Below are 226399 nucleotides of genomic sequence, written 5' to 3' on the forward strand. Positions count from 1 at the left end.
GAGCCATCGACGGCACCATCCAGGTGGCGATGACATACAGCAGCGCCCCCATGAGGCTCCAGGTAATCGATGGAAGCGCTACGACGGAGACAACCAGGCGAGAAATGCGTTGGCGGGCCTCGATGAGCCGAACGCAGTCCCGGAAAGCCTCCACAAGGTTGCCGGTTTTCTCCCCGGTATCGACCAGGGAAGCCTCGTCATATGGCAAATGGCTCCTGCAGGCGTCGGCGAGAGATTTTCCTCCTCGCACTAGCATCGCCACCTGGCCACAAATGACTGACACGGGATGCATCGTTTTACCGTCATTGCTGAACGCCTTGGCAACGGTCTCCAGTGCTTCTTCGATCGGGATACCGTCCTCCAGGACGCCCATCAGGCTCTCGTAGAACTGGATTCGCTCGTTCTTCCCAAACTGCTTTGCATAGAAGGTGACCGCCCAGCCTTGGGCGGCCTCCCGTACACCTGTCCAGAAGTCCTGAAGCAATTCAAACATCGGATTGCTCCATCAGCTGCCTGTCGAAGTCGAGCGGTCCAGCGAAGAGCTCGGCATCGCGTGGGTCTACTTCCCCGCTCGTGACTTTCATGATCCCGTGGGCGATCTTGGTGATGCCACCCATCTCGTTGACCCAGTACCTGCGCGCAGCGCTTGCGCTGCGCTTGGTAAACGTATCCATGAGCTTGACGTTGGTCAGCAAGGTTTCGGCGATGACGGTGCGATCGACGACCCCAAGGTTCCTGCACTTGCTGCAACCCTCACCGACCAGATTGACTTGGTCGACGATCTGCAGTTGCTTCAGCCGGGCGAAGAGATCCTTGCTGATGCCGTGGGTATGGTCACGCAGCGGGATCCGGCAAGCAGGGCAGAGCACCGGCACTAATGACTGGTTAGCGATCCCAGTGGTAAGCAGTGGATCGGTGACCAGGTAATCAGCCACGCCCATGTCAATCAGGCGCTGGATGGTGGCGATCACGTTGTTCGTGTGCAGGGTCGACCAGCTCTGGTGACCAGTCATGGCGCCGGTGTACGCCGCCTGGGCTGACGCCAGGTCGCGCAACTCACCGTACATGAGGACATCTGGGTCAAGCCGTACGGCATTGGTAATACCGTCACCCCAAGTCTCGCCAGCGTAGATCGGTGACTGGTTAGCCTTGAGCGGATACTCAGGGGGATGCTCGAGCGTGAGGATGTGCCTGGAGCCACCAGTCTCGTCATACAGCGCGTTGAGGTTGACCTGCAGGGTCTTGGATTTTCCGGATCCTGTTGGGCCAGTAATCAGGTTAAGTCCGTAAGGCAGGCTACGCAGTCTTCTGAAGTGCTCGATCTGCTGAGGCAGGAAGCCGAGCTCTTCGAAGCTCTGCTTGGAGGTATCGTCATACAGCAGACGCATCACCATCAGCGGGCCATCCACCAGCGGCCGAGTTGCAACCCGAGCGCCGTACAAGCCCAGTTGGTCGACGAACTTACGGCTGACGCGGGCATCCTGAGCGATGTGGGGCTGGTAGTAATCGCCAGAAACATCGCACATGCTGTTGTACAGAGCAGCGCAGAATTCACGCCCTACGTCGCTCTTTTCCTGGCGTACCTCCTGAAGGACCCCATACAGCCGATACTTGATCCGGGTGACATCGTGCGAAACGACGATGTGAACATCACTGGCGCCGCGCCGGTGGGCGTCCCCCATGAACTCCACCACCTGGGCTTGGCGCTGGGTTTCGACAAGTGCCTTCATGCCCCTCGACGCCGAGGCTTGATACAGCGTCTTAATCTCAGTCATCGAGGCTGAGACCACTTCGTAGTCAATGCCTTTGTGCTCAAGCTGGTCCATGAATGCCATCACGTAGGGGTCACTGACGTGTTGGGGAGAGATGTACAGCTTCCCATCGGCGGTCATGGCCAGGACCTGGCGCAAGTCTTCCTTAATCGCATGAGGGCCGCCTGGGGCGGTCAGCACCGCCACTGGCAACGGCGCCAAAGTCAGTTCGGCAGGCTCAAGATCGACGGGCTCTGCGGATATCTCGGTCATGGTCAATACTCCTCAGGGTTGGCCGGGCAGGAGGCCGGGGAGGCTCTGTTGTGGCTGAGATACCACCCGGTTACCGAATCCAAGTGGGTATCGCTTTCCCTCTTTGGTCAGCACGACCCCATCGAGCGTGATCTGTTGGACCCAGAAACCGTTCGGCAGCTCGCTGCCAGGCTTGGCGTCAAGCTCGCTGCCGTCGCTGTAGATCAGGCTTGCCCGTAATTTCTGTCCGGAGCCGCTGATTTCTTTCACCACCGGCAATGCCGATTGGCGCGGCCCTGGGGATGTAGCCGTCATGGCGGGAGTGAGCCCGACAGTAGGAAACTGCGTCACTGGCTGGGGGGGGCTAGGTAGTGTGCCGTTTGCCTCGAGTTCTGCCTTCGCGCGTTCGGCTTTTGCCTTGAGCAAGATGGTTTCGCTCTGCACCTTGCCGAGCTCACCGACGCTGATGGCTGAGAGATCTGTCGCTGTCTGTGCTCCGGCAATTGGCATCCAGAGCGTGAGCAGGATCAGGCTGAAGTTATTTCGCATACAGGACTCCTGTGACTGACCAGATCAGGTGGTCGGCCTTGTATTCGGTCTTGATCTCCTGCAGGCGCAGCCCTTGGGTTGGAGCGCCATTGAAGGAGTCGTAGGGCAGCACGCCAGAGGTGTACGACAGCTGGTACTGCTGCCACTGGGGAGGCGGCGGCGGAGGTGGCGTGGGTTGACCTGGCAGAGCAGGTTCCTGAGGCGTAACAACGGGGATCGGTTGCAACTGTGGTTCCTGAGAGAAACCGTGGAACCAACTGGTCAAATTCTCCAGCGCATCTCTGGCCTCGATGAGGGCGTCGTCACCGGCAGCATCAAGGGAAATGTCGAACTTCAGCAGCCCGGTATTCCCCTGATTGATGAACTCCGGGCGGATAGAGAAGAGTTCTGCGACAGCCATTGTGAACTCGTGAGCGGTGCTGTTACCTGAGCGTTCGTAGGTCGCAATAACCTGTGAACTGTTGCACTTTGCCTCCATGATGGGCCAGCCGCGGATGCTCAGCGGCAACCGGTTCATGAACCTGCTGCAGGCCTCAACGAAATCGGTGACAGAGGGCTGTTTCGCCCAGGGGTGCTCCAGCGCCTGGATGGGTTGTTCCGTGCCTGTTTGCCTCTGCAGCTCGGCCAGCTCTTCGAGGCGTTTCTTCTCCGCCTCGATGGCAGCTTGACGCGCGATCTCTGCCTGATGGGATTTCCATTGTGACCAGGCCAGTAGCCCTCCACCGATCAAGAGGGCCACCAGGAGCAACTGAGCCAGCTCAGGCTTGGACATACCGAACACCAGTGGACGCAGCCGGTATTCACGCTTGAGCCGGGACGGCTGGAGCAGCTCATCGATGTCGATGAGGTCGCCGCCCATGCCAAACTCGGTTGGTAAGAACTCTCGCTCAAACTGGATGCCGCGACTGCGTTGCTGCAACACCCGTTTACGGACTTCCGATGCCGTGGCAATCAGGTCGCAACCCGGGATGATCCTGCCCTCATGGACAGCGACGATGGCATAGCGATCTTGATCGGCGTCGACGGCCCAGGCAGCAATCCATGAATCACCGAGCTGGCCAGCCAAGGTCGCAGCCAGCGAGTACATGCCTTTGTGAACGTCAGCGGAGCGGGAAACAAAGCCCGCCTGGATCATGAGCGACGTTCTTCGGATAGCCACGATGTCCAGGCCGTGCTCATGGCCGTACTGACGGGCTTCCTTCATGTAGCTGGTCATGTTGCCCAGAGGTGTCCAGAGCATGCCAGTGACGAAGACACGCCCCCGGTGCTGGATGGTCTGCACCCGGCTCGAAGGTTTGTGTGTATCGGTGTTCATGAGCGCCGCCACTTACAGGTTGTCCGGGAGGACGATTGGTGTCACCAGTACCACCAGGGCGCTGTGGGACGTGGATCGGGTTCGCCCACCGCCCAAGCCAAAGAAGCTAGGACTGCCAACGCCGGATTTACGGGCGTCATCCCCGTTCTCGTCGAACCCAGTCAGAATCAGTGTCTCGCCGCTGCGCAGACGGACCTTTGGCGCGACGTTCTTGGTGTCGTAGTCCGTGGTCTGGACCTTGGAATCGTTGCTCTCGAAATCCTTGAAAATCGGCTTGCTGCTGATGCTGAGGGTGATCATCAGCAGCATGTTTTCTTTGTCCAGGAGCTTGGGCAGCAGCATCATGTTGAAGCCACTGGTGATCGTCGCCGGTGTCAGTGCGGTGCTGGAACCGACGGAAGCGGTGGTGGTGGTCGAGCTGGAGGCGACATAGCTTTGGACGTTGCCGATCTGGATCGGTGCCGGCTGCAGGTTCAGCGTGGTCACCGATGGCGACCGCACTTCGGAGACGCGCCCCTGTTCTGACAGGGCTTGCGCGACGGCCTTGGAGCCTGCCCACGGTGAGCTGGACGTATCGAGAATGCTGCCGCTGGCAGAGATCGCCTCGGAACTGATGCCGGCGACGGTGTTGCTCAGGCCGAAACCCCATTTCCCAGAGATGGACTTGTAGACAGCGCTCCAGTTGACCGCCGTCTGGTCGCTGTCGCTGAAGTTAACCTCGTAGACCTTGACGTTGAATAGCACCTGTCGAGTGATGCTGCGGTTGGTATCTTTCAGGTAGGACGAGATTCGATTCAGCACCTCCGGCCGGTCGCTGACGGTGAGCGTGCCGGTAGAGCGAGAGAGATACAGCCGCCCTGGAGGCTGCATGCTGAGCATGGCCTTGACGTTGCTCTCGATGTCGCTCATCAGAGAGGTTTTGTACGTCGACTTGGTGCTCTGGTTGCTGCCGGATTCACCCGTGGCTCCCCCCGAAGAAGTCGAAGAGCCCGAGTCGCCGTTGCCGGTGGAGGTCAGCAGGCCCGACTTGACGGTACTCTCGATCTCCAACTCGTCACCGAATGTCCACACGTCGAAGGTGCGGGTGTCGAAGTAGGTAATGCGCACGCCCTGCAGCTCAGGGTCGAAGTGCCACGACAGCCCCAGGCGTGAGGTGGCCTGGTTAAGCAGCCCGGAGGTTTTGCCGTTGTAGTTCAGCCCGGAAATCAGTCCTCCGCTGCTGAGGCCAAAGTCGAATGAGCTTGCGCTGCCAGGCATTGCCCCCGCCATACCATTTGGCAGAAGACCCGCTAGGCTGTCTGGATCAGGTACAGCCTGAGCGGCGCCGCGAGCGGTACTGCCGGCAGACTTCGCGGAGAGGATGCCGGGGTTCAATGCGTCAGGCGCTACAATGACCTGCAGCCCGGTTTCCTTGGTGATCAGCTGAGCCACGTCGGTGATCGACACTGGGCCTGCAGGCCGATAAGCAATGTCACGGTCCAGGCTGAACGGGAGCCCGCGCCTGGTCACCAGCGGCTCAGTGGAAACCCAGGGCTTGTTGCTGAAAACGACCGTGTCGCGGTTTTGTTGTGGCTGCTGGTTCTGCAGGAACTTGGTGTACTGGCCAGCCGTGCGGCCCTGGAACTCTGCTCGGTCGAACGACTCATTAACCCGTTGCACAGCACAGCTGCTCAGCAGGGCCAAGGCGATCGGGGTCAATGCCCAGCGAACCCAAGGAAACTTGTTCATTTCCTCTTCCTCTCAGCGACGTACAAAACGCTCTGGGAGCCTTCGCTACCGTCGACGACGAAGGATCGCGGGGCATTGTCGTAGAGCGGGAACAGCTGCTTGATGGCTTCCTGGAACGGGCCTTCGAAGTGCAGCGGTGCCTCGATCGGATAATTGAGGTCTTCCTGGGCCCAGATCACGCGCCACCGGGCTTTTTTGGCCCATTCCTCAACGGTATCGCGCAGGGTTGATCCAACTTCGGCCGTCCATACTTGGGGCAGCGGCCGGGATGGTGTGGCGGGCTTGACCTCGATAGCCGGGGCAACCACTGCTGTAGTGGTCACGGCAGCCGCTGGCTTGGATGCTGCAAGTTGGTTGGGCGCATTCGGTGCTGGGGACGCAGGTGTCGAAGGTTTAGCCGCGGTGGTTACCATCGCAGCCGAGATAGAGCCATCCTTGGCGGGTGCCGCTGGGGGGAGCGCGAGAGCCACTGGCGCTGGGGCTGCGACAGCGGGTGTAGTCGTGGAGATGGGGGCGGGAGTAGGCACTGCGGCGACGACTACGCCTGGCGTCGAGGCTGGTGTGGCGGGGCTGGCTCCAGGAGCCCGCGCTTTGTCGGCGTAGAGCTGGCCTGCCGGCGTCGACGGGGTTGGTAATTGATAGCCTGGGCGCAGCACGAAGCACACCTGACGGTTCACCTCATCGACTTTCACCTGCCAGGCCGGGCCCGCGAGGACCTGCAGGGTATTTCGCAGAGTCATTGGGCCGAGCTTGTACTGGGCTGCTGGCAGAGGTCGGGTGTACAGGATGTTGACGTGCTGCGAGCTGGGCGGGCAGAGGGCATAACCTGACCGGTCGACCACGTAGAGCATGGCGTCCCGAACGCTGGGGTTCATGCTCGATGGGATGGTCACGTCGATGATCTGTGCCATCAGGTCGCGCTGGCTCGCGTCGGGTTGGGTGCTCACCAAGGTGTAGCGCCCATACCGAACGACCGGTTCCTTCTCCGGACTTGCTCCGTTCGGGTAGATGTCCGGAGACAGCCATTCGGGATTGCGGCTGCTATCGAACGCCGGCTTCGGCGGCTGCTCAGCCTTCTGAATCGCGCAACCCGCAACGAGTGTGGCGAGCGAGAGAGTGGTCAACTGCCTAATCATGAGGCCCCCTGTAGTCATTGAGGGCACGGTGACAGCCAGCAGATTCTCATGCAGCAGGAAATCAATATCACACAGAGTTAGAATTTCCGGCGCGCTTGATGAAACGCAAGTGAGTTGCCGCTTGGGGCGCCGAGGTTGGCCTGACCTCGAATTGGAAAAGATCTACGGAGGTGATAATGCGCGACAGTCGAATTGCCGCTTTCGAACACCTGATGGACTGGGCGAACAGTCTCAGCGCTGAACACAATCGGCGCGGCCTGGAAGACCTCATAAAAATTGTGCTCAGGCCCGTTCAGGCCATCCACTTACGGGACGCATTGCTTCGACCTCGGCATGCGGGCCCTCAGTCGCTGCACTGGATGAGCTCACTTGGTGGGCTGTGGGATGGTTACGCCGATAACGGCACTTGGGCTGCATTTCTGCTGAAGAATTGCCGTCGGCCAGTGGATCAGAGCTCAAGCATCCGGTTGGCCAGTGACATGGTAATCCCGACTCTGTGGTCGGAAAGCAGCATACTCAAAAGCCTCGGCATGATCGGGGAGGGGCGTCAGCTCGGTGCGTTCGTGCAGGATCCAAACCATAGCGTGACCCTGATGCAGCCGTTGAACATAGCTTGGGTCAACGGCGGCAACCACTCGATCGCCCAAGGCATTCTGGGCGGGGAAGGGGTGCTCGTACCTGATGATGTTTATGATGTTACCGAGATCATCAGGGGAGTGCGTTTTGATGGCGAATGCTGGGTCTGTCGGCGAACTGGCGAGAAGCTTGGCTCACCGACCTACGCGGAGTTCGGGTGGGCATGGGAGATCGCACGGTTCCTGATCAACCGCCCAAAGTGATGTGAAGAATAGACGATGGCTAAGTTTCACGAAGCTACTCGATTTAGGCCGCTTTCTGGCGCTTTAATGCAAGGGCCGTAGATCATAACTTCGGATCCCTTTCTCTTGTCTTGCGCTGTATAGCTCAGAAAGTATTCATCTTGACGATACTTGGAATATATTGATTTGATTTCTTCGACATTGTCGTAAGAGACAATCCAAGGTCTGGCTGTATTTCCAAGTGCGTTTGCAATCTGGACGTGGTCGTCGTGAATGTAAAAATTTCGATAAAGTCCCGACCCTTTTATGTAGTATGGTGGATCGAGGTAGGTGAGGGATTTTTGCGGTAGACTTGGTATTACGTTGTGGATGAATCCTAGCGCGTCTTCATTATAGATCTTAATGCGGTTTTTGTATTTGCCGATTAGTTCAATGCGCTTAATTAGATCTGGTTTGTTGAAGCGAACATCTAGTTTCCATTTTCCGGATTGCTCTTTTCCGCCTATTACACCAGCCTTCAGGATTCCTGATCGATTAGTCCGGTTGAGGAAGAATGTAGCCATTGCGAGGTCGACAATAGAGCAGTCTTGGGGGTTGGCTAAAATCGCTTTGAATTTGTGCCAGTTTTCCATGGTAACAGGAGTGTCATGGATAACTTTGCTGATCTCATCAGTGTGGTGGACTGCTGACTGCCAGAATGCATAAATGGCAGGGTCAAGGTCGTTTATGTGGATGACTGATGCATATTCATGGAACATGAGTTCCAAAGCGACTCCCGCGCCACCAGCATAAGGTTCGGCATAATGACCGTCGAGTAGATTGTTCACTTCAAACATACGTTTAATGAAGTGAGCAAATTTTCCTTTACCACCAGGGTAGCGTAGCGGAGTAGAAAATACCTTAGAAGCGCCCATGAATCTGGTTCCAGTCTATCAAGCTGTACATGAAAGCACACACCAAGGCATTTTCCAATGGTTCAGGACCAGATCGCTTCGAACAATGGGCGATATTCCTCCGCGACGTCCTTCAGCTCTGATGGCACAGGCGCACCATGGGCGCTATGTACGAACAGGTTGAAGTGATCAATCGACCCGGGTTGGTCAAATGAGCCGGCCCGCTTGAAGATAGCTTTCGCCGGCCCAGTGGCAACCAATTTTTCTGTTTGAAGATACTTGATTACGGCTTGCACCTTTATGGCAAGTTTATCTCCCTCTGCGCCGCCTCGAACTTCTTTTTGTGTATCCCAGCGTATAATTGGAGTGCCTTCGTCTTTCTTTTGCTTGATGTACTCGTCGCAGGTGATCTCTAAGAATACCCGGAAAGTAACAGCTGTGGCGTTTGGGCAGTCATCAACTTTGAGAACAGAGCGGAGCTCTCGATAGATAGCATTGATTCGAGAGTTTGGAATGCTGAATGACCAAGGCAGCAGATATTTGCGGGCACGCTGCTGAGGTTTAGCTCGAATGCCTGGCTCTTTTTCAACCCCTGGGTTGCCTTGGTCGTTCTTGTTTTCCCCTTCCGGGTCTTCTGTTGCGCCTGGCTTACTAGCGTGTCCCTCATTGTTTTCGCTACTACCACCTTTACCCTCCTGGCTATTGGCGCCGCTACCGTTAGTAGCGCCAGGAGAATGGGACGGTTTGGCTTTGCCTTTAGCCGCCTCGGCCAGCTTGTCTGGGAGAATTTCGGGAGGAATATGTCCGAAGGTTTTTATACGGTCAGAGTCAGCTCTGACATCGTTTACGTTGTACCCGTGGGCCGCAAACATGTCCAATATGAACTCAACGGACGGTGCAATGTGCTCCAGCGGGAGCTGTGGGGTGAGTGTTTTGTTCTCGACTTTAAGTCGAAAGAGGTTTTGGCCAGTAGTCGACTGGAAGATACGAGTCAACGTAGTGACGTCAACTTCGAGGCAGTCTAGGGCGGCTTTTTGACTGAATATATGTTGATTGTCATTAACCAAATTTCTAAGTTGGCGGCCGATGGAGTCGACCCCTGTCTGGCGCGCCCGGCGTTCGTCTCGAATATCACTATCCCAGTTAACTCTCCCGACCCCTCGGTTTTCGCCCGTATGCTTAAGCTCAATCCAAATATCGCCATCTGCTCGGGTGGGTACAACACTGCATTGCAGGTCATCCGGCACACCGTCCGCGAGGTTATTGTGAGCTTTTAGGAAGCCCTTGTAGCCACGCTCAGTCGGGCACAGGTCCGGTCGCTGCAACAGTTTTAGGGCCGTAAGGCGACGGTTTCCCTCAAGAACGATGAAGTTGCCTTCCTCGTCAGGGGTGACCAGCTGCAGCTCCGTTGGATCAAGCCCGTGCTCAACAATGTGCTCAGCGAGACGAAGGATTTTCTTTGCGTCGTCAGGGTCCGCCAGCATGAGCTTGATCGCTTCACGCTGGTTCTGGGCTACGTCGTTACCGAAACGTACGTTCTCCTGGTCGAGCTTGACTTTATCTAAAGAGATTATGCGGATATCCCGCTTCATTGCGTGTTTTTTCATGTCCGTACCGTTAAACCATCCAATGCTGGCACGATGATAATACAAAACGGATGCTATAGATGGGTTCGGCTTTCCATGGCCGAGGCAGGTATTGAGGTCTAACACCCTGAAGCTACTGGTTGATGGTCGCGGCGAGAATGGCCTTGGCCAGGGCGTCCTGCTGCTCTTCTGGCTCAATGAGCTCCAAGCTGACTTGGCGCTTCGCTAAGAGCATCTGCCAGAGCTGCTGATCGATGCTGTTCTCCACGAGGGGGATCTTCACGATCACCGTCCTGAGCTGACCATTCCGGTACGCCCGGTCCTCGGCCTGATCCTGTTGTCCGGGTGTCCAGGGCAGGCCCAGGAAGAAGACGTAGTTGGCGGCCGTGAGGTTGTTGCCGGTACCGGCGGCTTGGGTGGTGCAGATGAAAGCCCTGCAGTCGGGGTCGCCCTGGAACTTGTCGATCGCCTTCTGGCGTTTGGTGAGTGTGTCACTGCCGACCAGGGTGACGTTCCCGATACCGGCTACATCGCACAGCTCCTTGAGGCGCGCGACGGTGGGTTTGAACTCGCAGAACAGGATGACCTTGTCTTCGGGGTCCAGCTCGCCCAGCAGGTCCATAGCGACTCTGACCTTCACCTGTTCCAGGTAATGGCGAAGCGCGCCGAGCCTGGCAAAGATGGGCCTGTCCTCGAGGCGAATGCTGTCGTACTTCTTCCGCTCCTCCACCCCCATCGCCACGGGCAGCAACTGCCGGTGCTTACCCTTGAGCCCGGGCAGAACGTCTTTGCGCCGGCGAAGCATCCAGTCGCCCAGTTCTGCCCGGAGGTTTTGCCGGAACTCTGGGCTGCCGGCGAAGCGTTCGCAGAAATCGCTGAGGGGCAACTGGCCGACCGGGTGCCCCGATAGACGTAGCAGGGTGTGCAGCTCTGTCTCGCGATTGAGGACAGGCGTGCCTGTCAGCAGATAGCGATTCGGCACCTTGGCTGCGATATCGAAGCCATGGCGTGTACGCTCGGCAGTCGGCTCCTTCAACTGGTGCGCCTCGTCGACCACTAGAACGTGGTAATGCTCAGCCAGCAGCACGTAGTCGCCGAGACGCTCGTAGTTGATCAGCATCCATTGGACCAGCGGGTCGTGCTTCTGCACAGCGACTGTCGCGTCGGGGTAGACCGCCAGGATTTCGCGCTGCCAGTTGATCAGCAACGAGGAAAGGGTCACCACCAGGATCGGGCGACCGGCTGCACTGATATGCGCCGCGATGATGGCCTGGCGCGTCTTGCCGAGGCCCATATCATCAGCCAGCAGTGCGCTGGTGCGCTGGAGCAGGTGAGCGATGCCAGCAGGCTGGTGATCGAGCAGGGAATAGCCGACCAGGGCCTGGGCGATCGTGGCATCTGAGAACTCGGTGCGTTCGATCGGCGAGACGGCAGCGAGGTAGATGTCGTTGGAGCTCTCCTCACCGCTGGCGGCTGTCGAGGGTTCCTGAGGAGCACCGCCCAGGCTGATGCGCGGGATGTCTGCTGCTGGAGTCACAGAGCCATCGCCCAGGAGCTCCTGTACAACGTCCAGGATCTCGAACTGATCCTCTACAAGACCGAGCTCCAGGACCAGGTTGCTGCGCAGGATCTCGGCGGTGGCGTTGACTCGCCACGAGCTGGATTTGCCCAGGAACACTCCCCGCATCCGGCGGGCCACTGCAACGACTCCAGGATGATAATCTCCGGACAGCAGCACACCGCCGTCGGCTAGCGGAGCAATTCGCAGCAGCATTCCGGAGATGAAAGCGTCTCGGCGTGGGTTGGCCAGTGCGCTCTCGATCTTCTGTCGGAATGCCTGCCATGATTCAGTGACCTTGCCACCGGCCAGCTCGATCAGCTGGTGGTACACCAGGTCCAGCTCGTCGATGAACTTGGCCTTGGGCACGCGCCAATAACGGCAGAGCGGGTGATCGCCGCGGCGAATGAAGAACCCGCTACGGGCGAACATGACCTTGTTTGCGCCCTCAATGTAGGGCATGAGGATGCCCATGTCGTAGCCGTCGAACACGGCGGCTTCGAGCAACACTGGCTGGCTGTTGAGGAGGCGTGGTCGTTTCAATTGGCGTCCGCGCTCTTGGGCTTCATCGGCACCGTTTGGTCGTGGTGGTAGGCCGCGACCCAACGGGTTAAGAGCACTGAGCCGTGGAGTGATCCTCCCTGGCCACTGATTACATACGCAGCTGGTTCTGCGCCCTTCGGCACACGTCTGCGTTCCTGCTTCCAGTACCCGGCGGTCTTGATGTCTTCAGGTTGTAGCGGCCAGCATGACTCACCTGGCCGGGACTCATAATGGGGGATCTTCGGATTGTTCGCCTGCTCGGCCTTCAGCCGATCAATGACTTTCTTGGAACGAGCCACAAGCACCTCCGGGAGGATGAGTAGTCAACACGTCATCATTCAAGGTGCGCCTGCCCGCACCCGTAAGAGTGAGCAGATTGGCAGCTGAGGGAGAGCGGCTACAGGAGAAATGGATTACCGCCCCCGAAGCATTTTGGCTACAAGCCCCTGGGCTTGGACATATCCGGCTTGCCGCTCACCGAGGGGTAGCTCACACGGCAGTTGTTCACCTTGTACCCGGTGCATCCCCAGAAGTCGTAACCCCCATCACCGCGCTTCTGGCGGCGCGCCAGTGGCATCCCGCACTTGCCGCAGGAATGGCCGCCCTGGTTGCCTGATGAAGCTTCAGGCGAACGCGCCTTCATCGCCACTGTGGGCGCCTGGCGGAGGGCTGCGAGCTCCGTCTGGAGATGCTGAAAGAACTTGGCGACCACCGAGCCGTACTGCTCCTCTCCGCGTGCGATTCGGTCCAGGTCCTTCTCCAGCGTGCTGGTGAACGCCAGTTCGACGAAGCTGAAGCGGCCCTCCAACTGCTCGATGGTGCTCACCCCCAACGGGCCTGGGACCAATTTGCGCTTCTCCTCAACGACCAGGCCTTTGCCGGTGATGTTCTTGATGATCGATGCAAACGTGCTGGGGCGTCCGATCCCCAGTCGCTCCAGCTCCTTGATCAGGCTTGCCTTGGTGAAGCGTGCCGGCGCCTTCGTCTTCTGGTTGAGCACCTCACCCTGAAGCACGCTGAGGATCTGTTTGGGTTCGAGCACCGGCACCGGATTCTTGGGGATGTCGGTCGACTCTTCATCCGTCTCGTCCTTCTGCAAAAGCTTCATCCATCCGAGATAGGCGACAGTGCTGCCAGTCGCGGCGAAGCGCAGAGGCCTCTGATCCGGCCCCCTGGCCAGCAGTTTGGCCATGCGCACGTCGTAGATGGCGTCTGCGAGCTGGCTGGCCAGCGCCCTGATCCGGATGAGCTTGTACAGCGCTTGCTCTTCAGCAGACTCGCCTGCGACTTCATCCTCCCACGCGGTTGGCGCAATTGCGGGGTGACCTTCCTGGGCGCTATCCGCAGCCTTGAACGTCCGGCGCTCGTCAACAACGTCGAGGCCTTGCCTGCGAGCCACTGCCTGGATATCTGGCATGGCTTCATCGGCCAAGTTGGGGTTATCCGTCCGGTGATAGGTGATCACGCCCTGCTCGTACAGGCGCTGCGCGAACTGCATGGTTTTGTCCGGGTCCCATTTCAGCGCTACGCTGGCCGCCTGCTGCAGGGTGGATGAAATGAACGGTGGGGGGGGCGGGCGCCGCTTCTTGCCGTCTTCACATGACTCGACAATAACCGCGCGCGTTGCGGCAACCCTTGCCGCGAGTGTGCCGTCCTGAATGTAGGGGTTTTCTTTGCTCGCGAAGTCGGGGATCGGTTGCCATACGGCAGTCCAGTCCATACCGGTGGTTTCGTCCTTGAAGGTCAGCTCTACCCCGAAGTGGTGGACCACCTTGAAGTTCCTGATTTCTCGCTCGCGCAACACCACCAGGTAGAGGGCAGGTGACTGAACTCGACCAGCGGAGGTAGGTTGGCCCAGGACTCTGCGAAGCTCCTGCGTGACCAGGTAGCCCACCAGGCGGTCCAGCACTCGCCGGCACTCTTGTGAGGCAACGAGTTGCCCATCGATTCTCCGTGCATTGGCCAGGCCCTCTCGTACTCTGGCTTGGGTGATCTCATTGAACGTGACTCGCTTGTACTCGCGGATCCCCAGCGCCTGCTGTATGTGCCAGGCGATACTTTCCCCCTCCCGGTCCGGGTCGGTGGCGATATACACCTCCGTGGCGTCCTTGAGCGCTTTGCGAATGGAGCTGACGTTGCGGGCACTTTTGGGCAGGATCTCGTAGACCGGACGAAGGGTCTTTAAGACGCCGGTTGTGATCATCGTGTCGTCCTGACCCGACTGGGGGAGATCACGGATGTGGCCACCAGATGCCACCACCACCCAGTGCTCGCCAGGGCGGATCTTCTTCATCATGGGCCCAAGCTTCTTCAGCTTGCCCGGTGCCTCGATGATCATGAGTTTCATAGGGTGCCCCTGCACAGATAAATCAGGGAGCACTCTTGCCGCCGACCGGGGACGGCACAACGCGAAATGGTCAACTGGAAGGGAGGGAATTCGGTAGGGCTCAGGCCCACGGAGGAAGGGTCAAAAATTGAGGGTGAGCTGCTGGGCGCGCTTGTACCCTTTCAGCCAGGAGGCAAGCATGGCAGGGTGCTTGTAGGGGCAGGCATATATGGGCAGCCCTTTCTCGGCGGCTTCAACCCCAGCAGCCTCCACCGCAGGATGGGGGTTATTGAACTGGCGCCTGTCCGCTTTTCGCTCCTGGGCATCTTCGTTCTGCATCGATTGTTCCTCATGAGCGCCACTGTCCACGCCAGGCGAGTCACGCCTCAAACGACCTGGCCACCAGCAACTCCCCGACAAGGGCGTTTTTTACGACCCTGTGGCTCACTTCGATACAAGTTAGCAGCCGTAGGGCGGAGATGCCTTCAGGAAATGGTAATTTGCCAACGCTGGCATTTCAAATGTGCCCCTGACCTGGGCAAGCGCTGCTTGCAGCGCCCCTTGGGCTACGAGTTCGCGTCCTCGTCGTAGGAGCTTCACGAGCTGCGGCCGCAACAGAAGGTCCTTGTCGCGGTAATGTGAGGCATCAGACGCCAGGTTCTGAGGAAGGGAGAGCGACGACCCGTCCTTGTCTCCGGAAACTTCACGAGTGGCGCGCCTGAAAATAGCCCCCACGCCAATGCCCGTGTGCCACAGCTAGTGGGGAATCATGCTTGAGCGGTAGAGTGCCGACCATGCCAGCAGCGTCGCGCTGGGGTCCTCCAGTGCGGCACGAACCATCACCTCAGCGTGTTGACCTGAGATGTCGCAAACTGCCTGCCCAAGTCGAAGGAGCTCAGCTTGCACTCCTGCATCCCGGGCCTTGGTCGCAAACTCATACTCCTCGGCCTGCCCATACTCAAAGGTGGCATTGAACCGGAGGCGAAGCATTTCGATGGCCTCCACTTCGGCCTCCGGCAGCATGATGGATTCGCCGTCGCAAAAGACCTGGCGGACGCCATTGAGAGCTCGAACGGCATCCATGTAGCGCGAGGGGTCTACAGTCGCTTTGACCGATGGATATTCCGGGTAGTCGTGGTGCATGGGGCGATACCTCGAAGCGGAATGAGGTGGCGACGATCCGTCCTTGCCCCCCCAGTGACTTCACGAGAGGCGCCTGAAAAATCGCCTGCCAGGCTGTGGCTAGAATGCCGTGGAGATGCCCCATCGAAGGTAGGGGAAACTCGAAGTGACGTCCTTGTCACCAGGAGCTTCGCGATGTGGCGCGCCAAATTAAGAGGGGGCTACAGAGGGATGTCGTCGTCAAAGCCTTCGCTGTAGTGGCGCATGTCGTCGAGGCTCGGCTGAGGAACGTTTTGAGCGTGGCCGCCGCTGGTCTGACTGCGCCCCTGACCTTGCTGGTGATTGGCCGGACGCTGACCATTGCCGTTCGATGCCAGGGTGACCTGTTCGATACGATGCGGGAGGATCGCGATGCGGCTTGCCTCGACCTTCAGCGCCGAAACGTCTTCACCCGTTTGCTTGTCTTTCCAGGTGTCCATGATCGCCCGGCCAATGACCAGGACCCGCATACCTTTCTGGAACAGTTCAGCAAAGCGCTCGGCATCCTGATGCCACCACTCAACGTTGCACCAGAAACCCCCACGATCCTTGTAGCCACCCTGGCCATCAGGGATCGAGTTGTCGAACATCACATTGAGTCGCAGCATGTGCCGCGGATCTTTGTTTCCGTTGGCGAACGAACGGTGCTCAGCTGCGTTACCGACGTTGCCTTCCCAAACTACTGGTGTACCCATGGTCTATCTCCGTTCAGTGTTGAGGTGGGTTCATGATCTGCTGCAGTCGAGCCTGATATTCGGCCTCGGCCAGCCCCATCTTTTCTGCGCACTCGGCGGCCTGTTTGCCGATGGAGTGGATGAGGCTGATCTGCATGTTCAGGGTGATTCGGTGTTGCTCCAGGGCAAACAGGTCCTGCAGCAAGTGGATTGGTGTTTTGGGGGCGTGGACCATCTGAGCCCATACGCCGACACCCATGCGCCGCTCTTGCACGCTTTGCCAGCGAAGAAAGGTTGTGCCAGCTGCTGTGTTTTGCTCGATGAGCCTGACGGGCAGCAGAGCAAATGGATGTTGGCGAACCTGGGCCAGCACTTCCTGGGTAAGGGTGCGCAGCCCCGCCTCCAGCGATGCGCACTGCTCCGCCAACTGGACCAGCTCCCCCTTACCTTTAAAGGGCTTTAAAAGGCCTTTTAGTGAGGCACTCTGTTGCAGCCCCTGATAGGCACCCTGTTGCAGCGGTTTGAAGGCACCCTGTTGCAGTGCCTCCGTTGGTCGGGTGTCCGATCGCATGAGCGTCATGCCTCGCCTTCGAATTCGTCATCCACATCCTCGACCGGGCCTACGGAGCCACGGCGGATGGGCGGGGCAAAGTTCGAGCGGCGGGTGCCTTCCAGGATGTCCTGGGGGATATCGCCGTGGCGCTTGTACATTTCGCGCGCATTTTCAGCCCGGGCATTGTTGGCGGCGAAGTCGTCACGCGATGCGCCGGAGAAGCGATGGAGCTGGGCCAGCCCAAAAAGACTGCGCAGCAGGTGAGCACCTTCATCGATCCAGAACTCGCCATCGCGGCGACCGATCATGGCGACGTGCTGAGCCAGCAGGATGCGACGGACGACTTCGTCGTACTGAGTCAGTAGATGGACGCCCTTGAAGCCCAGCGGGTTGGAGATGAAGAGCGGCAGCTTCAGCGGCTGGATGGAGAGGTTCTCGCCAATTTCGAGTGCTTTGGGGAGTTGGGCCATCACTCCATCCAGGCGGCTGTCGATGGCCTTGAGGGCATCATCTACCTCCTGGATTTTCTCCTCGATCCTGATCATCCACCAGTCGGAGTACGGGTCGTCTTGTGCGGCGGCGCGATCGATCTGGTTGATCTTGAGACAGAAGCCCGCCAGCCCGAGGATGCTGTGTTTGTCATCGGTCTTCTGGCGGCCCAGCCAGATTCGGGCAGCATGGTGGGTGTGGAGAGTCAGCTGGACCTGGCTCCTGAGGGAGCCGATGTTGAGCTGATAGTTGTCAGCCATGGACATGGTTTCCTTATATAAGGTGGGTGAACGATGTCCATGCTGCTTTTAGGCTGTTGGGGGCGCAGTAATAAATGAAGAACCCGGGGTGCTGGATTTGTACTAGTCGGTGCACACGATCCTGGTGTTGCGGGCCGCATCACTGTCAGGTGGTTCCAGTGGAACCACTCGGTTGGCCGTCGGCGCCGGTGGCCAGGTCGGTGGGTGTTGCGGGCCGCAACACTGGCAGGTGGTTCCAGTGGAACCACTCGACCTGGCGTCGGGGCCGGTGTCGATACCGGTGAGTGATGCGTGCCGCAACACTGCCAGGTGATTCCAGTGGAATCACTCAGTTGGCCGCCGGTGCCGGTGGCCAGATCGGTGGGGTGATGCGGGCCGCATCACTGCCAGATGATTCCAGTGGAATCACTCAGTTGGCCGTCGGAGCCGGTGGTCAGGTCGGTGGGTGTTGCGGGCCGCAACACTGCCAGGTGATTCCAGTGGAATCACTCAGTTGGCCGCCGGTGCCGGTGGCCAGGTCGGTAGGGTGTTGCGGGCCGCAACACTGCCAGGTGATTCCAGTGGAATCACTCAGTTGGCTGCCGCTGCCGGTGGCCAGGTCGGTAGGGTGTTGCGGGCCGCAACACTGCCAGGTGATTCCAGTGGAATCACTCAGTTGGCTGCCGCTGCCGGTGGCCAGGTCGGTAGGGTGATGCGGGCCGCATCACTGCCAGGTGATTCCAGTGGAATCACTCAGTTGGCCGCCGGTGCCGGTGGTCAGGTCGGTGAGTGATGCGGGCCGCATCACTGTCAGGTGATTCCAGTGGAATCACTCGACTTGGCCTCGGCGCCGATGGTCAGGTCGGTGAGTGATGCGGGCCGCATCACTGTCAGGTGATTCCAGTGGAATCACTCGACTTGGCCTCGGCGCCGATGATCCTGCCGCTGAGTGTTGCGGCCCGCAACACTCACCACCGTGAAGTGTTGCCAGTGGCAACAGTGGGCAAGCCGTCGGTCCCGGCGGCCAGGCTGGTGGCTGTTGTGGACCGCAGTGCTGCAGGGTTAATCCAGTGGAATCACTCGACTCGTGCTGAGTTCGAATCCTCGAACGATGAGTGATGGTTTTTTAATCAATGAATGATAATGAGAAATGCGCTCCAGCCTGCGGCGGAGATGAACGGGCCAAATGGAATTCTTGTGACGGTACATAGTTTTCCTAGGAGCATGAGACACAAAGCAGCTAGAGCTGCACCCAGCAGGGAGAAAACTAGTGTCCACCCAAGAACCTTTAGGCCGCCCCACGCGCCCATCAATGCCAACAGCTTGAGGTCGCCCCTGCCAATGCTCTCTCCTCCAGTTATTAGTTCGGTTAGTTGACTCACAGCCCAGAGGCTCCCAAAGCCAATGACACATCCCCAAAGTGCGTCCTGCAGTGCGGTGAACAATCCGAAGGAGTTGAGAACTAAGCCGGCCCAGAGGCCTGGAATTACCAGGGCATCCGGCAGGAGGTGGTGCTGTCTGTCGATCAAACTTAGCGTCAGTAAGCACCAGGTGAACGGCAGGGCAAACAGCGCCTGACGTGTTGGACCAAAGTGCAACGTCATCATGAGCGACAACCCAGCGCAGCCGATCTGTACGATCCAGATTTATGCTCGGGACGCTCTGGGCAGTTGGGGGGAGGAATGTTTATGGAGGTCCAGTCCAAGCATTTCACGGGCATCACGCTGCCATTGGTGCTCGAGGAGGGTCGGCAACCAGCAGGCGACCCAGGCACACAGGCGGCCAACCAGCATGCCCAACGCGATGGAGCCAAGTCCCAGGGTGATCTCAGAACTCGTCCAATCACTCATGGGGGGGCTCCGCGCGGCGTCGTGGGTCAAGCAGGGCTTGGAGCGAAGTCAGCGCGGAGTTCGCGGTCTGCATCGCGGTCGCTGTCGGTGCCGGCTTCTGGGCGGGCGGCTGGTCAGGGCGTGCAACCGTCCGTGCCGCTGGAGGCGTTGGCGTTGGCGTCGGAGTCGCAGCGGGCCCTGCAGGGGTCCACTCAGCATTGAAGTCGCCTCGGATGGCCTTGCCCGCCAGGGACGTCAGGTATGCAAGCGGCTTGGCCACGCTCCCAGTTGAGCATCGATGTTTCCACTGGTTGATCACCGCCTCTCGGACATGCTCCGGTACTGGCCCCATGATCTCTCGTGCCTTCACTCGGTCCTCTGGCTTGAGAAGATCCAGGGCAAGCAACCAATTCACACCTGCACTCTCGCGCAGTTGTACAGAGCTTTTAGATACAGACTTGTCTGTATTTGTATACGTACTATCAGAGTTCGGATTCCGAACTGAGGGTGTACTCAGCGGTTTTAGGCAGAGTTCGGATTCCGAACTGAGGGGCAGGTCCCCCTGTTTCGCTGAGTTCGCACTGAGTTCGGAATCCGAACTCAGTGCTTCCGGGGCTAAATCTTGCTGAGTTCGGATTCCGAACTCAGGGGCGGGCAGCGCATTTTGCTTGGTCTCTACAGCCCAGGTCTGGGCATTCAGCCGATCGCTAATCGTGTCAATGCGCGATGGAAGTCTTCGGCCCACGTCGGGATCGCTGGTGAATTCGCGCCAGGTGATGGCCGCGATGTCCTTGATCGCTTTGTTCTGATGCTCCATGGATTGCATCAGCAAGGTCATGTAGTCCTTGTCGAACTCCAAGGCTTCTGCCGGTGTTACAGGCTCGTCGTGGAGCAGATAGACATTCCCCTGAACCTGTCCGTTGATCTCATTGCGGACGGTCCTACCCAAGCTCAACCAACGGGTTAGACGGAGCACGGTCAAAGCCTTTGCCACGGTTTCTCTGGAGGCATGTTTCCCTGGGTTCATGCCCAGGTATGGCCGTAGCTGGTCATAGGTGGGGAAGGCAGTGATTCCATCTTCGTTGACCAGCAGTCGAAAGACTTGCCAGCAATTGCGTTCCAAGGGGGTCAACCGATTGTCGAGCAGGAGTTTACGCGGGACCGTTTCATGCGGATTTCCGCTGAAAATTATCCCGGAGTAGGGTGTAGCAGGCGCTGCAGTAGGGGCGGTGTCCTCAGCTCTCTTTTTCTGTACATGGGCCTCGAGTTGCCCCGAGGCCGAATCTAGGAGCGTGGAAATCGGGAACCGTGTGAGCTTCATCTTCTCTGATCGCCTTCTCCAGGATGGATAGAGGCGGTGCCGCTTTCATCGACATGACGTAGGCCGCCCTCATCCAAAAGGGTGAGCTGTCGTCGCTCAGTGACTCGGGAGCGTTCACTGCTGCCTGGATACAAGCCTTGTTCGACCCACTGAGTGATCCGTGACCAGATCTGCGCAAGCGTGAGACCGTCCGTGCTCAGCTCCTCGGCAACCAGCATGGCCACGTCGAGCATGGCCAAGCTGTCCTCGAGCTCGACGCGGTGCTCATCCATCAACTTGGTCCAGCGGTGCCAAATATGGTGATCCTGATCTTCAGAGAGCTCTGGCCATCGACCGCGTGGGGCACGCACCCCAATGACGGTACGCTGCAATGCGATCTCTTGAGGTGTGAGCCCGAAGAACTTGCCCAGCAAGCTGGTCGTGGCCCCCAGCCGGATCGCGCGCTCGATAAGCCGAGTTTCCTCTTCTGTACGCGCGGCACCGGTCAGCAGCTTGAGGATCATTGAGCTGTTGATTGACACGTTGACCCATGAAACAGGGGTATTGCGGAGCAAACTGAGGACTGTTGGGTGCTGGATCTGGCCCAGCACCTCTGGTTCAACTCCCATCTCTACACAGCGCTGAAGTTGACCGTTACGCATGAGGTCAAGCAGCTGTGAAAGAACCGCTTCGTTAAGTGTTGACTTGGACATTGAGACTCCCTCCCATTCATCTCATCGAGTGTTCAGTTGTCCTGGACTGGCGAGGACCGTTTGAACTCTTCGATTTCCAAGTCGATCAGCCGTCGAGCCAGTCGAATGATGCGGAATAACTTGACCAGTGCACCGTCACTTAAACGGCCTTCCTCACCCGGTGCCTGCTCAGCACCCAGAGGTTGGCCCAGCAGCAGTTGGCCCAGGCCGGCTGCAAATTCAAATTCGCCCAATGCGCTGGCAGGATCTGGTTGTTCGCTCAGCATCTTCAAAGCGATGGCCATGGCACCGCTTAGTGACTGAAGCAGGATCAGCGTATGTTGAGCTGTTGCAGTGACTTCAACTTCGGTTTCCGGCTGTTTGTACTTGAACCCGATCCCTCCATCGATTACCTGGATATCGCCAGGGCCGTTGACGGATTCGAGGATCTCCACGGCCAGTTGGGCTACCTGGTTGCGCAACTCGCCAGGTTGGTCAATCTGACGCTCGATGTACCAGAGGTCGGTGATGGGGTGCAGTCCGCCGGCTTGTACGGGGATGGCGACCAGGCAGTCCGAGTTGAAATCGGGCAGCGTTTCCCCGCTGAGGGCGGCAACCTTCGCTTTGGTCTCGATCACCCGCTGGCTGAGGTTCGTTGGGGACGCGATATGCCCTGCAATCCGTTCCTGCTCTTGCTCTGGTGTGAGCGAAGCTCCCGGCGCTGGAGCTGCTGGCTGTGGTGGTGTCTGCGGAGGCCGCTGCGAGCGACCAGTACCTTCAGATGGTTGTTGCGATGGCGGAAGAGTAGAGCCTGCCCCAGTACCTGGCGCAGGCGCGGGTGGAGTAGACGTCGAACTGGTGATCGGCAATTCAACCACCGGCGTCGAGCGACGTAGCTTGTCCTGCTGTTGAGTGATTTCCAGCAGAATGTCCTCATAGCCCAACAGCAGCGATTTTTTCATCGTGCCGATGAGCTCGTCCTGGAAACGCTGGAACAGGAACTCTTCCGCCTCGCCTTCGAACTGGGCAAGGACATCCTGGAACAACATTTCGAAATCGACGCCCTCGCTGTTGTAATGCTTATCCCAGCAGGCCAGCGCAGATTTCCTCAGTGACAGTATTTTCTCGATCTGTGGTTTGCCGAGGCCGTTATAAAGTAGTGCCGGCACAGCAGGCAGCAAATGCTGAACAGTATCCAGCATTTTGCTGATATGCGATTGAGAGATCGGGTACCCGTCTTTGGAAAGGCGTCGAGCGAGCTCGCGCTGAGAAATGGCCTCACCGGTTTCGTTTTCATAGAGCTCCTTCGCGCGCCCCACCGCGACAGCGCGCTCGATGAATTTGAGCTCACCCTTCAGATCTTCGGCCAAATGGCCGGTTAGCATCACGATCTCGCCCCGGATCTGATCCCATGGGCGGAACAGAACATTAATCCTCTGAAACCTTTCGTCGCCAGTTTCCTGGAACAGCTCCTTCAGAATTGTGATTCGCGTGTTCCCACCGTTGCGGATCCGGTATTTTTCCTCACCCGGTCTGCGTGTTACAGGCGGAGGGGTGTCGAGGCCACGGTGGCGGATCGACTCCTTGAGTTCATCGTATCGTGGGTTGCGAGTGGTACGAGGGTTATCCTCCCAAGGGAGAACCTGCTCGACAGTCAGCACCAATGGGGTGTCCGCGATAGGGTCACTCATGGCCGCGGTGGTGCCTGTAGGGGTGAAGCCTGGAGCGAGGAGCTTGGCTTTGAGGTCTGTAGCGGCCATCTCAAGCTCCTACCGCAGCAACGTGCGGGTGAGCCAGAGGAGAGTGGCGAACCAGGTGCAGCACTTCCTGAATGTCGTCTTGAGTGGGAACAGCATTTTGCAACAGGCGATCGATGATCCGGTATGCGCGGGTCAGCTCGGATCTCAACTCCTCTGCGTTGGCGCCGTCGCCCTGGGCTTTCTGCGCCGGTTCAAATTGACCGTTGAGTAGCGATTGCTCGAGGCGATCGATGATTTCGCTGTTCATGGAACGATGGTTCTTGCGGGCGACTTCTGCCACTTGTTCACGCATGCCATTCGGCAGGCGAACCACGAACTTGTCAGCGGTACGGGAATTGGTTGCGTTCATGGTGGTTCTCCTTACTGGCGGCGTTTGAGTTGGTCGGTGAGCTGAGTGGGCAGGTTCTTGATCGTCAGCGAGCCGGTGTCGGCGTCGTAGGTGACGTTGGAACCGAGCAGGTGCGCCTCAAAGCTGATCGACAGACCTTCGGCGCGGCCGGTGAAACGGCGGAATTGGTTGAGTGTGCGCTTATCGGCCGGGATCTCAGGGGATAGGCCGTAGTCGCTATTGCGGATGTGGTCGTAAAACGCCTGAGGGCGGTCTTCATCGAGAGTCTGGGACAGCTCTTTAAGAGAGAGGGGCTGCCCCAGCTTCGTTTGGGTGGTGGCATAGTCGAGCAGCGCGTGGGTTTTCTCCCGGGCGCTTTCTTCTGGGAGATCCTCTTTCTCGACGTAGTCGGTGAATGCTTTGAGAAGCGTGCGGGTTTCACCTGGCCCGTCGACGCCTTCTTGGCACCCGATGAAGTCGCGGAAGTAGTCCGAACTCTTCCTGCCGTTTTTGCCTTTAACGAAGGAAATGTACTGCTTCGAGTTTGGGTTGTTGCGCCACTCGCTCAGGTTGATCCGGGCCGCGCAGGAGAAGTTGCTGGTGTCCAGGTAGCGAGAGGCTACAACATTAAGATCACCGTCCAGGCCGACGGTTTCGACCTGCTGGAGGACAGCGATCATCAAGTACTCAGTCAAGCCTTGTTGGTAATGGCTGAAGAGCACGTGGCCCCCGGTGGACAGGTTGACCTCTTCAAGCAGTTTCTGCAGGTGTTCGACAGACACACGGCTGAAGCTGGTGAAGTCTTGCTGCTCCTCCAAGTACTGTTTCAGCCAACCGCTGAATGGGTACGCACCCGACTCCCCATGGAAGAAGCCCCACGCTTTGCCTTGCTTGGCGTTGTAGCTGTCGTTCAGGTCGCCCTGGAGACTCTCGATAGCATCGGACGGAGGGAGCTCAGTGTCACGGGCATGAAGGACGGCGGGGCTGCCGTCGGGCTGCTTGTCGAGCTGGTGAACAATTACGTGTCGGATCGGCATTATTGAATCCCCCGCGAGGAGCTGTTTTGGACTTCCGCACGGCGAAGCAACGCCAGGGTGTTGCGCTCGGAACGGTGGTCGCTAGGTGTGCAGGAAGTGAAAATCGGTGCGAAGCCGGACTTGCTGAACTTCAGGTGGCCGCTATTGGACCTGGAGAGAGTCCAGCCCTCGGAGAGGGCAAACTCAGCAAGCCGGCGGACACTGTCGTGGGCGCCGCGAAGAAGGTTACGCATTGGATCCGGCCTCCTTCGGGCAAAGTGCATCACCTGCTTGGATGGCCACGATTTCCGGGGTGCAGCCCGGATATTGGGTGGCCAGGTCGGTGAGGAACTCACGTGCAGTCTCGCGCGACCCAGGAATCCGGAAGACCACGGTGCAGTGATGAGCCTCGTCCACGGAGCTGGTCAGATGGGGGGTTACTGCAACCTTCAGACCGCAGCTCAGCAGGTGCCTTGGTACCCATACGGACCAGAAGTAATTGGTCAGCAGGGCTGGTTGGCCAAGGAGGGTCGCTGCCAGCGTTCCAGCATCATGGCTTTCCAGCTCGACGTACTGCAGCTGTGCAAGCTCTTGCAGAGCCTCATTCAGCTCAACAGGCACCGTGGTTTCACCGAACTGGGTGAGCCGTGAGACAACCTGGCTGAGAGCATCCAGCCAAACCGCGTTTACGCCAGATTGGTGCGCGAATGCCAAGGCCGATTGGTCGGTGTTTGCGATTGCAGGGATCGAAGGGTAGATCTGCTCAGCCTGCATTGGGCACCTCCGAGAGAGGAACGGGGTCATAGCTGCCGCAGACCGGGCATACCAGAACCTCTGCCTCACCTTCAGGGGTATGCTCAGCAGGATGCACCTGCCGTACCTGATGAAGCGCGAAGTGCCGGCCACAGTTAAGGCAGCCATGCGTAATCAGATGGGATTCTGTGAGCGTCATGCAGCAGCTCCTTGCCAATGGTCAGCAGTGAGGTTTGCGAAGCGAGTTTGGTTGGCGATAAAGGCTGCGCGTACATAGCCCGTAGGCCCTTGGCGTTGTTTGCCGATAATCAGCTCGGCAATCCCCTTGAACTCGGTGTTTTCGTTGTACACCTCGTCTCGGTACACGAAGAGGATGATGTCGGCGTCTTGCTCGATCGCTCCGCTGTCGCGCAGATCGGCGTTGACTGGTCGTTTGTTCTGACGTTGCTCCAGAGCCCGGTTGAGCTGAGAAAGAGCTACGAAGGGGCAGTTGAATTCCTTCGCGATCCCCTTGAGGGAACGAGATATCTCGCTGATCTCATTGGCCCGGTTCTCTTGCCCAGGGCAGCGCATGAGTTGCAGGTAATCCGCCATGATCAAGCAGGGCTTCCCAAAGCGCCGGCTAGCCCGTCGAACCTTGGCGCGCATCGCAGCAGGAGTGAGGTTTGCACTGTCATCGATGACCAGACGGTTGCCGTATGCGTTCATGCGACGCACGGCGGCGGAGAGTTTGGGCCAGTCCTCGTCCTGCAACTGACCGGACAGGAGCCTGCTCAGGTCGATGTGGCCCAAAATTGCCAGCATTCGATAGATGAGGGCCTCGGTAGGCATCTCCATGCTGAATACCAGCACGATCTCGTCAGGCTTACTGGTCAGCGCGGCATCTACGATGCTCAAGCAGAACGAGGTCTTGCCCATGGATGGGCGCGCGCCGACGATGATCAGGTCTGCTGGCTGCAGGCCGCGCGTCATTTCATCGAGATCGGTGATGCCTGTTGGCACCCCCGTTACGGTCACATGACCGTTGAAATTCGCGTCGATCTTGTCGACGACAGAGAGCAGTGCCTCGTTCATGTTGGCGAATTCACGTACAACGCGACCTTCGCCCAGCGCGAACAGCTTCTGCTCGAGCGTGTCCTGAACCTCCGCCGCGTCAGCAGCGAGTTCAGCTGCATCCCGTGTCCCCTGGAAACACAGGGACATGATGCGACGAAGGTGTGCGCGATTACGCACGATCTCCGCATACGATTGGATATTCGCTACAGACGGGGTGTTCTTGGCCAGCTCTGCTAGGTAGGAAAGTCCTCCAACCTCCTCGGGGACGGCCATCTGCTCGAAAATCGTCACTACGTCGAAAGGGCTGTTTTTCTCTGACAGTTCCTGGATAGCGGTGAAGATCAGCCTGTGTTCGCCCCGAAAGAAGTCATCTGCCTGCAGTAGGTCACCGACGAGATCCCAGGCTTCGTTGTCCAGCATCAGCCCGCCCAGGACGCCCTGTTCGGCCTCCATGGAGTGAGGAGGTGAATAGCTCAGGTCGGTCATCTGGCACCCCCGTGGGAAATGCCAGGCTGTTCGGTGCGGCCAACTCCGTGGTGGAGCTGAGCATGCCGGCCTTGCCGAATACCTGCGTACAGCGAGCTACGATCGTGGCCTTTGGCTTCGCTTGGCGTGATGTCGCTTTGCTTCAAGTCAGGGTGATGCACGGTCAAGTAGGCCGTGATCTCAGCCTTGATCTCCGGAGCCAGGTCACCCGCGAACTCTCGAACTTTGTAGGCCACTGCTCCAATCCAACCCTCCGCGAAGAGTTGGCCGCGGCGTCGTTTGGTCTTCAGCTGGCACCGTTTCTGCTGCGAGACATGCTCGCGACGTGCTTTCTGTAACTGCATGACGAGGCTGCTGTAGGCATAGGCAGCCAGATCCGGACCGATACCTTTGCCCAGGAACTTGAAGCAGTAACCCTTCAAAGGGTGGTAGTAGGAGAGGTGGCTGCAGTCAAATGCGGCTGCACACGTTCCGGCGAGGGCATGCAACCAATCCGCTGGGGATCGACGTGTGCCCGTGGGGATGCTTGCTTCAAGGACTTGGCTGGCCCGTAGTTCGTCTGCGTCGATGTTGTACTGGGCCATGAGCGAGCGGGCCTGGCGCAATGCGATTGCTGCCTCGTTCGTGTTTGCCCCTGGGCTGTTGGCCAAGGCCATCAGCTTGGTGACTTTGTCGAGGATCTTCTGCTTGTCCATCAGGAGTCCTCCCCAAGTCGGCGAGGTTGTCCACGCATAGCTGATGCGATCAGCACCAGGAGATTCAGCGTCCCGACCGTGCCGAGCGCATAGGCCGAATAGACCGAACCCTGCAGAGCGATTTCGGCAAGCGGGGCTTTGAAGATTGAACCCAAGCCGTAGGCGGTCGCCAATGCTACGGAGCAGTTCATGAGGTACAGGCACAGTGAGCCCGCGAACTGGGAAATGGGGCCAGAAGTCATCGAGCACCTCCAGACTGCTGGTGGAGGGGATCGGCGCCGATGAATACCTCGGCGGGCACCTCCGCCCATTCCGTACGGAGTGCCTCAAAATTGCCCTCGTTCCAGCAGCGCAGGAACTCCATGGGAGACTCACATGGATGTTCTAGGGCATACGCGATCGCGGCCACAGCGGCATCGGGAAGGCTCAGCTCAAGCGCCAAACTCCCATCGTCGGTCACTGCGAAATTGCCAGTGTTGAGCTGGAATGACATTCCATTCAGCTCCACTTTTACAGGTGCCCAGGTGGGGACTTGGTGCTCCTGACGGATCGTAGTCAAACGATCTTGAAGCATGCCCAACGTGAGTGTTTTGGGGAGTTGTCCCTTCATGAGGCATCCCCTTGTCCAGCACTTGGGAGCAGGGCCTCTTGCCACAGGCGCAGGGTCTCGCGTTCGTCTGCCGTCAAGGCAGCCAGGCCTACAGCTTCGGCCACTTTCTCCTGCATGAGCCGCAGACGTTCCTCAACCGACGAACCATCGTCATAAGCAAGGTGGCTGGTCAGATCGCTGATCATGAAGTAGCGGAGTGATCTGACATTCCCGGCTCGGTGTTGCTCCACTGAATGCCCATAGAGCCGAGCAGGTGTCTTCAGCTCGTTTCTGATGTAAACGTTGAATTCAGAAGGGTTGTAGGAGGTGTTGAACTGCCGTGCACGATTCAGGATGAGTGCGGCTTTGATCGTCTCCAGCAGTTCTTCGTGAGTCTCGGTAGGCAAGGGGAACGTACGGGCTACCAGCTGTTTCGACTGAGCATCACGCGCATCTTGCCGGCGTTTCGTTTCTTTCTCGGAACGAACGCGCTTTTCCTTCGCATGGGTCACGTTGTGACCGATCGAATCAACGAGTTGTGCGGCACTACGCAGTAGCTCGCGTTGTTTAATGCTCAGAAGGTCACCGAGCGAACCGAGGAAGCCGGCACCCATCTTCCAACCGTTGGCTAGCTTGTGCAGGTCTCCAGACGCGGATGTCAGCTTTTTCTGGATGCCGCGTAACTCATTTGAGCTGTAGAGTTTCCCAATCCTGAGGACCTCATCGGCCGTGATCCCGGCAGCCTCGGTAATCGCGTGCTTACTCATCGCGGCGGGCCTTCTTGGCGATCTGGGCAACACGCTCTTCGGTCATTGCCTCGAAGCGGTCTTTCCATTCTGGGAACGCCTCGATAGCCAGGCTGCGGATGACGTTCAGCGCCGACGGCGACTTACGGTTCGACGGTTGACGATATTCAAGCCGATGCGCCGGCACGCCTTGGCTCGCGGCTTTCTTGAAGATGACGGCATCTGGAATGATCGATTGCAGGACGGTGTAGTCAGGGTTCCCGTCGAAAATTTCACGGACGGTGCGGTGGATCTCGCGCGCGTCAGCAGTTTCATCCAGGCCGTTGATGATGATGTTGATGTGGGGAATGGTGAGGCCGAGGCGTGCGTAACTGCGCAGCCCATCCATCATATGGATGGTCCCACGGCTGAATTCGCGCGCGGCCAACATGTTTGGGGGGAGGGGGGAGAGGATGATGTCGGATGCAAGAACGACCATCTCCAGCATCGCAGAGCGGGCGCCCTGGGTGTCAAAGAGGATGAGGTCGTAATCGGCATCGAAAGCCGACATCAGGTTGGCTAGTCGCAGTCTGCCATCAGGCGCCTGCAGTATGAGGTTGTTGAGCTGGTTGTTGGCGTCGTTCGAGATGATGACGTCGAGATTCTTGATCGACGTGTGGGAGATGATCTTGGCCGGGTCGGTTTCGTTGTACGACAGCAGTTCGAAAATGCCGCCCGGGGCGGTGTACTCCAGGGGGAAATAGGAGGATGCGGAAGGCTGGACGGGGTCCAGATCGATGAGGAGGGTGCGCAGCCCAGCGTCTGCAGTGAATGCCCCCAGATTGGTGGACCCGGTGGATTTACCGGTGCCGCCTTTGGTGGAAACCTTACCTGCTCGTCTTGCTTTCTTCGGATGTGTCATTGCCATGCCTCTAATGTGGATTTCATTAGAGGCTGCGTGCCTAGGCGCTGGAATGGTGCTTAAAACCCCTCCCTAGATGGAAATTTCGGCCTAGACCCCAATTGTCTTTTAACCAATTGGTCGTAGGTTCGAATCCTACACGACCCACCATTTCGAAAAACCCGCTTTCCATGAGAAAGCGGGTTTTTTTTTCGTCTGTTGAATTTCCCTCCCTGTTCAGCAATTGAACCGTGACCTGCGGGTTGACCTGGAGATTGCGTTCGCGCCAGCTCGGCTGGGTGCGAGCTGGCGCGGGAGGGGAGCACCGGTCTACGGGTTGCCTGCCGAGAGTGTCTGCAGGCCCTGGCTTCGGGCCTGCTCGAGCAGTTCTTCGGTGTCTGCCCCGCCGGGCAGCGCGAGCACGATGTCCGGTCGGCTATCGGTCAGCATGAAGCGGTTGCGCAGGCGTTCGGCCTGTTTGCCGTGGTGCTGCCAGTTGGGTGGGTAGCGCACGATGTGGGCTGCGTTTTCCCGGGCCCAGTCCTCGATATGTGCACCGAGGAACTGACTACCACCGTGGATGACCACCTGCACCGGGTGCAGGCGCTGGAAAGCTTCCAGAACCTGCCGGCACACCCGGCTGTCGGCGTAATGGCGGCCGGCGCAAATCAGTACGCGCATAGGCGTTCTCCCTGAGCCACGTTCTTCAGAACCACTGCTTGAAGCGGCGGATGTACAAGGTCTTCATGGTCTGGGCGACCACGCAGTAGCTGAGCAGTGTGCCCACCAGCCAAGGGAAGTATTCCCACGGCAGCGGAACCAGGCCGACCATGCTGCCCAGCGGCGAGAAGGGCACGTAGATTCCCAGCGCCATCACCAGCCCCGTCGCCAGCATTACCGGCAAGGCTGCAGTGCTCTGGATGAACGGGATCTTGCGGGTGCGCAGCATGTGCACCACCAGGGTCTGGGACAGCAGCCCTTCGATGAACCAGCCCGACTGGAACAGGCTGGCCATTTCCACGCTGTTGGCGGCGAACACGTACCACATCATCGCGAAGGTGGTGATGTCGAAAATGGATGAGGTTGGCCCTATCCACAGCATGAACCGCCCGATGTTCCGGGCATCCCATTTGCGTGGCTTGGCCAGGTACTCCTTGTCCATCTTGTCCCATGGCAGCGCCAGCTGGGAGAAGTCGTACATCAGGTTCTGCAGCAACAGGTGAATCGCCAGCATCGGCAGGAAGGGGATGAAGGCACTGGCGACCAGCACCGAGAACACGTTGCCGAAGTTGGAGCTGGCGGTCATGTTCAGGTACTTCATGATGTTGCCGAAGGTCTCGCGACCCTTGATGACCCCTTCCTCCAGTACCATCAGGCTCTTTTCCAGCAGGATGATGTCTGCCGACACCTTGGCAATGTCGGTGCCGCTGTCCACCGAGATGCCGACGTCGGCGTCGCGCAGGGCAGGAGCGTCGTTGATCCCGTCACCCAGAAAACCGACGGTGTGGCCGTTGGCTTGAAGGGCCTTGAGTACGCGGGACTTCTGCAGTGGCGTGAGCTTGGCGAACACCGTGCGCTCTTCCACCCGGCGCGCGAGCACCTCATCGTCCATGTGCTCGATGTCGCGGCCCAGTAGCGGCTCGCCTGCCTCCAGGCCCACTTCCCGGCAGATCTTGGCGGTAACGGTGGGGTTGTCGCCGGTGAGTACCTTGACCGTCACGCCGTTGTCGCGCAGTGCGGCGATGGCCGGGCCGGCGCTTTCCTTGGGCGGGTCGAGGAAGGTCAGCAAGCCTTCGATGATCAGCTCGCGCTCATCGCTGGCGCTGTACTGGGTCTGCGTCTCGCCTGCGGCTATTTGGCGGGTACCCACCAGTAGCACGCGAAAGCCGTCGCGGTTATAGGCCTCGGCGAGTTTGAGCAGGGCCGAACGGCGCTCGGCATCCAGGCTTACGGCAGTGCCCTGCTGGCGGACCCGGCTGGCGGTCTCCAGCATCTCTTCCACGGCGCCCTTGCACACCAGCAGGTGACCACCACTGGCATCGGCCAGGATCACCGACAGACGCCGACGTACGAAGTCGAAGGGCAGTTCGTCGACCTTGCGCCAGGCTGCCGGAGGGGTGAACTGCGGATTGTCCTCGGCGAAACTGACCACGGCGCGGTCCATGAGGTTTTTCATGCCGCTCTGGTGGTGGCTGTTGAGCCAGGCCAGTTGCAGCACCTCGTCGCAGCGGTTGCCGCCGACATCGACATGGTGTTCGAGGATGATGCGGTCCTGGGTCAGGGTGCCGGTCTTGTCGGTGCACAGTACGTCCATGGCGCCGAAGTTCTGGATCGCGTTCAGGCGCTTGACCACTACCTTGCGCCTGGCCATGGCGGCCGCGCCCTTGGCCAGGTTGGCGCTGACGATCATCGGCAGCATTTCCGGGGTCAGGCCAACCGCTACCGCCAGGGCGAACATGAAGGCTTCGGCCCAGTCCCCCTTGGTGAAGCCGTTGATCAGCAGCACGATGGGCACCATCACCAGCATGAAGCGGATCAGCAGCCAGCTCACGCTGTTGACCCCGCGGTCGAAGGCGGTCTGCGCGCGGGAGCCGACGATGGAGCGGGCCAGTGAGCCGAAATAGGTACGAGCCCCGGTGGCGACCACCACGGCCGTGGCGGTCCCGCTGACCACGTTGGTGCCCATGAAGCAGATGTTGGGAAGGTCCAGCAGGTCCTGTTGGTCGGCGGCCTGGGCCTTGGCGGATTTTTCCTGCACCGCACCCAGGGTGTCGTACTTTTCCACTGGCAAGGCTTCGCCGGTCAGTACCGCCTGGCTGATGAACAGGTCGCGGGACTCGATCAGGCGAATGTCTGCGGGGATCATGTCGCCGGCAGACAGCTGGATGATGTCGCCCACCACCAGTTCGCGCATGGGTAGTTCTCGAACCCGCGCCTGGGCCCCTAGCTGCTCGCGCCGCAGCACGGCTGCGGTGGTGCGCACCATCGCCTTCAGGGCTTCGGCGGCCTTGGCCGATCGGTGTTCCTGCCAGAAACGCATCACGCCGCTCGCCAACACCATCACCAGCACGATGATCACGCCGGTCAGGTCGGTTTCTTCGCCGGCCTGCAGCGGCAGCCAGAAGTCGGTGAAGAAACTGATACCCGTCAAGGTCATCAGCACATAGATGAAGGGGTTGTTGAAAGCGTGCAGCAACTGCACCAGTGCATGGGGCGGACGGTCATGGGCGACTTCGTTGTGGCCGTCCCGTTGCAGGCGGCCCTGGGCTTCTTCTTCGGTGAGCCCGGCGGGGCTGGAGTTGACGTTGGCCAGGGTAACGGCCAGGCCGTTCTGGGCCTCGCGCGCGGCGCGCATCGACAGCTTGTTGCTGTCACGGGTGGGGTGGGTGTGGCGGGGTGTTGGGTTTTTTACAGTCATGGTCTGTGCTCCTGCCGCCTGCTCGCGGCACGACACACCGACAACTCAACTAATCATAGGCGAGTGAAAGTATGTCGAGTCGCGGGCAGGCGATCGATTCGAAGAGTGGGATCTTTAGCGGTGACGTTCGCTGCCTGTTGAATGAACGTGCACAGGCAGCGAACCGACTACTGGCCTCTTCCATAATGTGCTCCACAGATTTTTATTAATGCGAAGGCAATAAAGTGCCGGCGAATTTTCCAACTAGGAAATTCGTTTTTTAATAAGCGCAAAGTTGCCGTTTATTCAAGGGGAAGTACGCACCCCGAATGCATGCAAACCTGGATCAGGCGTGCTGCAGAAACAGGGCGGCGCCCCGACTCGGTGGGTCCTGACTGTCGTCCAGGCTCCAGCGCTGCTGGCGTTGGCCGCTTGTGGAGCAGATGCGCCAACGGGCCCGCAAGGCGCTGCTGGCAGGGGAGTCGCAGGGGAGGCTTGACGCACGCACGGGCAGCCTGGGCGCGCGCAGAAGCCTGGCCCGCAGGGCTGAAGTGAAGGCGCGTACGCCCGGTATTGCAGAAGAAGTGAAATACATAACGTGTGCCTCGCGACCGGACGAACCGGGGAGGCAAGCCACGTTGGAGCATCAAGCCCTAGCGCAGCTTACCCGACCGCGGAGTCGAGTCCCGTCATTTTCAGGGTTAAGTGCCTGGCGTTGCGCAGCGGCAATGACCAGACAGCGTCTAGATACTATGTCCATTGGCTTCTTTGGTGAGTTGAAAAAAGGCCGGATTTCCGGCCCGCGCAATTTACTCAGGAGGGGGAGCGAAGTCAACAGCAATCAGGCGTGAAAATTGAAACGTTAATAAAATTTCACACAAAGCAGTCAGCGGCAGAGGAGAGTCTGCCTGTGCCAAGGAATAATGCGAAGTGGGCAGAGTTTCACCGGTGGAAGAGTACTGTTTTTTGAAACAGCAATTAATGTCTGTTTTGCTATAGCGATTCTGTATATGGCATTTTTTTATAATTGCTATGGTACTTGGCATGGATTCAAAACCAGCCAGGGAGTGGGGCTATGTCTAAAACTATTGTCGTCGTGGGGGGAGGTGTAGGCGGCACGATGCTCGCCAATCAATTGGTCAGACAACTATACCCGGAAATACTCAAGCATCAGGTCACGGTCAAACTGCTGTCGAATTCGCCGGATCATTATTACAAACCTGCCTTCATGTACGTTGCCTTCAACAGCTATTTCCAGGAAGACCTGAAACGGCCCGAGCGTTCGCTGTTGCGACCTGAAATCGACTTCCAGGTGGAGGAGGTCACCCGCTTCGACTTCCCCGGACAAACCCTGCACACCCGCTCTGGAAGGCGCGTGGGCTATGACTTTCTGGTGATCGCGACGGGCTGCGTACCCGCTCCCGAGCGCATCGAGGGGCTGCAGGAGGCGGGGGATCATTTCTATCAATACAAGGCGGCGCGACAATTGGCGCAACGTCTGATGACGATTGAAAAAGGGCGCATCTTCATATCCGTTTCTTTCCCACAGACGCCCAATGTTCCGCACCAGTGCGGTATTGCGCCGGTGGAAACTACCTTGATGCTGGATGACTTGCTGCGCCGTCGCGGTGTTCGCAATAACGTTGAAATTGTTTATACCTATCCGACCACTGCGCAATTGCTCAGAAACTGTCTGTTCATGCAGCGGCCAACCGGAGAACTATTGCCCACCCTTTTTGAACAGAAGAACATCAGGTTTCAGCGTGGCTTCACCCTGGACCGCGTGGACCCGGATCAACGTATTGCCTATTCGGCCGAAGGCCAGGCGCAGCCGTTCGACATCCTGATGGCGACCCCACCCATTCGTGCAGTGGACGCGGTGATACAGAGCGGTGCGTCCCAGGCCCCCAACAACGAGGGCTGGCTGCCGACCAACCACGAGACCCTGCAGGTCTACGGCCTGGAGAACGTCTACGTGATCGGCGACACCAGGACCTACCCATCAGCAAGGCGGGCGGTGCCTGCCATAACCAGGCACCGGTGGTGGCCAACAACATCGCCGGCGAGATCCGCCTGGGCACCCCCTGCGCCGTCTACGACGGGAAGGTCCAGGCCGTTGCGCAGATGGGCCTCAACGCCGGCATGCCACTGACCTACAACTACCAGCAGGATGTGGTGCCCACCCCACCGACCAAGCTGGGCGGCCTGTTGCGCAATGGATTCAACCGGGGCCTCTACTGGGCGGTTGCCCGTGGAATGATCTGAGTCGAGCGGTGCAGGAGTACGTCGATATGGAAACCTTCGAACCTACCGTGGAACACCTTGCTCACCCGGGCGTTGACGCCCTGATGAAAAAACTCGAACCGCTGCTGGTCAGTGGTCGCATGGACAACATCATCGACTTGCTGTCGCTGGGGTCCGACCTGGTCGACCTGCTCGACACCGCGATGGTGGACAAGCTGGCCCATGGGTTCGAGGACGTGACAGCCCTGACCTGGACCGTGGGCAACGCGCTGCGCATGGCGCAGGCGCAGAGCAGCGATACCCAGCCACCAAGCCTGCTGGGCCTGGTGCAACTGCTGCGCGAGCCGCAAACGCGACGTGGTATCGCGCTGATGTTGAGGGTGTTGAACAATCTTGGACGGCAATATTGATCGCATGGAGCGAGAGGAACGTGGCAATGCTTGTAAAACAGCAACAGGGTCTGCGCGGGAGTACGACCTGGGACCCGCAAGGCTATCAACAGTTTTCGCGTTTGAGGGAGCGTCCGGTGATCGAGTTGCTCGATCACCTGCCCTTGCAGGCACCAGCGTCCATCTATGATCTGGGCTGTGGTACCGGAATCGCCACCCGGCTGCTGGCCGAACGCTGGCCAGAGGCACAGTTGTTCGGCGTAGACAGCTCGGCAGAAATGCTCGCCGAGGCCCGAGCCCTGCCGGTCAATGCCCAATGGCTGAACAGCGACATAGGTCAGTGGGAGCCCAAGCAGCCGGCAAGCCTGCTGTTCGCCGCTGCCGTGCTCCATTTCATGGAGGACCACGAAAACCTGCTGCCGCGGCTGCTCGGCAATCTGCACGCTGGCGGCTACCTGGCGCTGCACATGCCCAACTGGCGGGATGCACCCTGGTACCACCTGATGCTCAGGGCCCTGAGCGAATGCGGGCCTGCGGGCCGGGTGATCGGTACGCTGGAGCTGCGCAAGTTCATGTCGGCGCGCAATGTCCTGTCCCTGGACTGCTACTACCGGTTGCTGGCGCCGCTTACCAGCAAGCTGGATATCTGGGAAACCGAGCATCTGCAGGTGGTCGAAGGCCAGTCGCCGGTGTTCGACTGGGTCAAGGTTTCGGCACTGCGCCCGGTGCTCAGCTCCCTGGATGACGAGGACCGCGATGCGTTTCTGCGCAAGTACCTCAGGCTTCTGGAAGCGCACTACCCGCGTGAGGACGACGGGCGCACGCTGTTCCCGTTCAAGCGCACCTTCATCGTGGCCTCGGTCTGAGATTGCCCTTGGGCGGTCACTCTCGACAGCCCTGCAAGCCGCGACTGGTCTCTCCCTCAGAATGAGGGGGGGCAGCGCGTGCAGGGCTTCTGGAGGGGGGGCGTTTTCGTTTTCTGTTCGCTTATTTTTGTTTGGGTTCGGGTCTGGCGACTGTCGGAGTGTCGGGCAGGAATGGTATGTTCTCCTCCAGAATGAAGATGAAGAAACTGGAATGATCATGCCTAGAGCCTCCCACCAAGATTTGCGCCGTGCCTTTCGTAAACTCCTGGCCTCCCCGGTCTGCTATCACACGGCTTCCGTGTTCGACCCGATGTCTGCGCGAATCGCCGCCGACCTCGGCTTCGAAGTCGGCATCCTGGGCGGCTCGGTGGCTTCGTTACAGGTGCTGGCGGCTCCGGACTTTGCCCTGATCACCTTGAGTGAATTTGCCGAGCAGGCCACGCGCATCGGGCGTGTCGCACAGCTGCCGGTGATCGCCGACGCCGACCACGGCTACGGCAACGCGCTGAACGTGATGCGCACCGTCACCGAGCTCGAGCGCGCCGGCGTGGCTGCGCTGACCATCGAAGACACCCTGCTGCCTGCCCAGTTCGGGCGCAAGTCCACCGACCTGATCAGCATCGATGAAGGCGTGGGCAAGATCCGCGCTGCCCTGGAGGCTCGCGTCGACCAGGAGCTGTCGATCATCGCGCGCACCAATGCCGCGCTGATCCCGGTCGAAGAAGTCATTGCCCGCGTGGTCGCGTACCAGAATGCTGGCGCCGACGGCGTGTGCATGGTCGGCATCCGCGATTTCGATCATCTCGAAGAGATTGCCCGCCACGTCAGCGTGCCGCTGATGCTGGTGACCTACGGCAACCCGCAGCTGCACGACGACACGCGTCTGGCCGAGCTGGGCGTGCGTATCGCCGTGGATGGCCATGGCGCCTACTTCGCCGCGATCAAGGCCACCTACGACTGCCTGCGCGAGCAGCGCCGCATCACCAGCAGCGCCTCGGACCTCAGTGCCACCGAACTCACCCATACCTACACCGTACCCGGCGACTACATCGTCTGGGCGCGGGAGTTCATGGACGTCAACGAGTAACATCGCTTCACCTAAATATGGATAGCAAACGGATCAATTCATGAAGAAAACACTGGGAGTGGTGTGCGGGCTTGCCGTCGCCGTAGCGGCCGTATGCACGGCCGGGGCGTGGTATACGGGCAAGCAGTTGCCTGGCGTGCTGGAGCACGCTACCGCACAGTCCAATCTGCAGATGCAAAAGTCGTTCAAGGGCCTGGGTGCCACGGCGCGGCTTGAGCTGGTATCGCTGGAGCAACACCTGTTCAGCAGTGTCGCGCGTTACAGGTTCACCGTGCAGAACCTGGAGCTGGGCGATGAGCCGAGCAACCTGGAACTGACCCTGGTCGATCGCATCGAGCACGGGCCGTTTCCCTGGCAGCGGGTCAAGGCATTCAAGCTGATGCCGGTGATGGCGGCATCCAGCACCTCGATCGAGAAGGATGCCACCACAGCCGAGTGGTATGCGGCCAGCGGTGATGTCTCGCCGGTGCAGGGCGAGTTCAGCCTGGGCTATGACCAGTCGTATGACGGCACGTTGAGGCTGATGCCGCTGGACATCGCCAAGGACGGTTCGTCGGTGAAGTTCTCCGGCTTCGACCTGGGCATGAGCGGCGACTTCGAAGGCAAGCGCCTCAAGCTCGACGGCAGCATGGGCACCTTGCAGGTGTCGATGGTCGATAGCGAGACGCCGCCGCTCAAGTTCGACCTCAAGGGCCTGAAACTGGTTGCAGACCTCACCCTGACGCCCTACGACTTCTATGAAGGCCAGGCCGACGTGACCCTGGACGACAGCGCCTTCACCTTTGGCGATCGCCAGGTACCGCTGACTGTCAAGGGTGTGGAGCAACGCAACACCTACAAGGTCAACGGCGACAAGGTCGATGCCAGGGCCGCCTACAAGGTCGACGCCATCACCTATGACGGCAAGGCCGTGGGCGGTGGGCAACTGGTGGTGGCGGTCAACCGCTTCGATATCCCTGCGCTGCAGGCGATCATGGCGATCTATGAAAAGCACATGCCCCAGTTGCAGGAGACGGCCGCTGCCGGCCAACCGCCCGAGCTGGAGCTGAATGCCGAAGAGCAGGCGCTGATGCAGGTGCAGATGATGCAGTTGCTGGCGGGCAAGCCTCAGGTGGCCGTGGAGGACCTTTCCTTCAAGACCGCCAACGGTGAAAGTCGCTTCAACCTCACCCTGGACCTGGCCAAGCCGACGTCGGCCGACCTGCCTTCCGATCAGCTGGTGCGCCAGATGATCGAGAAACTGCAGAGCAGCTTGTCGCTGTCCAAGCCGATGATCGGTGACCTGGCAGCCTTGCAGGCCAGCCTGGAAGGGCAGGACGAGGCGCAGGTCAAGCAGGCCGCAATGGCCGGCGAGATGGTCGGGCAGATGGCCTTGTATTCCAAGCTGGCCACGCTCAAGGGCAATGACATCATTGCCAACCTGCACTATGCCGATGGCCAGGTGGCCTTCAACGGGCAGAAGATGACCGTTGAAGAGTTCGCCGCGCTGGTGATGTCCAGCCTCGGCGGCCTGCAACCGGCAGGCAACTGACCGCTGGGCTGGCGGGCTTGCCCCGCCAGCCTGGTTTGGCAAAAAACCCTTTAGAATTCATTCGATTATCTGTAGCCTTCGGCAACCCATAAAACCCGAGGCCGCAGAGGGTCTTTGGTTCTGTCGTACAGGCTGAACCGTTATCCGATTTGCCAGGGCTCGGTGATACACTCGACTTACGCGCACTAGCGCCTGCAGGTCTTGCGAACATGACCCAGATTTCCGAACGCCTTCTGGTCCAGGCCCACCTCGACGCCAAGCAGCCCAAGCCGCTGACGCCCGAGCAAGAGGCTGACTACCGTGCCGCCATCGCCGCCGAGCTCAAGGCTCAGGACGCCGTGCTGGTGGCCCACTTCTACTGTGATCCGGTGATCCAGGCCCTGGCCGAGGAGACCGGCGGTTGCGTGTCCGACTCGCTGGAGATGGCCCGTTTCGGCAACCAGCATCCGGCCAAGACCGTGGTGGTGGCCGGTGTACGCTTCATGGGTGAGACGGCGAAGATCCTCAACCCCGAAAAGCGCGTGCTGATGCCGACCCTGGAGGCCACCTGCTCGCTCGACCTGGGTTGCCCGGTGGAGGACTTTTCGGCGTTCTGCGACAAGCACCCCGAGCGCACCGTGGTGGTGTATGCCAACACGTCGGCGGCGGTCAAGGCGCGGGCCGACTGGGTGGTGACCTCCAGCTGTGCGCTGGAGATCGTCGAAAGCCTGATGGACAACGGCGAGACCATCATCTGGGGGCCTGACCAGCACCTGGGCCGTTACATCCAGAAGAACACCGGCGCCGACATGCTGCTGTGGGACGGTGCCTGCATCGTTCACGAGGAGTTCAAGTCGCGTCAGTTGCTGGACATGAAGGCGCTGTACCCGGACGCGGCGATCCTGGTGCACCCCGAGTCGCCAGAGGCGGTGATCGACCTGGCCGATGCGGTGGGTTCCACCAGCCAGCTGATTGCGGCTGCGCAGCGCATGCCGAACAAGACCTTCATCGTGGCCACCGACCGCGGCATTTTCTACAAGATGCAGCAGCTGTGCCCGGACAAGATCTTCGTCGAGGCGCCCACTGCCGGCAACGGCGCGGCGTGCCGCAGTTGCGCGCACTGCCCGTGGATGGCGATGAACACGCTTGAGCGCACCTTGCAGTGCCTGCGCGAGGGCAGCAACGAGATCTTCGTCGAGCCGGCGCTTATCCCGCAGGCACTCAAGCCACTCAAGCGCATGCTGGACTTCACCCAGGCGGCGCGGCTCAAGCTCTCCGGCAACGCCTGAAAGCAGCATCGCGGGTCGAGCCCGCTCCCACAAGGGGGCGGGGCTGACCCGCGATATGGTGTGCGCGCTACCTTGATGCGTGTCAGCGCATCATGTCCTTGACCATCCGCTGCTGTTCCATCAGCTCGCGCTGACGGGCATCGATCTTCGACGACAGCACAAAGTTGTTGCCCGCCCGCTGCTTGGCGTAGTCGAGCTGCTGCAAGGCCTGGTCGAAGTCGCCCACCAGGGCAAAGTACTCGGCGCGAGCCTGGTGCAGGCCGATTGTGTTGCCCGACAGGCCGCGAACCTCCGCCACCTCATACCAGACATCCGGGTCTTGCGGCCGATTCTTGAGCAGCGCATCCAGCGCCTTCTCTGCCTCGGCCGGGCGGTTCTGCTTGAGCAGCAGGTCGATGCGTGACTGCTGCAGCGGGTAGTTGCCCGGGTACAGGGCTCGCATCTTCTCCACCCGTTGCTGGGCATCGGCCAGGCGGTTGTTGGTGACGTCCAGGTCGATCTGCGCAAGGTTGTAGGTGATGTCGTTGGGTGCCTTGGCGAGCAAGGGCTTGAGGCTCTCGCGGGCCTCGTTGAGCTGGCCGCCCTTGATCTGCGCCAGTGCCAGGCCGTAACGCGCCGCATCCAGGTTGGGGTTCTCGTCCAGCAGGGCGCGGAAGCGCTTGGCACCCAGGCCCGGCGTGCCTTCGTAGGTCAGTTGCAGGCGTGCACGAATCAACTGGTAGCGCAGGCTGTCGTCCACACCGCCCTTGGGGGCCTGTTCGGCACGGTTGCGGGTGTCGGCGACCCGCGACTCGGTAACCGGGTGAGTCAGCAGAAATTCCGGTGGCTTGGCGCTGTACTGGTACTGGCGCATCAGCCGTTCGAACATGGTCGGCATGTTGCGCGGATCGTAGCCGGCCTTTTCCAGGTTGAGAATGCCGATGCGGTCGGCCTCCTGTTCGTTCTGGCGCGAGAAGCGCCGTTGTTCCTGGATGGCGGCGGCCTGGGTGCCGGCAATCGCGGCGATGCCGGCATCGCCAGCCCCGGCAGCGGCGGCAATGATGCCCACCAGCAGGGCGCCCATCATCGGCAGTTGCATGCGTTGCTGGGCTTCCACGCCGCGGGCGAAGTGGCGTTGCGACAAGTGCGCCAGTTCGTGGGCCAGCACCGAGGCGTACTCGCCCTCGGTCTGGGCGTTCAGGAACAGGCCGCCGTTGACCCCCACGATCCCGCCGGGGGCGGCGAAGGCGTTGAGTTCCTTGCTGTCGATCAGGATGAACTCCAGGCGCCGGTCCTGCAGCTGGCTGGTTTCGGCAAGGCGGTAGACGCTGGTTTCGACGTAGTCCTTGAGCTGGGGGTCCGACAACTGGCGCACGTTGCCGCGCAGCAGGCTCAACCAGGCGCGGCCCAGTTGGTGTTCCTGTTGCGGGGAAACGATGGCCGAGCTGGCGTCGCCGAGTGACGGCAGGTCGTCGGCATGGCTCGGTAGAGCCAGCAGGCAAGCCAGCGTCAGCAGGGTAGGGCGCAGAAAATTCATGCACGAAGCTCGGGTCGACAAAGAACCTTACTGTAGCCGGCTCACACGTTGACGACCAGTGGCGGTATCCTACGAGGTCTGTGCATGCCGCTACCTGCCGTGGGCATGCACCTGCCTGGAGAAGCCCGATGACCGATGCCGTACCCTGCGACGCCGAACTGGATGCCAGCGGCCTGAATTGCCCCTTGCCGTTGCTCAAGGCCAAGATGGAGCTCAACCGCCTGGGCAGTGGTGCAGTACTCAAGGTGGTGGCCACCGATGCCGGCTCGCAGCGCGACTTCCGCACTTTTGCCCGCCTGGCCGGTCATACGCTGCTGCATGAGCAGGCCGACGCCGGGGTCTACACCTACTGGCTCAAGAAAGCCTGAACCCTTCTTTTTAAGGATCACCGATGTTCAAAGTGCTTCGTGGCTGGCTGCACCGCTATTTCTCGGATGAAGAAGCGGTGGTGCTGGCGGTCCTGCTGTTTCTGGGGTTCACCGCGATACTGACCCTGGGCGGCATGCTGGCGCCGGTGCTGGCGGGCATGGTGCTGGCGTTCCTGATGCAGGGCCTGGTCAATGCGCTGGAGCGCCTGCGGGTGCCCAGCAAGGTGGCGGTGGGGCTGGTGTTCCTGCTGTTCCTGAGCGCGCTGGCGGTGTTCCTGCTGGTGCTGGTGCCGTTGCTCTGGCACCAGTTGATCACCCTGTTCAACGAACTGCCGGGCATGCTTGGCAAGTGGCAGTCGCTGCTGTTGCTGCTGCCGGAGCGCTACCCGCATCTGGTCTCGGATGAGCAGGTGCTGCAGGCCATCGAGGCGATGCGCGGCGAGATCGGCAAGTTCGGTCAATGGGCGCTGACCTTCTCGCTGTCGAGCCTGCCGTTGCTGGTCAACATCATGATCTACCTGGTGCTGGTGCCGATCCTGGTGTTCTTCTTTCTCAAGGACCGCGAGCAGATCGCGCGCTGGGTCAGCGGCTACCTGCCGCGCGAGCGGGCCCTGATGACCCGCGTGGCAGAGGAGATGAACCGCCAGATCGCCAACTACATTCGCGGCAAGGGCATCGAGATCCTGATCTGCGGCGTGGCCACCTACATCGCGTTCATCGCACTGGGCCTGAACTATGCGGCGCTGCTTGCGCTGCTGGTGGGGTTGTCGGTGGTGGTGCCGTATGTGGGGGCGGTGGTGGTAACCGTACCGGTGACCCTGATTGCCCTGTTCCAGTGGGGCTGGGGCGACCAGTTCATCTACCTGATGGCGGTGTACGCGATCATCCAGGCGCTGGACGGCAACGTGCTGGTGCCGCTGCTGTTCTCCGAAGCGGTCAGCCTGCACCCGGTGGCGATCATCTGCGCAGTACTGCTGTTTGGCGGATTGTGGGGCTTCTGGGGGATCTTCTTCGCGATCCCGCTGGCTACGCTGTTCAAGGCGGTGCTCGACGCCTGGCCGCGGCGTGAGCCGGTGGTGGCGCCGCTGCTTTAGCCGCGGCGCACGCTTCGCCGGCGAAGCGCTTCAGCCGTTGTTCAATGCTTGCGCCTGCGCCAGCACCGCTTCCACATGCCCGGGCACCTTCACGCCGCGCCATTCCTTGCGCAGCACACCCTCGCTGTCGATCAGGAAGGTGCTGCGGTCCACCCCCATGTATTCCTTGCCGTACAGCTTCTTGAGCTTGATCACGTCGAACAGCTGGCACAGGGCTTCGTCTTTGTCGCTGATCAGCTCGAACGGGAAGCCCTGCTTGGCCTTGAAGTTCTCGTGGGACTTGAGCCCGTCACGCGATACGCCGAACACCTCGGTGTTGGCCGCCTGGAACGCCGCGTACTGGTCGCGAAAGCCCTGGCCTTCGGTGGTGCAGCCCGGGGTGCTGTCCTTGGGGTAGAAGTAGATCACCACTTGGCGACCCTTCAGGCCGCTCAGGCTGACGGTCTTGGCGCCGGTGGCTTGCGCCTCGAAATCGGCGACGGGTTGGTCGAGTGCTACGGCCATTGCGGGTTTCCTTACATGGGGTTCTGTGGGCGCCACGGTTCGATCAGCGCATCCAGGTTCAGGGCGTCGGAGAAGTCCAGGAACTGGTCACGCAGCCAGCTGATCTGGGTGCCGGCCGGCAGGGTCACGGTGAACGTGGCGTTGAGCATGGTGCCGCCGGTCTGTGGTGCCTGATAGGTGTCGCAGGTCAGGTTCTCCAGCTCGACGTTGTGGTCGATGAAGAACTGGCACAGCTCGTTGATGATATCGGGGCGGTACGCGGCACTGACATAGGCGACGTAGGGCAGCGACAGCGGGCGCACTTCGAGTTCGGCGCTACGCACCACATTCACGGTGAAAGTGTGCTTCTTGGCCAGGGTCGGCAGCGCCGCTTCGAAACGCGCCAGGGCGTCCCAGCTACCGGTGACCTGCAGCACCAGTGCGCTGCACTCGCCGTGGCGGGTCAGGCGCGAGGTGACGACCGAGCAGCGATTGTCGTTGCTGGCCCGGCACAGAATGTTGGTCAGTTCCATGGGGTTTGCGCCCAGGGCACTGATGACAAGGAATTGTTCGCGAACGGTGGGGGTGGACATGCAGCATTCCTAAAGCGATGAGCGGTCGGTACGTGACGGGGCAAATAGGCTTGTCGGCGTGGTTCCGTGGCTCAGGATCGAGGGCTCGGGCACTGTCGGGGCGCGTTGTCGGCAGCCCGGCGGGCCGCTGTGTACCGATCAAAGAGAGAAGGGTAGCGAAAATGGTCGCCGAGGGGAATGCTCCTGCCGCCTGCTTCGCTTGTGCAAGCCCTGTGGCGCCAGTACCATTACCGCTCTCTTTTTCCGGCAGGAGCAGCTTCATGATTGCGGGCAGTATGGTGGCATTGGTCACACCCATGGATGCACAAGGGCGTCTTGACTGGGACAGCCTCAGCAAACTCGTGGACTTCCACCTGGAAAACGGCACCCACGCCATCGTTGCGGTCGGTACCACCGGCGAATCGGCGACCCTGGATGTCAATGAGCACATCGAAGTCATCAAGGCCGTGGTCAAGCAGGTCAACGGTCGTATTCCGGTGATTGCCGGTACGGGTGCCAACTCCACCAGCGAAGCGGTCCACCTGACCCGCAATGCCAAGGACGCCGGTGCCGACGCCTGCCTGCTGGTGGTGCCTTACTACAACAAGCCGACCCAGGAAGGCCTGTACCAGCACTTCAAGCACATTGCCGAAGCCGTCGACATCCCGCAGATCCTCTACAACGTGCCCGGCCGTACCGCCTGTGACATGCAGGCCGAGACCGTGATCCGTCTCTCGAGCGTGCCCAACATCATCGGCATCAAGGAAGCCACCGGCGACCTCAAGCGTGCCAAGGCGATCCTGGATGGCGTGAGCAAGGATTTCATCGTGCTGTCCGGCGATGATCCGACCGCCGTCGAACTGATCCTGCTGGGCGGTAAAGGCAACATCTCGGTGACCGCCAACGTCGCCCCGCGCGAAATGGCCGACCTGTGCAACGCCGCACTCGAAGGCAAGGCCGACGAGGCCCGCGCCATCAACGAAAAACTGATGCCCCTGCACAAGGACCTGTTCGTCGAAGCCAACCCGATTCCGGTGAAGTGGGCTTTGGTCGAAATGGGCCTGATGCACAAGGGCATCCGCCTGCCGCTGACCTGGCTGAGCGAATCCTGTCACGATACGGTACGCCAGGCCATGCGCCAGTGCGGCCTGAAGTTTTAATTGAGGACGTACACCGCATGAAGCGATTGGCTGGTCTTTCCGCCCTTGCCTTGATCATCTCCAGCACCAGTGGTTGTGGCTGGCTCTGGGGCGAAGAGGGTTACTTCCGTGACCGGGGCAGCGATTATCTGGAGGCCACTCAAAAGCCGCCGATGCAGCTGCCGCCGGATGTCAGCAACGTCAAGCGTCTTGACCCGCTGCTGCCGATTCCGCGCAACGTCGCCGACGACAACGTCAAGGGCGAGTTCGAAGTGCCGCGTCCACAGCCGTTGGCGGCAGGTGCCGACATCAGCGATTTCAGCCTGCAGAAGAGCGGCGCTTCGCGTTGGGTCCTGGCCCAGCGCGCCCCGGCCGAGGTGTGGCCGGTGGCCCACCAGTTCTTCGAGGACAACGGCTTCCGCATCGCCGAAGAGCGCCCGCAGACCGGCGAGTTCAGCACCACCTGGCAGCGTTTCGACGAGTTGTCGGCGTCCATGGCCCAGCGCCTGGGCGGTGTTGCAGGCAGCAGCAACAATGAAATCCGTGCCCGGGTTCGCATCGAGCCGGGCGTACAGCGCAATACCAGTGAAGTCTATGTGGTGACCGTCGAGCGTGCTGCCGGCAGCGCCACCGAACAGGACTTCCCGGCACGTGCCGAGAACACCGGTGTGGACGCTGCACTGGTCGACGAAATGCTTGCCAGCATGACCCGCAGCGCCGAGAAGGGCGGTTCGGTATCGCTGCTGGCGGCCCGTGACTTCGATACCCCGAGCCGTGTCAGCCTGAGCGAAGACGGTAGCGGCAACCCGGTACTGAACCTGGGCGCCGACCTCGATCGCGCGTGGTCCAGCGTCGGCCGTGCCCTGGAACAGGGCGAATGGCGGGTTGAGGACATCAACCGCAGCCTGGGCCTGTACTACATCAACCTTGCCGAAAAAGCCGAGGCCAAGGACCAGGAGCCTGGTTTCTTCAGCCGCCTGTTCGGCAGCGCGCCGAGCAAGGAAGAGCGTGAAGCCCGCGCCGAGCGCTATCAGGTACGCCTGAGCAAGGTGGGTGACAGCGTGCAGGTGACGGTCGAGAAGAACATCAACACCGTGGCCCCGGCCGATGTGGCCCGTCGCGTGCTGAGCGTCATCCAGGACAACCTGGGTTAAGTGCGCTTCGCCGTACTCGGAAGTGGCAGCCAGGGAAATGGCACGCTGATTGTCAGTGGCAGTACCTGCGTACTGGTCGATTGCGGGTTCTCCCTGCGCGAAACCGAGCGGCGTCTGGCGCTGCTCGGCGTGTCGGCGGCGCAGTTGAGCGCGGTGCTGGTGACCCACGAGCATGCCGACCACGTGCATGGGGTGGGTTTGCTGGCGCGGCGCTACAATGTGCCGGTGTACCTCAGTCGTGGCACCTTGCGCGGGATGCGCAAGCCCGTGGAGCCCAGCGGCTTCCTGGCAGCTGGCGATACCCTGCAGCTGGGTGCATTGAGCATTGCCGCCGTTGGCGTCAGCCACGATGCGCTGGAGCCCTTGCAGTATGTGTTCAGCGATGGCCGCCGCCGGTTTGGCGTGCTGACCGACCTGGGCTCGTACGACGCGGCCCTGCTCGACAGCTATCAGGGCCTGGACGCCTTGCTGATCGAAGCCAACCATTGTCGCGACATGCTGGGCCGCGGGCATTACCCGATGTTCCTCAAGCAGCGCGTGGGTGGCGACTACGGACATTTGAACAACCACCAGGCCGCGCGCCTGGTGTCGGAGTTGGGCTGGCAGAACCTGCAGCACCTGGTGCTGGCCCACCTCAGCAGCAAGAACAACCTGCCACAGCTGGCCCGGCAATGTTTCGTCGACGCCCTCGGGTGTGACCCGGACTGGCTGCAAGTGGCGAATCAGGATTACGGGCTCGACTGGCGCGAAATCGCCTAGCCCATTTCAATTTAGCAAGCGGAGCCCATCATGGAAAAACGTGAAGAACTCTACCGCGGCAAAGCCAAGTCGGTGTACAAGACCGACGACGCCGACCGCTTGATCCTGCTGTTTCGCAACGACACCTCGGCGTTCGACGGCAAGCGTATCGAACAGCTCGACCGCAAGGGCATGGTGAACAACAAGTTCAACGCCTTCATCATGCAGAAGCTTGAAGAAGCCGGCATTCCAACCCAGTTCGACAAGCTGCTGGGCGACAACGAATGCCTGGTCAAGAAGCTCGACATGATTCCGGTCGAGTGCGTGGTGCGCAACTACGCAGCCGGCAGCCTGGTCAAGCGCCTGGGCGTGGAGGAGGGCATCAAGCTGGAGCCGTCGACGTTCGAGCTGTTCCTCAAGAACGACGAGAAGGGCGACCCGTTCATCAACGAATCCCACGTGGTTGCGTTCGGCTGGGGCACCGCCGAGCAGCTGGTGAAAATGAAGGCGCTGTCGTTGAAGGTCAACGAAGTGCTGAGCAAGCTGTTCGACGACGCTGGTCTGCTGCTGGTGGACTTCAAGCTCGAGTTCGGCGTGTTCCATGGCGAGATCGTGCTGGGTGACGAGTTCAGCCCGGATGGTTGCCGCCTGTGGGACAAGGAAACCCGCAAGAAGATGGACAAGGACCGCTTCCGTCAGGGGCTGGGCGACGTGATCGAAGCCTACGAAGAAGTTGCCAAGCGTCTGGGCGTGCCGCTGTAAGCGCGTGACTGACGCAAGCGCCTGATACCACGCGAATTTTTTTCACAAGAAGCTTTGCGTTTGGGAAAACTGCTGGTATCATGCGCGCCACTGGAGAGATGCCGGAGTGGCCGAACGGGACGGATTCGAAATCCGTTGTACTGGCAACAGTACCTAGGGTTCAAATCCCTATCTCTCCGCCATACATGCAAGAGCCCCTGAAACCTACGGTTTCAGGGGCTTTTTGCTTTTCGCGTGCGCACAGCAATTGTGCGTAGGAAACACTGTTCCCTGTTTCGGCGCATTCTGGCACTCAAGTAACACCCCATAAACCACGTATTCACGCCTGGAGTCAGGACTTTTCCTATGGGCAGTGAAAGTGGCCGGTATTACTCTCGACCTGCACCTGAAAACAAGTGCGCACATGAATCCATCATGAAAAGGATATTTCCATGGGTAAGTACTGCTGCATGTATATCAACGAGTTCAAGGTCGACCAACCTGCTGAAGACGAAGTGGATAGCGTCAAGCTGGAAGAAGAGTTCACGCCAGAAGAAGCTGCTGTACTGGCTGAGTGATGAAAATGAATGAGGCGCTTGCTGCGCCTCATTTTTCTTTCAGCGTATATGGAAATTCCAGCCGATGAACATGATTGCTCCCGAACGAACGTTGTCATTGCAAGATGCAGAAAGTGTGATAGATCAGCACTTTATCAACGAAGGAATACAGGTAACCCTGAACCGTTACGGTAGCCCGCTGTCCAGCACTGTGGCCACGCTTGAATTCCCCTTTGACAGCCGTGACATGGAGTCTGTCGGCTGCGGAAAAGGGTATGAAGCAGAGGCGCGCATCGGCGCCAAGTATGAAGCGTATGAACATAGCATGGGGCCACTTCAACTACGCTCCCATAGCGCCTTGCAGTGTTTTGATTCGGTTGTTTCCCAACCGGCCCTGCAGGACGTACTGCCGGTGCAGATGCTTCGTCATTCGAAGACTGCACAGATGGCTGTCATCCACTTTGCGGCGCATGAAGCATCAGGCGGCGCTGATCTGCACTACCCGTCATTCCTGATCAATCATCAGTATGCCAATGAAGCCATCGCTGGCGATGATACCGACTATGGCGCTGCGCGCCGATATTCCTGTGGTACGGGTGTGGCAGCAGGCTACGGGTTCGCCGAGGCGGCGATACATGCCGCGAGCGAAGTCATAGAGCGCCACGGTATCGGCCGCTTTATTGCACAGCACTTCTTTTACGAGTGCAAAACACCCATAAGAAAGATCGCTCACGCCTCGATGCCGCAAGCATTGCTGCAAACCTTGCGCGATGCGCAAGGTGCCATCGGGGCCTCGATCGAAGTGTTCGACGCCACCAGCCAGATACCCTATCCCGTTTTCATTGCCTATTGCCCAGACAAGACAATCGCCGATGTGCATGTGGTTGGCGGTGGCTGTTCGCTGTACCCGAGCCACGCCGCAGCACGCGCCATCAAGGAGCTGGTGCAGCAATACAAAGTCGCCGAAGGCCTGGAAGAGGTCACCCGGGAATGGACAGGTTCAAGGAACAACCTGGCACGGCACCCACGGCTGCTGCGGTGCCTGCGCCTGGCGTTTGATTCGACGCAGCGCGCCAGGATGACATCTGCCCCCATGCCACGCGACCCGGACAGAATGCCACTGGATCAACATTTGCTACACCTGAAGCACGAGTGCTTCAAGGCGGATCATCCCATCTGGGTAAAGGAGCTGCATTGCAGCGCGGCCCAAGTGAGCCTGGCCTGTGCCGTCATGCCGAAAATGGAAAGGTTCTCCATCGTCTCGCTGGGTGGAAAAGTGGTGCCTTGCTACAAGTACGAGTAAACGGCACCACCCTCAGGTCGCCAGGGGCAGGTCATCATCAACGGGCTGGATCAGCCCTCTCTTTCGGAATCAGGCCATTCATGAGCCCAACCAAAAACGTGAGCCCGCGTGAACGGCAGCGCCGTGATTATCTGCTGTCTTCGCCACTCGGCGCTGCTACCCGCGCGATCCACCTGGGGCAACATGAGGCGGGCCTGGATCAGTTTCCAGTGCCCGCACTGATCTGCAATTCCGCGGCACTGTTGGACTCCGTTGAAGCGGGGAGGGACATGCTCGGCAATGCAGAGGGGGAAAACTTTGCCTACCAGCGCTACGCCAACCCCACCGTTTCCGTCCTGGAGGCGAAGTTTCGTGCCATCGAACACTGCGCCTACAGTCTGGCAGTCAACAGCGGAATGACCGCCTGCCTGCTGGTCTTTCGTGCGCTGCTGGGCGCAGGTGACCACGTCATCGTGCCCCGCGGCCTGTTCTATGAAGTGATCGAACAGCTTGAGCATGAAACACGTCAGCGTGGCATGACGCTGTCGGTCATTGAAGCGTACGAAACGGCGGCGTTTCAGGCGGCCCTGCGGCCCGACACCAGAATGATCTTTATCGAGGCACCCACCAACCCGGCTTTTCTGGACATCAATATTGCGGAACTGGCGAAACTTTGCATGAAGAACGCCGTTCTTCTGGTTGTCGACAATACCTTTCTAACGCCACTTTGCCAGAAGCCGTTGTCGCTGGGGGCGGCAGTGACCTTGTATTCCACCACCAAGCATATCAATGGACACGGTGATGTAATGGGCGGGATGGTAAGTACCAATGACCCGGATCTGTTCAAGGCATTGAAGTCTTACAGGGAAAGTGCCGGGCTGATCCTCGACCCGTTTTCGGCCTGGCTTACGGTGCGTGGTTTGAGAACACTTGCGCTCAGATTGAAAAAGCATGCCGACAATGCACTTGCTGTCATTGCCATGTTGAATCAGGAGTTTCCCACGTTGCAATGGCGTGCCGTATGGTCGACCAGGAGCGCACAGGCCAACGGCATTGACCCGTCATTGCATACAGGTCTTATTGCCATTGTGTTGCCTTCGCAGGAAGCGGGCACAATCTTTGTTAGTCAACTGCAATTGATACGAACAGGTACCACCTTCGGGAACATTGAATCCCTGTGTTATCACTACGGTAGTTTTGCCCGAGCAGGCGGCACCGACCTGGAGCGAATGGGCGTACCTCGCGGGTTGGTCCGGATCTCTGTGGGGCTGGAAGACACCGACGATATCAATGCAGACATCAGGCGCGCACTGCGCCTTGCCATGCTCACCCAAGCCTCGGCAGCAGGCGAAGTGTCGCCGGTGTGAAGCTCGAGAATCTGAGCCGAAAATCAGAATGACCGTCGAAGTCGATTCGCAGGCCCTGCCCGGGCAACTAGCACGAACGTTCCATAAGACTTTGAAAGGTGTAACAAATCTTTTGATTTATTGTGCTGACCTCCCTACAATCGCCGCGCCATCAGTAAGACGGCGAATCGTAATTTAAGGGATTTAGAATGAAAAAGTTTATCAAGGCATCGGTCGCAATCGCTGTTGTTTCGGGTGTTGCCCTGCTGTCCGGTTGCACTGGCCAAGTGTACAACCAGCCAAAGAACTGCTCGTACGATTACCTGTTCCACCCTTCGGTTTCCATCTCCAAGGTTATTGGTGGCTGCGGTCCAATCGACAAACTGCCGCAGCAGCAGTAAGTTTGGCGTGATCAGGCCATTGCGGCCTGATCAAGAAACCCCGACACGCCAAGTGTCGGGGTTTTTTTTGGCTTGCCAATTATCTGGCAAAAAATTTGATATCAAAATGATATTAACTGTTGTGGTCAACCAAGATTTATCCAGCACGGCCAGCGGTACAACGCCTAGGCCTTGAGATGGTCGACGATCTCATCCTTGGTCAGCAGCCGTTTCTTGCGCAGTTCCGTCACCTGATCGTCCGTGGCGCTGCCGCTTTCTGCCTCGACCACTTGGGCGTCGATCGCGTTGTACTTCTCGTGCAACGTACTGAGCCGCGGATCGGTTTTCTTTTTTTCGTCGAAGGCTTCCCTGGTCAGATTCAGGTCTGCAAGCAAATCGTGTTTGACCGGCATCTCTTCACCTCTGCTGATAGGTTGGTGGGCATGAACCTTCAGGATAGACGCGTTTGCCGCCCCCCGCAGATGGGGTAGTCTGTCGAATCATTTCCCCCGACGGACGCCCGAGTCATGCCCCATCTGCACCTGGAATACAGCGCCAACCTGCGCGAGCTTGAAGTCGACAAGGTTCTGCTGCGCCTGAATCACGCGCTGGTCGGCAGTGGTCAGTTCGCCCAGGAACTGGATATCAAGAGTCGCGCGCGCGCCTTCGAACATTTTCGTGTGGGCGTGGCCCCGGTCGAGCGGGCATTTGTCTGTGTGCGGCTGTCACTGCTCAGCGGCCGCTCCCCGGAGGTCAAGAAGCAGCTCTCGGGCAGCCTGCTCGAGGTGCTCAAGGATGCGGTGGTCGAGGTGAGCGGTCGCGAGCTTCAGTTGAGCGTCGAGCTGGTCGACATGGACCGTGACAGCTACGCCAAGGTGCTGTTGCCCGCCTGACCGCTGTTCGGGAGCAGGGCGACAAGGCCCTGTTCCTGAATAAAGGCTGAACAAGAAGTGTTCTGCCCTTCGCTCAATAAAGTGCAATTATTTGTTGGCGTCTTTTTCACGAAAAATTGATGGCACCGTGCCTACAGTCCGCCTTGTTTTTAATTGATGTTGCAATGACATCGTCCCGGACTTTCAAGAAGCGAAGCGCCATGTTCAAGTTAAAGCCCCTGCGTGCCGAATGGGTAACGTTGATTGCCAGCCTGTACCTGTTGATCGGTTTCAACGCGGTGCTGTGGCAGCATGTTTTCAGTATCGTGCCGGGGGATGCCCCGGGCCTGGTTCTGCGCCTGGCGTTTGCCGTGCTGGTGTTCTGCGCGTTCAACCTGGTGCTGACCCTGGTGGCCTTCCGGCCCGTGTTCAAGCCGGTGCTGGCGGGGTTGTTCCTTGTCAGCGCGGGGGTGGCCTACTTCATGAATCGCTACGGCGTGCTGATCGATGTGGGCATGTTGCGCAATACCATGGAAACCAATGCCACCGAAGTGCGTGATCTGCTCTCGTTCACGTTGGCCGGCTATATCCTGTTACTGGGCGTAGTGCCGAGTATTCTTTTATATAAAACCCCGATTCTTTATCGCACCTTCCCACGCGAGTTGTTGAGCAAGTTGGTGGTCGGTACGGCCAGCGCAACAGTACTGGGCGCGGTGGCATTGCTCAATTACCAGGGGCTTTCCTCGTTGTTTCGCAATCACCATGAACTGCACCTGATGGTCGTGCCCAGCAACTATGTCGGCGCCGCAGTAGCCTATGTCAGCGAGCAGCTAGGCAGCGCGCATGTACCGTTGCGCCGCATTGGCGAAGATGCTGTGCGCCCGCTGGCGGTAACGCCCCAGGCCCGCAAGTCGTTGACCGTGCTGGTGGTGGGCGAGAGCGCCCGCGCACAGAACTTCGGCCTGCTCGGTTACGACCGCGATACCACGCCTCAGCTGAGCAAGGAGGCGGGGCTGGTGGCCTTCAGCGACGTGCATTCGTGCGGTACCGAAACGGCGGTGTCGGTACCCTGTATGTTCTCCACCTTCACCCGCAAGCAGTATGACGCCAGCAAGGCCAGGAACCAGGAGGGCCTGCTCGACGTGCTGCAGCGTGCCGGCATCGCGGTGCACTGGCGCGACAACCAGTCCGGCTGCAAGGGCACCTGCGATCGCGTGGCGTTCGAGGATGTCAGCAACCTCAAGGACCCGGCCCTGTGCGCCGACAGCGAATGCCACGACGAAATCCTGTTGAAGGGGCTGGAGGCGATGCTCGACAACCTGCAGCAGGACACCGTGCTGGTACTGCACCAGATGGGCAGCCACGGGCCGGAGTACTTCAAGCGCTACCCCAAGGCCTACGAGCGTTTCACCCCGGTGTGCCGCAGCAATGCCCTGGACAAGTGCGACCGCCAGAGCATCATCAATGGCTACGACAACACCCTGGTGTACACCGACCACGTGCTGGCCACGCTGATCGACGTCCTGCGCAGCCGCCAGGACAAGGTCGACACCGCCATGCTGTACCTGTCCGACCATGGCGAGTCGCTGGGTGAGTACAACCTGTTCCTGCACGGCACGCCCTACATGCTCGCTCCCGAGCAGCAGAAGCACATACCGATGCTGGCGTGGTTTTCCGATGGCTATCGCAAGGACTATGCCGTCGATACCGACTGTCTGCAGCGCTCGCGCAACCAGCCGCTGAGCCAGGACAACCTGTTCCATTCGATGCTCGGCCTGCTGCGGGTGCACACCTCGGTGTACGACCCGCAACTGGACATGTTCGCCAGTTGCCGTCCGGTGGTCGCTACACACTGACCGCGTGCGCAGGCTGGCGAGGGAGCGGCGGTCGAGCGGTTTCCCGGCGGTGGCCTGCGCCGTATATACTGCGCGCCATTGTTCGTGGGAGAGCCTTGTGGCCATCGATATTCACTGGATTTGCGACGACCGCAGCCTGGCCGAGCACTGCCGACAGTGGCGGCAGTTGCCTTATGTAGCGCTTGATACCGAATTCATGCGGGTTGACACGTTTTACCCCATCGCCGGTTTGATCCAGGTCGGCGACGGGCAGCGTGCCTTTCTGATCGATCCGTTGCTGATCGGCGACTGGCAGCCGCTGGCCGAGCTGCTCGAAGACAGCGCCGTGACCAAGGTGCTGCATGCCTGCAGCGAAGATCTCGAAGTGCTGATGCGCCTGACCGGCAGCCTGCCGGCGCCGCTGTTCGACACCCAACTGGCCGCCGGCTACCTGAATCTCGGGTTCTCCATGGGCTACTCGCGACTGGTGCAGGAAGTACTCGGCATCGAGCTGCCCAAGGGCGAGACCCGTTCGGACTGGCTGCAGCGCCCGCTGTCGGAAACCCAGGTCAGCTACGCCGCCGAAGATGCCGTGCACCTGGCCGAAGTCTACGAGCGCCTGCGCCCGCAGCTGTCCGAAGACAAGAATGCCTGGGTGCTGGAAGACGGCGCCGAGCTGGTGGCCCAACTGCGCCGCGAAACCGACCCCTACGAGCTGTACCGTGATGCCAAGCTGGCCTGGAAGCTGTCGCGTGCGCAACTGGCGGTGCTGCGCGAGCTGTGCGCCTGGCGCGAACGCGAGGCGCGTGCGCGCAACCTGCCGCGCAACCGGGTGCTGCGCGAGCAATCGCTGTGGCCTCTGGCCCGTACCCAGCCCGACAATCTGTCGGCCCTGGCCAAGATCGAAGACATGCACCCGCGCACCATTCGCCAGGATGGCGAGTTCCTGCTCGAGCTGATCAAGAAGGCCGCCAGCGTGCCGCCCAGCGAGTGGCCGCCGGCCCTGCCCGAGCCCTTGCCGATCGAGGCTTCGGCGCTGCTCAAGCAGCTGCGTGCCATCGGCCAGGCCGAAGGCGAGCGCTTGGGCATCGCGCCCGAACTGATGCTGCGAAAGAAAACCCTCGAGGCGCTGCTCAAGAGCGGCTACCCCAACGGGCCCTATCAACTGCCTGATTCGTTGCGCGGCTGGCGCCGCGAGCGGATGGGCCAGGCGCTGCTCGATTGCCTGGCCGGCACCGGAGACCAGCCATGAAACGTATCTGCTCGATCTACAAGAGCCCGCGCAAGAATGAAATGTACCTCTACGTGCTCAAGGCCGATGGCCTGGAGCGCGTGCCCGAGGGGCTGCTGCCGGCCTTTGGCAAGCCGGTGCATGCCTTCGACCTGGTGTTGACCCCCGAACGCCAACTGGCCCGCGAAGACATCACCCAGGTGCTGGCCAATCTGGAGAAGCAGGGCTACCACCTGCAGATGCCGCCACTTGAAGACGAGTACATCGAGCATCTTCCCGAAGAGCTGTTGCGGCGCAACGATCCGGTCTGAGCTTTTTTCTGTCTTGCATGGCGCGGCCCGCGCAGTGAGCGGGCCAGCGCCGTGGTTTATGCCAAGGTTATCCAAAACATGCGCGTTCTGATCGTTGAACAGGATCATGCCCTTTACGCTCGCCTGCTGCGCGAGATGGCACCGGACCTCGAGGTAGTGACCAGCGGCGACTCTGCCGAACTGTCGAAGCTGGCAGCAGAGTGCCCGGTGTGGCTCGGCCAGCCCGATCTGCTGGCCACCCTGCTGCGTCAGGGCCACGGCCCTGCCTGGGTGCAGTCGACCTGGGCCGGCATTACCCCGCTGTTGGTCGACGGCTTGCCGCGTGGCTATCGCCTGACGCGGGCGGTGGGCATCTTTGGCCAGGTGATGGCCGAGTACGTGCTCACCTACATGCTCGGCCATGAGCGCGAGGTGCTCGCGCGCGTGCTCAGCCAGGTGGAACGCAAGTGGGACGGGCGCCTGGGGCGCAGCCTGGAAGGGCGGCGCGTGCTGATCGTGGGCACCGGTGACATCGGCCAGCAGGTTGCCGAGTTCCTGCTGCCCTTCGGTGTCACCTTGTATGGCGTGGCCAGCCAGGCCCGCGTACAGGCGCCGTTTGTCGAGGTGGCCGGCCTGGATGAGCTGGGGCGGTTGGTGGGCGAGGTGGATTATGTGGTCAACCTGCTGCCCGACACGCCTGCCACCCACGACCTGTACAACGCCGCGCTGTTCGCCAGGTTCAACCCCCAGGCGCTGTTCATCAATGCCGGGCGTGGGGTATCGGTGGTCGATGCCGACCTGGTCGAGGCGCTGAAGCTGGGGCACCTGGCGGGCGCGGTGATCGATGTATGCCGCCAGGAGCCGCTGCCGCAGCGTCATCCGTTCTGGACCGCCTGGGGCCTGCTGCTGACCGGGCACAGCTCGGCGCCGACCTCGCCGACGGCTATGGTGCGTTTGTTCGTGGAGAATCTGCGGGCATACGAGGCGGGGCAGGCGTTGCGTGGCGAGGTGGATTTCGAGCGGGGCTACTGACTGAAACCGCGTCGCAGCCTTCGTTGGCAAGGCCGGCGCCTACAGGAGATCCTTTAGGCGCCGGCCTTGCCGGCGAACGGGGCGCCGCGAACTTCAGCCCTACAGGCTGAAATCACCCTCGGCCGCCAGCTCGCTCAACGGCTTGCGCGGGCTTGGCACTTCACGGGCCTGCAGGTACTCGGCCAGGCTGGCCTTGTCGCCCAGCTTGCCGATGGCGACCATCGCATGCAGTTCATAGCCGTCCGGAATCTTCAGCTCCTTGCGCGCCAGCGCCTGGTCGAACCCGGCCATGCCGTGGGTATGCCAGCCACTGATGCTGGCCTGCAACGCCAGGTGGCCCCAGGCCGAGCCGGTGTCGAAGGTGTGCCACAGCGCCGGGGTTTCTTCGCTGGCGCCAGGGGCGGTAAAGGTGGTCTTGGAAATCACCAGCACCAGCGCAGAGGCGTGCTGGGCCCAGCTGCGGTTGAATTCGTTGAGCAGGCCCAGGAAGCGCTCCCAGTTCGGCGTGTCACGGCGCGCGAACAGAAAGCGCCACGGCTGCGAGTTGTAGGCCGAGGGGGCCCAGCGCGCCGCTTCGAAGAAGCTCAGCAGGGTGTCTTCGGCAATCGGTTCGGCGGTAAACGCCCGGGGCGACCAGCGCTGGATGAACTGCTCGGCAATGGCATAGTCGGCAACGCGAGGGTTGGCACTCATGGAGGGGTTCCTGACGGGGTGGGAAAACACACAGGCTGTCAAACTACTGCGTGGCGCCAGCCCTGACAAGCGGTCTGGCAAAGCCCGGCCACACGCCCTAGACTGGCGCCGCCACGCGCGCGCACTTGAATTGAAACAGGACAAAACGCACCATGCCTGCCACCCAACCCTTCTGGATCAGCAAGCCCCTCGATCAGCTCGATCGCCAGGAGTGGGAGTCGCTGTGCGATGGGTGCGGCCTGTGCTGCCTGCAAAAGCTCGAGGACGAAGACGACAACAGCGTCTACTACACCAGCATTGCCTGCAAGCTGCTCGACCTCAAGACCTGCCAGTGCAGCGATTACCCCAACCGCTTTGCCTCGGTACCCGACTGCATCCAGCTCACCCCGGGCAAGGCCGACCAGTTCAAGTGGCTGCCGCCCACCTGTGGCTATCGGCTGGTCAGCGAGGGCAAGGACCTGCCCAGCTGGCATCACCTGGTCAGTGGCGATCGCGAGCAGGTGCACAAGCAACGCATTTCGTGGTCTGGCCGCATGCTCAGTGAAGACAGCGTGGCCGAAGACGATTGGGAAGACTATCTGATTTTCCGCGCCGGCTGAGGCTGCGGCGCAAGGGGATGTGAATGGAGATACGTCGCTGTTTGCTGGGGGCTGCGCTGTTGCTGGCGAGCCATGGCGCCTGGGCGAAGAAGGTCGACCTGGATTACCACGTGCGCCTGCTGCCCCAGAGCGGGCAAGCCGAGGTGCGCCTGACCCTGGCCGACGGCGCAGCGGTGCGCAGCCTGGATTTCGACCTGGGCAAGGAAGCCGTCTACAGCGATTTCAAGGCCGATGGCGCCTGGCAGTTGCAGGCCGGAGCGCGCCGTGGCCTGTGGCAGCCGGAGGCGGGAGTGTCCAGCCTGAGCTACCGGGTACAGCTTAACCATGCCCTGAAGAACGCCGGCTACGACAGCCGCATCACTGCGCAATGGGCCTTGTTCCGGGGCGATGACCTGGTGCCTGCCGCACGCCTCGACCAGCAGGACGGCACCGAGCTGGTCGCGCGCCTGGTGTTCGAGTTGCCGGGCGACTGGAAGAGTGTCGAAACGCCCTGGCCGCGGATTGGCAAGCAGCGTTTCCGCATCGACAACCCTTCGCGGTTGTTCGACCGACCTACCGGCTGGATGCTCGCCGGCAACCTGGGCAGCCGGCGCACCCGTCTGGGCGAGACCGAAGTCACCGTCGCCGGGCCCCAGGGCCAGGGCCTGCGGCGCATGGACACCCTGACCCTGCTGACCTTCGTGTGGCCACAGCTGCAGAGCGTGTTCCCGCGCAACCCGCCCAAGCTGCTGCTGGTGGGCGCCCGCGACCAGTTGTGGCGCGGCACCCGGGCCGGCTACCACTCGATCTACCTCAACAGCAATCGCCCGTTGGTCAACGAGAACGGCAGCAGCCCGTTGTTGCGCGAACTGGTGCGGGTGTTCGCCCAGGTCAACGACCAGGAGCGCAGTGACTGGATTGGCGAGGGGCTGGCCGAATACTACGGCATCGAACTGCTGCGCCGTGCCGGCGGCATCACCGAGGACCGCTACCAGGCGGTGCAGGCCCGGTTGGCCAGGCAGGGCGAAAAGGTCACCACGCTGCGCGGCGAGCAGATCACCGATGCGGGGGTGGCCCGTGCGGTGTTGCTGCTGCAGGCGCTGGACCGCGAGATCCGCCTGCACACGCATAACCAGCGTTCGCTGGACGACGTGACCCAGGGCCTGATGCGCCTCAACAGCGTCAGCACCGCGGAGTTCATCCAGCTCAGTGAAAACGTGCTGGGGCGTGGCTCCGAGGTGCTGGACACCAAGCTGTTGCGTTAGGCCTTGGGGCTTTTGAGCGAGTCGTTGCCGGTGACCGTGGCGCTGTGGGTGGCCGCTTGCGCATTGGCCTTCAGCACGCTGAGCTCTTCACCGGTGCGTTCGATCTTGCTGCGGATCTGATCCAGGTCGCGGCGCCCGCGCTCGATCAGGCTCTTGGCCGAACTGTGTCCGGTGATGCCCCGGGCCAGAGCCACGCCGCCGATGGCGATCTGGATCAGGCCGAAGAAACCGCCGCGACGCAGCCCCTTGCCGACCATCACCACACCCGTGGCCAGGGAGCCAGCGCGCTCCCAGCCTTGCACGTTGTGTTCGGTCTTGCTCTGAAACGGTGTGGCCAGGGTCAGGGTCTTGTTCTGGGACATGGTCGTACTCCTGTGGGGGCATGGATAGTCAGCAGACCGCCAGGGCTGCCAGGACGTTCCCGCGGATTACTTGAATTTGGGCCCGGAGCGGGTGTTCAGGCCCTTGGCCATGCGGTCGTAGAGCACCACGTTGACGGTGGCAGCGAGGTTCATGCAGCCATTGGTCGGGATGTAGATGGTCTCTTCGCACCAGGCGCGCACGTCGGCATCCAGCGAGCCGTCTTCAGGGCCGAAGATGTAGATCGCGCGGTCGGGGTGGGTGTATTCGGGCAGCGGGCGGGCGCCCTCGACCAGCTCGACGGCAACCGGTGTGCAGCCCAGCGGGATGATCTTCTGCAGGTCGTCGATGCCGATCAGCGGGATGTCATAGTGCACCCGCTTGGTGTCGGTGACGAAGTCGCGGGCGCGCTCGTAGCGCTTGCCGGTGTAGAACACCGAGTTCACGCCATAGCAACCCGCCGCACGCATCACCGAACCGACGTTCTCCGCTGATTTGGGGTTGAACAGACCAATGCAGCTGTACCGTTTGTTCGCCACGTGCCGGGGCCCTTGAGAAAAAAGACGCGATTATACGGGCTTGCCGGCACGGGTGGGGCGCAGGGTCAGTCTTTCTTGAGCAGCCCGGCCAGCCCGGCGAACGGGTTATGGGTGGCCTTGGCGATGCTTGGGCTGGCGGTGGAGCCTTCGCTGAAGTACTGCTGGTCGGTGTAGCGCGAGTGCTCGTTGTCGTGGCAGTACAGGCACAGCAGTTCCCAGTTCGAACCGTCCTGGGGGTTGTTGTCGTGGTTGTGGTCGCGGTGGTGCACGGTCAGTTCGCTCAGGCGCTTGCCGGCGAATTCGCGGGCGCAGCGGCCGCACACGTGGGGGTACATGCGCAGGGCCTTGTCGCGGTAGCCCATTTCCTTGTCGCGCTTGGCATCGGCGAGGATGCGGTCCAGCCGCGCGGTGGCGGCGGCGGAAGAGGTTGCCGAACTCATGGTTGTACCTTTCTCGGGCTTGTTACGGTTATGCCGTGAAGTTTAGCGCCATGACGGGCATTTCGGACAGGCAAACCGCAGCGCTTGCGCGTAGCCTGTAGGCAGCACTCTCCAGGAGCCCGCCCCATGCGCCATGCGAGCATTGCCCTGCTGTTGATTGCCTGGCTCGGCCAGGCCCAGGCTGCGGACCTGCAGCCACGCACCCTCGCACCGGTACCGGGTGCACCGGGTACGCCCACGCCCACCCCTTACCCGCAGGTGGCCCCGTCGACCATCCCCCGTGCAGGGCAGGGCTCGTCGGGTGCGCCGCTGTTGCCGCCGATTCCCTTGCCCAGCCCGCCGAAGGACCAGCCGCTGCCAGGGCTTGCGCCGGATGCCGGCAAGGACAAACCGCGCGAGGGCTAGACCTGCTGCGAGAGACGCTGGCCGTCGAGCATGCGCAGGCGACGCGACAGTGCCACGGCCAGGGCGCGGATGATCTTGGCGGCCACCTTGGGCGTTTCGTTGAGCATTTTTTCCAGTGAGTCCTTGCCCAGGTTGAGCAGTTGACAGTCGCTGGCGGCCACGCAGCTGGCCGATCGGCGTTCGCCGTCCAGCACGGCCATCTCGCCAAAGGCGCGGCCCTTGCGCAGGGTGGCGATCTCCACCTGATGCTCGTCGGGGTCGGTCTTGCGTACCGATACCTGGCCCGAGTGGATGATGCACATGAAGGTGCCGGCATCGCCTTCGTGGAAGATTTCCTCGCCCTGGGCGATGGTGCTGATGCTGAAGTAGCCGGCAGCGGTCTGAAAGTCAGGCGGCAGCAGTTGGTCGAACAGGCCGCAGTCCATGAGCATGTCGCGAATTTCGTTGTTCAGGGAGGTCGGGTCGGGCATCGCGGTTGGTCTTTTTCTTGGAGGTTTGTGGTGTCTGGTTTTCGCCGTCAAGGCCGGCTCCTGCAATTGCCAGTGCATAGCTTGCAGGAGCCGGCCTTGCCGGCGAATTGCTGATTCAGACAACAGAAATCCTGAATTACACCAGGCCCAGCACTTTAAATACGAACGCGTACTCCAGTGCCACGTCCTTGAGCCCCTGGTAGCGCCCGCTCATGCCGCCATGCCCGGCGCCCAGCTCGGTCTTGAGCAGCAGCAGGTTGTCATCGGTCTTGTGCACGCGCAGCTTGGCCACCCACTTGGCCGCCTCCCAGTACTGCACGCGGCTGTCGTTGTAACCGGCCACCACCAGCAGGGCAGGGTAGGCCTGGGCCTTCACGTTCTCGTAGGGCGCATACGCCTTGATGCGCGCGTGCACCTCGGGCTCCTGCGGGTTGCCCCACTCGTCATACTCGGTGACGGTCAGGGGCAGATCGGGGTCGAGCATGGTGTTGAGCACGTCGACGAACGGCACCTCGGCAATCGCCGCCTTGAACAGCTCGGGACGCTGGTTGAGCACCGCGCCGATCAGCAGCCCGCCGGCACTGCCGCCACTGATCGCCAGGTGCTCGGCATCGGTCACGCCGGTGGCGATCAGGTGTTCGGCGCAGGCGATGAAGTCGCTGAAGGTGTTGGGCTTGTGCTCCTGCTTGCCGGCCCGGTACCAGGCCTCGCCCAGTTCGCCGCCGCCGCGCACGTGGGCAATGGCGAAGGCCACGCCGCGCTCCAGCAGGCTCAGGCGCGCATGGGAAAACCACGGGTCCAGGCTTTCGCCGTAGGCACCGTAGCCGTACAGGTACAGCGGCACCGGCTTGCCGAGGTCCTCACGGCGCTGAACCAGGCTGATCGGTACCTGCGTGCCGTCGCCGGCGGTGGCCCACAGGCGCTGGCTGACGTAGGCGTCGGGGTCGAACGGGCCGAGCACCGGGGTCTGCTTGAGCACCTGCTGCTGACCATCGGCAAGCGTCAGCTGGCGTACCTGCGCAGGGCGGTTCAGCGCCTCGTAGCGCAGGCGGATGCGTGGGCTGTCGAACTCCAGGCTGTCCTGCACGTACAGGCTGTAGGCTGCATCCGGCAGCTCGACGCGGTAGGCGGGCAGGCCGTGGGGGCGCACCTCGATGATCGGCAGGCCGCCCTCGCGCAGGCTCAGGGTCAGGGCGCTGGCGTTCAGGGTCAGCCCCTCGAGCATCACGGTGTCGCGGTGCGGCACCAGTACCTGCCACTGCTCGTGGGTTGGCAGGGTGTCGGCCGGGCCGTGGAACAGGGCGAAATTGATGCCTTGCTGGTTGCTGCGGATGAACCAGTGCCAGTGGCCGTTCAACTGGCCATGGTCAGGGTAGTACTCATGGCCTTCGACCCGTGGTGCCAGGCAGGTGAACGCCTGTTCCGGGGTGTGCGCATCCAGTACCCAGGCCTCGCTGGTGGTCTTGCTGTTGAGCAGCAGGATCAGCTGGCGCTCGGAGCTGGCGCGGTAGCAGTGCAGGAAGAAGCGACCGTCGGCCTCCTCGAACACCTGCACCGCCCCTTGGGTGCCCAGGCGATGACGCATCAGCCGGTGCGGGCGGTGGGTGTCGTCCAGTTCGGCGAAGAACAGCGTCTGGCTGTCGTTGGCCCAGGTCATGCTGCCGTCGCAGTCTTCGAACGGCAGCTGTTCGACCGCGCCGCTGGCCAGGTCCTTGACGTACAGGGTGTAGACCTCGTCGCCGCTGGTATCCAGGCTGTAGGCCAGGCGCTGGTGGTCGGGGCTGATGTTGAAGGCGCCCAGGCTGAGGAAGCCGCCGGCGGCCAGCAGGTTGGGGTCCAGCAGCAGCTCTTCGCGGCTTTCATCGACCGTCGGCGAATCGTCGGCCGGGCGTGGGCAGCGGTAATGACGCGGGTACTCGTCGCCGGCGGTGGTGCGGGTGTAGTAAAGGTAGGGGCCCCAGGGCGAGGCCAGCGACAGGTCGGTTTCGAGAATGCGGCCACGGATCTCTTCGAACAGCTGCTCGCGCAACCCGGCCTGGTCGGCCAGTTGCGCCTCCTGATAGGCGTTTTCCGCGTTCAGGTAGGCCAGCACCTCGGGGGTGTCCCGGGCCTGCAACCAGGCATAGGGATCGGTGCCGGCATCCTGGCGGGCGATCGGGGCTTGGGGGGCGTTGGCAGCTGCGGACATGCGGGGTTCTCTTTGCTGGGGCGCGCCTGCGCGCTGAAAAGTCGTTATCATAAGCATCTATTTGCCTAGCTTGCCACGGACGCCATGACCGAGAACGATTATCTGCTCGCCTGGGGACTCTATGCCCTGGCCGCCCTGGGTTGCCTGCTGGTGGGCTTTCGCCTGACCGCGTGGATGTGGCGCTGGTTGCGCGAGCCGCTGCGGGTGATCATGGCAGTGCTGCTGCTGACCCCGACCATCATCGACCCGGTGAAGGAGAAGTTTGCCCCGGCCATTGCCATCACTGCCCTGGACCTGGCCTTCAAGGTCGGCAACAACGTTCTGCGCGCCGCGTCCGACCTAGCCATGTACGGCATGATCGCGTTCATCCTGTATGCCGTGTTCGTGCTGCTGCGCTGGCCGCTGGAGCGCCGTGCCAAGGCCCGCCGCGCCGCTGCCGAAGCCGCCGCCAGGCGCGATGCCGACGAGCCGCTGGACGACCAGCCGTTCGCCGCCGACAGCCGTGACCGCTACCGCAGCGAACCCCCTGAAGCACCCGCCGGCGGCAGCCGCGAGCGCCTCGAACCGCGTTTGTAAGATCCGCCCTGGAGCGACCCCTGCATGTGTGAATTACTGGGCATGAGCGCCAATGTCCCTACCGATATCGTGTTCAGCTTCACCGGGCTGATGCAGCGTGGCGGACGTACCGGGCCGCACCGTGACGGCTGGGGCATCGGCTTCTATGAAGGCCGTGGCCTGCGCCTGTTCCAGGACCCGGCGGCCAGCTGCGAGTCGGAAGTCGCCAACCTGGTGCAGCGTTATCCGATCAAGAGCGAGGTGGTCATCGGCCACATTCGCCAGGCCAACGTGGGCAAGGTGTGCCTGTCCAACACCCACCCGTTCGTGCGCGAACTGTGGGGGCGCAACTGGTGCTTCGCACACAACGGCCAGCTGGGCGACTTCCAGGGGCAACGCACCTTCTACCGCCCGGTGGGCGATACCGACAGCGAGGCCGCCTTCTGCGACCTGCTCAACCGCATCCGCGAGGCATTCCCCGAACCGGTCGAGGTCGAGGAGCTGATCCCGGTGCTGGTGCAGGCCTGCGCCGAGTTCCGTGGCAAGGGCGTGTTCAACTGCCTGCTCAGCGATGGCGACTGGCTGTTCTGCTTCTGTTCGACCAAGCTGGTACACATCACCCGGCGTGCACCGTTCGGCCCGGCGCGGCTCAAGGACGTGGACATGATCGTCGACTTCCAGGCCGAGACCACGCCCAACGACGTGGTCACCGTCATTGCCACCGAGGCCTTGACCGAGGACGAGATCTGGCACCGCTACGAGCCTGGCCAGTGGGGCCTGTGGCGGCGCGGTGAATGCATTGCCCAGGGTCAGGCCAGCTAAGGATCAGCCTTCATGTTCAGAAGTTACCTGCGTTTGCTGTTGTTTACCTTCGGCCTGCTGGTCGGTGTGCAGATCCCCGGGCTGATCAACGATTACACCCAGCGGGTCGAGGCGCACCTGCTCGAATCGCGCGAGGGTCTCAAGGGCTTCAACCAGACCGCGCAGCGCTTTTTCAATGGCGACCTGCAGGCGCTGGTACGTCACTACCGTGCCAGCGACGATCCGGTGTTCAACAGCGATGCCGACAGCATCGACAGCCTGGTGGCGCGCAATCGCCTGCTCGAAGAAGAGTGGCAGACCCTGCAGCGCCCGTGGCTGGTACGCACCTGGCACGTACTGGTGGCGGCCGACCCGGCCTTGCGCGAGGAAACCCTCAAGGGCTACAGCTACCAGATCCTGCTGGCGCCCGAGGCGATGGCCTGGGGCCTGGCCAGCGCCATGCTGCTGGCACTGGTGATCGAGAGCCTGCTGATGCTGATCGGCTGGGCGATCCTCGGCGGTCGGCGCAAGCCGGTGGAGCCGAGCTGGCGCTAGACGGCCTCCGGGCCGCCCCCCACCCGACACAGGAGCAACGCGCGTGAGCCGCCTGCTACTCAATTGCGACATGGGTGAAAGTTTCGGCAGCTGGAGCATGGGGCTGGATGCCGAAGTGATGCCCTTTATCGATTGCGCCAACATCGCCTGCGGTTTTCATGCTGGCGACCCGGGCATCATGCGCGCCACCGTGGCGCTGGCCGTGGCCGGGGGCGTGCTGGTGGGGGCGCACCCGGCGTACCAGGACCTGGCCGGTTTCGGGCGCCGCTCGATGGCCTGCAGCAATGAAGAGATTCGCGACCTGCTGCATTACCAGATCGGCGCGCTGGACGGTATCTGCCGTACCCAGAAGACCCAGGTGGCCTACGTCAAACCCCACGGCGCGCTGTACAACGACATGATGGCCGAGCCGGGCAAGCTGCGTGCGGTGATCGAGGCGGTGGCCGCCTACGACCGCAGCCTGCCGCTGATGCTGATGGCCACGGCCGACAATCGCGCGGCCCAGGCACTGGGTGACGAATATGGCGTCACGTTGTGGTTCGAGGCCTTTGCCGACCGTGCCTACGACCCCGCCGGACGCCTGCTGTCGCGGCGCCTGCCCGGTGCCGTGCACCACGACCCGGCCCTGATCGTCGAGCAGGCCCTGCGCCTGGCACGGGGCGAGCCGCTGGTTGCCAGTGATGGCAGCGCACTGCGCCTGCAGGCCCATACGCTGTGTGTGCATGGCGACAATGCCAGCTCGGTGGCTGCGGTGCGGCAGATTCGTCAGGCTCTCGATGCGCAGGCGGCGCCATGAAGTGGCGCGTCGAGGTGGTTGCTGTCGATTGCCTGATGGTGCGCCTGTTCGATGCGATCGACGAGTCCAACATGCCCTGGATGCTCGCTGCCACTCAGCGTCTGCGTGCAGCCTTTGCGGCGCAGCTGATCGATCTGGTGCCGTCGTACACCACCGTGATGGTGCATTTCGACCTGTCGCCCACCCAGGCCCGCGAGCGTATCGCGCAGGCGCTCGAAGGTCTTCGCCCCGACGAGGGCGGGGCAGGGCAGCGCCACGACATTCCGGTGTGGTACGACCCCAGCGTCGGGCCCGAGCTGGCCTTGCTGGCGCAGCGCAGCGGCGACTCCGTGGCGGGGGTGATCCGCCGCCACAGCGCGCGCGAGTACCAGGTGTTCGCCCTGGGCTTCGCCCCGGGTTTCGCGTTCATGGGGCTGGTCGAGGAGGCGCTGGCCGCGCCGCGCCTGGCCACCCCGCGCAAGCGCGTGGCAGCCGGCAGTGTGGGCATCGCCGAGCGCCAGACGGCGGCCTACCCGGCGGTGTCGCCCGGGGGCTGGAACCTGATCGGGCGTACCCCCAGCCGCCTGTTCGATCGCCAGCGCGAGGGCTACAGCCTGCTGCAGCCGGGCGACCGGGTGCGCTTCGTGGCGGTGGAGCGTGCCGAATTCCTTGCACTCGGCGGCGACGACACGCCCCTGCAGGTGTCGCCGTGAGCCGCTTGCTGATCGAGTCCAGCACGCCGCTGTGCCTGTTGCAGGATTCCGGGCGCTTTGGCGTGCGCCACCTGGGCGTGACCCAGGGCGGTGGTCTGGACTGGGTATCGATGCGCTGGGCCAACTGGCTGCTGGGCAATGCACCGCAGGCGGCGGTGGTGGAGATCACCCTGGGCGGGCTGATGCTGGTGGCCGAGCAGGCGTGCTGCCTGGCACTGGCCGGTGCTGACCTGGGCGCACGGCTCGACGACCAGCCGCTGGCGCCGTGGCGCAGTTTCGTGATGGCCAAGGGGCAGCGCCTGCAGTTCACCCAGCCGCTGCAGGGTGTGCGGGCCTACCTGGCGGCGCCAGGGGGATTCGCTGCGCCACAGGTGCTGGGCAGTTGCGCTACGGTGGTGCGCGAGGAGCTGGGTGGGCTGACGGGACTGGGCAGGGCATTGGCCCGAGGCGAGTGCCTGGGCTACGCCGGCAACGCGCCGGGTGTGCGTGAGGTGCCCGAAGGGCTTCGACCCGTGCCTGGCACCTGCACCGTGCTGGACCTGGTGATGGGGGCGCAGATCGGCGAATTTGCCGGGCAGAGCCTGTTCGATGCCTTCAACCGCGACTGGACCCTGGACACCCGCGCCGACCGCATGGGCATGCGCCTGCTGGGCCCGGCGTTGCAGTATCAGGGGCAACCGATGATCTCGGAGGGGATACCGCTGGGCGCGGTGCAGGTACCGCCGGATGGGCAGCCGATCGTGTTGCTCAATGATCGGCAGACGATTGGCGGCTATCCGCGACTGGGGGCGCTGACCCCGCTGGCGCTGGCCGGCCTGGCGCAGTTGCTGCCGGGGCGTGTGGTGCGGTTGCGGGCCGTGGTGCAGGAGATGGCATGGCGAGAGCAGCAGGTTTATCTGCAGAGGTTTGCCGACTGACAGGGCCTCTTCGCCGGCAAGGCCGGCGAAGGGTTCACCGCTACTTGGACAGAAACCGCATCCCTTCCTCCAGCCCGCGCAAGGTCAGCGGGAACATCCGGTCCTCGACCAGCTCGCGCACGATGTTGGTCGAAGCGGTATAGCCCCAGGTGTCTTTGGGGTAGGGGTTTATCCAGATCAGCTTCTTGTATTTCTCCATGAAGCGGCGCATCCACACATACCCGGCTTCCTCGTTCCAGTGCTCCACGCTGCCACCGGGCTGGGTGATCTCGTAGGGCGCCATGGCCGCATCGCCCACGAACACCACCTTGTAGTCGGCGCCGTACTTGTGCAGCAGGTCCATGGTCGAGGTGCGCTCGGAGGTGCGGCGCAGGTTGTTCTTCCACACCGACTCGTACACGAAGTTGTGGAAGTAGTAGTACTCCAGGTGCTTGAACTCGGTCTTGCAGGCCGAAAACAGCTCTTCGCAGATCTTCACGTGGGCGTCCATCGAACCGCCGATGTCGAACAGCAGCAGCAACTTCACGCTGTTGCGCCGCTCCGGACGCATCTGGATGTTGAGCAGCCCGGCATCGCGCGCGGTGTGGTCGATGGTGCCGTCGATATCCAGCTCTTCGGCCGCGCCCTGACGGGCGAACTTGCGCAGCCGGCGCAAGGCCAGCTTGATGTTGCGCGTACCCAGTTCCACCCCGTCGTCAAGGTTCTTGTACTCGCGCTGGTCCCATACCTTGACCGCCTTGCCCTGGCGCTTGCCGGCATCGCCCACGCGAATGCCCTCGGGGTTGAAGCCGCCCGAGCCGAACGGGCTGGTACCGCCGGTACCGATCCACTTGTTGCCGCCGGCATGGCGTTCCTTCTGTTCTTCCAGGCGTTTCTTGAACGCTTCGATCAGCTTGTCCAGACCGCCCAGGGACTGGATCTGCGCACGCTCTTCATCCGTCAGGGAACGCTCGAATTCCTTGCGCAGCCAGTCTTCGGGGATCAGCGCCTCCAGGTGGTGGTCGAGGTTTTCAAGGCCCTTGAAGTAGGCCGAGAAGGCCCGGTCGAACTTGTCGAAGTGGCGCTCGTCCTTGACCAGGATGGCGCGCGCCAAATAGTAGAACTCGTCCATGTCGGCGAAGATCACCCGCTGCTTCAAGGCATTGAGCAGGTCGAGCAACTCGCGTACCGACACCGGCACCTTGGCCGCGCGCATTTCATTGAACAGGTTCAGCAGCATGGCAATGACCCCGTTGGCTCAGCGGTTGCCGCGCCGGCTCATGAACGCCAGGCGCTCCAGCAACTGCACGTCCTGCTCGTTCTTGACCAGCGCACCGGCCAGCGGCGGGATGGCCTTGGTCGGGTCGCGCTCGCGCAATACCGCTTCGCCGATGTTGTCGGCCATCAGCAGCTTGAGCCAGTCGACCAGCTCGGAGGTGGAGGGTTTTTTCTTCAGGCCCGGCACCTTGCGCACGTCGAAGAACACGTCCAGCGCCTCGCTGACCAGGTCCTGCTTGATGTTGGGGTAGTGCACGTCGACGATCTGCTGCAGCGTGGCGCGATCGGGGAAGGCGATGTAGTGGAAGAAGCAGCGACGCAGGAAGGCGTCGGGCAGTTCCTTCTCGTTGTTGGAGGTAATGATGATGATCGGGCGCTGTTTGGCCTTGATGGTCTCGTCGATCTCGTAGACGTAGAACTCCATCTTGTCGAGTTCCTGCAGCAGGTCGTTGGGGAACTCGATGTCGGCCTTGTCGATTTCGTCGATCAGCAGGATGACCCGCTCCTCGGCTTCGAAGGCCTCCCACAACTTGCCCTTTTTCAGGTAGTTGCGCACGTCGTGCACCTTGTCCACGCCCAGCTGCGAGTCGCGCAGGCGGCTGACCGCATCGTACTCGTAGAGGCCCTGGTGGGCCTTGGTGGTGGACTTGATGTGCCAGGTGATCAGCTTGGCACCGAAGGCTTCGGCCAGTTGCTCGGCGAGCATGGTCTTGCCGGTGCCGGGTTCGCCCTTGACCAGCAGCGGGCGCTCCAGGGTGATCGCCGCGTTGACGGCCAGTTTCAGGTCATCTGTGGCGACGTATGCGCTGGTGCCTTCGAACTTCATGTACCGATCCTCAAAAAATGGTCATGCGGTGACTATCATGCGACGACTATAACGCGGGGCTTGCGTGGCTGTGAACGCGGACGGGGTATTCAGTCTGTGGATGATTGGTCATGGAACCGGGGTGGCAGGCCTGGCCTAGTCGCTGGCTTGCCAGCGAAAGGGCCAGTACCGCCATGGATCAGTCAGCTTTCGGCGGCCCCTGTTCATACCGCGCATTGAATGCCTGCACGAAGCCGTTGCGCAGAATCTGCAAAAACGCCTCGAACGCGCTGATATCGCTGTGATGCACGCTGCCGCTAAGCTCCACGCGCGTGGCGAACTGGTTCTTGCGCTGGTTCTTGAGCACCGTTTCGGTACCGCCCACCAGGGCTTCCCAGATCGAGCGCAGAAACCCCTTGTTCTTGTTGTCCACGTCCTGCTGCCAGTTGAACACTTCGACATCGCGCAACAACGGCTTGATGTAGCCCTTGAGCTGGCCCTTGTTCGCCTCGGCCTCGATCACCACGTCGCCGTGCCCGGCATTGAAGTCGAACTTGCCGTAGGCGCTGGCAAAGTCGTTCATCTGGCGCAGCTGGATGCCGGTGGCGCGCAGGCGGAACTGGAAGTCCTCGAAGTTGCTCAGTGGGTCGAAGGTGGCCGTGCTTTCCACCCGCGCGTCGCCCAGCAGCCGGGCCTTGCCCTCGAAGCGGGCGTCGCGCTTGCCTTCGACGTCCACCACGTTGGTCAGGTTGTAGACGCTGGCGTTGAGCTGGGTCGCTTCAAGGCTGACCGGCGGTTTGGAATTGAAGTTGCGAAAGGTCAGGGTGCCGTCGTCTATGCGCAGCTCGTTGAGGGTGATCGGCAGCAGCTTGCTCAGCTGCGCGCGCCAGTCGGTGCCCTTACCGGTCTGCGACGCCTGGGTGTTGCCGCCATCGACGAAGTTCAGTTTCGGGCGCAGGAAGGTCACTTCGGCCACCACGGCATGGTCGTACCACAGTGAATGCCAGCTCACCGACAGGTCGATCAGCGGCGCCTCCAGAAACGGCACCGGCACCTTGCCCGTGGTCTTGACGATGGTCAGGCCGTTGATCTTGTAGGCACCCCGCCACAGGGCCAGGTCGACATCGGTGACCTGACCGCGGTAGTCGCCCATGTCGGCGAGCTTTTCGTTCAAGTAGTTGCGTACCAGGATCGGCAGCGTCAGGTGCAGGGCCAGCAGCAACAGTGCAATGCCCAGCAGCCCCCACAGGGGCCAGCGGTAGCGGCGTTTCATCGGCGTGGGTTCCGTGATTGAGGATGATCGGTTGACCGCCGCACGGGCGCATCGGTTCGTTCGGGGTGGACGCACCGCAGGGGCAGGCATACCCTTGAAGTTTTCGCACGGTGCCAAAAGGACCCAAGCCATGAGCCGTATCTTCGCTGACAACGCGCACTCCATCGGCAACACGCCGCTGGTGCAGATCAACCGCATCGCCCCGCGGGGCGTGACCATCCTGGCCAAGATCGAGGGGCGCAACCCCGGCTATTCGGTCAAGTGCCGGATCGGCGCGAACATGATCTGGGACGCCGAAAGCAGCGGCCGGCTCAAGCCGGGCATGACCATCGTCGAGCCGACCTCGGGCAACACCGGTATCGGCCTGGCCTTCGTGGCCGCTGCGCGCGGCTACAAGCTGATGCTGACCATGCCGGCCTCGATGAGCATCGAGCGGCGCAAGGTACTCAAGGCGCTGGGCGCCGAGCTGGTGCTGACCGAGCCTGCCAAGGGCATGAAGGGCGCGATCGAGAAGGCCGCCGAAATCGTAGCCAGCGACCCGGCCACCTACTTCATGCCGGCGCAGTTCGACAACCCGGCCAACCCGGCCATTCACGAGAAGACCACCGGTCCGGAAATCTGGAACGACACCGACGGCGGGGTCGACGTGCTGGTTGCCGGCGTGGGCACCGGCGGCACCATCACCGGTGTGTCGCGCTACATCAAGAACACCCAGGGCAAGCCGATTCTGTCGGTGGCGGTCGAGCCGCTGGTGTCTCCGGTGATCACCCAGGCCCTGGCCGGCCAGGAAATCAAGCCCAACCCGCACAAGATCCAGGGCATCGGCGCAGGTTTCGTACCCAACAACCTGGACCTGTCGATGGTCGACCAGGTCGAGCTGGCCAGCGACGAGGAGTCCAAGGCCATGGCCCTGCGCCTGATGCAGGAGGAAGGCATCCTGTGCGGTATCTCCTGTGGCGCGGCGATGGCCGTGGCGGTACGCCTGGCCGAAAAGCCGGAAATGCAGGGCAAGACCATCGTGGTGATCCTGCCCGATTCGGGCGAGCGCTACCTGTCGAGCATGCTCTTCAGCGACCTGTTTACCGAGCAGGAAAACCAGCAGTAACCACCGCCAGGCTCCACCGAGGCTGATCCGCCTCAATGTTCGGCGCACTGCGTTGTTGCACAATTGCCAACACTGAATGTCCGGCCCCGGTTGTTTTTACCGGGGCCGGATCGGTTTATCATGTCCGATTATCCGGCAGCGATGGCCTGATCGAAATTCAAGGAGTGTTGCATGACCTTTTCCTTTGTCGCCAAGGCAGGTGTACTGCTGCTGTTCTTCGGCAGCACCCTGTACGTGCACCTGCGCGGCAAGGCGCGTTTGCCCGTGTTGCGCCAGTTCGTCAACCATTCGGCGCTGTTCGCCCCCTATAACGCCCTTATGTACCTGTTTTCCGGGGTGCCTTCCAAGCCCTACCTGGACCGTAGCCGCTTCCCCGAGCTGGACGTGCTCAAGGACAACTGGCAGGTGATCCGCGAGGAGGCCATGCACCTGTTCGACGAGGGCTACATCCGCGCCGCCGAAAAAGACAACGATGCCGGCTTCGGTTCGTTCTTCAAGAAGGGTTGGAAGCGCTTCTACCTGAAGTGGTACGACAAGGCGCTGCCATCGGCCGAGGCGCTGTGCCCCCGCACCGTCGAGCTGGTCAACAGCATCCCCAACGTCAAGGGCGCGATGTTCGCCCTGCTGCCGGGCGGCAGCCACCTGAACCCGCACCGCGACCCGTTCGGCGGTTCGCTGCGCTATCACCTGGGGCTGTCCACGCCGAACTCGGACGACTGCCGCATCTATGTCGACGGCCAGGTGTACGCCTGGCGCGATGGCGAAGACGTGATGTTCGATGAAACCTACGTGCACTGGGTGAAGAACGAAACCGAGACCACCCGGGTGATCCTGTTCTGCGATATCGAGCGACCGCTGACCAGCCCGCTGATGACCCGCATCAACCGCAAGGTCAGTGCCTTCCTGGGCCGGGCCACCGCGCCGCAGAACACCGACGACGAGCGCGTGGGCGGCATCAACCAGGCGTATGCCTGGAGCAAACGCTTCAGTACCGTGATCAGCAGCCGGGTCAAGACCTTCAAGCGCGCCAACCCCAAGGCCTACCGCGTGCTGCGCCCGGTGCTGGCGGTGCTGGTTGCTTACCTGCTGTACCGCTGGCTGTTCTGACCACACTCGGTGCAAGGTTGGCCCCTGCCGGGGCGGGCCTTGCACCGTGTCGCGAGTGTGGCTATATTCACCCACAGTTCACCTCACCGAAGACCTGCACATGCCAGCTTCCTGCCCCACCACCGTATTCGCTACCGCGCCCGACGCGGTCGTGGTCGTGCGTGGGTCCCAGCAGCCGGTCATGATCAGTCACTACCCACCACCTGTCAGTAGCCCCGTGGCGTGCGTTGTCGCACCACCCGGCGTGGTTGTAGTGCTGGGCTGAGCGGCCACTGGCTGCGCCCCCACCACACCTGAACCCTACTGAATACGGCCGGCTGCACCGCGCAGCTCGACCGTTCGGCTTACTTGCCCGAATACAGGTGGCATTTCATGTCAGTTATCTCGAAACAATCCGTGGCCTCGGCGGCCACCACCAGCCTGTTCGTCCTGCTCTGGAGCAGCGGCGCCATCGTTTCCAAGCTCGGCCTGGCGCAGGCCTCGCCCTTTGCCTTTCTGCTGATCCGCTTTGCGATTGCCTTTGTCGGCCTGCTGCTGCTCGGCCCGTTGCTGCGCCTGCACTGGCCACGCGGTCGCGGCCCGTTGCTGCAAGCCATCGCCACCGGCTGCGTGCTGCTCGGTGCCTACCAGATCTTCTACCTGCTGGCGCTGGACCTGAAGGTGACGCCCGGCATCATGGCCACCGTGATGGGCGTGCAGCCGATCCTCACGGTGGTGCTGATGGAGCGCAAGCGTTCGTTCAGCCGGCTGTTCGGCCTGAGCCTGGGGCTGATCGGGCTGGTGATGGTGGTGTACCAGGGCATCGGCCTGGGCGGCATCTCGCTGGCGGGCATGCTGTTCGCGCTGCTGGCGCTGGCCAGCATGACGTTCGGCTCGATCATGCAGAAGCGCATCACCAGCAACCCGGTGGGCACGCTGCCCTTGCAGTACCTGGCGGGGCTGCTGATGTGCGCGCTGTTTGCACCGTTCCAGCCGCTGGCGGTCAACCCCAATGCCAGCTTTGTGTTCTCGGTGCTGTGGATGGGCCTGGTGGTGTCGTTGCTGGCGACCTTGCTGCTGTACCGGCTGATCGCCAAGGGCAACCTGGTCAATGTCACCAGCCTGTTCTACCTGGTGCCGGCGGTGACGGCGGTGATGGACTACCTGATCTTCGGCAATCGCCTGGCGGCCTTGAGCCTGCTGGGCATGGGCTTGATCGTGGTGGGCCTGCTGTTCGTGTTCCGCAAGCCCGCGACCAAGCCTGACACGGTGGATCAGTCGCTGGCCAGCTGACGGGCCTGGCGGGCCGGCTTGAGCACCAGCCACAAGGCCACGGCAATCAGCAGCCCGCCATACAGGTGCGCCATCGACAGGGGCTCGTCCAGCAGCCACGCGCCCCACAGCACGCCGAAGGCCGGGATCATGAAGGTCACGGTGGTGGATTTTACCGGGCCGATTTCGCTGATCAGGCGAAAGTACAGGATGTAGGCGAAGGCGGTGCACAACAGGCCCAGCCCCAGCAGCGACAACCACACCTGCCAGCCGCCCCAGCTGGCAGGTGGCTGGGTGATCACGCTGAAGCCGAACAGCGGCAGCAACAGCAAGGTGGCGCCCATCATGCTGCCCAGCGCCGACAGGCGACTGTCCAGGCCGCCCTGCTGGTCGAGCCAGCGCCGCGCCAGATACCCCGAGAAGCCATAGCAGGTGGTGGCCGCCAGACACGAGAGGGCGCCCTGCATGAGCCTGGCGTCGAAGGCCACCGGCCCCGCACCACTGAGAATCCCGACCCCGAACAAGCCCAGGAAGATGCCGCCCAGCTTGGGCAGGGTCATGGCCTCGCGAAAGAACAGCGCGCCGATCAGCACGCCCATCAGCGGCGTGGTGGCGTTGAAGATCGCCGAGTAGCCGGCGGGCAGCACCTGGGCGGCCACCGAGTAGAGCGTTGCGGGTATTCCCGAGTTGATCATGCCCAGAAACAGGCAGGCCTTGAGTTTGCCCTGGAAGTCCCAGCGCACGCGCAGCAGGGCGAGAATCACCAGCAACCCGGCGCAGGCGATGGAGACGCGAAAGAAGGCGGTGGGCAGGGTGCCCAGCACCGGCGCAATGATGCGCATGAACAGAAAACTGGCCCCCCACACGGCAGCGAGAATCAACAGTCGGGTGATGGCGATGGGGCTCACGGGGGTTCTCCGGGTAACAGGGGCAGGGGCGGGAGTTTACGGTAAAAGCCAGGGTGGGCTCTCTCGCTTTCTTGCGGTGTCAATTCGGGCGCTTTCGCCAGCACCGCTGGCTCCTGCTGTGGGGGCGGTATCTGTAGGAGCCGGCCTTGCCGGCGAAGGGCGCGAAACGGTTCCTAAGTAGGCTATCGCAGCCTTGCGTGACTGGCTAAGCTCAGGTCTTTGAAATTCCCGCAGAGGTCTTACCCATGCCCCAACAATGGCCGGCCGCCGCCATCGCCCGGATGATTCTCGATGGCTTCGACAGCTACCGTGAGCACTTTCGCCAGATCACCGACGGGGCACGCCAACGCTTCGAGCTCGCGCAATGGCAGCAGATCCAGACGGCCTCGGCGGCACGTATCAATCTCTACGAGGAAAAGGTCAGCGAGGTCAGCGGCTGGCTGGCCGGCGCTTTCGAGCCCGAGGTTCTGCTGGATGCGACGTTCTGGCCGCTGGTCAAGAGCGCCTACATCAGCCTGATCGACCCGCGCCTGGACGATGAGCTTTCCGAAACCTGGTACAACTCGATCTTCTGCAGCCTGTTCAGCCATGACCTGATCAGCGACGGCTGCATGTTCATCCATACCACGCGCCCGGCACTGCGCGCCCATGAGCGCGCCGCGCAGACCCGCACCTACCGCCCCCAGGGCGGGCTGGGCGAGATGCTCGCGCAGGTCTTCGCCGACTACGCCTTCGCGGTGCCCTTCGCCGACCTGCCCGGCGACCTGGCGCGCCTGGAGGCGCAGTTGCGCGAGAACCTGCCCGATTGGGTGTGCAAGGACCCGCAACTGCAGGTGGAGCTGTTTTCCTCGGTGCTCTATCGCAACAAGGGGGCCTACCTGGTGGGCCGGCTGTTCACCCACGATGAGCAGTGGCCGCTGGTAATTCCGCTGCTGCACCACGAAGGCCACGGCATCGAAATCGATGCGCTGATCACCGATGAAGCCGATGTGTCGATCATCTTCTCGTTCACTCGCTCGTACTTCATGGTCGATGTGCCGGTGCCGGCCGAGTTCGTGGGCTTTCTCAAGCGCATCCTGCCGGGCAAGCACATCGCCGAGCTGTACACCTCCATCGGTTTCTACAAGCACGGCAAGTCCGAGTTCTACCGGGCGCTGATCAATCATCTGGCCAGTACCGATGACCGCTTCATCATGGCCCCCGGCGTGCGCGGCATGGTCATGAGCGTGTTCACCCTGCCGGGCTTCAACACCGTGTTCAAGATCATCAAGGACCGCTTCTCGCCGTCCAAGAGTGTCGACCGCGCCACGGTCATCGAGAAGTACCGCCTGGTAAAGAGCGTCGACCGCGTGGGGCGCATGGCCGATACCCAGGAGTTCGCCGACTTTCGCTTCCCGCTGGGCAAGTTCGAGCCCGAGTGCCTGGCCGAGTTGCTGGAAGTGGCGCCGTCGACCGTGGTGGTGGAGGGCGACACGGTGCTTATCCGCCACTGCTGGACCGAGCGGCGCATGACCCCGCTGAACCTGTACCTGGAAAACGCCAACGAGGCCCAGGTGCGCGAGGCGCTGGAGGACTACGGGCTGGCGATCAAGCAATTGGCGGCGGCGAACATCTTCCCCGGCGACATGCTGCTGAAGAACTTTGGCGTTACCCGGCATGGGCGGGTGGTGTTCTATGACTACGACGAGATCTGCTTTCTGACCGAAGCCAACTTCCGCTATATCCCGCCGCCGCGTTTCCCCGAGGACGAGATGGCCAGCGAGCCGTGGTACTCGATAGGGCCGCTGGACGTGTTCCCCGAGGAGTTCCCGCCGTTTCTGTTTGCCGACATCGGCCAGCGGCGGCTGTTCAGCCAGTTGCATGGCGAGTTGTATGACGCCGATTACTGGAAGGGGCTGCAGGCGGCGATACGGGAGGGGAAGGTGATCGATGTGTTCCCGTACCGGCGCAAGTGCCGGGAGAACTGAGCAGCTTCGCCAGCCTTGCCGGCGCCAAGGGGAAGCGCGTCGCGCCTGTAGGAGCCGGCCTTGCCGGCGAATCGGTTCAGGATTGCAGGCACTTGAGCTTGCTGAAGTCCTGCTGCACCTTGGCCAGCCTGCCCTGCAGGTGCTGACGTTGCTGCTCGCTGCTCTGCGCCATCAGGTCCACCAGCAGGCTGCGCGCCTCCTGTTCGGTACGCTGGTAGGCCATGCGGTACTCCGGCGTCCACAGGCTTTCGCGCTGCTTGAGCAGTTGTTCCAGCCTTGGTTCGAATGCCTCGCTGCGCCGTTGCTCCATCGCCGCAGTGAACTGCGCCTGCCAGTGTGCGCGGTTGGCGATCCACTGACGGTTCTGTTCGCCCAACGCCTGTGACCACTGCGCCACGCGCAGGCGCTGCTGCGGGTTCAGTTCGCCCAGCCATGGCGTCAGGCGTTTTTCCATGCGTTGCTGGCGCTGCTCGATCTGCCTGGCCAGCGGCGTCTTCACGTACTTGGCCTCGCGCTCGCGAATGTCTTCGGCAAACGCCTCGCGCATGTCGCTGACCTGTTCGTCGTCCATGCCGCGCAGCAGCTGCGTGGCCGACGGCATGATCTGGTCGGCCACCTCGGCGATGGCCTGCTTGGCCTGCTCGGTGCGCAGCCTTAGCTGCGCGTCGGTGACCTCGTTGTGCGCGACCATCTGTCGAATATCGCCCAGCCATGTCAGATAGCCCGGCAGCTGTGTACGACAATGCCATGCCAGGTGCGCCTTGAGTCGTTCGTCCAGCCAGCCTTTCTGCTGGCGATTCATGCTCAGGTAGTCGCTCAGCGACCAGGGCACCAGTACATCGAGGTTGCGGTAGGCGAGGTCCATGCGGTTGCAGCCGACCAGCAGCAGCGTCGACAGCACCAGCAGCGAAAGGCAGCGAAACAACGTGGACAGGCAGGCATCCATGGGTGCATATCCTTGCAGGGGCGTGCTTGTGTTTATAGAACAACGGCGCGCCTGGCGGTTCCCGTAGCGTGTAGAATGCCAGCCTCGCAACGAGGATTTCAGCAAATGGCTTTAGTTGGGCGTTACAACACTTTGCAAGTGGTCAAACACACGGATTTCGGTCTGTACCTGGACGGCGGGGCGGACGGCGAGATCCTGCTGCCCAACCGTTACATCCCCAAGGACACGCCCACCGAGGTCGAGGACTGGCTCAACGTCTTCGTCTACCTCGACAGCGAAGACAAGCTGATCGCCACCACCGAGAAGACCAAACTGCAGGTGGGCGAGTTCGCCAGCCTCAAGGTGGTGGAAATCAACAGCATCGGCATCTTCCTCGACTGGGGCCTGCCCAAGGACCTGTTGATGCCGTACTCCGAAGAAAAACGCCAGATGAAGGCGGGCGAGTACTGCGTGGTGCATGCCTACCTCGACAAGCGCACCCGGCGCATCACCGCCACCGCGCGCCTGGACCGCTACCTCGACAAGCTGCCGGCCAACTACAGCGTGGGCCAGGAAGTCGACCTGCTGGTGGTCGAGGAAACCCCGATGGGGTTCAAGGCCATCATCAACAACAAGCACTGGGGCCTGATCCACAAGAACGAAGTGTTCAAGTTCTTGCGTTCGGGCAAGCAGGAGAAGGGCTACATCAAGGAGCTGCGCAGCGACGGCAAGATCGCCCTGAGCCTGCAGCCGGTCGGCCAGGCCCTGGCCAGCACGCTGAACGACAAGATCCTCGACAAGCTCAAGGCCGCCAACGGCGTGCTGCCGGTCAGCGACAAGAGCGACCCGCAGGTGATCAGCGACCTGTTCGGGGTGAGCAAGGGCAACTTCAAGAAAGCGATCGGCGCCCTGTACAAGGACGGGCGCATCGTGATTCACGCCGACCGCATCGAACTGGTCTGATCACACCTGCACGAAGGCGGCAAAACTCAGGTTTTCGCCGCCTGGACGCAAGTCCTGCAGCAGCGAGTCGCGGTCGGCGCTCAGCGCCAGGCTGATGGTCGAGCGACGCTTGCCCGGCTTGCGTACTTCCATCTTCTCCAGGTGCGCACGCAGGAAGTTGACCGGCACCTTGAGGTGCTGCAACTGGTCGGTTTCCGGGGTGTAGAGCAGCAGGTTGACCCAGTCGGCCACGCTCTTGGGCAGCACCAGCTTCACCGGCACATCGAACCACCACAGGCTGCGCTTGGTATCGAGCACGGCAAACAGGGTGTTGTCGCTGTTGAGCACAGGGCGTTCCAGCGCCTGGTTGCGACGGGCGATGGCGGTGGGTTTGTCGAGTTTCATGCAGGTTCCTACGGGTGACGCTTGAAAGGTCGACCATTGTGCTGGGATTGCGCTGAAAACTAAAGCGGGGCCTGCTGACAGGGCCGACCATTTGCAGACAATCCCTGCCGACGAATGGCCGCCCCGCGGTCCTCAGCGCGCCAGCGCCTTGCTCAACTCCGAGGTGGCCCCGTCGGACCGGGTGACCGTCGCGGTGAACGCCTGCAGCCCATCTGCTTGCGGCAATACATACTCGAACTGCGCCTGACCCTTGGCATCCGTCGCCACCATCACTTCGCCCAGATACTGCTCCGCTTCACTGGCCTTTGAGTCAGCATTGCCGAACACCTCCACCCGCAACAGGCTGTCGGGCTCGCCACTCACCTGGCCCAGCAAGCGGTCACCTTTGACTGCCATGAGCAACGGGGCCGCCTGATCGTGATTGGGTACCGGCTGGCAACCCTGCGGTGCGGCCTTGTCGGTACAGATGATCGCCCGGTTGGTGCCCGACGGGTCGACACCGATGCCGCGCGAGCCCACATAGATCGCATGCTCCAGCGCCGGCACCGAAAACACGATGGCACCGGTGCGCTGATCGGGCACGCACGAACCACCCGCTTCGCAGCGCCGGATATCCTGGCTGTTGTTCCAGATGCGGTTGGCGGTCAGGCGGTTGCTGGTGGAGGTCGGCTCCGGGCGCAGCGCCACGCCGATGCGGTTGCCGTGGATCAGGTTGCCATCGAGGATGTTGCCCGCACCGCTGACGCTCACGCCGATGGAGTTGCCGGTAAAGGTGTTGGCCCCCAGGTAATTGCGCTGGCCCCAGTTGATCTGCAGGCCGTCGGAATAGTCCTCGAAGCGGTTGCGCACCACCGTGTTGTCATTGCCCCACAGGATCTCGATGCCCTGGGAGGGCTCCGCGTTGGCCGGGGTGGAGCGAAACAGGTTGTCGGCCACCAGGTTGAACGCCGCGCCGCGGGTCAGCTCCAGGCCGTCGCCGTTGTCCACCAGCTGGTTGCGCAGCACCTTGTTGTTCACCGTGGTGGTGGCGGTCGAATTGCCCTGGCCGTCGTCGCCGGTCAGCATGATGCCGGCGCCACCCTTGTTGGCGGTGATGCGGTTGTCCTGGATGACGTTGTGGCTGGCGCGGTTGACCAGGATGCCGATGCAGAAATTACGCACATCCAGGCCGGAAATCTCCACGCCCTGGGTATCGCGTATCACCAGCCCCGGGCCGGTGGTGGTGCGCACATTGGTGCCGAACTGTCCGGGCACGGCGCCAGGGCATGCGCGCGTGCCGTTGCCGACGATATAGGCCGAACCGTCGATGGCGATGTACTCGCCGCTGCGCTTCCAGGCCGCACCTTCGAGGCTGACCGGGCCGAGAATCGGCGGCAGGGCCGAAGCGGGCTTGATCACGTAGGGCGGCTGGCCGACCGGGCGGATCTCGATCCGGTAGGTGCCGGGCGCCTGGTTGTTGCGCTCGATGGCCCAGCGCAGGCTGCCGGGCTGCTCGTCGTCGGCATAGCGATCGACCACCAGGGTGGCGGGCTGTACGGCAGGTGCTGCGTGCACGGCATGGGCAGGTACGGCCAGCAGCAGGGCTGCCAGCAAGGGGGAGATACGCATGGGTAGTGATCGCTGTGTCTGTTGTTTTTATCGCGCCCGGGCTGCAGGGCGCTGGTGCCCGATTCTAGGCAAAGCCGACAGCCCCTGGCGCAGGCCAGGCACGATTGGGTGCGATATTCGCCCGCTGTTTATCCATTGTGGGAATACACACCGCCCAAAAATATTTGAAACTCTCGCAGAAGCGGGCGGGTCCACTGACTGTCGACACTGACAGCTATCTGTTCCCCTTCAGGAGAAATGCCATGAGCAGCACTTCGGACAAAGCAAAAGGCTTGGCCAACGAAGCGGTAGGCAACATCAAGCAAGGCGTGGGCAAGGTGACCGATAACGATAAACTGCGCGCCGAGGGCAAGGCTCAGGAAGTCAAGGGCGAAACCCAGCAGGCAGTGGGCAAGGCCAAGGATGCGGTCAAGGATGCTGTGAAAAAGCCCTGACCGGCTGCGCGTGTAGCCGATAACGGCCATCTTCGGGTGGCCGTTCTGCTGTCTGTGGCAATCAATCGTAACCTTACAGACGTGGTCTACTAGACTACCGTCAGGTAAAACACCCCCCCAACGCTTGGATTACTGCCTATGACAGTGGAGCGGCGAAAGGAGACGCTATGATTTTCCCCAACTTGCACGGCCTGCCGTTGCATCGTGTTCTGGTGCGCACGGTAAGCGAGTTTCTCGATGACGAGATGTCCACCTATGCGTCGGCCCTGGCCTACCAGATGCTGTTTTCGCTGTTCCCCTTCCTGCTGTTCCTGATCGCCCTGATCGGGTTTCTGCATCTGCCCGACTTCTTCACCTGGCTGCGCCTGCAGTCGGAGCTGGTGTTGCCGCCCCAGGCGCTGGAGCAGGTCAACCCGGTGATCGACCAGTTGCAGCAATCCAAGGGCGGGCTGCTCTCGGTAGGTATCGTGATCGCCCTGTGGACCGCATCGGCGGGCGTGCGCCTGATGATGAGCGCGATGAACGCCGCCTATGACGTGGTGGAAGGGCGCCCGGTGTGGAAGCGCATCCCGCTCTCGGTGCTGTATACCGTCGGAATCGCCGGCATGCTGCTGGCCGCCGCCGCCTTGATGGTGCTGGGCCCGCAGGTGATGGAATGGATCGCCTCGCAGGTAGGCATGCAGGAGTTCATCGTCACGCTGTGGACCATCCTGCGCTGGCCGGCCATCATCATCCTGATGATGGTGGCGGTGGCATTGATCTATTACGTGATGCCCGATGTGGAGCAGGAATTTCGCTTCATCACCCCCGGCTCGGTACTGGCGGTGGTGGTGTGGATCATCGCGTCGCTGGGGTTTGGCTACTACGTCAAGACGTTTGCCGACTACAACGCGATGTACGGCAGCATCGGTGCGATCATCGTGCTGTTGCTGTACTTCTATATTTCTGCCGCAGTATTGCTGCTGGGGGCGGAGATGAACGCGGTGATCGAGCACATGTCGGCCGAAGGCAAGGACCCTGGCGAGAAGGAAATGCCCGACGACGATGCGCCGGAGCATGATAAAAAGCATGTTTCCGGGCTGGGGCGCGATCACTCCATCCCGTCCGATTCCGCGCCTGAACCCGTGAGCCGAGCCCCGCATGATTCGTGACATCCTGAAGATGGGCGACGAGCGCCTGTTGCGCGTTGCACCGCCCGTACCGGCCCGCCTGTTCGGCACTGCCGAGCTGGAGCAACTGATTGCCGACATGTTCGACACCATGCAGCACGTGGGCGGCGTGGGGCTGGCGGCGCCGCAGATCGGGGTCGACCTGCAACTGGTGATCTTCGGCTTCGAGCGTAGCGAGCGCTACCCGGATGCCGAGCCCGTGCCGCAGACCATTCTGCTCAACCCGGTGATCACCCCGGTGGGCACCGAGGTCGAGGATGGCTGGGAGGGCTGCCTGTCGGTGCCCGGCCTGCGCGGCGTGGTCAGCCGCTACCGGCACATTCGCTACAGCGGGGTCGATCCGCAGGGCCAGCCCATCGAGCGCTCGGCAGAGGGTTTTCATGCGCGGGTGGTGCAGCACGAATGCGATCACCTGATCGGTCGCCTGTACCCCTCGCGCATTCATGACTTCAGCAAGTTCGGTTATACCGAGGTGCTGTTCCCGGGGCTGGACCCGGCCAGCGACGACTGATCCCGCGCCAACGCGATCAACGATTTGCTGCGCTGATAGCGCGCCAGACGCTCATTGAGCTGCAGCGGCAGTGCGCCGGCAGGGCTGAACCCCAGTGGCTGGTAGAAGGCCAGCAGGTCCGGGTGGCAGAACAGCCACACCGTGCCCGGCTTGCCGGCGCAGGCATGCTCGATCAGTTGTCGTGCAATGCGCCGGCCGCGCCAGGCGGGTGCCACCAGCAAGCCGGTCAGCCAGAACCCCTCGGGTACCGCGCTCATGTTCACTGCGGCGACAAGCTCACCCGCACGCGCCACCCAGGCCTCGCCCTTGGCACTGGCACGCATGGCCGTACCTTGGGCGCGATAGAATTTGTTCAGCAAAGGGCGCTCGGCAGCGCTTAGCAGGCTGTAGCGTATTTCACTCACGGCGGTTTCCAGCAAGGGCTCTGGCACGGGCTTTTACACGGGCTTGGGTAGGCTGTCGAGGGCTTGCCGTGCGGTTATTGTTACCGAGGCGGTAACAGTGAATGTCCGGCTTCGGGCTTCAACCACCTTCGCAACCTTATAAACTTGACCCATCCCAGCAACTAGAAGCGTAACGGGATCGGTACTTCGTGTTATGTCCATTCGTTGATATGACAACTTCTCCGCGCCAACTCGGCTGATGAAGTCAAACACTTCGTTTGATTGCTTTGCAGGCCTAATACCATGAAAACCTTACTTGCACTTGTATTGGTGGGTGTCTCTTCGTTCGCCCTGGCGGACGAGGTCAAGACCGCTGCTGCGCAGCCGGTGGTCGAGCAATATGACTATTCGACCAACCTGGACATCGCCCGGGTGATCAGCCTCTCGACCCTGCCCAATGTCTGCGAAGTGGTGCCGGCCACCATGACCTATGAAGACCATCAGGGCCAGCGCCACACCATCGAATACCGCGCCATGGGCGATGGCTGCAGCCAGGGCTGATCATTACAGGTCACTGGGCTGTTGTTCCCGGGCCAGGAGCGCCTGCTTGCGCTCCACGCCCCAGCGGTAGCCGGACAGGTTGCCATCACTGCGTACGACCCGATGACAGGGCACTGCCACCGCCAGGCTGTTGGCGGCGCACGCCTGGGCCACCGCCCTGACTGCCCTGGGCGCGCCAATGCGCTGGGCGATCTCGGCGTAGCTGGCGGTGCTGCCTGCCGGGATGCTGCGCAACGCCTGCCACACCCGCTCCTGGAAGGCCGTGCCGCGCAGGTCCAGCGGCAGGTCCAGGCCCAGGGCGGGCGCTTCTATGAACCCCACCACCTTGGCCACCCACTGCTCGAATTCGGCGTCGGCGCCAATCAGTTCGGCCTTGGGAAACTTGTCCTGCAGGTCGTGCAGCAACGCCTCGGGGTCGTCGCCCAGCAGGATGGCGCACACCCCGCGCTCGCTTTGGGCCACCAACAGCGCGCCGAGTGAGCACTGGGCAATGGCAAAGCGGATCGAGGCATTGGCGCCGCCCGCGCGATAGGCGGCCGGGGTCATGCCCAGCCGGGCGTTGCTGTCTTCGTAGAAACGGCTGTTGGAGTTGTAGCCAGCCTTGTACAGGGCGTCGGTGATCGAGCCCGGCTGCTCAAGCTGCCGGCGTACCTTGTGCGCGCGTCTGGCATTGGCGTAGGCCTTGGGGGTGAGGCCGGTCGCGGCCTTGAACACCCGGTGGAAGTGATACGGGCTCATGCCGACATGGGCGGCCACTTGCTTGAGGCTGGGCTCGACCTCGGCCGTTTCGATCAACTGGCAGGCCCGGGTGACCTGGGTGGCATGCTGCTCGGCCAGTTGGCGCGGGTCGGCGGCGTAGTGCCGGCTGGGGCGATAGCCGGCGGCCTCGGCCTGGGCGGCAGTGTCGAAGAATTCGACGTTCTCCGGGCGCGGCAACCGTGACGGGCTGGAGGCGCGGCAGTAGACCCCGGTGGTGCGAACCCCATAGACGAAAGCATCATCCGCCGCGGCGTCGCGGGCCAGCACGGCTTGCCAGCGTGGGTCGTTGACATCGATCGAAGGTGTGCGGGGCATGGCGAGTGGCTCTTGGCTGAGGGCGATGTGGTGAGGGTAGGTGGTGCCGTGCGGGGCGGCACTCCGGGTCTTGCGGTGGAATTCGCCCGGATTTCAGCCGGTGGCGGGTACGCGCCACAGGTACCAGGCGGCCACGGTGCGATACGGGCTCCACGGGGCGCCCAGTTCCAGCATCTGTTTGCGCGTGGGCTGGGCGGGCAGGGCGAACAGGCGGCGGTAGCCTTCGCGCACGCCAAAGTCATCGGCGGGCAGGGTGTCCATGTGTTCAAGGGTGTAGATCAGCAACATCTCCACGGTCCAGCGTCCAACCCCGCGCAGTTGCGTCAGGCGCTCGATCAGGCTGGTTTCGTCGAGACGGCGGGCCAGCTCATGGTCGGGTACCAGGCCGTCGAGGCGAGCCTGGGCGATGCCCTGGATAGTGGCCAGCTTGCTCGCGGAAAACCCGCAGGCACGCAGTTGCTCGGGCGCGGTGGCCAGCAGTTGCTCGGGGCTGGGGAAGGCCTGCCCGGGGTACAGCGCCAGGAACCGCCGCAGGATCGCTTCGGCGGCCCTGGCGTGCAATTGCTGGTAGGCAATCGACCTGACCAGCGCCTGATACGGGTCGCGGGTGGGCAGCGTTTGGTGCAGGCATGGGCCGATGCGCTCGATATGCGCGGCCCACTTCGGGTCGAGGCTGGCCAGGTGGGCGCAGGCCTGGGTGTAGAACAGCGGGTTCATGCCGGTTTCCGTGGGTAAGGGAGCAGGTTCAGTGTAGAAAAGGTGACTGGGGTTTCACTCCGGATGTTGCGATTGAATTGGAGGACCTCTTCGCCGGCACCGGTACCGCGTTCTCTGCAGGAGCCGGCCTTGCCGGCGAAGGGGCGGCCCGCTCACCCTGAAACCACTGCCGCCACCCTTTCCAGCGCCTGCTTCAACTGCGCCCGGCTCTGCGCCGCCGACAGGCTGATGCGCACCGCTGCCCGGTCGCCCTGGCGCACCGCGAACACCTCGGCTGGCACCACTGCCACGCCGGCATCACGGCACGCTGTGGCGCGCACACCGTTGACCCAGACATGCGGCGAAGGCACATCCCCCACCAATGCCTTGCCCAGTATCCGCCTGGCCATCCGCCAGCGCTGACCCACTTCTTCACGCTGCCAGGCCACGCGTCGCGCCGCGGTGCCGTCATCGATCCAGCGGCAGGCGATCTCCAGGTCCAGCGGCGACACCGGCCAGTGTGTTGCCTGGGCATGCGGGTCGATGCGCGCCAGCAACTCGGCGCTGCCGACGATCCAGCCCAGGCGCAAACCGGCCGCGACGCTCTTCGACAGGCTGGTGACCAGCACGCCGCGCCCGCCCGCCTGTGCCAGCAGCGCCGGGGTATCGGCCAGGGCACCGTAGACATCATCCTCGATCAGGGTCAGGGCATGGCGCTCGATCACTGCGGCAATGGCGGCCTGGCGCGCAGCGCCCATGCAGGCGCCGGTGGGGTTCTGCAGGGTCGGCGTCAGCACCACGACCCGCGCGCCGGTGGCACGTGCGACACGGTCCAGGTCGTCGGGCAGGATGCCCTGGCCGTCCAGCGCAACCTCGTGCAACGGCAGGCGCAATTGTCGACAGGCCGCCTTGATGCCGGGTGCGGTCAAGGCCTCGACCATCACGGCGTCTCCTGGCTGGCACAGCGAAAGCAGCACGTTGAACAACCCCAGCTGGGCACCGCCGCACAGCAGCACCTGGCGCTCGTCCAGTTGCAGGCCGCGCCGGCGCAGCCAGGCGGCGCCCTGAAGGCGCCCGCGCAGCAACTGTTCGGCACCCAGGTAATGCTCGAGCTGGCCGGCAGGGCCTTGTTCCAGCAGATGGCGCAAGGCATGCGCCAGGTCGGGGTTGCTGTCCTCGGCCACCGGCACATTGGTCGACAGGTCGATCTGCGTCGCTTGCTGGCCGGGTTGCTTGAGGCGGAACAGCGTGGCTTCCTTGCTGCCCGCCAGCACGTAGGTGCCGCGCCCTACCTCACCGGACACCAGGTGCCGGGCCGCTGCCTCGCGGTACGCCTGCTGGGTGGTGCTGGGGTTCAGGCCCAGGTTCCAGGCCAGGCGCCGCTGCGGCGGCAGGCGCTCGCCCACTTTCAGCTCGCCGCTTTCGATCGCCCGCGCAATCGCCTCGACCAGTTCGAGGTAGCGGGGCAGGGAGGTGTCGCCTAGGGTGGGGGTCCACATTTATTGTTGGCCATGCAATATAAGGGTTCACCCATACAATGCGGCGCGACTAGGATCAGGTCAATTCCCCTGGCCATCGAGGTGCCTCATGTTCGACCTGTCCGCCCTGCGCGACGCTGCCCGCCTGGTACACACCCGCGTTCCTGCCACGCCCCAGTACGCCTGGCCACGCCTGGTCGAACGCGTGGGCTGCCAGGTGTGGGTCAAGCACGAGAATCACGCGCCCACCGGTGCCTTCAAGGTTCGCGGCGGGCTGCTGTACGTGCAGGCGCTGCTGGCGCGCTCACCCACGGTGCGCGGGCTGGTCACCGCCACCCGTGGCAACCACGGGCAGAGCCTGGCGTTGGCGGCGCGCAGTGCCGGGTTGCCGATCATCATCGTGGTGCCCGAGGGCAACTCGCGGGAAAAGAATGCCGCCATGCGCGCGCTGGGTGCGCAGTTGGTGGAGCATGGCGCCGATTTCGACCTGGCACGGGCCGAGGCGGCGCGACTGGCGCAGGTGCACGGCTATGAAAGCGTGCCGCCGTTCCACCCTGACCTGATCCGCGGCGTGGCCACCTACGCGCTGGAGCTGTTCGAGGCCGTACCGGCGCTGGACTGCGTGTACGTGCCGATCGGCATGGGCTCGGGCATCTGCGGGCTGATTCGTACCCGTGACCTGCTGGGGCTGCACACCGAGATCGTCGGGGTGGTGTCCACCGAGGCCGATGCCTTTGCCTCGAGTTTCGAGCAGAACCGCATCGTCACCACCGAAACCGCCAACACCTTCGCCGACGGCATGGCATGCCGCATGCCCTTGCCCGAGGCGTTCGAGATCATCCGCCAGGGCGCGGCGCGGGTGGTGCGCGTCAGCGACCCTGAAATCGCCAACGCCATGCGCATCTTCCACGAAGACACGCACAACACCGCCGAAGGCGCCGGTGCGGCGGGGCTGGCGGCGTTGCTGCAGGAGCGCGAGCGCCAGCAGGGGCGCAAGGTGGCAGTGGTGCTCAGTGGCGCCAATATCGACCGGGAGCGGTATGCGCAGGTGCTGGCGGGTCACTGAAAGATCCTGAATGACTCCTTTGGAAAAAATGCTATCTTATTTTGATAGCATTTTCCGATGAACAATCGATATCGAAAGACCCTCGATGCCATTTTTCGGATACCGACCCTTTCTTCTGTGGTCTTCTCCGATATTGAAGCGCTGGTTCTCCATCTTGGGGGGCGGGTCATCGAGCGTGAGGGCTCAAGGCTCAAGCTGGTGCTGGGCGATCAGCAGTGGCGCTGCCACCGCCCGCACCCAGGCAAAGAGGCCAAGCGATATCAGGTTGAAGAAGCCCGTGAATTTCTCTCGCGGGCAGGAGTTCAAGTATGAGCAGCATGACTTACAAGGGCTATTCGGCCCGTGTCGAATACGACGCACGCGACGATATCTTCGTCGGGCGGGTACTCGGGGTTCGAGACATCATCAGTTTTCACGCAAGCTCCGTGAGTGCGCTGCATGAAGCGTTTAGCCTGGCGCTTGAAGACTACCTGGCCGATTGTGCTGAACAGGGCATCGCTCCCGAGAAACCGGCTTCTGGCAAGGTGATGCTGCGTATCCGGCCAGAGGTGCACGCCGCTGCCAGCATCGCGGCGCAGGCTGCAGGCAAGAGTCTCAATCAATGGGCCGATGAGGTCTTCGAGCGGGCCGCGCGGGCCTGAGCACGGCAATTTCTTCCAATACACCACCCTCCCTCACTGAGTCTAATGACGCCTGACCTTCATCGTCGGTAGTCGAGCGTTCATGCCATTTTCCAACGGATTTCTTCTCAGCCTGTCGTTGTGCCTGGATATCGGCGTGGCCAATATCGCCATGATCACCCTGGCCATGCAGCGCGGCTTTCTGCAGGGCTTCTGGCTGGGGCTGGGCACCTGTGTGGGGGATCTGATCTATGCCGTGGCGGCATTGCTCGGCATGACCGTGCTGCTGCAGTTCACCAGCGTGCGCTGGGTGTTGTGGGTGGGCGGTTCGCTGCTGCTGGTGTGGTTTGCACTGAAGATGCTGCTGGCCGCCTGGCGCGGCAATGCGCATATGGACACCAGCCAGCAGGTGGTGCGCGAATCGCCCTGGCGCGAGTTTCTGCGCGGCATCTTTCTGGCCATGTCTTCGCCCAGCGCGATCCTGTGGTTTGCCGCAGTCGGCGGGGTGCTGATCTCGCGCTCCGGCGCAGGCGGCATGCTCGAGGCCGGGTTGTTTCTCAGCGGGTTCTTCATTGCCGGGCTGCTGTGGTGCGCGTCGCTGTGCACCTTGGCCAGCCACGGCGGGCGCCTGCTGGGCGACCGTCTGCTGACCTGGTCGTACCTGGCCTCGGCGGGCATCTTCTGCTATTTCGCGGTGTACGTGATCGTATCGGGCTACCGCGAATTCATCCTCGCCGCGCCGGTCGCCGGGGCGGGTCTATAATCAATCGGTCACCGGCAAGCAGGTGTCGCGCTCAGCGGAGGGCCTGTCATGAAAGGTCTGGATGCGAAAAAATCGGTCAAGAAGAAACCCGCCAAAACCGCCAAGGAAAAACGCACGGCAAAACGTTCCAAGGACGGGACGGCAGGCTTTTTGCCGCATTGACCGGTCAGGGCTGCGCCAGCAGCTCTTTTGCTTATGAAGGCTTGAACGCCTGCCAGTAATGATGGGGCGTGGCGCCCATTACCCGGCGAAAACTGTTGATGAAATGGCTCTGGTCGTAGAAGCCCAGGCGCTGGGCCACGTCCAGCGGGTGCAGGCCGGCGCGCAGGCAACGGCGTGCCTCGATCAGGCGCAGTTGCATGTGGTACTGCAGCGGTGCCAGCCCTGTGGCCTTCTTGAAGCTGCGCACGAAGTGGTACTTGCTCAACCCGGCCACCTGCGCAAGCTCGTCCAGCTCAAGCTTGTGCCCCAGGTGCTGGCGCATGAACTGCAGCGCCTGGGCCAATGCGTGGCTGTATTCGCCGGGCCTGCCGGGCGACTGCTCCAGCCATTGCGCCAGCAGGGCCAACAAGGCTTCCTCCTGATGGCCGGAGTGTGCCGGCGCACGGGCGAAGGCCACGATCGCCTGGCACAGCGCAGGCTGGTCGAACACGCCTTGCTCGAACAGCGGGCTGTTCAGGTTGTTCTGGCTGACCAACCGGGCAATCGCCTCGGGTGCCAGGTGCAGGCTGATGTACTCCACGCCTGCCGGGTCGAAGGTGGAGGCCTGCACCGCCAGCGGGTTGTACAGGGTCACCTGACCCGGCGCCGCCTGCAGCTCACGTCCGTCCAGCCAGATCTGCTCGCAACCGCTCAGATTAACGCCCAGCACATACTCGTCATGGGCATGACGCGGAAAGCTGGCGGCGCTGGCCCTGACCCAGTAGGCCTCGACCAGGCCGCCCGCCTGCAGGTGCTCGGTAACCAGCGCCATGGGCCGCTATCAGCCGATGGTGATCGGCGGCGGGCTCACCAGGTCGACGCTCTGCTGCTTGCGCGGGGCGAGGATCTCGGCTTCGCCGTCCACCACCAGTTCGTCGTGCTGGTTGAACACGCGGGTGGCAATGCGCACGCGGAACTTGGGCAGCTTCTCGAGGATTTCCAGGCGTACGGTCAGGGTGTCGCCGATCTTCACCGGCTTCTGGAAGCTCATCTGCTGGCCCAGGTAGATGGTGCCGGGGCCGGGCAGTTCGCAGGCCACTGCGGCACTGATCAGCGCGCCGCTGAACATGCCGTGGGCAATGCGTTCCTTGAACATGCTCCTGGCCGCGAATTCGGCATCCAGGTGCACCGGGTTGTGGTCACCGGACATCGCGGCGAACAGCTGGATGTCGCGTTCTTCGACCGTCTTGCTGAAGCTGGCGGTCTGGCCCACTTCGAGGGCTTCGTAAGGTGTGTTGGTGACCTGGGTCATGCAGGCTGTTTCCTTCAAGGTTCGGACAAGGTGCGTACTGTATCACTCGCTGCGGGCAGGGCGGCCCTGGGTCAGCCCCTGCTCGAGCCAGGCGATGAGCGCCGCCGTCACCTCGTCACGGTTGGTTTCGTTGAGCAGTTCATGGCGTGCCTGCGGGTAGAGCTGCAATTGCACGCGCTGATTGCCGGCAAGGCGCAGGGCGCCGACCAGATCCTTCAGACGCTTGCCGGCGCTCACCGGATCACATTCGCCGCCCATCACCAGGATCGGCAGGTTGGGATCGATCTGTGCCAGGTGCCGCGGCTGGCTGATGTGTTCCAGGCCCATCAGCAGGTCGACCCACAGGCGGTTGGTGCAGCGAAACCCGCACAGCGGGTCGGCCACGTAGGCGTCGACCTCGGCGCTGTCGCGGCTGAGCCAGTCGAAGCCCGTGCGGTTGGGCTTGAACGCCTTGTTGAACGAACCGAACGACAGCCAGTCGATCAGGGCGCTGCGTCCCAGCGGGCCCTGGCGCCAGGCTTCGAGGCGGGCGATCACGCAGGCCGCGCGGTACAGCGCCGGTGGCTGGAAGTTGGAGCCGCTGAGCACCGCCCCCTGCAGGCTGGCGCTGTGGTGCAGCAGGTAGGCCTGGACGATGTAGCTGCCCATGCTGTGGCCGAACAGGAACAGCGGGGCGCCCGGGTGCTGCTGGCCGATGTGCTGGGCCAGGCTGGCCAGGTCGTTGACCACGCTGTCCCAGCCCTGGTGGCTTGCGAACAGCCCCAGGGTGCCGTGTTCGGCGGTGCGCCCGTGGCCGCGCTGGTCGTGGGCATACAGCGCGAAGCCGGCAGCGCTCAGGGCCTGCCCGAGGCGCTGGTAGCGCCCGGCATGCTCGGCCATGCCATGGGCCAGCAGCACCACGGCCCGGATCGGCGCGGCGGGCAGCCATTGATACACATGCAGGCTGCAATGGTTGCTGGCCGGCAGCCAGAACACGTCGTGGTTCATGGCGGTTCCCTTGCGCAAGTGGCTGATCCTGCAAGTGTATAGCCCATTTGTGTAATTGAACGGATGATGGCAACAAGATTCAGAATGTTAATGACAGGTCTTGGCATGTTTGCCCCCTGCGGCTTAACTGCTAACGTCGGCACACGATGCGATTTTCTGCATGCAGGCAGCCCACAGGCTCAGGAATGAGGACAAGAATAAATGCAAGCTGACTTCTGGAATGACAAGCGCCCCGCGGGCGTGCCCTCACATATCGACCTGACTGTCTACAAGTCGGTGCTGGAGGTGTTCGAGCGCTCCTGCAAGCGCTTCGCCGACCGCCCGGCGTTCACCAACCTGGGCGTCACCCTGACCTACGCCGATCTGGATCGCCAGTCCGCGGCCTTTGCCGGCTACCTGCAACAGCACACCGACCTGGTCCCGGGTGATCGCATCGCGGTGCAGATGCCCAACGTGCTGCAGTACCCGATTGCCGTGTTCGGCGCGATGCGCGCCGGGCTGATCGTGGTCAACACCAACCCGCTGTACACCGCGCGCGAGATGCGCCACCAGTTCAAGGACTCCGGCGCCCGTGCCCTGGTGTACCTGAACATGTTCGGCAAGCTGGTGCAGGAGGTGCTGCCCGATACCGGCATCGAGGTGCTGATCGAGGCGAAGATGGGCGACCTGCTGCCGCTGGCCAAGGGCTGGCTGGTGAACACCGTTGTGGCGCGGGTCAAGAAGATGGTGCCGGCGTATCACCTGCCCCAGGCGGTGCCGTTCCGGCAGGTGATGCGCCAGGGCCGTGGCCATGCGCTCAAGCCGGTGCAGGTGACGCTCGATGACGTGGCGGTGCTGCAGTACACCGGCGGCACCACCGGCCTGCCCAAGGGCGCGATGCTCACCCACGGCAACCTGGTGGCCAACATGCTGCAGGTGCTGGCGTGCTTTTCGCAGCTGGGGCCGGACGGGCAGAGGATGATCAAGGAAGGCCAGGAGGTGATGATCGCGCCGCTGCCGCTGTATCACATCTATGCCTTCACCGCGAACTGCATGTGCATGATGGTCACCGGCAATCACAACGTGCTGATCACCAACCCGCGCGACATACCGGGCTTTGTCAAAGAGCTGAAAAAGTGGCGCTTCTCGGCATTGCTGGGCCTGAACACGCTGTTCGTGGCACTGATGGAAAATCCGGATTTCAAGAACCTGGACTTCTCCTCGCTGAAGGTCACCAACTCCGGCGGCACGGCGCTGGTCAAGGCCACTGCCGAGCGCTGGGAGAGCATCACGGGGTGTCGCATCGTCGAAGGCTATGGCCTGACCGAAACCTCGCCGGTGGCCAGCACCAACCCCTACGGCCAGCAGGCGCGCCTGGGTACGGTCGGCATACCGCTGCCCGATACCGCGTACAAGGTGATCGATGATGACGGCAACGAGCTGGCCCTGGGCGAGCGCGGCGAGCTGTGCATCAAGGGGCCGCAGGTGATGAAGGGCTACTGGCAGCGTCCGGACGCCACCGCCGAGGTGCTCGATGCGCAGGGCTGGCTCAAGACCGGCGATATTGCAGTGATCGACCCGGACGGCTTCACGCGCATCGTCGACCGCAAGAAGGACATGATCATCGTGTCGGGCTTCAACGTGTACCCCAACGAGATCGAGGACGTGGTGATGGCGCACCCCAAGGTGGCCAACTGCGCGGCCATCGGTGTGCCGGACGAGCGTTCCGGCGAGGCGGTGAAACTGTTCGTGGTGCCACGCGATGGCGGCGTGAGCGTCGAGGAGCTCAAGGCCTACTGCAAGGCCAACTTCACCGGCTACAAGGTGCCCAAGCAGATCGTGCTGCGCGATTCGCTGCCGATGACCCCGGTGGGCAAGATCCTGCGCCGGGAATTGCGCGATATCGCCTGAAAGCCATTCGCCGGCCAGGCTGGCTCCTACTTTGCCGTGTAGGAGCCGGCCTTGCCGGCGAAGCTTTTGCTGAATAGACCCTTTACTCTAAAAATGACTACTGAGTATTCGTTAGTCATTTATGTGACTTTGCGGCCCACTTTGGCTCTAGGCGCCCTCTGGCAAAGCTGCTACTCTCGGCGCGCTTCTGATGCTTCGGTTTGTAGCAATCCGTCATCACATATCAATAATAATCGCGTCGACTGCGGAGAAGATTTCGCTGTTGCTGGAGGAGTGGGCTTCCATGATCGAACACTTTTGGAAGGATAAGTACCCAGCCGGGGTTGCCTCGCAAATCAATCCTGATGAGTATCCGAACATTCAAGCGGTATTGAAGCAGTCCTGCCAGCGTTTCGCCGACAAGCCGGCGTTCAGCAACCTGGGCAAGACCCTCACCTATGGCGAGCTGTATGAGCTGTCGGGGGCGTTTGCCGCCTACCTGCAGCAGCATACCGACCTGCAGCCCGGTGACCGCATCGCGGTACAACTGCCAAACGTATTGCAATACCCCGTGGCCGTCTTCGGTGCGATGCGCGCCGGGCTCATCGTGGTCAACACCAACCCGCTGTACACCGCGCGGGAGCTGGAACACCAGTTCAACGATTCCGGTGCCAAGGCGCTGGTGTGCCTGGCCAACATGGCCCACCTGGCCGAAAAGGTCGTTCCCAAGACCCAGGTCAAGCACATCATTGTCACCGAAGTGGCCGACCTGCTGCCACCGCTCAAGCGTCTGCTGATCAATAGTGTGATCAAGTACGTGAAAAAGATGGTGCCGGCCTATCACCTGCCCAAGGCCGTCAAGTTCAACGATGCGCTGGCCAAGGGGCAGGGCAAGGCGGTCAACGAAGTCAGCCCCGACAGCGGAGATGTCGCCGTGCTGCAGTACACCGGTGGCACCACGGGTGTGGCCAAGGGTGCGATGCTGACCCACCGCAACCTGGTGGCCAACATGCTGCAATGCCGTGCGCTGATGGGCTCGAACCTGGGCGAGGGCTGCGAGGTCCTGATCACGCCGCTGCCGCTGTACCACATCTATGCCTTCACCTTCCATTGCATGGCGATGATGCTGATCGGCAGCCACAACATCCTGATCAGCAACCCGCGCGACCTGCCGGCGATGGTCAAGGAACTGTCCAAGTGGAAGTTCACCGGCTTCGTCGGCCTGAATACCCTGTTCGTGGCCCTGTGCAACAACGAGACCTTCCGCAAGATGGACTTCTCGGGGCTCAAGCTCACCCTGTCGGGCGGCATGGCCCTGCAGGTGGCGGTGGCCGAGCGCTGGAAGAGCGTCACCGGTTGCTCCATCTGCGAAGGCTACGGCATGACCGAGACCAGCCCGGTGGCGGCGGTCAACCCGGCCGAGCACAACCAGATCGGTACCATCGGCATTCCGCTGCCGTCGACCCTGTGCAAGGTGATCGACGACAATGGCAAGGAGCTGGCGCTGGGCGAGATCGGCGAGCTGTGCATCAAGGGCCCGCAGGTGATGAAGGGCTACTGGCAGCGCGAAGAGGCGACCACCGAGATCCTGGATGCCGACGGCTGGCTCAAGACCGGTGATATCGCGGTGATCCAGACCGATGGCTACATGCGCATTGTCGACCGCAAGAAGGACATGATTCTGGTGTCTGGCTTCAACGTTTACCCGAACGAACTCGAAGACGTGCTGGCGACCCTGCCGGGCGTATTGCAGTGCGCCGCCATTGGCGTGCCGGACGAGAAATCGGGCGAACTGATCAAGATCTTCATCGTGGCGCGGCCGGGTGTGACCCTGACCAAGGACCAGGTGATGGAGCACATGCGCGCCAATGTCACGGCGTACAAGGTGCCGCGCCTGATCGAGTTCCGCGATGCCTTGCCGACCACCAACGTGGGCAAGATCCTGCGGCGCGAGTTGCGCGATGAAGAGTTGAAGAAGCTGGGCCTCAAGAAGATCGCCTGAGGTTTAACCTTCGGGCCTCATCGCGGGTCAAGCCCGCTCCCACAAGGACAGTAGTGATCCCTGTGGGAGCGGGCTTGACCCGCGATGTTTTCAACGCAGTTTCTCAAGCATCTGGTAGTACCACATCCCCGCCGCCAGCAATGGGTTGCCCAGCACATCGCCCATCGGCACCTTGATGTGGCTGCAGCCGGCAAAGGTATCGAATCGGCTCAATGTGCCGGTGATCGCTTCGGCCATGATCTCGCCCATGATGTGGCTGGTGGCGATGCCATGCCCCGAATACCCCTGGCAGTACCACACGTTGTCCGACAGCTTGCCCAACTGCGGAATGCGGTTGACCACGATGCCCATCGCGCAGCTCCACTGGAACTCGATCGGCACGCCCTTGAGCGCCGGAAAGGTCGCCTCGATGCACGGGCGCAGCTCCCCCGCGATATCCCGCGAATCACGTCCCGAATAATTGGCCCCGCCACCGAACAGCAGGCGCCCGTCTGCGGTCATGCGGTAATAGTCGAGCACGAAGCGGCAGTCGTATACCGCCAGGTCCTGCGGGTTGAGCTTGCGGGCCAGCTCGCCCAGTGGGGTGGTGGTCACGATGCCGCCCATGGCCGGGAAGATCTTGCCCTTGAGCTGGGGCTTTTCCAGCTTGTGGTACACGTCGCCGGCCAGCATCACCTGGCGTGCGTTGACCCGGCCCTTGGCCGTGACAACCGCAGGTTTGTCGCCATGCACGATCTCCAGCACTTCGGAGTTCTCGAAGATCAGCGCGCCCAGTTGGTGCGCTGCCCGCGCCTCGCCCAGGCACAGGTTGAGCGGGTGCAGGTGCAGGTTGCGCAGGTTCTTCAGCGCGCCCAGGTACAACGGGCTGTCCAGGTGCTGGCGCACCGCCTCGCGGTCGAGCATCTGCACCTGCTCGCCCATGCCGCGCCGCTGGGCTTCGTCGGCGAAGGCCTGCAGTTCGGTCATGTGCGCAGGCTTCATGGCCGCGTGCAGGTGGCCGTGCTTGAGGTCGCAGTCGATGGCGTAGCGTTCGACCCGTTGCTGGATGATGTCGTGGCCGCGAAAGCGCAGTTGCCAGATGAAATCGTCCACGTCATCGCCCAGGCGCTTGCGCATCTGTTTGCGCATGGCCTCGTCACCCGACAGGCTGCCGGTGACCTGGCCGCCGTTGCGCCCGCTGGCGCCCCAGCCGATACGGTTGGTTTCGACGATGGCCACCTTCAGGCCGCGCTCGGCCAGTTCCACCGCGCTGGCCACGCCGGTGAAGCCGCCACCGATGATCACCACGTCGACCTCGACCGTGCCCTGCAGGGTCGGGTACTGGGTGGTGTCGTTCAGGCTGGCGGTGTAGTAGGAGGCGCTGCGCTGGGCGGTGCCGTGGTTGAGGGCTGCATTCATGGGTGTGTTCCTTGAAGAATAGGGGGCTCAGGCCTGGGTCAGGTACCAGCGCCAGTCCTGCTCGCCGACCTCGGCCATGAACTGGCGGTACTCGGCGCGCTTGACCGCCAGGTACACCCCGAGGAAGGCCTCGCCGAACGCTTCGCGCGCCAAGCTGGAGCGCTCCAGCGCGGTCAGCGAGGTCAGCCAGTCGGTGGGCAGCAGCGTCTTGGCCTGGGCGTAGCCGTTGCCCTGCACCGGGGCGCCGGGGTCCAGTTGCTGGCGGATGCCATGGTGGATGCTGGCCAGAATGGCTGCGGCTGCCAGGTACGGGTTGGCATCGGCGCCGCAGATGCGGTGTTCGATATGTCGGGTATTGGCCGGCCCGCCGGGCACGCGCAGGCTCACGGTACGGTTGTCCACACCCCAGGTCGGCGCCAGCGGTGCATAGCTGTTGGCCTGGAAGCGGCGATAGGAGTTGGCGTTGGGGCAGAACAGCAGCAGCGAGTCGAGCAGCATGGCCAACATGCCGCCCACCGACTGGCGCAGCAGGGGCGTGCCGGCCTTGTCTTCGCTGGCGTACAGGTTGTGGCCGGCGGCGTCGGCCAGGCTCACGTGCATGTGCATGCCGGTGCCGGCCAGGTGCTCGAACGGCTTGGCCATGAAGCAGGCCTGCATGCCGTGCTTGTGTGCCACGCCCTTGACCAGGCGCTTGTAGCGCACCGCCTGGTCCATGGCCAGCAAGGCGTCGCCGTGCTCCAGGGTGATCTCCACCTGGCCGGGGGCGTATTCGGAAATCGCGGTACGCGCAGGGATGCCCTGGGCCTTGCAGGCGCTGTACAGGTCGGCCAGAAACGGTTCGATCTGCTCCAGCTCGCGCAGGCCGTATACCTGGGTGGCGCGGGGGCGACCGCCGTCGGTATCCAGTGCCGGTTGCGGGTGGCCCAGGTGATCGCGCTTCTGGTCGAGCAGGTAGAACTCCAGCTCGCAGGCCATTACCGGCTCATAGCCATCGGCCTTGAGCGCGTCGATCACCTTGGCCAGCAGTTGGCGTGGATCGGCGACGGTGGCCGGCAGGCCTTCGCTGGGGTGCATGCTCACCTGCACTGCCGCCGTGGGGATCTGCCGCCACGGCATGCGCACCAGGCTGCCGGCCAGCGGGTATGCGCGGCAGTCGATATCGCCCACGTCCCACACCAGCCCCGAGTTCTCCACATCGTCGCCGTTGAGGGTCAGGCCGAGGATGGTACTGGGCAGCGGCCGCCCGCTTTCATACACGGCCAGCAACTCCTCGCGGTGCAGCAGCTTGCCGCGGGGCACGCCGTTGGCGTCGAGGATGAACAACTCGATCATGTCGATATCGGGGTTGGCGGCCAGGAAATCCTCGGCCTCGGAAACAGGGGCAAACTGCATGGTGCACTCGCTTACGCCGTGGCGGCGTACAGGATCGCGCGCCAGTGGGCACGTCGATCGGTCGACAGGGTGGCCGCAACCGGGCCAGCGGTATCAGTGGGGTGCGAGGGCGGTATCTGGTGGGCGGGCATGGCGGCAATGCCACAAGGCCCAGAACGCGAGGATGCTATTGAACAGCGGATTTTCACCGGGGCGCGCCCGCACCTTCGGGAACGAAGGGCGCATCAGGGGGCGGGGCGTACACGCTGGCAAAGTCATGCACGGATACTCCCACGCGTGGGAAGGTTCATTAAATCGGCCTTTGTATACCTTCAGTTAATCAATGGCTAAACAATGGCCCTGCATGGCGAACCGTGCCGTGGCAGGGCAAATCTGCGACAATCCCCGACCAAACTACGCCGATCATGTGAAAGCAGGCTCACCTGCATTATTAAAAAGACGTCATGACTGACCAGAACGCCGCCATCGAGCAACTGCTGAAAAACCTTGACCACGCCATGATCGCCGAGCGCCATCGCCTGCGTCGGCAACTGCATGACCTGCGCAAGCGCCCCGACGAGGCCAAGCTGGCCCAGTGGGCCGCCCGGGTACAGGCCTCCTGCGACCAGGTCGCTGCGCGCAAGGCCAGCGTGCCGCGCATCCACTACGACGACAGCCTGCCGATCGCGGCCAAGCGTGACGAAATCAAGAAGGTGCTGGCCGCCCACCAGGTGCTGATCATCGCGGGCGAAACCGGCTCGGGCAAGACCACCCAGTTGCCCAAGATCTGCCTGGAACTGGGCCGCGGCCAGCATGGCCAGATCGCCCACACCCAGCCGCGCCGGATTGCCGCGCGTAGCGTGGCCACCCGCGTGGCCGAAGAGCTGGGTACGCCGCTGGGCGCGCTGGTCGGCTACCAGGTGCGCTTCGAAGACCAGAGCGATGCCAACACCCTGGTCAAGCTGATGACCGACGGCATCCTGCTGGCCGAAACCCAGCACGACCGCTTTCTGGAACGCTACGACACGATCATCGTCGACGAAGCCCACGAACGCAGCTTGAACATCGACTTCCTGCTCGGCTACCTCAAGACCCTGCTGCCGCGGCGCCCCGACCTCAAGGTCATCATCACCTCCGCGACCATCGACCTGGAGCGCTTTTCCAGGCACTTCAACGATGCGCCGATCATCGAGGTGTCCGGGCGTACCTACCCGGTCGAGACCTGGTACCGGCCGCTGACCAGCGAGCAGGACGAGGAGGGCAACCGCGTCGAGGACGATCTGACCGTCGACCAGGCGATCCTGGCCACCCTCGACGAGATTGCCGCCCATGAGCGCAGCATCGGCAAGGGCCCGGGCGACGTGCTGGTGTTCCTGCCCGGCGAGCGCGAAATTCGCGATGCCGCCGAGATGCTGCGCAAGGCACAGCTACGCCACACCGAAATCCTGCCGCTGTATGCACGGCTGTCGCCGGCCGAGCAGCAGAAGATCTTCCAGTCCCATCCGGGGCGGCGCGTGGTGCTGGCCACCAACGTTGCGGAAACCTCGCTGACCGTACCGGGCATTCGCTACGTGATCGACAGCGGCACGGCGCGCATCAGCCGCTACAGCTACCGTGCCAAGGTGCAGCGCCTGCCCATCGAGGCGGTGTCCCAGGCCAGTGCCAACCAGCGCAAGGGCCGTTGCGGGCGGGTCGAACCGGGCATCTGCGTGCGCCTGTACAGCGAGGACGACTTCAATGGTCGGCCCGCCTTTACCGACCCCGAGATCCTGCGCACCAACCTGGCCGCGGTGATCCTGCAGATGCTGCACCTGCGCCTGGGCGAGATCGACGCCTTCCCGTTCATCGAGCCGCCGGATGGCAAGGCCATCAGCGACGGCTTCAACCTGCTGCAGGAACTCTCGGCAGTCAATCGCGAGAACCAGCTGACCCCGCTGGGCCGCCAGCTGGCGCGCCTGCCGGTGGACCCGCGTCTGGGCCGCATGCTGCTCGAAGGCGCCAAGCAGGGCAGCCTGCAGGAGTTGCTGATCGTGGCCAGTGCACTGTCGGTGCAGGACCCCCGCGAGCGTCCGCCCGAGCGCCAGCAGGCTGCCGACCAGGCCCATGCGCAGTGGAAGGACAGCGACTCGGACTTCGCCGCGCTGGTCAACCTGTGGCGCGGGTTCGAAGAACAGCGCCAGGCCCTGACGGCCAGCCCGCTGCGCAACTGGTGCCGCAAGAATTTCCTGAATTACCTGCGTCTGCGCGAATGGCGCGATGCACACCGGCAACTGAGCCTGATCTGCCGCGACCTGCAGTTGAGCATCAACAAGGAGCCGGCCGACTACCCGCGCCTGCACAAGGCGATTCTGTCCGGGCTGCTCAGCCAGATCGGCCAGAAGACCGAGGACGGCGACTACCTGGGCGCGCGCCAGCGGCGCTTCTGGGTACACCCGTCCTCGGGCCTGGGCAAGAAACGCCCGCAATGGCTGATGACCGCCGAACTGGTCGAGACCACCAAGCTGTATGCGCGCATGGTGGCCAAGATCGAGCCGGACTGGATCGAGCCGCTGGCCGGGCACCTGATCAAGAAGAACCACTTCGAACCGCACTGGGAGAAGAAGCGCGGCCAGGTGGTGGCCTTCGAGCAGGTCACGCTGTACGGCATGATCGTGGTCGGCCGGCGCCCGGTGCACTACGGGCCGATCGACCCGCAGGCCTCGCGCGAGCTGTTTATCCGTCAGGCCCTGGTGGGCGGTGAGATCCAGTCGCGGGCCAAGTGCCTGGCGGCCAACACGCGCCTGCTCGAGCAGCTCGACGAGCTGGAGGCCAAGGCCCGCCGGCGCGACATCCTGGCTGATGAAGAGACCCTGTACGCCTACTACGAGGCGCGCCTGCCGGCCGAGATCCACCAGACCGCGACCTTCGACAGCTGGTACCGCGTCACCAGCCAGAAAGACCCGCAGTTGCTGATCATGCGCGAGGAGGACGTGCTGGCCCGCGAGGCCAGTGAAGTCACCGCCACGCAGTACCCCGATACCCTGCGCATCGGCGACCTGAGCCTGGCGCTGAGCTACCACTTCGAACCCAACCACCCCCGCGACGGCGTTACCATGAGGGTGCCGGCGCCGCTGCTGCCCAGCCTGCCGGGCGAGCGCCTGGAATGGCTGGTGCCGGGGTTGCTGGAAGCCAAGTGCATTGCGCTGGTACGCAACCTGCCCAAGGCCTTGCGCAAGAACTTCGTGCCGGTGCCCGACTTCGTCAAGGCCGCCTTGCAGCGCATGACCTTCGCCGACGGCTCGCTGCCCCAGGCGCTGGGCCGCGAACTGCTGCGCATGACCGGTGCGCGGGTCAGCGACGAGGCCTGGGCCGAGGCGGCTGCGCAGGTGGAAGGCCACTTGCGCATGAACATCGAAGTGGTCGATGCCCAGGGCAAGTTCCTGGGTGAAGGCCGCGACCTGACCGAGCTGACGGCGCGCTTCGTTGCTGCCAGCCAGGCCGCGCTGGCCGTGCCGCAATCGGCCAAGGCCCAGCAGCCGGTGCAAGCCAAGGTGTTTGCCGAGGTGGCCCAGACCGCCCAGCAGAAGATCGCCGGGCTGTCGATGACGGTGTACCCGGCGCTGGTGGAAGAGGGCGGTACGGTCAAGGAAGGGCGCTTCTCGACCCAGGCCGAAGCCGAGTTCCAGCACCGCCGAGCCTTGCAGCGGCTGCTGCTGCAGCAACTGGCCGAGCCGGCGAAGTTCCTGCGCGGCAAGCTGCCGGGGCTGACCGAACTGGGCCTGCTGTACCGCGAGCTGGGGCGTGTCGATGCGCTGGTCGAGGACATCCTGCTGGCCAGCCTGGACACCTGCATCCTCGACGGCGAGAGCAGCCTGCCGCGCGACGGTGCCGGGCTTGCTTCGCTGGCCGAACGCAAGCGCGGCCACTGGGCCGATCACGCCGAGCGCCTGGCCCGCCTGACCCTCGAGATACTCAAGCTCTGGCACGGTCTGCAGAAGCGCTTCAAGGGCAAGATCGACCTGGCCCAGGCCGTGGCGCTCAACGACATCAAGCAGCAACTGGCCAACCTGGTGTACCCGGGTTTTGTGCGGGAAACCCCGGGCATCTGGCTCAAGGAACTGCCGCGCTACCTCAAGGCAGTGGAGCTGCGTCTGGAAAAACTCGGTTCGCAGGTGCAGAAGGACCGCGTGTGGAGCGGCGAACTGAGCGGTCTGTGGGCACAGTACAAGGCGCGTGCCGACAAGCATGCCCAGGAGGGCAAGCGCGACGAGCAACTGGTGCTGTACCGCTGGTGGATCGAGGAATACCGCGTGTCGCTGTTTGCCCAGCAGTTGGGTACCAAGGTACCGATTTCCGACAAGCGCCTGGCCAAGCAATGGAGTCTGGTGGAAGCCTAATCCCCGGAACTTGTGGCACACTTGGCGAACTTCGCTACCGTGTCAGGTACCTGCCACGGTAGCTACAGAATGCAGCACAGCGTACTGCCCCGCTTGCCGGGTGCATTGCCTGTATTAATTGGTACTTTCGTGCCATTTGACCGACAGAACAGGCCGTTGCCCGGCAGGCAGCGGCCCCGAACAGAGGAACGACCGTGCATAACGTCGTCATCAGCGGCACCGGCCTGTACACCCCGGCCAACAGCATTTCCAACGAAGAGCTGGTCGAGTCTTTCAACACCTATGTGCAGCAGTTCAACGCCGACAATGCCGCTGCCATCGAACGGGGCGAAGTGCAGGCACTGGCCGAGTCGAGCGCTGCGTTCATCGAGAAGGCCTCGGGCATAAAGAGCCGCTTCGTGATGGACAAGGCCGGCATCCTCGATCCGCAGCGCATGAAGCCGCGCCTACCGGAGCGCAGCAACGACGAGCCGTCGATCCTCTGCCAGATGGGCGTGGCCGCCGCCGAGCAGGCCCTGGCGCGTGCCGGGCGCACCGCAGCCGATGTCGACGCGGTCATCGTCGCCTGCTCCAACCTGCAGCGCCCTTACCCGGCCATCGCCATCGAAGTGCAGCAGGCTTTGGGCATCGCCGGTTTCGGTTTCGACATGAACGTGGCGTGTTCGTCGGCGACCTTCGGCATTCAGGTCGCCTGCAACAGCGTGCAACTGGGTCAGGCCCGTTCGGTGCTGGTGATCAGCCCCGAGATCTGCACCGGCCACCTGAACTTCCGTGACCGTGACAGCCACTTCATCTTCGGCGACGCCGCCACGGCGGTGCTGGTCGAACGTGCCGACCTCGCTACCTCTGCGCACCAGTTCGATATCGTCAGCACCAAGCTGCTGACCCAGTTCTCCAACAACATCCGCAACAACTTCGGCTTCCTCAACCGCGCGGCGGAAGAGGGTATCGGTGCGCCGGACAAGCTGTTCGTGCAGGAAGGCCGCAAGGTGTTCCGCGAGGTGTGCCCGATGGTGGCCGAGCTGATCGGCCAGCACCTGAGCGAAAACAACCTCAACGTCAGTGACGTCAAGCGCTTCTGGCTGCACCAGGCCAACCTGAGCATGAACCACCTGATCGTCAAGAAGCTGCTGGGCCGCGACGCGCTGGTCGAGGAGGCCCCGGTGATTCTAGATACCTACGCCAACACCAGTTCGGCCGGCTCGGTGATCGCGCTGCACAAGCACCAGGACGACCTGCCCAAGGGTGCCCTCGGGGTGCTCAGTTCGTTCGGTGCCGGCTACTCGATCGGCAGCGTGATCCTGCGCAAACGTTGATCGCCCACGCCAGTGACGGCTGACGAACAGCGCTTGCTCGACCGCCTGCTGGCGGGAGAGCAGCGCGCGTTCGCCGAACTGGTTCAGACCTGCCAGGGCGCCATGCGCGCGGTGGCCTATGCCATCGTCGGCGAACGTGGCGCCGACGAGGTGGTGCAGGATGCCTGGCTGGCGGCGGTACGCGGTCTGGCGGGCTTCCAGCGCCGCTCCAGCCTCAAGACCTGGCTGCTGACCATCACCGCCAATACGGCCAAGACCCGTTACCGGCAAAACCGCCGCGAGGTGCTGCTCGACGACCTGCCGGCCCCCCATGGCAGCATCGACGACGCGCGTTTCGCCAGCGACGGTCACTGGCTGCTGGCGCCTTCGGCTTGGCACGAAGACAGCCCCGAGGCCCTGCTCAGCCAGGAGCAGTTGCGCGAATGCCTGGAGCACACCCTGCTCAGCCTGTCGCAACTGCAGAGCAGTGTGCTGTTGTTGCGTGAGCGCCAGGGCCTCGAACTGGTGGAGATCTGTAATCTGCTCGAGCTGTCGCTCTCCAATGTGCGTGTGCTGCTGCACCGTGCACGCCTCAAGGTCTTCGCGACCCTGGAACATTTCGAGGACACCGGCCAATGCTGACCTGCAAGCAACTGGTCGCCTGCTCCAGTGATTACCTGGACGGGCAACTGACCCTGGGCGAGCGCCTGATGACGCGCCAGCACCTGCTGTTCTGTCGCAATTGTCGTCGCTTCATCAAGCAGTTGCGCCTGGCCCAGGCAACCCTCAAGGCGCTGCCGCCGGCGCCTGTTGAGGGGGCCGAGGCCCTTGCGGCGCGGCTGGCCGCCGAGCGCCGGGCAACGCGCTGAAACCCCGCAACCAGCCCTGCAACGGGGCTGATTGTCTTATTCACATTCGAAGTAAAAAGTTCCCCTGTCACTAAATATTTATCTAACAGCCACTGATCTGAAATAACCCCCCGCCAAGATTCGTCCCCAGCACAAGTGGCCTGAGCCGCGTGTTTTTTCAACGTAATCAAGACCATAAACGTTATGAACGTAGGGGAGTTCCTTCGATGATCCGTAAGCACTTCGCAGGTTTCGCAGCCAGCGCCTTGGCAATGGCCGTTACCGCCCAGGCTTTCGCGGGCACCGTGACTACTGACGGCGCCGATATCGTAGTCAAGACCAAGGGTGGCCTGGAGGTCGCTACCGCTGACAAGGAATTCAGCTTCAAGCTGGGTGGCCGGGTCCAGGCCGACTACAGCCGCTTCGACGGTTTCTACACCAAGAACGGCGATACCGCCGATGCGGGCTACTTCCGCCGTGCCTACCTGGAACTGGGCGGTGTGATGTACACCGACTGGGCCTACCAGATCGCCTACGACTTCTCGCATAACTCCGGTGGCGACAACCGTTCCGAAGACGGTTACTTCGACGAAGCGTCGCTGGCCTACAACGGCTTCAAGCCGGTGTCGATCAAGGTCGGTCGCTTCGACCCCGAGTTCGGCCTGGAAAAAGCCACCAGCTCCAAGTGGGTGACTGCCCAGGAGCGAACCGCTGCCTACGACCTGGTGGACTGGACCAACTCGCACAACGGCGGCTTCGGTATCCAGGCATCGGGTAACGCCGGTGACTCGCTGTACGGTTCGGCCGGCCTGTTCGCCAAGGACGCCACCAACCAGGACAAGGACGGCGACAGCTCCAAGCAGTTCAACCTGCGCGGTGTGTTCGCACCGATGCACGAGGCCGGCAACGTACTGCACGTTGGCCTGAACTACGCCCAGCGCGACCTTTCCGATACCGCGTTCGACGGCCGTATCCGCAGCCGCCTGGGCATGCGTGGGGTGAGCACCGACGGTGGCCAGGACGCCGGCAACAACGGCAACCGCCTGGTGCTGGGCGGCAACGCCACCACCCCGGCCGGTGCCTACGACACCGACAAGGCCTGGGGCCTGGAAGCCGCCTACGCGCTGGGCCCGTTCTCGGTGCAGGGCGAGTACATCAAGCGTGATGTTCAGGCAGACGACTCGGCCTTCTCCGACATCAAGGCCAAGGGTTACTACGGCCAGGTGGCCTACACCATCACCGGTGAAGCGCGTGGCTACAAACTCGGCAAGTTCGACAGCATCAAGCCTTCCAACAAGCAGATTGGTGCGTGGGAAGTGTTCTACCGCTACGACCACCTGAGCGTCGACGACAACAACGGCGCATTTGCCGACATCGGTGATGTGGAAGCCAAAGTGCACAACCTGGGTGTGAACTGGTACGCCAACGAGTCAATCAAGCTCAGCGGCGTGTACGTCAAGGCCAAGACCGACAACGCGCAGAACGCTGCCGGCGACGACAGCGGCGACGGTTTCGTGATGCGCGCGCAGTACGTGTTCTAAGCGTTACCCCTGCAACACACTCCTTCATCCGTTAGATCTTCGCCCCGCACCTGCGGGGCTTTTTTTTGCTCGCACGAGGGGGCAGACTGCGCGCATGCCCATCTCAATTCTGCCGCACCTTGCCGATATCGACGCCGCCACCTGGGATGCCCTGGTGCCGGATGCCCAGCCGTTCCTGCGCCATGCCTTCCTGCGCAGCCTGGAAGACAGCACCAGCGTCACCCCACGCACCGGCTGGGCACCGGCCCACCAGGTTCTGACCGACGCTCAGGGCCAGGTGCGGGCGGCCATGCCGGCCTACGTGAAGACCCATTCGTTCGGCGAGTACGTGTTCGATCACGGCTGGGCCGACGCCTGCGACCGCGCCGGTATCGACTACTACCCCAAGCTGCTGTGCGCGGTGCCGTTTTCACCGGTCAGCGGCGCGCGCCTGCTGGGTGACGCGCAGGCGGCGGGTGAGCTGATCGACGGCGTCAGCGATGCTTTGCTCGAACAGGGGCTGTCGGGCCTGCACGTGAACTTCACCGACCCGGCCAGCGACGAAGTATTGCGTGGGCGTGCGGGCTGGATGGAGCGCCTGGGGTGCCAGTTTCACTGGCGCAACCAGGGTTATCGGGACTTCCAGGATTTTCTCGACAGCCTCAGTTCGCGCAAGCGCAAGCAGATGCGCAAGGAACGCGAGCAGGTGTCGGGGCAGGGTATCGAGTTTCAGTGGTACCACGGCCATGAGCTGAGTGAGGCGCAGTGGGATTTCGTGTACGCATGCTATGCCAACACCTACGCCGTGCGCCGCCGTGCCCCGTACCTTACCCGGGCGTTTTTCAGCCTGCTGGCCGAACGCATGCCCGCGTCGATCCGCGTGGTGATGGCGCATCAGGGTGGGCGGGCGGTGGCGATGGCGTTCAGCCTGGTGGGCGGTGACAGCCTGTATGGGCGCTATTGGGGCTGCCTGGCGGAGTTCGACCGGTTGCATTTCGAGACGTGCTTCTATCAGGGCATGGACGTTGCCATTGCCGAAGGGTTGCAGCGTTTCGATGCCGGGGCGCAGGGCGAGCACAAGCTGATTCGCGGATTCGAACCGGTGATCACGCGGTCCTGGCATTACCTGCTGCATCCGGGGTTGAAGGCGGCCGTGCAGGACTTTCTGGCGCAGGAGCGGGTGGGGGTGCTGGGGTATGCCGAGGAGGCGCGTACGGCGCTGCCCTTCAGGCAAGTCTGAACGCCAAGCCCGCTCTCGCAGGCGCAGTGAAATCCCTGTGCGAGCGGGCTTGACCCGCGATACCGTCGCCGCGGTGTTCAATCGACCCCGACAAACCCACCCGTCTGGTGATGCCACAACCGTGCGTACAGCCCCTGGTGCGCCAGCAGTTCGGCATGGGTGCCCATCTCGGCAATCCGCCCCTGCTCCAGCACCACCAGCCGGTCCATCCGCGCGATGGTCGACAGGCGGTGCGCAATGGCGATCACCGTCTTGCCCTGCATCAGGGTCTCCAGGCTCTCCTGGATGGCTGCCTCCACTTCCGAATCCAGCGCCGAAGTAGCTTCGTCCATGATCAGGATCGGCGCATTCTTGAGCAGCACCCGCGCAATCGCGATGCGCTGGCGCTGGCCGCCGGACAGTTTCACGCCACGCTCGCCCACATGCGCATCGAAACCGGTGCGCCCCTGGGCATCGGACAGCTGAGGGATGAACTCATCGGCCCGCGCCCGGCGCACCGCCTCCCACAACTCCTCTTCTGTCGCATCCGGCCGGCCATACAGCAGGTTGTCGCGAATCGAGCGGTGCAGCAGCGAGGTGTCCTGGGTGATCATGCCGATCTGTGCGCGCAGGCTGGCCTGGCTCACCTGGGCAATGTCCTGGCCGTCGATCAGGATACGGCCACTTTCCAGGTCGTACAGGCGCAGCAGCAGGTTGACCAGGGTGGACTTGCCGGCGCCCGAGGGGCCGATCAGGCCAATCTTCTCGCCGGGGCGAATGTCCAGGGTCAGGTTGCTGATGATCCGGCTGCCCTGACCGTAATGAAAGTCGACGTTGTCGAAGCGCACCGCGCCGCGATCGACCTTGAGCGCCGGAGCATCTGGCGGATCGGTGACGGTGACCGGCTGGGCGATGGTCTTGAGGCCATCCTGCACCATGCCGATGTTCTCGAAGATGCCGTTGACCACCCACATGATCCAGCCCGACATGTTGACGATGCGGATCACCAGGCCGGTGGCCAGGGCGATGGCGCCCACGGTGATCAGCGACTGGCTCCACAGCCACAGCGCCAGGCCGGTGGTGGTGACGATCAGCAGCCCGTTGAGGCTGGTGATGACCACATCCATGCTGGTGATCACCCGCGAGGCCAGCTGGGTCTTTTCGGTCTGCTCGCGAATCGCTTCGCGGGCGTACTGGCGCTCGAAGTCGGTGTGGGCGAACAGCTTGAGGGTGGCGATGTTGGTGTAGCCATCGACAATGCGGCCCATCAGCTTGGAGCGCGCATCCGATGACACCACCGAGCGCTCCTTGACCCTGGGCACGAAATAGCACAGTGCGCCGATGTAGGCGAAGATCCAGACGGTCAGGGGCAGCATCAGGCGCCAGTCGGCCTCGGCGAACAGCACCAGCGAGCTGATCGCGTAGATCAGCACGTGCCACAGGGCGTCCACCGCCTGCACGGCCGAATCGCGCAGCGAGTTGCCGGTCTGCATGATGCGCTGGGCGATGCGCCCGGCAAAATCGCTCTGGAAGAAATTGAGGCTCTGCTTGAGCACATGGGTGTGGTTCTGCCAGCGGATCATGCTGGTCATGCCCGGGCTGATGGTCTGGTGCACCAGCAGGTCGTGCAGGCCGAAGAACAGCGGGCGCAGCAGCAGCGTGACCACCACCATCCAGATCAGCTCGCTGGCGTGATCGCTGAAGAAATCGGGGTTTGGCGTGCCCTGGGCCAGGTCGATGATGCGGCTCAGGTAACTGAACAGCGCCACTTCGATGAGCGAAGCCACCAGCCCCACCACCAGCAGTGCGGCAAAGCTGGGCCACACCTGGCGCAGGTAGTAGAAATAGAACGGCAGGACCTTGCCCGGCGGCGATGCGGTCGGTGCTTCGCGAAAGATATCGATCAGCTTTTCGAAATAGCGATACAACCTCAAAACTCTAACTCCTGTCTGACTCGACCGGGCCGGTCGTGGTTCACGTCCCTGTGAACACGGGCTCAGTCAATGCGTTTGGCGGACTTGATCAGCACGGGATCGGCCGGTACATCGGCCATGCCGTTCTTGCGCGTGGTCGGCGAGTTGACGATCTGGTCGACCACGTCCATACCCTTGACCACCTTGGCGAACACGGCGTAGCCGGCATCGCGGCCCGGATCGAGGAAGGCGTTGTCGGCCACGTTGATGAAGAACTGGCTGGTGGCCGAGTTCGGGTTGGATGTGCGGGCCATCGACAGGGTGCCGCGGGTGTTGTGCAGGCCGTTGCTGGCCTCGTTGCGGATCGGGTCCTTGGTCGACTTCTGTTGCATCTGCGCGGTGAAGCCGCCGCCCTGGACCATGAAGCCCGGGATCACGCGGTGGAAGATGGTGTTGGTGTAGAAGCCGCTGTCGACATACTCGAGGAAGTTCTTGGTCGAGATGGGCGCCTTGACCGGGTCCAGTTCCACTTCGATCTGGCCGAAGCTGGTGTCGAGCAGTACGTGCGGGGCTTTTTCGGCAGCCATCAGGCTGGTGGCGAAGACGACCGAGCAGGCGCCAAGCAGAAGTTTTTTCAGCATGAACTCAATGATCCTTGAGAAGTGGTTGAAGCCGTTGCCAGAAACTGCAGCAGGGTCTGGTTGAACAGCCGGGGTTGATCCAGCGGTGTAGCGTGCCGTGAATCTTCGATGACCGCCAGTCGTGCTTGAGGAATAAGCGCGACGTAGCGCTGCTTGAGCTGTATCGGGGTGTAATCGTGGTCGGCGCTGATGACCAGCGTAGGACAGCGGATCTGGCCCAGGCGTTCCTGTACCCCCCAGCCGACGATGGCATCGAAGCTGGCCAGGTACGCACGCTTGTCGTTGCGCGCCCAGCGCTCGGCCATCTTGCGTCGCAACTCGGCCTGCTCCGGCTTGGGAAACAGGCGCGCGGCCAGGCCTTTGCCGATGGTCTCCAGGCTCAGCAGGCGGGCCAGGCTCCAGCGCTTGAACCATTGCCAGTAATCGTCGCGGCTGCGCAGCTTGACCTCGGGTGCGCTGTTGACGATGCACAGGCTGCGCAACCCGTGGGGATGGTCGACGGCAAACTGGAAGCCGATCATGCCGCCCATCGACAGGCCAGCCAGGTGCACCGGGCCGGTGTTCAGGTGCTCCAGCAGGGCCAGCAGGTCGGCGCTGAAGCCGGCGATGCTGTAGCGCTCGCGAGGCTTGTCGGAGCGCCCGTGGCCGCGCACATCGAGCAGGATCACGCGGTACTGACGGGCCAGCTCCGGTACCTGGTATTCCCAGTCCTGGCAGCTCGAGCCCAGGCCGTGCAGCAGTACCAGGGGCTCGCCCTGGCCATATTCCTCGTAATGCAGGGTGCAACCTTCATGTTCGAAATAGGCCATGGGCGTTACCTGTCAGGCTTGGGCGGGGGCGGCGAAGGGCACGTCCAGCGGCGCAGTGTCGAAGTTGCGCAGCAACTCGATGAGGATCTGCGTGGCCGGGCCCAGGGGTTTGTCCTTGTTCGAGTAAAGGTAGAACAGCGGGTGACGGCTGCCACCCTGGTCCAGCGGCAGTGGCTTAAGCACGCCTTCGCGCAGTTCGCGCTCGATCAGGTGGCGTGGCAGCCAGGCAAAGCCCAGGCCGCTGCTGACGAAGGTGGCGGCGGTGGCCAGGCTGCCGACCGTCCAGCGCTGTTCGGCGCCCAGCCAGCCCACATCCCGCGGTTGTGCCCGGCCAGAGTCGCGGATCACCACCTGCAACTGGCTCTCCAGGTCCTGGAAACTGAGCTCGCGGCCCAGGCGGTGCAGGCTGTGCTCGGGGTGTGCAACGGCCACGAACTCCACCGCGCTCAATTCGGTGCCCAGGTAGCCGGGGATGCTGAAGCCGCTGATGGCAAGGTCCGCCACCCCTTCGTGCAGCACTTCCTCGACCCCTGACAGCACCTCCTCGCGCAGGCGCACCCGGCAGCCGCGACTTTGCGGCATGAACGCACTCAGGGCACGTACCAGTCGGGCATTGGGGTAGGCGGCATCGACCACCAGGCGCACCTCGGCTTCCCAACCCTGCTCCATGTGATGGGCGAGGTCTTCGAGCTGGCTGGCCTGCTTGACCAACTGGCGCGAGCGGCGCAGCAGCACGCTGCCGGCATCGGTGAGCACCGCCTTGCGCCCGTCGATGCGCAGCAACGGCACGCCGAGCTGGTCCTGCATGCGGGCCACGGTATAGCTCACCGACGATTGGGAGCGATGCAGGGCTTCGGCGGCCTGGGCAAAGCCGCCGTGGTCGACCACCGCCTGCAGAGTCCGCCACTGATCCAGGGTAACGCGCGGCGCTTTCATCTTCGGCTCCTGTTGTCCTAAGCTGGCGCACTTTCATGGAGAGCGCCGTTATGAAGAAAATCTGTGTTGCACTGCTGGCCCTGCTGCCGCTGACGGCCCTGGCCTACCCCATCGACGTGACCAAGAACACCGACGGGGTGAAGCTTGACTACACCACCTACGACACCGACCGTGACATCGGCTCGATCAGCCTGAACAACTACGGCGATGTGGCAGCGACGTGCAAGGTCACCTTCCGCAACGGCCCGGAGGCCCCCAGGGTACGGCGCATACAGGTACCGGCGAAAAAGAGCGTCGACGTGACGGCCAAATTCAACCGCGAAATCCTCAAGCTGCGCATCGCGCTGGACTGCAAACCGCAATAAAACAGGTTAACTGATAGATTTAACCCAGTTTTTACGCTTTTTTATCGATAGGTCAATCTCTAATCTTGCCTCCATCGACTTAGCGAACTTGCCGATGGAGGCAACCCATGTCCCGCGTACTGATCATCGAAAGCAGCGCCCGCCTGCAGGACTCCGTGTCTCGTCAGCTGACCCGTGATTTCATCAGCCAGTGGCAGGCGGCCAACCCGGCCGACCAGATCAGCGTGCGCGACCTGGCATTGAACCCGGTACCCCACCTGGACAGCCATCTGCTGGGTGGCTGGATGAAGCCCGAAGCCCAGCGCAGCGCCGAAGAAGTGCAGGCACTGGCACGTTCCAACGAACTGACCGACGAAGTGCTGGCCGCCGATGTACTGGTGCTGGCGGCGCCGATGTACAACTTCACCATCCCCAGCACGCTGAAGGCCTGGCTCGACCATGTGCTGCGTGCCGGCGTCACCTTCAAATACACCCCGACCGGCCCGCAGGGCTTGCTGACCGGCAAGCGCGCCTATGTGCTGACGGCCCGCGGCGGTATCCACGCCGGGGCCGGTAGCGACCATCAGGAGCCCTACCTGCGCCAGGTGATGGCCTTCATCGGCATTCACGAGGTGACGTTCATTCACGCCGAGGGCCTGAACATGGGCGGCGACTTCCACGAAAAAGGCCTGAACCAGGCCAAGGCGCTGCTGGCTGCGGTAGCTTGAGCCGTACCGATTTTCCCCCCGCCTGACACCTTTGCTCCTTTGGGTGTACCTGCCCGGTCAGACACTGGTTTGACCGGGCTTTTTTGTGGGTGGTTATAAAACTTGTCATTGCCAGGTTGATTGTTTATAGAGAACTGACAGTTTTGTCAGGTGCGCGCTTGAATGCCTAGCTGTTTATATACAGGTGACGGACAGACTTTCCGCAGTGAAAGTTTGTAACTTGCCTCGCGGATATAAGGATGCGTACCTATGCCTGCTAAAATTGAGTCCAAGCTATATGCCTGGGATGCCCCGACGATCGACTGTTCGATTCCACATCCCGATTACCCCCAAGACCCGTCGAGAAGGTATTTCCTGATAAGGGGGATCTACAACTGCGGCAGCAATACGGATTTTTTGTCAGTCAGGACGCTCATATCAGCCGGCATGTACGCCGGTGACAGGGTCAGGGTAAGAATTGTCGAACCTTCCGGTATCATCTTCGATTTGCCCGTGCAAGTCATCAAAAACCCGCCGCAAGCGCTGTACTCTTCTTGTCCAAAAGCGCTGATGTACAGCAGTTCCGGTCAAACGGCACAGGTAAATTTCGCGCTGAGCAGGAATGGCGGAGCATGGGTGGTTTCGCAGAGTCGTTACTATACGGTGCAAGTCCAAAGTTTCGATCCATTGGACCGGCCAAAACTTGACCGCGGTTCTCGCGTGGCCACGGTTACATATCCCAAATGGCACCGTTCACACAAGGTTCGTCTAAGAGGTTTCACCATGACAGGGCATGAGGACCTGGGGTGGAAATCCATGGAGGGTGGTAAAGCCCAGTTTGAAATTCCACTGAGCTGGTTTCAGCAGAACAGAGGCCAGCCAGTGTGGCTCAATTATGCGCTTGAAGCGGTTACGGGCTCGGACTGGCAATTTTCCAGGCTGCTTTATATCCCGAGCCTGGAGGTGCCCCCGGCATCTGAGGAGGCGCCTGAGGTCCCTGCGAAAGTGCCGGTGAAAAAACCTGCGAAGGCGTCAGAAGCACCTGCGAAAGTGCCTGGCAAACCTGCGAAACGCCCGCCAAGCAAGGCGTGACCCGCAAGCAAGGGTTCAAAGCCGGCGCGAGCGCAGGGAGGCACCATGTTGAACACGTTCACACTGTTGCTGTTGATCAGCCTGATGACAGCCTGCGCCAGCCGGGCGCCGGTGCAGCCTGCCAGTGACGAGTTTGCGCAGGCAAGCTCGGTGCCGCCAACGGTCCAGGCCGCTGCATTGCAGTCCCGTGCAGGTACGGCGGCTGTTTCCGGAGCCACGGTTGCACGCCACCTGCAGGAACGTTACCGCGACACCCGGCAGAACTGTGACGCCTCCAGCGCGCCGGCCTTTCTGTGCAGCGGCATCCTCATGCGCGCTACGCAGAACAGCCCGGCGTTTCATTCGTGGAACCCGAACCCTACCGCCTCGGGCGTGTCGTTCTCCTACCTGCGTGCCGACTCTGCGTTCAGTCGGTTGGCCTATGGGTACACTAACGGCTTCATCTTCGTGCCTATCTTGTACGCCAACAATCAATACAAGCCGCGTGTGTTGTGCTCGTTTCCTGTGGACGCCGATTCCAACAGGCGAGAATCGCAGGGGTGCGGGCAGAATGTCGGTTATCCCACGGTGAGTCGCGAGTGCAGGGCGCAGGGCATCGGTACAGCCGAACAATGGCTGGCGCATTACAACGCCAACCGGATCAATGCACGCCAGTGCGGCTTCAATGTTCGCGATGAACTCAACAAAGAAGGCGCCATCGCGTTCTATCAGAGCCTGCGTGCCAGAAACCTGCCCGGCGCCAACCTTGGTGGCATCCAGAACGAAGTGCGCATGGCCCTGTGGCCGCAGAACATCGGTCGGCAATTGCCGATGGAAGCCTTCTTCTATATTGGCGGGAGCGCGAGCGGAAGGGCGGGGGCGCAGGCGGATCAGCGGGACTTCTTCAGCCAGACGGGCATCCTGGTGCCGATCATCGCGGTGACCTTGCCCTCTGGCGCCACCCCCGCACGCTTCCAGTTCATCACGGCCGATCAGACCCGTTGAGCCTGCTGGCACCTTGAGTGCAGGCCTTTCAAAAGCGGTTGCCGGCCCGTTGGTCAACCGCTAAGGTCGCCGCCTGCATATCAGGGGGCATACATGGGCTACTTATTGATCGTCGCGCTGATCCAGGCGTTTTCCTTCAGCCTGATCGGCGAATACCTGGCCGGGCATGTCGACAGCTACTTCGCGGTGCTGGCGCGGGTACTGCTGGCCGGCCTGGTGTTTTTGCCGTTGACCCGCTGGCGCAAGGTCGAGCCGCGCTTCATGCGGGCCATGCTGCTGATCGGCGCGTTGCAGTTCGGCATCACCTATGTGTGCCTGTATTTGAGCTTTCGTGTGCTGAGCGTGCCCGAAGTGCTGCTGTTCACCATTCTTACACCCTTGCACGTGACCCTGATCGAGGATGCCCTGAACCGGCGCTTCAACCCGTGGGCACTGGTGGCCGCACTGGTGGCGGTGGGGGGCGCAGCGGTGATTCGCTTCGACCGCATCAGCCCGGACTTCTTCATGGGCTTTGTGCTGCTGCAACTGGCCAACTTCACCTATGCCGCCGGTCAGGTGCTGTACAAGCACCTGGTTGCCCGTTACCCCAGTGACCTGCCGCACTACCGACGCTTCGGCTACTTCTACCTGGGCGCCCTGCTGGTGGTGCTGCCGGCCTTCCTGCTGTTCGGCAACGCGCAGCATCTGCCCAGCACCGACGTGCAGTGGCTGGTGCTGCTGTTTCTGGGATTGTGCCCGACGGCGCTGGGGCTGTACTGGTGGAACAAGGGCGCCTGCCTGGTTTCAGGCGGCACCCTGGCGGTGATGAACAACCTGCATGTGCCGGTCGGGCTGATGCTCAACCTGCTGATCTGGAACCAGCACGAGCCGCTGGGCCGGCTGTTCATCGGTGGTGCGGTGATACTGGCCTCGCTATGGCTCAGCCGACTCGGTGCTCAACGCCCGTTGCTCGCGAACGGCACCGGCCGGTAGCAGCCCGGCGCGCAGGTCGCTGCCGCTGGGTTGCTGGTACAGGCCCAGACCGAACTCGGGCATCACGGCCAGCAGGTAGTCGAAGATATCGCCCTGGATACGTTCATAATCGGCCCAGGCGGTGGTGCGGGTGAAGCAGTAGATTTCCAGGGGCACGCCCTGGGCGGTGGTCTGCATCTGACGCACCATGCAGGTCATGTTCGGCTGGATGTCCGGGTGGCTTTTCAGGTACGCCAGGGCATAGGCGCGGAAGGTGCCGATGTTGGTCATGCGCCGGCGGTTGGCCGACAGCGCTGCCACAGGGCCCTGGGCTTCGTTCCAGGCCTGCAGTTCGCTGCGCTTGCGGGTCATGTAGTCGGTGAGCAGGCGCACCTTGCCCAGGCGTTGCTCTTCTTCATCGGTCAGAAAGCGCACGCCGCCAGCATCGATGAACAGGCTGCGCTTGATGCGCCGACCGCCGGCCTGCTGCATGCCACGCCAGTTCTTGAACGATTCGGACATCAAGCGCCAGGTGGGGATAGAGACAATGGTCTTGTCGAAGTTCTGCACCTTGACCGTGTGCAGGGTGATGTCCACCACGTCGCCGTCGGCGCCCACCTGGGGCATCTCGATCCAGTCGCCGACGCGCAGCATGTCGTTGCTGGTCAGTTGCACGCTGGCCACGAACGACAGCAGGGTGTCCTTGTACACCAACAGGATCACCGCCGACATCGCACCCAGGCCCGACAGCAGCAGTAACGGCGAGCGGTCGATCAGGGTGGCGACGATGATGATCGCGCCGAACACGAACAGCACCATCTTGGCCAGTTGCACATAGCCCTTGATCGAACGGGTACGCGCATGTTCGGTGCGGGCATAGATATCGAGCAGGGCATCGAGCAGTGCACTGATGGCCAGCACCAGGAACAGAATGGTGAACGCCAGCGCCACGTTGCCCAGAAAATGCTGGCTGGTGGCGCTGAGCTCCGGCACCAGCTTGAGGCCGAACTGCACCACCAGCGAGGGCACCATCTGCGCCAGGCGCTGGAATACCTTGTTGTGCAGCAGGTCGTTGAGCCAGTGCAGGGCCGGCTGGCGGCTCAGCAGCCGGACGGCGTGCAGGATCATGAAGCGTGCCACACGCCCCAGTACCAGGGCGGCCAGCAGCAGTACCGCCAGGCCCAGGCCGGCGTGCAGCAGCGGGTGCTGATCGAGGGTGCCCCACAGATCCAGGGCGTTTTGCCAGAACAATTGAATATCCATGCCTTAGTAAAGGTGTCCGCAAAAAGAGTGGAAGTGCAATTAGAACGCGGAAAGTCGTGACAATGCCAAAAGAAATTCGGCGTGAGCGCCGGAAAACGTTACCCTATATGGCTGAATTTCTGCACTTGCCCGAGGTACACCCGTGTTTTCCCAATTCGCCCTGCACGAACGCCTGCTCAAAGCCGTGGCCGCACTGAACTTTGTCGAGCCCACGCCTGTGCAGGCGGCGGCCATCCCCCTGGCGCTGCAAGGGCGTGACCTGCGGGTGACGGCGAAAACCGGTAGCGGCAAGACCGCCGCCTTCATGCTGCCCGTGCTCAACCGCCTGGTGGACCTGAAGCAGAGCCGTGTCGAGATCCGTGCCCTGGTGCTGCTGCCGACCCGCGAGCTGGCCCAGCAGACCCTCAAGGAAATCGAGCGTTTCGCCCAGTTCACCTACATCAAGGCCGGCATGATCACCGGTGGTGAAGACTTCAAGGAACAGGCCGCCATGCTGCGCAAGGTGCCGGACATCCTGGTCGGCACCCCGGGGCGCATGCTCGAACACCTCAATGCCGGCAACCTGCACCTTGAACATGTGCAGGCGGTGGTGCTGGACGAAGCCGACCGCATGCTCGACATGGGCTTTTCCGAAGACGTCGAGCGTCTGTGCAACGAGTGCGCGAACCGCGAGCAGACCCTGCTGTTCTCGGCTACCACTGGCGGTGCCGGCCTGCGCGACATGATCGGCAAGGTACTCAAAGACCCCGAGCACCTGATGCTCAACACCGTCAGCCAGCTCAACGACGGCACCCGCCAGCAGATCATCACCGCCGACCACAACCAGCACAAAGAACAGATCGTGCAGTGGCTGCTGGCCAACGAGACCTACCAGAAGGCAATCATCTTCACCAATACCCGGGTGATGGCCGACCGTATCTACGGGCACCTGGTGGCCAAGGACATCAAGGCATTCGTGCTGCACGGCGACAAGGACCAGAAGGACCGCAAGCTGGCCATCGAGCGCCTCAAGCAGGGCGGCGCCAAGGTGCTGGTGGCGACCGACGTCGCGGCCCGTGGCCTGGACGTGGACGGCCTGGACCTGGTGATCAACTTCGACATGCCGCGCAGCGGCGACGAATATGTACACCGTATCGGTCGTACCGGGCGCGCCGGCAACGAAGGTCTGGCAGTGTCGCTGATCTGCCATGGTGACTGGAACCTGATGTCGAGCATCGAGCGCTACCTCAAGCAGAGCTTCGAGCGCCGCACCATCAAGGAAGTCAAAGGCACCTATACCGGGCCGAAGAAGGTCAAGGCGTCGGGCAAGGCCGCCGGGGTCAAGAAGAAAAAGACCGACAAGAAGACCGACAAGAAGGTGGTGGCCAAACGCAAGCCGACCGCCAAGCCCAAGCCCAATGCTCCCTCCCTGGTGAGCCAGGACGGCATGGCACCGCTGAAGAAGCGCAAGCCGGCACCGGCTGCCGAGTAAGGTTGCAGGGCCTATTCGCCGGCAAGGCCGGCTCCTACAGGAGCTGTCTTGCCAGCGAACGCGTCATCCTCGATTCAGACTTTCTTCTCTGCCGCCTTCAGTTCCTGCATGCGCTTGTCGATCAGCTGGCATTTGTCCGGCAGGTCCTTGCTCTCGGTTCCCAGCTTCATCCCCTGCAATTCTTCATTGATCTCCTTGGCCTTCTGCGGGTTCTGCTCCGTCAGTTTGCTGACCTCCTTGGCCAGCTCCTCGCGTTTCTGCGTGGCCTCTTCCAGCGTGCAGGCCCAGGTGGGCACGGCAACTAGAAGGGCAGCGGCAGCGGTGATGCTCATCAGCGTTTTCATGGTCGGACCTCGTGTTCCATTACGGGCGAAGGTGTTCGGTGGAGGGCTGTGCCGGCCGGAAAGTTCAGTCGAACCGCTGCCGCGCGCGCCTGTCACACCCTTACATCCCCTTGCTGGAGGTTGGACCGATGAGCACTACCTATGACTGGGACCTGATGGAGCGCCTGCTGCACGAAGTGCAGAACGGCGCCGGCCACAGCTTTACCCCGCGCCCGTATGCCGAGCAGCATGCTGCCGGCCTGGCTGCCAAAGGCGATGCAGTGCCGGAGCTTGATCATCTGAAGACCAAGGCCTGCGAATACGAGAAGCTGCTGTTCGAGCGCGGCTTTATCGAGACGCGCCCTGAAGAGGAAGGGGGCAATGGCGAGAACTTCGTCCTTACCCAACGAGGCTCGCGCCTGCTCAGCCTTATCGACAGCGCAATCCCGGGCAATGATCATCCGCGCCAGGTGTTGAACGAGCAGGCTGATGCACTGGATGAGGCGACCTTCGACGAAGTGGCGTCAAAGGCACAAATCGCCTGATCGGGCTGGTAATCGCTGGCAGCAGGCGCTGATAATCGGCGCTGGATCCACTATTGCCGAGAGCCTGCCATGCCGTGCCGCGATAATGGGGGTCGCCCTTGAGCGCCCTTCGTAAGAATACCGACACCTTCGCTCTGCAGGTCATGCTGGGCCTGTGCCTGATCTGGGGCATCCAGCAGGTCATGATCAAGTGGGCCGCGCCGGACATTGCACCGGTGATGCAGGCCGCCGCGCGTTCGGGCATCTCGGCACTGATGGTCGCGTTGCTGATGTGCTGGCGGGGTGGCTGGGAACAGCTGGGCACTACCTGGAAGGGCGGTCTGCTGGCCGGTTCGCTGTTCGGCCTGGAGTTTCTGCTGATAGCCGAAGGGCTGCAACTGACGTCCGCGGCGCACATGTCGGTGTTCCTCTACACCGCGCCGGTGTTCACTGCGTTGGGGCTGCACTTCATGCTGCCCAGCGAGCGCCTGCGCCCGCTGCAGTGGCTCGGCATCCTGCTGGCGTTCGCCGGCATTGCCGTGGCCTTTGCCGGCGGACTGTCGCTGGACAACCTCGATGGGCGCATGCTGCTGGGCGATGCGATGGGCGTGATGGCCGGCATGGCCTGGGGCGCGACCACCGTCGTGGTGCGGGCTTCGCGCCTGTCGGAGGCACCGGCTACCCTGACCCTGTTCTACCAACTGATGGTCGGCTTCGTCGGCCTGCTGCTGATCGCGGTGCTGACCGGGCAGGTCGGCCATGTGACGCTGACCGCCACATCGATCAGCAGCGTGCTGTTCCAGGCGGTGGTGGTGTCGTTCTTCAGCTACCTGACCTGGTTCTGGCTGCTGCGTCGCTACCTGGCGTCCAACCTGGCGGTGTTCTCGTTCATCACCCCGTTGTTCGGGGTGACGTTCGGCGTGTTGCTGCTGGGCGAGCCGTTGAGCCTGAACTTCATCCTGGGCGCCGTCTGCGTGTTGCTGGGCATTACCCTGGTCAGTGCCGAGCAGTGGGTACGCAGGCGTCTGCGGCGCCTGCTCGGCCAGTAGCCGGGCGCAACAGCAGGGCCCCGGCGATGATCAGGCCGCTGGCGGCCACTACCAGCGCCGGTTGCAGGCTGGCGCTGAACTGATTGCTCAACGCCGCCAGCAGCGGGCCGCTGAGCTGGCCGAGGGCGAAGCAGGTGGTCAGCAGGCCGGCATTGCGGTGGGTGGCGTGGGGGGCCAGTTCGCGCGAGCGCTGCATCACCAACTGCATGCAGGCCAGAAACGGCGTGCCGCACAGCAGTACACCCAGCGCCAGGCCGGCGCCGCTGCCCAGCAGGCAGGCCAGTACCCCGGCGGCCTGCAGCCACAACGTTGCCATCAGCCAGCGCGCCGTGCTGCCGTGGTGCGGGCGGCGCAGGCTGACCAGCACCACACCCATGGCGGCAGCCAGGCCGAAGGCCGGCCAGAACAGGTCGGCCAGCCACTGGCCGTGAAAACGTGCGCTGGCCATCTGTGACATGAAAGTGGCCGGAATGATGTATCCCACCCCGTACAGTGCATAGATCAGCCCCAGCCGCCCGATGCCGGGTGTCGCACCCTGCGCGGTGGCCTTGTGCGCGGGCACTGGTTGCGGGTGTGGCAGCGCGGGCTGGATCACCAGCAGCATCAGCAGCGCCACGGCGGCGTAGATCAGCCAAAGCGGTGCCGAACCCAGGCCCTGCAGATTGGCGCCCAGTGCCAGCATCCCCGTGAGCAGGATACCCATGCCAGGGCCGGCGAACACCAGTGCGCCAAGGCGCGGTTGCCGGCTTTGAGCGGCCAGGTGTTGAGTCATGCCGGTGAGCGTCACCACCACCCACGCACTGGCGATGCCGGTGCCCAGGCGCAGCGCGATATGCGGCCAGAACCCGTGGGCCCAGAACGAGGCCAGGGTCAGCAGCACACACAGCCACAACCCGGCCAGCAGGCGTTTGCGCACCTGGGCGGGGCGGTGCGCGAACATCGCGTCGAGGGCGCCGAGCAGGTAGCCCAGGTAATTGGCGGCAGCTACCAGCCCGGCGGCGGTCAGGCTGATCTGGCCTTCGCTGATCAGGTGCGGCAGTTGCGGGGTGAGGGCGAATCGGCCGATGCCCATGGCCATCATCAGGGCAACGAAGCTGGCCAGCAGGCGCATTGTCGAGGACATGGTGGGGTTCCTGTGCGATGAGCGTTGACCGTCAGGCTACTGCGGGTTGACTTTCATAAAAATTGAATAATGATGAGAAACTTGTTCAGTTTTGGAGAATTGCCGTGGAGCTGAGTCAACTGCGCATCTTTCAGGCGGTCGCCGAAGAGGGGTCGATCACCCGCGCGGCCGAGCGCCTGCACCGCGTGCCCTCCAACCTGTCCACGCGCCTGCGCCAGCTGGAAGAGCAACTGGGCGTGGAGCTGTTTCGGCGCGAGCGCCAGCGCCTGCAGCTGTCGCCGGCTGGTAAGGTGCTGCTGGACTACAGCGCACGCATGCTGGCGTTGCATGACGAAGCCTTTGCGGCGGTTCAGGGGGGCGAGCCGGCGGGGAATTTCGTGCTGGGCAGCATGTACAGTTCAGCGGCCATTCATCTGCCGGAGCTGCTGGCGCGCTATCACCGAGCTTACCCGGCGGTGAACCTGCAGGTGCAGACCGCCCCCAGCGGCGAATTGCTCGAAGGGCTGCTCAGCGGGCGTCTCGACGCGGCGCTGGTGGATGGACCGCTGGCCCTGGCCGGGCTCGACGGGGTGCCCTTGTGCGAGGAGACCCTGGTGCTGCTCACCGAGGCCGACCACCCGCCGGTGCACAGTGCCCGGGATGTGGCTGGGCGTGCGGTGTTCACGTTTCGCCAGGGATGCTCGTACCGCATGCGGCTGGAGGCCTGGTACGCCCATGATCGTGCGGCGATGGGGCGGGTGATGGAAATCGAATCGTATCCCAGCATGCTGGCCTGCGTGATCGCCGGGGCGGGTGTGGCGTTGATGGCGACCTCGATGCTTGAAAGCCTGCCGGGCCGTGAACGGGTCACGGTGCACCCGTTGCAGTCGCCGTTCGACCAGACCACCACCTGGCTGATGTGGCGCAAGGGCATGTGCGGGGCCAACCTGAGTGCCTGGATAGCGGTGCAGGAAGCGGTGAAGGGGCAGGTGAGCGATGATGCCGAGGTGGCCCTGCGTGCCTGACTGAAATCAATAGAGAAGTTTTTACCCGGGCGTGATGCTGCACATGGGGCTATGATGAGTTTGTAGCGCCGCCGCCGTACTTCGCGCGCAGATGACCCGTGAGGGGGAGTTATGAGAAACGATCTGTTCAACTGGCTCCACGACCTGGCTGTGGCATTGGGGCTTGTCCCGCCACCCATGCAGCCTGTACCGATCCCTACCGATGAGGAGCAACGCAAACGCCAACCTCGGCGCTAGCGTGCTGCTGAAACCGACGCATTGCGCAATGCGTCGGTATTCTTTTGCGATTTTTCAGCCGTCCCCATTCCCACAAAATCCCTGAAAGGCTTTGGCTTTGGCTTTTGATCTTCCCGTCCCCCAGGAGGCCGAATGGAACCTGCGCGTAGTGGGGTGGAGGGCCATGGATGGCCCGTAAAGCGCCGACGGGCAGGGATGCCCGTTCGGCGTGGCCCCACGGAGCGTTGGTGGAATGAGGGGACCCGTAGCGAAGCGTAGGGCCGGATGATGGACGGGAGCGGTTTTGCTTACTTTTTCCAAGAAAAAAGTAAGCCGCTGTAAGAGCGGAAGGGGCCCTTGCTGGCTGCATCCATGCTGGATAAGCCTGCGCTTGCCGATGTTACAGAGCCTATTGCTGACCCAGGCGCGTTGCTGCCTTCGCGGGGCAAGGCCCGCTCCTACAGGTCGTCCATGACCCTCCACCCCGCTACCCAGGCGGGGCGTCCTATGCCAGATTCACCGCGCCCACCGGCCGACGCGACATCAAACTCACCACCACAAAACTCACCAACCCGATCGCGAGGCTGTAGTAGATCGGCGTATTGGCATCCATCCCATCCTTGAACATGAACACCAGCGCCGTCACGAACCCCAGCCCCATGCTGGTGATTGCCCCGGCCGTGGTTGCACGCTTCCAGTAGATCGCCCCGATCAACGGCACCAGCATGCCGCCCACCAGCAGGTTGTACGCCAGGGTCAATGCACTGATCACATCCACTACCACCAGCGCGATCCCCAGCACCGCAATACCCGTAAGCAAGGTAAACAACCGGTTGATGCCAAGGCTCGACTGCTTGCCGCCACGCAGCTTGGGCAGCAGGTCTTCGGTCAGCACCGTGGAGGCAGCCAGCAAGCCGGCACTGGCTGTGGACATCATCGCCGCCAGGGCCGCGGCAATCACCAGCCCACGGATGCCGTCGGGCAACGCTGACTTCACGATTGCCGCAAACGCATTGTTGGCATTGCCCAGGTCAGGCAGCAGCACATGCGCACACATGCCGATCAGGGCACACACCAGGCCGTAGATCACGCAGTACACACCGGCCGTGGTACCGGCCCGTTGGGCGACTTTTTCGTCACGGGCAGTGAACACGCGCTGCCAGATGTCCTGGCCGATCAGGATGCCGAAGAAGTAGATCAGGAAGTAGGTGATGATGGTGTCCCAACCGATGGTGGTCAGGTTGAAGCTGGCAGCCGGCAGCTTGGCCACCAGTTCGTCCCAGCCGCCCACCCGGTACAGGCAGATCGGCAGCAGGATGAACATCAGGCCCACGGTCTTGATCACGAACTGCACAATGTCGGTCAGGGTCAGCGACCACATGCCGCCAATGGTCGAGTAGACCACCACCACGCCACCACCGAGCAGGATGGCGCCCCAGAACGGCAGGTCGAACAGCACCTGCAGCACGGTGCCGATGGCCAGGGTAGAGGTCACGGCGATCATCAGGGCGTAGGCCAGCATGATCACGGCGCTGGCCTGGCGGGCCATGGGGTTGTAGCGCTTTTCCAGCACCTGGGTCACGGTGAAGATGCGCAGGCGCAGCAGCGGCTTGGCCAGGAACAGGTTCAGGGCAATGATGCCCAGGCCCAGCGCGGCGCACAGCCAGAAGCCGGAAATGCCGTGCACATAGCCCAGCTTCACGGTGCCGACGGTAGAGGCGCCGCCCAGCACGGTGGCGGCCATGGTGCCCATATACAGGCTTGGGCCCAGATTGCGCCCGGCCACCAGGTAGTCTTCGTGGGTCTTCGCGCGGCGCATGCCGAACCAGCCCAGTACCAGCATGCCGGCGGCGTATATCAATACAACGAATATGTCCAAGGCCATGGGGTGTCTCCGATTATCTTTATTATGGTGAGATCGATCGCCGGTGGCGTGCGCCAGGCGTCATTCATCCGCAAGCGGGCCGCGTGTACGGCCCACCGAAAGGCTCCATCCGGGGGTGAAACTCCAGGCCGATGGCCGTTAGCGATGCGCTACGCCAGGCAGAACACACAGCATTTCGTACAACAGGTTGGCGCCGAGCAACGAGGTGTTGCCGGTGGTGTCGTAGGGCGGCGAGACCTCCACCAGATCGCAACCGATCAGGTCCAGCCCCTGGCAGCCACGGATGATCTCCATCGCCTGGATGGTGGTCAGGCCACCGATTTCCGGGGTGCCGGTGCCCGGTGCCCAGGCCGGATCGATGCCGTCGATGTCGAAGCTCAGGTAAACCGGACCACCACCGACCTTTTCACGCACTTCGGCCATCAGTGGCTCCAGCGACTTGTGCCAGCACTCCTCGGCCTGCACCACGCGAAAGCCCTGCTTGCGGCTCCAGTTGAAGTCTTCGGCGGTGTAGCCCTGGGCGCGCAGGCCGATCTGCACCACGCGGTCGCAGTCCAGCAGGCCTTCTTCGACGGCGCGACGGAAGGTGGTGCCGTGGGCGATCTTCTCGCCGAACATGTGATCGTTGACATCGGCATGGGCATCGATGTGCACCAGCCCGACCTTGCCGTGCTTCTTGTGGAGCGCGCGCAGGATCGGCAGGGTGATGGTGTGGTCGCCGCCCAGGGTCATGGGGATCACGTCGTGCTCGAGGATCTCGTCGTAGGCCTCTTCGATGATGCGCACCGCGTCGAGGAGGTTGAAGGTGTTGATTGCCACGTCGCCGATGTCGGCGACCGACAGCGAGTCGAACGGGGCGGCGCCGGTGGCCATGTTGTACGGGCGGATCATCACGGATTCGGCACGGATCTGGCGCGGGCCGAAGCGGGTGCCGGAACGCAGCGAGGTGCCGATGTCCAGCGGGATGCCGATGAAGGCAGCGTCCAGGCCGGCGGCGCTGGGCAGGTGGGGAAGACGCAGCATGGTGGCGATGCCGCCGAAACGCGGCATTTCGTTGCCGCCCAGTGGTTGGTGAAGAATCTTGTCCACGGTCGGGCCTCACGGTTTGGATTGTTCTAGTTGTTGGAACCTGTCCGGCCGCCCTGCGAACAGGTGCAGCAATGCGCGAGGACAGGTGCATTGGCGCAGAGTCTGCAAAAGGTAGTGCGCCAAGAGAATCGCTACAGGCAAATACTTACTTCAGGTTTTCATGAACTAATGGCGATCAGCGGGTAGACTGGCGCGTATTCGTTGCCCTGTTGGAGCCTTTGCCATGGCCTCGGCCCTGCCTGATCTGAAATTGCTGCGCATCTTCGTCAGCGTGGTACGCCACCAGGGCTTCGCCAATGCCCAGCGCGAGCTGAACCTGTCCACGTCCGCCATCAGTACCTACATGAGCCAGCTGGAGTCGGCGCTGGGTATCGTGCTGTGCCACCGTGGGCGCGGCGGCTTCAGCCTCACCAGCAAGGGCGAACTGTTCCATCAGGAGACCCTGCGCCTGCTGGCCGAAATGGACGGTTTCGAGCAGTACGCGGCGGCGCTCAAGGGCGAGCTGCGCGGCACCCTGAACCTGGGGGTGATCGACTCCACGGTCGGCGATCGCGCATTGCCGCTGGCCGACGCCATCGGTGCCTATAGCCTCGAACACCCGGCCGTGCACCTGCACCTGTCGGTGTCCAGCCCCTACGAACTGCAACTGGGGGTGCAGGACAACCGCCTGGACCTGGCCATCGGCGCTTTCTCCACGCGCATGAGCGGGCTGGTGTATCAGCCGTTGTACCGCGAGCAGCATTGGCTGTACTGCAGCAACCGGCATTCGCTGTTCACCGAGCGGCGCATTCCCGAACAGGTGATCACCCAGCAGCGCATGGTCGGTCGAGGCTACTGGAGCCAGGCCGAACTGGCCCGCCACGGCTTCAAGCACAGCGCCGCCACGGTCGAGAGCATGGAGGCACAGCTGATCCTGGTACTGTCGGGGGCCTACATCGGCTACCTGCCTGAACACTATGCCCAGGCCTGGGTGGACAAGGGCGACCTGCGGGTGCTGTCGCCGGCGACCTTCGGCTATCAGGCGCCGTTCTCGCTGATCATTCGCCGGGGCCGCAGCCGCGAACCCTTGATCCAGACCTTTCGCGACCGCCTCAAGGCGCAGCTCACGCCAGCCTGATCGGATGCGCATGAAAATCTTTTGCGCAAATAGAAGAAAAATCCTTCAGACAAGCCCTACAAGCCCGTAAATGCTCTGCTAAACCTGTTCTTGCTTGTTGAAAATTCCCAACATCTTCCAAGCAGGGATCGCCGAGATGCGTACGAATCTGCCCGTCACTGAGCATGAAAGAACCTTCCCGAGCGATCAGCGCCTGATATCCACCACCGACCTCAACAGCCGCATCACCTACTGCAACGACGCCTTCGTCAGCATCAGCGGTTTTACCTACGACGAACTGGTGGGCCAGCCCCATAACCTTGTACGCCACCCGGACATGCCGCCCGCGGTGTTCGGGCACATGTGGGACACCCTCAAGCAAGGCAAGCCCTGGATGGGGGTGGTCAAGAACCGCGCGAAGAACGGCGATTTCTACTGGGTCAGTGCCTACGTGACGGCCATCTACGAGGATGGCCGTATCAGTGGCTACGAGTCGGTGCGCTCGGTGCCCACCCCGGACCAGATCCGTCGAGCCACGGCGTTGTATGCACGCTTGCGCCAGGGCCGGGGCGCCATGTCCTGGGCCGCGCGTGCAGCGGTGCAACTGGAGCTGGGCTGGCCGCTGGTAGGGGCGGCGCTGCTGTCGGCCGCCGGCTACCTGTGGCTGCCCCAGTACGCGGCGCTGGGCGTGTTGATGGCCAGCCTGCTCAGTGCCTGGTATCTGATCGAGGCCAATCACGACCGGATGATCCGGCGTACCCTGGCCGAGCACCCCAGGGCCTTCACCAGCCCGCTGGTAGCGCTGACCTACAGTGACAACCGGGGCCTGCAGGGGCAATTGGACCTGGCGATCATCAGCGAGGAAGCGCGCCTGCAGACCGCGCTCACGCGGCTGGTGGACGCCGGCGTCGGGGTCAAGGCACGGGCCACGCAATCGAGCGACCTGTCCGGGGCCCAGGCGCAGATGCTCGACCGCCAGCGCTGCGAGACCGACCAGTCGGCGGCCGCCATTGCGCAGATGGCGGCGACCATCCAGCAGGTCACCCACAACGTGCAGGACACCGCCACGGCGGCGTCCGATGCCGACCAGTTGGCCCGCCAGGGCAGCGACCTGGCACAACGAAGCCTGCAGGCAATGGGCAGCATGGCCGATGCGGTGACCGAGATCGGCCAGGCGGTGAACGAACTGGCCGGGCAAACCCAGTCCATCGGCAGCGTGGTGGATGTGATCACCTCGATCGCCGAGCAGACCAACCTGCTGGCGCTCAATGCCGCCATCGAGGCGGCGCGGGCCGGCGAGCAGGGCCGCGGTTTTGCCGTAGTGGCCGACGAGGTGCGGTCGCTGGCGCAGCGCACGCGGGTCTCGACCGAGGAAATCCACCAGATCATCGCCAGCCTGCGTGCCGGGGCGGAGCGGGCGGTGAGCAGTGCCAGCCGCGGCGAGCAGATCTCGCGTGACAGCGTGCACAGTGTCGAGGCCGTGCAGACCGCGCTGGTGGGCATCAGCCAGGCGGTCAGCCGCATCACCGGCATGAGCCAGCAGATGGCCACGGCGTCGGAACAGCAGAGTCATGTGGCCGAAGACATCAACCAGCAGATCACGCGCATCGCCCAGCTGTGCGACCACAGCGCCGGGCAGGCCAAGCAGGGCGCCGAGATCAGCCAGGACCTGCAGCGCATGGCCGACTACCTGTACAGCCTGGCCGAACGCTTCAATCGCTGAATCCGCGCGTTTGACCCAGGGCGGTGAGGTATTTCGCGGGCCTGCTGTGGCACACTTCGCGCCCCAGGAGAACCCGATGTCCAGAATTCACTGCGAGCGCTGCCTGCGCCCACAAACCCATTGCCTTTGCGCGTTGATCCCCCGCCTGGACAGCCGCACCCGTGTACTGCTGCTGCAGCATCCCAGCGAAGTGAACCATGCCTTGAACACCGCCAGGCTGGCGGCGCTTGGCCTGCGCAATGCCGAGTTGCGGGTGGGCGAGGTGTTCGAGGATCTCGAGCAGTGGCTGACGCAGCCGGGGTATCGCACCGGGCTGTTGTTCCCGGGTGAGGGCGCGCAGGCGCTACAGGCTTATGCTGGCGATGAGCGACCGTGGTTGCTGGTGGTGCCCGACGGCACCTGGCGCAAGGCGCGCAAGTTGCTGCATGTGAACCCTTTGCTGGCAACGTTGCCACGGGTCACGCTGGGGGCGTTGCAGCCGTCGCGCTACCGGTTGCGCAAGGCACCCGGGGAGGGCGCCTTGTCGACCATCGAGGCAGTGACGCAGGCGTTGAACGTGCTGGAGGCGCCGGCGCTGTTCGATGCGCTGCTGCGGCCGTTCGATGCCCTGATCGAGGGGCAGATTGCGGCGATGGGGCAACAGACCTACGAGCGCAACCACCTGCGTTGATGGGCGCTAGCGCTCGCGCAACGCCTCGGTGCGAGCCTTGAGCACCGGCTTGAGCAGGTAATCCAGCACGCTCTTGTGCCCGGTGATGATGTCCACCGTGGCGGTCATGCCCGGGATGATCAGCAACGGTTTGTTGTCCCCGCCCAGGTGGTTCTTGTCGGTGCGCACCTGGATCAGGTAGAACGCGTTGCCCTTGTCGTCCGTCACCGTGTCGGCGCCGATCAGTTCCAGCTTGGCCTTCAGGCCACCATAGATCGTGTAGTCGTACGCACTGAACTTGACCATCGCGGTCTGCCCGGGGTGCAGAAAGGCCACATCCTGTGGGCGCACCTTGGCCTCGATCAGCAGGTTGTCCTCCAGCGGCACGATCTCCAGCAGGTCGCTGCCCGGCTGCACCACACCGCCAATGGTGTTGACCTTGAGCAGCTTGATGATGCCGTGCACCGGCGACACCACGGTGGTGCGGGTGACGCGGTCGTCGATGGCGATGCTGGTGGCGGTGATCTTCGAAAGCTCGGTGCGCTTGTCGTTGAGTTCCTTGGCCGCCTCCGAGCGAAAGCCTGCCTCGGATTCCTCGATCTTGCTGCGGATCTCCGCCGCCGCCGCTTCGGCCCGCGGAATCGCCAGGCTGGTGGCGTTCAGCGAGCCGCGAGCCTCCACCGCGCTGCGCTTGAGGCGCAGGATCTCCACCGGCGAAATCGCGCCGGTGCCCACCAGCGGCGTGGACATGTTCAGCTCTTGCTGCAGCAATGCCAGGCCCGAGCGGTACTGCTCCAGTTTGGAGCGAAACTCGGCCAGCTCCTGGGTTTTCTGCCGCAGTTGCTCGTTGAGCGTCTGTTTCTCGCTGGTGAGGCGGCGCTGGCGCGACTGGTACAGCGACAGTTCGTCCTCGGCCACCTGCGGGGCCTTGCTGCGTACCACCTCCGAAAGCTGGAAGGGGCGACCCTCGGCCTCGGCGGACAGGCGCTCGACCTGCGCGGTCAGGGCATAGCGGTCGGCTTCGCTTTCGCCCTTGTTCGACAGAAAGCGCGTGTCGTCCAGGCGCAGCAGGGTGTCGCCCTTGTTCACCATCTGCCCCTCGCGCACGAAGATCTCGGTGACGATGCCGCCCTCCAGGTTCTGGATCACCTGCACCTTGCTCGACGGGATGGCCTTGCCTTCGCCCATGGTGACTTCATCGAGCACCGCGAATTTGGCCCACACCAGTGCCACCAGCAGCAAGCCTGCCGCCAGCCACACGGTGATGCGCGACAGGCGGGGCGAGTCCTGCAGCGTCGCGCCGGCCAGGTCAGGCATGTACTCGCGTTCGGCAGTCTTGCCGAAGCTGCGGATGTAATCGCCCAGGCCGGACAATGCAGACATGCTGATACCCCTCAGAGTGCAGAGCCGACACGGCCCTTGCGCAGTGCATCGATGACCGCGTCCTTGGGCCCGTCGGCCACCACCTTGCCGTTGTCCAGCACCACCAGGCGGTCGACCAGGCTGAGCATCGAGGTGCGGTGGGTGACCAGCAGCAGGGTCTTACCCTGCACCCAGCCGTGCAGGCGCTGGCGCAACTGGTCTTCGCTGCTGTTGTCCATATGGCTGGTGGGTTCGTCGAGGATCAGAATCGGCGGTTCCAGCAGCATCGCGCGGGCCAGCAGCACGGTCTGGCGCTGGCCGCCGGAGAGCAGCATGCCGCGCTCGCCCACCGGCCGTTCGAAGCCTTGCGGGTGCTGGCGGGCCAGTTCGCTCACGCCGGTCATCTCGGCCACTTCGAGCATGCGCGCATCGCTGACGTAGCGTGCGCCCAGGGTCAGGTTGTCGCGCAGGCTGCCGGCCAGCAGCGGCAGGTCATGGGCCACGTAGCCGAGCTGCTGGCGCAGGTCGGCGATGTCGAGCTGGCGCAGGTCGAGGTTGTCGAGCAGGATCTGCCCCTCTTCGGGTTCGTAGAAGCCCATCAGCAGGCGTGCCAGGGTGCTCTTGCCCGAGCCGCTGCGACCGATGATGCCGATGCGCTCGCCCGGCTTGACCGTGAAGCTCACGTTGTCCAGCGCTGCGGCGTTCTGCCCGTTGTAGCGGAAGGTCACCTGGCTGACCTGCAGCGCGCCGTGCAACTGGGTGCGCTCCAGGGTCTGCTGGCCGGCTGGGCGTTCCTGGGGCAGGGCCATCAGCGCGTCGGTGCTGTGCATGGTCAGCTGGGCCTGCTGGTAGCGGGTGATCAGCCCGGCGATCTGGCCCAATGGTGCGAGCACGCGGCTGCCGAGCATGTAGCTGGCCACCAGGGCACCCACGCTGAGGTTGCCGGCAATGATGCTGTACACCCCGGCCACGATGGTGGCCATGCCGCACAGCTGCTGGATGAACAGGGTGCCGTTGGTGGCCAGTGCCGAAAGGTTGCGCGCCTGTACGTCGAGGCGGGTGAGGGCGCCGTGGGTGCTTTCCCACTGGTGCTGGCGCTCGCTTTCGGCCCCGCAGGCCTTGAGGGTTTCCAGGCCGCCCAGGGTCTCGATCAGCAGCGCCTGGCGCAGCGCGCCCAGGCTCAGGCTTTTTTCCACGGTATCGCGCAGGCGTGCCTGGATGAACAGCGCAAAGGCGATGGTGATCGGAAAGGCCACCAGCGGAATCACCACCAGCCAGCCGCCCAGCAGGCCGATCACCAGTAGCATCAGCACCACGAAGGGCAGGTCGATGACGCTGGTCAGGGTCACCGCCGTGAGGAATTCGCGCAGGCCCTGGAAGTCGTGGATGCTCTGGGCGAAGCCGCCGATGGTGGCCGGGCGGGCCTTCATCGACATGCCGGTGATGCGCTCGAACAGGGTGGCCGACAGGATCAGGTCGGTCTTCTTGCCGGCCTGGTCCAGCAGGTGCGCACGCACCACGCGCAGCACCAGCTCGAACAGGGTGCCGAGCATCAGGCCGATGACCAGCACCCACAGGGTGGAGGTGGCCTGGTTGGGCACCACCCGGTCGTAGGTCTGCATCACGAACAGCGGCACCATCAGGCCCAGCAGGTTGATCAGCAGGCTGGCCAGCAAGGCGTCGCTGTAGAGCCAGCGCGACTGTTTGAGGGTGTCACGGAACCAGGCGTTGACCCTGGGCAGCAGCGGTGTGCGCAGGTCTTCGACCTCGTGGCGCGGGCGTGCGAACAGGGCCTGGCCGCTGTAGACGTCGGCCAGCTCCTGGCGGCTGACCCACTGCTCGCCGCCTTCGGCTTCACTGGGCAGTATCAGGGCCTGGTCGTTCTCGCCCCAGCGCCGCAGCACGGCGCTGCGGCCATCGGCAAGCAACAGCAGCACCGGCAGGTTGAGCGCCGAGATCGCGCCCAGCTCGCGGCGCAGTACCCGTGCCTGCAGGCCGGCCCGGGCCGCTGCGCGCGGCAGCAGGTCGAGGCTCATGCGCTGTTCGGCCAGCGGCAGGCCGGCACACAGGCTGCTGCGACTGACCGCAGCGCCGTGCAGCTTGCACAGTATCAGCAGCCCGTCGAGCAACGGGTCATCGAAGCTCTGGCGCGGGTCGGCGGTGCCGGCCGGCTGCATGCTGGTCATGGGCGGCTCCTCGGGCGGTCGAACGTGTTCAACGCAGGTCCGGCAGCGTGGCGTCGCTTCTGACTTCGCTGCGTGCAATGGCCTCCGGTGGCAGCGAGATCTTCTGTTTGCTCAGCAACTCGCCCATGTTGGCCAGCACCCGGTACATCGAGAACTCCTCGGTGTAGCGCACTTCGGTGTAGCGACGGTTGGCGTTGTACAGCTCGTTCTCGCTGTCGAGCAGGTCGAGCAGGGTGCGTTGGCCCAGGCCGAACTGATCCTGGTAGGCGGCGCGCACACGGGTGGTGGTGTCGGCGTATTCGCGTGCGGTCGGGGTTTGCAGGCGCGCGTTGGTCATGGCGTTCCACGACAGCGCGAGGTTTTCGTTGAGGGTGCGCAAGGCGTTGTTGCGGATGTCCATGGCCTGGTTGATCTTGTGCGCATCCGACTGCAGGCGGGCCTTGTCGCTGCCGCCCTTGAACAGGTTGTAGCTCATCACCACGCCGGCTCGCCAATCGCTGTTGGCATGCCCGGGTTCACCGGCGATGTTGTTGTTGGCGCCGGTGGCGAGCTCTGCATCCAGGCGCGGGTAGAACGGCGACTTGGCCACTTCGTACTGTTGCTCGGCGGCCTGGATGTCGGCCTGGGCCGACTTGAGGTAGGGGTTGTTCTGCAACATGGCCTGGCGCGCCTGGGTCAGGTCGCCGGGCATCTCGCCCTTGATCGACACCGGGGTTTCCAGCTCGTCGGGGGCACGCCCGACCACGCTGATGAAGTTGGCTTCGGCATCGGCCAGGTCGACCTGGGCGGTGTACAGGTTATTGTCGGCCAGCGCCCGGCGTGCGGTGGACTGGTCGAGGTCGGCATTGCTGCCCACGCCGCGCTCGCTGCGCAGGCCGATCTGGTCGTTGACGCGCAGGTGTGCCTGCAGGTTGTTCTTGGCCAGGGTCACCAGCTCGCGGCGCTTGAGCACTTCCAGGTACACCTCGATGGCGCGCAGGGCGATGGTCTCGGAGGTGGCCTGCACGTAGTAGGCGCGTGAATTGACCACGGCCTCGGTGCGGCCCACTTCATTGGCGGTATTGAAGCCGTCGAACAGCATCTGGCGTAGGCGCAGTTCGGACTGGGTGTAGTTCAGGGTTTCCTTGTTGTGATTGCGGCTGCCGTCGGCGTTGAAGCCGCGGGTGTTGGTGTTGTCTGAACGTTCGCGTCCGTAGCCGGCCACCAGGTCGACGGTGGGAAAGTAGCCCCCTCTGGCCACCTTCACATCCTCGTCGGCGGACAGCCGGCTATTGATCCCGGCCTTGTTCTCCGGGTGGTAGTCCACGGCGCTCTGCACGGCTTGTGACAAGGACATGGCCTGCGCGTTGGCACAGATCATGGCGAACAGAATCGCGCTGCTGATGGGGGTCAAAACGCGCATGGATGACATCTCCCTGATTTCTTGTGGTCTCTCAATCGCCAAAAAAATGACGAAAAATGGAGGTCAAACCGTTTCAGGCTTGTAACAACAGAGCTAAGAACATTTAACGGCCAACCTAAGAAGTATTTCTCATAACCGATATGCGAAAAAAAACTTATGCGCTGTGCTCAAAGCAAGACATTGTTCTCTTCAGATAGCTCGAAAACAGGCGCAGATGTTGGCCTGTCAGGGCGTCCGATAAAGTTCCTCGTTTTTTGCAGCATTGGGTATGGAGTGAGCGGAGGGGAGGTCAACGCAGCGAAATATGGCGACAAAATTTTGGCTCATGGCCGATTGCCAGATCGCAGCGTGACTTAACCGGAGCATGGGCAGGCCGAATGCATTGATTTCGTTGAGATCGGTGCGTGCGGTCGCAAGGTTGTTCTCCGAGTCGGCCGGGCATTGCCCGCGCCAGGTTTCGCGATACCCCAGCACGTGTTTGCGAAAACCTTCGGCAATGGAGGCATGCTCATGGCTAATTTGATCGGTGTGGTCAGCAAGGTTGTCGGCCAGGTATTCGCGGTAGCGGCCGATGGCGGTCGACGTGCCCTGGTGGAAGGCGACCGCCTTTATGCCGGGGAACAACTGGAAACCGGCGCGGCCGGGGCAGTGGCGGTGCACCTGGAAAACGGTGCCGAGCTGACCCTGGGCCGTGACAGCAGCCTGCAGCTGTCTCCCGACCTGCTGGCCAACCATGCCTCGCACGTGAACGCGCCCGAGACGGTGACGCCCAGCCAGGCACAACTGACCGATGTGGAGAAACTGCAGCAGGCCATTGCGGCGGGCGCCGACCCCAGCCAGGAGGGCGAAGCTCCGGCGGCGGGCCCCGGCAACGGCGGTTCGCCAAGCGCATTGGGCGGCGGCCATTCGTTCGTGCAGCTCACCGAGGTGGGAGGGCACCTGGACCCGGTGATCGGCTTTCCGACGGCGGGTTTCAACAGCATCCCCGAGATTCCCGAACCCTGGATTGGCGCGCGGGGTGATGACCAGGGCCCTGGCGGTTTCGTGCCGCCGGTGATCCCGCCGGTTGAGCCGCCCATCGACCACCCGGTGACACTGGACGGGCTGGAGGTGAATGGCGGTGAACTGACCGTGTACGAGAAGAACCTGGCCGATGGCTCAAGCCCCGATAATGGCGCGCTGACCCAGAGCGGCAGCTTTACCGTGCATGCCCCCGATGGCCTGCACACGCTTACCGTCGGGGGCATCAACGTGGTGATCGGCGGGGTGGTCAGTGGTTTTCCGCAATCGATCACCACGGGGCTGGGCAATACCCTCACCATCACCGGCTACAACCCCGCCACAGGCGTGGTGAGCTACAGCTACACCTTGCTCGACAACGAAGCTCATCCCGCTGGCCAGGGCATCAACAACATCGGTGAGAGCTTCAGCGTGGTGGCCATCGACAGCGATGGCAGCAAGGCCACCGGCAGCCTGGACGTGAACATTGTCGATGACGTGCCGCAGGCCAGGCCCGACAGCGCCTCGGTAGTCGAAGGCGGTACCGTCACCGGCAACGTGCTGCACAATGACAGCCTGGGCGCCGATCGCCCGCCGGTCGAGCACACGGTAGTCGGTGTGCGGGCCGGCTCCGATACCTCGACATCGGCCATCGGCTCGCTGGGCGTGAACATTGCGGGTACCTACGGCACGCTGGTGCTCAACGCCAACGGCGAGGCGGTGTACAAGGCCGACCCCAACGCCGTGCCGCCAGCGGGCGCGACCGATGTGTTCACCTACACCATCCGCGATGCGGACGGTGACGAAAGCACCACGACCATCACCATCAACGTCACCGACAGCAAGCTCGTCGCCTGCCCGGACAGCGTCACGGTGTATGAAAAGGCCCTGGACCTGGTCCAGGACCCGCAAGACCTTGCGCCGGGCACAGTGGTGGGCAGCAACCCGGGCTCGGCGGGCGAGACCGCGACCGGAACGCTGGCCGGCTCGGTCGGTGGTGGCTCCGGCGCGCTGACCTTCACGCTGGTGGGCAGCAGCACCGGCGCCTACGGGCAGATCCAGATCAATGCCGACGGCAGCTACAAGTACACCCTGACGTCCGCGCCGCAGGTGGGCGGTGGCAACGACGGGGCCAATGTGGTCACCTCCGAAACCTTCACCTACAAGGCTACCGACGCGCTGGGCAACAGCGTCACCAGCACCATCGTGATCAAGATCGTGGACGATGTGCCACGGGCAGAGTCGGACAGCACCACGGTGGTGGAGGGCGGTACGGTCACCGGCAACGTATTGGACAACGACACGCTGGGTGCAGACGGCGCAGCCCAGGGCGGTGCGGTGGTGGGTGTGCGGGCGGGCGCCGACACCTCCACCTCGGCCATCGGTTCGCTGGGCGTGAGCATCGCCGGCACCTACGGCACGCTGATCCTGAACGCCAATGGCGAGGCGATCTACAAGGCCGACCCCAACTCGGTAGCGCCAACCGGCGCCAAGGACGTGTTCACCTACACCATCCGCGACGCGGACGGCGATGAAAGCACCACGACCATCACCATCAATGTCACCGACAGCAAGCTCGTCGCCTGCCCGGACGATGACATCAAGGTGTACGAGCGCGGGCTGGACCTGGTGCAGGACGCCTGGGACCTGGCGCCTGGCACGGTAGAAGGCAGCGCGCCGACCAGGGCCACGGAAACCTCGGTCGGCAACCTTCAAGGCCGGGTGGGCGGGGGCTCCGGTGCCCTGACCTACAGCCTGGAAGGCAGCGCCATTGGTAACTTCGGGCAGATTCAGATCAACGCCGACGGCAGCTACAAGTACACCCTGACCTCGGCGCCGCACATCGGCAACGGCAACGACGGCGCCAACGTCGTGAGCACCGAGACCTTCACCTACAAGGCCACCGATGCGCTGGGCAACAGCGTTACCAGCACCATCGTGATCCATATCGTCGACGACATGCCCATCGCCGAATCGGACAGTGCCACGGTGATGGAAGGCGGTACGGTCACCGGCAACGTGCTGCTTAACGACATCCTGGGTGCAGACGGCGCAGCCCAGGGCGGTGCGGTGGTGGGTGTACGGGCGGGCGCCGACACCTCTACCTCGGCCATCGGCTCGCTGGGCGTGAGCATCGCCGGCACCTATGGCACGCTGATCCTGAATGCCAATGGCGAGGCGATCTACAAGGCCGACCCCAACTCGGTAGCGCCAACCGGCGCCAAGGACGTGTTCACCTACACCATCCGCGATGCGGACGGCGATGAAAGCACCACGACCATCACCATCAATGTCACCGACAGCAAGCTCGTCGCTTGCCCGGACGATGACATCAAGGTGTACGAGCGCGGGCTGGACCTGGTGCAGGACGCCTGGGACCTGGCGCCTGGCACGGTAGAAGGCAGCGCGCCGACCAGGGCCACGGAAACCTCGGTCGGCAACCTTCAAGGCCGGGTGGGCGGGGGCTCCGGTGCCCTGACCTACAGCCTGGAAGGCAGCGCCATCGGTAACTACGGGCAGATTCAGATCAACGCCGACGGCAGCTACAAGTACACCCTGACCTCGGCGCCGCACATCGGCAACGGCAACGACGGCGCCAACGTCGTGAGCACCGAGACCTTCACCTACAAGGCCACCGATGCGCTGGGCAACAGCGTTACCAGCACCATCGTGATCCATATCGTCGACGACATGCCCATCGCCGAATCGGACAGTGCCACGGTGATGGAAGGCGGTACGGTCACCGGCAACGTGCTGCTCAACGACATCCTGGGTGCAGACGGCGCAGCCCAGGGCGGTGCGGTGGTGGGTGTACGGGCGGGCGCCGACACCTCTACCTCGGCCATCGGCTCGCTGGGCGTGAGCATCGCCGGCACCTATGGCACGCTGATCCTGAATGCCAATGGCGAGGCGATCTACAAGGCCGACCCCAACTCGGTAGCGCCAACCGGCGCCAAGGACGTGTTCACCTACACCATCCGCGACGCGGACGGCGACGAAAGCACCACGACCATCACCATCAATGTCACCGACAGCAAGCTCGTTGCCTGCCCGGACGATGACATCAAGGTGTACGAGCGCGGGCTGGACCTGGTGCAGGACGCCTGGGACCTGGCGCCTGGCACGGTAGAAGGCAGCGCGCCGACCAGGGCCACGGAAACCTCGGTCGGCAACCTTCAAGGCCGGGTGGGCGGGGGCTCCGGTGCCCTGACCTACAGCCTGGAAGGCAGCGCCATTGGTAACTACGGGCAGATTCAGATCAACGCCGACGGCAGCTACAAGTACACCCTGACCTCGGCGCCGCATATCGGCAACGGCAACGACGGCGCCAACGTCGTGAGCACCGAGACCTTCACCTACAAGGCCACCGATGCGCTGGGCAACAGCGTTACCAGCACCATCGTGATCCATATCGTCGACGACATGCCCATCGCCGAATCGGACAGCGCCACGGTGATGGAAGGCGGAACGGTCACCGGCAACGTGCTGCTCAACGACATCCTGGGTGCAGACGGTGCAGCCCAGGGCGGTGCGGTGGTGGGTGTGCGGGCAGGCGCCGACACCTCGACCTCGGCCATCGGCTCGCTGGGCGTGAGCATCGCCGGCACCTACGGCACGCTGATCCTGAATGCCAATGGCGAGGCGATCTACAAGGCCGACCCCAACTCGGTAGCGCCAACCGGCGCCAAGGACGTGTTCACCTACACCATCCGCGACGCGGACGGTGACGAAAGCACCACGACCATCACCATCAACGTCACCGACAGCAAGCTGGTGGCCTGCGCCGATACCGAGGTGAAAGTCTACGAAAAAGCGCTGGACCTGACCCAGGACCCGCAGGACCTGGCCCCGGGCACGGTGGTGGGCAGCAACCCTACCTCGCCTGGCGAGACGGGTACCGGCACCCTGGTCGGCTCGGTCACGGGCGGTTCCGGCGCGCTCACCTACACGCTGGTGGGCAGCACTACAGGTGCCTATGGGCAGATTCAGCTCAATGCCGACGGCAGCTACAAGTACACCCTGACCTCGGCGCCGCACATCGGCAACGGCGACGACGGGGCGAATATCGTCACGTCCGAGACCTTTACCTACAAGGCGACCGACCAACTGGGCAACAGCGTCACCAGCACCATCGTGATCAAGATCGTGGATGACGTGCCAAGGGCGGAGTCCGACAGCACCACGGTGGTGGAGGGCGGTACGGTCACCGGCAATGTGCTGGATAACGACACATTGGGGGCAGACGGCCCGGCCCAGGGCGGGGCGGTGGTGGGTGTGCGGTTCGGCGCCGACACCTCGACCTCGGCCATCGGCTCGCTGGGCGTGGGCATCGCCGGCACCTATGGCACCCTCATCCTGCATGCCAACGGCGAGGCCGAGTACAAGGCCAACCCCAATGCGGTGACGCAGGACGGTGCCCAGGACACCTTCACCTACACCATTCGTGACGCGGACGGCGACGAAAGCACCACCACCATCACCATCAATGTCACCGACAGCAAGATCGTCGCCTGCCCCAACAACGAGGTCACGGTGTACGAGAAGGCCCTGGACCTTAGCCAGGACCCGAACGACCTCGCCCCCGGCACCGTGACCGGCAGCGACCCCGGCTCAACGGGTGAAACCGCGACCGGCAGCCTGGTGGGCTCGGTCAGCGGAGCCAGCGGCGCGATCACCTATACGCTGGTGGGCAGCAGCACGGGCGCCTATGGGCAGATTCAGCTCAACGCCGACGGCAGCTTCAAGTACACCCTCACGTCCGCACCCAAAACCGCAGGCGGGCTCAACGACGGCCCCAACGTGGTCACCAGCGAGACCTTCGTCTACAAGGCCACCGATGCGGCCGGCAATTCGACCACCAGCAACATCGTGATCAATATCGTCGATGACGTGCCCACAACGGCTGACGCCGTGCGCTCGACCACACCGGGGCAGGTGGACACCAACGTCATGCTGATCATCGATGTGTCCGGCAGCATGGCCGACAATTCCGGGGTGCGCGGCCTGTCGCGCCTGGAGCTGGCCAAGGAGGCCATCGGCGCACTGCTGGACAAGTACGACGACATGGGCGATGTGAAGGTGCAGGTCGTCACGTTCTCCACCGGTGCCAGTGATCGCACCGACGTGTGGGTGACGGTGGCCGAGGCCAAGGCCCTGATCAAGGACCTGACCCCGGGTGGCTCGACCTATTACGACTCGGCAGTCAACGTGGCGCAGACGGCCTACCAGACGCCGGGCAAGCTGGAGGGGGCGCAGAGCGTCAGCTACTTCTTCTCGGACGGTGCGCCGACCTCGGGGCATGCCCTGACCGAAACGCGCACCGGCAACTGGGAGAACTTCCTGGGCGACAACGGCATCAAGTCGTATGCGATCGGGCTGGGCAGCGGCGTCAACACCGGCAATCTCAACCCGGCTGCCTATGACGGCAGTACCCACACCAATACCAACTCGGTGGTGGTCACCGACCTGGCGCAACTGGACAACGTGCTGTCGGGCACCGTGCAGGGCGCGCCGATCACCGGCAGCCTGATGAGCGGTGGCGACTTCGGTGCCGATGGTGGCTTCATCAAGTCGCTGTTGATCGACGGCACCACCTACACCTTCGACCCCAAAGGCAACGCCAACCAGCCCAGCTATGCAGCCAGTGGCGGCGCAGACCGCGGCACCTTCGACGCGAACAGCCACAGCATCACGGTCAAGACCGCGCTGGGCGGGACGCTGGTGGTGGACATGGACAACGGCCAGTTCACCTATACGCCGCCCAAGGACAGCGGCAGCAATCAGGTGGAGACCATCCGCTTCGTGGCCAGCGACAACGACGGCGACCTGAGCGGTGCCAACCTGGTGATCAACGTCAACACCAATGCTGCGCCGGTGGCCGGTGCCGATCATGTCATCACCAATATCCTTGCGCCGAGCATCAGCGTGCCGGCCGCTGCCTTGCTGGCCAACGACAGCGACGCCAACCACGATCGCCTGAGTGCGGCGCCGATCACCTTCAACACCGGCTGGACCAAGGGGGCGGATTTCACGGCCGGCAACGGCAAGACGGTCATCACCTTCACCGGCCAGGACGACACGCTGGCCAATCAGGAGCGGGTTCTGGCGCGCAGTGCCTTTACCGGCGCAGCCGGGTCGATGACCGCGGCGCTGGTGGTCAGTGGCTACCTGGGGGCGGTGAGTGCTGCCAATGGCAATGACGAAGACGTGATCAAGGTAAGCCTGCGCGAGGGCGAAACCCTGACCCTGGACCACAACCGCACCGCTGATCGCAACTTGCTGATGCAGTGGAAGGATGAGGGCGGCACCTACCACACCATCGCCGATGGCGGCAGTTTCACCGCCAGCCATGATGGGGTGTACAGCATCCATCTGGTCAACCAGGTCAATGACGACGGCGGCAAGGGCGCAGAAAGCTACCAGCTGAACATGTCGATCAACTACGCCGGGGCGCATGACTACACGCCCACCTACAACGGCACCTATACCGTCAGCGACGGCCATGGCGGCAGCGCCACGGGGGCGGTGGACATCACCTACCAGGCCGGCAGTACCCTGGAAGGCACCAGCCACGACGACGTGCTGCTGGCCGGGAGCGGTGATGACGTTCTCAATGGCGGTGCAGGCAACGACGTGCTGATTGGCGGCGATGGCAACGACAAGCTCTACGGGGGGGATGGCAACGACCTGTTGATCGGCGGCAACGGCAACGATCTGCTCGACGGTGGCGCTGGCAACGACACCGCCAGCTACGCCGGAGCGAGCGCTGGGGTGACGGTGAGCCTGGCGCTGACTGGTGAGCAGAACACGATCGGCGCCGGGCTCGACAAGCTGGTGTCGATCGAGAACCTGATCGGCTCCGACCACGACGACAAGCTGACCGGCGACGACAACGCCAACACGTTGATCGGCGGCCTGGGCAACGACATCCTGATCGGGGGCGGCGGTGACGATCTGCTGATCGGCGGGCCGGGCAACAATACCCTGACCGGTGGCGCGGGCAGCGATACCTTCCTGTGGCAACAGGGCAATACTGGCCACGACAAGGTGACCGACTTTACCCCGGGTACCGATCGGCTGGACCTCTCGCAATTGCTGCAGGGCGAGAACGCGACGTCGGCGTCGCTGGACGATTACCTGCACTTCACGGTGACGGGCACGGGCAACGGCGTGATATCGACCATCCAGGTGAGTGCGGTGGCCGGCGCGGCGCCGACCCAGACCATCGAACTGGCCGGCGTGGACCTTGCCCATCACTATGGGGTGACGGCGGGCGCGGGTGGGGTCATCTCGGCGGGGGCGGATACAGCCACGGTGATCAACGGGATGCTCAATGATCATTCGTTGAAGGTGGATACGGTGTGACATGAGGCGTAGATGGCGCAGCTGACCTGCCGCCGCCATGGCGGGCCAAGCCCGCTCCCACAAGAGCAATGAAGTAGCTGTGGGAGCGGGCTTGGCCCGCGATGGGGTGGGCGCGTGGTTGCGCCTAGGTACGCTTGCGCAAGGTCTTCTGCCGCGCGATGTACACGGTCACCAGTACCGCACTGGTGAGCATGAACCCGCGTGCCCACGGCAAGGGCACCAGGTAGCACGAAAAACCTATGCTTAGCCACATCAGCCCGATGGCGTATACCTTGGCCTTGAGCGGAATGCCCTCACCGCCCAGGTAGTCGCGAATCCACGGCCCAAGCCGCGGGTGATTGACCAGCCATGCGTGAAAGCGGGGCGAGCTGCGCGCAAAGCAGGCTGCCGCCAATAACAGAAAAGGGGTGGTCGGCAGCACCGGGAGGAAGATGCCGATCACCCCCAGCGCGACGCTGAGCCAGCCGATGGCCAGCAGCAGGTAGCGCATGGATGCAGACTCAGTGGTGGCGAGGCTTGAGCAGCGCAGGTTTCTCGTCCGGGGCATGGCACAGCAGGTACAAGGCCGTCAGCGCCTCGGGGATCTGCACGATCATGTCGTCCATCAGGTTGGCGTCGCTGGCGATGTCGGCGAACTCGGCCTCTTCGTCGAACAGGCCGGAACCGACCATGATCGGCAGCAGCATTTCGCTGACCTCTTCCTCGGCGCTTTCGAACCAGGCCGCTTCACGCAGGAACACCCCTTCCATGAAGCCGATGCACCAGCCACGCAGCTCGGAGTCGTCCGGCTCGTCGCCCAGGTCCAGGTCGCACGGCAGCTCGAATTCCTCATCGCTGGCCAGTTGGCGGGCGATGTGATCCTTGAGCTTGATCAGTGTGCTTTCGATTTCTTCGCGCTGGGCTTCGTCCTTGTAGTGCGGCGGCTCGGCGAACAGGGCGTCGATCCATTCACGCTCGGGAACGGCTTCGGAGCAGATCGACAGCGCGGTCAGGTAGCCGTGTGCGGCAACGTAGTCCAGCGCTTCTTCGTGCAGCTCGTCAGCGTCGAGGAAGGCTTGCAGGCGGGTTAATTGCTCAGCGAAGGACATTACAGGGCTACCTTGGGAATAAACGATGCTGGAATTCTAGCATCTTGCGGCGCCTGCGAGGCAAAGGATGACGCCTATCGCAGAGCCCCCTGCACGGGCGCCGTGTCCGGTATAATGCCCGGCTTTTGCGCCCGGTCACGCCAGCATGCGGCCCCGGCAAAAGCCGCTTACGCAATTTCAGGTGTGGCGGGGAAGCTTTTCATCCAGCCTGTGGCCAGGATGGTTCTGCGATTTATGGAGTTTTTATGCTCGAACAGGCTCAGCGCGTCCTCAAGGACATCTTCGGCTACGACAGCTTTCGCGGGCGCCAGGGGGCGATCATCGAATGCGTGGCCAAGGGCGGCGATGCGCTGGTACTGATGCCCACCGGCGGCGGCAAGTCGCTGTGCTTCCAGGTTCCGGGGCTGCTGCGCGAAGGCCTGGCAGTGGTGGTGTCGCCGTTGATCGCGCTGATGGACGACCAGGTGGCGACCCTCGACGAGCTGGGTGTCGCCGCGGCTTCGCTGAACTCCACGATGAGCGCCGACCAGCAGCGCGAACTGGCCATGCGCATTCGTCGCGGCGAGCTCAAGATGCTGTACCTGGCCCCGGAACGCCTGGTGCAGCCACGCATGCTGGATTTTCTGCGCAGCCTGGACATCGCGCTGTTCGCCATCGACGAGGCGCACTGCGTGTCGCAATGGGGCCATGACTTCCGCCCTGAATACCTGCAACTGGGGCAACTGGCCGAACTCTTCCCCAACGTGCCGCGCATTGCCCTGACCGCCACCGCGGACATGCGTACCCGCGAAGAGATCGTCACCCGCCTGCACCTGCAGAACGCCGAGCGCTTTCTGTCGAGTTTCGACCGGCCGAACATCTTCTATCGCATCGTGCCCAAGGAACAGCCGCGCAAGCAGTTGCTGGCGTTCCTCAACGAGCGGCGCGGCAACGCCGGCATCGTCTATTGCCTGTCGCGCAAGAAGGTCGACGATGTGGCCGCGTTTTTGTGCGAGCAGGGGTTCCCGGCGCTGCCCTATCACGCCGGCCTGCCTGCCGAGACCCGCGCCAGCAATCAGCGCCGCTTCCTCAACGAGGAAGGCCTGATCATGGTCGCGACCATCGCCTTCGGCATGGGCATCGACAAGCCGAACGTGCGTTTCGTGGCCCACCTGGACCTGCCCAAGTCGCTGGAAGCCTACTACCAGGAAACCGGTCGCGCCGGCCGTGACGGCCTGCCCGCCGATGCCTGGATGGCCTACGGCCTGCAGGACATGGTGATGCTCAAGCAGATGCTGCAGAACTCCGAAGGTGACGAGCGTCACAAACGGGTCGAGCAGCACAAGCTCGATGCCATGCTGGCACTGTGCGAAGAGACCCGCTGCCGTCGCCAGACCCTGCTCAACTATTTCGATGAAGAACTGCCCCAGCCCTGCGGGCACTGCGACAACTGCGTCGACGGCGTGCAGACCTGGGACGCCACCGAGCCTGCGCGCCAGGCGCTGTCGGCCATCTATCGTACTGGCCAGCGCTACGGCGTGGGCCATCTGGTGGACGTGCTGCTGGGCAAGGACAACGAGAAGATCCGCAGCTTCGGGCACGAGAAGCTTGCCGTGTATGGCGTGGGCAAGGCTCGCGCAGAAGGCGAGTGGCGTTCGCTGTTCCGCCAGCTGGTGGCGCGTGGCCTGGCCGATATCGACCTGGAAGGCTATGGTGGGCTGCGCCTGTCCGATACGTGCCGGCCCTTGCTGCGTGGCGAAGTCACCCTTGAGCTGCGCCGCGACCTCAAGCCGCAGACCAGCAGCAAGAGCAGCAGCTCGGGCAGCCCGGCCAGCCAGCTGGTGCGCGGTGAGGAACGCGAACAGTGGGACGCCTTGCGCGCCCTGCGGCGCAAGCTGGCCGAGGAGCATGGCGTGCCGCCGTATGTCATCTTCCCCGACTCGACCCTGCTGGAGATGCTGCGCAGTCAGCCCGGCAGCCTCAGCGAGATGGCCCAGGTCAGTGGCGTGGGGGCACGCAAGCTGGAGCGCTACGGCCAGGCCTTCCTCGAGGTGCTGGGCGGCGCTGCAGAGGCCCCGGCCCCGGTCGCCGACCTGCGCCACGAGCTGATCAGCCTGGCCCGCGCGGGCATGACTCCGCTGCAGATCGCCGGCCAGCTGCAATGCAGTGAAAAGAACGTTTACAGCCTGCTGGCCGAGGCCATCGGTCGCCAACAGCTGTCACTGGAACAGGCGCTGGACCTGCCCGAGGACCTGATGGGCGAGATCCAGGACGCGTTCCTCGACGGCGAAGGCGAGTTGCCGCCGGTGTCGGCGATCATCGAGCAGTTTGGCGGACGCGTGCCTGAGGGCGTGCTGTATTGCGTGCGCGCCGCACTGGCGGCCGAGTTCGAGATGTAGAAAGGTTGTTTGTCATCATTTATGACGATTATGCAGCGCCTGCCGACGGCATGAGCCTTGCCTAAGGCCCAAGGGCATGATTAGCTGCCTATTAATTAGTTCTGATGATGAGTTTCCTATGCCGTTGACCGATCACCACCGTTTCGGGATGCAGTTGGCCCATATGTCCCGGGGTTGGCGCGCCGAGCTGGACCGCCGCCTGGCCGGGCTCAACCTGTCGCAGGCGCGCTGGCTGGTGCTGCTGCACCTGGCGCGCTTCGACGAGGCCCCCACCCAGCGTGAACTGGCGCAGAGCGTGGGGGTTGAAGGGCCGACCCTGGCCCGTCTGCTCGACAGCCTCGAGGCCCAGGGCCTGGTCAAGCGCCAGGCCGTGCTGGAGGACCGGCGCGCGAAGAAGATCGTGTTGTGCCCGCCCGCCAAGCCGTTGATCGACCAGATCGAGACCATTGCCAACGCCTTGCGCGTCGAGCTGTTCGAAGGCATCGACGAAGAAGAGCTGCGCGTGTGCATGCGGGTGCACGCGCGCATCCTGGGCAACCTGGAGAAGTCCTAGAAGGTCTGCCCCAGGTTGAGGTAGAACGCCTTCTGGTTCTCGGTGTTCATGCCGTAGCTGAAGTTCAGCGGCCCCAGCGGCGTTTCGAAGCCCAGGAAGATGCTCGCGGCGTTGATGTAGCCGCTGTCGAACTCGTTGTCGTTGTTCCAGGCGCGGCCGCGTTCCAGCGAGCCGCCCAGATACAGCGGGAAGTCCAGCGGCAGGTAGGAGCGCGGGGTCAGGCGCCGGTAGTAGACCATGCGCATCAGGCTCAGGTTCTGGCCTGACACCGAGTCCTGGCGAAAGCCCGACAGCTGCCGGGCGCCGCCCATCACGAAGCTCGAGGTGACCACCTCGGCATCATCCAGAGTCCGCGCATAGCGACCGCCGAATACCCAGGTGTTCGGCCCGCTGCTCAGGGCCTTGTCCAGTTTCATGTCCCATTGGCGATAGCGCTGGTCGGAGCCCAGGCCCGGCTCGAACTGGCGCAGGGTCAGGCTGACGTCTTCGCCGCTGTGGGGGAAGTAGACGTTGTCCAGGGTGTCGAACGAATACTTGAGGTCATAGAAGCCTTCGTTGAAGTTCACCTTGGGCAGGCCCTGTTCGCCGATGCGTACCTCGGCCTGCCCCCAGGCCTGGCCCACCCCCAGGCGCACTTCGCCGTTGTTGCCGATCTGGCGGCCCAGGTTGAGCCCGAAGCCATAGCGTTCGAGGCGGTACTCGGCGATGGGGTCGTTGTCCAGGGTGGCCTCGATGTTCTGCGAGCCGATGTCCAGGTAGGGCGCCACGAAGTAGCGCGACCCGGTATCCAGCGGCTGGTAGAACTCGCTGTAGAGCTCCTGCTTGTCGCCGATCTGGGCTCGGGTGAGCCACTCGGCGCCCAGGCGGTTGATGCCGTTGACGCGGTAGCTGGCGCCCAGGTTGAAGGCGCTGTCGCCACGCAGGTCATCGGACAGGTTCAGCCCCAGCCGCAGATAGTCGGTGCCGCCACGTCGGCCCCGGGCGTTGATCACCAGGGTGTTCTCGTCGCCCTTGTGCACCACGCGGTACTGCACCCGGTCGAAGTAGTCCAGGCCGTACAGGGTGCCCATGTCGGTGCGCAGGCGGTCGAGCTCCAGCGGTTCGCCGATGGGCTGGCGAATGTAGTAGCGGATCACGTCGTCACTGACCTTGGAGTCGTTCTCGACCTTGATGGCGGTGATCACCGGAGTGCGTTGCCCGGCCGAGCGCGCCTCGGCCAGTTGCACCGCCGTGTCGTTGACCCGGCGCAGGCTGGCCAGGCGCGGGTCGAGCAGGCGGGTGGCGCGGTAGCCGGCGTCGATCATGTCCTGGGCCCGGCCGAAGTCGGTGACGCCAAAGCTCGACAGCGGCGGCTGTACCAGGATGTCGTCGCGGTGCAGCGAGGCCAGTTGCTCTTCGGAGTTGCGCCGGGTCATCAGGGTGATCGACTGGTTGAGCACATCGACCACCGTGGCCAACTGCTTGCGATTGCGCAGCGGCGTGCCGATATCGACGACGATCGCCATGTCCACACCCATCTCACGCACGATATCCAGCGGGATGTTGTCGACCATGCCGCCGTCGACCAGCAGGCGGCCGTCCAGCTCGACCGGGGCGAACACCGCCGGGATCGACATGCTGGCACGGATCACCTGGGGCAGGTGGCCCTTGCGAAACACCACTTTCTCGCCGCTGGCGATATCGGTGGCCACTGCGCGGAACGGGATCGGCAGCTTGTCGAAGTCACGGGTGTCACTGGCGTGGGCCAGCAGGCTTTCGAGCAGCAGCGCCAGGTTCTGCCCCTGGATCACCCCCAACGGCAGGCCCAGGCTGCCGTCGTCGCGAAAGCTCAGGCGCTGTTTGACCAGGAAGTCGCGGTCGTCCTGCTTGCGCCTGAAGGGGATGTCCTTGCGCGGCGGTGCATCGGACAACGCCTGCTGCCAGTCGATGGCCAGGGCCAGCTTCTCCAGCTCGTCGATCTTGTAGCCCGAGGCGTACAACCCGCCGATCACCGCGCCCATGCTGGTGCCGGCGATGGCGTCGATCTTCACCCCCTGTTCTTCCAGCGCCTTGAGCACACCGATGTGGGCCAGGCCGCGCGCCGCGCCGCCGGACAGTACCAGGCCGACCTTGGGCCGGGCGGCCTCGGCGGCGCAGAGGGCAAGGGAGGTAAGGGACAGCAACAGGCACAACAGCAGACGACGCATCGCGGCTCTCGGAGCAAAGGCTAAAGGTGGCTAGTATAAGCGCGACCACCTATCAGGAGACCGTTACCCCATGTCCGTATCCAAACCCGAAATTGTCATCACCTATTGCACGCAGTGCCAATGGCTGCTGCGCGCCGCCTGGCTGGCCCAGGAACTGCTGAGCACCTTCAGTGACGACCTGGCCCGGGTGGCCCTGGAACCGGCCACGGGCGGCAACTTTCGCATCACCTGCGATGGCGTGCAGATCTGGGAACGCAAGGCCGATGGCGGTTTCCCCGAGGCCAAGGTGCTCAAGCAGCGGGTCCGCGACCAGATCGACCCGCAGCGCGACCTGGGCCACAACGACCGCGCCTGACTCAGCCGCCGGAGGTGGCGGGTGCGGTGCGTGGTGCGCCGGCCGCCAGACGGCTTGAAATCACGATGGCCAGAATGATCAGCACCCCGCCCATCAGCATGCGCAAGGTGGGCTGCTCGGCGAAGATCACCCAGGCCATGGCGATGCCGTAGACCGGCTCCATGGCAAACACCACGGCGGCGGTGCGGGCCTTGATCACCGCCAGGCTGGCCACGAACAGGCTGTGTGCCACGCCGGTGCAGAACACCCCCAGCAGCCCCAGCCACAGCCAGTCCAGCGCGCTCACCGAAGGCAGCAGCGGGCCCGCCACCGGCAGCAGACACAGTGCCACCACGGCGTTCTGGCACAGCGCCGCCTGTACCGCCGGAATGTGCCGCGAGCCTGCACGGTTGAGCAGTGACAGCAGGGCGAACAGCAACCCCGAGAACAACGCCCACAGCAGCCCGCTGGTGGCCTGGCTGGCGAGGTCGAAATCGGGCGTCACCAGCACCAGGCCGATGCTCACCAGCACTACCAGCAAGGCTTCGTTGCGACGGATGCGCTCACGGAACAACAGCCCTTCCAGAATGACCGTGAACGCCGGGAAGCTGGCAAAGCCCAGGGTCGCGATGGCCACGCCGGCCACCTTGACCGCGACGAAAAAGCTGACCCAATGGCCGGCCAGCAACATCCCGGCCAATGTCAGCCCGCGCCAGTCCCGTGCCTTCAGGGGTTGCCAGTGTTGTCGGGCAACGCCGACGAAGATGGCCAGGGCCAGCACGGCGAAGGCCGCACGGCCGAACACGATGACCGACGGGCCGGCACTGGCCAGCTTGCCGAACACGCCGGTCAGGCCGAACAACAGCGCGCCTGCATGCAGGGCGCCCAGGGCGGTACGAGGGGTCATGGCGGGCGGTTGCCTTGGATCGGGAGCACAGGCCACGCAGTGTACATGCCCCGACGGCCTGTCACAGGACTGCCGCACAACGGTCATGGTCGATTCACTGCCCACAGGCAAGCTCGCACAAACTCTCCCGGAGCCTGCCCATGACCCATGCCGAGCTTGGCAAACCTTCGCGCAAGCAGCGCGTGCGCACGCTGTGGATCTCGGACGTGCACCTTGGCACCCGCGACTGCCAGGCCGAGCATCTGTCGCAGTTTCTCAAGGGCTACCAGGCCGATCGCATCTACCTGGTGGGCGACATCATCGACGGCTGGAAGCTGCGGGGTGGCATGTACTGGCCCCAGGCCCATACCAACGTGATCCGGCGCCTGCTGACCATGAGCAAGCGCGGCACCGAGGTGATCTATGTGACCGGCAACCACGACGAGTTCCTGCGTCGCTACTCCAAGCTGGTGCTGGGCAATATCCAGCTGGTGGACCAGGCCGAGCACCTCACCGTCGACGGCAGGCGGCTACTGGTGATCCATGGCGACCAGTTCGACGTGATAACCCGTTATCACCGCTGGCTGGCCTTCCTGGGTGACTGGGCCTATGAACTGACCCTCACCCTCAACCGCTGGCTCAACCACTGGCGCGCGCGGTATGGCTATGGCTACTGGTCGCTGTCGGCCTACCTCAAGCACAAGGTCAAGACGGCGGTGAGCTTTATCAGCGACTTCGAGGAGGCGATTGCACGCGAATGCGTCAAGCGAGGGTTTCACGGGGTGGTGTGCGGGCACATCCACCACGCAGAAATCCGCAAGGTGGGGGAGGTGGACTACCTCAATTGCGGCGACTGGGTGGAGTCGTGCACTGCCTTGATCGAGCACTGGGACGGCACGATCGAGTTGTACCGCCTGGCGGACGCCCAGGCCCGGGAGGCCCTGCGCCAGGCCCGGACGGTGGGTGAGCCCAGCCTCTAGGCCACGCGCAGGGGGCGGGCGATGCTCAGAACTGCACCTTGCCGCGCAGCATGTCGCGGTACAGGACAAAATCGCCCAGCAGGCTGTAGAAGGGGTAGGTGAAGGTGGCGGGGCGGTTCTTCTCGAAAAAGAAGTGGCCTGCCCAGGCAAAGCCGTAGCCGGCCACCGGGACCGCCAGCAGCAGCCAGCCGTTGGCACTGGCCAGGGCGTAGGCCAGCAGGGCGATCACCAGGCTGGTGCCGACGAAGTGCAGGCGGCGGCAGACAGGGTTGCTATGCTCACCCAGATAATACGGATAGAACTCGGCAAAGCTGTTGAAGCGTGGGGGGCTGTTCATTGCGTCGCTCCCGTATCGGTCGAAGGTGGCGAAACATGCACGGCGTGGAGCCTGAACCGAGTCTAGAATTGTGTCGCAGTATCAGTCAGTGACAATAAGCGCCACTTTAGTATCCTTTGCGTTCACCGCAGGAGCGGTCTTACCCAAAAGAAGCCAGCCATGAGCGAAAGAACCACGTCAGCAAGCTGGGCCTCGGGGATCGTCAAGGCACTTGAATTCGAAGGGCTCGATTGCCCTGCGCTGTTCAAGCAGCTCGGCCTGGACTTCGCCGCGCTGGACGACCCCGACGCACGTTTCACCCAGGACTCCATGACCCGCTTGTGGCAACTGGCCGAAGAGTTGTCGGGCAACCGTGCCATCGGCCTGAACATGGCGCGGGTGGTGCGCCCGGCATCGTTTCACGTGGTTGGCTATGCCTTGATGTCCAGCCGCACCCTGGCCGAGGGGTTCGAGCGCCTGGTGCGTTACCAGCGCATTATCGCGGAGAGTTCCGACCTGAGCTTTCGCCTGGGGCCGGAAGGCTACTCGCTGGTGCTGACCGTGCATGGCGATCACCTGCCGCCCACCCGGCACAGCGCCGAGGCCTCGCTGGCCTGCGCCCTGGCGCTGTGCTGCTGGTTGAGCGGGCGCACCATCCAGCTGCGCCGCGTGCTGGTACAAGGCCCGCAGCCTCAGGATATAGAACCCTACAAGCAGGCGTTTCGTGCCCCGCTGGTGTTTGGCGCGCCCCACGATGCGCTGGTGTTCGAGCGCGCCGACATGGAGGCGCCGTTGCCCACGGCCAACGAGGCCATGGCGATTCTGCACGACCGTTTTGCCGGCGAGTACCTGGCGCGTTTTTCCGAAAGCCGGGTGACCCACCGTGCACGTCAGGTGCTGTGCCGCATGCTGCCCCAGGGCGAACCCAAGCGCGAAATGGTCGCCCAGGCCCTGCACCTGTCGCAGCGCACGCTGCAGCGGCGCCTGCAGGAGGAGGGCACCAGCTTTCAGACCCTGCTCGACGATACCCGTCGCGAACTTGCCGAGCAGTACCTTGCGCAGCCGAACATGACATTGCTGGAGGCTGCCTACCTGCTGGGTTTTGCCGACCCGAGCAACTTCTTCCGGGCCTTCCGGCGCTGGTTCGACCTCACCCCCGGGGAATACCGCACCCGTATGGAGCTGGCGCGCAGTGCCGGCCCCGAGGCGTCGGCCCAGGGCGTCAGTGCCGCCAGAACGCCGGCATGCACAGAACCAGCACCGTAATGATCTCCAGGCGGCCCAGCAGCATGCCGCCGGCCAGGATCCACTTGGCGGCGTCGGGCAGGGTGGCGAAGTTGCCCGCCGGGCCGATGGTTTCGCCCAGGCCCGGGCCCACGCCGGATACGGTGCTGGCCGCGCCGGTCAGGGCAGTCATCCAGTCCACGCCCAGCAGCGAAAGCAGCAGCGCGATGATGCAGATGGTGATGGCGAAGAAGAACGAGAAGGTCAGGATCGATCGCACGATCTCTTCGTCGAGGCGGTGACCGTTGTATTTCTGCTTGATCACCGCGCGCGGGTGAATAAGCTGGTTGAGGCTGGCCTTGAGCAGGATGTAGGCCACCTGGAAGCGGAAGATCTTGATCCCGCCCGCGGTCGAGCCCGAACAGCCGCCGATGAAACCCAGGTAGAAGAACAGCATCAGCGAAAAGTTGCCCCACAGGCTGTAGTCGCCCAGGGCGAAGCCGGTGGTGGTGACCACCGACGTCACGTTCAGCGCCACGTGGCGCAAGGCATCGAACCACGGCAGGCTGGTGGTGGCCCAGTACCAGGTACCCAGCACCACCCAGGTGGCCACCAGCAGGCCGAGCAGGCCCTGTACCTGCTGGTCCTTGATCAGTGCCTTGCGATTGCCACGCATCGTGGCCACGTAGAGGGTGAACGGCACACTGCCCAGGATCATCACCACCACCGCCACCCAGTGCACGGCCGGCTGGTCCCACTTGGCCAGCGACTGGTCGGAGGTGGAGAAACCGCCGGTGGAAATCGCCGACATGGCGTGGTTGATGGCATCGAACGGGCTCATGCCGGCCAGCCAGAACCCCAGCCCGCCGATGGTGGTGATGCCCACGTACACCGCCACGATCGACTTGGCGACCATGTGCGAGCGGGGCATGACCTTTTCGGAGCGGTCCGAGGACTCGGTCTGGAACAGGCGCATGCCGCCAATGCGCAGCAGCGGCAGGATCGCAACCGCCATGCCGATGAAGCCGATGCCGCCCAGCCAGTGCAGCAGCGAGCGCCATATCAGGATGCCCGGCGACATGCTGTCCAGGCCACTGAGCACGGTGGCGCCGGTGGCGGTGATGCCCGACATGCTCTCGAAGAAGGCATCGGTGTAGCTGATGTGCTGGGTCAGCAGGAACGGCAGGGCGGCGAAGATGCACACCACCAGCCAGCTGCTCACGGTGAGCAGGTACATGTCGCGCGGGCGCAGGTGCACGTGCTCGGGGCGCCCGGGTATGACCAGGGCCAAGCCGGCAATGAAGGTGATCAGGCTGGCCCACAGAAACGACGGCAGGTCGCCGGTGCGCTCGTAGATGACCAGGGTGGCCATGGGCACGGTCATGCTGATCGCCAGGGTAATCAGGAAGATGCCGATAATGAAACCGATGATCCTTAAGGTCGGCAACGCCATGTGATCTGCTCTGGGTTGAAACGGAGGGGCGCCATTCTACCTATGGGCCTCTTTAAGTAAACGGTAGAATAGCCGCACATTTCTCGACAGGGGGTAGCCGATGGAGGCTCTCGACGCATTGCTCAACCGTGTTTCCGTTCCTCGCCTGGTAGAGCCGGCACCTGATGCTGCGCAGCGCGAGTTGCTGTTTCGGGCGGCCTCGCGTGCGCCGGACCATGGCCAATTGCGGCCCTGGCGGTTCCTGACCATCGAAGGCGCGGCCCGCGAACAATTGGGGGCGCTGCTGGCCGAGGCGGTGAAGGAGCAGGGCGAAGCCACCGAGGCAGCGCTGGAAAAGGCCCATGCCATGCCGCTGCGGGCGCCGTTGCTGATTGTGGTGATCGCGAACGTGCAGGATCACTTCAAGGTGCCCAAGTCCGAGCAGCGGCTGGCGGCCGCGTGTGCGGCGCATGCCATTCTGCTGGCGGCATATGCCCAGGGGATCGGCGCGGTGTGGCGAACCGGCGAGCTGTCCTACAGCCCGCAGGTGGCCAAGGGCCTCGGGTTGGCGGATACCGAAGAGCTGATCGGCTTCCTGTATGTGGGCACGCCGCTTAACCCGCCGCGTACGGCGCCAGTGGTGTCTGTCGAGGCGTTTGTCAGCGCCTGGGAGCAGCCCCGCTAAGCTATACAGGCATCAGATGGCCCTTTCGCTGGCAAAGCCAGCTCCCACAGGTGCGCACTTGCCCTGGAGGACGGTGACATGCCTGTGGGGGCCGACTTGCCAGCGAAGAAGCCACCACCCGTCTTTATTCAGGCGCTAGCCGGCCCCGCCACCGGCAACTCCAGCGTCGCCACGAACCCGCCCTGCGCATGGTTGCCCAGCACCAGGCTGCCACCATGACGTTCCGCCGCCTTGCGCGCGATCGCCAGGCCCAGGCCATGCCCGGCCGTGGTCTGCCCCGGGGCGCGGAAAAACGGCTCGCCCAACTGCGCCAGGTGCTCGTCGGCCACCCCCGGCCCGTGGTCGCGCACCGTCAGCACGATACGCTCGCCTTCACGCTGTGCACTCATCTCGATCGGTTGCCCCGGCGGATTGAAGCGCACGGCATTGCGCAGCAGGTTGTCCAGCGCACGTTCGATCAGTGTCGGCCAGCCCTGCAGGCTCAGCCCAGGCGTGTCGTGCAGCTGGATGTCCTGTTCCGGCGCTGCGAGCTGAGCATCCTTGCGCACGCTGGCCAGCAGCGCATTGAGGTCGACCGGTTCTGCGCTGGCGCTTTCGGCATCCACCCGCGCCAACACCAGGATTTCGCTGATCAACGCCTCGAGGCGGTCGCACTCGCGGGTCAGGCGCGGCCAGTAGGCCTGCTGCTGTGCAGGCTCTGCCCGCTCGGCCAGGGCCAGGGCGATCCGCAGGCGTGCCAGCGGTGAGCGCAGTTCATGGGACACGTCACGCAGCAGTTGGCGCTGGCTGGCAATCAGGCTCTGCAGGCGCGCGCCCATGCGGTTGAAGTCATTGGCCAGCACACCGAACTCGTCGCGCCGGTTGGCCAGGCGTGCCAGGCTGTTCTGCTGGTAGGTGGTCTGCCCCAGGTCATGTACCGCGCCACGCAGGCGACTGAGGGGGCGGGTGATCGACAGGGTCACCAGCAGGCTGAACAGGGTCAGTACCACCAGGGCAATGCCCAATGCACTCAGCGGCCACAGCAGGCTGTCGCGGTGCCAGGCGTCGAGTTCGGGGTGAGGGATGCGGTAGATCAGCAGGTAGGTGTCGCCCGTGCCGGGGCTGGTGTACTCCTCGGTGAGGCGTCGCCAGGGCAGCGGCTCGCCGTTGTGCCGGCGCGCCTCGAAGGCTGCTGCGCGGCGCGGGAACGTGCCAGGCACCACGGCCTCGCCGCTTTCGTTGAGCACCTGCACGTCGATGTTGTAGCGCCGCTTGCGCAGCTCCAGATAACGCTGCGCGGCCTCGGGCCCTTGCTGTTCGTAGCGCGCCGACCAGTTCATGGCCAGGGTATTGAGCCCCGGGTGGCGGCTGAGGATCCAGGCGTCCTGATTGAGCATGTGGCCGAGCAGGATCGACAGCCCGGCAACCAGGGTGATGGCCAGCCAGAAACTGGCCAGGATGCGCCAGAACAGTGAACGCAAGGGCATTACCTCAAACGAAAGAAGCCCGACCTGCGGGGGCAGGTCGGGCGGGGTGTGGACAGCTTACTGGGCCTTGCTGGCTTTTTCAGCTTTCCAGGCTTTGAACTCGGCCCACTCGGCCTTGCGCTCTGCCTGCTTCTTCTTCATTTCATCGAACTGCTTCTGCTGCTCTGGCTTGAGCATGCCGCGGATCTGGGTGTCGACCTTGTCGTGGCTTGCCTTGAGTTCGTCCTTGAGTGCCTTCTGGTCGGCTGCCGGCAGCTTGGCCAGGTAGCGCTGGGTGATTTCGTGGCGGCTCTTCATCTGCTCGCCCATCAGTTGACGGATCTGCTGGCGCTGCTCGCGGGTCAGGTCCAGCTGGGCGAAAGGCGCTCCACCGCGTTGGTGCTCGGCGCCGTGACGGGGGCCGCCATCGGGCATGGCCATGGCTACGGTTGGCAGGGCGGCAGCGAACATCAGTGCGATAAGGGTCTTGCGCATGGTGACTCTCCTTGTTGAGGCCGGTCGTTACCGGATGTGCCCAGTCTAGGGAGATCAAGGTCAGCGGCGGTCAGGCAAGGGTAAAGCTTGGGTAAAGACGGTGGGCGAGGGTGTTTACACGGTGGGGCGTTGGCGTGCGCCCCTTTGCCAGCAAGGCTGGCGCCTACAGGCTGTAGTAATAGCCGCGGCTGCGCAGGGCGACGATGCGCGGCCTGCCATCGGGATGCGGGCCGATCTTCTTGCGCAGGTTGCTGACGTGCATGTCCAGGCTACGGTCGTACAGGGTCAGCTTGCGGCCCAGGGCGAGCTGCGCCAGTTCCTGTTTGTCCAGCGGCTCACCCGGCTGGCCCAGCAGGGCTTCGAGAATGCGGCTTTCGGAAAGGGTCAGGGTCAGCTCGCGTTCGTCGATGTCGACCACGCCACGGGCGGGGCTGAAGCGCAGGTCGCCCACTTCCATCTGGGTGGGTGTGGCGGCCGGGTGGCTGCGGCGCAGCACGGCGCGCAGCCGCGCGGTGAGCTCGCGGGGGTCGCAGGGCTTGGCCAGGTAGTCGTCGGCGCCCAGTTCCAGGCCCAGGATACGGTCCAGCGGCTCGCCGCGAGCAGACAGCATCAGCACTGGCAGCTCGGCGTGGTCGCTGCGCAATTGCTTGAGCAGTTCCAGGCCGCTGCCGTCGGGCAGCATCACATCCAGCACCACCGCTGCCGGGGCGTGCTCGGCCAGGGACTTGCGGGCGCTCTGGCCATCATGGCAGGCACGCACCTGAAAGCCTTCCTGGGTCAGCCAGCTGCTCAGCAGCTCGCACAGTTCCTGGTCATCATCAATCAGTAGCAGCTCGCTCATGTCTCACTCAATTCAACCATTGCCGGCGCCGTCTGTGGCTGCCACTGGCAAAGATACCGCAGAGCACGGCCAACAGGGCAACTCCGGCACCAATCACGAACCATTGCTGCTGATCGGTGAGCAGCTTGGGCAGCGGGTTGGCCTGGTGTTGCTCGAGCTGCTGCTTCAGGCGTTGGTTCTCCTGGCGCAGGCGGGTCAGCTGGGCGCTTTCGCGCTCGTTCTCGACATTTTTCAGCTGCTGCTTGAGCGCTTCGTGCTGGCGCTCACTTTCCTTGAGGCGTTGCTGCAGCTCGGAGATCTGGCTACCCGCACTCAACGACAAAGGGGTGCTGGCGGAGGCTTCGGCGGCCTTGGCGAGCGGGGTCAGCAGCAACAGGCACAGCAGCATGGACAACGGACCTTGACGCATCGGAACTCCTTGATTCCAATCGGGTGTTGCGTAGGTTGTCGGCAGGTGGGCGAGAATGATGAACATTCGAGTGGATTTTAAGGCGTAGCACTACAGGCCCGCTGTAGTGGGCAAAGCCAGGAAGGGGAGCAGCGAGTGTGTGCGAAGGTGCGCAGAAGGTAAGGCGAACCGGCGCGACGAAGGGCTCGTCGCGCCGATCAGGTTACGGCAGGACCTGCTTGAACGGCTTCACCAGCACTTCGGCATATACACCCGCCGCAATGTAAGGATCCGCATCTGCCCAGGCCTTGGCAGCCTCGAGCGAGTCGAACTCGGCGACGATCAGGCTGCCACTGAACCCGGCCGCGCCAGGGTCGTTGCTGTCGATCGCCGGGTGCGGGCCGGCCAGTACGATGCGGCCTTCGGCCTTGAGCTGCTGCAGGCGCTCAAGGTGCGCCGGGCGTGCAGCCAGGCGGGCTTGCAGCGAATCGGCAACGTCTGTGGCGATGATGGCGTAGAGCATGTCAGTCCTCGGTCTTGGGGGTAGTAGGGTCGCTGTCGTGCAGGTGGCGGGACAGGTAGACACCCTGGCCCACCAGGAACAGTACGGTCATGCCCAGGCTGCCGAATACCTTGAAGTCCACCCAGATGTCCTGGAAGGTGAAGGCAACGAACAGGTTGGCCGCGCCGCAGAACAGGAAGAACGCGATCCACGCCAGGTTCAGGCGCGTCCACACCGGCTCGGGCAAGGTCAGCGCATGGCCCATGATGCGCTTGATCAATACACGGTCACCAATGAAGTGACTGCCCGCAAAAGCGGTGGCGAACAGCCAGTTCACCGCCGGGGCCTTCCACTTGAGGAAGGTCTCGCTGTGGAAGGCCAGGGTCAGGCCGCCAAATACCAGGCATGCCACCAGGGTCAGCCACTGGCCCTTCTCCAGCTTGCGCTGGCGGATCAGCAATGCGCCATACACCACCAGCGAACTGATGATCAGCACCGCCGTGGCGCTGTAGATGCCGCCCAGCTCGAACGACTGGCCGGCAACATCGACCGTGCGCGGGTCGAGCTTGTAGACGATGAAAAACAGGAACAACGGGATGAAATCGATGAATTGTTTCACAGTGGCAGCCAGAAGCAGGATGTGACGGCATAATAACAAACATCAATGAGAGCGTATGCGCCACCTATGAATGTTGATCTGCACTGCCACAGCACCGCTTCCGATGGCGCCCTGTCGCCCACGGCGCTGGTCGCTCGCGCCCATGAACACGGCGTGCGGATGCTTTCGCTGACCGACCACGACACCCTCGAAGGCCAGCTCGAAGCCCAGGCTGCCACCCAGGCGCTGGACATGCAGTGGGTCAGCGGGGTCGAGCTGTCCTGCACCTGGGGCGGGGCGACGATTCACATCCTGGGCTACAACTTCCCGCTCGATGCCGAACCGCTGCAGCGCGCCGTCGAGTCGCTGCACCGTGGACGCTGGCTGCGCTCCGAGGAAATCGACCGGCGGCTGGCGCTCAAGGGCATGCCCGGCGCGCTGGACGGCGCCCGTGCCATCCAGCTGGAGCTGGGTGACAGCGGCAATGCGCCGGCCCGTCCGCACTTTGCCGAGTACCTGGTGCGTGCCGGCCACGTCAAGGACCGCGGCGAAGCCTTTCGCAAGTGGCTGGGCGCCGGCAAGCTGGGGGATGTGAAGCTGCACTGGCCAAGCCTGGAAGACACCGTGCAGACCCTGCGCCAGTCCCACGCATGGGTCAGCCTTGCCCACCCGATGCACTACGAATTAACCCGCAGCAAGCGTCGACGCCTGATTGCCGACTATATTCAAGCAGGTGGCCAGGCGCTGGAAGTGGTGAACGGGATGATGCCCGCCGAACAGGTGGGCACGATGTCGATCCTGGCCCGTGAGTTCGGTCTGCTGGCCAGCGCCGGCAGCGATTTCCATGGCCCGGGCGCCTGGTCTGAGATCGGTGTCTACCGGCCGTTGCCGGAGGACCTGCCACCCCTGTGGCGTCGATTCAAACATGAGCAGCCCACTGCACCCGTCTGAACAGGTAGAAAACGTGAGTCAATTTTTCCAGATTCATGCGGAAAACCCGCAACCGCGCCTGATCAAGCAGGCCGTCGAGATCATCCGCAAGGGTGGGGTGGTGGTCTACCCTACCGATTCGTCCTACGCCATGGGTTGCCAGATCGGCGACAAGTCTGCCGTGGAGCGCGTGCGCCGCTTGCGCGGGCTGGACAAGAGCCACAACTTCACGCTGATCTGCTGCGACCTGTCGCAGATGGGCCTGTTCGCCAAGATCGACACCGCCACGTTCCGCCTGCTCAAGGCGCATGTGCCGGGGCCCTATACCTTCATCCTCAATGGCACCCGCGAAGTACCGCGCCTGCTGTTGCACGAGAAGCGCCGCACCATCGGCCTGCGCGTGCCGCAAAACCCCATTCTGCTGGCCTTGCTCGAAGAGCTGGGCGAGCCGTTGATGAGCGTCAGCCTGATCCTGCCAGGCGACGACGAACCCATGACCGACCCGTACGAGATCCGCCAGCGCCTGGAAAAACAGGTCGACCTGATCATCGACGGCGGTTACGGCGACCTCAAGGCCTCCACCATCATCGACCTGACCGGGGAGGAGGCGGTGCTGGTGCGTGAAGGCTGCGGCGACCCGGCGCCCTTCATGGCAGAAGCGTGAACCAGGTCGCTGCGGTCGAGCCGGCCCTGGACCCACAGGCCGGCGCCCAGCAGGAGCTGCCACTGGTGATGGTGTATGGCGAAGCCATGACCGAGATGCCGGTGGACCTGTACATCCCGCCCGATGCGCTGGAAGTGTTCCTCGAAGCCTTCGAGGGCCCGCTCGACCTGCTGCTGTACCTGATTCGCAAGCAGAACGTGGATATTCTCGACATCCCGGTGGCGGAGATCACGCGCCAGTACATGGGCTATGTCGAGCTGATGAAGACCGTACGCCTGGAACTGGCCGCCGAGTACCTGGTGATGGCCGCGATGCTGGCCGAGATCAAGTCGCGCATGCTGCTGCCGCGCTCGGCCGAAGTGGAGCAGGAAGAGGACGATCCGCGTGCCGAACTGATTCGCCGGCTGCAGGAGTACGAACGTTTCAAGGCCGCCGCCGAAGGCATCGACGGCCTGAGCCGGGTTGGCCGCGAGGTGATCGTACCGCGCCTGGAGGCACCCCAGGCCAAGGCGCGCAAGCTGTTGCCCGACGTTGCGCTGGAAGAGGTGCTGATGTCGATGGCCGAGGTGCTGCGCCGCGGCGACATGTTCGAGAGCCACCAGGTCAGCCGCGAGGCGCTGTCGACCCGCGAGCGCATGAGCGATGTGCTCGAGCGCCTCAAGGGCGGCGGCTTCGTGCCCTTCGTCGAGCTGTTCACGGCCGAGGAGGGCAAGCTGGGGGTGGTGGTGACCTTCATGGCCATCCTCGAACTGGTCAAGGAATCTCTCGTCGAACTGGTGCAGAATGAGCCCTTCGCTCCCATCCATGTCCGCGCCCGGGCCGAATAACCGTACACGAGCACCCCAATGAACCTGACCGACCCCCGTGACCTGGCGCCGCTGCTGGAAGCCTTCCTGCTCGCCTCTGGCAAGGCGCAATCGCTGGAGCGCCTGTACGAGCTGTTCGAAGAGGCCGAGCGCCCTGAGCCCGGCGTGTTCAAGAAGGCCCTCGAGGTGCTGCGCAAGTCCTGTGCCGGGCGCGCGTTCGAGCTCAAGGAGGTGGCCTCGGGCTACCGCCTGCAGATCCGCGAGGACTACGCGCCCTGGGTCGGGCGGCTGTGGGAAGAACGGCCGCAGCGCTATTCGCGTGCGTTGCTCGAAACCATTGCGCTGATCGCCTATCGCCAGCCGATCACCCGTGGCGAGATCGAGGATGTGCGGGGCGTGGCGGTGAACACCAATATCATCAAGACCCTGCTCGAGCGCGAGTGGGTGCGCATCGTGGGCTACCGCGAAGTGCCCGGTAAACCGGCGATGTTCGCCACCACCAAGGCCTTTCTCGACCACTTCAACCTGAAGAACCTCGACGAGCTGCCCTCGCTGGCCGAGTTGCGCGAGATGGAACCCGAGCCATTGCTGGAAGTGGATGATGCACCGGTGCCGGCCCACCTGCAGGCCCTGGCCGACGAGAGCGCCGAGCCCGAAGCCCCGGTCGAGGAGACCAGCTTTCACAGCCTGTTGCTGGAGCTGGACTCGATGGAGCAGGGGCTCAAGACCGACTTCGACGACCTGCTCGAGCAAGCCGATGAACCCGATGAGGGCCAGGCAGCGCCCGGTTCGCCGCAGGGCTGAGCGGCCTTCGAGCGGAAAACAGCGTCCTGGGGTGCAATATCGGCTAGTCTGTGGTGCGTTTGTCGTCGGTTCGGCGTATGATTCGCGACCTTTTTTGGCGCTTGTTTGGCCAATTCAATGATTTTCAGCAGCACTACACCGGGAGGTGCCCAGATGAGTGAACAGGATCTGCACGATAGCCCGCCGCGTCCAGCCGGCGAAAAACTGCAAAAGGTACTCGCGCGCATCGGCGTGGGTTCGCGCCGCGACGTCGAGGCCTGGATCAGCCAGGGTCGCATCAAGGTCAATGGCGTGGACGCCACCCTTGGCCAGCGCGTCGACATGCACGACGCGATTTCGGTCGACGGCCGCCTGATCAAGCGTGAAGAAGCCGCCGAGACCGTCCGCCGCGTCATCATGTACAACAAGCCCGACGGCGAGATCTGCACCCGTGACGACCCGGAAGGTCGCCCGACCGTGTTCGATCGCCTGCCGCGCCCGAAAGAGGGCCGCTGGATCAACGTCGGTCGCCTGGACATCAACACCACCGGCCTGCTGATGTTCACCACCGATGGTGAGCTGGCCAACCGCCTGATGCACCCGTCGTCCGAAATGGACCGTGAATACGCAGTGCGTGTACGCGGCGAAGTGGACGAAGACATGATCGCGCGCCTGAAGGCGGGCGTGGTGCTCGAAGACGGTCCGGCGCGTTTCACCGACATTCAGGAAGCCCCGGGCGGTGAAGGTTTCAACCACTGGTACCACTGCGTGGTGATGGAAGGCCGCAACCGTGAGGTGCGTCGCCTGTGGGAATCCCAGGGCCTGGTGGTCAGCCGCCTGAAGCGTGTGCGCTTCGGTCCGGTGTTCCTCAACAGCGACCTGCCGATGGGCCGCTGGCGCGAAATGAGCCAGGGCGAAGTGGACATCCTGGCTGCCGAAGTGGGGCTCAAGCCGGTGGCGATGCCAGCGATGAAGGCCAAGGTCAAGGACAAGCTCGAGCGCATGCAGCGCAAGTCGTCCAAGCCGGTGGGCCGTGGCGAGCGCGTGCGCACCCTGCGCCCGGCCAAGGAAGGTGGCGCGACCACCGAGCGCGCAGCGCGCCAGCCGCGTGACGACTCGCCACGCAAGGGCCGCAGCACCGTGGCCGAGCGTCCGAGCGACATGAACAAGCGCAAGCCGGCCGGCTCCGCACCCAAGCGGCCGGGCAGCAGCCGTGGCAAGCCGCCGCGGGCTGAGTAAGCGCTCACACAAGCCAACCTTCGGGTTGGCTTTTTTGTGCCTGTGGTGTTTTCACGTGCCCTTCGCCGGCAAGGCCGGTTCCTACAGGCATTGCACTCGCAGTGTAGGAGTCGCGTTGCCGGCGAAGGGCCGGCGCAGACACTCCAAGGCAACCAGTGGAAACTTTTTGAACCACGTCGTAAATAATTCGTTACGACTTGTGGCGTACTGATTGGGCAAGCCAGCCCGTCCTTCAGGCTGTAAACAAACCTTGCCGAAAACGTCGGCGACGGCCACCTTCCGTCCACGTCAACCTCTTGCCCAACCCCCGCAACCACGGTGTGATAGCCGCCATTGCCAAGTGCAAAAGCCCCGCCGCAGAGCTGGGCAAGCCATAACAAGAAATGGAGGCGCCATGCACGCCGTACACTCCCCCAGGCTTCAGAACCCCCGCCGGACCGCTGCGTCTTGTCATCCGACAGTCACGCAACGTGTTGACCCCTGCGCCAAAGCAAGGGTATACAATGCGCCGCGTTTTAACTGTGACCCAACTGCGTACCGCGCAACCTTGCTGACTCCGGGCTGATTCGCCTCGGGCTGCCGCCCGTACCGAAGGCTCTGGTCCAAGACTCCTCAAGGTATACCACCTTGTTAATTCCGCTGCGCCACGAGCGCGGTGGGTCCGATTCCGTCACAGATAAAAACAAACAGGTGACTCCGTTCATGAGTGGACAAAACTCGCATTCAGGTGAGCTCAAGCGTGGCCTGAAAAACCGCCACATCCAGCTGATCGCCCTCGGTGGCGCCATCGGCACCGGCCTGTTCCTGGGGTCGGCCGGGGTGATGCAATCGGCCGGCCCGTCGATGATCCTGGGCTATGCGATCTGCGGCTTCATTGCCTTCCTGATCATGCGCCAGCTGGGCGAGATGATCGTCGAAGAGCCGGTGGCCGGCTCCTTCGCCCACTTCGCCCACAAGTACTGGGGCGGTTTCGCCGGCTTCCTGTCGGGCTGGAACTGCTGGGTGCTGTACATCCTGGTGGGGATGTCGGAGCTGACCGCGGTCGGCAAGTATGTCCACTACTGGTGGCCGGAGATCCCCACCTGGGCCTCGGCAGCCGCATTCTTCATCCTCATCAACGCGATCAACCTGGCCAACGTGAAGGTGTTCGGCGAGGCGGAGTTCTGGTTCGCGATCATCAAGGTGCTGGCCATCGTCGGCATGATCGGCCTGGGCAGCTACCTGCTGGTCAGTGGCAGCGGCGGCCCTGAAGCCTCGGTCACCAACCTGTGGGCCCACGGCGGTTTCTTCCCGCACGGCGTCGGCGGCCTGGTGATGGCCATGGCGATCATCATGTTCTCCTTCGGCGGCCTGGAAATGCTCGGGTTCACCGCAGCCGAGGCCGACAAGCCGAAGACCGTGATCCCCAAGGCGATCAACCAGGTCATCTACCGCATCCTGATCTTCTACATCGGTGCCCTGGTGGTACTGCTGTCGCTGACCCCGTGGGACAGCCTGGTCAGCAGCCTGACCAGCTCGGGCGATGCCTACAGCGCCAGCCCGTTCGTGCAGGTGTTCTCGCTGCTGGGCAGCAACACCGCAGCGCATATCCTCAACTTCGTGGTGCTGACCGCGGCGCTGTCGGTGTACAACAGCGGCACCTACTGCAACGCGCGCATGCTCTACGGCATGGCCGAGCAGGGTGATGCGCCGGCCAGCCTGGCCAAGATCGACAAGCGTGGCGTGCCGGTACGCTCGATTCTGGCGTCGGCGGCGGTTACCGTGGTGGCGGTGCTGCTCAACTACCTGATGCCGCACAGCGCCCTGGAGCTGCTGATGTCGCTGGTGGTGGCGACCCTGGTGATCAACTGGGCGATGATCAGCTACTCGCACCTCAAGTTCCGCCAGCACATGGACCGTACCGGTCAGAAGTCGCTGTTCCGCGCGCTGATCTACCCCTACGGCAACTACCTCTGCCTGGCGTTCGTGGTGTTCATCCTGGGCATCATGCTGCTGATGCCGGGCATCCGTGTATCGGTGTACGCGATTCCGGTATGGCTGGTGGTGATGTGGGGCTTCTACTGGCTCAAGAGCAAGCGCAGCGCCAACGGCGCCCCTGCAGTGCCGAGCGCCGCCCTCAAGTAAGCGCAGGATGCTGCAATGAAAGCCCGGCCTTGTGCCGGGCTTTTTGGTTTTGTGCACCAGGGCGGGTATCCTGAAGGCCAATTCGCGCAAAGCCAGGCCCATGCTGATCATTTCCAACGCCGTGCACATTCCCGATGACGAGATCGAATTGAACGCCATTCGCGCCCAGGGCGCCGGTGGGCAGAACGTCAACAAGGTCTCCAGCGCCGTGCACCTGCGCTTTGACATCAATGCCTCCTCACTGCCGCCGTTTCACAAGGAGCGGTTGCTGGGCCTGCGTGACAGCCGGATCACCAGCGACGGGGTGATCGTGCTCAAGGCCCAGCAATACCGTACCCAGGAGCAGAACCGGGCCGACGCCCTGGAGCGCTTGCGCGAACTGATTCTGGCGGCGGTGAAGGTCGAGAAGGCGCGGCGGCCTACGCGCCCGACCCTGGGCTCCAAGACCCGTCGCCTGGAGTCAAAGAGCAAGCGCGGGGCGATCAAGGCCGGGCGCGGCAAGATCGACTACTGAAGCGTGTGGCGTACCGGGTTCAGTCGTGCCTGGCGGTACAGGTAAAGGCTGAGCAGCAGGCCGCACAAGGCGGCGATTGCCGCAAACAGAAAGATCGAGGCAAAGCCGAAACCTGCCGCCACGGCCCCCGCCAGTGGTCCAGTGATACCCAGCGACAGGTCGATGAACAGTGAGTAGGCCCCCACCGCGGCACCGCGGTTGGCCGCCGGCACCAGATTGACCGCCTCTACCCCCAGCGCCGGGAATACCAGCGAAAAGCCGAAGCCGCTCAGTGCCGCACCGGCCAGTGCCAGTTCGGCGCTGGGGGCCAGCCACAGCAGCAACAGGCCGATCGTCTCCACGCTCAGGCAAGCAATGGCGACACGGTAGCCGCCCAGACGGTTGATCAGGTTGCCGAACAGCAGGCGTGCGCTGATGAAGCTGGCGCCGAACAGGCTCAGGCACAAGGCGGCGTTGTGCCAGGACTGGCTGGCGTAGTACAGGGTAATGAAGGTGGCGATGGTGCCAAAGCCGATCGAGCCCAGCGCCAGCCCCGAGCCATGCCCGAACACCCGCCCCAGCACGTGCAGAAACGGCATGCGCACGCCACTGACGATCGGCGCCGCCTGCTTGGGCCAGGCCAGCGCCAGGCCTGCCGCGCACAGCAGCAGGATGCTCACGCCCATGCTCCACAGCCCCAGTTGCTGTACCAGCACCACCCCCAGCGGTGCGCCGATGGCCAGCGCGCCGTAGCTGGCGATGCCGTTCCAGGAGATCACCTTGGCGGTGTGCTGCGCGCCCACCCGGCCGATGCCCCAGCCGATGGCGCCCGAACCCACCAGGCTTTCGGCGCTGCCCAGCACCAGGCGCCCCACCAGCAGGCTGGTCAGGCTCATCCAGGGCGTGGCCTGCAGCCAGGCGGCCAGCAACATGAACACGCCGCTCAGGCCGCAGCCGGCCAGGCCGTACATCACCGCACGCTTGCAGCCCTGATTGTCGATGAGGCGGCTGGCATAGGGGCGGCTGAGCAGGGTGGCGAGGTATTGCACGCTGATCACCAGGCCGGCGACCACGGCGCCGAACCCCAGGGTGTCGTGCACGAAGCCGGGCAGCACGGCCAGGGGAATGCCGATGTTGAGGTAGCCGATGAAGGTGAACAGCACGATGGAGACGACTTGCAGGGTGACCGCCAGGGGGCGCGGTGTGACAGGCATGGAAGGTCCGGGAGGTGACGGGCTGGAGTGCCTATCATAGACCTGTGGAGCGCGGGGAGGGTTCTTGGCGGTGTGAAAACCCGTTGCCGGGGTCGTCCCCTGTCGTAGTGGTTTTCACACGCCGGGTAGTGCGCGGTTTATTCCTGTTCGGCGCTCGGGGTTTCGTCGCCATCGGAATCTGCCACGTGGGCAGGTTCGGCGCTGAGAGGAGCAGCAGGCTGCTCGGCTTGGTTCAGGCTTGGGAAGGGAAGATTCGGGATTTCATGCATCTCGTCGTTCCTCGCAAGTTTATAAGGTGGAAAGGCTGCGCAAGGCGCGCTTGGCTTCGATAAAGCCTGGGCAGGATACAGGAGTCTGGATGACAGTATGAATTTTCCTGCTGATTGGTGGCCTTCAGCGGCTTCGCCGGCACGGCCAGCGCCTACACGGATCGACGTCGTCCCTGTAGGAGCCGGCCTTGCCGACGAAGGCTTCAGCGACAGACGTCCGCGATGGCCGCCGCCAGCACCTGCAGCCTGGCCGCATCCGCCCCGGCGATGTTCGCCCGCCCGGTACCGACCATGTACACACTGTGCTTCTCGCGCAGTTGCGTCACTTGCTGCGGTGAGAGGCCGGTGTAGGAGAACATTCCGCGTTGCGCGGCGATATGCGCGAACCGCTCGCTCAGCCCATGGGGCTGCAGCGCCTCGACCAGGCCGACCCGCAGCATGGCGATGCGCTGGCGCATGGCGTCGACTTCGTCGGCCCACAGGCGCTTGAGCGCCGGATCGCCAAGAATCGTCGCCACCACCGCCGCGCCATGGTCTGGCGGCGTCGACCACAAGTTGCGTGCAATGGATGCCAGCTGACTGCGCACATCCTGCAGCTTTTCGGCGCTGTCGGCGCATACCAGCAGCGCACCGGTGCGCTCGCGGTACAGGCCGAAGTTCTTCGAGCACGAACTGGTCACCAGCAGCTCCGGCAGGGCCTGGGCAAACAGCCTCACGGCCCAGGCATCCTGCTCCAGCCCGTCACCGAAGCCCTGGTAGGCGAAGTCGATCAGCGGCAGCAGTTCGCGGCGCTTGACCACTTCCAGCACCGCCTGCCAGTCCTGCTGCGACAGGTCGAAGCCGGTGGGGTTGTGGCAGCAGGCGTGCAGCAGCACCACGTCGCCCGTGGGCACCGATTCCAGTGCCGCGAGCATGCCGGTCACGTTCAGGCGGTTGTCTGCGCCCACATAGGGGTAGTGGCTGACCTTCAGGCCGGCACTGGCGAACAGCGTTTCGTGGATCGGCCAGGTCGGGTCGCTCAGCCAGATGCCACGCCCTGGCAGGCACTGGCGGATGAACTCCGCCGCCAGTCGCAGTGCGCCGGTGCCGCCCGGGGTTTGCGTGGCGCCTGCGCGCCGGGCTGCGAGCAGTGGCGCGTCGTCACCGAGTACCAGTTGCGCGATCAGTTGTCCGAAGGCTGCATCCCCGTGACCGCCTACGTAGCTCTTGCTGGTCTGGCCGTCGAGCAGGCGCTGTTCGGCCAGCTTGACCGCCCTGGGCACCGGGGTAAGGCCCTGGGCGTCCTTGAACACGCCAACCCCCAGGTCGAACCTGTCGGGGTTGGTGTCCCTGGCGTACGCCTCCATCAGCCCCAGAATCGGGTCGCCCGGCACGCGCGCGATGGCGCCGAAGTGCATTACTTGCGACCTTCTGCGGTGCTGGCGACCTCATCGGTGCGCGCGGCCATGATGAAGTCGTTGCGGTGCAGGCCCTTGATCGAGTGGCTCCACCAGGTCACGGTGACCTTGCCCCACTCGGTCAGCAGGCCAGGGTGATGGCCTTCGGCTTCGGAGATCTCGCCCACTGCGTTGGTGAACGCCAGGGCATGTTTGAAATTCTTGAACAGGAACACTTTTTCCAGCTGCATGATGCCGTCGCGCACTTCGATGTTCCAATCCGGGATCTGCTTGATCAGTACCGGCAGTTCTTCGTCGCTGACCTGTGGGGCGTCGGCACGGCAGGCTTCGCAATGGGCTTGGTTCAAGGCGTTCATAGGTGATTCTTCCGCAAGTGGTTGTTATAGGTGTACAGGGTGGCTCAAGCGGCCACCTTGGGGGGGAATTTGGGGGCGTGCAGGCCCAGCTGCATGGCGCGTTGAACCATGCCCATGATGTCTTCGTGGGCCAGGTCGAACAAGCGCTTGAGCTGCGGCAGGGCGAAGTACACCGGCTGCAGGATATCGATGCGATACGGCGTGCGCATGGCCTCGAGCGGATCGAAGGCCTGGTGTTCCGGTTCGTCGGACAGGCTGTAGACGGTCTCCTTGGGCGAGGAGAGGATGCCGCCGCCGTAGATCCTGCGGCCCTGCGGGGTGTCCACCAGGCCGAACTCGATGGTCATCCAGTACAGGCGGGCCAGGTAGACGCGCTGTTCCTTGGTCGCGGCCAGGCCGAGTTTGCCGTATGTGTGGGTGAATTCGGCAAACCAGGGGTTGGTCAGCAGCGGGCAGTGGCCGAAGATCTCGTGAAAGATGTCGGGCTCTTGCAGATAGTCGAGTTCTTCTTCGGTGCGAATGAAGGTGGCCACCGGAAAGCGCTTGCTGGCCAGCAGTTCGAAGAAGGTCTGGAAGGGGATCAGGGCCGGCACGCGGGCAACTTGCCAGCCGGTGGTGGCGCCCAGTACCTGGTTGATCTCGCTCAGTTGCGGAATGCGGTCATGAGGCAGGTTCAGTTGTTCGATGCCGTCCAGGTACTCCTGGCACGCGCGCCCCTCGATCACCTTCAGCTGGCGGGTGATCAGGGTATTCCACACCGCATGTTCCTGCGGCGGGTAATCGATAAAACCCTGCGCATCGGGCTCGCGGGCCACGTAGTGCGTCTGTTTCATGCTGCTCTCCTGATGAGGGCCTTTATTGTTATAGGGTGGCTTTCGCCATGCCCTAGGAATACCCCCTCACCCTGGTGTTTGCATCCCGTTGCCTTGTGCCCGGCGCGCGGTTCAACCGTATTTTTGTAACGCAGATTTTACGGTGGTGCCGAAGTGCCGAGAAAACGCAGGTGCTGGTAGCTGTGAATCCGCCTTTTTGTAACGTATTCTTTACGAGAATTCATGCCGTTGTGCAGATGGTTGGCCTCGTCTTCTTGTTTGTAGGACCTTTCATGCGTATCAAAGTGCACTGCCAGAACCGCATCGGTATCTTGCGCGACATGCTCAACCTGCTGGTCGAGTACGGGATCAACGTGGCCCGCGGCGAGGTGGGGGGCGAGCATGGCAATGCCATCTACCTGCACTGCCCGAACCTGATCAACCTGCAGTTCCAGGCGCTGCGCCCCAAGTTCGAAGCCATTACCGGTGTGTTCGGGGTCAAGCGCGTGGGCCTGATGCCCAGCGAGCGCCGGCACATGGAGCTCAATGCCTTGCTGGGTGCGCTGGATTTTCCGGTGCTGTCGATCGACATGGGGGGCTCGATCGTCGCGGCCAACCGTTCGGCGGCGCAGTTGCTCGGGGTACGGGTGGACGAAGTGCCGGGCATTGCATTGTCGCGGTATGCCGAGGATTTCGACCTGCCGGAGTTGGTGCGGGCCAACAAGTCACGCATCAACGGCTTGCGGGTGAAGATCAAAGGCGATGTGTTCCTGGCCGATATCGCACCGCTGCAGTCCGAGCACGATGACAGCGAGGCGCTGGCAGGGGCCGTGCTGACCCTGCACCGGGCTGACCGCATCGGCGAACGCATCTACAACGTGCGCAAGCAGGAGCTGCGTGGGTTCGACAGCATTTTCCAGAGCTCCAGGGTGATGGCGGCGGTGGTGCGCGAGGCACGTCGCATGGCGCCGCTGGATGCGCCACTGCTGATCGAGGGCGAGACCGGTACCGGCAAGGAGCTGCTGGCCCGTGCCTGCCACCTGGCCAGTCCGCGTGGGCAGGCGCCGCTGATGGCGCTCAACTGTGCCGGGCTGCCCGAGTCGATGGCCGAGACCGAGCTGTTCGGCTACGGGCCGGGGGCGTTCGAAGGCGCCCGCGCCGAGGGCAAGCTTGGCCTGCTGGAACTGACCGCGGGCGGCACGCTGTTTCTCGACGGCGTGGGTGAGATGAGCCCGCGCCTGCAGGTGAAGCTGTTGCGCTTTCTGCAGGACGGTTGCTTTCGCCGGGTGGGCAGTGACGAGGAGGTGTACCTGGATGTGCGGGTGATCTGCGCGACCCAGGTGGACTTGTCGGAGTTGTGCGCCCGCGGCGAGTTTCGCCAGGACCTGTATCACCGCCTCAACGTGCTGTCGCTGCACATTCCACCGCTGCGCGAGTGCCTGGACGGCCTGGCGCCGCTGGTGGAGCATTTTCTCGACCAGGCCAGCCGTCAGATCGGCTGCCCGTTGCCGAGCCTGGCACCGGCGGCGATGGAGCGCCTGAGCCAATACCATTGGCCGGGCAACGTGCGGCAACTGGAGAACGTACTGTTCCAGGCGGTTTCATTGTGCGACGGCGGGGTGGTCAAGGCCGAGCATATTCGCCTGCCCGATTATGGCGCGCGCCAACCTTTGGGCGAGTTTTCCCTGGAAGGTGACTTGTCGCAAATAGTCGGTCGTTTCGAAAAAGCCGTACTTGAAAGTTTGCAGGGTGAATTCCCCAGTAGCAGAGCACTGGGTAAACGCCTGGGCGTTTCGCATACCACCATTGCCAACAAGTTGCGTGATTACGCAATCGGCAAAGTTGTGGAGTGACTTGAAAGGCGGGGAAGTTACTGTTTGCAGCGAGGGTGCGCCTCGTCGACACAAGGCCCGAGGCGCAACTACCGTCAGTGTGCTCTATCAGCCGTTGGAGCACCCGTTACCCATGACGCGGTATTCGAGAATGTGCTTCTGGCCTTGGGAGTCCTCGTAGGTCATGCGGGCCGGAACCACTTCGCAGACGTTCGGGACTTCGGTCATGGAAATGACTTTGGCGATGTCCAGATGTTGCGAGTAACTGTATTGTTCAACCGGAATCTGCTCGGCGGAAACATCTGCAACTTCAGCCGCCATGGCCGATGCGCAAAAACTACCGAGTGCCAATACCAGTAAAGCTTTCATCTTCAAGTTACCTGTCTAAGGTCGTAAGGGGTCACGCTGCGCTTGTGGCGCGGCGTGTGCAGCAAGTTGAAACTTTCAGGGTTATCGCGGGATTAACATGCCTTCGTGGGGGCTGTTACCAGTTAATTCGCGTTGCCGTTGCTGGCGAGGTGAATTCTAGGAGTGTGGCGGGCCCCGAAACAGAGCCCGTTTTGATAAACACTGTTGGCGGAAACTGTAACAATCAGTTGAAATTTCACCTCGGGATTTATTTTTCTATCTGTTGCCGCGCTGGAGCGCCCGTGCCAGAGCGGTCGACGCGCAGTGTTGGACCAAATGCAGGTCCCGTTACTACCAACGTCGAATGGCCCTTGGCGCTCTGGTACAGTTAAAACGAGGTCATACAAAAACAACTATTACACCGAGGTAACAAAGATGAGTGCGGCTCCCCTGTATCCCGTGCGTCCCGAGGTTGCGGCCAACACGCTGACCGACGAGGCGACCTACAAGGCCATGTACCAGCAGTCGGTGATCAACCCTGACGGCTTCTGGCGCGAGCAAGCTCAGCGCCTCGAGTGGATCAAGCCCTTCACCAAGGTCAAGCAGACCTCGTTCGACGACCACCATGTCGACATCAAGTGGTTTGCCGACGGCACTCTGAACGTTTCCTACAACTGCCTGGACCGTCACCTGGCCGAGCGTGGCGATCAGCTGGCGATCATCTGGGAAGGCGACGACCCTTCCGAGCACCGCAACATCACCTATCGCGAACTGCACGAGCAGGTCTGCAAGTTCGCCAACGCCCTGCGTGGCCAGGACGTGCACCGCGGCGACGTGGTGACCATCTACATGCCGATGATTCCCGAAGCCGTGGTCGCCATGCTGGCGTGCGCGCGTATCGGCGCGATCCACTCGGTGGTGTTCGGCGGCTTCTCGCCCGAGGCGCTGGCCGGGCGCATCATCGACTGCAAGTCCAAGGTCGTGATCACCGCCGACGAAGGGCTGCGTGGCGGGCGTCGTACCGCACTCAAGGCCAACGTTGACCTGGCGCTGACCAACCCGGAAACCGCCAGCGTGCAGAAGATCATCGTGTGCAAGCGCACCGGTGGCGACATTGCCTGGCACCAGCACCGCGACATCTGGTACGAAGACCTGATGAAAGTGGCTTCTGCCCACTGCGCGCCGAAAGAGATGGGCGCCGAAGAAGCGCTGTTCATCCTCTATACCTCCGGCTCCACCGGCAAGCCCAAGGGCGTGCTGCACACCACTGGCGGCTACCTGGTGTACGCCTCGCTGACCCATGAGCGCGTGTTCGACTATCGCCCTGGTGACGTGTACTGGTGCACCGCCGACGTGGGCTGGGTAACCGGTCACAGCTACATCGTCTATGGCCCGCTGGCCAACGGCGCCACCACCCTGCTGTTCGAAGGCGTGCCGAACTACCCGGACATCACCCGTGTGGCGAAGATCGTCGACAAGCACAAGGTCAACATCCTCTACACCGCGCCCACCGCCATTCGCGCGATGATGGCCGAAGGTCAGGCGGCCATGAAGGATGCCGACGGTTCGAGCCTGCGCCTGCTGGGCTCGGTGGGCGAGCCGATCAACCCTGAAGCCTGGAACTGGTACCACACCACCGTGGGCAAGGAGCGTTGCCCGATCGTCGACACCTGGTGGCAGACCGAGACCGGCGGCATCCTGATCAGCCCGCTGCCGGGCGCCACTGCGCTCAAGCCGGGCTCGGCCACCCGTCCGTTCTTCGGCGTGGTGCCGGCGCTGGTGGACAACCTGGGCAACCTGATCGACGGCGCCGCCGAGGGCAACCTGGTGATCCTCGATTCGTGGCCGGGCCAGTCGCGTTCGCTGTACGGCGATCACGACCGTTTCGTCGACACCTACTTCAAGACCTTCCGCGGCATGTACTTCACCGGTGACGGCGCGCGCCGCGACGAAGACGGCTACTACTGGATCACCGGCCGGGTCGACGACGTACTCAACGTCTCGGGCCACCGCATGGGGACCGCCGAGATCGAGAGCGCCATGGTTGCGCACCCGAAGGTCGCCGAGGCGGCGGTCGTCGGTGTGCCGCATGATCTGAAGGGGCAGGGCATCTATGTCTACGTCACGCTCAACGGTGGCGAGGAGCCGAGCGAAGCATTGCGTCTGGAGCTGAAGAACTGGGTACGCAAGGAGATCGGGCCGATCGCCTCGCCAGACGTGATCCAGTGGGCACCAGGGCTGCCTAAAACCCGCTCGGGCAAGATCATGCGCCGTATCCTGCGCAAGATCGCCACGGCCGAGTACGACGGCCTGGGCGACATCTCGACGCTGGCCGACCCGGGTGTGGTGCAGCACCTGATCGACACGCACAAGTCGATGAACCTGGCGTCGGCCTGAGTCATCGCCGGCAGGCCGGCCCTTGTAGGGGTCGGCCTGCCGGCGATAGGGCCGGTTGGCTGTCAGCACAAAGCCCCGCACTGCGGGGCTTTTTCATGCCTGTTACGCCGACTTTCATCGGTAACCTTTTCTGTCACCGGTTTCGCACACAAACGGGGCATTGGGAAACGCCGCCGCCCGATCCGGGCGCATCCACCACGCCAATTTTGCATGGCTGCCACGCTGCACTTGCCGGATTACAAGGCTTTGCCAATAATGGGCGCGGTTATTGCTTGATTGATAGGTTATTTGTCTCTCGCTTTTGCATATTCCGCGAAAGCTGTCAATATCTCCGGCCCTGACTTCCGGCGCTTCTGTAACTAGTTGTCGCATTGAAGAAATATCGGGTTCGGAGCTGTCGCTAAAATGCCAATCACTCGCTCGTGATGCCTCGACCCTGTTTCGTCGAGCCCTGCGCAGCTCGCGTTGTACCCATTCGCAACGTCGACGGCCAATCGGCCTGTCACGTATTGCCCTTTACCGATGGAGTTCCCAGATGAAGAAACTCGCACTGCTTGGCGCCCTGGCGCTGTCCGTGTTTTCCCTGGCATCGCTGGCTGATGAAAAACCACTGAAGATCGGCATCGAGGCCGCCTACCCACCGTTCGCTTCCAAGGCGCCGGACGGCAGCATCGTGGGCTTCGACTACGACATCGGCAACGCGCTGTGTGCAGAGATGAAGGTCAAGTGCGTTTGGGTCGAGCAGGAATTCGACGGCCTGATCCCGGCGCTCAAGGTGCGCAAGATCGACGCCATCCTGTCGTCCATGTCGATCACCGATGATCGCAAGAAGTCCGTGGACTTCACCAAGCGCTACTATCTCACGCCGGCCCGCCTGGTGATGAAGGACGGTACCACCGTCAGCGACAGCCTGGACGAACTCAAGGGCAAGAAGATCGGCGTTCAGCGTGGCTCGATCCACGACCGTTTCGCCAAGGAAGTGCTGGCCCCCAAAGGCGCCACCATCGTTCCCTACGGCACCCAGAACGAAATCTACCTGGACGTTGCCGCCGGTCGTCTGGATGGCACCGTGGCCGATGCTACCCTGCTCGAAGACGGTTTCCTCAAGACCGACGCCGGCAAGGGCTATGCATTCGTAGGCCCGTCCTTCACCGACGCCAAGTACTTCGGTGACGGTATCGGTATCGCCGTGCGCAAGGGCGACGCCCTGAAGGACAAGATCAACACCGCCATCGACGGCATCCGTGCCAATGGCGAGTACAAGAAGATCCAGGACAAGTATTTCAACTTCGACATCTACGGCCCTGACGCGCAGTAATCCGTCGACGTTTCACCTGTTCAATGGTGCAAGCAGCAGAAGCGCTGAGGTTTGCACCATTTTTTCATCCCTAAGGTCGAGGACCTCAACATGTTGAAAGGCTACGGGGCAGTCATCCTCGATGGAGCATGGCTGACGCTACAGCTCGCCTTGTCGTCCATGGCCCTGGCCATCGTACTGGGCCTGATCGGCGTGGCGCTGCGGCTGTCGCCGGTGCGCTGGCTGGCCTGGCTGGGCGACCTGTACGCCACGGTGATCCGCGGGATCCCCGACCTGGTGCTGATCCTGCTGATCTTCTACGGCGGTCAGGACCTGCTCAACCGCGTCGCACCCTTGCTCGGTTTCGACGATTACATCGACCTCAATCCGCTGATGGCGGGTATCGGTACCCTGGGCTTCATCTTTGGTGCATACCTGTCCGAAACCTTCCGCGGCGCTTTCATGGCCATCCCCAAGGGGCAGGCCGAAGCCGGCATGGCCTATGGCATGAGCGGCCTGCAGATCTTCTTCCGGGTGCTGGTGCCGCAGATGATTCGCCTGGCGATCCCTGGCTTCACCAACAACTGGCTGGTACTGACCAAGGCCACCGCACTGATTTCGGTGGTGGGCCTGCAAGACATGATGTTCAAGGCCAAGCAGGCGGCGGACGCGACCCGCGAGCCGTTCACGTTCTTCCTGGCGGTCGCGGCGTTGTACCTGGTGATCACCAGCGTCTCGTTGCTGGCCCTGCGTTACCTCGAGAAACGCTACTCGGTTGGCGTAAAGGCGGCTGATCTATGATTTTCGATTACAACGTCATCTGGGAAGCCATGCCGCTGTACCTGAGCGGCATGCTGACCACGCTCAAGCTGCTGGCGCTGTCGTTGCTGTTCGGCCTGCTGGTGGCAGTGCCGCTGGGCCTGATGCGGGTGTCCAAGCAGCCGCTGGTGAACATGAGCGCCTGGCTCTACACCTACGTGATTCGTGGCACGCCGATGCTGGTGCAGCTGTTTCTGATCTATTACGGGCTGGCCCAGTTCGAGGCGGTGCGCGAGAGCTTCCTGTGGCCGTGGCTGTCCAGTGCGACCTTCTGTGCGTGCCTGGCCTTTGCCATCAATACCAGTGCCTACACCGCCGAGATCATCGCCGGCAGCCTCAAGGCCACGCCCCACGGCGAGATCGAAGCGGCCAAGGCGATGGGCATGTCGCGGGTCAAGATGTACCGCCGCATCCTGCTGCCCTCGGCCCTGCGCCGGGCGCTGCCGCAGTACAGCAATGAAGTGATCATGATGCTGCAGACCACCAGCCTGGCGTCGATCGTGACCCTGATCGACATCACCGGTGCGGCGCGCACGGTCAATGCCCAGTACTACCTGCCGTTCGAGGCGTACATCACCGCCGGTGTGTTCTACCTGTGCCTGACCTTCATTCTGGTGCGCCTGTTCAAGCTGGCTGAACGCCGCTGGCTCGGCTACCTGGCGCCGCGCAAGGGCTGAGCCCGGCGGCAACTTTTTCGCCCCGGGCGCAGGCCCGGGACTGACGCTTTGTGAGAACCGACAGCATGTACAAACTCGAAGTCCAAGACCTGCACAAACGCTATGGCAGTCACGAAGTGCTCAAGGGTGTGTCCCTGGCGGCCAAGGCGGGCGATGTGATCAGCATCATCGGCTCCAGCGGCTCGGGCAAGAGCACCTTCCTGCGCTGCATCAACCTGCTCGAGCAGCCGCATGCCGGCAAGATCCTGCTCAACAACGAAGAGTTGAAGCTGGTGGCGAACAAGGACGGCGCGCTGAAGGCGGCCGACCCCAAGCAGTTGCAGCGCATGCGCTCGCGTCTGTCGATGGTGTTCCAGCACTTCAACCTGTGGTCGCACATGACTGCGCTGGAGAACATCATCGAGGCACCGGTGCACGTGCTGGGCATGAGCCGCAAGGACGCGCTGGAAAAGGCCGAGCACTACCTGGCCAAGGTCGGTGTGTCCCATCGCAAGGATGCCTACCCGGGCCATATGTCCGGTGGTGAGCAGCAGCGTGTGGCGATTGCCCGTGCACTGGCGATGGAGCCTGAAGTGATGCTGTTCGACGAGCCGACCTCGGCGCTGGACCCGGAGCTGGTGGGCGATGTGCTCAAGGTGATGCAGGCGCTGGCCCAGGAAGGCCGCACCATGGTGGTGGTGACCCACGAGATGGGCTTCGCCCGCGAGGTGTCCAACCAGCTGGTGTTCCTGCACAAGGGTGTGGTCGAAGAGAGCGGCAACCCGCGTGAAGTGCTGGTCAACCCGCAGTCCGAGCGGTTGCAGCAGTTCCTGTCCGGCAGCCTGAAATAATCGACCGTGCTACAGTTCGAGGCTGCCGCTTTGCACCAGAATAGGGCATGCTGCGCCTCGATCGAGGCTTTTCTCCCAGACTCCTCTCAGGTTTCGGACCTTACCCAATGACCACCCAGCGAATCGGTTTTCTCCTCTGGCCCAGCACCAAGGCCTTGACCCTGGCGCTGGCCGAAGAGGTCTTGCGGGTGGCCCAGAAGGTGCACCCCGAAGTGGTCTACGAGTTGCTGTTCCTGCAGGCCGAACCTGCGCCGGAGGGCGCCTGGCGTTTGCCTGGCGAAGCCTGGGTGGGGCGGCTGGAAGGTTGCCAGAAGCTGTTTCTGCTGGCCGATGAGCCGCCGCAGGCGGTAGGCGCGGCGCTGGGCAGCGCGCTCAAGCAACTGGTGCGCTCGGGGTGCGTGGTGGGCGGTCTTTCGGCAGGTGTGTATCCGCTGGCCCAGCTGGGCCTGCTGGATGGTTATCGCGCCGCGGTGCACTGGCGCTGGCAGGATGACTTCGCCGAGCGCTTCCCCAAGGTCATCGCCACCAGCCACCTGTTCGACTGGGATCGCGATCGGCTGACCGCCTGTGGTGGCATGTCGGTACTGGACCTGCTGCTGGCCGTGCTGGCCCGTGACCATGGCGCCGAGCTTGCCGGTGCGGTGTCCGAAGAGCTGGTGGTCGAGCGCATTCGCGAGGGGGGCGAGCGTCAGCGCATCCCGCTGCAGAATCGCCTGGGCTCCAGCCATCCGAAGCTGACCCAGGCGGTGCTGCTGATGGAGGCCAATATCGAAGAGCCGTTGACCACCGACGAGATTGCCCAGCATGTGTGCGTATCGCGCCGGCAGCTGGAGCGGATCTTCAAGCAGTACCTCAATCGGGTGCCCAGCCAGTATTACCTGGAGCTGCGCTTGAACAAGGCGCGCCAGATGCTGATGCAGACCAGCAAGTCGATCATCCAGATCGGCCTGTCGTGCGGGTTCTCGTCGGGGCCGCATTTTTCCAGCGCGTACCGCAACTTCTTTGGCGCAACGCCACGCGAAGACCGCAACCAGCGCCGCAGCAACAGCCCGTTCGAGTTATCGTCGGCGCCTGCCGAGCGCGGCTGATTCGGTAGCGCAGCGCGACCTTCGGCGGCAAACCAGCGCCCGCAGCGTCGAAGGGGGCTGCACCGGCCCGAGGGCGCTGGCTTGCCAGCGAAGAAGCCCCCGCAAATCCGTGCGTGACACAATCTCCCCGCCAGCACCGCGCACCGTTTAAACTGCGCCTTTGCGACCCTATTTGTCGCATTGCCGAAAGCCTTGGCAAAACAGGGTTTGGCGCTATAAGAAGTTGTCGCTTGGCGGCAAGGCCGGGCGTTCATCAGTCCTTACAATCCCCCCATCGCTCGCCAGTTCCAGGCAGGCGTTCCTCTTCAGGAGACTCCGATGTCCGTTGAGCAAGCTCCGGTGCAACGCGCCGATTTCGACCAGGTAATGGTCCCCAACTATGCGCCGGCCGCTTTCATCCCCGTGCGTGGCCAGGGCTCCCGTGTATGGGACCAGGCGGGGCGCGAGCTGATCGATTTCGCTGGCGGCATCGCCGTAAACGTCCTGGGGCACGCCCACCCGGCGCTGGTCGGTGCGCTGACCGAGCAGGCCAACAAGCTGTGGCACGTGTCCAACGTGTTCACCAACGAGCCAGCCCTGCGTCTGGCCCACAAGCTGGTCGACGCCACCTTTGCCGAGCGTGCGTTCTTCTGCAACTCCGGCGCCGAGGCCAACGAGGCCGCCTTCAAGCTGGCCCGTCGTGTCGCCCACGACCGCTTCGGCCCTGAAAAGCACGAGATCATCGCTACCGTGAACAGCTTCCACGGTCGCACCCTGTTCACCGTGAGCGTCGGTGGCCAGCCCAAGTACTCCGACGGCTTCGGCCCTAAGATCACCGGCATCAGCCATGTGCCGTACAACGACCTCGAAGCGCTCAAGGCGCAGATCAGCGACAAGACCTGCGCGGTGGTGATCGAGCCGATCCAGGGCGAGAGCGGCGTGGTGCCGGCCGACAAGGCCTATCTGCAAGGCGCGCGCGAGCTGTGCGACAAGCACAACGCACTGCTGATCTTCGACGAAGTGCAGACCGGCGTCGGCCGTACCGGCGAGCTGTTCGCCTACATGCACTACGGCGTGACCCCCGACATCCTGACCAGCGCCAAGAGCCTGGGCGGCGGCTTCCCGATTGCCGCGATGCTGACCACCGAAGCGCTGGCCAAGCACCTGGCCGTGGGCACCCACGGCACCACCTATGGCGGCAACCCGTTGGGCTGCGCCGTGGCCTCTGCGGTGCTGGATGTGGTCAACACCCCCGAAGTGCTGGCGGGCGTCAAGGCCAAGCACGAGCGCTTCAAGGCGCGCCTGGAGAAGATCGGCCAGCAGTACGGCCTGTTCACCCAGGTCCGCGGCCTGGGCCTGCTGATCGGTTGCGTGTTGTCCGATGCCTGGAAGGGCAAGGCCAAGGACGTGTTCAATGCTGCCGAGAAAGAAGGCCTGATGGTTTTGCAGGCCGGCCCGGACGTGGTGCGTTTCGCCCCCAGCCTGGTGGTGGAAGATGCCGACATCGATGAAGGCCTGGACCGCTTCGAACGCGCTGCCGCTGCACTGACCAAGGCCTGATACCGGCCTGCGGTCCTTCGCTGGCCCCGGTGGCCAGCGAACCGATTCTGGTGGCCCGTGCCCGTGGCACGTGCCGCTTCTTCTGCGCCGGCAGCTGTCGGCCCGATTTTCCCTAAAGGAGTGACACCATGCTGGTGATGCGCCCCGCGCAAATGGCTGACCTGGGTGAAGTGCAGCGTCTGGCCGCGGACAGTCCCATCGGTGTCACGTCCCTGCCGGATGATGCCGGTCGCCTGGGCGACAAGATCGCCGCGTCCGAAACCTCCTTTGCCGCCGAAGTGAGCTTCAATGGCGAGGAGAGCTACTTCTTCGTGCTCGAAGACAGCGAGACCGGCAAGCTGGTCGGCTGTTCGGCCATCGTGGCCTCGGCCGGCTATTCCGAGCCGTTCTACAGTTTTCGCAACGAGACCTTCGTGCACGCCTCGCGCGAGCTGAAGATCCACAACAAGATCCATGTGCTGTCGCAGTGTCACGACCTGACCGGCAACAGCCTGCTGACCAGCTTCTACGTGCTGCCCGAACTGGTGGGCACCGGCTGGGCCGAGCTCAATTCCCGCGGCCGGCTGCTGTTCATGGCAGCGCACCCGGAGCGGTTTGCCGATTCGGTGGTGACCGAGATCGTCGGCTACAGCGACGAGCACGGCGACTCGCCGTTCTGGGATGCCATCGGGCGCAACTTCTTCGACCTCAACTACGCTGCCGCCGAGCGCCTGTGCGGGCTCAAGAGCCGTACCTTCCTTGCCGAGCTGATGCCGCATTACCCCATCTATGTGCCCCTGCTGCCGGATGCCGCGCAGGAGGCCATGGGCCAGGTGCACCCGCGCGCGCAGATCACCTTCGACATCCTGATGCGCGAAGGCTTCGAGACCGATCACTACATCGATATCTTCGACGGTGGGCCGACCCTGCATGCGCGGGTGTCCGGCATCCGCTCCATCGCCCAGAGCCGGCTGGTGCCGGTCAAGCTGCAGGAGCAGGCCGTCAAGGGTGGGCGCCCGTACCTGGTATCCAACGGCCAGTTGCAGGATTACCGCGCCGTGATGCTGGAGCTGGACTGGGCCCCTGGCAAGCCGGTGCAGCTGGACCTGGCCGCCGCCGAGGCGCTGGGAGTGGGTGAGGGCGCCAGCGTGCGCCTGGTCGCGGTCTGATTGCCTGGCTACCCCAGGTCGAGTTTCGCAGGGGCCAGCAGGCACCTGCCCGAGGAGATAGCATGATTGTTCGTCCCGTACGCAGCAGCGACCTACCGGCGCTGATCGAGCTGGCGCGCAGCACCGGCACCACCGGCCTGACCACTCTGCCGGCCAACGAAGAGCGCCTGGCCCACCGGGTGGGCTGGGCCGAGAAGACCTTCCGCGGCGAAGCCGAGCGTGGCGATGCCGACTACCTGTTCGTGCTCGAGAACGACGAAGGCGAAGTGGTGGGCATTTCGGCCATCGCCGGTGCCGTTGGGCTGCGTGAACCCTGGTACAACTACCGGGTGGGCCTGACCGTCAGCGCGTCCCAGGAACTGGACATCTACCGCGAGATCCCCACGCTGTTTCTGGCCAACGACCTGACCGGCAACTCCGAGTTGTGCTCCCTGTTTCTGCGCAGCGACTACCGCAGTGGCCTCAATGGTCGTCTGCTGGCCAAGGCTCGCCTGCTGTTCATTGCCGAATTCAGCGAACTGTTCGGCAACAAGATCATTGCCGAAATGCGCGGCATGTCCGACGAGCAGGGCCGTTCGCCCTTCTGGGAGAGCCTGGGCCGACACTTCTTCAAGATGGAGTTCAGCCAGGCCGACTACCTGACCGGGGTCGGCAACAAGGCGTTCATCGCCGAGCTGATGCCCAAGTTCCCGCTGTACACCTGCTTTCTGTCCGAGGCGGCGCGCAATGTGATCGGGCGCGTGCACACCGACACCGAACCGGCGCTGGCCATGCTGCAGAGCGAAGGCTTCAGCTATCAGGGCTACGTCGACATCTTCGACGCAGGCCCGGCGGTCGAGTGCCAGACCAGCAAGATTCGCGCGGTGCACGACAGCCAGGCCCTGGTGCTGGCGATCGGCACGCCGGGCGACGATGCCACCCCTTTCATCATCCACAACCGCAAGCGCGAGGACTGCCGTATCACCGCAGCGCCCGCGCGCTTGGCTGCGGGCACCCTGGTGGTCGACCCGCTGACGGCCAAGCGCCTGCGCCTGAGCGCCGGTGACCAGGTACGTGCGGTGCCACTGTCCGCAGCACGGGAGGCCAAATAATGACCACGCACTACATTGCCGGTACATGGCAGGCCGGCCAGGGCGAGGCCCTGCAGTCGCTGAACCCGGTCAGCCAACAGGTGATCTGGCAGGGCCAGGGCGCCGACGCGGGGCAGGTCGAGGCCGCGGTACAGGCTGCGCGTCAAGCCTTTGCTGGCTGGGCTCGCCAGCCGCTGGAGGCGCGTATCAGCGTGCTCGAAGCCTTTGCCGCGAGCCTCAAGGCCCACGCCGATGAACTGGCCCGCTGCATCGGCGAAGAAACCGGCAAGCCGCTGTGGGAGGCCACCACCGAAGTGACCAGCATGGTCAACAAGGTGGCCATTTCGGTGCAGAGCTACCGCGAACGTACCGGCGAGAAGAGCGGCCCGCTGGCTGACGCCACGGCGGTACTGCGGCACAAGCCCCACGGTGTGGTGGCGGTGTTCGGCCCGTACAACTTCCCGGGCCACCTGCCCAACGGGCATATCGTGCCGGCGCTGCTGGCCGGTAACAGCGTGGTGTTCAAGCCCAGCGAGCTCACGCCGAAAGTGGCCGAGCTGACGCTCAGGTGCTGGATCGAGGCCGGGCTGCCGGCTGGCGTGCTCAACCTGGTGCAGGGGGCGCGGGAAACCGGGGTGGCCCTGGCGGCCAACCCCGGCATCGACGGCCTGTTCTTCACCGGCTCCAGCCGCACCGGCAACCTGCTGCACCAGCAGTTTTCGGGGCGCCCGGACAAGATCCTGGCCCTGGAGATGGGGGGCAACAACCCCCTGGTGGTCGATCAGGTGCAGGACCTGGACGCTGCGGTATACACCATCATCCAGTCGGCCTTCATTTCCGCCGGCCAGCGCTGCACCTGTGCACGCCGCCTGCTGGTACCCCAAGGCGAATGGGGCGACACCCTGCTGGCGCGGCTGGTGGCCGTCAGCCGGAACATTTCGGTGGGCGCGTTCGATCAGCAGCCGGCGCCGTTCATGGGCTCGGTGATCTCCCTGGGGGCAGCCCGCGCGCTGCTCGATGCCCAGGCCCAGTTGCTGGCCAGCGGCGCACAGTCGCTGCTGCCGATGACCCAGCCACAGGCCGATGCGGCGTTGCTGACCCCGGGCATCATCGACGTGACCTCGGTGGCCGAGCGCCCGGACGAGGAGTTCTTCGGGCCGCTGCTGCAGGTTATCCGCTACAGCGATTTCGATGCCGCGATCCGCGAAGCCAACAACACCCAGTACGGCCTGGCCGCAGGGCTGTTGTCCGATTCCGAGGCGCGCTACCAGCAGTTCTGGCTGGAAAGCCGCGCCGGTATCGTCAACTGGAACAAGCAACTGACCGGTGCCGCCAGCAGCGCACCGTTCGGTGGTGTCGGGGCCAGTGGCAACCATCGGGCGAGCGCCTATTACGCGGCCGACTACTGCGCCTACCCGGTGGCGTCGCTGGAGGCATCCAGCCTTGTGCTGCCCGCCACGCTGACGCCCGGCGTCACCCTATAACAACAGCTTCACGGAGCCTTAGCCGATGAAATCATTTGAAGTGAATTTTGATGGCCTGGTGGGGCCGACGCACAACTACGGCGGGCTGTCCTACGGCAACGTTGCTTCGCAGAGCAACAGCCAGCAGGCATCCAACCCGCGTGAAGCGGCGCGCCAGGGCCTGGCGAAGATGAAGGCGCTGATGGAGATGGGCTTTGTGCAGGGCGTACTGGCCCCGCAGGAGCGTCCGGATGTGGCTGCGCTGCGTCGCCTGGGCTTTGGCGGCAGCGATGCGCAGGTCATCGAGCGGGCGGCCAGGGAGGCGATGCCGTTGCTGGTCGCCAGTTGCTCTGCGTCCAGCATGTGGGTGGCCAACGCCGCCACGGTCAGCCCGAGCGCCGATACGGCCGATGGACGCGTGCACTTCACGGCGGCCAACCTGAACTGCAAGTACCACCGCAGTATCGAGCACCCGACCACCAGTCGTGTGCTGGGCGCGATGTTCGCCAATACGCAGCACTTTGCCCACCATGCCGCGTTGCCGGCGGTGGCGCAGTTCGGTGACGAAGGTGCTGCCAACCACACGCGCTTCTGCCGTGCCTATGGCGAACCGGGCGTGGAGTTCTTCGTGTTCGGGCGCAGTGCATTCGATGCGCGCTACCCGGCGCCGCACAAATACCCGGCCCGCCAGACCCTGGAGGCTTCCCAGGCGGTTGCCCGGCTGCATGGCCTGAGTGCCGACGGCGTGGTCTATGCTCAGCAGAACCCTGCCGTGATCGACCAGGGCGTGTTTCACAACGATGTGATCGCGGTAGGCAACGGCGAGGTGCTGTTCTATCACGAGGATGCTTTCCTCGACACCGAAGCGGTGCTGGCCGAGCTGCAGGCTAAACTGGCCGGATGTGGCGGCAAGTTCAAGGCCATCTGCGTGCCGCGGGCCCAGGTGACGGTCGAGGACGCCGTGCGTTCGTATCTGTTCAACAGTCAGTTGCTGTCCCGTGAAGACGGTTCGATGCTGCTGATCGTGCCGGAGGAATGCCGCAATAACGAGCGGGTCTGGGCCTATCTGTCGGCCTTGACCGGCCAGGGCGGGCCGGTGACCGAGGTCAAGGTCTTCGACCTCAAGCAGAGCATGCAGAATGGCGGCGGCCCCGCGTGCCTGCGTTTGCGCGTGGCGCTCAACGATACGGAGCTGGCGGCCGTCAACCCAGGGGTTATCATGACCGCGCCGCTGTACGACACCCTGACCCAATGGGTCGACAGGCACTACCGCGACAGCCTGAGCGAACGCGACCTGGCTGACCCGCAGCTGTTGCTGGAATGTCGCACGGCACTGGATGAGCTGACCCAGATCCTCAAGCTGGGTTCGGTGTATCCGTTCCAACTCCAACCTTGAAAGAGAACTCGATTATGTCCGACGCCCTGCAGCTGATCCTCGAAGATGAAGATGGCACCCAGCTGGAAACTTCCTGCACCCGTTTTGCCGTGCTGTGGCAAGGCAAGGAAGTATGGATTCAGCAGGATGGCCGCGGCCAGCTGCTGATCGGTGTCGATGTTGAAGAAGGCGACGCCGAGTATGCCAACCTGCTGCTGCGCCCGCTGGCCACCAACCTGGTGAGCCTGCAGCTGGAAATGGAGCCGGCCGATGCTGGCGAAGATGACGACCACGTCCACGGCCCCGATTGCGGGCATCACCACTAAGGAACACCGCCCATGCTCGCCCTCGGCAAACTGCTTGAACTGACCCTTGCCGGTCGTGAACCGGCAGAGAAGACCCAGCTGACTGTCGAAGGCGTGCGCATGCGCTGGCTCGACGAGGGGGCGCTTGAAGTGACCCCGCCTGAGGGGCGTGACGATGGCATGGACCTGCTGCTGTCTGCGGGTATTCATGGCAACGAGACTGCACCGATCGAGTTGCTCGACGAACTCCTGCATGGCATTGCCAGGGGGGAGATCAAGCCGCGGGCGCGTGTGCTGTTCCTGTTCGGCAACCCCGAGGCGATGCGCACGGGCGCGCGGTATATCGAGCACGACGTCAACCGTCTGTTCAACCGGCGTCATGAGCAGTCCAGTGGTGTCGAGGCATTGCGTGCCTGTGCGCTGGAGCGTCTGGCAACGGCCTTTTTCTATAAAGTGGGCCGTACCCGCCTGCACTATGACCTGCATACCGCCATTCGCGGCTCCAAGATCGAGCAGTTTGCGCTGTATCCCTACAAGGAAGGCCGTCAGCACTCGCGTCGGGAACTGGCTCGCTTGCGCGCCGCCGGCATGCAGGCTGTGCTGCTGCAGAGCAAGCCTTCGATCACCTTTACCGCATTCACCTACGAAACCCTGGGGGCCGAAGCGTTCACCCTCGAGCTGGGCAAGGCGCGGCCGTTCGGCCAGAACGGCGAGATCAAGCTCGGCAAGCTGGAAGCGCGGCTCAGGGCGATCATCGAGGGTAACGAGCCGGCTGAAGATGAAGGGATCGGCGGGCTGCAACTGTTCAGCGTCGCGCGCGAGATCATCAAGCACAGCGACAGCTTCCACCTGCACCTGCCGGCGGATATCGAGAACTTTTCCGAGCTTTCCAGAGGGTATCTGCTGGCCGAGGACCTGGCCGAGACGCGCTGGGTTGTCGAGGAGGAGGGCGCGCGGATCATTTTCCCGAACCCCAAGGTGAAGAACGGGCTGCGTGCGGGGATGCTGATCGTGCCTGCGTCGGATGAGCAGTTGGGCTGAAGATGAAACACCTTCGCCGGCAAGGCCGGCTGCTACAGGTGCCGCGTATCCCGTAGCAGCCGGCTCTGCCGGCGAAAGGGGCAGTGCAATCAGCCCGCCATCTTCTGCGGTACTTCATTGCGGCGCAGCGAGCGCAGCTTGAGCAGGGTGTCGGCGCAGGTCACTGCCGCTTCGGCGCCCTTGTGCACGAAGTGATCGAAGAAGAACTTCTGGTGCTCGTCGCCGGCATGGAAGTGATGCGGGGTCAGTACCACCGAGAACACTGGCACTTCGGTTTCCAGCTGCACCTGCATCAGGCCGCTGATCACCGACTGGGCGACGAATTCATGGCGGTACAGGCCGCCGTCCACCACCAGGCCTGCAGCCACGATGCCGGCGTAACGGCCGCTGCGGGCCAGCAGCTTGGCGTGCAGCGGGATTTCGAAGGCACCGCCGACTTCATAGAAGTCGATATCGCTCAGCTGATAGCCTTGCTTGGCCATCTCTTCGACGAAACCCTTGCGGCTCTGGTCAACAATATCCTTGTGCCAGCAGGCCTGGACGAAGGCGATGCGATCGTTGTGATGGCCTTTGCTGTCGATTGGGGTAGCTTGCATTGAAACGAACTCCTGTTTGTATGAGAAACAGGGCAGTGGATCGAAGGGGATTGTCGTTGCGCAGATGTGCAGACGCAGGCACTCGCGTGCCTATCCCGCTCTCTCTTTATCCGGACTATGACCGTCGGCCCCGGAATCACACCGGGTCTGCTGACCTTGCAGGGTTGCCTGCAAGCGCTCGCGGGCTATGCGCAATGGGCGCAATTACCGCCGGTGGGGAATTGCACCCCGCCCTGAGAACGTGCCGCCAGTGGCTGGCGACGCACACGTTGTAGCATAGATGTCGGCAGAACGTATAGCCTGCTAAGCAAACCGCGCCGGATGAAGGTCATTTCATCCTCAAATGGCGGTTGGCGATGTATAAACTCACTGCACCTCGTGTTAAGGCTCGATATAATGCGGCCCTTTGCCGTCGTTTCGTCAATTTGACGCAGGCCGCCGTTTCCGTGGAAGAACCTATGAAAAGCGCAGAAATCCGTGAAGCCTTCCTTCGCTTCTTCGAAGAGCAGGGCCATACCCGAGTTGCCTCCAGCTCCTTGATCCCGGGCAACGACCCGACCCTGCTGTTCACCAACGCGGGGATGAACCAGTTCAAGGACTGCTTCCTTGGCCAGGAAAAGCGCGCGTACACCCGCGCCACCAGCAGCCAGAAGTGCGTGCGCGCCGGCGGCAAGAACAGCGACCTGGAAAACGTCGGGTATACCGCGCGTCACCATACGTTCTTCGAAATGCTGGGCAACTTCAGTTTCGGCGACTATTTCAAGCGTGACGCCATCACCTACGCCTGGACCTTCCTCACCGGCGTGCTGCAACTGCCCAAGGAAAAGCTCTGGGTCACCGTGTATGCCACCGATGACGAGGCCTACGACATCTGGACCCAGCACATCGGTGTGCCGGCCGAGCGCATGGTGCGCATTGGCGACAACAAGGGCGCGCCCTACGCCTCGGACAACTTCTGGACCATGGGCGATACCGGCCCGTGCGGCCCCTGCACCGAGATCTTCTATGACCACGGCGCCGACATCTGGGGTGGCCCGCCAGGCTCGCCGGAAGAAGACGGTGACCGTTACATCGAGATCTGGAACAACGTCTTCATGCAGTTCAATCGCACTGCCGACGGCGTGCTGCACCCGCTGCCTGCACCGTCGGTGGACACCGGCATGGGCCTGGAGCGCATCAGTGCGGTGATGCAGCATGTGCATTCGAACTATGAAATCGACCTGTTCAAGAACCTGCTGAGTGCTTCGGCTGCCGCCATCGGCTGCAGCAACGAAGACCAGTCGTCGCTCAAGGTAGTGTCGGACCACATTCGTTCGTGCAGCTTCCTGATTGCTGATGGCGTGCTGCCTTCCAACGAAGGCCGTGGCTACGTGCTGCGTCGCATCATTCGTCGTGCCTGCCGTCACGGCAACAAGCTCGGTGCCACCGGCAGCTTCTTCTACAAGATCGTTGCGGCGCTGGTTGCCGAGATGGGCGAGGCGTTCCCGGAACTCAAGCAGCAGCAGGCCAACATCGAGCGCGTGCTCAAGGCCGAGGAAGAGCAGTTTGCCAAGACCCTGGAGCAGGGCCTGAAGATCCTCGAGCAGGACCTGGCCGAACTCAAGGGCAGCGTGGTGCCCGGTGACGTGGTGTTCAAGCTGTATGACACCTACGGTTTCCCGATGGACCTGACGGCCGACATCGCCCGTGAGCGCAGCCTGACCATCGACGAAGTCGGTTTCGAGCGCGAGATGGAGGCGCAGCGTGAGCGCGCGCGTTCGGCCAGCGCCTTCGGCCTGGACTACAACACCCTGGTCAAGGTCGATGTGGCCACCGAATTCACCGGTTATGCCACCACCGAAGGCGCTGCCAGCGTCGTTGCACTGTACAAGGACGGCAAGGCCGTCGAGCAGCTGGGTGAAGGCGAGGAGGGTGTGGTGATCCTCGACCGCACGCCGTTCTACGCCGAGTCCGGCGGCCAGGTGGGTGACTGCGGGTACCTGCAGGCCGGTGCCGTCCGCTTCGATGTCCGTGACACCACCAAGACCGGCGGTGCCTTCCTGCACCACGGTGTGGTTGCCAGCGGCAAGCTGAGCGTCGGTGCCCAGGTTGAAACCCGGGTCGATGCGCAGGTTCGTCATGCCACCTCGCTCAATCACTCGGCCACCCACCTGTTGCACGCGGCATTGCGTCAGGTGCTGGGCGAGCACGTACAACAGAAAGGCTCGCTGGTCGACAGCCAGCGCCTGCGTTTTGACTTCAGCCATTTCGAGGCGGTCAAGCCAGAGCAGCTCAAGGCGCTGGAAGACATCGTCAACCGCGAAGTGCGCAACAACACCGAGGTCATGACCGAAGAGACCGACATCGAGACTGCCAAGCAGAAGGGCGCCATGGCGCTGTTCGGCGAGAAGTATGGCGACAGCGTGCGCGTGCTGAGCATGGGCGGTGATTTCTCCGTCGAGCTGTGCGGCGGCATCCACGCCAAGCGCACCGGCGATATCGGTCTGCTCAAGATCATCAGCGAAGGCGGTGTGGCCTCCGGGGTGCGTCGTATCGAAGCGGTCACTGGCGCCGCCGCACTGGCCTACCTGAACGCTGCCGAAGAGCAGCTCAAGGAAGCTGCCCAGCTGGTCAAGGGCAGCCGCGAGAACCTGGTCGACAAGCTGTCGGCGGTGCTCGAGCGCAACCGTCAGCTGGAAAAGCAACTGGAGCAACTGCAGGCCAAGGCCGCCAGTGCTGCCGGCGATGACCTGTCTGCCAGCGCAGTCGACGTCAAGGGCGTCAAGGTGCTGGCCGCACGTCTGGACGGGCAGGACGGCAAAGCCTTGCTGGCCCTGGTCGACCAGTTGAAGAACAAACTCGGCCGCGCAGTGATCCTGCTCGGCAGTGTCCACGAAGAAAAGGTCGTACTGGTCGCAGGCGTGACCAAGGACCTGACCGGCCAACTCAAAGCCGGTGATCTGATGAAGCAAGCCGCTGCAGCGGTGGGCGGCAAAGGCGGTGGTCGTCCGGACATGGCGCAAGGCGGTGGCGTGGATGCCGCAGCGCTGGACGGTGCACTGGCTCTGACCGTGCCATTCGTAGAACAGGGTGTCTGAAGCGCCCGGTGGCCCGCCATCCGATGGCGGGCCCTGGCGTTGGGTAATTGTGTTTATTGGGTGCCCTTCACGGGCTGAGGCGGCTTTGAAATGGCGTTGATCGTACAGAAATTTGGCGGCACCTCGGTGGGCACGGTCGAGCGCATCGAACAGGTTGCCGACAAGGTGAAGAAGTTCCGCGAGGCTGGCGACGACCTGGTGGTCGTGCTGTCGGCAATGAGCGGGGAAACCAATCGTCTGATCGAGCTGGCGAGGCAAATCAGCGATCAGCCGGTTCCGCGCGAGCTGGACGTGATCGTGTCCACCGGCGAGCAGGTGACCATCGCATTGCTGGCCATGGCGCTGATCAAGCGGGGTGTGCCTGCGGTGTCCTACACCGGCAACCAGGTGCGTATTCTCACCGACAGTGCGCACAACAAGGCGCGCATCCTGCAGATCGATGATCAGAAGATTCGTGCCGACCTCAAAGCAGGTCGCGTGGTCGTGGTAGCCGGTTTCCAGGGCGTTGACGAGCACGGCAGCATCACCACGCTGGGGCGTGGCGGTTCCGATACCACCGGCGTGGCCCTGGCGGCTGCATTGAAGGCTGACGAGTGCCAGATCTACACCGACGTCGATGGTGTCTATACCACCGACCCGCGCGTGGTGTCCCAGGCGCAGCGGCTGGACAAGATCACTTTCGAAGAGATGCTGGAAATGGCCAGCCTCGGGTCCAAGGTGCTGCAGATTCGGGCCGTGGAGTTTGCCGGCAAGTACAACGTACCGCTGCGTGTACTGCACAGTTTTCAGGAGGGTCCGGGTACCCTCATTACTATTGATGAAGAGGAATCCATGGAACAGCCGATCATTTCCGGCATCGCCTTCAATCGCGATGAAGCCAAGCTGACCATTCGCGGTGTGCCGGATACCCCGGGCGTGGCATTCGGGATTCTGGGCCCCATCAGTGCAGCCAATATCGAAGTCGACATGATCGTGCAGAACGTTTCGCACGATAACACCACCGACTTCACCTTCACCGTACACCGCAACGATTACGAAAAGGCGCAGAAGGTACTGGGTGAAACCGCCCTGAAGCTCAATGCCCGCGAAGTGGTGGGTGATACCAAGATCGCCAAGGTATCGATCGTGGGTGTGGGCATGCGCTCGCATGCGGGCGTTGCCAGCCGCATGTTCGAATCGCTGGCCAAGGAGAGCATCAACATCCAGATGATCTCCACTTCGGAAATCAAGGTGTCGGTGGTTATCGAAGAGAAGTACCTGGAACTGGCTGTGCGTGCCTTGCACACCGCTTTCGAACTCGACGCGCCTTCCCGTCAGGGCGAGTAAGCGTTGTGCTCACTGGGGCGCGGCCTGGCCGCGCCCTTCGTGTTTTTGAACGGCACAAGAAACCTGTGGGTTGTCGGGTGTCGATCAACGTTCAGGCGTAGGTCCGCCGCTGTTCTGGCGGCGGGTTGAAGCCCTTTTTTTTGCAGACTGTTATCCCTGAACTGAATTGCGTGAGGAGAAAGGTATGTTGATTCTGACTCGTCGGTGCGCAGAGAGCCTGATAATTGGCGACGGCGAAATCACCGTGACCGTGCTCGGCGTCAAAGGAAACCAGGTACGGATTGGGGTGAACGCGCCCAAGGAAGTGGCCGTGCACCGTGAGGAAATCTACCTGCGGATCAAGAAAGAGAAGGACGAAGAACCAACCCATTAATTTTTATCGATATTTTTTCAAAAAAGGGTTTGCAAACGGGGAAGGCTCTGGTTATTATACGCCCCGTGTTGCGGAGAGGTGGCCGAGTGGCCGAAGGCGCTCCCCTGCTAAGGGAGTATACCTCACAAGGGTATCGGGGGTTCGAATCCCCCCTTCTCCGCCATTATTCATTTAGGGCGCTGTAATCTTGCTTGAATCGCTAAGTAGTTGAAATTAAACGAAAAAGTGGTTGGCAAATCGATTAAGCGGTCTATAATGCGCGGCAACAAATGCACTCGTAGCTCAGCTGGATAGAGTACTCGGCTACGAACCGAGCGGTCACAGGTTCGAATCCTGTCGAGTGCACCATACGACGAAGTAGTTTCCAGTCTGGAAGTTGCCTCAGTTTCAACCAGAGGTGATCTGGTCCATCAAGTACCAACCCTGCACTCGTAGCTCAGCTGGATAGAGTACTCGGCTACGAACCGAGCGGTCACAGGTTCGAATCCTGTCGAGTGCACCATACGACGAAGCAGTTTCCAGTCTGGAAGTTGTTTCAGCTTCAACCAGAGGTGATCTGGTCTATCAAGCGCCAACCCTGCACTCGTAGCTCAGCTGGATAGAGTACTCGGCTACGAACCGAGCGGTCACAGGTTCGAATCCTGTCGAGTGCACCATACAACAGAAGGCCCGCTTTTAAGCGGGCCTTCTGCTTTTCGGCTTTTCACTTTTCCGTAAGGCGCGATGAATAAACTGTCATCGATGCGTTTACCGGCCTCTGCTAACTTTTGCGTCTTCAATGTGTTCTTTGGGGTGTGCCAGCCGTCGCACTGTCAGAGCTGGACGTTGTCACAGCTTTATCTCGCAAGCGATTGTTCTGGCCAATATTTTCAGCCCGAGCAGCCCAAGCCGTGTATGATTGCGCCCGTCAGCTCCGCCGGGGCTTGTGGAATACCACCATGGACTTACCCAGTAGTTACTCAATAGCTTGTTTTGCCAATCACGATCTGACTGATTGATTCTCCTGGCGTGCTCCGCTGCTGGGAGTGGAGTACGCGTATGACCGAAAGTGAAGTAAAAAAATCGCAAGAAAGCCTGCAGGATCGCCTGGCCCAGGTGGTCGAATTGCTGCAGCGCCAACGAGTGGTCGAAGACCTGACACATCGTCAGGAAGGGCACCATAACGATCGGGTCGAAAATCTCGTACACCGCCAGAATCTGGTCGAGCTGCAACGCAAGCTCGATGATCTGCACTCCGCTGACGTTGCCTACATTCTCGAAGCCCTGCCGCTGGATGATCGTCTGACGGTCTGGCAACTGGTCAAGGCCGAGCGTGATGGTGACATTCTGCTCGAGGTATCCGATTCGGTTCGGGAAACCCTGATCGCCGACATGGACGATCACGAGCTGCTTGCCGCTGCCAAGGAGATGGACGCCGACGAGCTGGCCGACCTTGCGCCGGAGCTGCCGCGCGACGTCGTGCATGAGCTGATGGAAACCCTCGATGCCCAGCAGCGTGAGCGCGTACGCTCCGCGTTGAGCTATGACGAGGACCAGGTCGGTGCCTTGATGGACTTCGAGATGGTGACCATCCGCGAGGACGTCAGCCTTGAGGTGGTGTTGCGTTACCTGCGCCGGCTCAAGGAACTGCCAAGCCATACCGACAAACTGTTCGTGGTCGATTACGACGGCAAGCTCAAGGGTGTGCTGCCCATCAAGCGGCTGCTGGTGAACGACCCCGACAAGCAGGTTGCCGAGGTCATGGCCAGTGACCCGGTGAGTTTTCATCCCGATGAAGACGCCTACGATGCGGCACAGGCCTTTGAGCGCTATGACCTGATTTCGGCACCGGTGGTGGACAAGAGCGATCGCCTGATCGGCCGTTTGACCATCGACGAAATGGTCGACCTGATCCGTGAGGAAAGCGAGAACGAAGTCCTCAACATGGCGGGTCTGCGTGAGGAGGAAGACATCTTCGCCTCGGTCTGGCGTTCGCTTCGCAACCGTTGGGCATGGCTGGCAATCAACCTGATCACGGCCTTTGTCGCTTCGCGAGTGATCGGCCTGTTCGAGGGGTCGATCGAGAAGCTGGTGGCGTTGGCTGCACTGATGCCCATCGTGGCCGGTATCGGGGGCAACTCCGGCAACCAGACCATTACCATGATCGTACGTGCCATGGCGCTCGATCAGGTCAGCCCGGGCAATACTGCGCGATTGATGCGCAAGGAGCTTGCGGTGGCCTTGATCAATGGCCTGGTGTGGGGGGGCGTGATCGGCGTTGTGGCCTACCTGCTCTATGGCAGCTGGTCGTTGGGGGTAGTGATGACTGCGGCGATGACCCTGAACCTGCTGTTGGCGGCCCTGATGGGCGTTCTTATCCCGATGACGCTTGCTCGAATGGGGCGCGATCCTGCGATGGGCGCAAGTGTGATGATCACTGCCATGACCGACAGTGGCGGGTTCTTCATCTTCCTGGGCCTTGCTACGATCTTCTTGCTGTAAAAAGGCAAGGCATAAAAAAAGCCAGCGAAAGCTGGCTTTTTTGTGCATGGGTGGAGTCAGGAAGCGTCTGCGGCCATCTCGACGTCATGGGCGATCAGTGCGACCAGAGCATTTTGCTGGCGATGGGACAGCTGGCGGAAGCGTTGCAGCAGTTCACGTTCGTGCAGTGACAGCTCTGGGCTGTCCAGGCGCATGCTCAGCTCGTCGCCCAGTGCACCTTCCTGAATAAGGCTCTGCTCCAGGCGTGCAATGATCTCGGAGTTCATGCTGCGGTGGTGGTTACGCGCAACCTCGGCAATGCGCTCACGCATTCCGTCTGGCAGGCGGACGACAAATTTGTCAGCGGTGCGGCTTGAGTAGATAGCCTGTTTCATTGGGCGCATATAATTGACCGGTTTAGTTCAGGGGGAAGCGGTTCTCGAAATCGGCCGCACGATGAGTGTTACGACCATCGTTAAGACAAAATGTTCAACCTGGAGTACGAATGAGGTCTTCATCATGCCTCAGTGTCGCCAGTTACTTGGCGTCAATTCTGTGACAAATATTGAACTGGGTAAAGGCGTTATGCCAGTACCAATTATCAGAAATGCGCACTGGTTTGAAAAGTTTTCATTTGGCGCTCGGCCTGGCCACCTCGGCGGCTCGACTTTTCATCACCGGCAAAGGCGCAAAGACCGTGCAATGCGCCTAAAATGCGCGAGCTTTCCTTTCTCTGAGCATAGTGGCTATGCAGTATGACGCAAGCGACGTTCCCTTGGCGGGGGCGGGCAGGGTGATCTATTTGATGGGGCCGTCCGGTGCCGGCAAGGACAGTCTTCTGGATGCGGCGCGTGAGCTTTTGCTGGCAAGCCATGTGCGCATTCCTAAGCGTGTCATCACTCGCTCCGCCGAGGCGGTGGGGGAGGACGCAGTCGCCGTATCGGTCCAGCAGTTCGAGCAGATGGCTGACCGTGGCGAATTTGCCCTGCAGTGGCGCGCCAATGGGTTGGCTTATGGGGTTCCTGCTTATATAGATGCGTGGCTTGCCGAAGGCTGGCACGTGATGGTCAACGGGTCGCGCGCGCACCTGCCGGTGGCGCAGGCGAAGTACCCGGACCTGTTGCCCATATTGCTTTGTGTGAATCCGCAGGTATTGCGCGGGCGATTGCTTCAACGGGGCAGGGAGGGGCAGCACGAGATCGAGCAGCGAATGGCGCGCAACCAACAGTCCATGACACAGGTTGATGATCGGGTCCGGCGGGTGGACAACTCGACCAGTCTTGACGATGCAGTGCGCCGCCTGCTGATGGTTTTGCAAGTGGCAGGCGTACGTGCCTGAGGCTGGAAACCACCTACTGGTAAAAAGCGCAGAGACGACATGACAAATCCTGGCTCGCTGGGTAACATGCTCGCCGTTCCGTATGGCGGGCCATGTACGCCAGACGCACGTCTCAGTAGCTCAATTGGATAGAGCATCCCCCTCCTAAGGGGAAGGTTGCAGGTTCGAACCCTGCCTGGGACACCATCCTTCGTTCGAGGGCTGGCTGCTTCCTGCGCTTTACCTTCTCTTCTTCTGCTCCATCCATCCCTCCTCGTTTCTGCGCATGGTTCGGCTACCTTGGCTGACGTTCGTGCTGCGCCCTGGCGAGCCTCCTTCTACCTGTGAACCCGAATTCCGATTTAACATCCGGTGCGAGCCGGCGCCTGCAGGCTCGCAGCGTACTCATGTAGTCCAATGCCGCACAGGAGAGCTTATGACAGATGCCCCTTACCGATTCACCCTGGGCGCTGACGCCGATGCCATGGCAGTGGTGCGTCAAGGGCTGCGCCGCTTCAACATCGAACAGATCGGCCCTTACACCTATGAAGATTTCCAGCTGTATGCCCGCGATGGCGGGGGCCAGGTGACAGGTGGGCTGTTCGGTCATTTCGCAATGGGTTGGCTCTATATCGACTACTTCTGGTTGAGCGATGCCGCACGCGGTCATGGGTTGGGCAGCGAACTGCTGATGCGAGCCGAAGAGGAGGCGCGGGCGCGGGGCTGCACCGGTTTGTTTCTTTATACCTATAGCTTCCAGGCCCCTGACTTCTACCAGAAGCAGGGATACCACATCATGGGGATGCTGGAGGATTGCCCGCCTGGTTATCAGCGCTACTACCTGAAAAAGACGCTTCAGTCTTGAAATGCTCATGCTGACCTATGTGCCGAGGTTATTTTGAAATAAACCCTTGACGCACAATTTAATCTCTCTATAATTCGCCCCACTTCCGGCGTAGTCGGAACGAAAAACTCCTTGAATATCAACGAGTTGGACGTTTCAGGTCAGGCTGGAGGTGCTTCGATCGAAAGATCGGCAGCGGTGAAAAAGGTGGTTGACAGCAGGTTGTAACGCTGTAGAATTCGCCTCCCGCTACGAGAGATCGAAGCGAGTCAAGTGTTTGAAGTGAAACGAAAAACTTCAAAATAAACGCTTGACAGACTCTGAGGAAAGCGTAGAATGCGCGCCTCGGTTGAGACGAAAAATTCTTGACCAACCGCTCTTTAACAATTGAATCAAGCAATTCGTGTGGGTGCTTGTGAGCTCAGGCTGATAGTCAGAAAGATTATCAGCATCACAAGTGACTGCACGAAAATCGAAAGATTTGAAAGTAAGTCATTTGAGAATGCTGAGCCAAGTTTAGGGTTTTCTCAAAACCCAAGCAGTATTGAACTGAAGAGTTTGATCATGGCTCAGATTGAACGCTGGCGGCAGGCCTAACACATGCAAGTCGAGCGGATGAGAAGAGCTTGCTCTTCGATTCAGCGGCGGACGGGTGAGTAATACCTAGGAATCTGCCTGGTAGTGGGGGACAACGTTTCGAAAGGAACGCTAATACCGCATACGTCCTACGGGAGAAAGCAGGGGACCTTCGGGCCTTGCGCTATCAGATGAGCCTAGGTCGGATTAGCTAGTTGGTGAGGTAATGGCTCACCAAGGCTACGATCCGTAACTGGTCTGAGAGGATGATCAGTCACACTGGAACTGAGACACGGTCCAGACTCCTACGGGAGGCAGCAGTGGGGAATATTGGACAATGGGCGAAAGCCTGATCCAGCCATGCCGCGTGTGTGAAGAAGGTCTTCGGATTGTAAAGCACTTTAAGTTGGGAGGAAGGGCAGTAAGCGAATACCTTGCTGTTTTGACGTTACCGACAGAATAAGCACCGGCTAACTCTGTGCCAGCAGCCGCGGTAATACAGAGGGTGCAAGCGTTAATCGGAATTACTGGGCGTAAAGCGCGCGTAGGTGGTTCGTTAAGTTGGATGTGAAATCCCCGGGCTCAACCTGGGAACTGCATCCAAAACTGGCGAGCTAGAGTAGGGCAGAGGGTGGTGGAATTTCCTGTGTAGCGGTGAAATGCGTAGATATAGGAAGGAACACCAGTGGCGAAGGCGACCACCTGGGCTCATACTGACACTGAGGTGCGAAAGCGTGGGGAGCAAACAGGATTAGATACCCTGGTAGTCCACGCCGTAAACGATGTCAACTAGCCGTTGGAATCCTTGAGATTTTAGTGGCGCAGCTAACGCATTAAGTTGACCGCCTGGGGAGTACGGCCGCAAGGTTAAAACTCAAATGAATTGACGGGGGCCCGCACAAGCGGTGGAGCATGTGGTTTAATTCGAAGCAACGCGAAGAACCTTACCAGGCCTTGACATCCAATGAACTTTCCAGAGATGGATTGGTGCCTTCGGGAACATTGAGACAGGTGCTGCATGGCTGTCGTCAGCTCGTGTCGTGAGATGTTGGGTTAAGTCCCGTAACGAGCGCAACCCTTGTCCTTAGTTACCAGCACGTTATGGTGGGCACTCTAAGGAGACTGCCGGTGACAAACCGGAGGAAGGTGGGGATGACGTCAAGTCATCATGGCCCTTACGGCCTGGGCTACACACGTGCTACAATGGTCGGTACAGAGGGTCGCCAAGCCGCGAGGTGGAGCTAATCTCACAAAACCGATCGTAGTCCGGATCGCAGTCTGCAACTCGACTGCGTGAAGTCGGAATCGCTAGTAATCGCGAATCAGAATGTCGCGGTGAATACGTTCCCGGGCCTTGTACACACCGCCCGTCACACCATGGGAGTGGGTTGCACCAGAAGTAGCTAGTCTAACCTTCGGGAGGACGGTTACCACGGTGTGATTCATGACTGGGGTGAAGTCGTAACAAGGTAGCCGTAGGGGAACCTGCGGCTGGATCACCTCCTTAATCGACGACATCAGCTGTCTCATAAGCTCCCACACGAATTGCTTGATTCATTGAAGAAGACGATTAGGTTAGCAACCTTCGATTGGGTCTGTAGCTCAGTTGGTTAGAGCGCACCCCTGATAAGGGTGAGGTCGGCAGTTCGAATCTGCCCAGACCCACCAATTTGCTGGGGCCATAGCTCAGCTGGGAGAGCGCCTGCCTTGCACGCAGGAGGTCAGCGGTTCGATCCCGCTTGGCTCCACCACCCCGCTTGCTAGTTTGTCAAAGCTTAGAAATGAATATTCGCGTCGAATATTGATTTCTGAACTTTATCAGAATCGTTCTTTAAAAATTTGGGTATGTGATAGAAAGATAGACTGGACAGCACTTTCACTGGTGTGTGTTCAGGCTAAGGTAAAATTTGTGAGTAATTACAAGTTTTCGGCGAATGTTGTCTTCACAGTATAACCAGATTGCTTGGGGTTATATGGTCAAGTGAAGAAGCGCATACGGTGGATGCCTTGGCAGTCAGAGGCGATGAAAGACGTGGTAGCCTGCGATAAGCTTCGGGGAGTCGGCAAACAGACTTTGATCCGGAGATCTCTGAATGGGGGAACCCACCTGGCATAAGTCAGGTATCTTGTACTGAATACATAGGTGCAAGAGGCGAACCAGGGGAACTGAAACATCTAAGTACCCTGAGGAAAAGAAATCAACCGAGATTCCCTTAGTAGTGGCGAGCGAACGGGGACTAGCCCTTAAGTGGCTTTGAGATTAGCGGAACGCTCTGGAAAGTGCGGCCATAGTGGGTGATAGCCCTGTACGCGAAAATCTCTTAGTCATGAAATCGAGTAGGACGGAGCACGAGAAACTTTGTCTGAATATGGGGGGACCATCCTCCAAGGCTAAATACTACTGACTGACCGATAGTGAACCAGTACCGTGAGGGAAAGGCGAAAAGAACCCCGGAGAGGGGAGTGAAATAGATCCTGAAACCGTATGCGTACAAGCAGTGGGAGCCTACTTTGTTAGGTGACTGCGTACCTTTTGTATAATGGGTCAGCGACTTATATTCAGTGGCGAGCTTAACCGAATAGGGGAGGCGTAGCGAAAGCGAGTCTTAATAGGGCGTTTAGTCGCTGGGTATAGACCCGAAACCGGGCGATCTATCCATGGGCAGGTTGAAGGTTAGGTAACACTGACTGGAGGACCGAACCGACTACCGTTGAAAAGTTAGCGGATGACCTGTGGATCGGAGTGAAAGGCTAATCAAGCTCGGAGATAGCTGGTTCTCCTCGAAAGCTATTTAGGTAGCGCCTCATGTATCACTGTAGGGGGTAGAGCACTGTTTCGGCTAGGGGGTCATCCCGACTTACCAAACCGATGCAAACTCCGAATACCTACAAGTGCCGAGCATGGGAGACACACGGCGGGTGCTAACGTCCGTCGTGAAAAGGGAAACAACCCAGACCGTCAGCTAAGGTCCCAAAGTTATGGTTAAGTGGGAAACGATGTGGGAAGGCTTAGACAGCTAGGAGGTTGGCTTAGAAGCAGCCACCCTTTAAAGAAAGCGTAATAGCTCACTAGTCGAGTCGGCCTGCGCGGAAGATGTAACGGGGCTCAAACCATACACCGAAGCTACGGGTATCACTTAGGTGATGCGGTAGAGGAGCGTTCTGTAAGCCTGTGAAGGTGAGTTGAGAAGCTTGCTGGAGGTATCAGAAGTGCGAATGCTGACATGAGTAACGACAATGGGAGTGAAAAACTCCCACGCCGAAAGACCAAGGTTTCCTGCGCAACGTTAATCGACGCAGGGTTAGTCGGTCCCTAAGGCGAGGCTGAAAAGCGTAGTCGATGGAAAACAGGTTAATATTCCTGTACTTCTGGTTATTGCGATGGAGGGACGGAGAAGGCTAGGCCAGCTTGGCGTTGGTTGTCCAAGTTTAAGGTGGTAGGCTGAGATCTTAGGTAAATCCGGGATCTTAAGGCCGAGAGCTGATGACGAGTTGCCATTAGGCGACGAAGTGGTTGATGCCATGCTTCCAAGAAAAGCTTCTAAGCTTCAGGTAACCAGGAACCGTACCCCAAACCGACACAGGTGGTTGGGTAGAGAATACCAAGGCGCTTGAGAGAACTCGGGTGAAGGAACTAGGCAAAATGGCACCGTAACTTCGGGAGAAGGTGCGCCGGTGAGGGTGAAGGACTTGCTCCGTAAGCTCATGCCGGTCGAAGATACCAGGCCGCTGCGACTGTTTATTAAAAACACAGCACTCTGCAAACACGAAAGTGGACGTATAGGGTGTGACGCCTGCCCGGTGCCGGAAGGTTAATTGATGGGGTTAGCTAACGCGAAGCTCTTGATCGAAGCCCCGGTAAACGGCGGCCGTAACTATAACGGTCCTAAGGTAGCGAAATTCCTTGTCGGGTAAGTTCCGACCTGCACGAATGGCGTAACGATGGCGGCGCTGTCTCCACCCGAGACTCAGTGAAATTGAAATCGCTGTGAAGATGCAGTGTATCCGCGGCTAGACGGAAAGACCCCGTGAACCTTTACTATAGCTTTGCACTGGACTTTGAATTTGCTTGTGTAGGATAGGTGGGAGGCTTTGAAGCGTGGACGCCAGTCTGCGTGGAGCCATCCTTGAAATACCACCCTGGCAACTTTGAGGTTCTAACTCAGGTCCGTTATCCGGATCGAGGACAGTGTATGGTGGGTAGTTTGACTGGGGCGGTCTCCTCCTAAAGAGTAACGGAGGAGTACGAAGGTGCGCTCAGACCGGTCGGAAATCGGTCGTAGAGTATAAAGGCAAAAGCGCGCTTGACTGCGAGACAGACACGTCGAGCAGGTACGAAAGTAGGTCTTAGTGATCCGGTGGTTCTGTATGGAAGGGCCATCGCTCAACGGATAAAAGGTACTCCGGGGATAACAGGCTGATACCGCCCAAGAGTTCATATCGACGGCGGTGTTTGGCACCTCGATGTCGGCTCATCACATCCTGGGGCTGAAGCCGGTCCCAAGGGTATGGCTGTTCGCCATTTAAAGTGGTACGCGAGCTGGGTTTAGAACGTCGTGAGACAGTTCGGTCCCTATCTGCCGTGGACGTTTGAGATTTGAGAGGGGCTGCTCCTAGTACGAGAGGACCGGAGTGGACGAACCTCTGGTGTTCCGGTTGTCACGCCAGTGGCATTGCCGGGTAGCTATGTTCGGAAGAGATAACCGCTGAAAGCATCTAAGCGGGAAACTTGCCTCAAGATGAGATCTCACTGGAGCCTTGAGCTCCCTGAAGGGCCGTCGAAGACTACGACGTTGATAGGTTGGGTGTGTAAGCGCTGTGAGGCGTTGAGCTAACCAATACTAATTGCCCGTGAGGCTTGACCATATAACACCCAAGCAATTTGCGTCGAACGACCAGATTGCGGTGTTGTGAAGACACAGTAAGCCGAAGATTTGTAGCTCACAAACATCACATACCCGATTCGCTGGAGTGTCTGAACAAGACCTTCTGGCAACAGAATTTCTTGACGACCATAGAGCATTGGAACCACCTGATCCCATCCCGAACTCAGTAGTGAAACGATGCATCGCCGATGGTAGTGTGGGGTTTCCCCATGTGAGAGTAGGTCATCGTCAAGATTAAATTCCGAAACCCCTATCTGCATCTGCAGGTAGGGGTTTTGTCTTTGTGGGCTGAAAGTTTCCTGCAAGGCGGGCATAAAAAAACCACCTTGGGAGGTGGTTTTTTACGTAATACGATTCAGGCCAGCGGGTCCGTCCTGTCCTTTTCGTTGGTGCCTTCTGCCGACAGTGTCTGTGAACCTGCCAGTGCACTGACCGCATCCATCTGTTGAGGCGGTTGCAGCTTGGCCATGGTTTTTATCTCCATTTCTTCCTTGATGCGTTGAGCGATCTGCTTGTCGATCAGCTCCTTCTTCTCAGGGGGTAACTCTTCGTATTCTTCAAGGCTCAGCCCAAGTTCGCGCAGCATCTTCTCGCGAATTTTCTGCTCGGGAGACAGTGCCATGTAGTCGCGAAACTCTTGCAAGGCAGTGCTCTCTGGTTCCTTCGTGTCAAAGATCTCTTCCAGGTTCTGCAGACTGACCTTGAACTTTGCGAACGCTTCTTGCTGGTTGTCGTGAAAGCGCTGCTCGGAGTGACTGGCACTCCCGCGCGTGTCGGACGTCGACTGGATGGCAACTGAAACAGGTACATACGGCACAGCATCGCTGTCTGTAGAAACACTGCTACGTTGCTGAGTGGTAGCGGCTACCTGCCAACCATAATCATTGATGATGCTCACCTGAAGGTCTCCCGATACTGTGCAGAGCAAGGGAAGAGCAAGGGCTGTGCCAGTTACCTCACGCTCTGAACCCTCTGTATTACAAGGGGGCAGCAATGCTCGGCCGTTTACTCTGGCACGCTGTTGCCCCAAAGAGGAGGATGATTGCCGCAGGCGGCAACAGCCAAGGCTTGCAGTTGGACGTGCGGTCGGTTCCGCCTGCCGCTTCCATTCTTTCGCGAGTATATTGTTCGAAATTTCGCGCAGGCTTTGGCGCATAACAATCGGCAGCACCATCATTGAGCTGGGGCGTAGTTGCTGGACAGGGGAGAGTGTCCATGAGTGAGAATACCGCTTGCGTGATGGCGCCATTGAGCGACCTGGGGCAAGAGCAACTGCAAACCCTCCTGGACCTGGTCAGTGATGGCATCTGGGACTGGAACGCCAACACCGGCCATGTCTATCGCAACCCGGGTTGGTATCGCATGCTGGGCTACCCCAGCCACTCGCTGGACAATACGGTGTTCACCTGGGAAAACGTCATTCACCCCGAGGACTACCCGCGGGTGATGGCCTGCTTCGAGGACTACCTGAGCCAGCGCGCGCCAAGCTACCAGGTGGAGTACCGTTGCCGTTGCAAGGATGGCAGCTACCTGTGGATCGAGGACAGCGGGCATGTGGTTGCGCGCAACCCTGATGGCTCGGTGGCCAGGATGTTCGGTGCACACCGCAACATCGACGACCGCAAGCGCCTGGTTGCCCATCTGGAGCAGCGCAACAGCTCGCTGGAGTCACTGATTGCCGAACGGACCCGGGAACTGTGCTGGGTGAACGAACAACTGAAACGTCAGCTCGATGAGAACCGTGACCTGGCCGAGCGCGACTCGTTGACCCTGGCGGCCAATCGTTATCGCCTGGAAAAGGCCCTGCTTCAGGAATGCGAACGTGCCGGCCGCTTTCGTTTGCCCTTGAGCCTGATCCTGATGGATTTCGACGATTTCAAGCCGATCAATGATCGTTACGGCCACGCCCGTGGCGATACCGCCCTGGTAGAGGTGGTCGAACAGATCCGTAAGTGTGTCGGCCCCGAGCACCTGCTTGCCCGATGGGGGGGTGACGAGTTCATGGTGTTGATGCCAGGGAGTGACCTGCAGGCAGCAATGGCGGTAGCCGATGCCATCCGCCAGCAGGTGTTGAGGTTGCCCCCAATTGGCGAGCACCGCGTCACATTGAGTTTTGGCATCGCCCAGTGGCGTGGCGGCGAGCGCCCGGAGCAACTGGTCGCCCGTGCCGACCAGGCGCTCTATCGCGCCAAGGCCGGCGGCAAGAACCAGATCGCCTGATGCCTGGGCGTCGATGATCGACGCCCAGTGGTTCTGGCTACAGGTGCAACGCGTGCCCCAAGGCACGCAATGCAGCCTCCTGCACAGCCTCTCCGAGGGTAGGGTGGGCATGGATGGTTCCGGCCACATCCTCGAGCCGGGCGCCCATCTCCAGTGATTGTGCAAACGCGGTAGACAGTTCCGAAACCCCCACGCCGACAGCCTGCCAGCCCAGGATCAGGTGATTGTCGCGACGCGCCACCACGCGTACGAAGCCGCTTTTGGATTCCAGCGTCATGGCCCTGCCATTGGCCGCGAACGGGAACTGCGCAACGATGCAATCCAGGCCTTGCTGTTGTGCGGCCTCCGGTGTCTTGCCTGCCACCACCACCTCGGGGTCGGTAAAGCACACTGCCGCGATGGCCACCGGATCGAAAACCCGCTGCTTGCCGGCGATGAGTTCGGCCACCATCTCGCCCTGGGCCATGGCGCGGTGGGCCAGCATCGGCTCGCCGCTCAGATCGCCGATTGCCCACACATTGCGCATGCTGGTCTGGCAACGCTCATCGATGGCAATGGCTGAGCCATTCATCTTGAGCTCCAGGGTTTCCAGGTTGAACCCTTGAGTGCGTGGCCGACGTCCTACGGCAACCAGCACCTGATCGGTTTCCAGCGTCAACTGTTCGCCATGTGGGTCCCTGATCTGCAGGCACTGGGTGGCGTTATCGAAGCCTTCGACGCTGTGCTTGAGGTACAGCGTCACGCCCAGTTTCTTCAGCGACTCGGCTACCGGCTGAGTGAGCTCGCTGTCATACGTAGGCAGGATACGCTCGCGCGCTTCCACCACGCTTACCTCGACCCCCAGCTTGCGGTAGGCAATACCCAGTTCCAGGCCGATATAGCCTGCACCCACCACCGTCAGGCGCCTTGGCAGGCGTTGCGGGGCCAGGGCTTCGGTGGACGAGATGATCGCGCCGCCCAGTGGAAGCATGGGCAGCTCCACACTGCTGGAGCCCGTGGCGAGCAGCAGGTGCTCGCATTGAATGCGCTGGCCTTCGGCGTCGACGGTTTTGCCGTCGACGATCCTTGCCCAGCCATGAATCACCGTCACGCCGTGTTTCTTCAGCAAGGCGGCAACGCCGCTGGTCAGGCGGTCGACGATGCCGTCCTTCCAGGCCACGCTCTGGGTAATGTCCAGGCTGGGAGCCTGTACCTTGATGCCCAGGCTGGAGTGCTGGCTGTGCTGACAAGTCTGGTGGAACTGCTCCGCTACATGGATCAGTGCCTTGGATGGAATACAGCCGATGTTCAGGCAGGTGCCGCCCAGTGCCTGGCCTTCGACCAGTACAGTGGGGATGCCCAGTTGACCGGCACGAATCGCCGCGACATAACCGCCGGGGCCGCCCCCAATGATCAGCAGGGTGGTATTGAGAGTCTGCATGGTCACTCCACAAACAGGCTGGCAGGTTGTTCGAGCAGGCCGCGGATGGCCTGGATGAAGAGCGCGGCGTCCATGCCGTCGACCACACGATGGTCGAACGAACTGGACAGGTTCATCATCTTGCGCACCACGATCTGGCCGTTGACCACCATTGGCCGCTCGACGATGCGGTTGACCCCGACAATGGCTACCTCCGGCGTGTTCACCACCGGTGTGCTGACGATGCCGCCCAGTGCGCCGAGGCTGGTGAGCGTAATGGTCGAGCCGGACAGCTCTTCACGGCTGGCCTTGTTGTTGCGGGCGGCGTTGGCTACCCGGGCGATCTCGCTGGCATTGCTCCACAGGCTGCCGGCCTCGGCATGGCGCAGCACCGGTACCATCAGCCCGTTGTCGCCCTGGGTGGCGATACCCACATGCACTGCACCATGGCGGGTAATGAGCTGGGCTTCGTCGTCATAGGTGGCGTTGATCTGCGGGAATTCGCGCGCGGCGATCACCATTGCCCGTACCAGGAAGGGCAGCAGGGTCAGCTTGCCGCGGCTGTCACCATGCTTCTTGTTCAGGTGCACGCGCAGTTCTTCCAGCGCGGTCACGTCGATTTCCTCGACATAGCTGAAGTGCGCGACGCGGCGCTTGGCATCCTGCATGCGCTGCGCGATCTTGCGGCGCAGGCCGATCACAGGCACCTGCTCGCTGTCGTCACGCCTTGCATAGCCACCGGGGCCCGATGCACTGCTGGTACTCGGTTGAACGAGAAAAGCGTCCAGGTCTTCGTGCAGGATGCGCCCGGCAGGGCCACTACCATGTACATAGCGCAGCTCTATGCCCGCATCCAGCGCGCGCTTGCGCACCGCCGGGGAGGCCAGCGGACGCTCGTTGGCCTCACGTGGCACGATCGTCGGTGAACGCTGTGCATTGCCTGAAGGTGCCGCTGCCGGGGTAGACACGACGGCGGGCTGGGGTTGGGCTTCGGGTACGCTGGCCTTCGGTGCGGCAGCTACCGCAGGCGGCGTGGCTGCTGCCGGCTTGCCGGCGCCTTCCTGATAGTTGCCGGCCCCTTCGACCTCGATGCGAATCAGCTCGCTGCCTACGGCCATGACCTCACCGGGCTGGCCGCCCAAGGCCAGCACCTTGCCGGTGACCGGCGAAGGAATTTCCACGGTGGCCTTGTCGGTCATGACGTCGGCGACCACCTGATCTTCGGTGACGGTATCGCCGACCTTTACGAACCATTCCACCAGCTCAACTTGTGCGATGCCTTCGCCGATGTCCGGCATCTTGATGACGTGCGTGCCCATTCAGACCTCCATGACCCGTTTCAATGCCGCACCCACTCGCGATGGGCCGGGGAAGTACGCCCATTCCTGCGCGTGCGGGTAGGGGGTGTCCCAACCGGTGACGCGTTCGATCGGGGCTTCGAGGTGATGGAAGCAGTGCTCCTGTACCAGCGCCACCAGCTCGGCGCCAAAGCCGCAGGTGCGGGTGGCTTCGTGCACGACCACACAGCGGCCGGTCTTCTTCACCGACTCGACGATGGTCTCCAGGTCCAGCGGCCACAGGCTGCGCAGGTCGATGACCTCGGCGTCGATGCCGGTCTCTTCGGCAGCCACCTGGGATACATACACCGTGGTGCCGTAGGTCAGTACCGTCACCGCATTGCCTGGGCGGGTGATGGCAGCCTTGTCCAGTGGCACGGTGTAGTAGCCATCCGGTACGGCGCTGGCGGGGTGTTTGGACCAGGGCGTTACCGGCCGGTCGTGGTGCCCGTCGAAAGGGCCGTTGTACAGGCGCTTGGGCTCCAGGAAGATCACCGGGTCGTCGTTTTCGATCGAGGCGATCAACAGGCCCTTGGCGTCGTAGGGGTTCGAAGGCATCACGGTACGCAGGCCGCAGACCTGGGTGAACATCGCCTCCGGGCTCTGGCTGTGGGTCTGGCCGCCGTAGATGCCGCCACCGCACGGCATGCGCAGGGTCAGCGGGGCCACGAACTCGCCGGCAGAGCGGTAGCGCAGGCGGGCCATCTCCGAGACGATCTGGTCCGAGGCAGGGTAGAAGTAGTCGGCAAACTGGATTTCCACCACAGGGCGCAGGCCATAGGCACCCATGCCCACGGCGGTGCCGACGATACCGCTTTCGGAGATCGGTGCGTCGAACACCCGCGACTTGCCGTACTTGTTCTGCAGCCCTTCGGTGCAGCGGAACACGCCGCCGAAGTAACCGACGTCCTGGCCATAGACGACAACATTGTCATCGCGCTCAAGCATGATATCCATGGCCGAGCGCAGGGCCTGGATCATGGTCATGGTGGTAGTCGCCATGGCGGTTTCCAACTGGATAGTGGTGTTGTGATCGTTCATGTCAGATCCCCAGTTCCTGGCGCTGGCGCCGCAGGTGTTCCGGCATTTCCTTGTACACATCCTCGAAAATGCTCGCCGGGCTGGGCATCTGCCCGCCGGCCAGGGTGCCGTACTGCTCGGCTTCCTTCTGCGCACTGATGATTTCGGCTTCCAGCTCAGCAGTCACCGCCTGATGCTCTTGCTCCGACCAGTGCCCGATGGCCACCAGGTGCTGCTTGAGGCGGGCGATCGGGTCGCCGAGGGGGAAGTGGCTCCAGTCGTCGGCCGGACGGTACTTGGACGGGTCGTCCGACGTGGAGTGCGGCCCGGCGCGGTAGGTCACCCATTCGATCAGGGTCGGGCCCAGGCCGCGGCGGGCACGTTCGGCGGCCCAGCGCGAGGCCGCGTACACCGCGATGAAGTCGTTGCCGTCGACCCGCAGCGAAGCGATGCCACAGCCAACGCCGCGGCCGGCGAAGGTGGTGGATTCACCACCGGCGATGGCCTGGAAGGTGGAGATGGCCCACTGGTTGTTGACCACGTTGAGAATCACCGGGGCCTGGTACACGTGTGCGAAGGTCAGCGCGGTGTGGAAGTCCGACTCGGCCGTAGCACCATCGCCGATCCAGGCCGAAGCGATCTTGGTATCGCCCTTGATGGCCGAGGCCATGGCCCAGCCGACCGCCTGCACGAACTGGGTCGCCAGGTTACCGCTGATGGTGAAGAAGCCGGCTTCGCGCACCGAGTACATGATGGGCAGCTGGCGACCCTTGAGCGGGTCGCGCTCGTTGGACAGCAGCTGGCAGATCATCTCCACCAGCGACACGTCGCGGGCCATCAGGATGCTCTGCTGGCGGTAGGTGGGGAAGCACATGTCGCTGCGGTTCAAGGCCAGTGCCTGGCCGCTGCCGATGGCTTCCTCACCCAGGCTCTGCATGTAGAAGGACATCTTCTTCTGGCGCTGCGCCACGACCATGCGGCTGTCGAACAGCCGGGTCTTGAGCATCGCGCGCATGCCTTGGCGCAGCACTTCGGGGCCGATGTCCTCGGCCCAGGGGCCAAGCGCACGGCCCTGTTCGTCGAGCACGCGGATCAGCCCGTAGGCAAGGTCGGCGGTACCGGCGGGTTCGGCATCGATGGCGGGTTTGCGGACCTGACCGGCGTCATTCAGACGCAGGTAGGAGAAATCGGTCTGGCAGCCTGGCCGGCCTGTAGGCTCGGGCACATGCAGACGCAGGGGGGCGTACTCGTTCATGCTTTTTTACGCTCGCTCTGTCTTGTGTTTTTGTTGAGCTTTGAAGCGGTCGCTACTGAACCCGGCTTGTGACCGGAGAGTCAGTCTTGCCTACATCATATTCCGCTGGCGGAAGAATATTTTTCTCAAGTTCATTGCCTTTGGGCTGGCTTGCGGATAAACATTCTTCAAAAGAACAAGAAGCAGGTGAATTTGTCTCATGCGCAAACTGGATCGTACTGACATCGGCATTCTCAACAGCCTTCAGGACAATGCCCGCATCACCAACGCCGAGCTGGCCCGTTCGGTAAATCTGTCGCCCACCCCCTGTTTCAACCGGGTCAAGGCGCTGGAGGAACTGGGCGTGATTCGCCAGCAGGTGACCTTGCTGTCGCCCGAAGTGCTGGGGCTGGACGTGAACGTATTCATCCACGTCAGCCTGGAAAAACAGGTGGAGCAATCGCTGCACCGCTTCGAAGAGGAAATCGCCGAGCGCCCGGAAGTGATGGAGTGCTACCTGATGACCGGCGATCCGGATTACCTGCTGCGTGTACTGCTGCCGAGCATCCAGGCCCTGGAGCGGTTTCTGGACTACCTCACCCGCTTGCCCGGGGTGGCCAATATTCGCTCCAGCTTCGCCCTCAAGCAGGTGCGCTACAAGACTGCGCTGCCGCTGCCGGCCAACGGTATTACGCTGCCAGGCACAGTGTAGACAGCTTCTACGGGTTGGCTGGCGGCGTTCGCTCAGCGATCGGGCCTACATGGTGCTTGATATTTTTAACACCTCCGGACTATGTTGTTCGGGTCGCCGTTCGCGGCTTGTTAAAAATAACAAGGATCAAGTCATGACGACCAATGGCCAACGTTCTCTCGCCGAGCGATTGACGGGCATTGATGAAATCGAATGCGTCACCCCCGACCTCAATGGCGTGCCTCGCGGCAAGGTGATGACCGCCGAGGGGTTCCTGGAAGGGCGGCGCCTGCAGATGGCACGCGGCGTGCTGCTGCAGTGCATCATGGGCGGATACCCTGCGGCACGCTTTTACGGCAGCGACGATGGCGACCTTGCCCTGGCGGCCGACCCCCTGCATATCTACCGCCTGCCCTGGAGCGACGAACCAAGGGCACTGGCGATCTGCGATGCCAATGAGCTCGATGGACAGAGCTCGGGCTTGTCCACCCGCGGCCAGCTCAAGGCGGTGATCGAGCGGTATCGCACGCATGGCCTGGCGCCAGTGGTGGCCACCGAGCTCGAGTTCTTCGTGTTCGCTCCCAATCCCGACCCGAGCCAGCCGTTCCTGCCGCCCACCGGGCTGGACGGTCGGCGCGAGGACGGCCATTCGGCGTTCAGCGTCAGTTCCAACAATGGCCTGCGCCCGTTCTTCAGCGAGGTCTACCGTTGCATGGAGGCCCTGGGCCTGCCGCGCGACACCTTCATGCACGAGATGGGCGTCAGCCAGTTCGAGATCAACCTGCTGCACGGTGACCCGCTGCTGCTTGCCGACCAGACCTTCCTGTTCAAGCACCTGCTCAAGGAGGTTGCGCTCAAGCATGGCCTGAATGTGGTGTGCATGGCCAAGCCGCTGGCCAGAACTCCAGGCAGTTCGATGCACATTCACCAGAGCGTGGTCGAGATCGACAACGGCCGCAACGTGTTCAGCGACGCCCAGGGGCAGCCCACGCCCGCCTTCTATCACTTCATCGGCGGCCAGCAGGCGTGCATGGCCGACTTCACCGCGTTGTTCGCGCCCAACGTCAATTCCTATCAGCGCCTGTGTCACCCCTATGCCTCGCCCAACAATGCCTGTTGGTCTGAAGACAACCGCGCTGCGGGCCTGCGTATTCCTGCCAGCGCACCGGTAGCGCGCAGGGTCGAGAACCGCCTGCCCGGGGCCGATACCAACCCCTACCTGGCCATCGCCGCCAGCCTGGCGGCCGGCTTGTACGGCATCGAACAGCAACTGGAGCCGGCGCCAGCGATCCAGGGCGAATTCGAGGTGCCCGACAACCTGTCACTGCCCTGCACGCTGCACGCGGCACTGGAGCGTCTCAAGCGCAGCCAGTTGGCGAGGGAACTGTTCGGGACTGAGTTCATCGAAGGTTACATCGCGTCCAAGACCCTGGAACTGACCAGCTTCTTCGACGAGATCACCCCGTGGGAACGGCGCGTGCTGGCGGCACAGGCGTAACTGCGGGGCGGCAATGCCGCCTGGCGCCAGGGTAAGCAGAGGCAGGTGGCAGCCATGATCGAGATCATGGTTTGTCACCTGTTTTTTTATGCCCGGCCCGCCGCGTCGGTGTTTTTTTCACTTATGCTTTCAAGCAGTTTTTTCACCTGCTCAAGGGGCCCTCAGGGACGTCGATGCGAAGTATCTGGAAGTCTTTTCGCGCGCTGTATTTCGCCGCATTGATGATGTTGATCGGTTCCGGCCTGTTGAGCACCTACCTGGCCCTGCGCCTGGCGGCCGATCAGGTCGACAGCCTGTGGGTCGGTGCGCTGATGGCGGCCAACTATTTCGGCCTGGCGCTGGGGGGCAAGATCGGGCACCGGCTGATCGCCAGAGTGGGGCATATCCGCGCCTACGCTACGTGTGCCGGCATCGTCGGCGCAGCGGTGCTTGGTCATGGTCTGGTCAGCTGGTTGCCGGCCTGGCTGCTGCTGCGGGTGATCGTCGGCCTGGGCATGATGTGCCAGTACATGGTGATCGAGAGCTGGCTCAACGAACAGGCCGACGCCAAGCAGCGTGGGGCGGTGTTCAGCGGTTACATGATCGCCTCCTATCTGGGCCTGGTACTGGGCCAGCTGATTCTGGTGGTTCACCCGCAGCTGGGCCTGGAGCTGCTGATGCTGGTGGCCATGTGCTTTGCGCTATGCCTGGTTCCGGTGGCCCTGACCCGGCGCATCCACCCCGCACCGCTGCGTCCGGCCCCCATGGAGCCGCGGTTCTTCATCAAGCGCGTCCCCCAGTCGCTGAGTACGGTACTCGGGGCGGGGCTGATCGTGGGGTCGTTCTATGGTCTGGCGCCTCTGTACGCCTCCAAGCAGGGGCTCAGTACAGAACAGGTCGGTGTGTTCATGGGCTGCTGCATCTTTGCCGGCCTGCTGGTGCAGTGGCCATTGGGCTGGTTGTCGGACCGTTACGACCGGGCCGTGCTAATTCGCAGTGTGGCGGTGGGGCTGGCCGTCACCTCCCTGCCATTGGCGCTGCTGCCGAGCGTGCCGCTCGAGGTGCTGTTCATCACCGGTTTTGCGGTCTCGCTGCTGCAGTTCTGCCTCTACCCGCTGGCGGTGGCGTTTTCCAACGACCACGTTGAAAGCGAGCGACGGGTCTCGCTCACCGCGATGCTGCTGGTGACCTATGGCGTGGGGGCGAGCATCGGGCCGCTGGTGGCCGGTGTGCTGATGAAGACCCTGGGCGACCAGATGCTGTACGCGTTCTTCTGTTTCTTCGCGCTGGTGCTGGTGTGGCGCATCCGTCCCAAAGCGGTTACCAACCTGCATCAGGTCGAGGATGCGCCATTGCTTCACGTAGCGATGCCGGCGGCAGGTTCACCGCTGTCTGCGGCGCTCGACCCGCGGGTTGATGAGCAGGTGGTGCAGGATCAGATGCAGGCACCGGTAGGTGCCGAAGATACCGAGGAGGAGGGCTCGCCCGGGGAGGCTGAGGGCGTCGAACCTGTCAAGCCTGCGCCAGAAGTGTGAGTGGCGTGGGGGCAGATAGTGGCGAAGGGCTGCGTCTGAGTTCCGCTGGCAGGCGGGGCGCCAGGCGCCCCTTTGCGGATGAATCCGTTGCCGCTGAATGGGTAGCTACCCTTGGAAATGTGAAGCGTGATGTCTATCAGTAATCGTCTTTGTCGAAGCGTCGCGCTTCACGTTGCAGCTGGTACACAAAACTTTCGATCTTGCGCGCCATCTGTCCTGTCACGTTATGAAAGCGAATGCCGGCGAAGGTGGCGTTCAAGCGCTCTTCATAGTGCAGGTGGCGCAGCTCGACCATTACCTGAGAAAGCCCCAGCGGCAGGCCGGTAGCAAACTTCTCGTAGACCTGGCCCAACTGCAACCGCTCCTCGATATCGCCCTCGAAGCGAAGCTTGCAGCCAGTAGCCGAAATATCCAGCAGCTTGCCCTTGAGCGGGTGCTCGCCACGCAGTTTCTCGCCGTCGAAAATCACGTCGACCAGTTGCGACAGCTTCAGTGCCGCGCGAAACGCATTGCGACGCTGGTGATAGGTAACTTCTGTGGGCAGGCTGCCGCGGTAGCAGCGTGAGCCGTCAGAGGTGCTGATGCTCAGCGGGGTAGTGCAGTCCCAGGCAATGCGCACGCCGTCATGGAAGCCTTCGATACGGAATGGTTCGCCATTTTCGAGGAAGCGTTCGCCATCGCGCGGGATCATTTCGTCCAGGGCCATGCTGTTGCTGTCCCGGTCTACCTCCACCACATAACTCTGGAAGCGCTGGCTGCGTTCGGGGAACGTGATGATCAGTGGGTCATGGCTCTCTAGCAACATCCGCAAATGAGCGGCAATTTCCAAAGGCGTAGTCAGCACCTTCGGAGGCTGAGGAGCTTCTTCGTCATTGAACACGGTTGATGAATCTCCAGGCAAAAACGACACAGGCAATTGCTGGCATTCTGCCAGCATGAATCGTGCCTTGATAGAGGGGGTCACGCCTGGCTGAGTGCACGAGGCTTTGAAAGCGGCGATGTAGTGCCACGGGCATCGTAGAGCGACGGTGATTCGCCACCCATGAGGATCTTGATCTGGTTTTCGGTGGTGTACTGCTGAAGCTGGATCGCCTGGCCGTTGCGTGCGTTGACCGCCTGGCAATCATTCATCAGCGCAGCCAGCACATCGAGCTGCTCGATGAGCAGGGAGCCCAGGTCCGATTGCTCGGCCATGGCCACTACACCTTCGCGGCTTTGCGGCAGGCCCAGGTTCGCAAGCAGCGCACTACGTCGTTGTCCGCCTTGATCGAGCAGCACCACCAGCGATTGCTTGCGGGCCAGAATATTTTCCAGCAAGGGCATGTCGCGGCCATGCAGGGCCACGGCTTCAGCCTGCAACAACTCGAGCAGTTGTTGCGCTGGAGCAATATCATCTTCGATCAGTTGCAGCAGAGTAGTGTCGTGCATTGGCTGGCTCTTGGTTCTAGCGTCCTGAAGTCAGCGCGCCAGAGGGCTAGCGCTGGGCTTCGAAATTAAGCAGTTTGCTGGCGACGCGCTGGGCGTCCACCTGGTAGCTGCCGTCGGCGATGGCCTGTTTCAACTCGGCCACGCGGGCGCTGTTGACAACCGGTTGATCGCGCAGCTTGTCGCTGACCTGTTGCAACTGCTGGGCCTCGTGGCTCAGGTGTACGGCTTCTCCGCTCTGGCCAGCCTCGGTAGCGCTGGTGGCGGTGCGAGCAGTGGCCGTGCTTTCCTGGCTGTTGCCAGTGCGCACGGCGCCCGTCACGGACGGGGAATTATTCAAACGACTGAAGTCGATGACCATGATCAGAAAACCTCTGGGTGTTTGGACGCTTGCCTTGTTTTCGGCCAACCCGAAAGAAACTTTAGACGCAAATGCAGTGCAGCTTGCGCGGCCAGCCCATCAACCCGGTTCGACACAGTTTAGGAAAAGCGGTTCCTGATCGCCAGCCTTGTTTGTTCTGGCGTCGTGACCCGCTTCACATCGCGACTTCCACCTGCCCTGGTCCAGTGACCCGTGCCTTCACCACCCGTTTGGAGTTCAGATTGCGTACCCGTATCTGTTCACTGATGCCGCCCTTGCTCAAGGCTTCTCCCGGCATGCGCACGCTCAGCGTGCCGCTGCGGGCGATGATGACCACATGATCGCCCTTGCGGACCACTTCGGCCTGCTCCAGATGCAGCGGCGTGAGCACCTGATCGATGACCGTCGGTCGGATGACCTTCAGGCCCACGGCCTGCTCCAGGCTGGTCAGGTAGCCCTGGTTGAGCATGCCCACGTCCCGCTCGCGCAGGCTCACGTCCTGTTCGCCGACCACGCTGTCGCGCTTGAGCGGACGCGCCACGGTCACCACATTGCGAAACAGCCGCACCTGGGCCGGCACGAACACCGTCCACGGGGAGCTGCCATCGCAGCGTACGCGCACGGTCACCCTGCCCAGCGGTTGCGCCGGGCTTTCCAGGGTGGCGCCCAGTTGCTGGTCGCACAGTGGCATGCGCAGGCGCGGGTCGAGGCTGTTGACCTGGATCTCGAAGCGCCCTTCGGTCTGGCTGGTCGCCAGGTAATCCTCGACCGTGAATTCAAGAAACCCCTGAGTGACACCGATAAGCTGTTCAGGCAAGGTGAAAGCGTCAGCCAGAGTTCGAACGCCGGGGGCCAGCAGGCACAGCGCAGCAAGGATGCCGGGCAAGGGGCGGGTCAGGCGTCGGAAAAATGTCGTTTTCGTGTTCATACAGTTAAAAAAGCAAGGCGCGTGCCGACTGCGGTACGACGCTCGAGCATTTGGTCGAGGAGTCTGGCATGGCTGGTGTAATGGATTCGGTTAACCAGCGCACACAACTGGTAGGGCAGAACCGTCTCGAACTGCTGTTGTTCCGCCTCAATGGCGAGCAGCTGTACGGGATCAACGTGTTCAAGGTGCGGGAGGTGCTGCAATGCCCGAACCTGACCGTGATGCCCAAGTCCAACCCGGTGGTGCGCGGTGTGGCGAATATTCGTGGGGCAACCATCCCGATCCTGGATCTGGCGATGGCGACCGGCATGCCCGGTCTGAGTGAAGATGTCAGCAAGAGCTTCGTGATCATCACCGAGTACAACACCAAGACCCAGGGGTTTCTGGTGCACTCGGTCGAACGCATCGTCAACATGAACTGGGAGGAGATCCATCCGCCACCCAAGGGCACCGGTCGTGACCATTACCTGACGGCCGTGACCCGGGTGGACGGCAAGATGGTCGAGATCATCGACGTGGAGAAGATCCTCGCCGAGGTCTCGCCGACCTCCGAGGCGATCTCCCTGGGTGTGGTCGACGAAGAAGTGCAGGTCAAGGCCGTGTCGCTGCGCGTGCTCACCGTGGATGACTCCTCGGTGGCACGCAAGCAGGTCAGCCGTTGCCTGCAGACGGTGGGGGTCGAGGTGGTTGCGCTCAACGACGGCCGGCAGGCGCTGGATTACCTGCGCAAGATGGTCGATGAGGGCAAGCATCCGGAAGAGGAATTCCTGATGATGATTTCCGACATCGAGATGCCGGAAATGGACGGCTATACCCTGACTGCAGAAATCCGCAACGACCCGCGCATGCAAAAGTTGCACATCATCCTGCATACTTCGCTTTCCGGCGTCTTCAACCAGGCCATGGTCAAGAAGGTGGGCGCGGATGATTTTCTCGCCAAGTTCCGGCCGGATGACCTGGCGCAACGCGTGGTCGACCGGATCAAGGCCACCCACTAACGGCCAGGGCTCGTCCCTGGCGTTACACATGATTTAAGAGGCGGCATCATTGTCTACGGGTAATTTGGATTTCGAACAATTCCGGGTCTTCCTGGAAAAAGCCTGTGGCATCCTGCTGGGCGAAAACAAGCAGTATCTGGTCTCCAGCCGTCTCAACAAGCTGATGGAACAGCAGGGCATCAAATCGTTGAGCGAGCTGGTGCAGCGGATCCAGACCCAGCCGCGCAGTGGCTTGCGCGAGCAGGTGGTCGATGCGATGACCACCAACGAAACCCTGTGGTTTCGCGACAACTATCCGTTCGAGGTGCTCAAGAACAAGGTCTTGCCCGAGCAGATAAAGGCCAACCCTGGCCAGCGCCTGCGCATCTGGTCGGCGGCCTGTTCGTCGGGGCAGGAGCCGTACTCGATCTCCATGGCCATCGATGAGTTCGAGCGCAGCAACATCGGGCAATTGAAGATGGGGGCGCAGATCGTCGCCACCGACCTGTCCGGCTCGATGCTGGCCAACTGCAAGACCGGTGAGTACGACAGCCTGGCCATTGCCCGTGGCTTGTCCCAGGAGCGCCTGCAACGCTATTTCGACCCCAAGGGGCCGGGGCGCTGGGCAGTCAAGGCCCCGATCCGCAGCCGCGTCGAGTTTCGTTCGTTCAACCTGCTCGACAGCTACGCGAGCCTGGGCAAGTTCGACATCGTGTTCTGCCGCAACGTGCTGATCTACTTCTCCGCCCAGGTGAAGAAGGACATCCTGCTGCGCATTCACGGCACGCTCAAGCCCGGCGGTTACCTGTTCCTGGGGGCGTCCGAGGCGCTCAACGGGCTGCCCGACCATTACCAGATGGTGCAGTGCAGCCCGGGGATCATCTACCAGGCCAAGTGAAACGAAAAGGCCGGTGTCTCGCGACACCGGCCTTTTTCATGCAGCTGCTGTCATCGATCAGAAGTCGTAACGCACCTTGGCCGAGAACACATCGGCGTCAAAGCCCGATTTGCCGATGTAGTCGTAGTTCACGCCCAGGGTCACCGCGCCCAGCTTGTAGTCGGCGCCTACGCCGGCTTCGTAGCTGTTGCGCACGGCCTTGGCGCCGCTGGTGACGAACGGGGTGCTACCCAGCAGGAAGGTCGAGGTGCTCTTGGCTTCGTCCGCCGCGAAGTCATGGTATGCCATCAGGCGAGCCTGTGGCTGCAGGGTGCCGGCGCCCAGCGGATACTCGCCGGCAACGCGCAGGCCTGCGCCCAGCTCGATGGCCTCGTAGCGCTGGTCTTCGACCTTCAGTGCAGCCGACGAACCCTTCTCGCGGTAACCGTCGATGTTCACCAGGCTGTAGCGCGCGGCAATGCGCGGCTCGACCAGCATCTGCGGGTTGATGTGATAGGTGTAGCCACCCACCACGTTCAGGCCCAGCAGGTCGCTGTCGTAATCGGCCTTGGCCGAGGTGCCGGCAATCTTGCGTTTGCTGTCGTTGTCGTTCAAGCCATAGCTCAGGCTGGCATCGACGAAGTAGTTGCCCTGCTCGAAGCCGCCGTACAGCGTGAAGGCGTGGCTGTCCACCTTGGTCTGGTTGCCGCTTTTGCCGTTGACGTCGGTGTTGATGAAGCTGTACGCCAGGCCCAGGGTCAGGTTGTCGTTGAGCTTGCCGTCGGCACCCACCGCGATGCCGCGGCTGTAGGCGTTGTAGCCGGCCACGCCGTCGCGCAGGTCCTGGCTGGCATCGCTGTAGAGGGTCTGCACCCACACGCCGGTGTCCTTGAACGCTTCGCCCGAGGAGGCGCCACGCAGGCTGCTGGTACGGCTGCCGGTGACATTGCTCACCAGGTTCTGGCTGGTGGTGGCTGCCTGGGTGGCGCCGCCGTTGACTTCAGGTGTCAGTTGCTCGGCCAGCTTGGCCAGCTGGGCCTCGTCGGCATTGGCGAAGGCTTGCAGCAGCGGGTCGTTGGCGCTCAGTTTGCTCAGGATGCTGTCGCGGTTCAGGCTGCCCAGGGCCAGTTGGCTGTTGGCCGAGGCACCCTGGCCGACCAGGATGTCGGTGACTTCTTCGGCGCCCTTGCCGGTGACGGTAGCCACCAGCTTGTTGTCCTGCAGGCTGTAGCTGTCGATCTTGAGCAGGGCCGAGCTGCTCACCAGGTTCAGCTTGCCGTTGGCGTCGACATTGTCTGAAGCGTCCAGCAGATCGATGCGCCCGGCCTGGAACAGGTTGTACGTGCTGCCCTGGGCGCTGAAGTCGCTGCCCTGTGCGGCCAGGCGAATCTGTGCGCCCTTGCCGAACTCGGCAGTACCGCTGACGGCCACCACGGCGGTATCGGCACGGGTGGCGCTGCTCAGGTTCAAGTCCAGCGACGAGTTGCCGGCCACGTACAGGTTGCCGTCGATGGTGGTGTGCGGCTGCACGAAGTTCAGGTGCGCTGGCGCATTGCGGCTGACGCTGCCCACGTCCATCCAGCCGCCCTGGCGCAGACGGATGTTGGCACCGTCGCTGCTGCTGTCGGTGCCGCTGAAGTCCACCTTGCCGTACACCTCGACGGTGGTCAGGTCGATCAGGTTGCCGGTGATCTTGCTGCCGTCCAGCAAGGTCAGGTACACGCTGCGCTCGGTTTCGGAGGCATCGACCGCTTCGTCTTCGGAGATCAGCGTGCCGCTGTTGACGATTTCCAGCCCTGCATAGCTGTTGTACAGCCGGTTGTCATCGTAGGCATCGATGTCGAAGTTGCCGATCACGATGGCCGCATCGGTCGCCTTGATGGTGCCGGTGTTGACGATCTGGCGCTCGGCGGTGGTGAAGCTGGCGCCGTCCACACGGATACCTTCGGCGTCATCGCCGGTGGCGATGATGGTGCCGTTGTTGACGATGCCGGCCAGGTCGACCATGTCAACATTCTGCCCGTTGAAGCTGGTAGTGGCGTCGATGGCGGTAGCGCCGTTACCGGTAACCTGGATCAGGCCGTTGTTGATCAGCTTGCCGTCGATACGGCCGCCTTCCAGGTTGATGCCCTTGGCGCTGGTGCCCTTGGCGATGATGCGGCCAGTGGTGTCATTGAGCAGGTCGCCCTTGATCGTGCCGGTGAAGTCCAGTGCACGGGCCACGTCCATTTCGCTGCCGTCGAGCAGCGGTTCGCCGGTAGCGCTGAGCAGGCCCTGGTTGATGACGCTGCCATTGATGGTGGCCGGGTCGATCATCAGGGCATTGGAGCCGCCGCCCACGGCGCTGATGCTGCCCTTGTTGATCAGGTTGCCGTCGATCTGGTTGCTGGCCCAGCTGCTGCCGTCTTCCCAGGCGTCCAGGTCGATGCCGCCGGCAAAGTCGCCGCTGCTGTTGATCGTGGTGTTGAGAATCAGGTCGCCCTTGACGTGGTTGCCGTTGAATTCGATCGCGTCTTCGGCGGCACTGCCGGTGTAGGCGCCAGTGAATTCGAGGTTGCCTTCGTAGGTCTTGTGCTCGCTGATGAAGCCGGCATCGGTCAACTCGATGGTTTGGGCGCCGACAGGCAGGGCGGTGGCAGTGATTGCCAGGGCGAGCAGGGTCTTGCGAAACATCACAGGAGTCACGGTTTATTCCTTAAACACAGCGTATTGAATTCGGCGCTTGCCTGCGTGGCGTGACGGCTGTGCGGTGATAGCCAGATGCCACGTAGCGGAGCGGGACGGATCTTAGATGAGAGATGGCGAATTGACATTAAAATTTGACGCCAAAAGGGCGCAGGGTGGGGTTGCCGCTGCCAGGCAATTGCCGCTTTGCCGGTGTCTGGCGGAAATCCGTTGCCGCTTTTCTGGCATTGCCATCGCTGGCAAGCGCGGCAAAGCCCCGGCTTTGCTGGGTTTTGTGTTTTGGCACGGGACTTGCTCTATCACCGGCAACGAACCCTACGGTCAACCTTCAAAGGTTTCCCCGACATGAGCATCAGTTTCGACAAAGCGCTTGGCATTCACGAAAAGGCACTGGGCTTTCGCGCCCAGCGTGCCGAAGTGCTGGCCAACAACATCGCCAACGCCGACACGCCCAACTACAAGGCGCGCGACATGGACTTCTCGTCCGTGCTGGCGGCCGAGACCGACAAGGTCAAGAACGGCCATTTCTCCCTCGAGCGCACCAACACCCGGCACATCGAGGCCCAAGGCCTGGCGATGGGTGACGAAACCCTGCAGTACCGCACGCCCATGCAGCCCTCGATCGACCAGAACACCGTTGACGCGCAGCTCGAGCAATCCAGCTATGCCGAGAACGCCGTGGGTTTCCAGGCCAGCTTCACGCTGCTCAACAGTAAATTCAAAGGGCTGGTGTCAGCCCTGCGCGGAGAGTAAGTCATGTCCCTTGCCAGCGTTTTCAACATTGCCGGTAGCGGCATGAGCGCGCAGACCACGCGCCTGAACACCGTTGCCTCCAACATCGCCAACGCCGAGACCGTTTCCTCGAGCATCGACCAGACCTACCGTGCCCGCCACCCGGTGTTCGCTACCACGTTCCAGCAGGCCCAGAATGGCGTCAGCCAGTCGCTGTTCCAGGACCAGGGCGAAGCCGGGCAGGGCGTTCAGGTACTGGGTGTGGTCGAAGACCAGAGCAACCTCGAGGCACGCTATCAGCCCAACCATCCGGCGGCGAACAAGGACGGCTACGTCTACTACCCGAACGTCAACGTGGTCGAGGAAATGGCTGACATGATCTCCGCCAGCCGCTCGTTCCAGACCAACGCCGAACTGATGAACACGGCCAAAACCATGATGCAGAAGGTCCTGACCCTGGGTCAGTGATAAGGGGCGTTTTTTATGGCTGATGTAAACCTGAACGACGTCATTTCCAATTCCGGCGTCAAGAAGTCCAGCAATACGAACGCGGCAAGCGGCCTGGGCGGCAAGACCGCCAACGGCCAGACCCTGGGCAAGGACGCGTTCCTTCAGCTGCTGGTTACCCAGATGCAGCACCAGAACCCGCTCGACCCCCAGGACAACAGCGAGTTCGTGGCCCAGCTGGCGCAGTTCTCCAGCCTCGAAGGCATCACCTCGCTGAACGATTCGGTCAACGCCATCACGGGGGCCATGGGGTCCTCGCAGGCGCTGCAGGCCTCCGGGCTGGTCGGTCGCTCGGTGATCACCCAGGCCGACAAGGCCGTGGTCGACACCACCAAGAGCTTCACTGGCCAGGTGGTGGTCCCGCAGTCGATCACTTCGGGCACTGTCACTGTCACCGACAAGGACGGCAAGACCATCAAGACCATCGACCTGGGCGAGCAGAAGGCCGGCAATGCCGACTTCATCTGGGACGGTACCAACGAGAAGGGCGAAAAGGTCGACCCGGGTACCTACACCTTCACGGCCAAGACCACCGTCGATGGCAAGTCGGCCGAGATGTACACCCTGCTGCCGGCCACCGTCAGCAGCGTCACCATCAGTCAGACCGGCGGCGAGCTGATGCTCAACCTCGCTGGCCTGGGCAGCGTTGCGCTGTCCAAAGTCCAAACTATCGGTATATAGAGCCGGCTAACGCGGCACAAGGAGTGGAAAGATGTCTTTCAATATCGGCCTTAGCGGTCTCTATGCAGCCAACAAGCAACTGGCTGTCACCGGCAACAACATCGCCAACGTTTCGACCACCGGCTTCAAGGCCTCGCGCGCCGAGTTCGCCGATGTGTACTCGGCCAGCAAACTGGGCGTGGGCAGCAAGACCGTCGGCAACGGGGTGCGTCTGGCTGCAGTCTCCCAGCAGTTCGGTCAGGGTGACATCAACAACACCGGCAACGTACTGGACATGGGTATCCAGGGCCAGGGCTACTTCGTCCTGAGCGACAACGGCTCGCTGAGCTACACCCGTTCCGGTGCGTTCCAGACCAACAAGGACAACTACGTGGTGACCTCGGACGGTATCCGTCTGCAAGGTTACGCGGCCGACGTCAACGGCAAGATCATCAAGGGCGTGCTGACCGACCTGAAGATCGACACCTCCGCGCTGGCGCCAAAGACCACCACGCTGATCGATCAGGGCATCAACCTGAACTCCTCGGCGCCGTCGATCCCGCTGCAGGTACTGGATGACAGCACGCCGCCGGTGCTGGTGGACAACAAGACGTTCGACCCTTCGGACGAGAGCACCTACACCAAATCGTTCCCGACCAAGATCTACGACAGTCAGGGCAACGAGCACACGATGGAGCAGTTCTATCGCAAGACCGGTGACAACCAGTGGACCACCTACACGCTGGTCGATGGTCGCAACCCGTTCGACCCTGCCAGCACCAAGCCACTGTCCGGCACCATCAGCTTCAATCCTGATGGCAGTGTCAAGGCCATGACTGCCGACAATACCGGTCACCCGGCGGGCTCCGAATTCACCGTGGTCAACAACAACTTCACCATGAAAGGCTGGGTGCCGGCGTCCTACGACAAGGCCACCGACAAGTGGGCATCCAACGGTTCGGCCGGCAATGCCGACGGCATCCGTATGAACATGACCAGCACCACGTCGTACAACACCGACACTGCCCGCATGTCCCAGGCGCAGGACGGCTATGCCACCGGCATCCTGTCCAGCCTGAGCATCGACTCCACCGGTGTGATGTTCGCCAGCTTCAGCAACCAGCAGTCCCGCGCCATCGGCCAGGTCGCGATTGCCAGCTTCGCCAACGAGCAGGGCCTGGAGCAGCTGGGTGGTACCCGCTGGAAAGAGACCTACGCCTCGGGCATCCCGGGCATCGACACGCCGAAGACCGGTACCCTGGGTTCGATCGAGTCCAACGCACTGGAAGCGTCCAACGTCAACCTGACCATGGAGCTGGTCGAGCTGATCAAGGCGCAGAGCAACTTCCAGGCGAACTCCAAGACCATCTCTACCGAAAGCACCATCATGCAGACCATCATCCAGATGACCTGATGATCGCCTGATGGAATGAGCATGGACGAACCCCTTTCTCGGAAGGGGTTCGTTGTTTCGGAGGCAGTAGAAATGAAGTGCGCACTCGCAATCGTGGGCTTCGCCTTGCTGGTGGTGGCTGTGCAGGTCGGCGCCGACATGGCCGCCTGGTATCGCTGGGAAAGCCAGGCCGATGGCCGGCTCGTCTGTTCGCAGGTTTCGCCGGGCGAGGGCTGGCGTCGGTTTGCCGGGCCTTTCAACAATGGCGCTTGCCGTGACAACTGAGGTTTGCCGCTAGCGGCAAGCTGGCGCCGTATTTTCGACGGTGCATCGCACGCGCAGGCGCTGGCCTGTGCTCCAGCCCCCGCATTGACGGGGCTTTACCCCTGTTTTGCAGAGTTGGTTTGAAACTTGCTTGAGTGACCGGCAAAGCAGCGGTGAACGGCAAGTGTTCGCCAGCGCAGCGGAGGATGATCTGTGGACAAGATGCTTTACGTGGCCATGACCGGTGCCAGCCAGAACGCACTGGCGCAACGGGCGCATGCCAACAACCTGGCGAACATTTCCACCAGCGGCTTTCAGCGCGACCTGGAGCAGGCGCGCTCGATGCCGGTGTTTGGTGACAGCTTTCCGGCGCGTGCCTATGCCATGACCGAACGTCCTGCCACCGATTTCAGCCCCGGTGCCATGCAGGAGACCGGCCGCGACCTGGACATCGC

210 protein-coding genes, 8 tRNA genes, 3 rRNA genes, 3 pseudogenes and 1 riboswitch (2 of these 225 only partly in view) are annotated in these 226399 nt (G+C 62.4%); of the genes and pseudogenes, 124 read left to right on the forward strand and 100 right to left on the reverse strand.

From position 1 onward, the window contains the following. The 6 genes in view from KH389_RS07210 to pilL2 are tightly spaced (at most 12 nt apart) and all read right to left on the reverse strand, a layout consistent with a single transcriptional unit that may run on beyond the window. Positions 1-493, reverse strand: partial view of a type II secretion system F family protein gene (locus KH389_RS07210; RefSeq protein ID WP_023628940.1) — the start only. 674 nt of this gene lie to the left of the window's left edge; the window shows 493 of its 1167 coding nt (coding positions 1-493); it begins with the start codon at positions 491-493; the stop codon falls past the left edge of the window. Then, positions 486-2024: a GspE/PulE family protein gene (locus tag KH389_RS07215; protein ID WP_213607152.1), complete on the reverse strand. Its 1539-nt coding sequence runs from the start codon at positions 2022-2024 to the stop codon at positions 486-488. The genes KH389_RS07210 and KH389_RS07215 overlap by 8 nt, the downstream gene beginning before the upstream one ends. A gap of 12 nt (positions 2025-2036) precedes the next feature. After that, complete coding sequence (pilP, locus tag KH389_RS07220; RefSeq protein WP_213607153.1) at positions 2037-2552, reverse strand: type IV pilus biogenesis protein PilP; 516 nt, start codon at positions 2550-2552, stop codon at positions 2037-2039. After that, a complete protein-coding gene (gene pilO2, locus KH389_RS07225) occupies positions 2542-3867 on the reverse strand; it encodes a type 4b pilus protein PilO2 (RefSeq protein ID WP_103470296.1) in 1326 nt (441 codons plus the stop codon). The genes pilP and pilO2 overlap by 11 nt, the downstream gene beginning before the upstream one ends. Before the next feature lie 12 nt (positions 3868-3879). Continuing rightward, entirely contained in the window at positions 3880-5595 is a 1716-nt protein-coding gene (pilN, locus tag KH389_RS07230; protein ID WP_213607154.1) for a PilN family type IVB pilus formation outer membrane protein, read from the reverse strand. Next, positions 5592-6731 carry a PFGI-1 class ICE element type IV pilus protein PilL2 gene (pilL2, locus tag KH389_RS07235; RefSeq protein ID WP_213607155.1) on the reverse strand — a complete coding sequence of 380 codons (1140 nt, stop codon included), beginning with the start codon at positions 6729-6731 and terminating at the stop codon, positions 5592-5594. The genes pilN and pilL2 overlap by 4 nt, the downstream gene beginning before the upstream one ends. 176 nt (positions 6732-6907) lie before the next feature. Between pilL2 and KH389_RS07240 the strand changes: the two genes are divergently transcribed. Next, a complete protein-coding gene (locus KH389_RS07240; protein WP_213607156.1) occupies positions 6908-7570 on the forward strand; it encodes a DUF6710 family protein in 663 nt (220 codons plus the stop codon). A gap of 26 nt (positions 7571-7596) precedes the next feature. Here the strand turns inward: KH389_RS07240 and KH389_RS07245 are convergent, their stop codons facing one another. The 10 genes from KH389_RS07245 to KH389_RS07290 form a co-directional block, all read right to left on the reverse strand. After that, complete coding sequence (locus KH389_RS07245) at positions 7597-8463, reverse strand: DNA adenine methylase (protein WP_213607157.1); 867 nt, start codon at positions 8461-8463, stop codon at positions 7597-7599. A gap of 62 nt (positions 8464-8525) precedes the next feature. Beyond that, on the reverse strand, positions 8526-10049 hold the full coding sequence (locus KH389_RS07250) for a ParB N-terminal domain-containing protein (protein ID WP_213607158.1): 1524 nt from the start codon (positions 10047-10049) through the stop codon (positions 8526-8528). Between the two features lie 112 nt (positions 10050-10161). Further along, positions 10162-12129, reverse strand: coding sequence for a DEAD/DEAH box helicase (locus tag KH389_RS07255; protein ID WP_213607159.1), 1968 nt, complete (start codon positions 12127-12129; stop codon positions 10162-10164). Next, positions 12126-12428, reverse strand: coding sequence for a hypothetical protein (locus KH389_RS07260; RefSeq protein ID WP_244988695.1), 303 nt, complete (start codon positions 12426-12428; stop codon positions 12126-12128). Before KH389_RS07260 ends, KH389_RS07255 begins: the two co-directional genes overlap by 4 nt. 137 nt (positions 12429-12565) lie before the next feature. Then, positions 12566-14476, reverse strand: a complete 1911-nt coding sequence (locus KH389_RS07265; protein WP_213607160.1) for a DNA topoisomerase — start codon at positions 14474-14476, stop codon at positions 12566-12568. Positions 14477-14596: 120 nt separating this feature from the next. Then, the gene (locus tag KH389_RS07270; protein ID WP_023660706.1) at positions 14597-14794 is read right to left on the reverse strand and encodes a CrpP family ICE-associated protein; all 198 of its coding nucleotides are present in this window, start codon (positions 14792-14794) and stop codon (positions 14597-14599) included. A gap of 417 nt (positions 14795-15211) precedes the next feature. Next, the gene (locus KH389_RS07275) at positions 15212-15598 is read right to left on the reverse strand and encodes a hypothetical protein (RefSeq protein WP_213607161.1); all 387 of its coding nucleotides are present in this window, start codon (positions 15596-15598) and stop codon (positions 15212-15214) included. 200 nt (positions 15599-15798) lie between these two features. Further along, positions 15799-16311 carry a single-stranded DNA-binding protein gene (locus tag KH389_RS07280; protein WP_103518232.1) on the reverse strand — a complete coding sequence of 171 codons (513 nt, stop codon included), beginning with the start codon at positions 16309-16311 and terminating at the stop codon, positions 15799-15801. 13 nt (positions 16312-16324) lie between these two features. Beyond that, positions 16325-16870 (reverse strand): DUF3158 family protein, encoded by a 546-nt coding sequence (locus KH389_RS07285; RefSeq protein WP_213607162.1) that lies wholly within the window; start codon positions 16868-16870, stop codon positions 16325-16327. Next, positions 16867-17592, reverse strand: a complete 726-nt coding sequence (locus KH389_RS07290; RefSeq protein ID WP_213607163.1) for a PFL_4669 family integrating conjugative element protein — start codon at positions 17590-17592, stop codon at positions 16867-16869. The genes KH389_RS07285 and KH389_RS07290 overlap by 4 nt, the downstream gene beginning before the upstream one ends. Positions 17593-18474: 882 nt before the next feature. On the opposite strand from KH389_RS07290, the gene KH389_RS07295 reads away from it, so the two are divergent. Continuing rightward, positions 18475-18690 (forward strand): hypothetical protein, encoded by a 216-nt coding sequence (locus KH389_RS07295; RefSeq protein WP_213607164.1) that lies wholly within the window; start codon positions 18475-18477, stop codon positions 18688-18690. An 11-nt stretch (positions 18691-18701) separates the two neighbouring features. Here KH389_RS07295 and KH389_RS07300 read toward each other — a convergent pair whose 3' ends face one another. The 15 genes from KH389_RS07300 to mgtA form a co-directional block, all read right to left on the reverse strand. Next, complete coding sequence (locus KH389_RS07300) at positions 18702-19178, reverse strand: prepilin peptidase (RefSeq protein ID WP_213607165.1); 477 nt, start codon at positions 19176-19178, stop codon at positions 18702-18704. A gap of 235 nt (positions 19179-19413) precedes the next feature. Further along, the gene (locus tag KH389_RS07305; protein WP_213607166.1) at positions 19414-20721 is read right to left on the reverse strand and encodes an STY4528 family pathogenicity island replication protein; all 1308 of its coding nucleotides are present in this window, start codon (positions 20719-20721) and stop codon (positions 19414-19416) included. After that, a complete protein-coding gene (locus tag KH389_RS07310; RefSeq protein ID WP_213607167.1) occupies positions 20718-21413 on the reverse strand; it encodes a DUF2857 domain-containing protein in 696 nt (231 codons plus the stop codon). The genes KH389_RS07305 and KH389_RS07310 overlap by 4 nt, the downstream gene beginning before the upstream one ends. Positions 21414-21445: 32 nt before the next feature. Beyond that, positions 21446-23152: a ParB family protein gene (locus KH389_RS07315; RefSeq protein WP_213607168.1), complete on the reverse strand. Its 1707-nt coding sequence runs from the start codon at positions 23150-23152 to the stop codon at positions 21446-21448. Between the two features lies 1 nt (position 23153). Further along, positions 23154-23501, reverse strand: coding sequence for an Arc family DNA-binding protein (locus tag KH389_RS07320; RefSeq protein ID WP_023628770.1), 348 nt, complete (start codon positions 23499-23501; stop codon positions 23154-23156). Between the two features lie 11 nt (positions 23502-23512). Then, the gene (yejK, locus tag KH389_RS07325) at positions 23513-24517 is read right to left on the reverse strand and encodes a nucleoid-associated protein YejK (RefSeq protein ID WP_213607169.1); all 1005 of its coding nucleotides are present in this window, start codon (positions 24515-24517) and stop codon (positions 23513-23515) included. A 225-nt stretch (positions 24518-24742) separates the two neighbouring features. Next, complete coding sequence (locus KH389_RS07330; RefSeq protein WP_028692975.1) at positions 24743-25270, reverse strand: hypothetical protein; 528 nt, start codon at positions 25268-25270, stop codon at positions 24743-24745. 174 nt (positions 25271-25444) lie between these two features. Further along, the gene (gene dnaB, locus KH389_RS07335; protein ID WP_213607170.1) at positions 25445-26791 is read right to left on the reverse strand and encodes a replicative DNA helicase; all 1347 of its coding nucleotides are present in this window, start codon (positions 26789-26791) and stop codon (positions 25445-25447) included. After that, positions 26788-27486, reverse strand: coding sequence for a DUF2786 domain-containing protein (locus tag KH389_RS07340; protein ID WP_213607171.1), 699 nt, complete (start codon positions 27484-27486; stop codon positions 26788-26790). Before KH389_RS07340 ends, dnaB begins: the two co-directional genes overlap by 4 nt. Beyond that, the gene (locus KH389_RS07345) at positions 27486-27728 is read right to left on the reverse strand and encodes a hypothetical protein (RefSeq protein WP_213607172.1); all 243 of its coding nucleotides are present in this window, start codon (positions 27726-27728) and stop codon (positions 27486-27488) included. The genes KH389_RS07340 and KH389_RS07345 overlap by 1 nt, the downstream gene beginning before the upstream one ends. Further along, a complete protein-coding gene (locus KH389_RS07350; protein WP_028700200.1) occupies positions 27725-28096 on the reverse strand; it encodes a hypothetical protein in 372 nt (123 codons plus the stop codon). Before KH389_RS07350 ends, KH389_RS07345 begins: the two co-directional genes overlap by 4 nt. Beyond that, positions 28093-28842: a hypothetical protein gene (locus KH389_RS07355; RefSeq protein ID WP_213607173.1), complete on the reverse strand. Its 750-nt coding sequence runs from the start codon at positions 28840-28842 to the stop codon at positions 28093-28095. The genes KH389_RS07350 and KH389_RS07355 overlap by 4 nt, the downstream gene beginning before the upstream one ends. After that, positions 28835-29722: a ParA family protein gene (locus KH389_RS07360; RefSeq protein WP_213607174.1), complete on the reverse strand. Its 888-nt coding sequence runs from the start codon at positions 29720-29722 to the stop codon at positions 28835-28837. The genes KH389_RS07355 and KH389_RS07360 overlap by 8 nt, the downstream gene beginning before the upstream one ends. Positions 29723-30031: 309 nt before the next feature. After that, positions 30032-30382 (reverse strand): DUF2493 domain-containing protein, encoded by a 351-nt coding sequence (locus tag KH389_RS07365; protein WP_213607175.1) that lies wholly within the window; start codon positions 30380-30382, stop codon positions 30032-30034. A gap of 25 nt (positions 30383-30407) precedes the next feature. Further along, positions 30408-33119, reverse strand: a complete 2712-nt coding sequence (gene mgtA, locus KH389_RS07370; protein ID WP_213607176.1) for a magnesium-translocating P-type ATPase — start codon at positions 33117-33119, stop codon at positions 30408-30410. 1054 nt (positions 33120-34173) lie between these two features. Between mgtA and KH389_RS07375 the strand changes: the two are divergent. The 6 genes and pseudogenes from KH389_RS07375 (at position 34174) to nadA (ending at position 40483) form a co-directional block, all read left to right on the forward strand. Then, a pseudogene (locus tag KH389_RS07375) lies at positions 34174-35363 on the forward strand (NAD(P)/FAD-dependent oxidoreductase). Positions 35364-35389: 26 nt separating this feature from the next. Next, positions 35390-35752, forward strand: a complete 363-nt coding sequence (locus KH389_RS07380) for a helical membrane plugin domain-containing protein (protein ID WP_058541513.1) — start codon at positions 35390-35392, stop codon at positions 35750-35752. 26 nt (positions 35753-35778) lie between these two features. Next, positions 35779-36597, forward strand: coding sequence for a methyltransferase domain-containing protein (locus KH389_RS07385; protein ID WP_213607177.1), 819 nt, complete (start codon positions 35779-35781; stop codon positions 36595-36597). Positions 36598-36814: 217 nt separating this feature from the next. Further along, the gene (locus KH389_RS07390) at positions 36815-37684 is read left to right on the forward strand and encodes an isocitrate lyase/PEP mutase family protein (protein WP_043864299.1); all 870 of its coding nucleotides are present in this window, start codon (positions 36815-36817) and stop codon (positions 37682-37684) included. A gap of 40 nt (positions 37685-37724) precedes the next feature. After that, on the forward strand, positions 37725-39215 hold the full coding sequence (locus KH389_RS07395; RefSeq protein ID WP_058541515.1) for a YdgA family protein: 1491 nt from the start codon (positions 37725-37727) through the stop codon (positions 39213-39215). Positions 39216-39424: 209 nt separating this feature from the next. Continuing rightward, complete coding sequence (gene nadA, locus KH389_RS07400) at positions 39425-40483, forward strand: quinolinate synthase NadA (protein ID WP_213607178.1); 1059 nt, start codon at positions 39425-39427, stop codon at positions 40481-40483. 82 nt (positions 40484-40565) lie between these two features. On the opposite strand, the gene KH389_RS07405 is transcribed toward nadA, so the two are convergent. Beyond that, on the reverse strand, positions 40566-41999 hold the full coding sequence (locus KH389_RS07405; protein ID WP_043864227.1) for a M48 family metalloprotease: 1434 nt from the start codon (positions 41997-41999) through the stop codon (positions 40566-40568). A gap of 128 nt (positions 42000-42127) precedes the next feature. Here KH389_RS07405 and KH389_RS07410 point away from each other — a divergent pair, with 128 nt between their 5' ends. Continuing rightward, positions 42128-42367, forward strand: a complete 240-nt coding sequence (locus KH389_RS07410; protein ID WP_043864226.1) for a sulfurtransferase TusA family protein — start codon at positions 42128-42130, stop codon at positions 42365-42367. A gap of 23 nt (positions 42368-42390) precedes the next feature. Next, positions 42391-43461 (forward strand): AI-2E family transporter, encoded by a 1071-nt coding sequence (locus KH389_RS07415; RefSeq protein WP_043864225.1) that lies wholly within the window; start codon positions 42391-42393, stop codon positions 43459-43461. A gap of 30 nt (positions 43462-43491) precedes the next feature. Here the strand turns inward: KH389_RS07415 and KH389_RS07420 are convergent, their stop codons facing one another. Further along, on the reverse strand, positions 43492-43965 hold the full coding sequence (locus tag KH389_RS07420) for a peroxiredoxin (RefSeq protein WP_116053105.1): 474 nt from the start codon (positions 43963-43965) through the stop codon (positions 43492-43494). 11 nt (positions 43966-43976) lie between these two features. After that, positions 43977-44537, reverse strand: a complete 561-nt coding sequence (locus tag KH389_RS07425; RefSeq protein WP_043864223.1) for a glycine cleavage system transcriptional repressor — start codon at positions 44535-44537, stop codon at positions 43977-43979. A gap of 260 nt (positions 44538-44797) precedes the next feature. On the opposite strand from KH389_RS07425, the gene dapA reads away from it, so the two are divergent. The 9 genes from dapA (at position 44798) to KH389_RS07465 (ending at position 51874) form a co-directional block, all read left to right on the forward strand. Then, complete coding sequence (gene dapA / locus KH389_RS07430; protein ID WP_043864222.1) at positions 44798-45676, forward strand: 4-hydroxy-tetrahydrodipicolinate synthase; 879 nt, start codon at positions 44798-44800, stop codon at positions 45674-45676. A gap of 17 nt (positions 45677-45693) precedes the next feature. Then, positions 45694-46809, forward strand: a complete 1116-nt coding sequence (bamC, locus tag KH389_RS07435; protein WP_213607179.1) for an outer membrane protein assembly factor BamC — start codon at positions 45694-45696, stop codon at positions 46807-46809. Then, positions 46810-47568 (forward strand): MBL fold metallo-hydrolase, encoded by a 759-nt coding sequence (locus tag KH389_RS07440; RefSeq protein WP_043864220.1) that lies wholly within the window; start codon positions 46810-46812, stop codon positions 47566-47568. A gap of 30 nt (positions 47569-47598) precedes the next feature. Beyond that, on the forward strand, positions 47599-48309 hold the full coding sequence (gene purC / locus KH389_RS07445; RefSeq protein ID WP_010223163.1) for a phosphoribosylaminoimidazolesuccinocarboxamide synthase: 711 nt from the start codon (positions 47599-47601) through the stop codon (positions 48307-48309). A 92-nt stretch (positions 48310-48401) separates the two neighbouring features. Next, positions 48402-48491 (forward strand) — tRNA-Ser (locus KH389_RS07450). 249 nt (positions 48492-48740) lie between these two features. Next, positions 48741-48866 carry a hypothetical protein gene (locus tag KH389_RS27495; protein ID WP_254996984.1) on the forward strand — a complete coding sequence of 42 codons (126 nt, stop codon included), beginning with the start codon at positions 48741-48743 and terminating at the stop codon, positions 48864-48866. 64 nt (positions 48867-48930) lie between these two features. Further along, on the forward strand, positions 48931-50148 hold the full coding sequence (locus KH389_RS07455; protein ID WP_054914966.1) for a YcaO-like family protein: 1218 nt from the start codon (positions 48931-48933) through the stop codon (positions 50146-50148). Positions 50149-50228: 80 nt separating this feature from the next. Then, positions 50229-51494, forward strand: a complete 1266-nt coding sequence (locus tag KH389_RS07460; RefSeq protein ID WP_213607180.1) for a trans-sulfuration enzyme family protein — start codon at positions 50229-50231, stop codon at positions 51492-51494. A 188-nt stretch (positions 51495-51682) separates the two neighbouring features. Continuing rightward, on the forward strand, positions 51683-51874 hold the full coding sequence (locus tag KH389_RS07465) for a YhfL family protein (RefSeq protein ID WP_043864211.1): 192 nt from the start codon (positions 51683-51685) through the stop codon (positions 51872-51874). Positions 51875-52038: 164 nt separating this feature from the next. Here KH389_RS07465 and KH389_RS07470 read toward each other — a convergent pair whose 3' ends face one another. Further along, positions 52039-52266, reverse strand: coding sequence for an HP1242/YdcH family protein (locus tag KH389_RS07470; protein ID WP_043864210.1), 228 nt, complete (start codon positions 52264-52266; stop codon positions 52039-52041). Between the two features lie 114 nt (positions 52267-52380). On the opposite strand from KH389_RS07470, the gene KH389_RS07475 reads away from it, so the two are divergent. The 5 genes from KH389_RS07475 to KH389_RS07495 all read left to right on the forward strand — a co-directional run bounded on the left by KH389_RS07475 (position 52381) and on the right by KH389_RS07495 (position 57113). Then, positions 52381-52746, forward strand: a complete 366-nt coding sequence (locus KH389_RS07475) for a 5-carboxymethyl-2-hydroxymuconate Delta-isomerase (protein WP_058541519.1) — start codon at positions 52381-52383, stop codon at positions 52744-52746. A 200-nt stretch (positions 52747-52946) separates the two neighbouring features. Next, positions 52947-54581: a phosphoethanolamine transferase gene (locus KH389_RS07480; protein WP_078481643.1), complete on the forward strand. Its 1635-nt coding sequence runs from the start codon at positions 52947-52949 to the stop codon at positions 54579-54581. A 97-nt stretch (positions 54582-54678) separates the two neighbouring features. Continuing rightward, complete coding sequence (rnd, locus tag KH389_RS07485) at positions 54679-55812, forward strand: ribonuclease D (RefSeq protein ID WP_043864207.1); 1134 nt, start codon at positions 54679-54681, stop codon at positions 55810-55812. Further along, complete coding sequence (locus tag KH389_RS07490; protein WP_043864206.1) at positions 55809-56102, forward strand: YcgL domain-containing protein; 294 nt, start codon at positions 55809-55811, stop codon at positions 56100-56102. Before rnd ends, KH389_RS07490 begins: the two co-directional genes overlap by 4 nt. Positions 56103-56180: 78 nt before the next feature. Then, on the forward strand, positions 56181-57113 hold the full coding sequence (locus KH389_RS07495) for a D-2-hydroxyacid dehydrogenase (protein ID WP_043864205.1): 933 nt from the start codon (positions 56181-56183) through the stop codon (positions 57111-57113). Between the two features lie 99 nt (positions 57114-57212). Here the strand turns inward: KH389_RS07495 and KH389_RS07500 are convergent, their stop codons facing one another. After that, positions 57213-57806, reverse strand: coding sequence for a nitroreductase family protein (locus tag KH389_RS07500; RefSeq protein ID WP_043864204.1), 594 nt, complete (start codon positions 57804-57806; stop codon positions 57213-57215). 152 nt (positions 57807-57958) lie between these two features. On the opposite strand from KH389_RS07500, the gene KH389_RS07505 reads away from it, so the two are divergent. Both KH389_RS07505 and KH389_RS07510 read left to right on the forward strand, forming a co-directional pair. Further along, a complete protein-coding gene (locus tag KH389_RS07505) occupies positions 57959-58405 on the forward strand; it encodes a YcgN family cysteine cluster protein (RefSeq protein WP_043864203.1) in 447 nt (148 codons plus the stop codon). Positions 58406-58428: 23 nt separating this feature from the next. Further along, on the forward strand, positions 58429-59649 hold the full coding sequence (locus KH389_RS07510) for a hypothetical protein (protein ID WP_213607181.1): 1221 nt from the start codon (positions 58429-58431) through the stop codon (positions 59647-59649). Here KH389_RS07510 and KH389_RS07515 read toward each other — a convergent pair. From KH389_RS07515 to KH389_RS07525, 3 genes are all read right to left on the reverse strand, one after another. Next, positions 59646-60011: a YgaP family membrane protein gene (locus KH389_RS07515; protein ID WP_043864201.1), complete on the reverse strand. Its 366-nt coding sequence runs from the start codon at positions 60009-60011 to the stop codon at positions 59646-59648. The genes KH389_RS07510 and KH389_RS07515 overlap by 4 nt on opposite strands. A 66-nt stretch (positions 60012-60077) precedes the next feature. After that, positions 60078-60548, reverse strand: a complete 471-nt coding sequence (locus KH389_RS07520) for an RNA methyltransferase (protein ID WP_043864200.1) — start codon at positions 60546-60548, stop codon at positions 60078-60080. 65 nt (positions 60549-60613) lie between these two features. After that, on the reverse strand, positions 60614-60988 hold the full coding sequence (locus tag KH389_RS07525; protein WP_043864199.1) for a YajD family HNH nuclease: 375 nt from the start codon (positions 60986-60988) through the stop codon (positions 60614-60616). A 126-nt stretch (positions 60989-61114) separates the two neighbouring features. On the opposite strand from KH389_RS07525, the gene KH389_RS07530 reads away from it, so the two are divergent. Then, on the forward strand, positions 61115-61393 hold the full coding sequence (locus KH389_RS07530) for a hypothetical protein (protein WP_043864198.1): 279 nt from the start codon (positions 61115-61117) through the stop codon (positions 61391-61393). Here KH389_RS07530 and KH389_RS07535 read toward each other — a convergent pair. Further along, positions 61390-61863, reverse strand: a complete 474-nt coding sequence (locus KH389_RS07535; protein ID WP_088514493.1) for a cyclic nucleotide-binding domain-containing protein — start codon at positions 61861-61863, stop codon at positions 61390-61392. The two genes, KH389_RS07530 and KH389_RS07535, sit on opposite strands and share 4 nt — an antisense overlap. Before the next feature lie 136 nt (positions 61864-61999). Continuing rightward, entirely contained in the window at positions 62000-64051 is a 2052-nt protein-coding gene (locus tag KH389_RS07540; protein ID WP_088514494.1) for a S9 family peptidase, read from the reverse strand. An 84-nt stretch (positions 64052-64135) separates the two neighbouring features. Here KH389_RS07540 and KH389_RS07545 point away from each other — a divergent pair, with 84 nt between their 5' ends. The 6 genes from KH389_RS07545 (at position 64136) to KH389_RS07570 (ending at position 68367) form a co-directional block, all read left to right on the forward strand. Beyond that, positions 64136-64627, forward strand: a complete 492-nt coding sequence (locus KH389_RS07545) for an MFS transporter (protein ID WP_100634621.1) — start codon at positions 64136-64138, stop codon at positions 64625-64627. A gap of 24 nt (positions 64628-64651) precedes the next feature. Then, positions 64652-65428 (forward strand): class II glutamine amidotransferase, encoded by a 777-nt coding sequence (locus KH389_RS07550; RefSeq protein ID WP_043864194.1) that lies wholly within the window; start codon positions 64652-64654, stop codon positions 65426-65428. 12 nt (positions 65429-65440) lie between these two features. Beyond that, the gene (locus tag KH389_RS07555; RefSeq protein WP_054914961.1) at positions 65441-65962 is read left to right on the forward strand and encodes a DUF2937 family protein; all 522 of its coding nucleotides are present in this window, start codon (positions 65441-65443) and stop codon (positions 65960-65962) included. Between the two features lie 70 nt (positions 65963-66032). Further along, positions 66033-66758, forward strand: coding sequence for a 5-oxoprolinase subunit PxpA (locus KH389_RS07560; RefSeq protein WP_213085899.1), 726 nt, complete (start codon positions 66033-66035; stop codon positions 66756-66758). Further along, positions 66755-67450: a 5-oxoprolinase subunit PxpB gene (pxpB, locus tag KH389_RS07565; RefSeq protein WP_210014570.1), complete on the forward strand. Its 696-nt coding sequence runs from the start codon at positions 66755-66757 to the stop codon at positions 67448-67450. Before KH389_RS07560 ends, pxpB begins: the two co-directional genes overlap by 4 nt. Beyond that, positions 67447-68367 carry a 5-oxoprolinase subunit C family protein gene (locus KH389_RS07570; protein ID WP_210014569.1) on the forward strand — a complete coding sequence of 307 codons (921 nt, stop codon included), beginning with the start codon at positions 67447-67449 and terminating at the stop codon, positions 68365-68367. The genes pxpB and KH389_RS07570 overlap by 4 nt, the downstream gene beginning before the upstream one ends. 40 nt (positions 68368-68407) lie before the next feature. On the opposite strand, the gene KH389_RS07575 is transcribed toward KH389_RS07570, so the two are convergent. The 3 genes from KH389_RS07575 to KH389_RS07585 all read right to left on the reverse strand — a co-directional run bounded on the left by KH389_RS07575 (position 68408) and on the right by KH389_RS07585 (position 71702). Beyond that, positions 68408-69586, reverse strand: coding sequence for a vWA domain-containing protein (locus KH389_RS07575; protein WP_043864189.1), 1179 nt, complete (start codon positions 69584-69586; stop codon positions 68408-68410). A gap of 18 nt (positions 69587-69604) precedes the next feature. Next, positions 69605-70450, reverse strand: coding sequence for an AAA family ATPase (locus tag KH389_RS07580; RefSeq protein ID WP_043864188.1), 846 nt, complete (start codon positions 70448-70450; stop codon positions 69605-69607). 178 nt (positions 70451-70628) lie between these two features. Next, positions 70629-71702, reverse strand: coding sequence for a DUF748 domain-containing protein (locus KH389_RS07585; RefSeq protein WP_210014567.1), 1074 nt, complete (start codon positions 71700-71702; stop codon positions 70629-70631). Positions 71703-71832: 130 nt separating this feature from the next. Between KH389_RS07585 and cysK the strand changes: the two genes are divergently transcribed. The 3 genes from cysK (at position 71833) to KH389_RS07600 (ending at position 75186) form a co-directional block, all read left to right on the forward strand. Further along, a complete protein-coding gene (gene cysK / locus KH389_RS07590) occupies positions 71833-72807 on the forward strand; it encodes a cysteine synthase A (protein ID WP_043864186.1) in 975 nt (324 codons plus the stop codon). Between the two features lie 171 nt (positions 72808-72978). After that, positions 72979-73914 (forward strand): aspartyl/asparaginyl beta-hydroxylase domain-containing protein, encoded by a 936-nt coding sequence (locus tag KH389_RS07595; RefSeq protein ID WP_043864185.1) that lies wholly within the window; start codon positions 72979-72981, stop codon positions 73912-73914. Positions 73915-74286: 372 nt separating this feature from the next. Continuing rightward, positions 74287-75186: a DMT family transporter gene (locus KH389_RS07600; protein ID WP_054914957.1), complete on the forward strand. Its 900-nt coding sequence runs from the start codon at positions 74287-74289 to the stop codon at positions 75184-75186. Here the strand turns inward: KH389_RS07600 and KH389_RS07605 are convergent. After that, the gene (locus tag KH389_RS07605) at positions 75168-76073 is read right to left on the reverse strand and encodes a DMT family transporter (RefSeq protein ID WP_054914956.1); all 906 of its coding nucleotides are present in this window, start codon (positions 76071-76073) and stop codon (positions 75168-75170) included. The two genes, KH389_RS07600 and KH389_RS07605, sit on opposite strands and share 19 nt — an antisense overlap. Positions 76074-76318: 245 nt before the next feature. Between KH389_RS07605 and aceK the strand changes: the two genes are divergently transcribed. Then, the gene (gene aceK / locus KH389_RS07610; RefSeq protein WP_043864182.1) at positions 76319-78040 is read left to right on the forward strand and encodes a bifunctional isocitrate dehydrogenase kinase/phosphatase; all 1722 of its coding nucleotides are present in this window, start codon (positions 76319-76321) and stop codon (positions 78038-78040) included. 76 nt (positions 78041-78116) lie between these two features. Here the strand turns inward: aceK and KH389_RS07615 are convergent, their stop codons facing one another. After that, positions 78117-78986 carry a DUF6279 family lipoprotein gene (locus KH389_RS07615; protein ID WP_054914955.1) on the reverse strand — a complete coding sequence of 290 codons (870 nt, stop codon included), beginning with the start codon at positions 78984-78986 and terminating at the stop codon, positions 78117-78119. 105 nt (positions 78987-79091) lie between these two features. On the opposite strand from KH389_RS07615, the gene KH389_RS07620 reads away from it, so the two are divergent. After that, positions 79092-79928, forward strand: a complete 837-nt coding sequence (locus KH389_RS07620; RefSeq protein ID WP_043864180.1) for a CvfB family protein — start codon at positions 79092-79094, stop codon at positions 79926-79928. Here the strand turns inward: KH389_RS07620 and KH389_RS07625 are convergent, their stop codons facing one another. Further along, positions 79929-80312 carry a hypothetical protein gene (locus KH389_RS07625; RefSeq protein ID WP_043864179.1) on the reverse strand — a complete coding sequence of 128 codons (384 nt, stop codon included), beginning with the start codon at positions 80310-80312 and terminating at the stop codon, positions 79929-79931. 132 nt (positions 80313-80444) lie between these two features. Further along, positions 80445-81920, reverse strand: a complete 1476-nt coding sequence (locus tag KH389_RS07630) for a right-handed parallel beta-helix repeat-containing protein (RefSeq protein ID WP_213607182.1) — start codon at positions 81918-81920, stop codon at positions 80445-80447. A 242-nt stretch (positions 81921-82162) separates the two neighbouring features. On the opposite strand from KH389_RS07630, the gene KH389_RS07635 reads away from it, so the two are divergent. From KH389_RS07635 to def, 3 genes are all read left to right on the forward strand, one after another. Next, positions 82163-82354 carry a CsbD family protein gene (locus tag KH389_RS07635; RefSeq protein WP_043864177.1) on the forward strand — a complete coding sequence of 64 codons (192 nt, stop codon included), beginning with the start codon at positions 82163-82165 and terminating at the stop codon, positions 82352-82354. A 167-nt stretch (positions 82355-82521) separates the two neighbouring features. Beyond that, a complete protein-coding gene (locus tag KH389_RS07640) occupies positions 82522-83505 on the forward strand; it encodes a YihY/virulence factor BrkB family protein (protein ID WP_043864176.1) in 984 nt (327 codons plus the stop codon). Next, positions 83495-84034, forward strand: coding sequence for a peptide deformylase (gene def, locus KH389_RS07645; RefSeq protein WP_043864175.1), 540 nt, complete (start codon positions 83495-83497; stop codon positions 84032-84034). The genes KH389_RS07640 and def overlap by 11 nt, the downstream gene beginning before the upstream one ends. Here the strand turns inward: def and KH389_RS07650 are convergent. Then, positions 83986-84438 carry a GNAT family N-acetyltransferase gene (locus KH389_RS07650; RefSeq protein WP_244988697.1) on the reverse strand — a complete coding sequence of 151 codons (453 nt, stop codon included), beginning with the start codon at positions 84436-84438 and terminating at the stop codon, positions 83986-83988. The genes def and KH389_RS07650 overlap by 49 nt on opposite strands. Positions 84439-84720: 282 nt before the next feature. On the opposite strand from KH389_RS07650, the gene KH389_RS07655 reads away from it, so the two are divergent. Beyond that, entirely contained in the window at positions 84721-84978 is a 258-nt protein-coding gene (locus tag KH389_RS07655) for a DUF2790 domain-containing protein (protein ID WP_043864173.1), read from the forward strand. A gap of 3 nt (positions 84979-84981) precedes the next feature. Here KH389_RS07655 and ada read toward each other — a convergent pair whose 3' ends face one another. The 3 genes from ada to KH389_RS07670 form a co-directional block, all read right to left on the reverse strand. Further along, positions 84982-86052 carry a bifunctional DNA-binding transcriptional regulator/O6-methylguanine-DNA methyltransferase Ada gene (ada, locus tag KH389_RS07660; RefSeq protein ID WP_213607183.1) on the reverse strand — a complete coding sequence of 357 codons (1071 nt, stop codon included), beginning with the start codon at positions 86050-86052 and terminating at the stop codon, positions 84982-84984. A gap of 93 nt (positions 86053-86145) precedes the next feature. Beyond that, complete coding sequence (locus tag KH389_RS07665) at positions 86146-86769, reverse strand: DNA-3-methyladenine glycosylase family protein (protein WP_054914952.1); 624 nt, start codon at positions 86767-86769, stop codon at positions 86146-86148. Between the two features lie 152 nt (positions 86770-86921). After that, the gene (locus KH389_RS07670; RefSeq protein ID WP_213607184.1) at positions 86922-88247 is read right to left on the reverse strand and encodes an aminotransferase-like domain-containing protein; all 1326 of its coding nucleotides are present in this window, start codon (positions 88245-88247) and stop codon (positions 86922-86924) included. Positions 88248-88335: 88 nt separating this feature from the next. Between KH389_RS07670 and KH389_RS07675 the strand changes: the two genes are divergently transcribed. The 4 genes from KH389_RS07675 (at position 88336) to KH389_RS07690 (ending at position 90675) form a co-directional block, all read left to right on the forward strand. Beyond that, complete coding sequence (locus KH389_RS07675) at positions 88336-89292, forward strand: threonine dehydratase (protein WP_213607185.1); 957 nt, start codon at positions 88336-88338, stop codon at positions 89290-89292. Positions 89293-89349: 57 nt separating this feature from the next. After that, positions 89350-89604 carry a type II toxin-antitoxin system HicA family toxin gene (locus KH389_RS07680; RefSeq protein WP_081315179.1) on the forward strand — a complete coding sequence of 85 codons (255 nt, stop codon included), beginning with the start codon at positions 89350-89352 and terminating at the stop codon, positions 89602-89604. Continuing rightward, on the forward strand, positions 89601-89933 hold the full coding sequence (locus KH389_RS07685; protein WP_043864168.1) for a type II toxin-antitoxin system HicB family antitoxin: 333 nt from the start codon (positions 89601-89603) through the stop codon (positions 89931-89933). The genes KH389_RS07680 and KH389_RS07685 overlap by 4 nt, the downstream gene beginning before the upstream one ends. A gap of 82 nt (positions 89934-90015) precedes the next feature. Further along, positions 90016-90675: a LysE family translocator gene (locus tag KH389_RS07690; RefSeq protein ID WP_078481629.1), complete on the forward strand. Its 660-nt coding sequence runs from the start codon at positions 90016-90018 to the stop codon at positions 90673-90675. 193 nt (positions 90676-90868) lie between these two features. On the opposite strand, the gene KH389_RS07695 is transcribed toward KH389_RS07690, so the two are convergent. From KH389_RS07695 to KH389_RS07705, 3 genes are read right to left on the reverse strand one after another with little or no spacing between them, the layout of a single operon-like run. Next, the gene (locus KH389_RS07695) at positions 90869-91648 is read right to left on the reverse strand and encodes a helix-turn-helix domain-containing protein (RefSeq protein ID WP_213607186.1); all 780 of its coding nucleotides are present in this window, start codon (positions 91646-91648) and stop codon (positions 90869-90871) included. 9 nt (positions 91649-91657) lie between these two features. After that, a complete protein-coding gene (locus KH389_RS07700) occupies positions 91658-92128 on the reverse strand; it encodes a MaoC family dehydratase (protein ID WP_043864165.1) in 471 nt (156 codons plus the stop codon). Positions 92129-92170: 42 nt separating this feature from the next. Then, positions 92171-93115 carry an alpha/beta hydrolase gene (locus KH389_RS07705; RefSeq protein WP_213607511.1) on the reverse strand — a complete coding sequence of 315 codons (945 nt, stop codon included), beginning with the start codon at positions 93113-93115 and terminating at the stop codon, positions 92171-92173. A gap of 201 nt (positions 93116-93316) precedes the next feature. Between KH389_RS07705 and fadD2 the strand changes: the two genes are divergently transcribed. Both fadD2 and fadD1 read left to right on the forward strand, forming a co-directional pair. Next, positions 93317-95005: a long-chain-fatty-acid--CoA ligase FadD2 gene (fadD2, locus tag KH389_RS07710; RefSeq protein WP_043864163.1), complete on the forward strand. Its 1689-nt coding sequence runs from the start codon at positions 93317-93319 to the stop codon at positions 95003-95005. Positions 95006-95288: 283 nt separating this feature from the next. Then, a complete protein-coding gene (gene fadD1, locus KH389_RS07715) occupies positions 95289-96986 on the forward strand; it encodes a long-chain-fatty-acid--CoA ligase FadD1 (protein ID WP_043864162.1) in 1698 nt (565 codons plus the stop codon). Between the two features lie 90 nt (positions 96987-97076). On the opposite strand, the gene KH389_RS07720 is transcribed toward fadD1, so the two are convergent. After that, positions 97077-98384, reverse strand: a complete 1308-nt coding sequence (locus tag KH389_RS07720; protein ID WP_054914947.1) for an NAD(P)/FAD-dependent oxidoreductase — start codon at positions 98382-98384, stop codon at positions 97077-97079. Positions 98385-98411: 27 nt separating this feature from the next. Then, entirely contained in the window at positions 98412-99776 is a 1365-nt protein-coding gene (locus tag KH389_RS07725) for a glutamine synthetase family protein (RefSeq protein ID WP_213607187.1), read from the reverse strand. Between the two features lie 443 nt (positions 99777-100219). On the opposite strand from KH389_RS07725, the gene hrpA reads away from it, so the two are divergent. From hrpA to KH389_RS07755, 6 genes are all read left to right on the forward strand, one after another. Next, positions 100220-104131, forward strand: coding sequence for an ATP-dependent RNA helicase HrpA (hrpA, locus tag KH389_RS07730; RefSeq protein WP_213607188.1), 3912 nt, complete (start codon positions 100220-100222; stop codon positions 104129-104131). A 194-nt stretch (positions 104132-104325) separates the two neighbouring features. Continuing rightward, entirely contained in the window at positions 104326-105447 is a 1122-nt protein-coding gene (locus tag KH389_RS07735; protein ID WP_043864158.1) for a beta-ketoacyl-ACP synthase III, read from the forward strand. Positions 105448-105459: 12 nt separating this feature from the next. Then, entirely contained in the window at positions 105460-106068 is a 609-nt protein-coding gene (locus KH389_RS07740; RefSeq protein WP_213607189.1) for an RNA polymerase sigma factor, read from the forward strand. After that, a complete protein-coding gene (locus tag KH389_RS07745; RefSeq protein ID WP_054914943.1) occupies positions 106062-106295 on the forward strand; it encodes an anti-sigma factor family protein in 234 nt (77 codons plus the stop codon). The genes KH389_RS07740 and KH389_RS07745 overlap by 7 nt, the downstream gene beginning before the upstream one ends. Before the next feature lie 206 nt (positions 106296-106501). Beyond that, entirely contained in the window at positions 106502-107815 is a 1314-nt protein-coding gene (locus KH389_RS07750; RefSeq protein ID WP_043864155.1) for an OprO/OprP family phosphate-selective porin, read from the forward strand. Between the two features lie 94 nt (positions 107816-107909). Then, positions 107910-109034 carry a GNAT family N-acetyltransferase gene (locus tag KH389_RS07755; protein WP_213607190.1) on the forward strand — a complete coding sequence of 375 codons (1125 nt, stop codon included), beginning with the start codon at positions 107910-107912 and terminating at the stop codon, positions 109032-109034. Between the two features lie 77 nt (positions 109035-109111). On the opposite strand, the gene KH389_RS07760 is transcribed toward KH389_RS07755, so the two are convergent. From KH389_RS07760 to KH389_RS07775, 4 genes are all read right to left on the reverse strand, one after another. After that, complete coding sequence (locus KH389_RS07760; RefSeq protein ID WP_196932161.1) at positions 109112-110941, reverse strand: ABC transporter ATP-binding protein; 1830 nt, start codon at positions 110939-110941, stop codon at positions 109112-109114. A gap of 68 nt (positions 110942-111009) precedes the next feature. Continuing rightward, positions 111010-111567 (reverse strand): peptidylprolyl isomerase, encoded by a 558-nt coding sequence (locus tag KH389_RS07765; protein WP_196932143.1) that lies wholly within the window; start codon positions 111565-111567, stop codon positions 111010-111012. Then, positions 111561-112376, reverse strand: coding sequence for an alpha/beta fold hydrolase (locus tag KH389_RS07770; protein WP_213607191.1), 816 nt, complete (start codon positions 112374-112376; stop codon positions 111561-111563). Before KH389_RS07770 ends, KH389_RS07765 begins: the two co-directional genes overlap by 7 nt. 12 nt (positions 112377-112388) lie before the next feature. Continuing rightward, the gene (locus tag KH389_RS07775) at positions 112389-113312 is read right to left on the reverse strand and encodes a PA3225 family LysR-type transcriptional regulator (protein ID WP_043864150.1); all 924 of its coding nucleotides are present in this window, start codon (positions 113310-113312) and stop codon (positions 112389-112391) included. A gap of 50 nt (positions 113313-113362) precedes the next feature. Between KH389_RS07775 and KH389_RS07780 the strand changes: the two genes are divergently transcribed. The 5 genes from KH389_RS07780 to KH389_RS07800 all read left to right on the forward strand — a co-directional run bounded on the left by KH389_RS07780 (position 113363) and on the right by KH389_RS07800 (position 117411). Next, a complete protein-coding gene (locus KH389_RS07780; protein ID WP_043864149.1) occupies positions 113363-113677 on the forward strand; it encodes a hypothetical protein in 315 nt (104 codons plus the stop codon). Positions 113678-113784: 107 nt separating this feature from the next. Beyond that, positions 113785-114384 carry an FMN-dependent NADH-azoreductase gene (locus KH389_RS07785; RefSeq protein WP_054914940.1) on the forward strand — a complete coding sequence of 200 codons (600 nt, stop codon included), beginning with the start codon at positions 113785-113787 and terminating at the stop codon, positions 114382-114384. A gap of 249 nt (positions 114385-114633) precedes the next feature. Next, complete coding sequence (locus KH389_RS07790; protein WP_213607192.1) at positions 114634-115455, forward strand: hypothetical protein; 822 nt, start codon at positions 114634-114636, stop codon at positions 115453-115455. A gap of 45 nt (positions 115456-115500) precedes the next feature. Next, on the forward strand, positions 115501-116439 hold the full coding sequence (locus KH389_RS07795; protein ID WP_244988698.1) for a hypothetical protein: 939 nt from the start codon (positions 115501-115503) through the stop codon (positions 116437-116439). Positions 116440-116532: 93 nt separating this feature from the next. Continuing rightward, positions 116533-117411, forward strand: a complete 879-nt coding sequence (locus KH389_RS07800) for a carboxylate/amino acid/amine transporter (RefSeq protein ID WP_104572196.1) — start codon at positions 116533-116535, stop codon at positions 117409-117411. Here the strand turns inward: KH389_RS07800 and KH389_RS07805 are convergent. Next, a complete protein-coding gene (locus KH389_RS07805; protein WP_043864145.1) occupies positions 117352-118653 on the reverse strand; it encodes a mechanosensitive ion channel family protein in 1302 nt (433 codons plus the stop codon). The genes KH389_RS07800 and KH389_RS07805 overlap by 60 nt on opposite strands. A gap of 142 nt (positions 118654-118795) precedes the next feature. Between KH389_RS07805 and KH389_RS07810 the strand changes: the two genes are divergently transcribed. After that, on the forward strand, positions 118796-120124 hold the full coding sequence (locus tag KH389_RS07810; RefSeq protein ID WP_043864144.1) for a DEAD/DEAH box helicase: 1329 nt from the start codon (positions 118796-118798) through the stop codon (positions 120122-120124). 74 nt (positions 120125-120198) lie between these two features. Here KH389_RS07810 and KH389_RS07815 read toward each other — a convergent pair whose 3' ends face one another. Further along, complete coding sequence (locus tag KH389_RS07815) at positions 120199-120468, reverse strand: hypothetical protein (protein WP_213607193.1); 270 nt, start codon at positions 120466-120468, stop codon at positions 120199-120201. Positions 120469-120596: 128 nt separating this feature from the next. On the opposite strand from KH389_RS07815, the gene KH389_RS07820 reads away from it, so the two are divergent. Next, positions 120597-120992 (forward strand): hypothetical protein, encoded by a 396-nt coding sequence (locus KH389_RS07820; RefSeq protein WP_043864142.1) that lies wholly within the window; start codon positions 120597-120599, stop codon positions 120990-120992. A gap of 143 nt (positions 120993-121135) precedes the next feature. Then, positions 121136-122020 carry a DMT family transporter gene (locus tag KH389_RS07825; protein ID WP_370409175.1) on the forward strand — a complete coding sequence of 295 codons (885 nt, stop codon included), beginning with the start codon at positions 121136-121138 and terminating at the stop codon, positions 122018-122020. Here KH389_RS07825 and KH389_RS07830 read toward each other — a convergent pair. Then, positions 121968-123143, reverse strand: coding sequence for an MFS transporter (locus tag KH389_RS07830; RefSeq protein ID WP_116053171.1), 1176 nt, complete (start codon positions 123141-123143; stop codon positions 121968-121970). The two genes, KH389_RS07825 and KH389_RS07830, sit on opposite strands and share 53 nt — an antisense overlap. Positions 123144-123247: 104 nt before the next feature. On the opposite strand from KH389_RS07830, the gene ptrR reads away from it, so the two are divergent. Continuing rightward, on the forward strand, positions 123248-124147 hold the full coding sequence (gene ptrR, locus KH389_RS07835; protein ID WP_088514513.1) for a putrescine utilization regulator PtrR: 900 nt from the start codon (positions 123248-123250) through the stop codon (positions 124145-124147). A gap of 111 nt (positions 124148-124258) precedes the next feature. After that, the gene (locus KH389_RS27570) at positions 124259-124384 is read left to right on the forward strand and encodes a PA1414 family protein (protein WP_286900691.1); all 126 of its coding nucleotides are present in this window, start codon (positions 124259-124261) and stop codon (positions 124382-124384) included. Between the two features lie 484 nt (positions 124385-124868). On the opposite strand, the gene KH389_RS07840 is transcribed toward KH389_RS27570, so the two are convergent. Together KH389_RS07840 and speB are read right to left on the reverse strand one after the other, a co-directional pair. Next, a complete protein-coding gene (locus tag KH389_RS07840) occupies positions 124869-126248 on the reverse strand; it encodes a sodium:solute symporter family protein (protein WP_043864137.1) in 1380 nt (459 codons plus the stop codon). A 138-nt stretch (positions 126249-126386) separates the two neighbouring features. After that, the gene (gene speB / locus KH389_RS07845) at positions 126387-127337 is read right to left on the reverse strand and encodes an agmatinase (RefSeq protein WP_213607194.1); all 951 of its coding nucleotides are present in this window, start codon (positions 127335-127337) and stop codon (positions 126387-126389) included. 223 nt (positions 127338-127560) lie between these two features. Between speB and KH389_RS07850 the strand changes: the two genes are divergently transcribed. The 4 genes and pseudogenes from KH389_RS07850 (at position 127561) to KH389_RS07860 (ending at position 130826) form a co-directional block, all read left to right on the forward strand. Continuing rightward, positions 127561-128454, forward strand: coding sequence for a LysR family transcriptional regulator (locus KH389_RS07850; protein WP_043864135.1), 894 nt, complete (start codon positions 127561-127563; stop codon positions 128452-128454). Positions 128455-128590: 136 nt separating this feature from the next. Continuing rightward, positions 128591-128872 (forward strand): annotated as a pseudogene (locus tag KH389_RS27700) (PAS domain-containing protein); the annotation flags it as partial. Between the two features lie 786 nt (positions 128873-129658). Then, a pseudogene (locus KH389_RS27705) lies at positions 129659-130156 on the forward strand (methyl-accepting chemotaxis protein); the annotation flags it as partial. Positions 130157-130232: 76 nt separating this feature from the next. Further along, a complete protein-coding gene (locus KH389_RS07860; RefSeq protein ID WP_058541545.1) occupies positions 130233-130826 on the forward strand; it encodes a tRNA-uridine aminocarboxypropyltransferase in 594 nt (197 codons plus the stop codon). Between the two features lie 6 nt (positions 130827-130832). Here the strand turns inward: KH389_RS07860 and KH389_RS07865 are convergent, their stop codons facing one another. The 3 genes from KH389_RS07865 to KH389_RS07875 are packed head-to-tail and all read right to left on the reverse strand — an operon-like array spanning position 130833 to position 135755. Continuing rightward, the gene (locus KH389_RS07865; protein ID WP_043864132.1) at positions 130833-132188 is read right to left on the reverse strand and encodes an HlyD family type I secretion periplasmic adaptor subunit; all 1356 of its coding nucleotides are present in this window, start codon (positions 132186-132188) and stop codon (positions 130833-130835) included. A gap of 11 nt (positions 132189-132199) precedes the next feature. Further along, positions 132200-134353 carry a type I secretion system permease/ATPase gene (locus tag KH389_RS07870; protein WP_043864131.1) on the reverse strand — a complete coding sequence of 718 codons (2154 nt, stop codon included), beginning with the start codon at positions 134351-134353 and terminating at the stop codon, positions 132200-132202. Positions 134354-134381: 28 nt separating this feature from the next. After that, the gene (locus tag KH389_RS07875) at positions 134382-135755 is read right to left on the reverse strand and encodes a TolC family outer membrane protein (protein WP_043864130.1); all 1374 of its coding nucleotides are present in this window, start codon (positions 135753-135755) and stop codon (positions 134382-134384) included. 510 nt (positions 135756-136265) lie between these two features. Between KH389_RS07875 and KH389_RS07880 the strand changes: the two genes are divergently transcribed. After that, a complete protein-coding gene (locus tag KH389_RS07880) occupies positions 136266-144119 on the forward strand; it encodes a retention module-containing protein (protein WP_213607196.1) in 7854 nt (2617 codons plus the stop codon). A 124-nt stretch (positions 144120-144243) separates the two neighbouring features. Here the strand turns inward: KH389_RS07880 and KH389_RS07885 are convergent, their stop codons facing one another. Together KH389_RS07885 and KH389_RS07890 are read right to left on the reverse strand one after the other, a co-directional pair. After that, a complete protein-coding gene (locus KH389_RS07885) occupies positions 144244-144666 on the reverse strand; it encodes a YbaN family protein (protein WP_370409172.1) in 423 nt (140 codons plus the stop codon). Beyond that, positions 144620-145207 (reverse strand): UPF0149 family protein, encoded by a 588-nt coding sequence (locus tag KH389_RS07890; RefSeq protein ID WP_054916593.1) that lies wholly within the window; start codon positions 145205-145207, stop codon positions 144620-144622. Before KH389_RS07890 ends, KH389_RS07885 begins: the two co-directional genes overlap by 47 nt. Before the next feature lie 245 nt (positions 145208-145452). Here KH389_RS07890 and recQ point away from each other — a divergent pair, with 245 nt between their 5' ends. Both recQ and KH389_RS07900 read left to right on the forward strand, forming a co-directional pair. Further along, positions 145453-147585 (forward strand): DNA helicase RecQ, encoded by a 2133-nt coding sequence (gene recQ / locus KH389_RS07895; protein WP_043864126.1) that lies wholly within the window; start codon positions 145453-145455, stop codon positions 147583-147585. 118 nt (positions 147586-147703) lie between these two features. Further along, positions 147704-148138 (forward strand): MarR family transcriptional regulator, encoded by a 435-nt coding sequence (locus tag KH389_RS07900; protein WP_043864125.1) that lies wholly within the window; start codon positions 147704-147706, stop codon positions 148136-148138. Here the strand turns inward: KH389_RS07900 and KH389_RS07905 are convergent. Beyond that, on the reverse strand, positions 148135-150324 hold the full coding sequence (locus KH389_RS07905) for a patatin-like phospholipase family protein (RefSeq protein ID WP_043864124.1): 2190 nt from the start codon (positions 150322-150324) through the stop codon (positions 148135-148137). The two genes, KH389_RS07900 and KH389_RS07905, sit on opposite strands and share 4 nt — an antisense overlap. A gap of 70 nt (positions 150325-150394) precedes the next feature. Between KH389_RS07905 and KH389_RS07910 the strand changes: the two genes are divergently transcribed. Beyond that, the gene (locus tag KH389_RS07910) at positions 150395-150679 is read left to right on the forward strand and encodes an Rdx family protein (RefSeq protein ID WP_054916592.1); all 285 of its coding nucleotides are present in this window, start codon (positions 150395-150397) and stop codon (positions 150677-150679) included. A gap of 1 nt (position 150680) precedes the next feature. On the opposite strand, the gene KH389_RS07915 is transcribed toward KH389_RS07910, so the two are convergent. Continuing rightward, on the reverse strand, positions 150681-151565 hold the full coding sequence (locus KH389_RS07915) for a DMT family transporter (RefSeq protein ID WP_116053184.1): 885 nt from the start codon (positions 151563-151565) through the stop codon (positions 150681-150683). Positions 151566-151705: 140 nt separating this feature from the next. Here KH389_RS07915 and KH389_RS07920 point away from each other — a divergent pair, with 140 nt between their 5' ends. Next, entirely contained in the window at positions 151706-152524 is an 819-nt protein-coding gene (locus tag KH389_RS07920) for a UDP-2,3-diacylglucosamine diphosphatase (RefSeq protein ID WP_213607197.1), read from the forward strand. 25 nt (positions 152525-152549) lie between these two features. Here KH389_RS07920 and KH389_RS07925 read toward each other — a convergent pair whose 3' ends face one another. Then, positions 152550-152861, reverse strand: coding sequence for an Mpo1-like protein (locus KH389_RS07925; protein ID WP_043864120.1), 312 nt, complete (start codon positions 152859-152861; stop codon positions 152550-152552). Between the two features lie 159 nt (positions 152862-153020). On the opposite strand from KH389_RS07925, the gene KH389_RS07930 reads away from it, so the two are divergent. Next, positions 153021-154106, forward strand: coding sequence for an AraC family transcriptional regulator (locus KH389_RS07930; RefSeq protein ID WP_043864119.1), 1086 nt, complete (start codon positions 153021-153023; stop codon positions 154104-154106). Here KH389_RS07930 and KH389_RS07935 read toward each other — a convergent pair. Then, entirely contained in the window at positions 154063-155517 is a 1455-nt protein-coding gene (locus KH389_RS07935; RefSeq protein ID WP_043864118.1) for a TrkH family potassium uptake protein, read from the reverse strand. The genes KH389_RS07930 and KH389_RS07935 overlap by 44 nt on opposite strands. A gap of 100 nt (positions 155518-155617) precedes the next feature. Between KH389_RS07935 and KH389_RS07940 the strand changes: the two genes are divergently transcribed. Next, positions 155618-156181: a nitroreductase family protein gene (locus KH389_RS07940; RefSeq protein WP_213607198.1), complete on the forward strand. Its 564-nt coding sequence runs from the start codon at positions 155618-155620 to the stop codon at positions 156179-156181. Between the two features lie 128 nt (positions 156182-156309). Here the strand turns inward: KH389_RS07940 and KH389_RS07945 are convergent, their stop codons facing one another. The 6 genes from KH389_RS07945 to KH389_RS07970 all read right to left on the reverse strand — a co-directional run bounded on the left by KH389_RS07945 (position 156310) and on the right by KH389_RS07970 (position 160471). Continuing rightward, entirely contained in the window at positions 156310-157647 is a 1338-nt protein-coding gene (locus tag KH389_RS07945; protein ID WP_043864116.1) for a sensor histidine kinase, read from the reverse strand. Between the two features lie 57 nt (positions 157648-157704). Further along, entirely contained in the window at positions 157705-158121 is a 417-nt protein-coding gene (locus tag KH389_RS07950) for a Spy/CpxP family protein refolding chaperone (RefSeq protein WP_043864115.1), read from the reverse strand. Between the two features lie 163 nt (positions 158122-158284). Continuing rightward, a complete protein-coding gene (locus tag KH389_RS07955) occupies positions 158285-158962 on the reverse strand; it encodes a response regulator transcription factor (protein ID WP_213607199.1) in 678 nt (225 codons plus the stop codon). A 7-nt stretch (positions 158963-158969) separates the two neighbouring features. Then, positions 158970-159371, reverse strand: coding sequence for an SH3 domain-containing protein (locus KH389_RS07960; RefSeq protein ID WP_058540762.1), 402 nt, complete (start codon positions 159369-159371; stop codon positions 158970-158972). 202 nt (positions 159372-159573) lie between these two features. Beyond that, positions 159574-159873: a YciI family protein gene (locus KH389_RS07965; protein ID WP_043864112.1), complete on the reverse strand. Its 300-nt coding sequence runs from the start codon at positions 159871-159873 to the stop codon at positions 159574-159576. 1 nt (position 159874) lies between these two features. Then, entirely contained in the window at positions 159875-160471 is a 597-nt protein-coding gene (locus KH389_RS07970) for a septation protein A (RefSeq protein ID WP_043864111.1), read from the reverse strand. Between the two features lie 66 nt (positions 160472-160537). On the opposite strand from KH389_RS07970, the gene KH389_RS07975 reads away from it, so the two are divergent. The 7 genes from KH389_RS07975 to arfB all read left to right on the forward strand — a co-directional run bounded on the left by KH389_RS07975 (position 160538) and on the right by arfB (position 167510). Further along, positions 160538-161401, forward strand: coding sequence for a PHP domain-containing protein (locus KH389_RS07975; RefSeq protein ID WP_213607200.1), 864 nt, complete (start codon positions 160538-160540; stop codon positions 161399-161401). Between the two features lie 13 nt (positions 161402-161414). Beyond that, a complete protein-coding gene (locus tag KH389_RS07980; protein WP_043864297.1) occupies positions 161415-162044 on the forward strand; it encodes an L-threonylcarbamoyladenylate synthase in 630 nt (209 codons plus the stop codon). Positions 162045-162172: 128 nt separating this feature from the next. Further along, positions 162173-162871 (forward strand): segregation and condensation protein A, encoded by a 699-nt coding sequence (locus tag KH389_RS07985; RefSeq protein WP_162484885.1) that lies wholly within the window; start codon positions 162173-162175, stop codon positions 162869-162871. 18 nt (positions 162872-162889) lie between these two features. After that, a complete protein-coding gene (gene scpB / locus KH389_RS07990) occupies positions 162890-163654 on the forward strand; it encodes an SMC-Scp complex subunit ScpB (protein WP_043864108.1) in 765 nt (254 codons plus the stop codon). A gap of 153 nt (positions 163655-163807) precedes the next feature. Then, positions 163808-164872, forward strand: coding sequence for a 23S rRNA pseudouridine(2605) synthase RluB (gene rluB / locus KH389_RS07995; protein ID WP_054916588.1), 1065 nt, complete (start codon positions 163808-163810; stop codon positions 164870-164872). Positions 164873-165574: 702 nt separating this feature from the next. Further along, on the forward strand, positions 165575-166996 hold the full coding sequence (locus tag KH389_RS08000; protein WP_043864106.1) for an amino acid permease: 1422 nt from the start codon (positions 165575-165577) through the stop codon (positions 166994-166996). Positions 166997-167096: 100 nt separating this feature from the next. After that, on the forward strand, positions 167097-167510 hold the full coding sequence (gene arfB / locus KH389_RS08005) for an alternative ribosome rescue aminoacyl-tRNA hydrolase ArfB (RefSeq protein ID WP_043864296.1): 414 nt from the start codon (positions 167097-167099) through the stop codon (positions 167508-167510). Here arfB and KH389_RS08010 read toward each other — a convergent pair. The 5 genes from KH389_RS08010 to phhA form a co-directional block, all read right to left on the reverse strand. Then, on the reverse strand, positions 167504-168703 hold the full coding sequence (locus KH389_RS08010; protein WP_058540765.1) for an MFS transporter: 1200 nt from the start codon (positions 168701-168703) through the stop codon (positions 167504-167506). The two genes, arfB and KH389_RS08010, sit on opposite strands and share 7 nt — an antisense overlap. 137 nt (positions 168704-168840) lie before the next feature. After that, positions 168841-168972, reverse strand: a complete 132-nt coding sequence (locus KH389_RS27500) for a hypothetical protein (RefSeq protein ID WP_255002693.1) — start codon at positions 168970-168972, stop codon at positions 168841-168843. A 203-nt stretch (positions 168973-169175) separates the two neighbouring features. Further along, a complete protein-coding gene (locus KH389_RS08015; RefSeq protein WP_100634671.1) occupies positions 169176-170369 on the reverse strand; it encodes an amino acid aminotransferase in 1194 nt (397 codons plus the stop codon). After that, complete coding sequence (locus KH389_RS08020) at positions 170369-170725, reverse strand: 4a-hydroxytetrahydrobiopterin dehydratase (protein WP_036994257.1); 357 nt, start codon at positions 170723-170725, stop codon at positions 170369-170371. The genes KH389_RS08015 and KH389_RS08020 overlap by 1 nt, the downstream gene beginning before the upstream one ends. A gap of 44 nt (positions 170726-170769) precedes the next feature. Continuing rightward, positions 170770-171558 carry a phenylalanine 4-monooxygenase gene (gene phhA / locus KH389_RS08025; RefSeq protein WP_043860279.1) on the reverse strand — a complete coding sequence of 263 codons (789 nt, stop codon included), beginning with the start codon at positions 171556-171558 and terminating at the stop codon, positions 170770-170772. 272 nt (positions 171559-171830) lie between these two features. Between phhA and KH389_RS08030 the strand changes: the two genes are divergently transcribed. Then, complete coding sequence (locus KH389_RS08030; protein WP_043860280.1) at positions 171831-173390, forward strand: sigma-54-dependent phenylalanine hydroxylase transcriptional regulator PhhR; 1560 nt, start codon at positions 171831-171833, stop codon at positions 173388-173390. An 87-nt stretch (positions 173391-173477) separates the two neighbouring features. Here the strand turns inward: KH389_RS08030 and KH389_RS08035 are convergent, their stop codons facing one another. Continuing rightward, entirely contained in the window at positions 173478-173738 is a 261-nt protein-coding gene (locus KH389_RS08035; protein WP_043860281.1) for a DUF2790 domain-containing protein, read from the reverse strand. Between the two features lie 414 nt (positions 173739-174152). On the opposite strand from KH389_RS08035, the gene acs reads away from it, so the two are divergent. From acs to astE, 13 genes are all read left to right on the forward strand, one after another. Then, complete coding sequence (gene acs / locus KH389_RS08040; protein WP_043860282.1) at positions 174153-176114, forward strand: acetate--CoA ligase; 1962 nt, start codon at positions 174153-174155, stop codon at positions 176112-176114. Positions 176115-176649: 535 nt separating this feature from the next. After that, a complete protein-coding gene (locus tag KH389_RS08045; RefSeq protein ID WP_043860283.1) occupies positions 176650-177432 on the forward strand; it encodes an ABC transporter substrate-binding protein in 783 nt (260 codons plus the stop codon). Positions 177433-177522: 90 nt separating this feature from the next. Then, positions 177523-178212, forward strand: a complete 690-nt coding sequence (locus KH389_RS08050; RefSeq protein WP_054916585.1) for an ABC transporter permease — start codon at positions 177523-177525, stop codon at positions 178210-178212. Next, on the forward strand, positions 178209-178907 hold the full coding sequence (locus KH389_RS08055; protein ID WP_054916584.1) for an ABC transporter permease: 699 nt from the start codon (positions 178209-178211) through the stop codon (positions 178905-178907). Before KH389_RS08050 ends, KH389_RS08055 begins: the two co-directional genes overlap by 4 nt. 65 nt (positions 178908-178972) lie before the next feature. After that, complete coding sequence (locus KH389_RS08060) at positions 178973-179737, forward strand: ABC transporter ATP-binding protein (protein WP_043860285.1); 765 nt, start codon at positions 178973-178975, stop codon at positions 179735-179737. A gap of 107 nt (positions 179738-179844) precedes the next feature. Then, entirely contained in the window at positions 179845-180825 is a 981-nt protein-coding gene (gene argR, locus KH389_RS08065; RefSeq protein ID WP_043860286.1) for a transcriptional regulator ArgR, read from the forward strand. Between the two features lie 318 nt (positions 180826-181143). Next, complete coding sequence (locus tag KH389_RS08070; protein ID WP_043860287.1) at positions 181144-182364, forward strand: aspartate aminotransferase family protein; 1221 nt, start codon at positions 181144-181146, stop codon at positions 182362-182364. 128 nt (positions 182365-182492) lie between these two features. Beyond that, positions 182493-183512, forward strand: coding sequence for an arginine/ornithine succinyltransferase subunit alpha (gene aruF, locus KH389_RS08075; RefSeq protein WP_043860288.1), 1020 nt, complete (start codon positions 182493-182495; stop codon positions 183510-183512). Positions 183513-183574: 62 nt separating this feature from the next. Further along, a complete protein-coding gene (astA, locus tag KH389_RS08080; protein WP_043860289.1) occupies positions 183575-184603 on the forward strand; it encodes an arginine N-succinyltransferase in 1029 nt (342 codons plus the stop codon). Then, positions 184600-186066, forward strand: a complete 1467-nt coding sequence (gene astD, locus KH389_RS08085; RefSeq protein WP_173925083.1) for a succinylglutamate-semialdehyde dehydrogenase — start codon at positions 184600-184602, stop codon at positions 186064-186066. Before astA ends, astD begins: the two co-directional genes overlap by 4 nt. Positions 186067-186091: 25 nt before the next feature. Next, positions 186092-187441: an N-succinylarginine dihydrolase gene (gene astB, locus KH389_RS08090; RefSeq protein ID WP_213607201.1), complete on the forward strand. Its 1350-nt coding sequence runs from the start codon at positions 186092-186094 to the stop codon at positions 187439-187441. Positions 187442-187455: 14 nt separating this feature from the next. After that, complete coding sequence (locus tag KH389_RS08095) at positions 187456-187746, forward strand: hypothetical protein (protein ID WP_043860292.1); 291 nt, start codon at positions 187456-187458, stop codon at positions 187744-187746. Between the two features lie 12 nt (positions 187747-187758). Further along, positions 187759-188766, forward strand: coding sequence for a succinylglutamate desuccinylase (gene astE / locus KH389_RS08100; protein ID WP_213607202.1), 1008 nt, complete (start codon positions 187759-187761; stop codon positions 188764-188766). 89 nt (positions 188767-188855) lie between these two features. On the opposite strand, the gene KH389_RS08105 is transcribed toward astE, so the two are convergent. Continuing rightward, the gene (locus tag KH389_RS08105; protein WP_043860294.1) at positions 188856-189362 is read right to left on the reverse strand and encodes a 6,7-dimethyl-8-ribityllumazine synthase; all 507 of its coding nucleotides are present in this window, start codon (positions 189360-189362) and stop codon (positions 188856-188858) included. Between the two features lie 93 nt (positions 189363-189455). After that, positions 189456-189607, reverse strand: a riboswitch (FMN riboswitch). Between the two features lie 213 nt (positions 189608-189820). Between KH389_RS08105 and alaS the strand changes: the two genes are divergently transcribed. From alaS to mgtE, 8 genes are all read left to right on the forward strand, one after another. Then, complete coding sequence (gene alaS, locus KH389_RS08110; protein ID WP_043860295.1) at positions 189821-192439, forward strand: alanine--tRNA ligase; 2619 nt, start codon at positions 189821-189823, stop codon at positions 192437-192439. A 90-nt stretch (positions 192440-192529) separates the two neighbouring features. Then, on the forward strand, positions 192530-193765 hold the full coding sequence (locus KH389_RS08115) for an aspartate kinase (protein ID WP_043860296.1): 1236 nt from the start codon (positions 192530-192532) through the stop codon (positions 193763-193765). A 184-nt stretch (positions 193766-193949) separates the two neighbouring features. Further along, the gene (csrA, locus tag KH389_RS08120; protein WP_010226667.1) at positions 193950-194138 is read left to right on the forward strand and encodes a carbon storage regulator CsrA; all 189 of its coding nucleotides are present in this window, start codon (positions 193950-193952) and stop codon (positions 194136-194138) included. Positions 194139-194210: 72 nt separating this feature from the next. Then, positions 194211-194301: transfer RNA gene (locus KH389_RS08125), tRNA-Ser, on the forward strand. Between the two features lie 108 nt (positions 194302-194409). Then, a tRNA-Arg gene (locus tag KH389_RS08130) sits at positions 194410-194486 on the forward strand. A gap of 77 nt (positions 194487-194563) precedes the next feature. Then, a tRNA-Arg gene (locus KH389_RS08135) sits at positions 194564-194640 on the forward strand. A 77-nt stretch (positions 194641-194717) separates the two neighbouring features. Continuing rightward, positions 194718-194794 (forward strand) — tRNA-Arg (locus KH389_RS08140). 382 nt (positions 194795-195176) lie between these two features. Beyond that, entirely contained in the window at positions 195177-196619 is a 1443-nt protein-coding gene (mgtE, locus tag KH389_RS08145) for a magnesium transporter (protein ID WP_043860297.1), read from the forward strand. Positions 196620-196675: 56 nt separating this feature from the next. Here mgtE and KH389_RS08150 read toward each other — a convergent pair whose 3' ends face one another. Further along, positions 196676-197002: an Arc family DNA-binding protein gene (locus KH389_RS08150; RefSeq protein WP_003254499.1), complete on the reverse strand. Its 327-nt coding sequence runs from the start codon at positions 197000-197002 to the stop codon at positions 196676-196678. 344 nt (positions 197003-197346) lie between these two features. Between KH389_RS08150 and phnN the strand changes: the two genes are divergently transcribed. The 8 genes from phnN to rrf all read left to right on the forward strand — a co-directional run bounded on the left by phnN (position 197347) and on the right by rrf (position 204456). After that, a complete protein-coding gene (gene phnN / locus KH389_RS08155) occupies positions 197347-197937 on the forward strand; it encodes a phosphonate metabolism protein/1,5-bisphosphokinase (PRPP-forming) PhnN (protein WP_213607203.1) in 591 nt (196 codons plus the stop codon). Positions 197938-198046: 109 nt separating this feature from the next. After that, positions 198047-198123, forward strand: a tRNA-Arg gene (locus KH389_RS08160). 229 nt (positions 198124-198352) lie between these two features. Further along, positions 198353-198781, forward strand: a complete 429-nt coding sequence (locus KH389_RS08165) for a GNAT family N-acetyltransferase (RefSeq protein WP_213607204.1) — start codon at positions 198353-198355, stop codon at positions 198779-198781. 525 nt (positions 198782-199306) lie between these two features. Continuing rightward, positions 199307-200843 (forward strand): 16S ribosomal RNA (locus KH389_RS08170). 84 nt (positions 200844-200927) lie between these two features. Beyond that, positions 200928-201004, forward strand: a tRNA-Ile gene (locus KH389_RS08175). A 7-nt stretch (positions 201005-201011) separates the two neighbouring features. Continuing rightward, positions 201012-201087 (forward strand) — tRNA-Ala (locus KH389_RS08180). A gap of 224 nt (positions 201088-201311) precedes the next feature. Beyond that, a 23S ribosomal RNA gene (locus KH389_RS08185) occupies positions 201312-204202 on the forward strand. Positions 204203-204340: 138 nt separating this feature from the next. Beyond that, a 5S ribosomal RNA gene (gene rrf, locus KH389_RS08190) occupies positions 204341-204456 on the forward strand. Together the 16S, 23S and 5S rRNA genes with 2 tRNA genes alongside form the textbook arrangement of a ribosomal RNA operon. Positions 204457-204577: 121 nt before the next feature. Here rrf and KH389_RS08195 read toward each other — a convergent pair. After that, positions 204578-205120, reverse strand: a complete 543-nt coding sequence (locus KH389_RS08195; RefSeq protein WP_078480290.1) for a hypothetical protein — start codon at positions 205118-205120, stop codon at positions 204578-204580. A 317-nt stretch (positions 205121-205437) separates the two neighbouring features. Between KH389_RS08195 and KH389_RS08200 the strand changes: the two genes are divergently transcribed. Then, the gene (locus KH389_RS08200) at positions 205438-206442 is read left to right on the forward strand and encodes a sensor domain-containing diguanylate cyclase (RefSeq protein WP_054915652.1); all 1005 of its coding nucleotides are present in this window, start codon (positions 205438-205440) and stop codon (positions 206440-206442) included. A gap of 37 nt (positions 206443-206479) precedes the next feature. Here KH389_RS08200 and lpdA read toward each other — a convergent pair whose 3' ends face one another. From lpdA to KH389_RS08220, 4 genes are read right to left on the reverse strand one after another with little or no spacing between them, the layout of a single operon-like run. Continuing rightward, positions 206480-207862 carry a dihydrolipoyl dehydrogenase gene (lpdA, locus tag KH389_RS08205; RefSeq protein ID WP_213607205.1) on the reverse strand — a complete coding sequence of 461 codons (1383 nt, stop codon included), beginning with the start codon at positions 207860-207862 and terminating at the stop codon, positions 206480-206482. A gap of 2 nt (positions 207863-207864) precedes the next feature. Next, the gene (locus tag KH389_RS08210) at positions 207865-209160 is read right to left on the reverse strand and encodes a dihydrolipoamide acetyltransferase family protein (protein ID WP_088513830.1); all 1296 of its coding nucleotides are present in this window, start codon (positions 209158-209160) and stop codon (positions 207865-207867) included. Then, entirely contained in the window at positions 209161-210219 is a 1059-nt protein-coding gene (locus KH389_RS08215) for an alpha-ketoacid dehydrogenase subunit beta (protein ID WP_043861770.1), read from the reverse strand. 1 nt (position 210220) lies between these two features. Next, entirely contained in the window at positions 210221-211453 is a 1233-nt protein-coding gene (locus tag KH389_RS08220; RefSeq protein WP_043861771.1) for a 3-methyl-2-oxobutanoate dehydrogenase (2-methylpropanoyl-transferring) subunit alpha, read from the reverse strand. Positions 211454-211652: 199 nt separating this feature from the next. On the opposite strand from KH389_RS08220, the gene bkdR reads away from it, so the two are divergent. The 3 genes from bkdR (at position 211653) to KH389_RS08235 (ending at position 215135) form a co-directional block, all read left to right on the forward strand. Next, a complete protein-coding gene (gene bkdR / locus KH389_RS08225; protein ID WP_043861772.1) occupies positions 211653-212144 on the forward strand; it encodes a Bkd operon transcriptional regulator BkdR in 492 nt (163 codons plus the stop codon). A 235-nt stretch (positions 212145-212379) separates the two neighbouring features. Beyond that, a complete protein-coding gene (locus KH389_RS08230; protein ID WP_177332976.1) occupies positions 212380-213621 on the forward strand; it encodes a glutamine synthetase family protein in 1242 nt (413 codons plus the stop codon). Between the two features lie 173 nt (positions 213622-213794). Continuing rightward, a complete protein-coding gene (locus KH389_RS08235) occupies positions 213795-215135 on the forward strand; it encodes an MFS transporter (protein ID WP_123753571.1) in 1341 nt (446 codons plus the stop codon). A 136-nt stretch (positions 215136-215271) separates the two neighbouring features. On the opposite strand, the gene KH389_RS08240 is transcribed toward KH389_RS08235, so the two are convergent. The 4 genes from KH389_RS08240 to flgA all read right to left on the reverse strand — a co-directional run bounded on the left by KH389_RS08240 (position 215272) and on the right by flgA (position 217849). Beyond that, positions 215272-216015 carry a flagellar brake protein gene (locus tag KH389_RS08240; protein ID WP_043861775.1) on the reverse strand — a complete coding sequence of 248 codons (744 nt, stop codon included), beginning with the start codon at positions 216013-216015 and terminating at the stop codon, positions 215272-215274. Positions 216016-216095: 80 nt separating this feature from the next. Next, a complete protein-coding gene (locus KH389_RS08245) occupies positions 216096-216563 on the reverse strand; it encodes a flagella synthesis protein FlgN (protein ID WP_043861776.1) in 468 nt (155 codons plus the stop codon). A gap of 46 nt (positions 216564-216609) precedes the next feature. Further along, positions 216610-216921 (reverse strand): flagellar biosynthesis anti-sigma factor FlgM, encoded by a 312-nt coding sequence (gene flgM / locus KH389_RS08250; RefSeq protein ID WP_043861777.1) that lies wholly within the window; start codon positions 216919-216921, stop codon positions 216610-216612. A gap of 175 nt (positions 216922-217096) precedes the next feature. After that, positions 217097-217849: a flagellar basal body P-ring formation chaperone FlgA gene (gene flgA / locus KH389_RS08255; RefSeq protein WP_043861778.1), complete on the reverse strand. Its 753-nt coding sequence runs from the start codon at positions 217847-217849 to the stop codon at positions 217097-217099. Positions 217850-217917: 68 nt separating this feature from the next. Here flgA and KH389_RS08260 point away from each other — a divergent pair, with 68 nt between their 5' ends. Further along, the gene (locus KH389_RS08260; protein WP_043861779.1) at positions 217918-218847 is read left to right on the forward strand and encodes a chemotaxis protein CheV; all 930 of its coding nucleotides are present in this window, start codon (positions 217918-217920) and stop codon (positions 218845-218847) included. Between the two features lie 49 nt (positions 218848-218896). Further along, positions 218897-219724 carry a protein-glutamate O-methyltransferase CheR gene (gene cheR / locus KH389_RS08265; RefSeq protein WP_043861780.1) on the forward strand — a complete coding sequence of 276 codons (828 nt, stop codon included), beginning with the start codon at positions 218897-218899 and terminating at the stop codon, positions 219722-219724. Between the two features lie 57 nt (positions 219725-219781). On the opposite strand, the gene KH389_RS08270 is transcribed toward cheR, so the two are convergent. Continuing rightward, positions 219782-222376, reverse strand: a complete 2595-nt coding sequence (locus KH389_RS08270) for an autotransporter family protein (RefSeq protein WP_058542062.1) — start codon at positions 222374-222376, stop codon at positions 219782-219784. A gap of 139 nt (positions 222377-222515) precedes the next feature. After that, entirely contained in the window at positions 222516-222674 is a 159-nt protein-coding gene (locus KH389_RS08275; protein ID WP_156326233.1) for a hypothetical protein, read from the reverse strand. A 59-nt stretch (positions 222675-222733) separates the two neighbouring features. On the opposite strand from KH389_RS08275, the gene flgB reads away from it, so the two are divergent. The 6 genes from flgB to KH389_RS08305 all read left to right on the forward strand — a co-directional run. Continuing rightward, positions 222734-223141: a flagellar basal body rod protein FlgB gene (gene flgB, locus KH389_RS08280; RefSeq protein ID WP_054915646.1), complete on the forward strand. Its 408-nt coding sequence runs from the start codon at positions 222734-222736 to the stop codon at positions 223139-223141. A gap of 3 nt (positions 223142-223144) precedes the next feature. Then, entirely contained in the window at positions 223145-223588 is a 444-nt protein-coding gene (flgC, locus tag KH389_RS08285) for a flagellar basal body rod protein FlgC (RefSeq protein WP_043861782.1), read from the forward strand. Between the two features lie 15 nt (positions 223589-223603). Beyond that, entirely contained in the window at positions 223604-224308 is a 705-nt protein-coding gene (gene flgD / locus KH389_RS08290) for a flagellar hook assembly protein FlgD (RefSeq protein ID WP_043861783.1), read from the forward strand. Between the two features lie 31 nt (positions 224309-224339). Further along, positions 224340-225701, forward strand: a complete 1362-nt coding sequence (gene flgE, locus KH389_RS08295) for a flagellar hook protein FlgE (RefSeq protein WP_043861784.1) — start codon at positions 224340-224342, stop codon at positions 225699-225701. Positions 225702-225773: 72 nt separating this feature from the next. Next, the gene (locus tag KH389_RS08300; RefSeq protein ID WP_043861785.1) at positions 225774-225965 is read left to right on the forward strand and encodes a hypothetical protein; all 192 of its coding nucleotides are present in this window, start codon (positions 225774-225776) and stop codon (positions 225963-225965) included. A gap of 192 nt (positions 225966-226157) precedes the next feature. Beyond that, positions 226158-226399, forward strand: partial view of a flagellar basal body rod protein FlgF gene (locus tag KH389_RS08305; RefSeq protein WP_043861786.1) — the beginning only. Its footprint extends 499 nt past the window's final position; only the first 242 of its 741 coding nucleotides appear in the window; it begins with the start codon at positions 226158-226160; its stop codon lies off the right edge, out of view.

Source organism: Pseudomonas qingdaonensis, from assembly GCF_018398475.1.
Lineage (GTDB): Bacteria > Pseudomonadota > Gammaproteobacteria > Pseudomonadales > Pseudomonadaceae > Aquipseudomonas > Aquipseudomonas palmensis.

Excerpts from the sequence above, each read along its gene's own strand:
- KH389_RS07685 (WP_043864168.1), top strand. The coding sequence starts at position 89,601 with ATGAGCAGCATGACTTACAAGGGCTATTCGGCCCGTGTCGAATACGAC.
- KH389_RS07975 (WP_213607200.1), top strand. The coding sequence starts at position 160,538 with ATGAATGTTGATCTGCACTGCCACAGCACCGCTTCCGATGGCGCCCTG.
- arfB (WP_043864296.1), top strand. The coding sequence starts at position 167,097 with ATGCTGATCATTTCCAACGCCGTGCACATTCCCGATGACGAGATCGAA.
- KH389_RS08010 (WP_058540765.1), bottom strand. The coding sequence starts at position 168,703 with ATGCCTGTCACACCGCGCCCCCTGGCGGTCACCCTGCAAGTCGTCTCC.
- KH389_RS07380 (WP_058541513.1), top strand. The coding sequence starts at position 35,390 with ATGGAAACCTTCGAACCTACCGTGGAACACCTTGCTCACCCGGGCGTT.
- KH389_RS07310 (WP_213607167.1), bottom strand. The coding sequence starts at position 21,413 with ATGTCCAAGTCAACACTTAACGAAGCGGTTCTTTCACAGCTGCTTGAC.
- KH389_RS07680 (WP_081315179.1), top strand. The coding sequence starts at position 89,350 with ATGAACAATCGATATCGAAAGACCCTCGATGCCATTTTTCGGATACCG.
- KH389_RS07875 (WP_043864130.1), bottom strand. The coding sequence starts at position 135,755 with ATGCGCGTTTTGACCCCCATCAGCAGCGCGATTCTGTTCGCCATGATC.
- KH389_RS08210 (WP_088513830.1), bottom strand. The coding sequence starts at position 209,160 with ATGGGCACGCACGTCATCAAGATGCCGGACATCGGCGAAGGCATCGCA.
- KH389_RS07840 (WP_043864137.1), bottom strand. The coding sequence starts at position 126,248 with ATGGCCTTGGACATATTCGTTGTATTGATATACGCCGCCGGCATGCTG.
- KH389_RS07950 (WP_043864115.1), bottom strand. The coding sequence starts at position 158,121 with ATGCGCAAGACCCTTATCGCACTGATGTTCGCTGCCGCCCTGCCAACC.
- KH389_RS07830 (WP_116053171.1), bottom strand. The coding sequence starts at position 123,143 with ATGTCCTCGACAATGCGCCTGCTGGCCAGCTTCGTTGCCCTGATGATG.
- KH389_RS07965 (WP_043864112.1), bottom strand. The coding sequence starts at position 159,873 with ATGCTCTACGCCATCATCGCCACAGACGTTGCCGATTCGCTGCAAGCC.
- KH389_RS07420 (WP_116053105.1), bottom strand. The coding sequence starts at position 43,965 with ATGGCCGTAGCACTCGACCAACCCGTCGCCGATTTCGAGGCGCAAGCC.
- KH389_RS07670 (WP_213607184.1), bottom strand. The coding sequence starts at position 88,247 with ATGTGGACCCCCACCCTAGGCGACACCTCCCTGCCCCGCTACCTCGAA.
- KH389_RS08150 (WP_003254499.1), bottom strand. The coding sequence starts at position 197,002 with ATGCGCCCAATGAAACAGGCTATCTACTCAAGCCGCACCGCTGACAAA.
- KH389_RS07640 (WP_043864176.1), top strand. The coding sequence starts at position 82,522 with ATGATTTTCCCCAACTTGCACGGCCTGCCGTTGCATCGTGTTCTGGTG.
- KH389_RS07290 (WP_213607163.1), bottom strand. The coding sequence starts at position 17,592 with ATGGCTGACAACTATCAGCTCAACATCGGCTCCCTCAGGAGCCAGGTC.
- KH389_RS07815 (WP_213607193.1), bottom strand. The coding sequence starts at position 120,468 with ATGAAAACGCTGATGAGCATCACCGCTGCCGCTGCCCTTCTAGTTGCC.
- KH389_RS08095 (WP_043860292.1), top strand. The coding sequence starts at position 187,456 with ATGTCCGACGCCCTGCAGCTGATCCTCGAAGATGAAGATGGCACCCAG.
- astB (WP_213607201.1), top strand. The coding sequence starts at position 186,092 with ATGAAATCATTTGAAGTGAATTTTGATGGCCTGGTGGGGCCGACGCAC.
- KH389_RS07390 (WP_043864299.1), top strand. The coding sequence starts at position 36,815 with ATGCCTAGAGCCTCCCACCAAGATTTGCGCCGTGCCTTTCGTAAACTC.
- KH389_RS07870 (WP_043864131.1), bottom strand. The coding sequence starts at position 134,353 with ATGACCAGCATGCAGCCGGCCGGCACCGCCGACCCGCGCCAGAGCTTC.
- KH389_RS08220 (WP_043861771.1), bottom strand. The coding sequence starts at position 211,453 with ATGAACGAGTACGCCCCCCTGCGTCTGCATGTGCCCGAGCCTACAGGC.
- phhA (WP_043860279.1), bottom strand. The coding sequence starts at position 171,558 with ATGAAACAGACGCACTACGTGGCCCGCGAGCCCGATGCGCAGGGTTTT.
- KH389_RS08270 (WP_058542062.1), bottom strand. The coding sequence starts at position 222,376 with ATGTTTCGCAAGACCCTGCTCGCCCTGGCAATCACTGCCACCGCCCTG.
- def (WP_043864175.1), top strand. The coding sequence starts at position 83,495 with ATGATTCGTGACATCCTGAAGATGGGCGACGAGCGCCTGTTGCGCGTT.
- KH389_RS07270 (WP_023660706.1), bottom strand. The coding sequence starts at position 14,794 with ATGCAGAACGAAGATGCCCAGGAGCGAAAAGCGGACAGGCGCCAGTTC.
- KH389_RS07285 (WP_213607162.1), bottom strand. The coding sequence starts at position 16,870 with ATGACGCTCATGCGATCGGACACCCGACCAACGGAGGCACTGCAACAG.
- KH389_RS07630 (WP_213607182.1), bottom strand. The coding sequence starts at position 81,920 with ATGCGTATCTCCCCCTTGCTGGCAGCCCTGCTGCTGGCCGTACCTGCC.
- KH389_RS08300 (WP_043861785.1), top strand. The coding sequence starts at position 225,774 with ATGAAGTGCGCACTCGCAATCGTGGGCTTCGCCTTGCTGGTGGTGGCT.
- fadD1 (WP_043864162.1), top strand. The coding sequence starts at position 95,289 with ATGATCGAACACTTTTGGAAGGATAAGTACCCAGCCGGGGTTGCCTCG.
- KH389_RS07690 (WP_078481629.1), top strand. The coding sequence starts at position 90,016 with ATGCCATTTTCCAACGGATTTCTTCTCAGCCTGTCGTTGTGCCTGGAT.
- KH389_RS07560 (WP_213085899.1), top strand. The coding sequence starts at position 66,033 with ATGGGTGAAAGTTTCGGCAGCTGGAGCATGGGGCTGGATGCCGAAGTG.
- KH389_RS07510 (WP_213607181.1), top strand. The coding sequence starts at position 58,429 with ATGGAGATACGTCGCTGTTTGCTGGGGGCTGCGCTGTTGCTGGCGAGC.
- KH389_RS07465 (WP_043864211.1), top strand. The coding sequence starts at position 51,683 with ATGAAAAAGTTTATCAAGGCATCGGTCGCAATCGCTGTTGTTTCGGGT.
- KH389_RS07530 (WP_043864198.1), top strand. The coding sequence starts at position 61,115 with ATGCGCCATGCGAGCATTGCCCTGCTGTTGATTGCCTGGCTCGGCCAG.
- KH389_RS07755 (WP_213607190.1), top strand. The coding sequence starts at position 107,910 with ATGCCCATCTCAATTCTGCCGCACCTTGCCGATATCGACGCCGCCACC.
- nadA (WP_213607178.1), top strand. The coding sequence starts at position 39,425 with ATGACCCAGATTTCCGAACGCCTTCTGGTCCAGGCCCACCTCGACGCC.
- KH389_RS07425 (WP_043864223.1), bottom strand. The coding sequence starts at position 44,537 with ATGTCCACCCCCACCGTTCGCGAACAATTCCTTGTCATCAGTGCCCTG.
- KH389_RS07250 (WP_213607158.1), bottom strand. The coding sequence starts at position 10,049 with ATGAAAAAACACGCAATGAAGCGGGATATCCGCATAATCTCTTTAGAT.
- KH389_RS07705 (WP_213607511.1), bottom strand. The coding sequence starts at position 93,115 with ATGAACCACGACGTGTTCTGGCTGCCGGCCAGCAACCATTGCAGCCTG.
- KH389_RS07600 (WP_054914957.1), top strand. The coding sequence starts at position 74,287 with ATGTCAGTTATCTCGAAACAATCCGTGGCCTCGGCGGCCACCACCAGC.
- KH389_RS07960 (WP_058540762.1), bottom strand. The coding sequence starts at position 159,371 with ATGCGTCAAGGTCCGTTGTCCATGCTGCTGTGCCTGTTGCTGCTGACC.
- KH389_RS07935 (WP_043864118.1), bottom strand. The coding sequence starts at position 155,517 with ATGGCGTTGCCGACCTTAAGGATCATCGGTTTCATTATCGGCATCTTC.
- KH389_RS07850 (WP_043864135.1), top strand. The coding sequence starts at position 127,561 with ATGGCCTCGGCCCTGCCTGATCTGAAATTGCTGCGCATCTTCGTCAGC.
- recQ (WP_043864126.1), top strand. The coding sequence starts at position 145,453 with ATGCTCGAACAGGCTCAGCGCGTCCTCAAGGACATCTTCGGCTACGAC.
- flgD (WP_043861783.1), top strand. The coding sequence starts at position 223,604 with ATGGCTGATGTAAACCTGAACGACGTCATTTCCAATTCCGGCGTCAAG.
- KH389_RS08245 (WP_043861776.1), bottom strand. The coding sequence starts at position 216,563 with ATGCACGACACTACTCTGCTGCAACTGATCGAAGATGATATTGCTCCA.
- KH389_RS07800 (WP_104572196.1), top strand. The coding sequence starts at position 116,533 with ATGGGCTACTTATTGATCGTCGCGCTGATCCAGGCGTTTTCCTTCAGC.
- KH389_RS07860 (WP_058541545.1), top strand. The coding sequence starts at position 130,233 with ATGTCCAGAATTCACTGCGAGCGCTGCCTGCGCCCACAAACCCATTGC.
- KH389_RS07240 (WP_213607156.1), top strand. The coding sequence starts at position 6,908 with ATGCGCGACAGTCGAATTGCCGCTTTCGAACACCTGATGGACTGGGCG.
- KH389_RS07750 (WP_043864155.1), top strand. The coding sequence starts at position 106,502 with ATGATCCGTAAGCACTTCGCAGGTTTCGCAGCCAGCGCCTTGGCAATG.
- KH389_RS27500 (WP_255002693.1), bottom strand. The coding sequence starts at position 168,972 with ATGCATGAAATCCCGAATCTTCCCTTCCCAAGCCTGAACCAAGCCGAG.
- KH389_RS07345 (WP_213607172.1), bottom strand. The coding sequence starts at position 27,728 with ATGACTTCTGGCCCCATTTCCCAGTTCGCGGGCTCACTGTGCCTGTAC.
- KH389_RS07460 (WP_213607180.1), top strand. The coding sequence starts at position 50,229 with ATGAGCCCAACCAAAAACGTGAGCCCGCGTGAACGGCAGCGCCGTGAT.
- KH389_RS07795 (WP_244988698.1), top strand. The coding sequence starts at position 115,501 with ATGTTGAACACGTTCACACTGTTGCTGTTGATCAGCCTGATGACAGCC.
- flgE (WP_043861784.1), top strand. The coding sequence starts at position 224,340 with ATGTCTTTCAATATCGGCCTTAGCGGTCTCTATGCAGCCAACAAGCAA.
- scpB (WP_043864108.1), top strand. The coding sequence starts at position 162,890 with ATGAACCTGACCGACCCCCGTGACCTGGCGCCGCTGCTGGAAGCCTTC.
- KH389_RS08235 (WP_123753571.1), top strand. The coding sequence starts at position 213,795 with ATGCGAAGTATCTGGAAGTCTTTTCGCGCGCTGTATTTCGCCGCATTG.
- KH389_RS07880 (WP_213607196.1), top strand. The coding sequence starts at position 136,266 with ATGGCTAATTTGATCGGTGTGGTCAGCAAGGTTGTCGGCCAGGTATTC.
- KH389_RS07905 (WP_043864124.1), bottom strand. The coding sequence starts at position 150,324 with ATGCGTCGTCTGCTGTTGTGCCTGTTGCTGTCCCTTACCTCCCTTGCC.
- KH389_RS07615 (WP_054914955.1), bottom strand. The coding sequence starts at position 78,986 with ATGGATGCCTGCCTGTCCACGTTGTTTCGCTGCCTTTCGCTGCTGGTG.
- KH389_RS27495 (WP_254996984.1), top strand. The coding sequence starts at position 48,741 with ATGGGTAAGTACTGCTGCATGTATATCAACGAGTTCAAGGTCGACCAA.
- KH389_RS07655 (WP_043864173.1), top strand. The coding sequence starts at position 84,721 with ATGAAAACCTTACTTGCACTTGTATTGGTGGGTGTCTCTTCGTTCGCC.
- bkdR (WP_043861772.1), top strand. The coding sequence starts at position 211,653 with ATGCGCAAACTGGATCGTACTGACATCGGCATTCTCAACAGCCTTCAG.
- KH389_RS08015 (WP_100634671.1), bottom strand. The coding sequence starts at position 170,369 with ATGCACTTCGGCGCCATCGCGCGCGTGCCGGGCGACCCGATTCTGGGG.
- KH389_RS07360 (WP_213607174.1), bottom strand. The coding sequence starts at position 29,722 with ATGACACATCCGAAGAAAGCAAGACGAGCAGGTAAGGTTTCCACCAAA.
- flgC (WP_043861782.1), top strand. The coding sequence starts at position 223,145 with ATGTCCCTTGCCAGCGTTTTCAACATTGCCGGTAGCGGCATGAGCGCG.
- ada (WP_213607183.1), bottom strand. The coding sequence starts at position 86,052 with ATGCCCCGCACACCTTCGATCGATGTCAACGACCCACGCTGGCAAGCC.
- KH389_RS07770 (WP_213607191.1), bottom strand. The coding sequence starts at position 112,376 with ATGGCCTATTTCGAACATGAAGGTTGCACCCTGCATTACGAGGAATAT.
- aruF (WP_043860288.1), top strand. The coding sequence starts at position 182,493 with ATGCTGGTGATGCGCCCCGCGCAAATGGCTGACCTGGGTGAAGTGCAG.
- KH389_RS07885 (WP_370409172.1), bottom strand. The coding sequence starts at position 144,666 with ATGCCCCGGACGAGAAACCTGCGCTGCTCAAGCCTCGCCACCACTGAG.
- KH389_RS27570 (WP_286900691.1), top strand. The coding sequence starts at position 124,259 with ATGAGAAACGATCTGTTCAACTGGCTCCACGACCTGGCTGTGGCATTG.
- yejK (WP_213607169.1), bottom strand. The coding sequence starts at position 24,517 with ATGCCGATCCGACACGTAATTGTTCACCAGCTCGACAAGCAGCCCGAC.
- KH389_RS07320 (WP_023628770.1), bottom strand. The coding sequence starts at position 23,501 with ATGAACGCAACCAATTCCCGTACCGCTGACAAGTTCGTGGTTCGCCTG.
- dnaB (WP_213607170.1), bottom strand. The coding sequence starts at position 26,791 with ATGACCGACCTGAGCTATTCACCTCCTCACTCCATGGAGGCCGAACAG.
- cysK (WP_043864186.1), top strand. The coding sequence starts at position 71,833 with ATGAGCCGTATCTTCGCTGACAACGCGCACTCCATCGGCAACACGCCG.
- KH389_RS08230 (WP_177332976.1), top strand. The coding sequence starts at position 212,380 with ATGACCGCCGAGGGGTTCCTGGAAGGGCGGCGCCTGCAGATGGCACGC.
- KH389_RS07365 (WP_213607175.1), bottom strand. The coding sequence starts at position 30,382 with ATGCGCGTACTGATTTGCGCCGGCCGCCATTACGCCGACAGCCGGGTG.
- KH389_RS07820 (WP_043864142.1), top strand. The coding sequence starts at position 120,597 with ATGAGCACTACCTATGACTGGGACCTGATGGAGCGCCTGCTGCACGAA.
- KH389_RS07265 (WP_213607160.1), bottom strand. The coding sequence starts at position 14,476 with ATGAAACTCATGATCATCGAGGCACCGGGCAAGCTGAAGAAGCTTGGG.
- KH389_RS07780 (WP_043864149.1), top strand. The coding sequence starts at position 113,363 with ATGAAGAAAATCTGTGTTGCACTGCTGGCCCTGCTGCCGCTGACGGCC.
- KH389_RS07585 (WP_210014567.1), bottom strand. The coding sequence starts at position 71,702 with ATGAAACGCCGCTACCGCTGGCCCCTGTGGGGGCTGCTGGGCATTGCA.
- KH389_RS08215 (WP_043861770.1), bottom strand. The coding sequence starts at position 210,219 with ATGAACGATCACAACACCACTATCCAGTTGGAAACCGCCATGGCGACT.
- KH389_RS07930 (WP_043864119.1), top strand. The coding sequence starts at position 153,021 with ATGAGCGAAAGAACCACGTCAGCAAGCTGGGCCTCGGGGATCGTCAAG.
- flgA (WP_043861778.1), bottom strand. The coding sequence starts at position 217,849 with ATGAACACGAAAACGACATTTTTCCGACGCCTGACCCGCCCCTTGCCC.
- KH389_RS07665 (WP_054914952.1), bottom strand. The coding sequence starts at position 86,769 with ATGAACCCGCTGTTCTACACCCAGGCCTGCGCCCACCTGGCCAGCCTC.
- purC (WP_010223163.1), top strand. The coding sequence starts at position 47,599 with ATGGAAAAACGTGAAGAACTCTACCGCGGCAAAGCCAAGTCGGTGTAC.
- pilL2 (WP_213607155.1), bottom strand. The coding sequence starts at position 6,731 with ATGATTAGGCAGTTGACCACTCTCTCGCTCGCCACACTCGTTGCGGGT.
- KH389_RS07805 (WP_043864145.1), bottom strand. The coding sequence starts at position 118,653 with ATGGATATTCAATTGTTCTGGCAAAACGCCCTGGATCTGTGGGGCACC.
- KH389_RS07470 (WP_043864210.1), bottom strand. The coding sequence starts at position 52,266 with ATGCCGGTCAAACACGATTTGCTTGCAGACCTGAATCTGACCAGGGAA.
- KH389_RS07550 (WP_043864194.1), top strand. The coding sequence starts at position 64,652 with ATGTGTGAATTACTGGGCATGAGCGCCAATGTCCCTACCGATATCGTG.
- KH389_RS07695 (WP_213607186.1), bottom strand. The coding sequence starts at position 91,648 with ATGGCGCTGGTTACCGAGCACCTGCAGGCGGGCGGCCTGGTCGAGGCC.
- KH389_RS08165 (WP_213607204.1), top strand. The coding sequence starts at position 198,353 with ATGACAGATGCCCCTTACCGATTCACCCTGGGCGCTGACGCCGATGCC.
- KH389_RS07910 (WP_054916592.1), top strand. The coding sequence starts at position 150,395 with ATGTCCGTATCCAAACCCGAAATTGTCATCACCTATTGCACGCAGTGC.
- KH389_RS07245 (WP_213607157.1), bottom strand. The coding sequence starts at position 8,463 with ATGGGCGCTTCTAAGGTATTTTCTACTCCGCTACGCTACCCTGGTGGT.
- flgM (WP_043861777.1), bottom strand. The coding sequence starts at position 216,921 with ATGGTCATCGACTTCAGTCGTTTGAATAATTCCCCGTCCGTGACGGGC.
- KH389_RS07475 (WP_058541519.1), top strand. The coding sequence starts at position 52,381 with ATGCCCCATCTGCACCTGGAATACAGCGCCAACCTGCGCGAGCTTGAA.
- KH389_RS08055 (WP_054916584.1), top strand. The coding sequence starts at position 178,209 with ATGATTTTCGATTACAACGTCATCTGGGAAGCCATGCCGCTGTACCTG.
- KH389_RS07580 (WP_043864188.1), bottom strand. The coding sequence starts at position 70,450 with ATGAAGTTCGAAGGCACCAGCGCATACGTCGCCACAGATGACCTGAAA.
- KH389_RS07505 (WP_043864203.1), top strand. The coding sequence starts at position 57,959 with ATGCCTGCCACCCAACCCTTCTGGATCAGCAAGCCCCTCGATCAGCTC.
- alaS (WP_043860295.1), top strand. The coding sequence starts at position 189,821 with ATGAAAAGCGCAGAAATCCGTGAAGCCTTCCTTCGCTTCTTCGAAGAG.
- acs (WP_043860282.1), top strand. The coding sequence starts at position 174,153 with ATGAGTGCGGCTCCCCTGTATCCCGTGCGTCCCGAGGTTGCGGCCAAC.
- pilO2 (WP_103470296.1), bottom strand. The coding sequence starts at position 3,867 with ATGAACACCGATACACACAAACCTTCGAGCCGGGTGCAGACCATCCAG.
- KH389_RS07555 (WP_054914961.1), top strand. The coding sequence starts at position 65,441 with ATGTTCAGAAGTTACCTGCGTTTGCTGTTGTTTACCTTCGGCCTGCTG.
- KH389_RS07900 (WP_043864125.1), top strand. The coding sequence starts at position 147,704 with ATGCCGTTGACCGATCACCACCGTTTCGGGATGCAGTTGGCCCATATG.
- KH389_RS07785 (WP_054914940.1), top strand. The coding sequence starts at position 113,785 with ATGTCCCGCGTACTGATCATCGAAAGCAGCGCCCGCCTGCAGGACTCC.
- dapA (WP_043864222.1), top strand. The coding sequence starts at position 44,798 with ATGATTGCGGGCAGTATGGTGGCATTGGTCACACCCATGGATGCACAA.
- KH389_RS07635 (WP_043864177.1), top strand. The coding sequence starts at position 82,163 with ATGAGCAGCACTTCGGACAAAGCAAAAGGCTTGGCCAACGAAGCGGTA.
- KH389_RS07700 (WP_043864165.1), bottom strand. The coding sequence starts at position 92,128 with ATGACCCAGGTCACCAACACACCTTACGAAGCCCTCGAAGTGGGCCAG.
- bamC (WP_213607179.1), top strand. The coding sequence starts at position 45,694 with ATGAAGCGATTGGCTGGTCTTTCCGCCCTTGCCTTGATCATCTCCAGC.
- KH389_RS07410 (WP_043864226.1), top strand. The coding sequence starts at position 42,128 with ATGACCGATGCCGTACCCTGCGACGCCGAACTGGATGCCAGCGGCCTG.
- KH389_RS08050 (WP_054916585.1), top strand. The coding sequence starts at position 177,523 with ATGTTGAAAGGCTACGGGGCAGTCATCCTCGATGGAGCATGGCTGACG.
- KH389_RS07415 (WP_043864225.1), top strand. The coding sequence starts at position 42,391 with ATGTTCAAAGTGCTTCGTGGCTGGCTGCACCGCTATTTCTCGGATGAA.
- fadD2 (WP_043864163.1), top strand. The coding sequence starts at position 93,317 with ATGCAAGCTGACTTCTGGAATGACAAGCGCCCCGCGGGCGTGCCCTCA.
- KH389_RS08070 (WP_043860287.1), top strand. The coding sequence starts at position 181,144 with ATGTCCGTTGAGCAAGCTCCGGTGCAACGCGCCGATTTCGACCAGGTA.
- KH389_RS07725 (WP_213607187.1), bottom strand. The coding sequence starts at position 99,776 with ATGCAGTTTGCCCCTGTTTCCGAGGCCGAGGATTTCCTGGCCGCCAAC.
- KH389_RS07340 (WP_213607171.1), bottom strand. The coding sequence starts at position 27,486 with ATGGACAAGCAGAAGATCCTCGACAAAGTCACCAAGCTGATGGCCTTG.
- lpdA (WP_213607205.1), bottom strand. The coding sequence starts at position 207,862 with ATGCAGACTCTCAATACCACCCTGCTGATCATTGGGGGCGGCCCCGGC.
- rluB (WP_054916588.1), top strand. The coding sequence starts at position 163,808 with ATGAGTGAACAGGATCTGCACGATAGCCCGCCGCGTCCAGCCGGCGAA.
- KH389_RS07745 (WP_054914943.1), top strand. The coding sequence starts at position 106,062 with ATGCTGACCTGCAAGCAACTGGTCGCCTGCTCCAGTGATTACCTGGAC.
- phnN (WP_213607203.1), top strand. The coding sequence starts at position 197,347 with ATGCAGTATGACGCAAGCGACGTTCCCTTGGCGGGGGCGGGCAGGGTG.
- KH389_RS08020 (WP_036994257.1), bottom strand. The coding sequence starts at position 170,725 with ATGAACGCCTTGAACCAAGCCCATTGCGAAGCCTGCCGTGCCGACGCC.
- hrpA (WP_213607188.1), top strand. The coding sequence starts at position 100,220 with ATGACTGACCAGAACGCCGCCATCGAGCAACTGCTGAAAAACCTTGAC.
- pilP (WP_213607153.1), bottom strand. The coding sequence starts at position 2,552 with ATGCGAAATAACTTCAGCCTGATCCTGCTCACGCTCTGGATGCCAATT.
- KH389_RS07955 (WP_213607199.1), bottom strand. The coding sequence starts at position 158,962 with ATGAGCGAGCTGCTACTGATTGATGATGACCAGGAACTGTGCGAGCTG.
- KH389_RS07575 (WP_043864189.1), bottom strand. The coding sequence starts at position 69,586 with ATGCTGCTGAACCTGTTCAATGAAATGCGCGCGGCCAAGGTGCCGGTG.
- KH389_RS07620 (WP_043864180.1), top strand. The coding sequence starts at position 79,092 with ATGGCTTTAGTTGGGCGTTACAACACTTTGCAAGTGGTCAAACACACG.
- KH389_RS07275 (WP_213607161.1), bottom strand. The coding sequence starts at position 15,598 with ATGCACCACGACTACCCGGAATATCCATCGGTCAAAGCGACTGTAGAC.
- astA (WP_043860289.1), top strand. The coding sequence starts at position 183,575 with ATGATTGTTCGTCCCGTACGCAGCAGCGACCTACCGGCGCTGATCGAG.
- KH389_RS07915 (WP_116053184.1), bottom strand. The coding sequence starts at position 151,565 with ATGACCCCTCGTACCGCCCTGGGCGCCCTGCATGCAGGCGCGCTGTTG.
- KH389_RS07920 (WP_213607197.1), top strand. The coding sequence starts at position 151,706 with ATGACCCATGCCGAGCTTGGCAAACCTTCGCGCAAGCAGCGCGTGCGC.
- KH389_RS07865 (WP_043864132.1), bottom strand. The coding sequence starts at position 132,188 with ATGTCTGCATTGTCCGGCCTGGGCGATTACATCCGCAGCTTCGGCAAG.
- KH389_RS07535 (WP_088514493.1), bottom strand. The coding sequence starts at position 61,863 with ATGCCCGACCCGACCTCCCTGAACAACGAAATTCGCGACATGCTCATG.
- KH389_RS07525 (WP_043864199.1), bottom strand. The coding sequence starts at position 60,988 with ATGAGTTCGGCAACCTCTTCCGCCGCCGCCACCGCGCGGCTGGACCGC.
- KH389_RS07490 (WP_043864206.1), top strand. The coding sequence starts at position 55,809 with ATGAAACGTATCTGCTCGATCTACAAGAGCCCGCGCAAGAATGAAATG.
- KH389_RS07945 (WP_043864116.1), bottom strand. The coding sequence starts at position 157,647 with ATGCCCTTGCGTTCACTGTTCTGGCGCATCCTGGCCAGTTTCTGGCTG.
- mgtE (WP_043860297.1), top strand. The coding sequence starts at position 195,177 with ATGACCGAAAGTGAAGTAAAAAAATCGCAAGAAAGCCTGCAGGATCGC.
- KH389_RS07515 (WP_043864201.1), bottom strand. The coding sequence starts at position 60,011 with ATGTCCCAGAACAAGACCCTGACCCTGGCCACACCGTTTCAGAGCAAG.
- KH389_RS07350 (WP_028700200.1), bottom strand. The coding sequence starts at position 28,096 with ATGAAGGGACAACTCCCCAAAACACTCACGTTGGGCATGCTTCAAGAT.
- KH389_RS08105 (WP_043860294.1), bottom strand. The coding sequence starts at position 189,362 with ATGCAAGCTACCCCAATCGACAGCAAAGGCCATCACAACGATCGCATC.
- KH389_RS08030 (WP_043860280.1), top strand. The coding sequence starts at position 171,831 with ATGCGTATCAAAGTGCACTGCCAGAACCGCATCGGTATCTTGCGCGAC.
- KH389_RS07500 (WP_043864204.1), bottom strand. The coding sequence starts at position 57,806 with ATGAGTGCCAACCCTCGCGTTGCCGACTATGCCATTGCCGAGCAGTTC.
- KH389_RS07385 (WP_213607177.1), top strand. The coding sequence starts at position 35,779 with ATGCTTGTAAAACAGCAACAGGGTCTGCGCGGGAGTACGACCTGGGAC.
- KH389_RS08035 (WP_043860281.1), bottom strand. The coding sequence starts at position 173,738 with ATGAAAGCTTTACTGGTATTGGCACTCGGTAGTTTTTGCGCATCGGCC.
- KH389_RS07215 (WP_213607152.1), bottom strand. The coding sequence starts at position 2,024 with ATGACCGAGATATCCGCAGAGCCCGTCGATCTTGAGCCTGCCGAACTG.
- pxpB (WP_210014570.1), top strand. The coding sequence starts at position 66,755 with ATGAAGTGGCGCGTCGAGGTGGTTGCTGTCGATTGCCTGATGGTGCGC.
- KH389_RS07775 (WP_043864150.1), bottom strand. The coding sequence starts at position 113,312 with ATGAAAGCGCCGCGCGTTACCCTGGATCAGTGGCGGACTCTGCAGGCG.
- KH389_RS07305 (WP_213607166.1), bottom strand. The coding sequence starts at position 20,721 with ATGAAGCTCACACGGTTCCCGATTTCCACGCTCCTAGATTCGGCCTCG.
- KH389_RS07300 (WP_213607165.1), bottom strand. The coding sequence starts at position 19,178 with ATGATGACGTTGCACTTTGGTCCAACACGTCAGGCGCTGTTTGCCCTG.
- mgtA (WP_213607176.1), bottom strand. The coding sequence starts at position 33,119 with ATGACTGTAAAAAACCCAACACCCCGCCACACCCACCCCACCCGTGAC.
- KH389_RS08200 (WP_054915652.1), top strand. The coding sequence starts at position 205,438 with ATGAGTGAGAATACCGCTTGCGTGATGGCGCCATTGAGCGACCTGGGG.
- astE (WP_213607202.1), top strand. The coding sequence starts at position 187,759 with ATGCTCGCCCTCGGCAAACTGCTTGAACTGACCCTTGCCGGTCGTGAA.
- flgB (WP_054915646.1), top strand. The coding sequence starts at position 222,734 with ATGAGCATCAGTTTCGACAAAGCGCTTGGCATTCACGAAAAGGCACTG.
- KH389_RS07355 (WP_213607173.1), bottom strand. The coding sequence starts at position 28,842 with ATGAGTAAGCACGCGATTACCGAGGCTGCCGGGATCACGGCCGATGAG.
- KH389_RS07940 (WP_213607198.1), top strand. The coding sequence starts at position 155,618 with ATGGAGGCTCTCGACGCATTGCTCAACCGTGTTTCCGTTCCTCGCCTG.
- KH389_RS07540 (WP_088514494.1), bottom strand. The coding sequence starts at position 64,051 with ATGTCCGCAGCTGCCAACGCCCCCCAAGCCCCGATCGCCCGCCAGGAT.
- KH389_RS07480 (WP_078481643.1), top strand. The coding sequence starts at position 52,947 with ATGTTCAAGTTAAAGCCCCTGCGTGCCGAATGGGTAACGTTGATTGCC.
- KH389_RS08115 (WP_043860296.1), top strand. The coding sequence starts at position 192,530 with ATGGCGTTGATCGTACAGAAATTTGGCGGCACCTCGGTGGGCACGGTC.
- KH389_RS07790 (WP_213607192.1), top strand. The coding sequence starts at position 114,634 with ATGCCTGCTAAAATTGAGTCCAAGCTATATGCCTGGGATGCCCCGACG.
- KH389_RS07675 (WP_213607185.1), top strand. The coding sequence starts at position 88,336 with ATGTTCGACCTGTCCGCCCTGCGCGACGCTGCCCGCCTGGTACACACC.
- KH389_RS08000 (WP_043864106.1), top strand. The coding sequence starts at position 165,575 with ATGAGTGGACAAAACTCGCATTCAGGTGAGCTCAAGCGTGGCCTGAAA.
- argR (WP_043860286.1), top strand. The coding sequence starts at position 179,845 with ATGACCACCCAGCGAATCGGTTTTCTCCTCTGGCCCAGCACCAAGGCC.
- KH389_RS07330 (WP_028692975.1), bottom strand. The coding sequence starts at position 25,270 with ATGCAGGCTGAGCAGATCTACCCTTCGATCCCTGCAATCGCAAACACC.
- csrA (WP_010226667.1), top strand. The coding sequence starts at position 193,950 with ATGTTGATTCTGACTCGTCGGTGCGCAGAGAGCCTGATAATTGGCGAC.
- KH389_RS07545 (WP_100634621.1), top strand. The coding sequence starts at position 64,136 with ATGACCGAGAACGATTATCTGCTCGCCTGGGGACTCTATGCCCTGGCC.
- KH389_RS07625 (WP_043864179.1), bottom strand. The coding sequence starts at position 80,312 with ATGAAACTCGACAAACCCACCGCCATCGCCCGTCGCAACCAGGCGCTG.
- KH389_RS08060 (WP_043860285.1), top strand. The coding sequence starts at position 178,973 with ATGTACAAACTCGAAGTCCAAGACCTGCACAAACGCTATGGCAGTCAC.
- KH389_RS07280 (WP_103518232.1), bottom strand. The coding sequence starts at position 16,311 with ATGGGTACACCAGTAGTTTGGGAAGGCAACGTCGGTAACGCAGCTGAG.
- KH389_RS07595 (WP_043864185.1), top strand. The coding sequence starts at position 72,979 with ATGACCTTTTCCTTTGTCGCCAAGGCAGGTGTACTGCTGCTGTTCTTC.
- KH389_RS07455 (WP_054914966.1), top strand. The coding sequence starts at position 48,931 with ATGAACATGATTGCTCCCGAACGAACGTTGTCATTGCAAGATGCAGAA.
- KH389_RS07495 (WP_043864205.1), top strand. The coding sequence starts at position 56,181 with ATGCGCGTTCTGATCGTTGAACAGGATCATGCCCTTTACGCTCGCCTG.
- KH389_RS07890 (WP_054916593.1), bottom strand. The coding sequence starts at position 145,207 with ATGTCCTTCGCTGAGCAATTAACCCGCCTGCAAGCCTTCCTCGACGCT.
- KH389_RS07395 (WP_058541515.1), top strand. The coding sequence starts at position 37,725 with ATGAAGAAAACACTGGGAGTGGTGTGCGGGCTTGCCGTCGCCGTAGCG.
- KH389_RS08045 (WP_043860283.1), top strand. The coding sequence starts at position 176,650 with ATGAAGAAACTCGCACTGCTTGGCGCCCTGGCGCTGTCCGTGTTTTCC.
- KH389_RS07765 (WP_196932143.1), bottom strand. The coding sequence starts at position 111,567 with ATGCTGAAAAAACTTCTGCTTGGCGCCTGCTCGGTCGTCTTCGCCACC.
- KH389_RS07405 (WP_043864227.1), bottom strand. The coding sequence starts at position 41,999 with ATGAATTTTCTGCGCCCTACCCTGCTGACGCTGGCTTGCCTGCTGGCT.
- KH389_RS07925 (WP_043864120.1), bottom strand. The coding sequence starts at position 152,861 with ATGAACAGCCCCCCACGCTTCAACAGCTTTGCCGAGTTCTATCCGTAT.
- KH389_RS07720 (WP_054914947.1), bottom strand. The coding sequence starts at position 98,384 with ATGAATGCAGCCCTCAACCACGGCACCGCCCAGCGCAGCGCCTCCTAC.
- KH389_RS07825 (WP_370409175.1), top strand. The coding sequence starts at position 121,136 with ATGCTGGGCCTGTGCCTGATCTGGGGCATCCAGCAGGTCATGATCAAG.
- aceK (WP_043864182.1), top strand. The coding sequence starts at position 76,319 with ATGCCCCAACAATGGCCGGCCGCCGCCATCGCCCGGATGATTCTCGAT.
- KH389_RS07315 (WP_213607168.1), bottom strand. The coding sequence starts at position 23,152 with ATGGCCGCTACAGACCTCAAAGCCAAGCTCCTCGCTCCAGGCTTCACC.
- KH389_RS08260 (WP_043861779.1), top strand. The coding sequence starts at position 217,918 with ATGGCTGGTGTAATGGATTCGGTTAACCAGCGCACACAACTGGTAGGG.
- pilN (WP_213607154.1), bottom strand. The coding sequence starts at position 5,595 with ATGAACAAGTTTCCTTGGGTTCGCTGGGCATTGACCCCGATCGCCTTG.